At 56.7% G+C, this 226985-nt stretch carries 226 protein-coding genes, 1 tRNA gene, 1 pseudogene and 2 riboswitches (2 of these 230 only partly in view); of the genes and pseudogenes, 109 read left to right on the top strand and 119 right to left on the bottom strand.

The window, feature by feature from the left end; translation table 11 throughout:
• From A7976_RS11780 to A7976_RS11760, 5 genes are all read right to left on the bottom strand, one after another.
• On the bottom strand, window positions 1–1123 hold the 5' portion of the coding sequence (locus tag A7976_RS11780; protein ID WP_067111957.1) for an NAD(P)/FAD-dependent oxidoreductase. It extends 218 nt beyond the left edge of the window; only the first 1123 of its 1341 coding nucleotides appear in the window; the start codon lies at window positions 1121–1123; the stop codon falls past the left edge of the window.
• A gap of 22 nt (window positions 1124–1145) precedes the next feature.
• Complete coding sequence (locus A7976_RS11775; protein ID WP_067111954.1) at window positions 1146–1691, bottom strand: c-type cytochrome; 546 nt, start codon at window positions 1689–1691, stop codon at window positions 1146–1148.
• 106 nt (window positions 1692–1797) lie between these two features.
• Entirely contained in the window at window positions 1798–2322 is a 525-nt protein-coding gene (locus tag A7976_RS11770) for a c-type cytochrome (RefSeq protein ID WP_067111950.1), read from the bottom strand.
• 129 nt (window positions 2323–2451) lie between these two features.
• On the bottom strand, window positions 2452–3360 hold the full coding sequence (locus A7976_RS11765; protein WP_067111947.1) for a substrate-binding domain-containing protein: 909 nt from the start codon (window positions 3358–3360) through the stop codon (window positions 2452–2454).
• 127 nt (window positions 3361–3487) lie between these two features.
• Window positions 3488–5359 (bottom strand): methanol/ethanol family PQQ-dependent dehydrogenase, encoded by a 1872-nt coding sequence (locus A7976_RS11760; RefSeq protein ID WP_371440617.1) that lies wholly within the window; start codon window positions 5357–5359, stop codon window positions 3488–3490.
• Window positions 5360–5625: 266 nt separating this feature from the next.
• Here A7976_RS11760 and pip point away from each other — a divergent pair, with 266 nt between their 5' ends.
• The gene (gene pip, locus A7976_RS11755) at window positions 5626–6582 is read left to right on the top strand and encodes a prolyl aminopeptidase (RefSeq protein ID WP_067111941.1); all 957 of its coding nucleotides are present in this window, start codon (window positions 5626–5628) and stop codon (window positions 6580–6582) included.
• 53 nt (window positions 6583–6635) lie between these two features.
• Window positions 6636–7901 carry a YhjD/YihY/BrkB family envelope integrity protein gene (locus A7976_RS11750; RefSeq protein WP_067111937.1) on the top strand — a complete coding sequence of 422 codons (1266 nt, stop codon included), beginning with the start codon at window positions 6636–6638 and terminating at the stop codon, window positions 7899–7901.
• A gap of 36 nt (window positions 7902–7937) precedes the next feature.
• Here the strand turns inward: A7976_RS11750 and A7976_RS11745 are convergent.
• From A7976_RS11745 to rpsU, 5 genes are all read right to left on the bottom strand, one after another.
• Window positions 7938–8016: transfer RNA gene (locus tag A7976_RS11745), tRNA-Ile, on the bottom strand.
• A gap of 13 nt (window positions 8017–8029) precedes the next feature.
• Window positions 8030–9943, bottom strand: a complete 1914-nt coding sequence (gene rpoD / locus A7976_RS11740) for an RNA polymerase sigma factor RpoD (RefSeq protein WP_067111935.1) — start codon at window positions 9941–9943, stop codon at window positions 8030–8032.
• A gap of 39 nt (window positions 9944–9982) precedes the next feature.
• Window positions 9983–11752, bottom strand: coding sequence for a DNA primase (gene dnaG / locus A7976_RS11735; RefSeq protein ID WP_067111932.1), 1770 nt, complete (start codon window positions 11750–11752; stop codon window positions 9983–9985).
• A gap of 73 nt (window positions 11753–11825) precedes the next feature.
• The gene (locus A7976_RS11730) at window positions 11826–12272 is read right to left on the bottom strand and encodes a GatB/YqeY domain-containing protein (protein ID WP_067112081.1); all 447 of its coding nucleotides are present in this window, start codon (window positions 12270–12272) and stop codon (window positions 11826–11828) included.
• A gap of 12 nt (window positions 12273–12284) precedes the next feature.
• Window positions 12285–12497 carry a 30S ribosomal protein S21 gene (gene rpsU, locus A7976_RS11725; protein ID WP_067111929.1) on the bottom strand — a complete coding sequence of 71 codons (213 nt, stop codon included), beginning with the start codon at window positions 12495–12497 and terminating at the stop codon, window positions 12285–12287.
• A 97-nt stretch (window positions 12498–12594) separates the two neighbouring features.
• Here rpsU and tsaD point away from each other — a divergent pair, with 97 nt between their 5' ends.
• Window positions 12595–13608, top strand: coding sequence for a tRNA (adenosine(37)-N6)-threonylcarbamoyltransferase complex transferase subunit TsaD (tsaD, locus tag A7976_RS11720; RefSeq protein ID WP_067111915.1), 1014 nt, complete (start codon window positions 12595–12597; stop codon window positions 13606–13608).
• Between the two features lie 28 nt (window positions 13609–13636).
• Here tsaD and plsY read toward each other — a convergent pair whose 3' ends face one another.
• Entirely contained in the window at window positions 13637–14248 is a 612-nt protein-coding gene (gene plsY, locus A7976_RS11715) for a glycerol-3-phosphate 1-O-acyltransferase PlsY (RefSeq protein WP_067111912.1), read from the bottom strand.
• A gap of 42 nt (window positions 14249–14290) precedes the next feature.
• Between plsY and folB the strand changes: the two genes are divergently transcribed.
• Window positions 14291–14650 carry a dihydroneopterin aldolase gene (gene folB, locus A7976_RS11710; protein WP_067111909.1) on the top strand — a complete coding sequence of 120 codons (360 nt, stop codon included), beginning with the start codon at window positions 14291–14293 and terminating at the stop codon, window positions 14648–14650.
• 145 nt (window positions 14651–14795) lie between these two features.
• On the opposite strand, the gene A7976_RS11705 is transcribed toward folB, so the two are convergent.
• The 3 genes from A7976_RS11705 to A7976_RS11695 are packed head-to-tail and all read right to left on the bottom strand — an operon-like array spanning window position 14796 to window position 20607.
• Window positions 14796–16223 carry an efflux transporter outer membrane subunit gene (locus tag A7976_RS11705; protein WP_067111906.1) on the bottom strand — a complete coding sequence of 476 codons (1428 nt, stop codon included), beginning with the start codon at window positions 16221–16223 and terminating at the stop codon, window positions 14796–14798.
• Complete coding sequence (locus A7976_RS11700) at window positions 16216–19362, bottom strand: efflux RND transporter permease subunit (RefSeq protein WP_067111903.1); 3147 nt, start codon at window positions 19360–19362, stop codon at window positions 16216–16218. Before A7976_RS11700 ends, A7976_RS11705 begins: the two co-directional genes overlap by 8 nt.
• Before the next feature lie 12 nt (window positions 19363–19374).
• Window positions 19375–20607, bottom strand: coding sequence for an efflux RND transporter periplasmic adaptor subunit (locus A7976_RS11695; protein ID WP_067111900.1), 1233 nt, complete (start codon window positions 20605–20607; stop codon window positions 19375–19377).
• Window positions 20608–20729: 122 nt separating this feature from the next.
• Between A7976_RS11695 and A7976_RS11690 the strand changes: the two genes are divergently transcribed.
• The gene (locus tag A7976_RS11690) at window positions 20730–21350 is read left to right on the top strand and encodes a TetR family transcriptional regulator (protein ID WP_067111898.1); all 621 of its coding nucleotides are present in this window, start codon (window positions 20730–20732) and stop codon (window positions 21348–21350) included.
• Here A7976_RS11690 and xerD read toward each other — a convergent pair.
• The 4 genes from xerD to selD all read right to left on the bottom strand — a co-directional run bounded on the left by xerD (window position 21347) and on the right by selD (window position 24826).
• Window positions 21347–22243, bottom strand: coding sequence for a site-specific tyrosine recombinase XerD (gene xerD, locus A7976_RS11685; protein WP_067111896.1), 897 nt, complete (start codon window positions 22241–22243; stop codon window positions 21347–21349). The genes A7976_RS11690 and xerD overlap by 4 nt on opposite strands.
• A complete protein-coding gene (locus A7976_RS11680) occupies window positions 22212–22628 on the bottom strand; it encodes a methylated-DNA--[protein]-cysteine S-methyltransferase (protein ID WP_240483864.1) in 417 nt (138 codons plus the stop codon). Before A7976_RS11680 ends, xerD begins: the two co-directional genes overlap by 32 nt.
• A gap of 73 nt (window positions 22629–22701) precedes the next feature.
• Window positions 22702–23754, bottom strand: coding sequence for a transglutaminase family protein (locus A7976_RS11675; RefSeq protein WP_067111891.1), 1053 nt, complete (start codon window positions 23752–23754; stop codon window positions 22702–22704).
• 28 nt (window positions 23755–23782) lie between these two features.
• On the bottom strand, window positions 23783–24826 hold the full coding sequence (gene selD, locus A7976_RS11670) for a selenide, water dikinase SelD (protein WP_067111888.1): 1044 nt from the start codon (window positions 24824–24826) through the stop codon (window positions 23783–23785).
• Between the two features lie 102 nt (window positions 24827–24928).
• On the opposite strand from selD, the gene mnmH reads away from it, so the two are divergent.
• Entirely contained in the window at window positions 24929–25993 is a 1065-nt protein-coding gene (mnmH, locus tag A7976_RS11665) for a tRNA 2-selenouridine(34) synthase MnmH (RefSeq protein WP_067111885.1), read from the top strand.
• Window positions 25994–26104: 111 nt separating this feature from the next.
• Here the strand turns inward: mnmH and rplS are convergent, their stop codons facing one another.
• The 19 genes from rplS to A7976_RS11570 all read right to left on the bottom strand — a co-directional run bounded on the left by rplS (window position 26105) and on the right by A7976_RS11570 (window position 39606).
• Complete coding sequence (gene rplS / locus A7976_RS11660; RefSeq protein ID WP_067111882.1) at window positions 26105–26488, bottom strand: 50S ribosomal protein L19; 384 nt, start codon at window positions 26486–26488, stop codon at window positions 26105–26107.
• Between the two features lie 13 nt (window positions 26489–26501).
• On the bottom strand, window positions 26502–27260 hold the full coding sequence (gene trmD, locus A7976_RS11655) for a tRNA (guanosine(37)-N1)-methyltransferase TrmD (protein WP_067111879.1): 759 nt from the start codon (window positions 27258–27260) through the stop codon (window positions 26502–26504).
• Between the two features lie 8 nt (window positions 27261–27268).
• On the bottom strand, window positions 27269–27748 hold the full coding sequence (rimM, locus tag A7976_RS11650; protein ID WP_067112078.1) for a ribosome maturation factor RimM: 480 nt from the start codon (window positions 27746–27748) through the stop codon (window positions 27269–27271).
• Between the two features lie 38 nt (window positions 27749–27786).
• Window positions 27787–28035 carry a 30S ribosomal protein S16 gene (gene rpsP / locus A7976_RS11645; RefSeq protein WP_067111876.1) on the bottom strand — a complete coding sequence of 83 codons (249 nt, stop codon included), beginning with the start codon at window positions 28033–28035 and terminating at the stop codon, window positions 27787–27789.
• Window positions 28036–28117: 82 nt separating this feature from the next.
• Entirely contained in the window at window positions 28118–28828 is a 711-nt protein-coding gene (queC, locus tag A7976_RS11640; protein ID WP_067111872.1) for a 7-cyano-7-deazaguanine synthase QueC, read from the bottom strand.
• Window positions 28829–28955: 127 nt separating this feature from the next.
• Window positions 28956–29591, bottom strand: coding sequence for a 7-carboxy-7-deazaguanine synthase QueE (gene queE / locus A7976_RS11635; RefSeq protein ID WP_067111869.1), 636 nt, complete (start codon window positions 29589–29591; stop codon window positions 28956–28958).
• 18 nt (window positions 29592–29609) lie between these two features.
• Window positions 29610–30449: a tol-pal system protein YbgF gene (gene ybgF / locus A7976_RS11630; RefSeq protein ID WP_067111866.1), complete on the bottom strand. Its 840-nt coding sequence runs from the start codon at window positions 30447–30449 to the stop codon at window positions 29610–29612.
• Window positions 30450–30452: 3 nt separating this feature from the next.
• On the bottom strand, window positions 30453–31010 hold the full coding sequence (gene pal / locus A7976_RS11625) for a peptidoglycan-associated lipoprotein Pal (protein WP_067111863.1): 558 nt from the start codon (window positions 31008–31010) through the stop codon (window positions 30453–30455).
• A 26-nt stretch (window positions 31011–31036) separates the two neighbouring features.
• Window positions 31037–32314, bottom strand: coding sequence for a Tol-Pal system beta propeller repeat protein TolB (tolB, locus tag A7976_RS11620; protein WP_067111860.1), 1278 nt, complete (start codon window positions 32312–32314; stop codon window positions 31037–31039).
• Between the two features lie 39 nt (window positions 32315–32353).
• Entirely contained in the window at window positions 32354–33151 is a 798-nt protein-coding gene (locus A7976_RS11615; RefSeq protein WP_067111857.1) for a TonB C-terminal domain-containing protein, read from the bottom strand.
• Window positions 33152–33160: 9 nt separating this feature from the next.
• On the bottom strand, window positions 33161–33562 hold the full coding sequence (locus A7976_RS11610; RefSeq protein ID WP_067111854.1) for a biopolymer transporter ExbD: 402 nt from the start codon (window positions 33560–33562) through the stop codon (window positions 33161–33163).
• A complete protein-coding gene (gene tolQ, locus A7976_RS11605; RefSeq protein ID WP_067111851.1) occupies window positions 33562–34236 on the bottom strand; it encodes a protein TolQ in 675 nt (224 codons plus the stop codon). Before tolQ ends, A7976_RS11610 begins: the two co-directional genes overlap by 1 nt.
• Window positions 34237–34258: 22 nt before the next feature.
• The gene (gene ybgC / locus A7976_RS11600) at window positions 34259–34654 is read right to left on the bottom strand and encodes a tol-pal system-associated acyl-CoA thioesterase (protein WP_067111848.1); all 396 of its coding nucleotides are present in this window, start codon (window positions 34652–34654) and stop codon (window positions 34259–34261) included.
• The gene (gene ruvB, locus A7976_RS11595; protein ID WP_067111845.1) at window positions 34647–35681 is read right to left on the bottom strand and encodes a Holliday junction branch migration DNA helicase RuvB; all 1035 of its coding nucleotides are present in this window, start codon (window positions 35679–35681) and stop codon (window positions 34647–34649) included. Before ruvB ends, ybgC begins: the two co-directional genes overlap by 8 nt.
• A complete protein-coding gene (locus tag A7976_RS11590; protein WP_067111842.1) occupies window positions 35678–36733 on the bottom strand; it encodes an AI-2E family transporter in 1056 nt (351 codons plus the stop codon). The genes ruvB and A7976_RS11590 overlap by 4 nt, the downstream gene beginning before the upstream one ends.
• Before the next feature lie 8 nt (window positions 36734–36741).
• Window positions 36742–37326: a Holliday junction branch migration protein RuvA gene (gene ruvA, locus A7976_RS11585; RefSeq protein ID WP_067111839.1), complete on the bottom strand. Its 585-nt coding sequence runs from the start codon at window positions 37324–37326 to the stop codon at window positions 36742–36744.
• The gene (ruvC, locus tag A7976_RS11580; RefSeq protein ID WP_067111836.1) at window positions 37323–37844 is read right to left on the bottom strand and encodes a crossover junction endodeoxyribonuclease RuvC; all 522 of its coding nucleotides are present in this window, start codon (window positions 37842–37844) and stop codon (window positions 37323–37325) included. The genes ruvA and ruvC overlap by 4 nt, the downstream gene beginning before the upstream one ends.
• Before the next feature lie 67 nt (window positions 37845–37911).
• The gene (locus A7976_RS11575) at window positions 37912–38637 is read right to left on the bottom strand and encodes a YebC/PmpR family DNA-binding transcriptional regulator (protein WP_067111833.1); all 726 of its coding nucleotides are present in this window, start codon (window positions 38635–38637) and stop codon (window positions 37912–37914) included.
• Window positions 38638–38688: 51 nt separating this feature from the next.
• Window positions 38689–39606 carry a DMT family transporter gene (locus tag A7976_RS11570; protein WP_067111830.1) on the bottom strand — a complete coding sequence of 306 codons (918 nt, stop codon included), beginning with the start codon at window positions 39604–39606 and terminating at the stop codon, window positions 38689–38691.
• A gap of 155 nt (window positions 39607–39761) precedes the next feature.
• Between A7976_RS11570 and A7976_RS11565 the strand changes: the two genes are divergently transcribed.
• The gene (locus A7976_RS11565; protein ID WP_067111827.1) at window positions 39762–40196 is read left to right on the top strand and encodes a CBS domain-containing protein; all 435 of its coding nucleotides are present in this window, start codon (window positions 39762–39764) and stop codon (window positions 40194–40196) included.
• Between the two features lie 85 nt (window positions 40197–40281).
• Here A7976_RS11565 and yegQ read toward each other — a convergent pair whose 3' ends face one another.
• Window positions 40282–41628, bottom strand: coding sequence for a tRNA 5-hydroxyuridine modification protein YegQ (gene yegQ, locus A7976_RS11560; protein ID WP_067111824.1), 1347 nt, complete (start codon window positions 41626–41628; stop codon window positions 40282–40284).
• A gap of 52 nt (window positions 41629–41680) precedes the next feature.
• Complete coding sequence (locus tag A7976_RS11555) at window positions 41681–42100, bottom strand: secondary thiamine-phosphate synthase enzyme YjbQ (protein WP_067111821.1); 420 nt, start codon at window positions 42098–42100, stop codon at window positions 41681–41683.
• Between the two features lie 304 nt (window positions 42101–42404).
• Here A7976_RS11555 and A7976_RS11550 point away from each other — a divergent pair, with 304 nt between their 5' ends.
• On the top strand, window positions 42405–43556 hold the full coding sequence (locus A7976_RS11550; protein WP_067111818.1) for a porin: 1152 nt from the start codon (window positions 42405–42407) through the stop codon (window positions 43554–43556).
• A 69-nt stretch (window positions 43557–43625) separates the two neighbouring features.
• On the opposite strand, the gene A7976_RS11545 is transcribed toward A7976_RS11550, so the two are convergent.
• Window positions 43626–45647, bottom strand: coding sequence for a tetratricopeptide repeat protein (locus A7976_RS11545; protein WP_082878109.1), 2022 nt, complete (start codon window positions 45645–45647; stop codon window positions 43626–43628).
• Between the two features lie 126 nt (window positions 45648–45773).
• On the opposite strand from A7976_RS11545, the gene A7976_RS11540 reads away from it, so the two are divergent.
• Together A7976_RS11540 and A7976_RS11535 are read left to right on the top strand one after the other, a co-directional pair.
• On the top strand, window positions 45774–47006 hold the full coding sequence (locus A7976_RS11540; protein ID WP_082878108.1) for a tetratricopeptide repeat protein: 1233 nt from the start codon (window positions 45774–45776) through the stop codon (window positions 47004–47006).
• Entirely contained in the window at window positions 47006–47506 is a 501-nt protein-coding gene (locus A7976_RS11535; protein ID WP_082878107.1) for a GNAT family N-acetyltransferase, read from the top strand. Before A7976_RS11540 ends, A7976_RS11535 begins: the two co-directional genes overlap by 1 nt.
• Here A7976_RS11535 and thiO read toward each other — a convergent pair.
• Both thiO and A7976_RS11525 read right to left on the bottom strand, forming a co-directional pair.
• Window positions 47477–48484, bottom strand: coding sequence for a glycine oxidase ThiO (thiO, locus tag A7976_RS11530; RefSeq protein WP_067111812.1), 1008 nt, complete (start codon window positions 48482–48484; stop codon window positions 47477–47479). The two genes, A7976_RS11535 and thiO, sit on opposite strands and share 30 nt — an antisense overlap.
• The gene (locus tag A7976_RS11525; protein WP_067111809.1) at window positions 48481–50454 is read right to left on the bottom strand and encodes a monovalent cation:proton antiporter family protein; all 1974 of its coding nucleotides are present in this window, start codon (window positions 50452–50454) and stop codon (window positions 48481–48483) included. The genes thiO and A7976_RS11525 overlap by 4 nt, the downstream gene beginning before the upstream one ends.
• Window positions 50455–50549: 95 nt before the next feature.
• Between A7976_RS11525 and A7976_RS11520 the strand changes: the two genes are divergently transcribed.
• From A7976_RS11520 to xth, 15 genes are read left to right on the top strand one after another with little or no spacing between them, the layout of a single operon-like run.
• Complete coding sequence (locus A7976_RS11520; protein ID WP_067112068.1) at window positions 50550–51551, top strand: SIS domain-containing protein; 1002 nt, start codon at window positions 50550–50552, stop codon at window positions 51549–51551.
• Window positions 51548–52075 carry an HAD family hydrolase gene (locus tag A7976_RS11515; protein WP_067111806.1) on the top strand — a complete coding sequence of 176 codons (528 nt, stop codon included), beginning with the start codon at window positions 51548–51550 and terminating at the stop codon, window positions 52073–52075. The genes A7976_RS11520 and A7976_RS11515 overlap by 4 nt, the downstream gene beginning before the upstream one ends.
• Before the next feature lie 34 nt (window positions 52076–52109).
• A complete protein-coding gene (lptC, locus tag A7976_RS11510; RefSeq protein ID WP_240483863.1) occupies window positions 52110–52781 on the top strand; it encodes an LPS export ABC transporter periplasmic protein LptC in 672 nt (223 codons plus the stop codon).
• Window positions 52778–53332 carry a lipopolysaccharide transport periplasmic protein LptA gene (gene lptA / locus A7976_RS11505; protein WP_067111800.1) on the top strand — a complete coding sequence of 185 codons (555 nt, stop codon included), beginning with the start codon at window positions 52778–52780 and terminating at the stop codon, window positions 53330–53332. Before lptC ends, lptA begins: the two co-directional genes overlap by 4 nt.
• Window positions 53333–53343: 11 nt before the next feature.
• Window positions 53344–54066 carry an LPS export ABC transporter ATP-binding protein gene (gene lptB / locus A7976_RS11500; RefSeq protein WP_067111797.1) on the top strand — a complete coding sequence of 241 codons (723 nt, stop codon included), beginning with the start codon at window positions 53344–53346 and terminating at the stop codon, window positions 54064–54066.
• A gap of 17 nt (window positions 54067–54083) precedes the next feature.
• A complete protein-coding gene (locus A7976_RS11495; RefSeq protein WP_067111793.1) occupies window positions 54084–55526 on the top strand; it encodes an RNA polymerase factor sigma-54 in 1443 nt (480 codons plus the stop codon).
• 25 nt (window positions 55527–55551) lie between these two features.
• Entirely contained in the window at window positions 55552–55878 is a 327-nt protein-coding gene (gene hpf / locus A7976_RS11490) for a ribosome hibernation-promoting factor, HPF/YfiA family (protein ID WP_067111789.1), read from the top strand.
• 11 nt (window positions 55879–55889) lie between these two features.
• A complete protein-coding gene (hprK, locus tag A7976_RS11485) occupies window positions 55890–56855 on the top strand; it encodes an HPr(Ser) kinase/phosphatase (RefSeq protein ID WP_067111785.1) in 966 nt (321 codons plus the stop codon).
• Window positions 56855–57691, top strand: a complete 837-nt coding sequence (rapZ, locus tag A7976_RS11480; protein WP_067111781.1) for an RNase adapter RapZ — start codon at window positions 56855–56857, stop codon at window positions 57689–57691. Before hprK ends, rapZ begins: the two co-directional genes overlap by 1 nt.
• A gap of 26 nt (window positions 57692–57717) precedes the next feature.
• The gene (locus A7976_RS11475) at window positions 57718–58125 is read left to right on the top strand and encodes a PTS sugar transporter subunit IIA (RefSeq protein ID WP_067111778.1); all 408 of its coding nucleotides are present in this window, start codon (window positions 57718–57720) and stop codon (window positions 58123–58125) included.
• Window positions 58118–58387: an HPr family phosphocarrier protein gene (locus tag A7976_RS11470; protein ID WP_067111775.1), complete on the top strand. Its 270-nt coding sequence runs from the start codon at window positions 58118–58120 to the stop codon at window positions 58385–58387. The genes A7976_RS11475 and A7976_RS11470 overlap by 8 nt, the downstream gene beginning before the upstream one ends.
• A 58-nt stretch (window positions 58388–58445) precedes the next feature.
• On the top strand, window positions 58446–60170 hold the full coding sequence (gene ptsP, locus A7976_RS11465) for a phosphoenolpyruvate--protein phosphotransferase (RefSeq protein ID WP_067111772.1): 1725 nt from the start codon (window positions 58446–58448) through the stop codon (window positions 60168–60170).
• A 10-nt stretch (window positions 60171–60180) separates the two neighbouring features.
• Window positions 60181–60522, top strand: coding sequence for a DUF4870 domain-containing protein (locus A7976_RS11460; RefSeq protein ID WP_067111769.1), 342 nt, complete (start codon window positions 60181–60183; stop codon window positions 60520–60522).
• A 14-nt stretch (window positions 60523–60536) separates the two neighbouring features.
• Complete coding sequence (locus A7976_RS11455) at window positions 60537–62573, top strand: M3 family metallopeptidase (protein ID WP_067111767.1); 2037 nt, start codon at window positions 60537–60539, stop codon at window positions 62571–62573.
• Window positions 62573–63352 carry an exodeoxyribonuclease III gene (gene xth / locus A7976_RS11450; protein ID WP_067111765.1) on the top strand — a complete coding sequence of 260 codons (780 nt, stop codon included), beginning with the start codon at window positions 62573–62575 and terminating at the stop codon, window positions 63350–63352. Before A7976_RS11455 ends, xth begins: the two co-directional genes overlap by 1 nt.
• A 161-nt stretch (window positions 63353–63513) precedes the next feature.
• Here the strand turns inward: xth and A7976_RS11445 are convergent, their stop codons facing one another.
• The 7 genes from A7976_RS11445 to def all read right to left on the bottom strand — a co-directional run bounded on the left by A7976_RS11445 (window position 63514) and on the right by def (window position 71188).
• On the bottom strand, window positions 63514–64779 hold the full coding sequence (locus tag A7976_RS11445; protein ID WP_067111762.1) for a sigma-54 dependent transcriptional regulator: 1266 nt from the start codon (window positions 64777–64779) through the stop codon (window positions 63514–63516).
• Entirely contained in the window at window positions 64776–66893 is a 2118-nt protein-coding gene (locus A7976_RS11440; protein ID WP_067111760.1) for an ATP-binding protein, read from the bottom strand. The genes A7976_RS11445 and A7976_RS11440 overlap by 4 nt, the downstream gene beginning before the upstream one ends.
• A gap of 25 nt (window positions 66894–66918) precedes the next feature.
• Window positions 66919–67497, bottom strand: coding sequence for a DUF4390 domain-containing protein (locus A7976_RS11435; RefSeq protein WP_067111757.1), 579 nt, complete (start codon window positions 67495–67497; stop codon window positions 66919–66921).
• Window positions 67460–68725 carry a 16S rRNA (cytosine(967)-C(5))-methyltransferase RsmB gene (gene rsmB / locus A7976_RS11430; RefSeq protein ID WP_067111753.1) on the bottom strand — a complete coding sequence of 422 codons (1266 nt, stop codon included), beginning with the start codon at window positions 68723–68725 and terminating at the stop codon, window positions 67460–67462. Before rsmB ends, A7976_RS11435 begins: the two co-directional genes overlap by 38 nt.
• A 15-nt stretch (window positions 68726–68740) precedes the next feature.
• Window positions 68741–69589, bottom strand: a complete 849-nt coding sequence (gene htpX, locus A7976_RS11425; RefSeq protein WP_067111750.1) for a zinc metalloprotease HtpX — start codon at window positions 69587–69589, stop codon at window positions 68741–68743.
• A gap of 57 nt (window positions 69590–69646) precedes the next feature.
• Window positions 69647–70567: a methionyl-tRNA formyltransferase gene (gene fmt, locus A7976_RS11420; protein ID WP_067112065.1), complete on the bottom strand. Its 921-nt coding sequence runs from the start codon at window positions 70565–70567 to the stop codon at window positions 69647–69649.
• Window positions 70568–70684: 117 nt separating this feature from the next.
• On the bottom strand, window positions 70685–71188 hold the full coding sequence (gene def, locus A7976_RS11415) for a peptide deformylase (RefSeq protein WP_067111748.1): 504 nt from the start codon (window positions 71186–71188) through the stop codon (window positions 70685–70687).
• Window positions 71189–71273: 85 nt separating this feature from the next.
• On the opposite strand from def, the gene A7976_RS11410 reads away from it, so the two are divergent.
• Genes A7976_RS11410 through A7976_RS11400 form a run of 3 tightly spaced genes read left to right on the top strand, consistent with a single transcriptional unit; the run spans window position 71274 to window position 73997 of the window.
• On the top strand, window positions 71274–72419 hold the full coding sequence (locus tag A7976_RS11410) for a LysM peptidoglycan-binding domain-containing protein (RefSeq protein ID WP_205633506.1): 1146 nt from the start codon (window positions 71274–71276) through the stop codon (window positions 72417–72419).
• 3 nt (window positions 72420–72422) lie between these two features.
• Window positions 72423–73517, top strand: a complete 1095-nt coding sequence (gene dprA / locus A7976_RS11405; protein ID WP_067111743.1) for a DNA-processing protein DprA — start codon at window positions 72423–72425, stop codon at window positions 73515–73517.
• 24 nt (window positions 73518–73541) lie between these two features.
• On the top strand, window positions 73542–73997 hold the full coding sequence (locus A7976_RS11400; protein ID WP_067111740.1) for a DUF494 domain-containing protein: 456 nt from the start codon (window positions 73542–73544) through the stop codon (window positions 73995–73997).
• 129 nt (window positions 73998–74126) lie between these two features.
• Here A7976_RS11400 and metF read toward each other — a convergent pair whose 3' ends face one another.
• The 4 genes from metF to metK all read right to left on the bottom strand — a co-directional run bounded on the left by metF (window position 74127) and on the right by metK (window position 78197).
• Window positions 74127–74960, bottom strand: a complete 834-nt coding sequence (gene metF / locus A7976_RS11395; protein WP_067111737.1) for a methylenetetrahydrofolate reductase [NAD(P)H] — start codon at window positions 74958–74960, stop codon at window positions 74127–74129.
• A 9-nt stretch (window positions 74961–74969) separates the two neighbouring features.
• A complete protein-coding gene (locus A7976_RS11390) occupies window positions 74970–75317 on the bottom strand; it encodes a phage holin family protein (protein WP_067111733.1) in 348 nt (115 codons plus the stop codon).
• A 62-nt stretch (window positions 75318–75379) separates the two neighbouring features.
• Window positions 75380–76789: an adenosylhomocysteinase gene (gene ahcY / locus A7976_RS11385; protein WP_067111730.1), complete on the bottom strand. Its 1410-nt coding sequence runs from the start codon at window positions 76787–76789 to the stop codon at window positions 75380–75382.
• A 71-nt stretch (window positions 76790–76860) separates the two neighbouring features.
• Window positions 76861–76927, bottom strand: a riboswitch (S-adenosyl-L-homocysteine riboswitch).
• 106 nt (window positions 76928–77033) lie between these two features.
• The gene (gene metK / locus A7976_RS11380; protein WP_067111726.1) at window positions 77034–78197 is read right to left on the bottom strand and encodes a methionine adenosyltransferase; all 1164 of its coding nucleotides are present in this window, start codon (window positions 78195–78197) and stop codon (window positions 77034–77036) included.
• A gap of 66 nt (window positions 78198–78263) precedes the next feature.
• On the opposite strand from metK, the gene A7976_RS11375 reads away from it, so the two are divergent.
• The 6 genes from A7976_RS11375 to A7976_RS11350 all read left to right on the top strand — a co-directional run bounded on the left by A7976_RS11375 (window position 78264) and on the right by A7976_RS11350 (window position 82751).
• Complete coding sequence (locus tag A7976_RS11375) at window positions 78264–79136, top strand: lysophospholipid acyltransferase family protein (protein ID WP_067111723.1); 873 nt, start codon at window positions 78264–78266, stop codon at window positions 79134–79136.
• Between the two features lie 5 nt (window positions 79137–79141).
• Window positions 79142–79972, top strand: coding sequence for a diaminopimelate epimerase (gene dapF / locus A7976_RS11370; protein ID WP_088178427.1), 831 nt, complete (start codon window positions 79142–79144; stop codon window positions 79970–79972).
• 22 nt (window positions 79973–79994) lie between these two features.
• Window positions 79995–80654, top strand: a complete 660-nt coding sequence (locus A7976_RS11365) for a DUF484 family protein (protein WP_067111717.1) — start codon at window positions 79995–79997, stop codon at window positions 80652–80654.
• A gap of 17 nt (window positions 80655–80671) precedes the next feature.
• Entirely contained in the window at window positions 80672–81553 is an 882-nt protein-coding gene (gene xerC, locus A7976_RS11360; RefSeq protein ID WP_067111714.1) for a tyrosine recombinase XerC, read from the top strand.
• A gap of 109 nt (window positions 81554–81662) precedes the next feature.
• Complete coding sequence (locus A7976_RS11355; protein WP_067111711.1) at window positions 81663–82244, top strand: superoxide dismutase; 582 nt, start codon at window positions 81663–81665, stop codon at window positions 82242–82244.
• An 81-nt stretch (window positions 82245–82325) separates the two neighbouring features.
• On the top strand, window positions 82326–82751 hold the full coding sequence (locus A7976_RS11350) for an HIT family protein (protein ID WP_067111708.1): 426 nt from the start codon (window positions 82326–82328) through the stop codon (window positions 82749–82751).
• A 17-nt stretch (window positions 82752–82768) separates the two neighbouring features.
• On the opposite strand, the gene A7976_RS11345 is transcribed toward A7976_RS11350, so the two are convergent.
• The 8 genes from A7976_RS11345 to A7976_RS11310 all read right to left on the bottom strand — a co-directional run bounded on the left by A7976_RS11345 (window position 82769) and on the right by A7976_RS11310 (window position 92941).
• On the bottom strand, window positions 82769–83089 hold the full coding sequence (locus A7976_RS11345) for a ferredoxin (protein ID WP_067112062.1): 321 nt from the start codon (window positions 83087–83089) through the stop codon (window positions 82769–82771).
• A gap of 8 nt (window positions 83090–83097) precedes the next feature.
• Window positions 83098–84057, bottom strand: coding sequence for an energy transducer TonB (locus A7976_RS11340; protein WP_067111704.1), 960 nt, complete (start codon window positions 84055–84057; stop codon window positions 83098–83100).
• The gene (mpl, locus tag A7976_RS11335) at window positions 84054–85427 is read right to left on the bottom strand and encodes a UDP-N-acetylmuramate:L-alanyl-gamma-D-glutamyl-meso-diaminopimelate ligase (RefSeq protein ID WP_067111701.1); all 1374 of its coding nucleotides are present in this window, start codon (window positions 85425–85427) and stop codon (window positions 84054–84056) included. The genes A7976_RS11340 and mpl overlap by 4 nt, the downstream gene beginning before the upstream one ends.
• Window positions 85427–86191, bottom strand: a complete 765-nt coding sequence (locus A7976_RS11330; protein WP_067111698.1) for a carbonic anhydrase — start codon at window positions 86189–86191, stop codon at window positions 85427–85429. Before A7976_RS11330 ends, mpl begins: the two co-directional genes overlap by 1 nt.
• Before the next feature lie 46 nt (window positions 86192–86237).
• Complete coding sequence (gene metH, locus A7976_RS11325; protein WP_067111695.1) at window positions 86238–90032, bottom strand: methionine synthase; 3795 nt, start codon at window positions 90030–90032, stop codon at window positions 86238–86240.
• Window positions 90033–90156: 124 nt separating this feature from the next.
• Complete coding sequence (locus A7976_RS11320) at window positions 90157–91191, bottom strand: VIT1/CCC1 transporter family protein (RefSeq protein WP_240483862.1); 1035 nt, start codon at window positions 91189–91191, stop codon at window positions 90157–90159.
• A gap of 4 nt (window positions 91192–91195) precedes the next feature.
• Entirely contained in the window at window positions 91196–92689 is a 1494-nt protein-coding gene (locus tag A7976_RS11315) for a YifB family Mg chelatase-like AAA ATPase (protein ID WP_067111687.1), read from the bottom strand.
• A 12-nt stretch (window positions 92690–92701) separates the two neighbouring features.
• Entirely contained in the window at window positions 92702–92941 is a 240-nt protein-coding gene (locus A7976_RS11310) for an accessory factor UbiK family protein (protein ID WP_067111685.1), read from the bottom strand.
• Window positions 92942–93181: 240 nt separating this feature from the next.
• On the opposite strand from A7976_RS11310, the gene A7976_RS11305 reads away from it, so the two are divergent.
• The 3 genes from A7976_RS11305 (at window position 93182) to A7976_RS11295 (ending at window position 95919) form a co-directional block, all read left to right on the top strand.
• On the top strand, window positions 93182–93976 hold the full coding sequence (locus A7976_RS11305) for a TorF family putative porin (RefSeq protein ID WP_067111681.1): 795 nt from the start codon (window positions 93182–93184) through the stop codon (window positions 93974–93976).
• A 77-nt stretch (window positions 93977–94053) separates the two neighbouring features.
• Window positions 94054–94392 (top strand): P-II family nitrogen regulator, encoded by a 339-nt coding sequence (glnK, locus tag A7976_RS11300; protein ID WP_067111678.1) that lies wholly within the window; start codon window positions 94054–94056, stop codon window positions 94390–94392.
• A 12-nt stretch (window positions 94393–94404) separates the two neighbouring features.
• Entirely contained in the window at window positions 94405–95919 is a 1515-nt protein-coding gene (locus tag A7976_RS11295) for an ammonium transporter (protein ID WP_067111675.1), read from the top strand.
• Between the two features lie 115 nt (window positions 95920–96034).
• On the opposite strand, the gene A7976_RS11290 is transcribed toward A7976_RS11295, so the two are convergent.
• The gene (locus tag A7976_RS11290) at window positions 96035–96526 is read right to left on the bottom strand and encodes a GNAT family N-acetyltransferase (RefSeq protein WP_205633505.1); all 492 of its coding nucleotides are present in this window, start codon (window positions 96524–96526) and stop codon (window positions 96035–96037) included.
• A 280-nt stretch (window positions 96527–96806) separates the two neighbouring features.
• Here A7976_RS11290 and gshA (A7976_RS11285) point away from each other — a divergent pair, with 280 nt between their 5' ends.
• The 10 genes from gshA (A7976_RS11285) (at window position 96807) to A7976_RS15195 (ending at window position 104069) form a co-directional block, all read left to right on the top strand.
• The gene (gshA, locus tag A7976_RS11285) at window positions 96807–98093 is read left to right on the top strand and encodes a glutamate--cysteine ligase (RefSeq protein WP_067112056.1); all 1287 of its coding nucleotides are present in this window, start codon (window positions 96807–96809) and stop codon (window positions 98091–98093) included.
• Window positions 98094–98100: 7 nt separating this feature from the next.
• Entirely contained in the window at window positions 98101–99036 is a 936-nt protein-coding gene (gene gshB, locus A7976_RS11280; protein ID WP_067111672.1) for a glutathione synthase, read from the top strand.
• Window positions 99037–99078: 42 nt separating this feature from the next.
• Window positions 99079–100146 (top strand): FAD:protein FMN transferase, encoded by a 1068-nt coding sequence (locus A7976_RS11275; protein ID WP_205633504.1) that lies wholly within the window; start codon window positions 99079–99081, stop codon window positions 100144–100146.
• Window positions 100121–100504: a NusG domain II-containing protein gene (locus A7976_RS11270; RefSeq protein ID WP_067111669.1), complete on the top strand. Its 384-nt coding sequence runs from the start codon at window positions 100121–100123 to the stop codon at window positions 100502–100504. Before A7976_RS11275 ends, A7976_RS11270 begins: the two co-directional genes overlap by 26 nt.
• Window positions 100485–101027 carry a Gx transporter family protein gene (locus A7976_RS11265; RefSeq protein WP_067111666.1) on the top strand — a complete coding sequence of 181 codons (543 nt, stop codon included), beginning with the start codon at window positions 100485–100487 and terminating at the stop codon, window positions 101025–101027. Before A7976_RS11270 ends, A7976_RS11265 begins: the two co-directional genes overlap by 20 nt.
• Window positions 101024–101770: a surface-adhesin E family protein gene (locus A7976_RS11260; RefSeq protein ID WP_067111663.1), complete on the top strand. Its 747-nt coding sequence runs from the start codon at window positions 101024–101026 to the stop codon at window positions 101768–101770. Before A7976_RS11265 ends, A7976_RS11260 begins: the two co-directional genes overlap by 4 nt.
• A gap of 53 nt (window positions 101771–101823) precedes the next feature.
• Window positions 101824–102402, top strand: coding sequence for a hypothetical protein (locus A7976_RS11255; RefSeq protein WP_067111660.1), 579 nt, complete (start codon window positions 101824–101826; stop codon window positions 102400–102402).
• Window positions 102403–102435: 33 nt separating this feature from the next.
• Window positions 102436–102543 carry a lipoprotein gene (locus tag A7976_RS14875; RefSeq protein WP_082878105.1) on the top strand — a complete coding sequence of 36 codons (108 nt, stop codon included), beginning with the start codon at window positions 102436–102438 and terminating at the stop codon, window positions 102541–102543.
• Window positions 102540–103787, top strand: a complete 1248-nt coding sequence (lysA, locus tag A7976_RS11250) for a diaminopimelate decarboxylase (RefSeq protein WP_067111657.1) — start codon at window positions 102540–102542, stop codon at window positions 103785–103787. The genes A7976_RS14875 and lysA overlap by 4 nt, the downstream gene beginning before the upstream one ends.
• A gap of 126 nt (window positions 103788–103913) precedes the next feature.
• Complete coding sequence (locus A7976_RS15195; protein ID WP_165601737.1) at window positions 103914–104069, top strand: hypothetical protein; 156 nt, start codon at window positions 103914–103916, stop codon at window positions 104067–104069.
• An 84-nt stretch (window positions 104070–104153) separates the two neighbouring features.
• On the opposite strand, the gene purU is transcribed toward A7976_RS15195, so the two are convergent.
• Entirely contained in the window at window positions 104154–105008 is an 855-nt protein-coding gene (purU, locus tag A7976_RS11245; RefSeq protein ID WP_067112050.1) for a formyltetrahydrofolate deformylase, read from the bottom strand.
• Window positions 105009–105187: 179 nt separating this feature from the next.
• On the opposite strand from purU, the gene A7976_RS11240 reads away from it, so the two are divergent.
• Genes A7976_RS11240 through A7976_RS11225 form a run of 4 tightly spaced genes read left to right on the top strand, consistent with a single transcriptional unit; the run spans window position 105188 to window position 108105 of the window.
• Complete coding sequence (locus A7976_RS11240) at window positions 105188–105634, top strand: GyrI-like domain-containing protein (RefSeq protein ID WP_082878104.1); 447 nt, start codon at window positions 105188–105190, stop codon at window positions 105632–105634.
• Entirely contained in the window at window positions 105631–106542 is a 912-nt protein-coding gene (locus A7976_RS11235; RefSeq protein ID WP_067111650.1) for a CobD/CbiB family protein, read from the top strand. The genes A7976_RS11240 and A7976_RS11235 overlap by 4 nt, the downstream gene beginning before the upstream one ends.
• A gap of 16 nt (window positions 106543–106558) precedes the next feature.
• On the top strand, window positions 106559–107488 hold the full coding sequence (gene ispH, locus A7976_RS11230; RefSeq protein ID WP_067111646.1) for a 4-hydroxy-3-methylbut-2-enyl diphosphate reductase: 930 nt from the start codon (window positions 106559–106561) through the stop codon (window positions 107486–107488).
• Window positions 107485–108105, top strand: coding sequence for a flavin prenyltransferase UbiX (locus tag A7976_RS11225; RefSeq protein WP_067111645.1), 621 nt, complete (start codon window positions 107485–107487; stop codon window positions 108103–108105). The genes ispH and A7976_RS11225 overlap by 4 nt, the downstream gene beginning before the upstream one ends.
• Window positions 108106–108190: 85 nt before the next feature.
• Here A7976_RS11225 and A7976_RS11220 read toward each other — a convergent pair whose 3' ends face one another.
• Window positions 108191–108565 carry a DoxX family protein gene (locus A7976_RS11220; RefSeq protein WP_067111642.1) on the bottom strand — a complete coding sequence of 125 codons (375 nt, stop codon included), beginning with the start codon at window positions 108563–108565 and terminating at the stop codon, window positions 108191–108193.
• Window positions 108566–108646: 81 nt separating this feature from the next.
• Between A7976_RS11220 and A7976_RS11215 the strand changes: the two genes are divergently transcribed.
• The 3 genes from A7976_RS11215 (at window position 108647) to fae (ending at window position 109903) form a co-directional block, all read left to right on the top strand.
• Complete coding sequence (locus A7976_RS11215; protein ID WP_067111639.1) at window positions 108647–108859, top strand: hypothetical protein; 213 nt, start codon at window positions 108647–108649, stop codon at window positions 108857–108859.
• Entirely contained in the window at window positions 108856–109284 is a 429-nt protein-coding gene (locus A7976_RS11210) for a GNAT family N-acetyltransferase (RefSeq protein WP_067111635.1), read from the top strand. Before A7976_RS11215 ends, A7976_RS11210 begins: the two co-directional genes overlap by 4 nt.
• Before the next feature lie 64 nt (window positions 109285–109348).
• Complete coding sequence (fae, locus tag A7976_RS11205; RefSeq protein ID WP_067111632.1) at window positions 109349–109903, top strand: formaldehyde-activating enzyme; 555 nt, start codon at window positions 109349–109351, stop codon at window positions 109901–109903.
• Between the two features lie 61 nt (window positions 109904–109964).
• Here fae and A7976_RS11200 read toward each other — a convergent pair whose 3' ends face one another.
• The 15 genes from A7976_RS11200 to A7976_RS11130 all read right to left on the bottom strand — a co-directional run bounded on the left by A7976_RS11200 (window position 109965) and on the right by A7976_RS11130 (window position 126475).
• Window positions 109965–110183, bottom strand: coding sequence for a hypothetical protein (locus tag A7976_RS11200; RefSeq protein ID WP_067111629.1), 219 nt, complete (start codon window positions 110181–110183; stop codon window positions 109965–109967).
• Between the two features lie 78 nt (window positions 110184–110261).
• Window positions 110262–111296: an A/G-specific adenine glycosylase gene (gene mutY / locus A7976_RS11195; RefSeq protein ID WP_067112047.1), complete on the bottom strand. Its 1035-nt coding sequence runs from the start codon at window positions 111294–111296 to the stop codon at window positions 110262–110264.
• A gap of 171 nt (window positions 111297–111467) precedes the next feature.
• Window positions 111468–114467 carry an AsmA family protein gene (locus A7976_RS11190; protein ID WP_067111626.1) on the bottom strand — a complete coding sequence of 1000 codons (3000 nt, stop codon included), beginning with the start codon at window positions 114465–114467 and terminating at the stop codon, window positions 111468–111470.
• A gap of 46 nt (window positions 114468–114513) precedes the next feature.
• On the bottom strand, window positions 114514–115140 hold the full coding sequence (locus tag A7976_RS11185) for an exopolysaccharide biosynthesis protein (protein WP_067111624.1): 627 nt from the start codon (window positions 115138–115140) through the stop codon (window positions 114514–114516).
• Between the two features lie 15 nt (window positions 115141–115155).
• A complete protein-coding gene (locus A7976_RS11180; protein ID WP_067111621.1) occupies window positions 115156–115956 on the bottom strand; it encodes an undecaprenyl-diphosphate phosphatase in 801 nt (266 codons plus the stop codon).
• Between the two features lie 45 nt (window positions 115957–116001).
• Entirely contained in the window at window positions 116002–116277 is a 276-nt protein-coding gene (locus A7976_RS11175) for a YkgJ family cysteine cluster protein (protein WP_205633503.1), read from the bottom strand.
• 89 nt (window positions 116278–116366) lie between these two features.
• Window positions 116367–118238 carry a phosphomethylpyrimidine synthase ThiC gene (thiC, locus tag A7976_RS11170; RefSeq protein ID WP_067111615.1) on the bottom strand — a complete coding sequence of 624 codons (1872 nt, stop codon included), beginning with the start codon at window positions 118236–118238 and terminating at the stop codon, window positions 116367–116369.
• Between the two features lie 68 nt (window positions 118239–118306).
• Window positions 118307–118399, bottom strand: a riboswitch (TPP riboswitch).
• Between the two features lie 125 nt (window positions 118400–118524).
• A complete protein-coding gene (locus tag A7976_RS11165) occupies window positions 118525–120453 on the bottom strand; it encodes a sulfatase-like hydrolase/transferase (RefSeq protein WP_088178425.1) in 1929 nt (642 codons plus the stop codon).
• Window positions 120450–121091 carry a tetratricopeptide repeat protein gene (locus tag A7976_RS11160; RefSeq protein ID WP_067111612.1) on the bottom strand — a complete coding sequence of 214 codons (642 nt, stop codon included), beginning with the start codon at window positions 121089–121091 and terminating at the stop codon, window positions 120450–120452. The genes A7976_RS11165 and A7976_RS11160 overlap by 4 nt, the downstream gene beginning before the upstream one ends.
• 12 nt (window positions 121092–121103) lie before the next feature.
• On the bottom strand, window positions 121104–121922 hold the full coding sequence (locus tag A7976_RS11155; protein WP_067111609.1) for an SDR family oxidoreductase: 819 nt from the start codon (window positions 121920–121922) through the stop codon (window positions 121104–121106).
• The gene (locus tag A7976_RS11150; RefSeq protein WP_067111605.1) at window positions 121919–122599 is read right to left on the bottom strand and encodes a TenA family transcriptional regulator; all 681 of its coding nucleotides are present in this window, start codon (window positions 122597–122599) and stop codon (window positions 121919–121921) included. The genes A7976_RS11155 and A7976_RS11150 overlap by 4 nt, the downstream gene beginning before the upstream one ends.
• Window positions 122589–124100 carry an AMP-binding protein gene (locus A7976_RS11145; protein ID WP_067111602.1) on the bottom strand — a complete coding sequence of 504 codons (1512 nt, stop codon included), beginning with the start codon at window positions 124098–124100 and terminating at the stop codon, window positions 122589–122591. The genes A7976_RS11150 and A7976_RS11145 overlap by 11 nt, the downstream gene beginning before the upstream one ends.
• Window positions 124101–124102: 2 nt before the next feature.
• Window positions 124103–124768 carry a thermostable hemolysin gene (locus tag A7976_RS11140; RefSeq protein WP_067111599.1) on the bottom strand — a complete coding sequence of 222 codons (666 nt, stop codon included), beginning with the start codon at window positions 124766–124768 and terminating at the stop codon, window positions 124103–124105.
• A gap of 229 nt (window positions 124769–124997) precedes the next feature.
• Window positions 124998–125477, bottom strand: coding sequence for a hypothetical protein (locus A7976_RS11135; RefSeq protein WP_067111596.1), 480 nt, complete (start codon window positions 125475–125477; stop codon window positions 124998–125000).
• Entirely contained in the window at window positions 125477–126475 is a 999-nt protein-coding gene (locus A7976_RS11130) for a hypothetical protein (RefSeq protein ID WP_067111593.1), read from the bottom strand. The genes A7976_RS11135 and A7976_RS11130 overlap by 1 nt, the downstream gene beginning before the upstream one ends.
• A 68-nt stretch (window positions 126476–126543) precedes the next feature.
• Between A7976_RS11130 and A7976_RS11125 the strand changes: the two genes are divergently transcribed.
• The 6 genes from A7976_RS11125 (at window position 126544) to A7976_RS11100 (ending at window position 133052) form a co-directional block, all read left to right on the top strand.
• Window positions 126544–128226, top strand: a complete 1683-nt coding sequence (locus A7976_RS11125; RefSeq protein ID WP_067111590.1) for a PAS domain-containing sensor histidine kinase — start codon at window positions 126544–126546, stop codon at window positions 128224–128226.
• Window positions 128223–129575 (top strand): sigma-54 dependent transcriptional regulator, encoded by a 1353-nt coding sequence (locus A7976_RS11120; protein WP_067111587.1) that lies wholly within the window; start codon window positions 128223–128225, stop codon window positions 129573–129575. The genes A7976_RS11125 and A7976_RS11120 overlap by 4 nt, the downstream gene beginning before the upstream one ends.
• 122 nt (window positions 129576–129697) lie before the next feature.
• Entirely contained in the window at window positions 129698–130360 is a 663-nt protein-coding gene (locus A7976_RS11115; RefSeq protein ID WP_067111584.1) for a protein-L-isoaspartate O-methyltransferase, read from the top strand.
• Between the two features lie 174 nt (window positions 130361–130534).
• Window positions 130535–131890 carry a TolC family outer membrane protein gene (locus tag A7976_RS11110; protein WP_067111581.1) on the top strand — a complete coding sequence of 452 codons (1356 nt, stop codon included), beginning with the start codon at window positions 130535–130537 and terminating at the stop codon, window positions 131888–131890.
• A complete protein-coding gene (locus A7976_RS11105) occupies window positions 131887–132444 on the top strand; it encodes a hydrolase (protein ID WP_067111578.1) in 558 nt (185 codons plus the stop codon). Before A7976_RS11110 ends, A7976_RS11105 begins: the two co-directional genes overlap by 4 nt.
• 5 nt (window positions 132445–132449) lie before the next feature.
• Complete coding sequence (locus A7976_RS11100) at window positions 132450–133052, top strand: hypothetical protein (protein ID WP_067111575.1); 603 nt, start codon at window positions 132450–132452, stop codon at window positions 133050–133052.
• 36 nt (window positions 133053–133088) lie between these two features.
• Here the strand turns inward: A7976_RS11100 and waaA are convergent, their stop codons facing one another.
• On the bottom strand, window positions 133089–134390 hold the full coding sequence (gene waaA, locus A7976_RS11095) for a lipid IV(A) 3-deoxy-D-manno-octulosonic acid transferase (protein WP_067111572.1): 1302 nt from the start codon (window positions 134388–134390) through the stop codon (window positions 133089–133091).
• A 403-nt stretch (window positions 134391–134793) separates the two neighbouring features.
• On the opposite strand from waaA, the gene A7976_RS11090 reads away from it, so the two are divergent.
• A complete protein-coding gene (locus A7976_RS11090; protein ID WP_067111569.1) occupies window positions 134794–136938 on the top strand; it encodes an adenosylcobalamin-dependent ribonucleoside-diphosphate reductase in 2145 nt (714 codons plus the stop codon).
• 108 nt (window positions 136939–137046) lie between these two features.
• Here the strand turns inward: A7976_RS11090 and A7976_RS11085 are convergent, their stop codons facing one another.
• The 15 genes from A7976_RS11085 to A7976_RS11015 all read right to left on the bottom strand — a co-directional run bounded on the left by A7976_RS11085 (window position 137047) and on the right by A7976_RS11015 (window position 152870).
• Entirely contained in the window at window positions 137047–138684 is a 1638-nt protein-coding gene (locus tag A7976_RS11085; protein ID WP_067111566.1) for a TadG family pilus assembly protein, read from the bottom strand.
• Window positions 138659–138928, bottom strand: a complete 270-nt coding sequence (locus tag A7976_RS11080; protein WP_067111563.1) for a DUF3613 domain-containing protein — start codon at window positions 138926–138928, stop codon at window positions 138659–138661. The genes A7976_RS11085 and A7976_RS11080 overlap by 26 nt, the downstream gene beginning before the upstream one ends.
• Window positions 138864–139709, bottom strand: a complete 846-nt coding sequence (locus A7976_RS11075; RefSeq protein WP_067111560.1) for a tetratricopeptide repeat protein — start codon at window positions 139707–139709, stop codon at window positions 138864–138866. Before A7976_RS11075 ends, A7976_RS11080 begins: the two co-directional genes overlap by 65 nt.
• 2 nt (window positions 139710–139711) lie before the next feature.
• Window positions 139712–140626: a type II secretion system F family protein gene (locus tag A7976_RS11070; RefSeq protein ID WP_067111557.1), complete on the bottom strand. Its 915-nt coding sequence runs from the start codon at window positions 140624–140626 to the stop codon at window positions 139712–139714.
• Window positions 140623–141549, bottom strand: a complete 927-nt coding sequence (locus tag A7976_RS11065; RefSeq protein ID WP_240483861.1) for a type II secretion system F family protein — start codon at window positions 141547–141549, stop codon at window positions 140623–140625. Before A7976_RS11065 ends, A7976_RS11070 begins: the two co-directional genes overlap by 4 nt.
• Window positions 141540–142808 (bottom strand): CpaF family protein, encoded by a 1269-nt coding sequence (locus A7976_RS11060; protein ID WP_067111554.1) that lies wholly within the window; start codon window positions 142806–142808, stop codon window positions 141540–141542. Before A7976_RS11060 ends, A7976_RS11065 begins: the two co-directional genes overlap by 10 nt.
• A gap of 10 nt (window positions 142809–142818) precedes the next feature.
• Window positions 142819–144042 (bottom strand): hypothetical protein, encoded by a 1224-nt coding sequence (locus A7976_RS11055; protein ID WP_067111551.1) that lies wholly within the window; start codon window positions 144040–144042, stop codon window positions 142819–142821.
• Window positions 144043–144051: 9 nt separating this feature from the next.
• Window positions 144052–145362, bottom strand: coding sequence for a type II and III secretion system protein family protein (locus tag A7976_RS11050; protein ID WP_088178424.1), 1311 nt, complete (start codon window positions 145360–145362; stop codon window positions 144052–144054).
• A gap of 112 nt (window positions 145363–145474) precedes the next feature.
• Window positions 145475–146425, bottom strand: coding sequence for a Flp pilus assembly protein CpaB (gene cpaB / locus A7976_RS11045; RefSeq protein WP_067111545.1), 951 nt, complete (start codon window positions 146423–146425; stop codon window positions 145475–145477).
• Window positions 146426–146475: 50 nt separating this feature from the next.
• A complete protein-coding gene (locus A7976_RS11040; protein ID WP_067111542.1) occupies window positions 146476–146949 on the bottom strand; it encodes a TadE/TadG family type IV pilus assembly protein in 474 nt (157 codons plus the stop codon).
• Between the two features lie 3 nt (window positions 146950–146952).
• Window positions 146953–147402, bottom strand: a complete 450-nt coding sequence (locus tag A7976_RS11035) for a prepilin peptidase (RefSeq protein ID WP_067111539.1) — start codon at window positions 147400–147402, stop codon at window positions 146953–146955.
• A gap of 21 nt (window positions 147403–147423) precedes the next feature.
• Window positions 147424–147600 carry a Flp family type IVb pilin gene (locus tag A7976_RS11030; RefSeq protein WP_067111536.1) on the bottom strand — a complete coding sequence of 59 codons (177 nt, stop codon included), beginning with the start codon at window positions 147598–147600 and terminating at the stop codon, window positions 147424–147426.
• A gap of 199 nt (window positions 147601–147799) precedes the next feature.
• Window positions 147800–148930, bottom strand: a complete 1131-nt coding sequence (locus A7976_RS11025) for a GGDEF domain-containing protein (RefSeq protein WP_067111533.1) — start codon at window positions 148928–148930, stop codon at window positions 147800–147802.
• Window positions 148931–149111: 181 nt separating this feature from the next.
• Window positions 149112–151661: a DNA ligase D gene (gene ligD / locus A7976_RS11020; protein ID WP_067111530.1), complete on the bottom strand. Its 2550-nt coding sequence runs from the start codon at window positions 151659–151661 to the stop codon at window positions 149112–149114.
• Between the two features lie 234 nt (window positions 151662–151895).
• Complete coding sequence (locus tag A7976_RS11015; protein ID WP_067111527.1) at window positions 151896–152870, bottom strand: Ku protein; 975 nt, start codon at window positions 152868–152870, stop codon at window positions 151896–151898.
• A gap of 191 nt (window positions 152871–153061) precedes the next feature.
• On the opposite strand from A7976_RS11015, the gene A7976_RS11010 reads away from it, so the two are divergent.
• The 5 genes from A7976_RS11010 (at window position 153062) to gshA (A7976_RS10990) (ending at window position 157753) form a co-directional block, all read left to right on the top strand.
• Window positions 153062–153772 (top strand): NrdJb, encoded by a 711-nt coding sequence (locus A7976_RS11010; RefSeq protein WP_067111523.1) that lies wholly within the window; start codon window positions 153062–153064, stop codon window positions 153770–153772.
• Between the two features lie 87 nt (window positions 153773–153859).
• Complete coding sequence (locus A7976_RS11005) at window positions 153860–154477, top strand: glutathione S-transferase family protein (RefSeq protein ID WP_067111521.1); 618 nt, start codon at window positions 153860–153862, stop codon at window positions 154475–154477.
• A gap of 21 nt (window positions 154478–154498) precedes the next feature.
• A complete protein-coding gene (locus tag A7976_RS11000; protein WP_067111518.1) occupies window positions 154499–155452 on the top strand; it encodes an ABC transporter ATP-binding protein in 954 nt (317 codons plus the stop codon).
• Window positions 155449–156210, top strand: a complete 762-nt coding sequence (locus A7976_RS10995) for an ABC transporter permease (RefSeq protein ID WP_067111515.1) — start codon at window positions 155449–155451, stop codon at window positions 156208–156210. The genes A7976_RS11000 and A7976_RS10995 overlap by 4 nt, the downstream gene beginning before the upstream one ends.
• Before the next feature lie 25 nt (window positions 156211–156235).
• On the top strand, window positions 156236–157753 hold the full coding sequence (gshA, locus tag A7976_RS10990; RefSeq protein ID WP_067111512.1) for a glutamate--cysteine ligase: 1518 nt from the start codon (window positions 156236–156238) through the stop codon (window positions 157751–157753).
• Between the two features lie 259 nt (window positions 157754–158012).
• Here gshA (A7976_RS10990) and A7976_RS10985 read toward each other — a convergent pair whose 3' ends face one another.
• On the bottom strand, window positions 158013–159431 hold the full coding sequence (locus tag A7976_RS10985; protein ID WP_067111509.1) for a PLP-dependent aminotransferase family protein: 1419 nt from the start codon (window positions 159429–159431) through the stop codon (window positions 158013–158015).
• A 103-nt stretch (window positions 159432–159534) separates the two neighbouring features.
• Between A7976_RS10985 and A7976_RS10980 the strand changes: the two genes are divergently transcribed.
• From A7976_RS10980 to nth, 9 genes and pseudogenes are all read left to right on the top strand, one after another.
• A complete protein-coding gene (locus tag A7976_RS10980) occupies window positions 159535–159951 on the top strand; it encodes a cupin domain-containing protein (protein WP_067111506.1) in 417 nt (138 codons plus the stop codon).
• 30 nt (window positions 159952–159981) lie between these two features.
• The gene (locus A7976_RS10975; RefSeq protein WP_067111504.1) at window positions 159982–160437 is read left to right on the top strand and encodes a carboxymuconolactone decarboxylase family protein; all 456 of its coding nucleotides are present in this window, start codon (window positions 159982–159984) and stop codon (window positions 160435–160437) included.
• A gap of 97 nt (window positions 160438–160534) precedes the next feature.
• Window positions 160535–160624: pseudogene (locus A7976_RS15360) on the top strand (NrdJb); the annotation flags it as partial.
• A 317-nt stretch (window positions 160625–160941) separates the two neighbouring features.
• A complete protein-coding gene (locus A7976_RS10970) occupies window positions 160942–162369 on the top strand; it encodes a DNA cytosine methyltransferase (protein ID WP_067111501.1) in 1428 nt (475 codons plus the stop codon).
• Between the two features lie 85 nt (window positions 162370–162454).
• Window positions 162455–163207: a hypothetical protein gene (locus A7976_RS10965; protein ID WP_131801021.1), complete on the top strand. Its 753-nt coding sequence runs from the start codon at window positions 162455–162457 to the stop codon at window positions 163205–163207.
• Window positions 163208–163225: 18 nt separating this feature from the next.
• Window positions 163226–164347 carry a ParB/RepB/Spo0J family partition protein gene (locus tag A7976_RS10960; RefSeq protein WP_067111495.1) on the top strand — a complete coding sequence of 374 codons (1122 nt, stop codon included), beginning with the start codon at window positions 163226–163228 and terminating at the stop codon, window positions 164345–164347.
• Window positions 164348–164352: 5 nt separating this feature from the next.
• Window positions 164353–166026 (top strand): DEAD/DEAH box helicase, encoded by a 1674-nt coding sequence (locus A7976_RS10955; RefSeq protein ID WP_240483865.1) that lies wholly within the window; start codon window positions 164353–164355, stop codon window positions 166024–166026.
• Window positions 166019–167221: a hypothetical protein gene (locus A7976_RS10950; RefSeq protein ID WP_067111489.1), complete on the top strand. Its 1203-nt coding sequence runs from the start codon at window positions 166019–166021 to the stop codon at window positions 167219–167221. The genes A7976_RS10955 and A7976_RS10950 overlap by 8 nt, the downstream gene beginning before the upstream one ends.
• Before the next feature lie 34 nt (window positions 167222–167255).
• Complete coding sequence (gene nth, locus A7976_RS15480) at window positions 167256–167975, top strand: hypothetical protein (RefSeq protein ID WP_067111486.1); 720 nt, start codon at window positions 167256–167258, stop codon at window positions 167973–167975.
• A 521-nt stretch (window positions 167976–168496) separates the two neighbouring features.
• On the opposite strand, the gene A7976_RS10940 is transcribed toward nth, so the two are convergent.
• Window positions 168497–169456 carry a GlxA family transcriptional regulator gene (locus A7976_RS10940; RefSeq protein ID WP_067111483.1) on the bottom strand — a complete coding sequence of 320 codons (960 nt, stop codon included), beginning with the start codon at window positions 169454–169456 and terminating at the stop codon, window positions 168497–168499.
• A 158-nt stretch (window positions 169457–169614) separates the two neighbouring features.
• Between A7976_RS10940 and A7976_RS10935 the strand changes: the two genes are divergently transcribed.
• Complete coding sequence (locus tag A7976_RS10935) at window positions 169615–170292, top strand: HD domain-containing protein (RefSeq protein ID WP_067111481.1); 678 nt, start codon at window positions 169615–169617, stop codon at window positions 170290–170292.
• A 121-nt stretch (window positions 170293–170413) separates the two neighbouring features.
• Here the strand turns inward: A7976_RS10935 and A7976_RS10930 are convergent, their stop codons facing one another.
• Window positions 170414–171520 (bottom strand): NADH:flavin oxidoreductase/NADH oxidase, encoded by a 1107-nt coding sequence (locus A7976_RS10930; protein WP_067111478.1) that lies wholly within the window; start codon window positions 171518–171520, stop codon window positions 170414–170416.
• A gap of 118 nt (window positions 171521–171638) precedes the next feature.
• On the opposite strand from A7976_RS10930, the gene A7976_RS10925 reads away from it, so the two are divergent.
• The 3 genes from A7976_RS10925 to A7976_RS10915 all read left to right on the top strand — a co-directional run bounded on the left by A7976_RS10925 (window position 171639) and on the right by A7976_RS10915 (window position 172951).
• Window positions 171639–171980: a helix-turn-helix transcriptional regulator gene (locus A7976_RS10925; protein WP_067111475.1), complete on the top strand. Its 342-nt coding sequence runs from the start codon at window positions 171639–171641 to the stop codon at window positions 171978–171980.
• Between the two features lie 316 nt (window positions 171981–172296).
• Entirely contained in the window at window positions 172297–172482 is a 186-nt protein-coding gene (locus tag A7976_RS10920) for a hypothetical protein (protein ID WP_067111472.1), read from the top strand.
• Between the two features lie 106 nt (window positions 172483–172588).
• Entirely contained in the window at window positions 172589–172951 is a 363-nt protein-coding gene (locus tag A7976_RS10915; RefSeq protein WP_067111469.1) for an Ig-like domain-containing protein, read from the top strand.
• Between the two features lie 46 nt (window positions 172952–172997).
• Here the strand turns inward: A7976_RS10915 and A7976_RS10910 are convergent, their stop codons facing one another.
• From A7976_RS10910 to A7976_RS10900, 3 genes are all read right to left on the bottom strand, one after another.
• The gene (locus A7976_RS10910; RefSeq protein WP_067111457.1) at window positions 172998–173363 is read right to left on the bottom strand and encodes a hypothetical protein; all 366 of its coding nucleotides are present in this window, start codon (window positions 173361–173363) and stop codon (window positions 172998–173000) included.
• A 133-nt stretch (window positions 173364–173496) separates the two neighbouring features.
• On the bottom strand, window positions 173497–173757 hold the full coding sequence (locus A7976_RS10905) for a KTSC domain-containing protein (protein WP_067111453.1): 261 nt from the start codon (window positions 173755–173757) through the stop codon (window positions 173497–173499).
• An 81-nt stretch (window positions 173758–173838) separates the two neighbouring features.
• Window positions 173839–174729 carry an AEC family transporter gene (locus tag A7976_RS10900; RefSeq protein ID WP_205633501.1) on the bottom strand — a complete coding sequence of 297 codons (891 nt, stop codon included), beginning with the start codon at window positions 174727–174729 and terminating at the stop codon, window positions 173839–173841.
• 215 nt (window positions 174730–174944) lie between these two features.
• Between A7976_RS10900 and A7976_RS10895 the strand changes: the two genes are divergently transcribed.
• The 6 genes from A7976_RS10895 to A7976_RS10870 all read left to right on the top strand — a co-directional run bounded on the left by A7976_RS10895 (window position 174945) and on the right by A7976_RS10870 (window position 183888).
• The gene (locus tag A7976_RS10895) at window positions 174945–175457 is read left to right on the top strand and encodes a sigma-70 family RNA polymerase sigma factor (protein WP_067111450.1); all 513 of its coding nucleotides are present in this window, start codon (window positions 174945–174947) and stop codon (window positions 175455–175457) included.
• A gap of 8 nt (window positions 175458–175465) precedes the next feature.
• The gene (locus A7976_RS10890; RefSeq protein ID WP_205633500.1) at window positions 175466–176422 is read left to right on the top strand and encodes a FecR domain-containing protein; all 957 of its coding nucleotides are present in this window, start codon (window positions 175466–175468) and stop codon (window positions 176420–176422) included.
• Between the two features lie 64 nt (window positions 176423–176486).
• Window positions 176487–178922, top strand: a complete 2436-nt coding sequence (locus A7976_RS10885; protein WP_067111444.1) for a TonB-dependent receptor — start codon at window positions 176487–176489, stop codon at window positions 178920–178922.
• A 29-nt stretch (window positions 178923–178951) separates the two neighbouring features.
• A complete protein-coding gene (locus A7976_RS10880) occupies window positions 178952–180154 on the top strand; it encodes a PepSY domain-containing protein (protein WP_067112035.1) in 1203 nt (400 codons plus the stop codon).
• A gap of 176 nt (window positions 180155–180330) precedes the next feature.
• Window positions 180331–181614: a phosphatidylserine/phosphatidylglycerophosphate/cardiolipin synthase family protein gene (locus tag A7976_RS10875; RefSeq protein WP_067111441.1), complete on the top strand. Its 1284-nt coding sequence runs from the start codon at window positions 180331–180333 to the stop codon at window positions 181612–181614.
• A gap of 516 nt (window positions 181615–182130) precedes the next feature.
• On the top strand, window positions 182131–183888 hold the full coding sequence (locus tag A7976_RS10870; protein ID WP_205633499.1) for an ABC transporter ATP-binding protein: 1758 nt from the start codon (window positions 182131–182133) through the stop codon (window positions 183886–183888).
• A 28-nt stretch (window positions 183889–183916) separates the two neighbouring features.
• Here A7976_RS10870 and A7976_RS15440 read toward each other — a convergent pair whose 3' ends face one another.
• Window positions 183917–184432 (bottom strand): DapH/DapD/GlmU-related protein, encoded by a 516-nt coding sequence (locus tag A7976_RS15440; protein ID WP_305791277.1) that lies wholly within the window; start codon window positions 184430–184432, stop codon window positions 183917–183919.
• A gap of 179 nt (window positions 184433–184611) precedes the next feature.
• Between A7976_RS15440 and A7976_RS10860 the strand changes: the two genes are divergently transcribed.
• The 3 genes from A7976_RS10860 to A7976_RS10850 all read left to right on the top strand — a co-directional run bounded on the left by A7976_RS10860 (window position 184612) and on the right by A7976_RS10850 (window position 189467).
• Window positions 184612–185487, top strand: a complete 876-nt coding sequence (locus tag A7976_RS10860; protein WP_067111436.1) for a glycosyltransferase family A protein — start codon at window positions 184612–184614, stop codon at window positions 185485–185487.
• A 23-nt stretch (window positions 185488–185510) separates the two neighbouring features.
• Window positions 185511–186890 carry a nucleotide 5'-monophosphate nucleosidase PpnN gene (ppnN, locus tag A7976_RS10855; protein ID WP_067111432.1) on the top strand — a complete coding sequence of 460 codons (1380 nt, stop codon included), beginning with the start codon at window positions 185511–185513 and terminating at the stop codon, window positions 186888–186890.
• A gap of 231 nt (window positions 186891–187121) precedes the next feature.
• The gene (locus A7976_RS10850) at window positions 187122–189467 is read left to right on the top strand and encodes a bifunctional diguanylate cyclase/phosphodiesterase (protein WP_240483859.1); all 2346 of its coding nucleotides are present in this window, start codon (window positions 187122–187124) and stop codon (window positions 189465–189467) included.
• Window positions 189468–189545: 78 nt separating this feature from the next.
• Here the strand turns inward: A7976_RS10850 and ycaC are convergent, their stop codons facing one another.
• Together ycaC and A7976_RS10840 are read right to left on the bottom strand one after the other, a co-directional pair.
• On the bottom strand, window positions 189546–190172 hold the full coding sequence (gene ycaC / locus A7976_RS10845) for an isochorismate family cysteine hydrolase YcaC (protein WP_067111429.1): 627 nt from the start codon (window positions 190170–190172) through the stop codon (window positions 189546–189548).
• A 53-nt stretch (window positions 190173–190225) separates the two neighbouring features.
• The gene (locus A7976_RS10840) at window positions 190226–191092 is read right to left on the bottom strand and encodes a pirin family protein (protein ID WP_067111426.1); all 867 of its coding nucleotides are present in this window, start codon (window positions 191090–191092) and stop codon (window positions 190226–190228) included.
• A gap of 117 nt (window positions 191093–191209) precedes the next feature.
• On the opposite strand from A7976_RS10840, the gene A7976_RS10835 reads away from it, so the two are divergent.
• From A7976_RS10835 to A7976_RS10815, 5 genes are all read left to right on the top strand, one after another.
• The gene (locus A7976_RS10835) at window positions 191210–192130 is read left to right on the top strand and encodes a LysR family transcriptional regulator (protein ID WP_067111422.1); all 921 of its coding nucleotides are present in this window, start codon (window positions 191210–191212) and stop codon (window positions 192128–192130) included.
• A gap of 30 nt (window positions 192131–192160) precedes the next feature.
• Entirely contained in the window at window positions 192161–193333 is a 1173-nt protein-coding gene (locus A7976_RS10830) for a M20 aminoacylase family protein (protein WP_067111419.1), read from the top strand.
• 28 nt (window positions 193334–193361) lie between these two features.
• Window positions 193362–193928, top strand: coding sequence for an antibiotic biosynthesis monooxygenase (locus tag A7976_RS10825; RefSeq protein WP_067111416.1), 567 nt, complete (start codon window positions 193362–193364; stop codon window positions 193926–193928).
• Window positions 193929–193958: 30 nt separating this feature from the next.
• A complete protein-coding gene (locus A7976_RS10820; protein ID WP_067111413.1) occupies window positions 193959–194198 on the top strand; it encodes a Pathogenicity locus in 240 nt (79 codons plus the stop codon).
• A gap of 124 nt (window positions 194199–194322) precedes the next feature.
• On the top strand, window positions 194323–194736 hold the full coding sequence (locus tag A7976_RS10815) for a hypothetical protein (RefSeq protein WP_131801020.1): 414 nt from the start codon (window positions 194323–194325) through the stop codon (window positions 194734–194736).
• Window positions 194737–194843: 107 nt separating this feature from the next.
• Here A7976_RS10815 and A7976_RS10810 read toward each other — a convergent pair whose 3' ends face one another.
• The 4 genes from A7976_RS10810 to A7976_RS10795 form a co-directional block, all read right to left on the bottom strand.
• Window positions 194844–195557 (bottom strand): RES family NAD+ phosphorylase, encoded by a 714-nt coding sequence (locus A7976_RS10810; RefSeq protein ID WP_067111407.1) that lies wholly within the window; start codon window positions 195555–195557, stop codon window positions 194844–194846.
• A complete protein-coding gene (locus tag A7976_RS10805) occupies window positions 195557–195952 on the bottom strand; it encodes an antitoxin Xre/MbcA/ParS toxin-binding domain-containing protein (protein ID WP_067111404.1) in 396 nt (131 codons plus the stop codon). The genes A7976_RS10810 and A7976_RS10805 overlap by 1 nt, the downstream gene beginning before the upstream one ends.
• Window positions 195953–196161: 209 nt before the next feature.
• A complete protein-coding gene (locus A7976_RS10800; RefSeq protein WP_067112029.1) occupies window positions 196162–196929 on the bottom strand; it encodes an FTR1 family protein in 768 nt (255 codons plus the stop codon).
• 228 nt (window positions 196930–197157) lie between these two features.
• On the bottom strand, window positions 197158–197559 hold the full coding sequence (locus tag A7976_RS10795; protein ID WP_067111401.1) for a SirB2 family protein: 402 nt from the start codon (window positions 197557–197559) through the stop codon (window positions 197158–197160).
• A 273-nt stretch (window positions 197560–197832) separates the two neighbouring features.
• On the opposite strand from A7976_RS10795, the gene A7976_RS10790 reads away from it, so the two are divergent.
• The 3 genes from A7976_RS10790 to A7976_RS10780 all read left to right on the top strand — a co-directional run bounded on the left by A7976_RS10790 (window position 197833) and on the right by A7976_RS10780 (window position 201701).
• The gene (locus A7976_RS10790; RefSeq protein WP_067111398.1) at window positions 197833–199071 is read left to right on the top strand and encodes a diguanylate cyclase domain-containing protein; all 1239 of its coding nucleotides are present in this window, start codon (window positions 197833–197835) and stop codon (window positions 199069–199071) included.
• Between the two features lie 163 nt (window positions 199072–199234).
• Window positions 199235–201199: a TonB-dependent siderophore receptor gene (locus tag A7976_RS10785; RefSeq protein ID WP_205633498.1), complete on the top strand. Its 1965-nt coding sequence runs from the start codon at window positions 199235–199237 to the stop codon at window positions 201197–201199.
• A gap of 37 nt (window positions 201200–201236) precedes the next feature.
• The gene (locus tag A7976_RS10780) at window positions 201237–201701 is read left to right on the top strand and encodes a metallophosphoesterase family protein (RefSeq protein ID WP_205633497.1); all 465 of its coding nucleotides are present in this window, start codon (window positions 201237–201239) and stop codon (window positions 201699–201701) included.
• Between the two features lie 25 nt (window positions 201702–201726).
• Here A7976_RS10780 and A7976_RS10775 read toward each other — a convergent pair whose 3' ends face one another.
• A complete protein-coding gene (locus A7976_RS10775; RefSeq protein WP_082878111.1) occupies window positions 201727–202299 on the bottom strand; it encodes a septal ring lytic transglycosylase RlpA family protein in 573 nt (190 codons plus the stop codon).
• A 236-nt stretch (window positions 202300–202535) separates the two neighbouring features.
• Here A7976_RS10775 and A7976_RS10770 point away from each other — a divergent pair, with 236 nt between their 5' ends.
• Window positions 202536–203009, top strand: a complete 474-nt coding sequence (locus A7976_RS10770; protein WP_088178423.1) for an SRPBCC family protein — start codon at window positions 202536–202538, stop codon at window positions 203007–203009.
• A 10-nt stretch (window positions 203010–203019) separates the two neighbouring features.
• Window positions 203020–203382, top strand: coding sequence for a helix-turn-helix transcriptional regulator (locus tag A7976_RS10765; RefSeq protein ID WP_067111394.1), 363 nt, complete (start codon window positions 203020–203022; stop codon window positions 203380–203382).
• Window positions 203383–203430: 48 nt separating this feature from the next.
• Here the strand turns inward: A7976_RS10765 and A7976_RS10760 are convergent, their stop codons facing one another.
• On the bottom strand, window positions 203431–204324 hold the full coding sequence (locus A7976_RS10760; protein WP_067111392.1) for a LysR family transcriptional regulator: 894 nt from the start codon (window positions 204322–204324) through the stop codon (window positions 203431–203433).
• A 142-nt stretch (window positions 204325–204466) separates the two neighbouring features.
• Here A7976_RS10760 and A7976_RS10755 point away from each other — a divergent pair, with 142 nt between their 5' ends.
• From A7976_RS10755 to A7976_RS10740, 4 genes are all read left to right on the top strand, one after another.
• Window positions 204467–205462, top strand: a complete 996-nt coding sequence (locus tag A7976_RS10755) for an aldo/keto reductase (RefSeq protein WP_067111390.1) — start codon at window positions 204467–204469, stop codon at window positions 205460–205462.
• An 88-nt stretch (window positions 205463–205550) separates the two neighbouring features.
• Window positions 205551–206390 (top strand): carboxymuconolactone decarboxylase family protein, encoded by an 840-nt coding sequence (locus tag A7976_RS10750; RefSeq protein ID WP_067111388.1) that lies wholly within the window; start codon window positions 205551–205553, stop codon window positions 206388–206390.
• A 27-nt stretch (window positions 206391–206417) separates the two neighbouring features.
• Window positions 206418–207500, top strand: coding sequence for an alpha/beta fold hydrolase (locus tag A7976_RS10745; protein ID WP_067111385.1), 1083 nt, complete (start codon window positions 206418–206420; stop codon window positions 207498–207500).
• Between the two features lie 94 nt (window positions 207501–207594).
• Entirely contained in the window at window positions 207595–208584 is a 990-nt protein-coding gene (locus tag A7976_RS10740) for an alpha/beta hydrolase (protein ID WP_205633496.1), read from the top strand.
• Between the two features lie 97 nt (window positions 208585–208681).
• On the opposite strand, the gene A7976_RS10735 is transcribed toward A7976_RS10740, so the two are convergent.
• Window positions 208682–208948, bottom strand: a complete 267-nt coding sequence (locus A7976_RS10735) for a hypothetical protein (RefSeq protein ID WP_067111379.1) — start codon at window positions 208946–208948, stop codon at window positions 208682–208684.
• Between the two features lie 135 nt (window positions 208949–209083).
• Here A7976_RS10735 and A7976_RS10730 point away from each other — a divergent pair, with 135 nt between their 5' ends.
• Entirely contained in the window at window positions 209084–210568 is a 1485-nt protein-coding gene (locus A7976_RS10730) for a YdiU family protein (RefSeq protein WP_067111377.1), read from the top strand.
• 38 nt (window positions 210569–210606) lie between these two features.
• Here A7976_RS10730 and A7976_RS10725 read toward each other — a convergent pair whose 3' ends face one another.
• Window positions 210607–214512, bottom strand: a complete 3906-nt coding sequence (locus tag A7976_RS10725; RefSeq protein WP_082878098.1) for a translocation/assembly module TamB domain-containing protein — start codon at window positions 214510–214512, stop codon at window positions 210607–210609.
• 1 nt (window position 214513) lies between these two features.
• Window positions 214514–216304: an autotransporter assembly complex family protein gene (locus A7976_RS10720; protein WP_067112014.1), complete on the bottom strand. Its 1791-nt coding sequence runs from the start codon at window positions 216302–216304 to the stop codon at window positions 214514–214516.
• Here A7976_RS10720 and A7976_RS10715 point away from each other — a divergent pair.
• Window positions 216287–218764 carry an ATP-dependent DNA helicase gene (locus A7976_RS10715; RefSeq protein ID WP_240483857.1) on the top strand — a complete coding sequence of 826 codons (2478 nt, stop codon included), beginning with the start codon at window positions 216287–216289 and terminating at the stop codon, window positions 218762–218764. The genes A7976_RS10720 and A7976_RS10715 overlap by 18 nt on opposite strands.
• A gap of 63 nt (window positions 218765–218827) precedes the next feature.
• On the top strand, window positions 218828–219076 hold the full coding sequence (locus tag A7976_RS10710) for a hypothetical protein (RefSeq protein WP_067111375.1): 249 nt from the start codon (window positions 218828–218830) through the stop codon (window positions 219074–219076).
• A 39-nt stretch (window positions 219077–219115) separates the two neighbouring features.
• Here the strand turns inward: A7976_RS10710 and A7976_RS10705 are convergent, their stop codons facing one another.
• The 3 genes from A7976_RS10705 to A7976_RS10695 all read right to left on the bottom strand — a co-directional run bounded on the left by A7976_RS10705 (window position 219116) and on the right by A7976_RS10695 (window position 221664).
• Window positions 219116–220132 carry a catalase family peroxidase gene (locus A7976_RS10705; RefSeq protein WP_067111371.1) on the bottom strand — a complete coding sequence of 339 codons (1017 nt, stop codon included), beginning with the start codon at window positions 220130–220132 and terminating at the stop codon, window positions 219116–219118.
• A 116-nt stretch (window positions 220133–220248) separates the two neighbouring features.
• On the bottom strand, window positions 220249–220698 hold the full coding sequence (locus A7976_RS10700; RefSeq protein ID WP_067111368.1) for a MarR family winged helix-turn-helix transcriptional regulator: 450 nt from the start codon (window positions 220696–220698) through the stop codon (window positions 220249–220251).
• Between the two features lie 48 nt (window positions 220699–220746).
• Complete coding sequence (locus A7976_RS10695; RefSeq protein ID WP_067111367.1) at window positions 220747–221664, bottom strand: LysR family transcriptional regulator; 918 nt, start codon at window positions 221662–221664, stop codon at window positions 220747–220749.
• Between the two features lie 92 nt (window positions 221665–221756).
• Between A7976_RS10695 and A7976_RS10690 the strand changes: the two genes are divergently transcribed.
• Window positions 221757–222770, top strand: a complete 1014-nt coding sequence (locus tag A7976_RS10690) for a zinc-binding alcohol dehydrogenase family protein (protein ID WP_067111365.1) — start codon at window positions 221757–221759, stop codon at window positions 222768–222770.
• 109 nt (window positions 222771–222879) lie between these two features.
• Here A7976_RS10690 and A7976_RS10685 read toward each other — a convergent pair whose 3' ends face one another.
• The 3 genes from A7976_RS10685 to A7976_RS10675 all read right to left on the bottom strand — a co-directional run bounded on the left by A7976_RS10685 (window position 222880) and on the right by A7976_RS10675 (window position 225271).
• Window positions 222880–223587 (bottom strand): cytochrome b/b6 domain-containing protein, encoded by a 708-nt coding sequence (locus A7976_RS10685; RefSeq protein ID WP_067111362.1) that lies wholly within the window; start codon window positions 223585–223587, stop codon window positions 222880–222882.
• Window positions 223588–223775: 188 nt separating this feature from the next.
• A complete protein-coding gene (locus A7976_RS10680) occupies window positions 223776–224258 on the bottom strand; it encodes a DUF4124 domain-containing protein (protein WP_082878097.1) in 483 nt (160 codons plus the stop codon).
• A gap of 50 nt (window positions 224259–224308) precedes the next feature.
• The gene (locus A7976_RS10675) at window positions 224309–225271 is read right to left on the bottom strand and encodes a LysR family transcriptional regulator (protein ID WP_067111356.1); all 963 of its coding nucleotides are present in this window, start codon (window positions 225269–225271) and stop codon (window positions 224309–224311) included.
• 120 nt (window positions 225272–225391) lie between these two features.
• Here A7976_RS10675 and A7976_RS10670 point away from each other — a divergent pair, with 120 nt between their 5' ends.
• The 3 genes in view from A7976_RS10670 to A7976_RS10660 are tightly spaced (at most 44 nt apart) and all read left to right on the top strand, a layout consistent with a single transcriptional unit that may run on beyond the window.
• Complete coding sequence (locus A7976_RS10670; protein WP_067111352.1) at window positions 225392–225994, top strand: FMN-dependent NADH-azoreductase; 603 nt, start codon at window positions 225392–225394, stop codon at window positions 225992–225994.
• A 14-nt stretch (window positions 225995–226008) separates the two neighbouring features.
• Window positions 226009–226896, top strand: a complete 888-nt coding sequence (locus A7976_RS10665) for a pirin family protein (RefSeq protein ID WP_067111348.1) — start codon at window positions 226009–226011, stop codon at window positions 226894–226896.
• Between the two features lie 44 nt (window positions 226897–226940).
• Window positions 226941–226985, top strand: the start of a protein-coding gene (locus tag A7976_RS10660) for a DoxX family protein (RefSeq protein WP_067111345.1). The gene runs 354 nt beyond the window's last position; 45 of the gene's 399 nt are visible here — the first part of the coding sequence; its start codon is at window positions 226941–226943; its stop codon lies off the right edge, out of view.

Below are 226985 nucleotides of genomic sequence, written 5' to 3'. Positions count from 1 at the left end.
CGAAATCCCTGTATTTATATTCCGGTAGCGACTTGCCACTAATACGATTGACGACACTCTTGACGAGCATTGATGCCTGCTGGTGTGCTGCTTGGGCGCGAGGAGGAACCAATTGCCCTTCACCTTGTGCCGGCCATGGACAGGCTGCACAATCGCCGAACGCAAAGATGCTTTCATCGCGCGTGGTCTGCAACGTCTGCTTGACCAGCAACTGATTGCACCAATTAGTCTCCAGACCATCAATATTCTTCAGGAAGTCCGGCGCCTTGATCCCGGCTGCCCAAACAACCAGTTTTGCCGGAATAAAATGATCATCGCCGGTATAAACGCCGTTGTTATCGACTTTCGTCACGCGTTTTCCCAAGTGAAGATCAACTTTGAGATCCACCAATTGCCGCTGTACCGCAAGCGACAGATGCTCTGGAAGCGCTGGCAGCACTCTAGGCGCGGCTTCAATGATACTGAGGCGTATATCGCGGTCCGGATCGATACGATCCAGTCCGTATGCTGTCAGCTCACGCGTCGTATTGTGCAACTCGGCCGAAAGCTCAACGCCTGTCGCACCGCCTCCAATGATGGCTACATCAAGCTGCCCCTGACCCAACCTCCACTCCTGCGTTTGCGCCCGGATGCACGCATTGATCAGCTTTTGGTGAAAGACAACCGCATCCGCTTGTGTATCCAATGCGATGCAATGCTCCTTGACGCCCGGAACACCGAAATCGTTGGATACGCTGCCTACTGCGATGATAAGCGTATCGTATTTAAGCGATCGTCGCGGAATAAGCTCTTTGCCATCGAGATCGAAAACCGGCGACAGCGTTATCTCCTTCATGGTACGACTCAAGCCTTCCATCGCCCCAAGCCGAAATTTGAAGTGGTGCCAGCGAGCCTGCGCCAGATACTCCAATTCGTGCTGATCGATATCCATGCTGCCTGCCGCCACTTCATGCAGCAATGGCTTCCATAAATGCGTGGAAGTCTTGTCCACCAGAGTAATCGCGGCTTTCCCGCTTTTTCCTAATTTATCGCCCAAGCGGGTAGCCAATTCCAGGCCACCCGCCCCGCCGCCCACGATGACGACATGGTGCGGCGTCACTGGCGATTGGGATTTCAATGCCATAAATAACCTTCCATTGATATTTTTATTCGTTACCGGTGGTCGTTCCGTGAGTACGAATCCAGGCAATAATCTTCAGCGCTTCGTCCACGGACAACCCATTGTTGGGGTCGGTGGGGTCCATCAAACCCTTGCCTTTTGCTCCCATCCCCCCATTGGTCCCGTGCCAGATCGTCTCGAACATGCCCTTATTCGTGGCATCCTTCGCGTACTTGTAATCAGGCCCATGAAGACTGGGACCTGTTTGGCCTTGTGCATCCCCTCCATGGCATTGCGTGCAAGAATACAACTGGAAAAGCTTCTTCCCTTTCTGGCTGGCTTCTTCATTACCGACATAGGGATTCTTGCCAGTTGTCATGAATTCTTTTGCAGCCGGAGTATCAAATTGTGCTGCATTTATTTCCAGTGGTTTGCCATCCTGCGTTGTTACAAATTCCACCATTTTTGCATCGGACCCCGATTGAGCTTTAGCACTGTCACCTGCTGTGCTATCCGTGCCGTTATTTTTTCCGCAAGCCGTAAGTCCCAATGCAAGCAAAGCGGCAATGAAAGTAAGTTGTATTTTTTGCATATGTATCTCCTTCCGAACAAAGTCGTTTCATTCTAACCTGAAGCTCATCAGCCAGACATATAAACAAAACGGCCACTAATGTGGCCGTATTTGGGAAATTCAGTGATTACTTCAGCCAGGGCTTGGATGGGTCGCTACCCTTGAAGCTCGCGCGTAACCAGCCGATAATTTTCAGGACTTCATCGGTGCTGAGAAGCTCCGCATTGCCTGCTGGCTGTTGGTGCCATGCTGGCATGCCTGCATCACTGCCATTGGCAATGGTTTCGAACATACCCTTATCCGTTTGGTGCTTGGCATATTGCCAGGTGTCATCAATGATGCTGGGGCCCGTTTGGCCTCCTGCGTTGCCGCCATGGCACTGAGTACAGGAATAGTAACCGAACAGCTTCTTGCCGGCCTTTGCTTTTTCAGGGTCGGCAACATACATTTTGGTATAAGGATTGATGCAAGTTTCCAGGAATGTTTTGGCTTCGGGAGAATCTTTTTCCGTAGGCTTGACCGTGAAAGGTGCATTGCCCGCCTTGGTGGATTCAAACTTGCATTCCGCACTCGCTTGAAGTGGCATCATGCCTGCTATGGCGAGCATAGAAACAAACAAAGTCATCTTACCTACTACCATCTTGCCTTTCATAACATCTCCTCGTTTTATTAATCAAAACCCTGTTGAATCTATGCTGTTTGCAACAAACTCAAGCTGTAAGTAAATAACGAAATAACGCCGACATGGTTGACAACACATGCCGGCGGCTTTTCTACCTAATTAATGGAACTTCGGAATCGCATCACCGCGTTCTTCGGTTTCTCCGCGCTTTTCTTGAATCACGGGTACATGCGGAATCCCGTACTCATCCAGTATCCGGATGATATCTGCCTGGCGACGATCTAGCGCGCCCTGAATCATTGCCAGACGCTCCTTATCCCGTTTACGTACACCCACGGAGATGTTCCAGTAAGACTTACCATGAACATTGGTTTCGGCATACTCAGGTGTCGGAACTACTACCAACTCTACAGGTGACTTTTTAGCATAGTAACCCGCGATTGGGCCCCACACGATTGCAACGTCAATTTCACCCTTGACCACGTCATCGATCAGAAGACTTGGCGGCTGATTAAGATCTCGCCATAACCGGTACGGTTTGGCGTTTCCTAACAAGCCCTTGTCTTCAAGCGGCCGTGTTGGAGGTGTCATACCCACAAGTCCGATCACGGATGTTTTCAGGTCAGGTGAGTCGTAATCGGTAATTTTTTTGCCGCTGTCTTTACGATACACAAAAGCGTATCCGGATCGATAGTAAGGTTTCGATGTAAGCATCATATCGTTACCTGCTACCGTGCCAATCATGACATCACAACGGTGAGCGTTTAGCGTATTACGCACAAAACCAAACCTATCTACCCAGAACTGATACTCCAGTCTCTTGCCGAGATCCTTCGCAATCAATTCCGCTATTTTATTCTCAAAACCTTCCTGCTTGTCATTCGACCATGGAAGGTTATCTCTGTCCGCACATACACGGAAAGCTGACGGATCCTCAACACGTGTGGGTTCTCCACCACGGCCAGTTTCCGGATCTACATCAAGTTCTTGACCAGCCCCAGCATAAACATTCGCAGCAAACATACAAATCGCTGCTGTTGCTGCAATCTTATTTATTTGTTTCAACATTACACTTCACCTCGTCGTCAGTTAGTTATGTTGCTGTTGCAGACAAAAAGCACCCCGCCGAAGCGGGGTGCTTGTGTGACACACTAACTAACTGTTAGTTCTATAACTATCGGTCTTTCGACTTCAATTACAGAGCGAACACGTTCAGTGCACCGCCGCCAGGAGCAGCGTTGTACTTGGTCAGTTCCTTGTAACCGCCAGCGGCACCGAGTGCGTCGGTGTCAGTGGTCAGGCCCAGGTTCATCGCCACGCCAGCCCAGCCGCCGATACCGGACAGCACGCCAACGTATTGCTTACCCTTGTGGCCGTAGGTGAAGGCATTGCCGATCACACCGGAACCCACCTGGAACTTCCACAGCTCTTTACCGTTCTTCGCGTCAACAGCCTTGAACCAACGGTCCAGGGTGCCGTAGAACACGATGTCGGATGCAGTAGCCAGAGAACCACCCCAAGCGGAGAACTTCTCCTTGTTGTACCAAACGGACTTGCCCTTGATCGGATCCCAAGCTTGGAAGCCGCCCATCACGCCATCCGGACCAGCAAACATGGTCAGGGTAGCGCCAACCCACGGTTGGCCGGCAACGTACTTGGACTCAACCGGTTCGTAGGTCATACAAACGTGGTTCAGCGGGATGTACATCAGGCCAGTTTTCGGGGAGTAGGAAGCCGGTTGTTGGTCCTTCACACCCAGAGCTGCCGGGCAGATACCCTTGGCATTGTAATCCTGGTGGGTGGAGTACTTGCCGTCCTTGTGCGGTACGCCGGACTTCAGATCAACGTGAGTAGCCCAGTTGATGAAGGGGTGAGCCTTTTCAGCAACCACCAGGGAGCCGTTGGCAGCATCAAACGTGTAGTTGAAGCCGTTACGATCGGTGTGGAATGCATACTTCTTGCCACCCTTGTCGAACAGGATCACTTCATTGATGCCGTCATAGTCCCACTCGTCGTGCGGAGTCATTTGATAACCCCACTTGGCGATACCGGTGTCTACGTCGCGAGCGAAAATGGTCATGGACCACTTGTTGTCGCCAGGACGCACGTCCGGGTTCCATACGGACGGGTTGCCGGTACCGTAGTAGACAAGGTTGGACTTAGGATCATACGGCCACCAGCCCCAGGTCGAACCACCACCATGTTGCCAGCCATCCTTGACTGCTTGCGGCTTGAGCCAGGTCTTCACGCCCAGGTCGGTTTCCGGGAACTTCATCTGATCCTTGGACAGAGCCTTGAAGGAGCCGCCTTCCTTGTTGCCACCGTTGACGTCCTGGTAGACGGACAGTGCGCTGTAGTGAGGATTATCCTTGTTGAAATCCTTGCCGATCAGAACTTCGCTATCCGGGCCGGTGCTGTATGCCTTCCATGCCAGGGAGCCGTCCTTGATGTTATAAGCAGCGAGGAAGCAACGGACGCCGAATTCAGCGCCGGAACAACCGGTCAGTACCTTGTCCTTGATCACGTGCGGAGCGTTGGTGTTGGTAGCGCCGACCTTAGGATCGGTGTTCTTGACATCCCACACCTTGGCACCGGTCTTCGCATCCAGAGCGACCAGCATGCCGTCGTTCTGTTGCAGGAAGATCTTGCCGTCGCCGAAGCCCAGACCACGGCTCACGTTGTCGCAGCACAGAACTGCTTGAACGGACGGATCCTGTTTCGGGAAGTAGGACCAGACGATCTTTTGATTGTCGTTCAGATCCAGTGCATACACGTTGTTCGGGAACGCGGTGTGAACGTACATCATGTTGCCGACGACAACCGGAGAACCTTCGTGACCACGGTTAACACCGGTGGCGAATGTCCAGGCAGCCTTCAGGTTCTTGATGTTGCCCTTGTTGATTTGGGACAATTTGCTGTAGCCGGAATTGTCGAACTGGCCACGCGGATGTGCCCAGTTGTTGGCATCGGCCATTGCTGCTTCTTGATCTGCTGCTGCCATTGCTGCCATCGGCATTGCAATGGTCATGCCAGCGGCAAGACCCAGAGCGATCTTGAGTTTGCTCATCTCCATGTTCAATCTCCATAGTAGTTACAACTAAGGGTTAATAAAGCAAAGCTCTCCAGTGCGCGCTCCCTTGTGCCGAGTTATACGCGCCCCTTTAAACCTTGCTTTTCGCAACACCTAAATGTGTGCTGACTGCATGGTAGATCAGGTCAATTCTATTTGCAATACCACGGCAGCAAATTTATTGAACCCTTAAAATACGTACCATACAGCGGTGCTATCATAGGTACAAACCGACCTCAAGACAACAGTTGCGCACCCCATTCATGCACAATCCAGATACCCCGCTTCACCCAGCCCTGGAACCTTTTCAGCAGGCCATACTTAAGGTTTCTCCGATTCATGGCATTTATTATGAACAATGCGGCAATCCCAGCGGCGTCCCCGTTGTGGTGTTACACGGAGGGCCAGGCAGCGGATGCACGCCGATGCAGCGCAGGTTTTTTGATCCCGCCATTTATCGGATTGTTCTTTTTGACCAACGCGGCTGCAAACGCAGTGTGCCTCTAGGCTGCACAAACGAAAATACCACCCAGCATCTCATTCGTGACATCGAAGCCCTTCGCATTCATTTAGGCATTTCACGCTGGATGGTTTTCGGTGGGTCCTGGGGAAGCACGCTTGCACTGGCTTACGCCCAGACTCACCCTGAAGCGGTAAGTGAATTAGTATTGCGAGGCATTTTCCTTTGCCGACCTCATGAGCTTGATTGGTTCTTTTATGAAGTTCGGCATTTCTTCCCTGATGCATGGAACAAATTTGCCGAGTTTCTGCCTGGGGATGAGCGCAACGATATTTTCCCCGCTTATTGGAAACGTATTTTTTCCAATGACGCCTCACTCGCCTTGGCTGCTGCGACGCGCTGGAGTAATTTTGAAGCCGACATCATGAGCCTCCTCCCGGCCACGCCTAACGCCTCCTCCCCCGAATTGGAAGCAGCAGCCGTCATCGGCCGCGCACGCGTGCAATTGCATTACCTGTCCAATAATGGCTTTATAAATGGTGATGACATCCTGGCTCGTATTGACGCGATCCGGCACATTCCAACCAAAATCATACAAGGGCGTTATGATATGGTTTGCCCGCCATGTACCGCTTATGAGTTGCATCAAGCATGGCCTGAAGCCGAGTTCACAATGGTACCGGATGCCGGACATTCAGCCATGGAGCCGGGCATCATCAAGGCATTGATGAATGCGGTGCAATCTTTTCACCCACGATAGCGCGAGCATTTTCGATGCCACCAGCACTGATTTCGCTTACCGCACACTAGGCAATGTCGCAGCCAATCAAAAAGGTAGTTAATCGCACGCGCGAAACCCTGCTGCGGCAGCGCTACAAAACGTCGCCGTTCATCATCAGCGAAACGCTTACCGCATTTCAGCGCCATCATGGCTTCAGCATTTCCGCTTCGTTGGCATTCTATGCGCTGTTTGCCCTCATCCCGATGGCGTTGCTGATGTTCTTTCTGCTCAGCCACCTGGTCATCTCCTCGAATTACGCCATTGTTCAGCTCGCGATCCTGACCGGCAATCTGGTACCGGAATTCAGTCAGCGCATCATGGTTGAGGTCTACAACATATCGCGCCATAAAGCTGTGTGGGGTGCGTTTGGCCTGTTCGCCCTATTCTGGGCGGTTACCCCACTGGCAGGAGCGCTGCGGGCTTCCTTTCAGACCATTTCATCGATCGCCGAGGCTCCTTCCTTTATCCGGCGCGCGGCCACCGACTCCGTATCCGTCATCGGTATTCTCATTCTTTTATTCTTATTTACCTTCAGCGGCATCATGCTGGAAAAACTTGTGACGTTCCTGCGCCCGGAATTCGTTTCTGCGCGCCTCACAAATACTCTTTCTTCCATCGTGCTCAGCACGCTAATGCTGGCGACGTTCTATCGTATTTTTTTTCCGATCAAAGTGCAGCTACGGCATATCCTGATCGGCTCGCTGCTGACTGCCGCGTTATGGGTCGCAATGAGACCGGCCTTTGAATTATTCCTGTTCTTCAAACAATCCTACGGCACCATTTTTGGCGGCATGAAAAACATGTTCATTGCCATCGGCTGGCTTTATTACAGCTTTGCTGCATTCCTCCTCGGAACGGAGCTGATCGCCACCTTACGCAAAAAAGACGTCCTGTTGCTCAAGGATTTATTCAGCGCATCTAGCCACAAGACAGCCTACATGGATAAGCTCATGCAGCATTTTGGCAAGGATTACAGGCAAGGGCAGTATGTGTTCCACGAAGGAGACAAGGGGCACGAAATGTATTACCTGAGGTCAGGCATGGTGGACATCCTGCTGAACGGAGAAATGGTGCGTCGCCTGAGCCCGGGTGAATATTTCGGCGAAATGGCGCTGCTTACCAACGCAACCCGCTCAATGGATGCAATCGTCAGCACCGACCACGCCGAAGTCCTGCGCATTTCATCGGAAAACATAGAAACCCTTTTGATCGAGGAACCGCGGATTGCGATGAGTTTCCTGCGTGAAATGGCACTTCGCCTTCGGCAGGCCAATACCTCCATCACCCCCAGCCAATAAAAAACGGCTCGTCGCTTTCGCGACAAGCCGTGATAGTGGTGGGCCTCCTCGGAGTCGAACCGAGCACCAACGGATTATGAGTCCGCTGCTCTAACCAGGCATGAGCTAGAGGCCCAGAAACTGCCTCATTAGTCGTTACCGGTTTCGAGGAAGCTGCGCAGGCGCTCGGAACGCGTCGGATGACGCAGCTTGCGCAAGGCCTTGGCTTCTATCTGACGGATACGCTCGCGCGTGACGTCGAATTGCTTGCCGACCTCTTCCAACGTGTGGTCGGTGTTCATTTCGATACCGAAGCGCATGCGCAACACCTTGGCCTCGCGCGGGGTAAGCGATTCCAGAACCTCTTTGGTGGCGTCGCGCAGGCTGGCATACACCGCCGCATCGACTGGCGCCATCGTGGACTGGTCTTCAATGAAGTCGCCAAGGTGAGAATCGTCGTCGTCGCCGATAGGTGTTTCCATGGAAATCGGTTCCTTGGAAATCTTCAGGATCTTGCGAATCTTTTCTTCCGGCATCTCCATCTTTTCGGCCAGCGTTGCCGGATCCGGCTCAAGACCGGTTTCCTGCAGGATCTGACGCGAAATGCGGTTCATCTTGTTGATGGTTTCGATCATGTGCACCGGAATACGGATAGTACGCGCCTGGTCGGCGATCGAACGCGTGATCGCCTGACGAATCCACCACGTGGCGTAGGTCGAAAACTTGTATCCGCGACGGTATTCGAACTTGTCCACCGCCTTCATCAGACCGATGTTGCCTTCCTGGATCAGGTCGAGGAATTGCAGACCGCGGTTAGTGTATTTCTTGGCGATGGAAATCACCAGGCGCAAATTGGCCTCGATCATCTCGCGCTTGGCACGACGTGCGCGCGCTTCGCCGGTGGACATCTGCTTGTTGATTTCCTTCAGTTCCTTGATCGGCAGTCCGACGCGGTCCTGCAAATCGAGCAGGCGTTGCTGACGATCCAGCACGTTATGGCGATGACGTTCAAGCTTGGGGCCATAGGCCTTACCTGAATTGACTTCGCTCTCGAACCATTCGAGGTTGCCTTCGTTGCCGGGGAATACCTTGATGAAATGCTGGCGTGGCATGCCGGATTTCTCTACGCAGAAATCCATGATCTTGCGCTCATGCGAACGCACTTCTTCCACCATCGCACGCACTTGATCGCACAATGCTTCCACCTGCTTGGCGGAGAAACGAAACGCCATCAGTTCATTAAGAATTTCTTCTTGATGAGCCTTGTAGCTCTTGTGCTGGGAACCATGCTTTTGCAACACTTGCTGCTGCTTTTCGAAAGCAATGCGGATAATGGCAAAGCGCTTGAGCACTTCTTCCTTGAGTTGGGCGAGCGCAGCAGCAGAAACGGCCGCCGCCTTGGCGCCATCATCATCGCCCTCTTCCTCTTCTTCCTCTTCGGGCTCTTCCTCTTCTTCGCCTTCTTCACTCGCGGCCATCGCCTCGTCCAGACCGACGTCCGCATCGATGAGGCCATCTACCACATCGTCAACGCGCAACTCATCGGTTTCGACCTTGTCGATCATCGAAAGCAGTTCGGCGATGGTGGTCGGGCAAGCGGCGATGGCTTGCACCATGTGCTTCAGACCGTCTTCAATACGCTTGGCGATTTCGATTTCACCTTCGCGCGTCAGCAGGTCTACCGTACCCATTTCGCGCATGTACATGCGCACCGGGTCGGTAGTGCGACCGAATTCAGAGTCCACCGTGGACAGCGCCTGCTCGGCCTCTTCCACGGCATCTTCATCCGCCACAGCCGGGGTAACGTCGGACATCAGCAATGCTTCGGCATCGGGCGCCTCTTCATAGACCTGGATGCCCATGTCGTTGATCATGCCGATGATGCCATCGATCTGTTCACTGTCCTGAACGTCGTCGGGCAGGTGATCGTTGATTTCGGCGTATGTTAGGTAGCCGCGCTCCTTGCCGAGGACGATCAGCGATTTCAGCCGCGTACGGCGATCTTCGCCGTTGTTGCCTCCGGCTTGCACTTCGGACTTCTCGTTTTGATGCTCGCTAGCCATATTTTCGACCCCAAATCCGGTTAACGGGAAAACCGTACATTATACCTTATTTTGTTCACTTCCTTGGACAGCACCTCTACGGAACTGTTGCAAAAGCATTTTCTGCTCCTGAGTCAGCGCTTGCAAACCCTGTTCCTGCGCAATTCGTAGCACTACCGCCAACTCTCGCTGCTTTAGGCTATCGCGCAATTGCTTCATTGCCCCTTCAAATTCATCCTCGATTTCGAAGGCATCATCCACTTCCATCACTTCCGCACTGATTTCTGCCATCAGGCTTTCCGGCACATTGCCTCGCAATGACTGCAGCAATGCGGATGTAGCCAAACTCGGGCTTTCCGAAGCCAGTCGTATCAAATGCCCGAACACCTCATCCTCGGCGCCATTGCCCGGAACCATGCTTGCATCGAGCTGCAGAGCCAGATGCGGTCGCAGCAATATCATTTGGATGAGCCTGCGTACCAGTGTCGGCGGTTTGCGAGAACTTCGTGCCGGCGCCGATTTGCGCCTGACAGCCGGCTGCGCGAGATTCATCAGCGACTCCAGTTCGGCCTGCGACACACCCGCCAATTCGGCGCACCGCTTGCGCAATAGCAAACTCAACGCCGGCGCCTGAATCTGCTTGAGTATCGGTTCAACATCATTTAGAAACCGGACTCGACCTTCATGCGATTGCATGTCGTTGGCGCTACTGAGTGTCTGTACCACATATTGCGACAACGGCTGCGTTTCCTTTAATGCAGCCTCGAAACCGTCTTTACCGAACTCGCGAATATAGCTGTCCGGATCATGTTCCGGCGGCAAAAACAGAAAACTTAGGCGCAACCCGTCGGTAAGTGCTGGCAAGCTATTGATTGCCGCGCGCCAGGCCGCCTTGCGTCCTGCGGCATCGCCATCGAAGCAAAAGACGATGTTGTCCGTCTGCCGCATCAGCTTGGTGATATGGTAAGGCGTCGTCGCGGTGCCCAAGGTCGCCACGGCATAACCAACCCCGTGCTGCGCCAAAGCCACCACATCCATGTAGCCTTCCACCACCAATACCTTGCCTGCCTCGCGTATTGCACGGCGAGCGAGGAACAATCCATATAATTCGTGGCCCTTTTGAAACAGCGGAGTTTCAGGAGAGTTCAAATACTTCGGCCCGGAATCATCGCCTTCGCCGCCAAGCACCCGCCCGCCAAAACCGATCACCTGCCCCTTCTGGTCGTGGATCGGAAACATAATCCGGTCACGGAAGCGATCATACCGGCGCCCCTGCTCATTCGTGATCACCAACCCGGCAACGCCTAAAGATTCGGACTGATAATCCTTGATGACACTTGCCAGGTTTTGCCAACCCGACGGCGCATATCCGATCTGGAATCGCGCAGCGATTTCGCCACTAAGGCCGCGACCTTTTAGATAGTTGATTGCACGTTCGGATTTTTTCAATTCCGCGCGGTAATATCCAAGCGCCATATGCAGCGCCTCCTGCATGCCCAGTGCGGCTTGTTCCGCGACCTTGTCAATGACCCGCGTCTCCTGCGGCACTGTCATGCCGACTCGCTTGGCCAACTCATGGACCGCATCCACGAAACCCAGCCCTTGATACTCCATCAGGAAGCCGAGCGCCGTCCCGTGGGCACCGCAACCGAAGCAATGATAGAACTGCTTGGTTGGACTCACCGTAAATGAGGGTGTTTTTTCGTTATGAAAGGGGCAACAGGCGGAATAATTTGCACCGGCCTTCTTGAGCGGCACGCTGGCGTCGATCACGTCGACCACGTCGACGCGATTCAGCAACTCTTGGATGAAGGAGTCTGGAATAGCCATCTATGCGCGCCCGAAAAATAAAAAAGGAGCTTCACGCTCCTTTTCGTCGAGGCCGGCAAGCTTTTGCGAACGGCTAGCCACCTAGCCTCGCCTTGATCAAGCCGGACACTTTACCCATGTCGGCGCGCCCTACCACCTGCGGTTTGACGGCGGCCACCACCTTGCCCATGTCCTTGACGCCGCTGGCGCCGGTATCGGCAATTGCCTTATCCAGCAACTCAACGATTTCGGCCTCGGTCAGGGGCTGCGGCAGATAGGATTGCAACACCGCGACTTCAAACTTTTCCACATCGGCCAGATCGTGACGGTTTGCCGCTTCGTACTGGCTGATCGAATCGCGACGCTGCTTGAGCATCTTTTCGATCGCCTCGATCACCTGCGTATCGTCGAGCTCGATGCGCTCGTCGACTTCGCGCTGCTTGATCGCAGCCTGCAGCAGCCGGATCGCACCCAGACGCGGAGCGTCCTTGGCGCGCATCGCGGCCTTCATGTCTTCAGTAATGCGGGATTTCAACGACACTGCGGACAACGCTTAGTACAGCTTGGGCGGCAGAGTCTGATTGCGGATGCGACGATAGTGACGCTTGACGGCAGCAGCAGCCTTGCGCTTGCGCTCCCAAGTCGGCTTCTCGTAGAACTCGCGCGCGCGCAGTTCAGTCAGCAGGCCGGTCTTTTCCATGATGCGCTTGAAACGACGCAGCGCAACGTCAAACGGTTCATTTTCTTTAACACGTACGGTAGTCATTGAATTCTTCTCTCCTTGAGAGACAACGAAAAAGTTTGCTATTCTAGCCAGCGAATTACATTTTATCAATCATTTCAATCATTCTATACGCAAATCAATGATCGTTCTCGGCATCGAAACCTCCTGCGACGAAACCGGCATCGCGCTTTATCACACCGAAAAAGGCTTGCTGGCGCACGCGCTGCACTCGCAAATCAAGATGCACGCCGAATACGGCGGCGTAGTGCCGGAACTCGCCTCGCGCGACCATATCCGCCGCGTTTTGCCGCTGACCGAAAGCGTGCTGCACGAAGCCGGATTGACGCTGCACGACATCGACGCTATCGCCTACACCCAGGGCCCCGGCCTTGCCGGCGCCCTTCTGGTTGGTACTAGCGTTGCCGAATCGTTGGCGTTCACCTTGAACATTCCTGCCATCGGCGTGCACCATCTGGAAGGTCATCTGCTCGCGCCATTGCTGGAGGAAAGTCCGCCGCCATTTCCATTCGTCGCGCTGCTCGTTTCCGGTGGGCATACGCAGTTGATGCGTGTATCGGGCATCGGCGAATACGAACTACTTGGCGATACGCTGGACGACGCTGCCGGCGAAGCGTTCGACAAAACGGCCAAACTGCTTGGGCTGCCTTACCCCGGCGGCCCGGCGGTTTCGAAACTTGCAGAGATGGGACGCCCAAAATCATTGAAATTGCCGCGCCCGATGCTGAACAGTGGCGATCTCAATTTCAGTTTCAGCGGCCTCAAAACTGCCGTGCTGACGGCGGCCAACAACTCCGCACGTGATGATGTATCCAAAGCCGATATTGCTCATGCGTTCCAGGAAGCGGTAGTGGAAGTGCTAACGGCAAAATGCGTCAGTGCTTTGGAACAATACGGGCTGGATCGCTTGATTGTTTCCGGCGGGGTCGGCGCCAATAAGCGCCTGCGTGAAGCGCTGGATTTGGCTGCAAAAAAGCGCGGCTTCGCGGTTTTTTATCCGCGCCTCGAATTCTGCACCGACAACGGAGCGATGATTGCCTTTGCCGGCGCCATGCGGCTCAAAAACGCCGCTCCCGGCAATCACGGCTTTACCGTTAGGCCCCGCTGGGACCTGGCCGAACTGGCCGCGCCTTAAACTTGATGGCAGGTGCTGCGCCGCAAGATCACTGCGGAGGCAGATCTCCTGCCTTTGGCTTGCCGAATCCGGCCTCGGTACCGTCCAGCAATTTGCGAATATTGGTTTTGTGGCGCCAGACCAGCATGGCGGACAGCACGAACACTGTCGCCGTCGCGATATTGAAACCGAAGAATGCCGCCGCGTAAATCGGCGCAAAACCCGCCGCAATCAACGCCGACAACGAGGATACGCGCCACATGGCAAATGCCAGGGCCCAAGTCGCCATCACGCTTACTCCCAGCCACGGCCAGATAGCGAGCAAAATACCGGCTGCCGTCGCCACGCCCTTGCCGCCCTTGAAGCCGTAAAACACCGGATACAAGTGACCGAAGAATACCGAAATCGCGACCGCACACACCCATGGCTGTGTCAAACCATAGTGCTGAGCCAGCCACACCATCAACCACCCCTTGCCGGCATCCCCTAACAAGGTCAATACTGCTGCGGCCTTCTTGCCACTGCGCATCACATTCGTCGCGCCTGGATTGCCGGACCCCACAGTGCGCGGATCGGGCAAGCCAAACATTTTGCTGACTATAATTCCGAACGCCACCGACCCCAGCAGGTATGCCGCTACTACAAAAATCCACTCGTTCATTACAGATGCTCTAAAATTCCTGAAAAGTGGATTCTAAGCGATATGGATATTATTTTCCTGCAAGAAGTCAAAGTCGAAACCCGTCTCGGCGTTCCCGAATGGGAGCGCATGCGCCCGCAAACCATCGTTCTCGACATCGAACTCGCAATGCCGCACAGTCGCTCCTGTCAGACCGATGCCATCGAAGACACCATCGACTATGGTTGCATCGTCGCGCGCATTCGCGAAACGCTGGCCGAAGAAAGTTTCAAGCTGGTCGAGGCGCTGGCAGAACATGTATGCCAGTTGATCCTGACGGAATTCGGCACGCCGTGGGTGAAGGTCAAGGTGGGGAAACCGGGAATATTGCCGGGTTTGAAGCAGTTGGGCGTGATTATTGAGCGCGGCAAGAAAGCTGTTTGATCTATTTTCGTTTCAGACCAGACGGGCAACAATATCTCTCACAAACAGAAAAGCCGGCAAACGCCGGCTTTTTCTTTGGATTTTTACTCTCACCCCAGCCCTCGATGGGCCGGGTTCCGGCCATCGAGGAGTGAGGTGGAAAGAGTTACGGTGTGGCAGTTTTCGGTTCTACCGCCCATCCTCCACCCAGTGCCTTGAACAAACCCACCACCGCCGCCCGCTGCGCATTTTCGGCATCCACGCGCGCCAGTTGCGCTTGCAATAGCTGCCGATCGGCATCCAACAACTCCAGCCGGCTCGATACGCCACCCTCGTAACGCATATTGGCCAAGCGCTGCGCGTCCACGAGCGCGACGATCCGCTCGGATTCCGCCTGCAAGACAGAACGTGCCGCAACCTGGTTATTCAGTGCCGTACGTATATCGCCGAATGCACTCGCTACTGCTTTTTTGTAAGCAGCAACAGCTTGCTCGCGCCGCGCCTCGGCAGCCTTGACCGAGAACTTGAGTCGCCCGGCATTGAAAATCGGCTGGGCTAATCCCAATGCGAATTGGAAAATGCCCGCCGGGCCTGAAAACAGGTTCGCCAGCGTAGAGCTTTCCGAACCAAGGTAAGCCGACAACGAAATGGAAGGGAAATACTCGGCGCGAGCAGCGTCGATCCGCGCATCCTGCGCCAGCAGGTTTTGCTCGGCTTCACGAATATCCGGGCGGCGCAGCAGCAGGTCGGATGGCAAGCCGTCCGGTACCCATACGGCCTGGTTCGTCGCGACATTGCCGCGTTCGACCTGCCCTTCCATGACTTCGCGTGGCGAGCGTCCGAGCAGGATCGCGAGCACCGATTGCAAGTTTTCCTGTGCTTTCAGGGCAGTCGCCAACTGGGAACGCGCAGCGGCCTCTTCCGCTTCCGCCTGACGAATTTCATATTCGGAAACCAGACCGGATGCTCCGCGCAACTTCAACAAGCCAAGGCTATCGGCCCGCGTCTTCAATACATTGCGTATCACTTCAACCTGCGCATCTGCTGCCAGCAAGTTGAAATACTGCTGTGCGACGTCGGCTGTCAGCGTCAGGCGAACCGTGTCGCGCGCGGATTCTGCAGCCAGCAATTGGGCGCGAGCCGCATCACTGGCGCGACGGTATTTGCCCCATACATCGAGCTCGTAGCTGGCGTTGAGCGTCACGCGCACATTGTTCTGTACGCGGGGGATTCCAGGCTGCTGGACGGCGGTGGCTTCCGAAGAGCCGGTACGACTGCCGTTTCCACCGGCGGTCACGATCGGATAACGATCGGCTTCCGTCACCCCCAATGCGGCCTCTGCTTCCAGAATGCGCGCAGCAGCGGCCTCAATATCATGATTGTGCTGCAGCGCCTCATCGACCAGCTTGTCCAGTACCGGATCATCAAACAGCGTCCACCACCGATCGCCAGCGGTGCTTGCCTGCTTGCCTTCGCTCGTGGTTTTCCATTGTTCCGGCAACTCGGGCGCCGGCTTTTCATGATTTGTCTGCAAAAAGCTGCAAGCGGGCAGCAACGTGGCAAACAGCAGTATCGCAGCGATTTTTTTACGCATCGTGAACCTCTTTCTTTTTATCGTTGCGCGCAATCAGGCGGTAGAACAGCGGCACAAAGAAAATCGCCAGGAAAGTCGCGGCCATCATTCCGCCCATGACGCCGGTACCGACCGACTGGCGAGCGCCCGCGCCCGCGCCGCTGGATATCGCCAACGGCAACACGCCCAGGATGAATGCCAGCGACGTCATCAGAATCGGGCGGAAGCGCAGGCGTGCCGCTTCCAGCACCGCATCCCAGGCCGACATGCCGTCTTCGTGTTGCTTCATGATCGCGAATTCGACAATCAGGATCGCATTTTTCGCAGCAAGGCCGAGCAGTGTCACGAGCCCGATCTGGAAGTAAACGTCGTTCGCCAACGGCGGAATCGGCAGGCCGAGCGCACCGAAAACCAGATTGCGCAACCACACGGCTGCCAGCGCACCGAACAAGCCGAACGGCAATGCCAGCAGCACGGCGAACGGCAGCGTCCAGCGCTCATACAGCGCCGACAGGATCAGGAACACCATGATTGCAGCCATGCCCAGCGCCATGCTCGAGGCGCCGCTGGAACGCTTTTCCTGGAAGGATGCGCCAGTCCACTCATAGCTGAAATCCGGCGGCAGCACTTCCTTCATGATGCGGTCGACATTGGCCAGCGCTTCGCCGGAGCTGACGCCCGGGGCTCCGGACCCCATCAGTTTCACGGCTGGCAGGTTGTTGAATCGATCAAGCGTATCCGGGCCCGTGCTGTACTTCACCGTGGTGAATGCCGACAGCGGCACCATCTGATTATTGGCCCCGCGCACATGCAGTGCCGAAATATCTTCCGGCTTGTGGCGATAATCCGAATCCGCCGACATCAACACCTGCCAGGTACGGCCGAACTTGTTGAAATCATTGATGTACAGCGTTCCCAGCGTAGCCGAAAGCGTCGTAAAGGCTTCGTTCAGGTTTACGCCCAGCGCTGCCGCCCGCGCCCGGTCTACGTCGATAAATATCTGCGGTGTTTGCGGACGCCATAACGTTTGCACGAAGGCAAAACTCTTGTCCTGTGATGCCTTGGCGATGAACGATTGCACCACTTCATTCATCTTGTCAGGACCCCCTTCACCGCGATTCTGGATGTAGACTTCAAAGCCGCCTGCGTTGCCCAGGCCGAAGATCGCGGGCGGGTTAAATGCCAGCACCAGCGCTTCCTTGATCCCCGCCGTTTTGCCGAAGAATTCGCCCACCAAAGCCTGCGAGGGCATCGCACGGTCATCCCACGGCTTCATTGACGCAAAAATCGTCGCAGCGCTGTTCTTGAAGGAGCCGCCGAGGAAGTCCATACCGGTAAAGGCTACGGAATATTCGTTCGCCGGATTGGACTTGATGGCCTGTGTTACCTCCTGCACTACCTTGTCGGTACGGCCGAGACTGGCACCGTCCGGCAGGAATACTGCTGCGATGTAATAGCCCTGATCCTCATCCGGCACCAGCGCAGTGGGTGTAGTGCGCCAAAGTTGAGCCGTCACCGCAACCATGCCGAGAAACAGCAGTATGCCAACGATGGAGCGCTTCAGCATCCATGCCACACCACCTGTATATCGACGCGTCATCCACTCGAAGAACTGATTGAACTTGCGGAAAAAGGCATTCACCTGCTTGTGCTCTGGACGCAGTATGGTTGCGCACAGTGCAGGAGTCAGCGTTAGCGCGACCAGGCCGGAAATGGAAACCGCAATGGCGATGGTAATGGCGAATTGGCGATACAACTCACCGGCCAAACCGCCGATAAAGGCGATTGGCACAAATACCGAGATCAGCACCAGCACGATGGCAATGACCGGCCCGGTCACCTCACGCATCGCTTCGGCGGTTGCTTCCGCAGGCGTCATATCGCGCTCATGAATCAGGCGTTCGGCGTTTTCCAGCACCACAATCGCATCGTCAACTACGATACCGATAGAAAGTACCATCCCGAATAGCGTCAGTGTATTGATCGAATACCCGAGTATATAAAGCCCGGCAAAAGTACCTATCAGCGACACGGGCACCGCCAATGTCGGGATGAGCGTGGCGCGCAGATTTTGCAGGAAAAGCAGCACAACCAGGAACACCAGCACCATGGCTTCAATCAGGGTTTTCACTACTTCGCGGATCGAAACCTCGACAAAACGCGTCGTATCGTAAACAACCGATTGCTCTAGCCCCTTGGGGAAACTTGCTGCCATTTCCGCGACGGTTTTGTTGACTTCTTCCGCAACCCCAAGAGCATTGGCGCCTGGCTGCAGGAAAACACCCACCAAGGTGGCCGGCTTACCGTTAACCCGCCCGATGAAGTCGTAGTCCTTGGACCCCAATTCAATTCGAGCAATGTCTTTCAAACGTACTTCTGCCCCATCGGCACGCGAGCGCACGATGATGCCCTCGAATGCTTTCGGGTCCGCCAATCGGCCTTGCGTGGTGATGGTATAGACCAATTCCTGGTCATTGCCGTTAGGGTTCTGACCGATCTTGCCCGGAGCGAATTGCGCGTTCTGACTATTGATCGCACCCACGACTTCGTTTACCGAAACACCCAACTGGGTCATGCGATCCGGCTTTAGCCAGATGCGCATTGCGTAATCTTTTGCGCCAAAGATCTGGACGTTGGTCGTGCCGGGGATCCGCTTGATCCGATCCAGAACGTTCAGCGTGACGTAATTACTGGTATAGATATCGTCGAACGTTCCATCGGGCGAATAGAAGGCGATCACCTGCAGGAAGGACGAAGAACCCTTCTCTACCGTGACGCCTTGGCGCCGCACTTCTTCCGGCAAACGCGCTTCGACCTGCTTGATGCGGTTGTTGACGTTCAGTGCGGCCTTGTCGGCATCGGCACCGATGTTGAACGTCACCTGCACTTCAAGCACGCCGCTGGAAGACGAGGTCGAGCTCATGTACATCATGTCCTCGACGCCATTGATCTGCGCCTCGATAGGCGCAGCCACGGTCTGCTCCAGCACCTGGGCCGACGCACCGGGATACACGGCGCGCACGGTCACGACCGGCGGAGCGATTTCTGGATATTGCGCGATGGGCAGGCTGCCCATGGCTGCCAAGCCTGCCAATACGATGAAAATGGACAGGACCGCCGCAAAAATCGGGCGGTGAATAAAGAATCGTGAGAAATTCATTTGCGGCCCCGATTAATGTGCGGCCGGAGCGGCGGCAGTTGCGGCATTGGCTTGCGCGGGTTTGCCCAAGCTGATCGGCGCACCGGGGCGCAGCTTCATCAGCCCATCGGCAATAACCTGATCGCCCGCCTGCAATCCACTGCGTACAACCCAGGCTTTTTCCGCGCCAGAGCCCGCTACCCACTCGCCAACGACAATCGGCCGGGGTTCAGCGACCAGTACGCCTTCCTTGTTCTTGACAGCCACCATCACGATCTTGCTGTTCGGGCCTTCCAGAACCGCCCGCTGCGGCACCGCCAATGCATTGGGGCGCGTTGCGCCTTCAAGCAGCACACGAACAAACAACCCGCTTTTGAGCTTGTGCCCGGGATTTGCCAATTGCCCGCGCATTTCCAGCGTGCCGGTCTGATTGCTAACGGTAGACGATATGAAGTTAATCTTCCCCACTTGTCCTATCTGGCTTCCGTCGCGCTGCAGCAGACGGACGTTGAAGCCGCCCTTGGGCAGCACCAGCGTACCCTCGGCAACTTCCTTGTCGATGTTCTGACGCTCGACATCGGCGACATTGAAGCTTACATACAATGGATCCAGCTGTACCAATGTCGTCAGCAGGCTGTCCCCACTCGGGCTGACCAACGAGCCTTCCTGGCGAAGTGCCCGGCCAGCCATCCCCGTAATCGGCGCAGTAATGGTGGCGTATTCCATATCCAGTTGGGCTTCGCGCAACTGCGCCTCGGCCTGCTCCAGCCTGGCTTGTGCAGCCTTCACTTCGGCTTGGGATACCTGTTCGAGCGAAATCGCATCGTCCGATTCCTTGCGGCTGATGGCATGTGCTTCGGCAAGTGGCGCCAAACGATCCCGCTCGCGGCGGGCCTGCGCCACCGTGGCTTCAGCACGTGCGATATCGGCTTCCGCAGTCGCTACTGCCGCCTTCGCCGCGGCAACCGCCATGGCGAGCGGCCGTGCATCCAACTGGAACAGCGGTTGCCCCGCCTTCACCAGCGCACCTTCTTCGTAGAGGCGCTTTTCCACGTGGCCGGTTACCCGTGCCCGCACTTCCACCTCACGCGAACCTATCGTCTGGCCGATATATTCGAAATTCACCGGGACGGATTTTGGCTGGAGATCAACAACAGTGACCTCGGGCGGCGGCATGTTCGCCATCGGATTGCCTTCTTGCGATTTCGAGCAGGCAGCCAGAAGAATAAATGGTAAAAGCGTGATGGCCAGACGGCGGTTATACATGTGATATCCCTAATTTTTGGTGTTTACATTCACAAATGCACATTTACTTTACCTACATGCTTGTATGTATGTCAATACATCCTTTAGAATTAGCTTTCCTTATGCGGAATGATTTATAACCCATGGCACGTAAAACCAAAGAAGAAGCTCAGCTCACCCGGTCATTATTGCTGGATGCTGCAGAACGCCTGTTCAGTGAACGCGGCGTTGCACGAACGACCTTGAATGATATTGCTTCAGCGGCCGGCGTGACGCGTGGTGCCGTTTACTGGCATTTTCAGAACAAAACCGACTTGATTCATGCCTTATGGGATCAAGCGGTATTACCTCTCGAAGCTTCTTTCGAGGAGTTGTTGCAAACAATGCCCAATGACCCGCTGGGCCGACTCCGGGCCAAAGCCATTACCGTATTGAACGAAGTCGTCCACAACGATCGAACCCGTAATTTTATGAGCATTGTTTTGCTTAAATGTGAATACGTCGAAGAAGCCGGCGGCTGGCGGGAAGGCTATTTGACCAAGCGTGCCGAATGCCTCACCGAAATCACCGGCGACTTCAAACAGGCCATTGAACTGGGACAGCTGACAGATAGTGTTGATCCCCAGTTTGCCGCCGTGGGGCTTTTCTCGATCATCGATGGCTTGTGTTTCCATTGGCTCATGAATCCCAGCCTGTTCTCAATGGAAAAGCAGGCTCAAAAATATATCGACACCTATTTTGCCGGCCTGGCTTCCGCCGGTTAGCCTCGCGGGTGATGAGCAGCGTGCAGCTGCTGGAGACGCTCCCGCGCCACATGGGTATAAATCTGCGTCGTCGATATATCGGCATGTCCCAGCAACATCTGAACAACCCGCAAATCCGCTCCATGATTTAGCAAATGCGTCGCAAACGCATGCCTCAGCACATGTGGCGACATATGCTTGGTGATTCCCGCCAATCGCGCATAACGTTTGATCAGATACCAGAATGCCTGCCGCGTCATCGCATCCCCGCGTTGTGTTGCGAACATGGCATCGGAAAGCTGCCCATTAAGGATCGAAGGCCGCGCCTCGCGCAGATAGCGTGTAATCCAATCCAGCGCTTCCTCGCCCAGCGGCACCAAACGCGTTTTATCGCCCTTGCCGGTAACCCGCACAACGCCCATATCGAGGCTTACTTCGCTAACCTTCAATGCGACAAGCTCGGATACTCGCAAGCCGGTGGCGTAAAGCGTTTCCAGCATGGCCCGGTCGCGCAAACCGAGCAATTGCTCGGTGTCAGGCGCATGCAGCAGTTTTTCGACCTCATCTTCGCTCAAGCTTTTGGGCAGGCTACGCGGTATTTTGGGTGAGCCGAGTTGCTGCGTCGGATCGATATTTATGCGGCCTTCTCGCAATGCAAACCGATACAAGCGACGCAGGCTCGCAACCAACCGGCTTACGCTGCGCGCCTTGCAGACCGGAGCGCGTACGCCCAGATAGCGCTCAATATCCGTACTCTCCGCATTCAACAGCAACTTTGCAACGTTTTTTTCCAGCCACACGGCAAACTGAGCAAGATCGCGCCGATAACTTTCCAGCGTGTTTCTGGACAAACCCTCCTCCAGCCAAAGCCGGTCGGTAAACTCATCCAGCAGTGCGAGGTTCGCTTCGTTCATGCGCGAGCAACCATTGCTTGATGGATAAGGAGTCGGCTTCGCGTCCTTGCATAAAGCCGCCCAATCCACTTTTTGCCACGACCCGATGGCAGGGAACGATGATGGGAACAGGATTGGCGCCACAGGCATTGGCCACTGCGCGCGGCCCTGAGGAGACTTGCCGTGCCAATGCTGCATAGGTCAGTGTTTCGCCCACGGGAATCGCTTGCAACGCGTGCCATACGCGCAACTGAAACGGTGTTCCGTTCAGGAGCATGGGGCAATCCAGCGGATGATGCGGATTTTTCAGATATTCGGTTAATTGCGCGCAGATTGTTTGCGTTTCCATATCATTCGCCACGCGTGTCTCAGAAACAACGGGCAGAAAGTCGATTCCGGTCAGCACGCCACTCCTCATGCGCACGCCCAGCGCTCCGAAAGGTGCCGCCACGATTGCCTGATAGTCCGTATGCATGCGGCTATGTTACCTCGCTGGCCTCTACCCTGTATGCAAAACTCTCGGGGACCAGACTGTCGCTTGCCTGATTTGCGACTTCCGCGCAGGGGTACATGAAGAAACTCGCTTTGTGATGCGGGCTCAGTTGAATATCGCGCTCGTGATTGAAGGCGATCCAGTTCATTTCCCAGCTCCCGAACAGGCGTTCGCGCAGCGCGATGATTCGGGGATCGTCTAGCGACAGCTTTTCTTCCAGCACGGCTTTGCGCACGTCCGCCGCATCGACCGGAATCCAGCCGGCCCCGGCCAGATAAAATTCCGCGCGGCAATGCTGCGCCTTGCTGATGTCGCCGGTGCGGCCCAGGGATTTGAATTGACGCGATTCCGCCACGCGGATGCCATACGCCTCGCGCGCCGGGATGCCGGCTGCACGGCACAGGCCGACAAACAGTGAATTGATGTCGGCGCACTTTCCGCCCAGGTTGCCGGTTTCGAGCATGCTTTTTATATCGCCGCGTCCGCAACCTTTTATCGTGGGCTCGCGGAATGTGTTGTCCACCACCCAGTCGTAAATTGCGCGCGCCTTCTGCAATGGCGATCCGGCATCCCGGGTCGCGGCCAGCGCAGTATTGCGCACGATCCCATCCAGCGACATGGTAGCGGTCGGCTGCAAATAATTGCGCTGGGCATCATCGGCCTCTTCCATGGACGAGTGATTACCCTGCAAATCCGGCTTGCGTTCACGCGTCTCCACATCAAAACTCACGGTAACCGCACGCGTAGCGGCATTCTTCCAGTATGCAGCAAACGCTGGAACATTCGATATCCGGGTGAATCCCGCCTCATCCGCAATGCTAGTCCAGCGCGGTGCAGACACCTGTTGGTAATCCCCGACATTTTCCGGCACAGGCAGCCACAGGCGGGCATCGTCGCCTTGCTGCAACAGCTTGACGCTATAGGTCAGCCTGAATTTTCGCCAGCGTTCGGCCTGCGGCGTTTCCCTTGCCAGCGCTAGCGGCGCCTGCGATAGCAGGCAGGCACTTCCGGCCAGCTTGATGAATTCGCGACGTTTCAATTTCTACTCCATTCGATATTTCTGTCGGCTAAATGACACGCACACTCGGACTATCTGCCTGCATGGTGCCGATGATCGCCGCTTGCTGGAACCCCGCATTCCGGAACAATTGCAGCACTTCATGCGCACTCTGCGGCGCGCAAGCTGCCAGCAATCCACCGCTCGTCTGCGGATCGCACAATAGTTTTTGTTGCCATTCCGGCATCCCTGCGGGCAACGTCACTTCATTCCCATAGCTCGCCCAGTTGCGGGCCGCCGCGCCCGTGGCAAAGCCCGCCTGCGCCAACGTTGCTGCCGCCGGCAGCACGGGAACATCGGCAAAGCGCAGTTCTGCCGCAAGCCCGGAACCGCGGCAGATTTCCAGCAAATGCCCCAGCAGGGCAAAGCCGGTGACGTCAGTCAGGGCATGCACATCGTCGCGCTTGCCCAATACTTCGCCGACGGCATTCAGTTGCGTGGCGGTTTCCACCATCTGGCGATAGCCTTCACTATCGAGCGCCCCCTTCTTCATCGCGGCGCTGAGCACCCCGATCCCCAGCGGCTTGCCCAGGATCAGCACGTCGCCTTCGCGGGCGCCAACGTTACGCTTGATATGATCCGGATGCGCCACGCCGACCACGACCAATCCATAGATCGGCTCCGGTGCGTCAATCGAATGTCCGCCTGCAATCGGAATGCCCGCTGTCGCGCAAACGGACGCGCCACCTTCAAGTATGCCTTGTACAACCTTCAGCGGCAGCTTGTCCATCGGCATGCCGACCATGGCCAGCGCCAGAATCGGGGATGCGCCCATCGCATAAATATCGGACAGCGCATTGGTCGCGGCGATACGGCCGAAATCGATCGGATCGTCCACAATCGGCATGAAGAAATCGGTCGTAACGACGATTGCCTGGCTATCGTTAAGCCGATATACCGCCGCATCGTCGCTGGACTCCGTGCCGACCATCAGGTTGGGATACAAGGGCTGCACGGGAAGACTCGCCAGCATATCCTGCAGCAGGTTCGGGGCGATCTTGCAACCGCAACCGCCGCCGTGGGAAAACTGCGTCAATTTGATGGGTGTGTTCATACAATACTTTCCTTTTATGCGGACGACCCGCCCTGCCTGCATTGCGGGGGCGATGTTAACATAAGCGCTTCCATCCCATCTTCAGCGAACAGCTCAACCTCCATGGCAAGAATCCAGCTCGTCAACGCCGCGCAATGCTTTGAATTCGATGAATTGCTGGATGTCCGTTCCCCTGCCGAGTTTGCCGAAGACCATATTCCCGGCGCCATCAATGTGCCGGTGCTGGACAACGCCCAGCGCGCGCAGGTGGGCACTCTATACACACAGGTTTCGCCGTTCGAAGCCAGAAAAGTCGGGGCTGCACTGATCGCACACAACATCGCGACCCATATCGAACAGCACTTTATGGATAAACCCAGGAGCTGGCGACCGCTGGTCTATTGCTGGCGCGGCGGGCAACGCAGCGGTGCCATGGCGCATATCCTGAGCCAGGTCGGCTGGTCGGTCGGCCAACTGGAAGGCGGTTACAAAGCTTACCGGCAGCGCGTCAGAGCCGAATTGCAGATCCTACCGACCCGCTTCCGCTTCCGCGTCGTCTGCGGCCCCACGGGCTCCGGAAAAAGTCGCTTGCTGCAAGCGCTGGCGGGATATGGTGCGCAAGTGCTCGATCTCGAAAACCTCGCAAATCATCGCGGTTCGCTATTAGGTGGACTGCCCGACTCCCCTCAGCCTTCGCAAAAGGGATTTGAAACCCGATTATGGAATACGTTGCGTAATTTCGACCCGGCACATCCGGTTTTCACTGAAGCGGAAAGCCGCAAGATTGGCGTACTTTCGCTCCCCGATAGCTTGCTGCACAGCATCCGACATGCGGATTGCATACAACTGGATGCCGGGCTGAGCGCACGCGCAACATTACTTCTGGAAGATTACGACCACTTCCTGCAACATCCGGGAGTATTACTCGAAAAACTGGATCAGCTTGCCTCGCTGCATAGCAGGCAAACATTGGAACATTGGCGGCAACTGACGGAACAGAAAGAATGGCGCCAGCTGGTCACCGAGTTACTGGAATTGCACTATGACCCGGCTTACAAGCGATCAACCCACTCTCATTTCGTCCATTTTGGACTGGCCGTAACAGTGCAATTGTCGCAACTGGATAGCGTCACCCTGAGCCGGACGGCAAATCATTTGATCCAGGCAATTACAGAGTCAGAAAATTAGTCGCAGCATCGTCGATGCAGGACGCCATGATATAAGCGTAAAAGCTGGCACCAACCAATAAAAAAAACCCCACGTCCGTAGAGCGTGGGGTTTTCGCGAGGAGGATCGAGATTACTCTGCGATGATTTCCTTTTCGCGTGTTTTCAGCTTTTCCTTGATGCGTGCGGACTTGCCGGAACGCTCGCGGAGGTAGTACAGCTTGGCGCGACGCACATCGCCGCGGCGCTTCACTTCGATGCTGGCGATCAGCGGCGAGTAGGTCTGGAAAGTACGTTCCACACCTTCGCCGGAGGAGATCTTGCGCACGATGAAAGAAGAATTGAGGCCGCGGTTACGCTTGGCGATCACAACGCCTTCATATGCCTGAACGCGCTTGCGGGTGCCTTCCACGACATTCACGCCGACGATGACAGTATCGCCCGGTGCGAAGTCGGGAATGTTCTTGCCGAGGCGGGCGATTTCTTCCTGCTCCAGCATTTGAATGATATTAGCCATTTCACAGTTCCTTTTAATTGTGAAGATCTTGTTCCTGCTCGTACTCTGCGAGCAGCCGAGATTCCTCTTTCGTCAACGGCCTTGCGGCCAGTAAATCCGGGCGCTTGTCCCGGGTTCGCCCCAGCGATTGTTTCAATCGCCAGCGCTTGATATGCGCGTGGTTGCCGGACATCAACACGTCCGGCACCCGCTCGCCATCATATACTTCAGGTCGCGTGTAATGCGGGCAATCCAGCAGGCCATCCACAAAGGAATCCTCGGCCGCCGAATCGGCATCGCCCAGCGTACCGGGTAGTTGCCGCACTATCGCATCGATCAGCACCATCGCCGGTAGTTCGCCGCCGGACAGTACATAATCGCCTATTGAAATCTCTTCATCCACCGCTCGGCGCAACAATCGTTCATCCACGCCTTCGTAGCGGCTTGCCAGCAGTATCAGTCCTGGCTCGGCCGCCAGACTGATCACCTTTTCGTGAGTCAGCGGCTGGCCTTGCGGCGACAAGTGAATCACGCGCGGGTTATCAACTCCTGTCTCGCGCTGCCGCTGCTTCGCGGCATTGATCGCTTTTTCTAGCGGTTCCACCAGCATGACCATGCCGGGACCTCCGCCGTAGGGACGATCATCCACCGTTTTGTAATTGTCGGTCGTGAAATCGCGGGGATTCCACAACGCCAATTGATAAATCTTTTTCTCCAGCGCGCGGGAAGTGACTCCCTGTGCTGAAATCGCCTCGAACATCGGCGGGAACAACGTGATAACGTCAAACTGCAAAGGCTGACTCAAAAATCCGCATCCCAGTCCACGACCATGCGCTTCGCGGCAAGATCAACCTGCTGCACAACCTGCGCGGTATAGGGGATCAGGCGTTCACGCTCGCCATTGACCACTATCACATCGTTTGCACCTGTTGCGAACACATCGGTAATCCGGCCCAGGTTAAGCTGTTGCAGATTCTCTACTTCCAGCCCGATCAGGTCGGACCAGTAATATTCATCTTCGTCGGGCTCCGGCAATTGCTCGCGCGGAACCGCAATCGGCTTGCCCTTGAGCCGAAACGCCTGATCGCGATCAAGAACGCCTTCGAGCTTGGCAACCAGATGATCGCCGTGCACTTTGACTTCCTCGACAGAAAACTCGCGCCAGACGCCATCGGCCTGTATCCACCACACCGGGTAGTCGAACAGACCGTCCAGCATTTCGGTATCGGGTTGAACGTTGACCCAGCCACGGACACCGTACGGAACGGTCACCCGTCCCATCACCACCAGGTCTTCAGGCGGCGATTGCGACAACTTGCTTAAGCAGCCTTGGCGGCTTGCTTGACGAGCAGCGCGACGCGGTCGGACAACTGGGCGCCATTGCTGCGCCAGTAAGCAATACGCTCGCTATTCAAGCGCAATGCTTCGCGGCCTTCGCCGGCGATGGGATTGTAAAAACCTACGCGCTCGATAAAACGGCCATCGCGACGGTTGCGAGAATCGGCCACGACTACGCTGTAGAAGGGGGATTTCTTCGCGCCACCACGGGCGAGACGAATGATCACCATAATTTGGTCTCTTGATAAATTAACAGAAAGGGCGCGATTTTACGTTATTTTTTATAGTGTTGGCAAGGACAATGTCCGGCCATCACTTTGCGGACTGATAATGCGTAGGATCAGGCAAGCCCGCAGCACGAAATCCGGCTTGCCGGAACCTGCAGGAATCGCAAACACCGCATGCATTTCCCTGACTATCCGCCTGATAGCAGGAGACCGTAATTCCATAGTCCACACCCAGCGCATGTCCGCGTTGAATGATCTCGGCCTTGTTCAAGTCGATGAGCGGCGCATGTACTTTTAAACGATGTCCTTCGACCGCCGCCTTGGTCGCAAGGTTGGCCATGCGCTCGAAAGCGTCGACATACTCCTTGCGGCAATCCGGGTAGCCGGAGTAATCCAGCGCATTGACGCCAATGAAGATATCCTGCGCGCCCAATACTTCCGCCCATGCCAGCGAAAGCGAAAGCATGATGGTATTGCGTGCGGGGACGTAAGTGACCGGAATACCCTCGCTCGGCGACTCGGGCACGGCAATCTTGTCATCGGTCAGCGCGGAGCCGCCGAAATTCGACAGATCGAACTGCACGACGCGATGCTCCGCCGCTCCAAGCGCCTGCGCAACACGTTTTGCTGCACCCAGCTCCGCGATATGACGCTGATGATAATCAAGGCTTAGGCAATAGCAGACGTAGCCTTCACTGCGCGCAATGGCGAGCACCGTGGCGGAATCCAGCCCACCGGAAAGCAGGACGACGGCTTTAGAGCCCGTACTTGGGGAAAACGAATGTGCGACGGTCATGCTTTACACACAGGGCTCGGCGCGAACCGCGCAGTTTGGTGATTCCAAATAAGCAGCGAGCAACAACGCCATGTGTGTAAAGCATGACCGCAACGCATCTTTCGTTTTCCCCAAGTACGGGCTCTAATCATTTGCCCGGAGTCTCGCCCCACAGGATTTTGTGCAATTGCACCTGCATACGCACCGGCAGGCGATCCTGCAGCACCCACTCGGCAAGCTCGGTGGGATTCAGTTGACTGTATACCGGGGAAAACAGCACCGTGCATTTAGCGGCAATGCCTTGGTCGGCAAGCACCCGCTTGGCCCATTCATAATCCTCGCGACCACACAGCACAAACTTCACTTCGTCCGTGGGTTTCAGGTGCTGCAGGTTAGTCCAGAGATTTTTCTGCACCTCGCCGGAGCCTGGAGTTTTGATGTCCAGAATAACCGACACGCGCGGATCGACATGGCTGGTATCGAGACTGCCGCCCGTCTCCAGGGAAACATCGTAGCCGGCATCACACAGCATCTTCAATAATGAAATGCATTGCTTTTGCGCCAGCGGTTCTCCACCGGTCACCGTAACATAACGGGCACCATAGGAAGCCACGCGCTCCAGTATCTGCTGCAGAGTCATGTTTTCGCCGCCCTGGAATGCATAGGCAGTATCGCAATAACCGCAACGCAATGGGCAGCCCGTCAGGCGAACGAAAACCGTGGGCAAGCCGACACGCGTCGACTCCCCTTGAAGGGAGTGGAAAATTTCGTGGATCTTGAGCACGGCTAGAGCGTGTTCACGCTAATTCTTGGATTTGACCGATTCGAGAACGGTCAAACGTTTTTTTGCAAGCGGAGCCGCGTCGCTATTGGGGTATTTGTCCAGCAATGCGCGCAGCGTCTGCTTTGCGGCATCGAGGTCGGCCAGTTGAATCTGGCTATTGGCGATGTTGAACATCGCATCCGGCACTTTCTGATTGTCGGGGTAGCGCTGGATCAACACCTGTTGGCTGGCAATGGCAGCCTTGTAATTCTTTTGCGAAAAATTGGCATAGCCTATCCAGTATTGCGCACTGGGCGCGTATTTGCTGTTTGGGTAGGCTTGAACGAATTTATCGAATGCCTCGGCGGATTCCTTGTATTTTCCCGCCTTGAAAAGCTCATGCGCCGCTTCATAATTCTTGAGTTCGGCCACGGAGTCGACCGCAGCTGCAGAAGGCATCGCATTGGGCGTCGGCCCGACATTCCCGGTAACGCCGCTCTCCAATTTGCGCAAGCGGGCATCCAGGTCGGTATAAAACTGTTGCTGACGTTGTTGCGATTGCTCGAGTTCATGCGTATTGACTTCAAGCTGTCCGCGCAACCGGCTGATTTCGAGGTTAAGGCGGTCGATCTGCCCCATCCAGTCCATCATTTGCGATTTCTGTCCGGACTCCATATCCGCCAGACGCTTTTCCAGCGCCTGGCGTGATTTTTCGGAGGCATCCAGCTTGGCCTGCAATTCCGTAATGCGCTTGTCCTGTTCTTCCTTGACGTATTTGCGCAACTTGACGATTTCGTCGCGCGCATCGTTGTCGGCAAACAGTGCCGCGTGTGACGCGACACTAAAAAAAAGCAGCAAAAACGGAATCAGCAGACGCATGGATTACTCGCCGGAATAGACGATGTCGGCGCGACGATTTTCAGCGTAGCAAGCCTCGGTGGCTTCAGCGCAACGCTGCTTTTCTTCGCCATAGCTGACCGTTTCGATCTGGTTGTCGGAAGCACCATAGACGTTCATCGCGTTCTTGACCGCAGCGGCACGGCGTTGACCCAGCGACAGATTGTATTCACGGCTGCCGCGCTCATCGGCGTTGCCTTGAATCATCAAACGGGCATTGGAATTCTGCTGCAGATACTTGGCGTGTGCCTCGACCAGCGGGCGGAACTCGGCCTTGACTTCATCCTTGTCGTAGTCGAAGTAAATGCTGCGCTTGGACAGGATGTTGTTGGGGTCGGTCAGCGGATTGCCGGAAGCATCGGATGCGCCCGCCGAAGCAGTGCTGGCAGATTCATCCATGCCAGTGGCCGGCGCGGGAGCTTGCACTTGTGCTGCAGGGCTCTTCTCTTCCACGGCAGCAGCCGGTTCTTCCTTCACCTTCTTGCCCGCACAGGCAGTCAAAAATACCGCCAGCGCAATGACGCCAATCAGACTCTTATTCATGGTTTTTCTCCTTTAGTTTAAAAAAATTAGTTTACCCACGGCCCCCAGGAAGGTTCACGTACATCGCCACCCGCCTCGCTCAGACGCTGCTTGGTACGGCCATCCGAAGAAACAACCGAAAGCACTCCCTTGCCACCCATATTGGTAGCGTAAAGAATCTGGCGCCCATTCGGAGCATAACTTGGTGATTCGTCTTGTGCGGTATCGCTCAGAATCTGCACCTGTCCATTGGTGAGATCCTGCTGCGTTATGCGAAACTTTCCACTCTCGCGCCGCACATACGTGAGCAGCTTCCCATCCGGGGAAAGGTAAGGGCTGACATTATAACTGCCTTCGAAAGTAACGCGCTGCGCTTCACCGCCTAAAGTCGACATTTTGTAGACTTGCGGGCTGCCACCGCGATCAGAGGTGAAATAAATCCACTTGCCGTCCGGCGACCAGACCGGCTCGGTATCGATGCCTCGACTGCGCGACAACTGCTTCAGGCCGGTGCCATCCGCATTGATCAGATAAATCTGCGAATTCGCGCCATAAGTCAGCACGATTGCCAGCCGGTTACCATCCGGCGACCATGCCGGTGCACTGTTGTTACCCTTGTAGTTGGCTAACACCGAGCGCTGGCCGGAGGTCAGCGACTGCACATAAATAATGGGTTTCTTCTTCTCGAAGGAGACATAGGCCAGCTTGGTGCCGTCCGGCGACCAGGTGGGCGAAATGATGGGCTCTTTCGAAGAAAGCACGGTCTGCGGATTGACGCCGTCCGAATCGGCCACTTGCAACACAAAGCGGTTGCCTTTGCTCTTGGTTACATAAGAGATGCGCGTCGCAAACACGCCGCGTTCGCCGGTCAGTTTTTCATAGATAACATCGGCAATCTTGTGCGCCGTGCCGCGCATTTGCGCGGGCGTAATCTCGTACTCCAGCCCGGCGAGCGGCGTTTGTTTGAGCACATCCAGCAAGCGGAATGAAACCTTGAGCTTGCCGCCGGCGAGCGGCTCGATCTTGCCGATCACCAATGCCTGCGCCTGAAGTGCGGTCCAATCCGGGTATTTCACCTCGGCCAAATCATGCGGCTGACTTGCCACACCGCGCGTTTCGAGCGTTCGAAACAGCCCGCTTCGCTGCAGGTCGGCAGCGATGACGGGCGTGAGCGCATCGGTTTGACCTGGCCGTGAAAACGGCACAATCGCAATCGGGATTTGTTGAGATGCTCCGCCGACGATTTCAATGGTAAGTTCAGCTTGCGCGGCAGGAGGAACCATCGCAAGCAACCAGAAGAAAATAATGAACAGATAGCGTGACATAGGCAAATTATAAAGTAAAAGTTGTTATTGGCGCCCTGATCATTGCTCGGGCTTGAAAGGTATTGTTAAGTCACGAAATTTCGCGAAAAGTTCGGGATCAGGTGGCAAAGGCAGTGGTTGCGCCTGCATGATCGCGCGCAAGGCCGCATCGTCGCACGCTGGAATTCCGCTGCTTTTCTCAAGCTTGGGCGTGCCTGCCACCTGCCCGGTCGGCAAGATGGAAATCTTGTATTCCGACACCGCATCGCCGCAGGCCTGACGGTTCATCAAACCATGAATCTTATTACGAATTCGCGCTTGGTATTCGGCCACTACCCCACTAGACGCCGCAGCGGCTTTTTGTGCATGCTCTGCATTGCGCGCGGCCTCCAAGCTTTTCATATCTTCGCTCAAGGCATTTTCCGCACGCTCGTCATCCATTTGCTGCAATTTACGCAGAATCTCCTTCTGACGTTTCTCTTCAGCCTTCTTTTTAAGCGCTTCCTCTTTTTTCTTGAGCTCCGCCGGATCGGGCTTGGGCGGTTCTTCCTTTTTCTTCTCGGGTTCGGGCTTCGGTTTTTCCTTCACCACGATTTCGGCCTTGGGCTCAGGCGGAGGCGGTGGAGGCTCAGGCGTCGGCTCGACTTCGGGCTCAGGCTTTGGCGGCTCGGGAGTAGGCGGTGGCGGCGTGACCTTGGGTGCAGGCAGGCTGTCCCATAGCTCTACCTCCGTCACCTGCAATGGCGTTTCGCTTTTCCAGTCGAAGCTCATCACCAGAATCAGGAAAAACATCAGGTGAACCACCAAAGCCAGAACTCCGGCCTTTAAAGCCAGCGAATTTTCGTGCTTGCGTATCATTGCAGTCGATCAGCCCGGGGCCGGCTTCAGCAGCAACCCGACCTTTTCCACCTTGTTTTGCTTCAACAGATCCATGACGCTGACCACATCCTCATACCGCACGCTTTTGTCGGCCGCGATCACCACGGACTGTTCCGGCTTGCCTTCGGTTTTCTGACGAATGGCCAGCAGCATTTCGCCCCGCTCCATCGGCTTGCCATCGAGCTCCAGCGACTTGTTGGCCTTGAGTGTCACCACCAGCGGCGAGGCGGTCTGCTTCAATGCCTGCCCGACCTGGGGCAACTCCACCACGCCGGGGTTCGTCATCGGCGCGGTGATCATGAAAATGATCAGCAGCACCAGCGTCACGTCGATATAGGGCACGACGTTGATCTGGTTCATCAGGCGGCGGGAGCGTCTTCCGCGTGCCATCAGGCTTTCCTCTGCAGGATGTTGGAAAATTCCTCGATAAAGCTTTCGTAGCGCACCGCCAGCCGGTCGACATTGGCGGCAAACCGGTTATAGGCGATCACCGCGGGAATGGCTGCGAAGAGACCCATCGCGGTCGCGATCAGCGCCTCGGAAATGCCGGGCGCAACGTGCGCCAGCGTGGCCTGCGCCACATTGGCGAGGCCGCGGAAGGAATTCATGATGCCCCACACCGTACCGAGCAGGCCGACGTAAGGCGTGACCGAACCGACAGAGGCCAGAAAGGGCAAATGCGCATCCATGTCATCCATCTCGCGATTGAACGCAGCGCGCATCGCGCGACGCGAGCCTTCCATGATGTCGCTGACCTCCATGCCGCCCTGACGCTTGTGGCGCGCGTATTCCTTAAAGCCTGCCTCGAAAATGCTGGCCATGCCGCGCGCACGACGGCGGCCGGTGGAAACGCCTTCGTAAAGCTTGTTGAGATCACCACCGCTCCAGAAAGCGCGCTCGAACGTATCGGCCTCGTCTGCGGCGCGCTTGATCGTGAACATTTTCAGAAAGATGTACCACCATGAGACCAGCGAAGCCAGCAGCAGCAAGGCCATCACGATCTGCACCGGAACCGTGGCTCCGGTAACCAGACTGATCAGCGACATATCATGGGATAGATTCATTGGAACTCCATATTGGGTTTGTTCATACTAGTTTTTCTCGAATAACAGGAGGAATCGCCACCGGCTTGAAACGCTCCGCATCCACACAAACGACCTCTACCTTGGCTTCGGTCAGGATTTCCTCGCCGCGCAGTATCGTCTGCCCGAACTCCAGCAGGCTGCGCCCGGAACTCGACAGTTCGGTCACGACACTCAACGCATCGTCGAAACATGCGGGCTTCCTGTATTTTAAACGGACTTCGCGTACGACAAATAGGACACCCGGATCATTACGCAGCGCGATCTGCTCGAAACCCAGGCTGCGCAGCCATTCGGTGCGGGCGCGTTCCATGAATTTGAGGTAGTTGGCGTGATAAACCACGCCGCCGCCATCGGTGTCCTCATAATAGACACGCACCGGCCAGACAAATTTATTCATCGAACAGCTGACCGCCCAGATGAGATGGGGTCGCCAGCCCGAAATGCTGATAGGCGAGTTGCGTCGCAATCCGGCCGCGCGGCGTGCGCATCAGGTAGCCTTGCTGGATCATGTAGGGCTCCAGCACGTCTTCGATGGTGTCGCGTTCCTCGCCGATGGCGGCGGCAAGATTATCCAGGCCGACTGGGCCGCCGCCGAATTTCTCCAGCACCGCCAGCAGCAACTTCCGATCCATGACGTCAAAACCCAGCTTGTCCACATCGAGCATCTTGAGCGCCGCATCGGCAATATCCGCGGAAACCACGCCATTACCCTTCACCTGCGCATAATCGCGCACGCGGCGCAGCAGGCGGTTGGCGATACGCGGCGTGCCGCGTGACCGTCGCGCGATTTCCAGCGCGCCCGTTTCTTCCATCACCACGTCGAGCAAATTCGCCGAACGGTGAACGATACGTCCCAATTCTTCCGGCGTATAAAACTCCAGCCGCGCCACAATGCCGAAGCGGTCGCGCAGTGGATTGGTCAGCATGCCAGCGCGCGTCGTGGCCCCGACCAGCGTGAACGGCGGCAGGTCGAGCCGCACCGAGCGGGCGGACGGCCCTTCGCCTATCATGATATCGAGACGGTAATCCTCCATCGCCGGATACAGGATTTCCTCAACGACTGGCGATAGGCGGTGAATTTCGTCGATAAATAGAACATCGTTCGGCTCCAGGTTGGTCAGCAACGCGGCAAGGTCGCCTGCGCGCTCGAGAACCGGGCCGGAAGTCTGGCGCATATTGACGCCCATCTCGCGGGCAACAATGTGTGCGAGCGTGGTCTTGCCCAGTCCCGGCGGGCCGAACAGCAGCACATGATCAAGCGCTTCGGAGCGTCCGCGTGCGGCATTGATGAAAATTTCCAGTTGGCCGCGCGCCTTCTCCTGACCGATATATTCATCCAGCACCTTGGGGCGCAGCGCACGCTCCAGGGCCTCTTCTTCCCGCCCCATGGGTTCGGCGGCGATTAGACGGTCAGTTTCTATCATGGCGCTTCCACTATTTTTTGCTGCTGCGCTGCTATCCAATGCTGGATCAGCTTCAAACCCAATGCGAGCAGTGTCGGCCCAAGAAAGATACCGATCAGGCCGAATGCAATGGCCCCACCCAGAATCCCCAGAATGATGAGCAGCAATGGCAGCTTTGCCGAATGGCTGATCAGGATAGGTTTGACAATGTTATCCACGCTGCTGATGGCAAATACGCCATACACAATCAGGAAAATTGCCCAGCCTATCTCACCTTGATTAAACAGCCACAACGCCGCACCGCCCCATATCAGCGGAGGCCCGACCGGTATCATGGACAGGAAAAAAGTAGCCGTCGCCAGCAGCAATGGCGCCGGCGCGCCGGCGATCATGAAGCCCAGCCAGGCAACAACGGACTGCGCTACGGCAGTGCCGAAGATGCCCAGCATTACCGCCTTGACCGTGCCGCCTGACAAATCCAGCATTTTTATGCCCAGATCATCGCCCAACTTGCGCGCAACAATCACCAGGTTTTCCGACAGCTTCGCGCCGTCGCGATAGAAAAAGAATGCAACCACAACCACCAATATCAACTGCATCAGGCCCGCACCGACCCCTTGCGCACCACGCAGGGCAAGCTCGCGCGCGGGATCCTTGTACTGGCTCAGCCAGCGTACAAATTCGCCCTGACTGGTTGCCATCCTCTGCCAGAAACTGCCGAGCGATTCGCCGATCAACGGCAGATTCCGCAGCCATTCCGGCGCAAACGGGTTGGGGTGCTCGAACTTCGGCCGCAAATGCTCAAACAAGGCCGTCGCCGAATCGGCCAGATTCGCCGCCAGATAAGCCATCGGTACTATCAATGCAACCAGCAGCAGCAAGGTCATCACGGCAGCCGCGAGCATATCCCTGCGGCCCAATCGCACCCACAGGCCCTGGTAGAACGACCAGGTGGAAACGCAGATAACCGCTGCAAACAGAATGGCGGTCATGAAAGGTTCCAGCACAAGGAACCCGCCAACAATCAGGAAAGTGACCAGGGTGATGCGGGCAAGTTGGCCGGTATTGATCATATACTCAGTCAGGCCCGGGACAGGGTTTTCAATGCCTGACGAATGCCATCCGACACGGAAATATCGGCGGGAAGCTGCTTTACCGCGGCCAGCGCTTCGCGTTCGTTGTAGCCGAGGGCAAGCAAGGCATTCAAGGTGTCATGGCCGCCATTTGAAGCCGAAGCGCCGCCAGCGGACGGCAGGGACGCCTCAAAACCAAGCTTGTCTTTCAGCTCAAGCAACAGACGCTCGGCAGTTTTCTTGCCGATGCCGGGAATGCGTGTCAGCAGGCTGGGTTCCTGCAAGGTGATAGCCTGGGCCAGATCCTCTACCGACAGGCCGGAGAGTATGCCCAGCGCGGATTTGGCGCCGATGCCGTTCACCTTGAGCAACTGGCGAAAGGTCGCGCGCTCGCGATCGGTGGCAAAACCGTACAGCAGCTGCGCGTCTTCGCGCACGATAAACTGCGTGTGCAAGGTAACGCGCTCGCCGGTCTGCGGCAGGTTGTAAAAGGTACTCATCGGCACTTCGACCTCATAGCCGACGCCACTCACATCCACCAGCACCTGGGGAGGATTTTTTTCCAGCAATACGCCCGTCAGACGTCCAATCACACCAGCCTCCCGCCTTTTACTCTGAATCCCGCTGTCGCCAGCTTGCCCAGCCCCTGCCCACCATGCGCATGACAAATCGCACAGGCCAGCGCATCGGCCGAATCCGGCTTGGGAATCGCCGGCAGCTTCAGCAGCCGCTTGACCATTTCCTGCACCTGCTCCTTGGCTGCATGTCCATTGCCGACGACGGATTGCTTCACCTGCAACGCCGTATATTCCGCGACCGGGAGATCGCGCAGCACCGCAGCGGAAATCGCCGCGCCGCGCGCCTGTCCCAGCAGCAAGGTCGATTGCGGATTCACATTGACGAACACTTTTTCGATAGCGACCTGCTCGGGTTGATAGGTAGCAATGACTTCAGCAAGGCCGTCCAGTATGACCTTGAGCCGACCAGGCAATTCACCACCCGAACCGGTCTTGACGGTGCCGCTGGCAATGTAGGCCAGTTTTTCGCCCGTTTTTTCGATCACGCCGAAGCCCGTGATCTGGAGGCCCGGGTCTATCCCTAGAATGCGCATCCCTGCCTTTCCGTCCCAAGCGGGCCTGCTTTCTGCACCGCAGCGCCAATATCTCGGCGCCTGGCATTTATTCTTCGATTACCGCAGAGGTATAAACTTCCTGCACATCGTCCAAATCGTCCAGCGCGTCCAGCAGCTTTTGCATTCGCACCGCTTCGTCGCCGGTCAGCACGGTTTCCGTGCCCGCCTTCATGGTCACTTCCGCCATTTCCGCCTTGAGGCCAGCGGCTTCCAGCGCCGTTTTCACCGCGTCAAAATCGTTTGGTGCGGTAATCACCTCGATACTGCCATCATCATTGGTAATCACATCGTCCGCACCGGCTTCCAGCGCGGCTTCCATGATTTTGTCCTCGTCCGCGCCGGGCGCAAACAGCAGGGTGCCGCAGTGCCTGAACATGAAAGCAACCGAACCGTCGGTGCCGAGGTTGCCACCGAATTTGCTGAACGCGTGGCGCACATCGGCCACCGTACGGGTCTTGTTGTCGGTCATGCAATCGACCATGACTGCGGCGCCGTTGATGCCGTAGCCTTCATAACGGAGCTCTTCGTAGTTGACGCCTTCGAGCTGGCCCGAGCCGCGCTTGACCGCGTTCTCGATATTATCCTTGGGCATGGATTCAGCCTTGGCCTTGTCGATAGCCATGCGCAAACGCGGATTGATCGCCGGATCGCCGCCGCCGAGTTTGGCCGCCACGGTGATTTCCTTGATCAAGCGTGTGAATATCTTCCCACGCTTGGCGTCCTGACGGCCTTTACGATGCTGAATATTGGCCCATTTGCTATGCCCTGCCATTTTTCGAAATCCTCAATAATTACCTGAAAATCAGCCGAATTCTACCACACGCTAATCCTGGCCCATTGCCGCATCCACTTGCAGATGGCGCCGGATACTGATCCAGGAGATCACCAGCAGCGCGCCGATGATCATCGCCATGCCAAGCGCCTCCACCGGCGATGGGCGTTCGCCCAATTGCAGCCAGGCTGACAACACTGCAATCACCGGTATCAGCATCGAAGTCATGCTCGCCACCCCAGCCGGCAAACGCTGCAACGCATAGAGCCAGGCCATCCAGCCAAGCGCATTTGCCAGCAGCACGCTGAAAACGATCGCTCCGATATAAGTGGGATTCCAGTCAATGGGCTTGCCGATATCGCCCAATGCGAAAAGTACAATAGGAATGGAGCCAAACAGCATTTGCCAAGCGGTAAACGAAAGCAGATCGAGATCGGGAACGCGCTGGGTCAGCTTTTTGTGGAAAATCACGGAAAGCGCCCAGCTGATCCCCGCCATCACTGCCAATCCCATGCTTACAAGGCTGCCGTGCAAATGCCAGGGTTGCAGTATGAAAACCAGGCCGGCCAGGGCCAACAACACAGCGAGCCATTGCATGCCCCGGATGCGCTCGCCCAACACCGGCCAGGCGAGCAGCAACACCCAGAAAGGCATCGTGAATGACAGCACCGATGTTTTCCCCGCTGCGCCCTGCACCAGCGCCCAGATGATAAAACCCGTAAATCCGGTCGTCTGCAACAAACCCAGCACGATGGTGCTAGGCACTTCTCGCGGCTTTAGCGGCCTGCGCATCGCAGCCATAAGCATCAGCAAAAACAATCCGCCGCCGAATGTTCGCATCGCCGCAAATTGCGATGCCGTCGAATATTCCAACGCGACTTTCATGACTACCCAGTTATAACCCCAGACCAGGGCGAGCACCATGAGCGCAGCGAAAGCGCGAACTTGCTGGGAAGCGAACATTTTCATTGGATTGGCTGAAAATTAAAGTGATGGCGATGCCGGAAGCGACATTATATTCATGCCGCCGGCATATTTCGGAAAAGTCATCTCGTGCCTGTTTGCATTTCTCTTAAAAGGAGTAATACTTTCTCAACAACGTATAACAGCACTGAGGAGAAATCATGAAAACCGTGCGGCAACTGCTGGACGCCAAAGGCGGCCCCACTCTGTCGGTTTCATCCGATGCAACGGTGTACGAAGCTTTGGTCATCATGGCCGAGAAACATATCGGCGCACTTCTCGTCATGGACGAAGATCGCCTGGTCGGCATTTTTTCCGAACGCGACTATGCGCGCAATGTCGTGCTCAAGGGCAAGTCATCGAAGGACACACCGATCAAGGAAATCATGACGCCGGGCACCTTGCTGATTACCGTGAATCCGGGCCAGACGGTCGAGGAATGCCTGAACCTGGTCACTGACAAGCGCATTCGCCATTTGCCGGTACTGGAGGAAGGCAAAGTCATTGGCGTGCTCTCCATCGGTGACCTGGTCAAGGCCACCATTGAGTATCAGCAGTTCCTGATCAAGCAGCTGGAAAGCTACATTCACAGCTAACTCTCGGTAGCGCAGGCGTCTCGCCTGCACCGGCCCGGCTTACTTGAGCGAATGCAGACGGGACGCCTGCGCTACCGATATCTCCCTAGATAAACCGGGCAAGCAAAGCCTTGCTTGCATCGCTGCCGGGCATCTGCATCCTGACGACATGTCCACTGCCCGGCGCCGCATCCACCGATTCACCCATTTCGTTATATAAGGTATCGACCACCATCTGACGATTTCCCGAGGGGTGAATGATCTCAAGACGATCACCTACCGCAAAGCGGTTCTTCACCGCAATTTCCGCCACTCCGCTCTCTGCATCGAATCCCACCACATCTCCGACGTACTGGCTGCGTCCGGATTCCGAATAGCCCTTGAGATAATTCTGATGCTCGGCCGTGTGATGGCGCTCGTAGAAACCATCGGTATAACCACGGTTGGCCAGTCCTTCCAGCTCCGCCAGCAAGGTGTAGTCGAATGGCTTGCCGACCACCGCATCGTCAATGGCACGACGATATACCTGACAGGTACGCGCCACGTAATAAAGCGATTTGGTGCGGCCTTCGATCTTGAGCGAATCAATGCCGATCTGTGCTAATCGCTCGACATGCTCGACCGCCCGCAAATCCTTGGAATTCATGATGTAGGTGCCGTGCTCGTCTTCCAGGATGGGCATCAGCTCGCCGGGGCGGTTTTTTTCCTCGATCAGGTAAACCTTGTCCGCTTCGGGGTGACGCGGCAGGCTGCCGCAGCTCGAAAGTGCGGATTTCTCCATCTCGGCACGGAAATCGAAATCCTTGGAGCGAATCACGCCCACCGGATCTTCCTCGGCGTCATGCACCTTGTAATCCCAACGACAGGAGTTGGTGCACGTCCCTTGATTCGGGTCCCGATGATTGAAATAGCCGGACAACAGGCAACGGCCGGAATAAGCAATGCACAGCGCACCGTGAATAAACACCTCCAGCTCCATGTCCGGGCACTGCTGCCGGATCTCCGCCACTTCGTCCAGCGACAACTCGCGCGACAGGATCACGCGGGAAAGACCTATCGCCTTCCAGAACTTCACCGCCGCGTAATTAACGGTATTCGCCTGCACGGAAAGATGTATCGGCATCTCCGGCCACTTTTCGCGCACCATCATGATCAACCCAGGATCGGCCATGATCAGCGCGTCCGGCTTCATCGCGATCACTGGCGCCATATCGTCCAGATAACTCTTCACCTTGGCGTTGTGCGGCATCAGGTTGGAGGCGACGAAGAACTTCTTGCCGCGCTGGCGCGCCTCGGCAATACCGGTCGCCAATTGCTCGAGCTTGAACTCATTATTGCGCGCGCGCAGGCTGTAGCGCGGCTGGCCGGCATAGACGGCATCCGCACCGAAATCGTACGCCGCGCGCATTTTTTCCAGCGTACCGGCTGGAGCGAGTAATTCAGGTGCTTTCATTAAAACATTTACTCCGTTCACCCCGTGGTTATCGAAAGGCGATAGCCCAACTTTATTCCCCGATAATCTTCACCAGTACCCGCTTGTTACGCCGTCCATCGAATTCACCGTAGAAAATCTGCTCCCACGGGCCGAAGTCGAGCCGTCCTTCCGTCACGGCCACAACCACCTCGCGCCCCATCACCTGACGCTTCATGTGCGCATCGGCATTGTCTTCGCCCGTATCGTTGTGTCGATACCCGCTCACAGGTTCATGCGGAGCCAGCTTCTCCAGCCATACGCCATAGTCGTGATGCAGCCCGCGTTCATCATCGTTGATGAATACGCTCGCGGTAATGTGCATCGCATTGACCAGCACCAACCCTTCCTTGATGCCGCTCTCGCGCAGGCACTCCTGAATCTCGGAAGTAATATTGATAAAGGCCATCCGCGTGGGCGCCTTAAACCAGAGTTCCTTTCGATAGCTTTTCATACCAGCTCCCATGCAAGTTCAAATAGTCCTCCGGATTATACCAAGCGATTCATGGGCATCGGCGATGCGGCAACACTCACTCCCTTTCCGACTCGCCAGACTCTCTTCAAAACTCGGGACGTAACAAGTGTTGCAAAAATGCAACAGAGTGTAACAAGGTGTCGCATGAATCGCACAAAACTGTTGCGGATGCCAATTTCGGTTTGGCATACTGAGTTCACTTCTCGCAAGGGGAGTTCGCGAACTCTCTCGCAAAGGTTTCTAGAATACCTACCGAGATATTTCAAACTTAAAGGAGAAATATATGAACAAGAAACTGAGCATGGCAGTTGCCGGCGCCGTTATGGCGATGGGCGCTTCCGCTGCAAACGCCGGCATCACCATCCCGGCAGGCGACTGGACCATCGACATCGGTGGTAACGTCAACGCTTTCTACACACACACCAAGTTTGATGATGCTCTGGACACCGCTGGTGAAGACACCGCAAATGTGATCCAAACCGGTCTGCTGCCTTCCGCACTGGGCATCGGCGGTAAGACTCGTCAGAATGACCTGGACATTGCTTTCCAGTTCACATTCTTCACTGGCGTTGACTCTGGGTCCGGCTCCGCTGGCGGTTCCAACAGCCTGAATATTCGTCAAGCTTACTTGACCTTCGGCGACAAGAGCTGGGGTACTATCAAGGCTGGTCGCGACCTTGGCATCTTCGAATCCGATGCCATTCTGTCTGACATGACCCTGCTGGGCGTTGGTATCGGCGCCGGCGCTGGTGGCACTTCCACTCTGGGCCGTATCGGCACCGGTTATGTTTATGCTGACTGGGTTGGTCAAATCTCCTACGCTTCCCCGAACTGGAACGGTTTCAGCTTCGCTGTTGGCGTGCGTGAGCCTTGGTCCAACGGTTCCTCCAATACCGACATCCGTAGCGATATGGGTTATGAAGGTAAGGTAACGTACGAATGGGCTGGCGATGTTGCTGGCAAGGTCTGGTTGGGTGCTATCAGCCAAAAGCATGACACCGACACCGGTTCCGTCGACAGCTACACTTCCCGTGGCTACGACATCGGCGGTAAGATTAGCTTCGGCGGCTTCGGCTTGGTTGCCAACTACTACAATGGTGACGGCCTGTCCGGCGCTTACGGCGCTGCAAGCGGCCTGGCATTCCTGGCTAACAACGACTCCGAAGACGACGGCTACTACGTGCAAGGTACTTATGTCCTCCCGGGCATCGGCACCAAGCTCGGCCTGTCTTATGGTAAGAGCACGTCCGAACAAGACGGCACCGCTGTTGAGTTCGAAAACGAAGCTTGGATCATCGGCGCGTACCACCCCCTTACCAAGAGCCTGAACTTGGTTGCTGAGTACACTGACAACCAATACGAAGATTTCGGTGGCGTTGTCGGTAACGATGCAGAAGCCAAGACCGTGTCTCTCGGCGCAATCCTGTTTTTCTAAGATTCTTAGAAAACAAGAAAGCTAAAAAACGGCACCTTCGGGTGCCGTTTTTTTTGCATGATTAATACATTAGCTCAACCGCTCAACAGAAAAACTTGCTGGTGATTGCCCATTACGTGCCCGCTGCGCCATAACGCCCAAGGCCTCTTCGAAATATAATCTGTACTGATATATATTAAATAATGGCACAGTAACCATTTTCTCCCTCAGCTTTGTTTTAATGCTCTCCAAGCCAGACTTGTTGGTAGCCAACCTCACTGCTAGCTCTTCGTAATCTGCCAGTGACTCCGTAATTAATTCAGGCAGACCCACTGCGTGCAAAAGGCTGCCAGCAACACGAGACGCATTGCTCTTTCCGGCATAAGTTAAAACAGGCAAGCCCGCCCATAGCGCATCACTAGCTGTGGTATGGGCGTTATAAGGCCATGTATCCAAAAAGAGGTCTGCCAGCCTGTGCCGCGCCAAGTGATCTTTCAATGACGGAGTTCGCTCAGCAAATACAATTCGTCCCGGCTGCACCCCTTGATTGGTGGCCTGCTGCCTCAGGCTGTCTTTTACTGTGTCATTGCAACGCGCAAGCCACAGCACACTATCGTCGACCCGTCTCAACAATCTCATCCAAAGATCGAATACAGGTGGCACAATTTTGTAGTGTGTATTGAACGCGCAGAAAACGACCCCGTGCTCAGGAAGACCGCACTCTTCTCTTGTAGGAATATCCGAGGCAATCTCCCTATTTGTGTCGTTTGGCTGGAAACAGTCAGGTAAATACACCAATTGTTCAGAATAAAAGCCGCGCGCACTTTCGGGCACAATAAATTTATCCCCAATCAAGTAATCTATGTAATTGGTGCCTGTAGTGCCGGCATATCCTAAAAAACTAGCCTGTACTGGCGCTGCACGCTCTGCCAGAATCCCGAGCCTGGAGTCCGTAGTAAACCCCATTAAATCGATAGCAATATCAACCTGCATCTCTCGCAGAAGTTCAGCTACCTGGCGATCACTCAAACTCCGTACGTCTATAAATTGATCAAATGCTTGAACCATCCTTCTTCTTAATGGGCTCTGATCATCGTCGCCATACGAAACACCGATCACCTCGAAGCGTGATCGGTCGTGCTGCTCGATCAGTTGGACGATCAGTTGTGAAACAGCATGCTGACGGAAATCTGCAGACAAATAAGCGACGCGGATTTTGTCATGCATGTAATGAGGCTTCGTGACTATCGGCACCATTGCAGGAAACTTATGCTGAGCAAAAGTTCTGGCGCACAAAAGCTGATGAGCCGGCGAATCGGCAATTGCGAGAAGGTCAAAAGGCTTGCATACGCGTTTACCTGACTCGATTTCGCGTAAAACCTCAGAAACATCTTCATCCCATGATGCCCAGTTACAACAATAAAGCTTTGAAAAGACCATGCTGCCTAACGCATATTCATAATCAGGGTAAATGTTAAGCAGCTTCCGAAACACTTCAACCGCATCTTGATGGCGACCTAGTTCTTGCAGAGCATTTCCAAGATTACTTAGCGCACCCGGATGGTTAGGAGCAATTTGAAGTGACCGCTGATAGAGCGTGACTGCATTCTGAAGCTGACCAATATCCTGTAAGGCATTTCCATAATTAATCAGAGCGTCTAAATAGCTAGGATTGATCGCTAACGCTTTTTTGAAGTGCTCGATAGCCTCATGACTACGTTCAATATCTCTAAGGACAACTCCAAGATTATTATGAGCATCTGCATAGTTCGGCTGGGCTTTGACCGCTCGTTTTAGCAGTTCTATCGCCAGTGAATCGTTTCCTGCCTGGTAAGCCAGAATGCCAAGCAAGTTCAATGCAACAGCATTATTTGGGGCATGCTGCAGCACTTTCCTGCATAAGGCTGCAGCTTCTTTCAAATTTCCTATTTCTGCTTGTTTCCCGGCAGCAGCCAAGGCGCTGGAAATCTGCGCTTGTGATGGCCTCTCCACGCTCTTGCTTGCCCCTGAAGCCGAGTCAGTTTGACTCATGCAACATTGCTTATATTTTTTGCCGCTGCCACATGGGCACGGCTCATTGCGTCCAACTTTATTCATGGCGTTGATTTTCATTTCCGTATAAAGAATGAATCGCGGTTACGCTTTCGCTTACTGTTTAGTCAAAAACTTGAGAGAATATCTACTCTAAGCGTTTAAATTCTGATTCTCTTCACTAATCATTTTCTTAGCTAATTAAATATGACCCAAAAACCCGGGCGTAATGATACTTGCCCTTGCGGCAGTGGCAAAAAATATAAGCAATGTTGCTTGAATAACATATCAGGCCGGATTAACCATTCCTTGGTCCGCGAAACAGAAAATCGCCGAGCACTTCAGGCAGCCTGGTTGCATAGACAACAGGGCAACCTGACTCAGGCTGAAGGCATTTGTCAAAAGATCTTACAGTTATCACCAAACCAGCAAGATGCGCTTCACTTATTGGGTTCAATTGCTCTTCAGCAAGGCAATCTAGAAGTTGCAACAACCCTTCTTCAACGTGCAATCAAGGCAAACCCTTCCAATCCGGAATTTCATAACAACCTCGGTTTGGCCTTCCATGAAAATGGAGACCTCGAATCAGCCGCTAATCATTATCGCCGCGCACTGGAATTAGCTCCAGATTATGCTAATGCCTCATTCAATCTACATGCATTGTTAATCAATCCAACGGATATGAAACCTGCAATTAGACAATTGCAAAAGACCCTGAATATATGTCCTTCAGACAATGAGACGCGTTATGTTTTAGGCGTGCTATGCGATTACGAAGACGATATAAAGAGAGCGGATGAGCACTTTGCGGTGCTCGAAAAAGGAAGTCGACTTGATAAAGCTCGTCTTGATGCATGGCATTACCTTAAGTCCTCTTGCAAAAATCTGCCACCGATTACCGGAAGTGGTTTGCAAACTTTCAAACTTGCCTTGGATGTCGCTCCCGACTCAGGTCTAGTTCTGGAATTTGGTGTACGGTTCGGCACCTCCATCCGAAAAATTTCGGCCTTGGTCAATGAGCCGGTTCATGGCTTTGACAGCTTTGAAGGCTTGCCTGAAGTATGGCATCACGAACCAAAGGGAAGTTATACAACCAAGGGAGAATTACCTTGTGTTCCAAAAAATGTTGAGTTGCATGTAGGTTGGTTTGAAAACACTCTGCCCAAATTTCTTGATGAGCATAAGGATTTTGTTCGTTTCATAAATATTGACTGCGATATTTATAGCTCGACTAAAACAGTCCTGAATCTCTTGGCTCCCAGAATAGTGCCGGGAAGTGTCATTGTGTTTGATGAGTATATTGGCAACGAACACTGGCGAGAGGATGAATTCAAGGCATTTCAAGAGGCTGTAGAAAAATATGGTTGGTCTTATGAATATATTTGTTTCAGTATTTTCACAAAACAAGTAGCGGTTAAAATTAAAACAATTGGTTGCTAATGAACATGCCAGGCCCCGAAAATATTGTCGTAGTTATAAATGAATATAAATATATCAATGATTTCATTCGATTGAACGAGGCTTGGATAGCTCATTATTTTCAAATCGAAGAGGCGGACAGAAGTCTATTTGGAAAACCATCCAAAATTATTGATGATGGCGGATTTATTTTCACTCTACTGAAAAATTCAGAAGCTATAGGAGTCTGCGCTTTATTCAAAGAGCATGAGCACGAGTATCAACTGGCGAGAATGGCTGTTGACAAACAACATCAAGGAAGTGGTTTTGGAAATTTATTGATCGAAGCAGCAATTAGTAAACTGCAAGAAATAAAGGCAACTCGCGTTTACCTTCTTTCAAACACCACATTAGCACCAGCAATAGGACTATATAAAAAATATGGTTTTGTTACAGTTTTTAAAGGACAGCATCCTGTATACGCCAGATGCAATATCATCATGGAAAAGCATTTAGACGAAACTACCACAGACCACCTTTGACAAAACTTCAGCAGAAGCCGGTGCCATGGTTACGCCGTAACGGAAATGTCCGGTATTCAGATAAAGATTGTCGAAATCCGGATGACGGCCGATCGTCGGGATATTGTCCGGAGATCCCGGACGCAGGCCACTCCAGTGCCGGATCACGGGCGCATCGGCAAGCTGCGGCAATAGATCGCGGGCTTTTCGGGATAGATCCCGGGCGGCACTTTCGGTCGTGGATTTATCGAAACCGACATCTTCCACCGTACTGCCGGCGAGAATGTGGCCGTCGCGCCGGGGGATCAGGTAAAAGTCATTGCGATAGAGTATGGTCGACAACGCGCCCATTTCAAGTTGATAAAGCAGCATTTGTCCACGCATGGGCTTTACCGGCACCGGCTGCGCATGTTCGCCCAGGAGGTTATGGCTCCAAGCGCCCGCAGTCACTACGTAAACATCCGATTCGAAACGGATACCCTTGCTGCTCTGCCAGGACTGCACCTTTGCCGTCGCAGATTGCAATTGCAGCAATTCGGTATGCTCATGTATGGTCACGCCCAGGGCTTTCAATCGTGCACCCAGGGCTATCATTAATCGCGGATTGCGTACCTGAGCTACCTCTGGCAGCCATAATGACTCCCCTTGAATTTCGGCAGTGAGGCCATGCGTCTTGCACCATGTCAGGGCGGCCTCGCCGTCAAATTCCGGCAACACCCGCATCCCGCATGCCTGGTATTGCGGATCGATGCCCGTGGCTTCGAACAACTCCTCGCATAGCTCGCGATAGCGGGCAGCGCCAGCCAACGCGAGTTGATTCACTGGCTCCTTGTAATTCCACGGCAGCAAAGGAAACAGAATGCCGCCGCCTGCCCATGAGGCCTCGCCGCCAAGCACGCCCTGATCTACCAGCGTCACCTGCCAGTCTTTTTTTGCGAATGCCAGTGCAGTCAGGCAGCCGACAGCGCCGGCGCCTACGATAGTAATGGATGGTTTCATTTTCCGGTCAGAAGAAATGTGGCAGCACTGCTCAGATTATCGGGCGTGCCTTGCAAAACGACCATGTCGCCCTCCACTAGAATGACTTCGGGGGCAGGGCTCAGTCCTTTGGTATTCGGGCGCCGGATGGATTTGACCTGCACTTTATGCTGGGTCATGTCCAAATCCTTCAGGCGCATACGGCATGCATAAGCGCCAGCAGGCAACGCGACGGATTGCAGGCGCAACTGGTCTTCGTCGCGCGCATCCAGGTCGTAATCGGAAAGACCATGAAAAAATCCGCGGAACATCTGGTAGCGCTCTTCCCGGAAATGACGGATGCGCTTGACCACGCGCGAGAGCGGCACACCCATCATTACCAGTGCATGCGAAGCCAGCATCAGGCTACCTTCGAGCACTTCCGGGACCACCTCGGCCGCACCCGCATCGATGAATTTTTCCATATTGCTGTCATCCACGGTACGTACGATCACCGGCAATTGGGGGTAATTTTCCTGCACCACATGCAATACCTTCATTGAGGCGTGCTGGTCGGCATAGCTGATGACCACGGCCTTGGCGCGTTCGGCGCCGGCCGCTTTCAATACCACACGTCGACCGGCATCGCCATAGACGACGGTTTCTCCGGCATTGGCCGCCTCGCGTACTCGGGATGGGTCGATGTCCAGCGCGATGAACGGTATCCCCTCTTCATTCAGAAAGCGCGAAAGATATTGCCCGCTGCGTCCGAAACCGCAAATGATGACGTGATCGCTGAGTTGCTGGCCTATGCTCTCGATTTCGTTGATCTTGCGATCACGATTACTTTCGTAACTGCGCGACAAGCGGGAAGCGAACCAGCCGTTGTACTGGATGATGAAAGGCGCGACGACCATCGACAGCAGCGAAGCCGCCAGGACTATCTGGAATAAAGGACCGCCGAGTACGCCATGCCCCACACCGTGGGCCATGATAACGAAACTGAATTCACCGGCCTGGGCAAGCATAATGCCGGTCCGGATAGCCACTCCCGTCTCATGGCGAAAAAGCCGTGCCAGCTGGGTAATGATTAGCGCTTTCAAAAACACGATCAGAGCCAGCAGCAACAGAACCCATTCGACATTGGCGACGAGCGCACGGATGTCCAGCATCATGCCGACGGTAATGAAGAACAACCCCAGCAGAATATCGCGGAAAGGTGCGATATCGGCTTCCACCTGATATCGATAGCGGGTTTCCGAGATCAACATCCCCGCAATAAAGGCACCCAGCGCATAAGACAGCCCGGCCAGATTGGTGATGAAGGCCAACAACAAGGTGACCATCAGAACGTTCATCACGAACAGTTCGCGCGACTGCTGGCGGGCCACCAATTCAAACCAGGGGTTAATCAACCGCTTGCCGAATACCAGCAGGATGGACAGCGTAATCGCAGCCTTAAGCAACGACAAAACCAGCGTCATCGCCATTACTTCTGCAGGCGCGGCAAATGCGGGAATCATGATCAGGAGCGGTACGACGGCAAGATCCTGGAATAGCAGCACACCGACCGCCAGGCGACCATGTCGCGAACTGAGTTCGACTTTTTCCACCAGCATTTTTGAAACAATGGCAGTGGAGGACATCGCCATCGCACCGGCAAGCACCAGCGCCGCGCTCCAGTCGATACCGAGCGCCATCGCGCTTGGCATGACGATCAGCGTGGTCATCGCCACCTGCGCACCGCCCAACCCGAATACGGTCGTTCGCATTGCATACAATTGCGAAAGGCTGAATTCCAGACCGATACTGAACATCAGGAAAACAACACCGAATTCGGCCAGTTCGCGATTCGCTTCGCTGTCAGGCAAAAGACCAAAGGTATGCGGGCCGAGCAATATGCCAATCAGAAAATAAGCGAGCATCGTCGGCAGGCGCAACACGCGAAATAATGCGACCGCCAGGACGGCACCGGTAAGGAGAATCAGGATTGTTTCAAGGGTGCCGGGCATGGGTGGAAATCTTTACGCAAATTTTGTGCCGGATCGGGCGCTATTTGCGTTTATATCCTTTATTCAGAGGGCGAACCCTTTTATACTTGATGATTATGGTGGTATCAAAATTAAATCAGCAGCAAAGCAATCCTGCAAACCCGATCGACCTTGCCCGAGAAGTATTGCTGACCGAAGCGCGCGCGGTTGAAGCGCTGGCGCAACGTCTCGACAACAGCTTCCCCCAGGCTGTGGAACTCATTTTACAGTGCCGAGGTCGCGTTGTGGTGAGCGGCATGGGCAAATCAGGCCATATCGGCCGCAAGATTGCATCCACGCTTGCCAGCACCGGCACGCCGGCTTTTTTCATGCACCCGGCCGAGGCCAGCCATGGCGATCTGGGCATGATTACCGGACACGATGTCGTCCTTGTCCTGTCGAATTCCGGCGAAAGCGATGAACTGCTTACCATTGTGCCCATGCTCAAGCGCATGGGTGCCAAACTGATCAGCATGACCGGCAACCCGAAATCCACACTGGCTAAAGAAGCCGACGTGCATCTGGATGCGTCCGTATCGCGCGAAGCCTGCCCGCTGGGACTGGCGCCGACCGCCAGCACCACGGCCGCACTGGCGTTGGGTGACGCTCTGGCGCTGGTACTGCTGGACGCCCGCGGATTCTCGCAGGAAGACTTTGCGCGCGCGCACCCTGGAGGCGCGCTCGGCAGACAGCTGCTACTGCATGTGAGCGATGTGATGCGAACCGGAGACGGCATACCCAAAGTTCCGCAAAATGCTTTCCTGTCGGCCGCCTTGCTCGAAATGTCCCGCAAGGGCTTGGGCATGACGGCCATCGTCGATACGCAAGGCAAACCCGTCGGCATCTTTACCGACGGCGACCTGCGGCGTGCCTTCGAAAACGGCGTGGATGTCGCTGCTACCGACATTATGCAAGTCATGCACGCAAATCCACGCACTATCGCTCCCAACCGCCTGGCTGCGGAAGCAGTGGAGCTGATGGAAACTCATAAAATCAATGGCCTGCTGGTCACCGACGAGACTGGATCGTTGGTCGGCGCGCTCAACATGCACGACCTGCTGAAAGCGAAAGTAGTATGAATCAAGAAGTTCTGGAGCGCGCAAAACGCGTCAAGCTGATCGTGTTTGACGTAGACGGCGTCATGACCGACGGCAGCCTCTATCTATGCGACGACGGACAGGAGTACAAGGCGTTCAATTCGCAGGATGGCCTGGGCATGAAGCTGCTGAAAGCCAGCGGCGTGGACATGGCGATCATTACCGGCCGTACCTCGAAAGTCGTCGTCAAGCGCGCGGAGAATACCGGCGTCGCCCATTTCTTCCAGGGCGTCGAGGATAAGCTGGAGGCATTCATGCAGCTTTCACGGGAATTGGGGCTGGATCACTCCGAATGCGCTTTCATGGGTGACGATGTGGTGGACTTGCCACCGATGCTGCGCAGCGGCCTGGCCATTACGGTCCCTGCCGCGCCGGCACTCGTGAAGAAACATGCACACGTTGTTACCGAACGCGAGGGCGGACGCGGCGCAGTGCGCGAGATCTGCGAATTCATCATGCAGGCGCAAGGAACACTTGATGCCCAGATGGCGCAGTATCTGAAATAAGATGCATGGCCGTCCCGCTACATGGTTTTTACTATTGCTGCTGGCACTGCTCGCTGCGCTTACCATGTGGGCGGATGTCGCCGTGCAGCCAGCAGGGCCCAAGAATGATGGCAGTGACCGCCATGACCCGGATTACAAATTGAACAATTTCAACACGCTGAAAACCGATCTAAACGGTAATCCGCGCTATGTGCTGGCCGCCACGGAAATGGTGCATTATCCTGACGATGACTCCACGCATCTGATGCGGCCGCATTTTACGCAGTATGCTGAAAACAAGCCCTACACCCAGATCGAAGGTCAGCGCGGGCTGGTCACGAGCGATGGCGAACAGGTGTATGTGATGGACAAGGTAAAGGTCGTGCGCGCCGCAACCGCGCAAAAAGGGGAGATGACGGTATTGACCGATTTTCTGCATATCATTCCCGATGACGAGATCGCACGCACAGACCGGCCCGTGACCATCCTGCAGGCACCCAAAACCGTGGTGCATGCAATCGGCATGGAATACGACAAGAAAAACGGCTTGCTGAAGCTTTCGAAACGCGTTCGGGCGCATTATGAAAAGCCCGCCGCAAAATCGGTTCCGCGTAGTGCCGCGCCTAAAAAGGCGCAAGCGCCCAGGAAAGCGGCCGCACCTAAAACAGCTTCCACCAAAAAAGCCAATAACGGCAACTCGAAAACCCGCACCCGGAGACCACAATGACAACCCTGCATCGCGGCCATAAACTCTTGCTCGCTGCCACGACGCTGTTATTTTCCTGCGCCGCATTTGCCGAAAGTGCCGACCGGGACAAGCCTATCGACCTCGAAGCCGACAATGTCGTCGTCAATGACGCCAAGAAAACCAGCACCTACACCGGCAATGTGATTCTGACCCAGGGAACGCTGATCATCCACGCAGACAAACTGGTCGTTCGGGAAGATGCCGAAGGCTTTCAGCACAGTACTTCCTATGGCAATCCGACCACCTTCCGGCAAAAAATGGAAGGCAAGGACGAATACATGCAAGGCAGCGCGCAGCGCATCGAATACGACGGACGCATGGACAAGGTTCAGCTTTACACCAAAGCCTGGGTCAAGCGCGGCGAGGATATCGTGAATGGCGAATACATCATGTACGACGCCGGTGCCGAGTATGCCGAAGTGATCGGCGGCTCGACCGCGTCTTCGGCACCCAAGGGCCGTGTACGTGCAGTGATCCAGCCCAAGAAAAAGACACCGCCGGCAAGCGGCTCGACTGCCACCGGCAACTAACGGCGACAAACGTGAGTGAATTAAAAGTCGAAAATCTGCGCAAGCGCTACAAGGCGCGCACGGTAGTGCAGGATATCTCGCTGTCCATCAAGAGCGGCGAAGTCGTCGGCCTGCTGGGGCCGAACGGCGCGGGCAAGACTACCAGCTTTTACATGATGGTCGGACTGGTCCCGCTGGATGGCGGACGGATACTGCTGGACGGCAAGGATCTGGGCCGCCTGCCGATACACCGCCGCGCGCGCATGGGGTTGGCCTACCTTCCGCAGGAGCCTTCAATCTTCCGCAAGATGAATGTCGAGGACAATATCCTGGCGATACTCGAATTGCAAAAACTGACGCCGGAACAGCAAAAGGAAAAACTCGAAGAATTGCTGCATGAACTGCATATCACCCATTTGCGGAACAGCGCGGCAGTCAGCCTTTCCGGCGGCGAACGCCGGCGCGTGGAAATCGCCCGCTGCCTGGCGACCAACCCGCGCTTCATCCTGCTGGATGAGCCGTTCGCCGGCATCGATCCGATTGCCGTGCTGGATATCCAGAAAATCATCCGCTTCCTGACGGAGCGCGACATCGGCGTGCTGATCACCGATCACAACGTACGCGAGACGCTGGGCATCTGCGATCATGCTTATATCGTGAACGAGGGCAAGGTATTTGCCTCTGGTCATCCGGATGAAATCATTCATAATGACAGTGTCAGGGAAGTTTATCTCGGCAGGGATTTCCGCCTCTAAAGCGGTCCGAGAACACCATGAAACAAAGCCTTCAACTTCGACTTTCTCAGCATCTCGCGCTTACGCCGCAGTTGCAGCAATCCATTCGTCTGCTCCAGCTTTCCACCGTGGAACTCAATCAGGAGCTGGAAACGATATTGCAGGCCAATCCTTTACTGGAGCGCGTCGAACACAGTGACGGCGGCCACGAGGAGCATGTCCCGAGTACCGCGCAGGAAACGACTGTGCCGGTCGAGGAGGGGCCTCGCCAGGACGACTTCGGCGGCGATTCCTTCGGTGAGAGTTATGGCGACTTCGCCGGCAGCAATCGCTGGGAAGAAGGCGGCTCCGGCAGCGACGACGACGATAACGACTACGTTTTCCAGGAGGCCGACTCTCCTACCCTGCGCCAGCACCTGCTTGAGCAACTGCACTTGATGCCGCTCTCGGAGCGCGACCAGACCCTGGCTTCGGTCTTGGTGGATGCCATCACCGAAGACGGCTACCTGGATCAGTCACTCGAAGAACTGGCTGAAATGCTGCCGGAAGAGCAGGAAGTCGATCCGATGGAGTTGCAAACCGCGCTCAAGCTGATCCAGCATCTGGATCCGCCCGGCATAGGCGCACGCAATCTTGCCGAATGCCTGAGTCTGCAATTGCGCGCGATGCCGGAAACCATGCCGCATCGTGAAATCGCGATCAGTCTCGTCGAAAACCATCTCCCCGAACTCGCGACCCGCGACTACGCACGGCTGCGCAAGGCGCTGCATTGCGGCGAGGATACCCTGCGCGAAGTACAGCACCTGATCACGCAGCTCAACCCGCGTCCGGGGGCCAGTTTCTCCCACATCGGCTCGGATCAGTACATCCAGCATGAGATCGTGGTGAAAAAGGTCAAGGGTGTGTGGCTCGCTACATTGAATCAGGAAGTCATGCCCAAGCTGCGCATCAACCAGCTTTACGCCGACATCCTCAAGCGCAACCGCGACAACTCAAGCCAATACCTGATGAGCCAGATGCAGGAAGCGAAGTGGATGATCAAGAATATCCAGCAGCGCTTTTCTACCATATTGCGCGTATCGCAGGCCGTGGTCGACCGCCAGCGCAACTTCTTCGAGCATGGCGAGATTGCGATGCGCCCCCTGGTGTTGCGCGAAATCGCCGATGAGGTGGGGCTGCACGAATCGACCATTTCCCGCGTTACCACGCGCAAATACATGCTGACGCCGCGTGGCGTATATGAGCTTAAGTATTTCTTCGGCAGCCATGTTGCCACCGATACCGGCGGCGCCTGTTCGGCCACCGCGATCCGCGCGCTGATCAAGCAGCTCGTGAGCGAGGAAAACACGAAAAAACCGCTTTCGGACAGCCAGATCACCGAAATTCTCGGCAAGCAAGGCATAGTCGTCGCACGCCGTACCATCGCGAAATACCGCGAATCGCTGCAGATCCCGCCGGCGAGCCAACGCAAGGCGTTGTAAACGTTTTTACCACAAGGAGCAAATCATGAACCTGAACCTGACCGGCCACCATATGGAAGTTACCCCAGCTTTGCGCGATTACGTTACGTCCAAGCTGGAGCGCGTCACCGGGCATTTCGACCAGGTCATCGACGTCAAGGTGACGTTGTCGGTCGAAAAGCTCAAGCAAAATGTAGAGGTCACCCTGCATGTGCCCGGCAACGATCTGCATGCGGAAAGCTCCGATGAAAACATGTACAGCGCCATCGACCTGGTAGCGGACAAGCTGGATCGCCAGGTATTGAAGCACAAGGAAAAACAGGGCGACCACCACCGCTCCAACGGCGCCGTGAAGCATCAGGTTACCGAGTAAGCCCAAGCATCATGTCCGAGATCAGCGTCGCCCAGCTTTACAAGGACACCCGCCGCAAGCTGAAACTTGCCTGGGTAGCAGGACATGACGGCGGCGATCATCCGCTGACCAGCGACACCGTCACCAAGCCTTCGCTGGCGCTGATCGGACACCTCAATTTCGTGCACCCGAACCGGGTGCAAGTGCTCGGCTGCGCGGAAATGGATTATCTGCGCAACCTGAGCAAATCCGCTGCCCAGCACGCCATCGACAACCTGTTTTCCACCGACCTTGCGGCGGTGGTTGTCGCCAACGGCGAATCGGTGCCCGAAGCATTGTTGCAGGCTGCCGACACGGGCAACACCCCGCTCTTCACCTCGCCGGAAAAAAGCCCGCGCCTGATGGAGGTACTTAGCCATTACCTGGCGCAGGCCGTCGCTGAATCAGTCAGCTTTCATGGCGTTTTCATGGAGGTACAAGGCTTCGGCGTGCTGCTCAAGGGCGAGGCGGCCATCGGTAAAAGCGAACTGGCGCTGGAATTGATCACCCGTGGACACCGGCTGGTCGCCGATGACATGGCGGACTTTTACCTGGTTGCGCCGGATCGTCTGGAAGGCCGTTGCCCGCCGCTGCTGCAGGACTTTCTGGAAGTGCGCGGCCTCGGCATCCTCAATGTGCGCGCCCTGTTCGGCGACAACGCGGTGAAGCCGACCAAGCCGCTGGATTTCATCGTCCAGCTGGCAAAAGCCGAAACACTGATCCCGCAAATGCTGGACAGGCTCAAGATCAAGGCTCAGAGCGAGAAGATACTTGGCGTCAAGATTCCCAAGGTCGTCATCCCGGTGGCAGCCGGGCGCAATATCGCGGTACTGGTTGAAGTGGCGGTACGCAACCAGATCCTGCAAATGCGCGGCATCGACAGCACGCGCCAATTCATGCAGCGACAAACCCGCGAGCTCAAACGCAATGCGGAAAAGGCCGAAAAAGGGCGCGCGTGATGCAACTCATCATCGTGACCGGCCTTTCGGGCTCCGGCAAGAGTATCGCTCTCAAGGCGCTGGAAGATAGCGGTTATTACTGCGTGGACAATCTTCCGGCCACACTGCTGCCGGATACCGCGGAACATCTCGGCAACGCCGGCGAGACGCGCATCGCTGTCAGCATAGACACGCGCAGCAGCACGCTCGAAGCCCTGCCGGGCATTATCCGCAACCTGCGCGAAAACAACGGGGATGTGCGGGTGCTATTTCTCGAATCCAGCACCGAAACCCTGGTCAAACGTTTCAGCGAGACGCGCCGTCGCCATCCGCTAAGCGGCGGCGGCATCACCCTCGCAGAGAGCATACGGTTGGAAAGGGAAATGCTTGCACAGCTGGGCGATCTCGGGCATCGCATGGATACCAGTGACCTCAGCCCCAACGCATTGCGGTCCTGGGTCAAGGATTTCATTGCGCTGGACCCGGAGGGCCTGACGGTGCTGTTCACCTCGTTTGGCTTCAAGCATGGCATTCCGCTGGATGCGGATTACGTCTTTGACGTGCGCTGCCTGCCCAACCCGAATTACGAACCGATGCTTAAGCCTTTGACCGGACGCGACCAGCCGGTGGTCGAGTTCCTGGAGAACCAGCCGCTGGCACAGGCCATGTACGAGGATATCCGCCAGTTCGTCGAGAAATGGCTGCCCTGTTTCATGCAGGACAACCGCAGTTACCTGACCATCGCTATCGGTTGTACAGGCGGGCAGCATCGCTCGGTTTATTTCACCGAACGCCTGACCAGCCATTTTCGTAATTTGCAGCACAAGGTTCTGGTTCGCCATCGCGAACTGGAATGACATACTTGCTGGAATAAGGAAGAATCGTGATAGGTATATTGATCATCGCTCACGGTACATTGGGCGAGAGCCTGATCCACTGCGCCAGCCATGTGATGGGCGAGAGGCCGCCGCAATTGCGGCAGATCGGCGTCAGCGTGCATGACGATCCCGCTCATTTGTTACCTCAGGCGCAGGAGCTGGTTCGCGAGCTGGATCGAGGCGACGGCGTCCTGGTGTTATCCGATATTTATGGCGCCACGCCCTGCAATCTGGTCGGCAAGCTGTTGAAGCCGGGGCGCGTCGAAGGCATCGCCGGCGTCAACCTGCCAATGCTGGTGCGCGCGCTGGCCTACCGCAACGAGCCGCTGGAAGTCCTGGTCGAAAAAGCCGTGGCGGGCGGTTGCGGCGGCGTCATTCATTTCACACACGAAGCATGCATACACCATGATTAAACAAGAAATCGAAATCATCAACAAACTGGGACTGCATGCGCGCGCATCGACCAAGCTGACGCAAACCGCCAGCCAATACAAGTCCGAAGTATGGCTCGAGCGCAACAATCGCCGCGTCAATGCCAAAAGCATTATGGGTGTGATGATGCTGGCGGCGAGCAAAGGCAGCAAAATAATCGTTGAGGCTAGCGGCGCGGATGAAGCGGAAGCCCTGGAATCGCTGCTTGTATTGATTAATAACCGCTTCGGCGAGGCTGAATAATCGCCGTTCAAGGGGGAAGGTTTTTCATGAATGTTGCATTTCATGTGAGTGAGCCCAGATGAGCTTCACCATGCACGGGGTTGGTGTTTCCAATGGCATTGCCATCGGCCATGCCCATCTGGTTTCCCACGCGCTGCTCGAGGTTGCGCACTACGTGGTTCCGGCGCATCTCGTCGAAGACGAGGTTCACCGCTTCACGCAAGCCATAGAGACCGTGCGCGCCGACCTCGAAGCTGTCCGCCGGCAGCTGCCCGCAAACGCGCCCGCCGAACTTGAATCCTTCGTCGGCACGCACCTGATGATATTGGCCGACAAGTCGCTGTCGGAAGCACCTATTCAAATTATCCGCGATGAACAATGCAACGCGGAATGGGCGCTCAAGCAGGAGATGGATGACCTGGTCGCGCAGTTCGAGGAAATCGAGGACGAATACCTGCGCGAACGCAAGTTCGATGTGGTTCAGGTCGTGGAGCGCGTCATCAAGGTGCTGCTCGGCCATCCCAGCCAGGTCGTGCTGGAAAAGCAGGAAAGCGGCATGATCCTGGTCGCGCACGACCTCTCCCCGGCCGACGCAATCCAGTTCAAGCAGCACCAGTTCGCTGCATTCATTACCGATGTCGGCGGCGCGACTTCGCATACCGCCATCCTCGCACGTAGCCTGAACATCCCATCCATCGTCGCGCTGCATCGTGCGCGCGACCTGATCCGCGATGGCGAGATGATCATCGTCGACGGCAATCTGGGCGTGGTCATCGTCAGCCCGGACAAGAACACGCTGACCGAATACCGCCTGCGCCAGGAACAATGGGACATTGAGCAGCAAAAGCTCAAGCGCCTCAAGCTGACGAAAGCCGTGACGCTGGACGGCACAACGATCGAACTGCACGCCAATATCGAAATTCCCGAAGACGTTGCCCAGTCCAAGGCCGCCGGCGCGACCGGCATTGGCCTATACCGCACCGAGTTCCTGTTCATGAACCGTCGTGAATGGCCGACGGAAGACGAACAGTTCGAGGCCTATCGCAGGGTCACGGAAGCCATGAAGGGCATGCCGGTGACCATACGCACACTCGACCTGGGTGCGGACAAACCCGCCAACCCGGATGAGGCACGCACCTGCACCAACCCGGCACTGGGTCTGCGCGCTATCCGGCTTTGCCTGTCCGAACCGCATATCTTCCACTCGCAAATCCGGGCGATTTTGCGTGCCTCGCATTACGGCAATGTCAAACTGCTGATTCCGATGATTTCTACCCTGTCGGAATTGCGCCAGGCCCTGCATCTGATCGACCGCGCCAAGCGCAGCCTGCGCGACCAGAACATTCCGTTCGACGAAATGATGCCGATCGGCGGCATGATCGAGGTTCCGGCAGCCGCGCTCAAGGCGGATGCTTTTGCGCGCGAGCTGGATTTTCTTTCCATCGGCACCAACGACCTGATCCAGTACACGCTGGCCATCGACCGCACCGACGACTCGGTAGCGCACCTCTACAATCCGTTGCATCCTGCCGTGCTGCAACTGATCGAGATGTCTATCCGCGCCGCCGACAAGGCAGGCAAACCGATATCGGTGTGCGGCGAAATGGCAGGCGATCCCAAATTGACCCGATTGCTGCTGGGATTCGGCCTGCGCCAGTTCTCGATGCATCCGGCGCACGTGCTGGCGGTGAAGCGCCAAGTGCTGCAATCCAGCCTGCCAAGGCTGACGAGCAGCGTGCGCAAGATTCTCGCCAGCGCCGAAATCGACCGTATTGAACCTTTGCTGGACAAGCTCAATCAATAAGGGGAATGCCATGAACGACGAGAACACCGCAATATCCGCCAACGACAGGAACATTGCCGTATTGACCCATATCGGCGGGATATTTTTCAGTTTTGTGCCGGGATTGATCGTCTGGCTACTGAAAAAAGATGAAAACGCCTACCTCGGCGAACAGGCGCGCGAAGCACTGAATTTCCAGATCAGCTTACTCATCGCCTACATGGTCTGCTACGTGCTGGTGTTTATACTGATCGGTTTCGTGCTGATGGCGGCAGTCTGGTTGGGCAACATCATTCTCTGCATCATCGCCGCCAGCAAAGCCAGCAAGGGTGAAGAATACCGCTACCCGTTTACCCTGCGGTTAATCAACTAAGGATCCTGTTCCCGATGCAAAACCCGTTACTCCAGTTTTCCGGCCTGCCGCAATTCGACCAGGTACGCCCCGAGCACGTTACCCCCGCCATCACGCAATTGCTGGACGAAGCCCGCACGTTGATCGACGCCCTGGGCCAAAGTACGGAAAAACCGGGATGGGACAATTTCGCCCGCCCGCTGGAGGATATGGAAGAACGCATCTCGCGCGCCTGGTCGCAGGTGTCGCATATGAATTCCGTGGTCAACACTCCCGAGTTGCGCGAAGCCTACAATGAAAACCTGCCGGTATTAACCGCTTTTTACGCAGATATTTCGCAAAACGAAGCGCTATACGCAAAGTTTCGCGCACTTCGCGCAAATCCTTCTTTCGACACCCTGAGCGCCGCGCAACGCAAGATTATCGACAACGAATTGCGCGACTTCCGGCTTGGCGGTGCGGAACTGCCTGAAGACAAGAAGGCGCGTTTCAAGGAAATCCAGGAAGCGCTGTCCTCGTTATCGGCCCGCTTCGAGGAAAACCTGCTCGACACAACCAACGATTTTGCGCATTTCGTCGAACACGAAAGCGATCTCGCCGGCATCCCGGAGGATGCGCTGCAAGCTGCACGCGAGGCCGCCGAAGCCGACGGCAAGTCAGGCTGGAAATTCACGCTGCATTTCCCCTCTTACATGCCGGTTCTGCAGTACGCAGACAAGCGCGCATTACGCGAAAAGCTGTATTTCGCCTATGCCACGCGCGCTTCCGAATTCGGCAAGGCGGAATGGGACAACACGGCCTTGATCAAGGAAATCCTCGAGTTGCGTGCCGAGTCCGCGCACTTGCTGGGCTACGCCAATTACGCCGAAGTGTCCCTGACGACAAAAATGGCGCAAACCGCGCCGCAGGTGCTGGATTTCCTGCGTACCCTGGCCGTACGCGCACGGCCTTTTGCGGAAAAAGACATGCAGGAATTGCAAGCTTATGCCGCCGAAAAAGTCGGCCTGCCGCAGCTGGAAGCCTGGGATGTGGCCTATGTCTCGGAAAAATTGCGTGAAGAAAAATACGCGTTCTCGGATCAGGAAGTGAAACAATACTTCCCGGAACCGCAGGTGCTGCATGGGTTGTTCAAGGTCGTCGAGACCATCTACGGCGTACATGTGCGCCAATCGGAAGCACCGGTTTGGCACAAGGACGTCAGCTTCTATGACATTAACGACCACGACGGCCATCTGATCGGGCAGTTCTATCTCGACCTCTACGCGCGCAACGGCAAGCGCGGCGGCGCCTGGATGGATGAAGCGATCACGCGCCGCCGCAAGGCCCAAGGCATCGAAACGCCAGTGGCCTTCCTCACCTGCAATTTCTCCGCGCCTGTCGGCAATAAACCGGCATTGTTCACGCACGACGAAGTTATCACGATGTTCCACGAGTTCGGCCATGGCCTGCATCATCTGCTGACCAAGGTCGAGGAATACGGCGTCTCCGGCATCAAGGGCGTGGAGTGGGACGCGGTGGAGTTGCCCAGCCAGTTCATGGAAAACTTCTGCTGGGAGTGGGACGTACTGCGCCACATGACCAGGCATGTCGATACCGGCGCGCACTTGCCGAAAGCGCTGTTCGACAAGATGGTCGCGGCAAAGAATTTCCAGGCTGGCATGCAGACGGTGCGCCAGATCGAGTTTTCATTGTTCGACATGCTGCTGCACAGCGACTTCGACCCCAAGGGCGACAAAACGCCGCTGCAATTGCTGGAAGAAGTCCGTGACGAAGTCGCCGTGGTGCGCCCGCCGCAATGGAACCGCTTCCCCAACAACTTCTCGCATATCTTCGCCGGCGGTTACGCAGCGGGTTATTACAGCTACAAATGGGCGGAAGTGCTTTCCGCTGACGCCTACAGTCTGTTCGAGGAAAACGGGGTATTGAGCGAAGAAACCGGTCACCGATTCTGGAGCGAAATCCTTGCCCAAGGCGGTGTGCGTCCGGCGCTGGAGTCCTTTATCGCTTTCCGCGGCAGAGAACCGACCATCGATGCATTGCTGCGCCACAATGGCATGACTGAAACGGCGTAATGAAGATAGCTACCTGGAACGTCAACTCACTTAACGTGCGTCTGCAGCATGTGCTGGACTGGCTTGCCGCCAATCAGCCGGATGTGCTGTGCCTGCAGGAAACCAAGCTTGAAGATGCCAAGTTTCCGTTCGATGCATTTACCGCGGTGGGTTATCACGCCGCCCACGCGGGGCAGAAGACCTATAACGGGGTCGCCATCCTCAGCAAACACCCCTTAAGCGATGTCACCATCAATATCCCCGCTTTCGCCGACGAGCAAAAGCGGTTGATTGCCGCGACCGTTAACGATATCCGCATCGTGTGCGCCTATATGCCCAACGGACAAAGCCTGGAATCGGACAAATACCAGTACAAACTGGGTTGGCTGGTGGCTTTGACTAGCTGGTTGCGTGAGGAAATGCAGCGTCATCCGAAACTGGCCTTGCTCGGCGACTACAACATCGCGCCGGAAGATCGCGACGTGCACGACCCAGCTGCATGGGTAGGGCAAGTACTGGTCAGCCCGGCCGAGAGAGCCGCCTTCAAGGAGTTGATCAGCCTGGGACTGACCGATGCATTCTGCCTCTTTGAAGAGCAGGAATGCATCTACTCGTGGTGGGATTACCGCATGGCAGCATTCCGCCGCAATCTCGGATTACGCATCGATCATATTCTGCTATCGCCGGCGCTGGTCGGCAACTGCACTGCTTGCTGGATCGACAAAGGGCCGCGCAAACTGGAGCGGCCTTCCGATCACGCGCCCGTCATTACCGAGCTTGCCGTCCCGGCAGCCGCCTGATCCGCAGACGAAAAAGAGGCGAGTTTCCTCGCCTCCAACCGGCTTGATACAAACGCCGGGCTCGTTACAGCTTTATTTCTTGGCCGGAGCGGCGGGGGATGGCAATGAACCCTTCGTAACGGCTTTCAAATCATGACAAGCCGGATAATCTGCAAAATCGATTATTGCTTCGTGCGGATATTCAACTGTTTCAGCTTGCGGTAGAGGTGGGTCCGCTCCAGCTCAACCGCTTCCGCCACGCGACTCATGTTGCCACCGGCCTTGGCGATGTGATGCTCGAAATAAATGCGCTCGAATGCATCGCGCGCGTCGCGCAGGGACATGTTCAAGTCCAGCGGTAACTGGGTAGCGGCGGAGACGGCGGGTTCGGGCACGGCAAACTGCTCCAGCACGCGGACAGCGTCTTCGAGCGTGATTTTCTCCCCGATGCTGGTCAGCATCAGGTTTTTCACAGCGACTTTCAATTGAGCGAGGTTTCCCGGCCATTCGGCGTTGCGCATGGCATTCAGTGCAGCCACATCGAACTCGCGATACTGGACTTCGCCATTTTCAGCCAGAAAAGTCGTCATCGCCTTGACGAGATCCGGAATGTCCTCGCGATGTTCGGCCAGCGTCGGGATATTCAGGCTGGCGGAAGAAAGTGCGTGCAGCAGAGACTCATCGAACTGCCCGGCCTGCACCAGCTGCGGTAGCACCCGGGTGGTGGCGCACACGACACGCACACCGTACTTGTCCGCGCGGCCGAGCAGCAACAGCAATCCCTTTTGCTCGGTCTTGCCGAGATCGGCCACTTCCGGGATGTAAATCAAGCCTTCGCGTGTCTGCTCCAGCAGTTCAAGCGGCGCACTGGCCAGCTTTTCCGCTTGCGTCAGTTCCAGCCATGGCGTTTCGGACCGATGCAGGAATCTTGCGCACAATTCGGCGCCGCAACCGCGCGCGCCGATCAGCAGCAGCGGTACCTTAAGTCCATCCAGTTGTTCCAGGCGCGTCCGCAGATCGACGATTGCCGGACTCTTGCCCAGGCTCAGCAGGTTCATGCCGCTGCGCGGCTGATGCTCCGCATGTTTCAGGGCCGCGTTCACCGTCTTGAGCAACTTTTGCAAAGCGATGGGTTTTTCAAGGAAATCGAAAGCGCCGATGCGCGTTGCCTCGACGGCAGTATCGATCGTACCGTGACCGGACATCATCACCACCGGCATCGTCAGCAATCCGCCGTTTCCCCACTCCTTGAGCAGGCTGATGCCGTCACAATCCGGCATCCAGATATCGAGCAATACCAGATCGGGCCGCTCCTGCTGGCGGGAGTCGCGTGCCTGCGCGGCGTTTTCCGCAAGTTTGACGTGATAGCCTTCGTCGCTGAGGATTTCGCTCAACAGCTCGCGGATGCCGACTTCGTCGTCCACAACCAGAACCTGGCGCGCAGTCATGCTGCCTCCTTCATCGGCAGGAGCAACGAAACGCTGGCTCCGCCCTGCGGTTGATTTTCGATCTTGATGACTCCCTTATGCTCTTCCACGATTTTTTTCACAATGGCCAAGCCCAGGCCGGTGCCTTGGCGCTTGGTGGTAACGTAGGGTTCGAAAGCGCGTGCGATCCAATCCGGCGGAAAGCCGGGGCCGTTATCGGAAATTTCAAGCCTTACCATACCATTTTCAGGCTTTATTTTCACATGGATCAGAGGCTTCGGCCTCCCTTCCAGCACATCCTGCGCATTTTTCAGCAAGTTGTGCAGTACCTGCCGCAGCATGGTCGCATCGCCATAGATGGGCGATATTTTCTCGTCGAGCTCGAGATGAATCTGGATGCCATGCGATTCATACAATGCCAGAACGTCGCGCACAAGCGCGTTGAAGTCCAGCAATGACAGATTGAGTGCCGGTGAACGCGCATATTCGCTGAACTCATCCACCATGCTTTTCATTGCGGATACCTGGCCGACAATGGTTTGCGTCGCGCGCCGCAGCATTTCGGCATCGGCGCCTTCCAGCTTGTCGCTGAGCTTGTGCTCCAGCCGTTCCGCCGACAGCATGATCGGCGTCAGAGGGTTCTTGATTTCATGCGCCAGGCGGCGCGCTACTTCCCCCCACGCCGCATCGCGCTGCGCCTGCAATAAGGTCGTGACATCGTCGAACACGACGACGTAACCGCTTTCGGAGCCTTTGGGAAGCCGCGTCCCGCGCACCAGCAGCACCTGTTTGCCTTTTGCGCCTTCAAACTCGATCTGTTGCTGCCACTCGCCGGTTTTTTCGTCGGTGAAATGCGTCAAAATCGTCCGGACCAACGTAGCCATGGTGGACGACTGTGCCAGCAGCTCAAGCGACTGACCCGCGATCGGCCCGAGATCGACGCCGAGGATGTGATTTGCCGAGGGGTTGAAAGTCCGCATACGAAACCGGTCGTCGAATGCAATGACGCCGGAGGAAAGATGCGACAGGATGGTTTCCAGATGGCCGCGCGCCGCCTCGACGCGTGCCCGGTTGCGCTCCGCCGCCTGCGTGGCTTCGGAGAGTTGCCGCGTCATACTGTTGAAGGATTGAACCAGAACCCCCAGTTCGTCTTTGCCATGCGCCGGCAGCATTTTCCCGTAATCGCCGCTGGCAATCGCGCGGGTTCCTTCTGCCAGCACGCCTAACGGAGCCGACAGGCGACGGCTCAGCACGAATGCAAACGCCAGCGCAGATAACATCGCCAGCATGAGGACCAGCGTGAGAGTGAGCGCAAACACCTCCTTGAGGGCCGTGCGCGTATAGGATAGCTCCTGGTAGTCCTGATAGACCGCCTGCACCGACTCGGCCGTCTGTGACAGCGACTTCGGAACCGGCTGGAGCAATTGCAGTATCCGGGTTTCACCGTGGATATCTGCCGTATTGACCGGAGCCAGCACGCGCAGATACAACCCCTTGTCCGGAATCGGCTCGATCCTGCCATAGATACGCTGGCGAGCTTGTCGCAGCTGGGGGATGGTGGGCAGATCGGGCAGGAAACTTGAGGCGTCGGCGCTGGAGAAAGCAAGAATGCGGCCTTGCAACGTCAACAGTACCGCATCCTGCACGCCGCTGCGCTCGCGCAGATCGTTCAGCATCGAAAGATGCGAAGTATTGGGCTGGAAGGCCAGCGATATCGCCATGTTCTCGCCCTTCTCCTCCAGATCTGCCAGCAGGATGTCGAGCGCGCTCTGCCCCAGGCGCAAACCGCCATCCAGGGCCGCCTCGACCTTGACGTTGAACCACGACTCGATGGAACGGGTCAGGAAATTGACCGAAACGGCATAAACGATCATCCCGGGAATCAAGGCCATCAAGGCAAACATGCCCAGCAATCGCAGCGTAAGCCGGCTGCCGATCACCTGGCTGCGCATCTGCCGATACAGCTTCCACAACTGCAAGCCGATCAGGATGATGAAAAACACCGCGAGAGCGATGTTAAGCACCAGCAGCAGCGTGTAGTTCTGCCCGGACAAGGCCGTGTTCGCGCTGGCGTGGGAGAGCAGATAAAGCAGCACTGCGCCCAGCACCGCGGAAATGAAGACGATGTACTTCATGGCAACCCGACTAAACCGCTATCGATCATGGATGTTGAAAATTTGGGATCCAGCGATAGCGCTCCGACACCAATGTCCATTTCTCCGAACTGAGCGCCTCGACTTGCAAGGCTTTCGGCAGGCGGGAATGATCCAGCCGGAAGCGCAGCACGGCCTGGTAGCTCTCGCCCTTGACGATTTCCGACTTGTCCAGCACCGTCCAGTCGCGCAACCGCGAAAGCTCGTCCCGGACTTCCTGCAAGGTGGTAAAGGATTTCTGGTGCTGGTCTATATTGATCAAGTACTGACGGGAGAGTGCGTGATAGCTGAGCAGGATAACTTGGCTTTTGGTAGTGATTTCGTCGTCGAACCAGTATTGCCGTGGCGAAACCAGTTGGAATTCGATCAGGAAAGTCAGCGGGACGCCTTTGTTAAGCGCGGCCTCCACCTCCGGGGAAAAGTCGATATCGAAATCGGCATCGAGTTGATAGGCAGTATCAACCGGCACCAGCTCCGCGTTTTTGACCTGTATGCCTTCGGCCGCCGCATTGAAAACGAGGCAGCAAATCAACCCGAGCCCGAACCGGCTAAATTTTTTGAAGAAGCGCGTAAAAGAATCCGTCATGGTCAGCACTAGGCAGCAATTGGCCGTCCCTCAACCCGGCAAGCGGGAGTTGTCGAGCGTCCGCCTGCTCGGCCAGGAACGCATCGATTTGTCGTTGATTTTCTTCGATAAATATTGAGCAGGTCACGTACAGCAATTTACCACCGTTTGCCAGGGTATGCCACAAACCGCGCAATATCTGCGCCTGCTGGGCCGTAAAGCTGTTCAGATCTGCTTCGCGGCGCAGCCATTTGATATCCACATGCCGCCGGACAATGCCGGACGCACTGCAAGGTACATCGGCCAGGATACGGTCGAATGGCTGGCCGTCCCACCAAGTGCCGGGGTTGCCGGAATCGCCTTTTACCAGTTTTGCAGATAATCCGAGCCGGTCGAGATTGCTGCGGGTGCGGGCCAGTCGAATTTCGTCGCTGTCCACCGCGGTCATCGCGACAGCGGCCGTTTCCAGTACGTGGCCGGTCTTGCCGCCCGGCGCGCAACAGGCATCCAGCACGCGCATGCCGTCATGCACATCCAGCAATGAGGCCGCAAACTGGGCACCGTAATCCTGGACCGACACGTCGCCCTCCAGGAAGCCGGGCAATTTTTCCACCGGCACCGGCTGGTCGAGCATGATGGCGCTCGCCCCCAAAGGGTGCGCACCTATCGCCAGGTCTTCCAGCTTATGCAGATATTCCGCGCCGGAAACGCGGCGACGATTGACGCGCAAGGTAAGCGGAGGATGACGATTGCCCGCTTCAAGAATGGCCGTCCATTCGGCGGGATAGTCCTGCTTCAGTTTCTCTATCCACCATTGCGGGTAGGAATAGCGGGCAACCTCATTGTCGGTAATGGCCACAAGCAGCGCTTCGCGGCGGCGCAGGAAATTGCGCAGTACGGCATTCACCAGCCCTTTTGCCCAGGCTTTTTTCATTTTCACCGCAGCCTTGACCGCGTGATCGACCACCGCATACTCGGAAGCCTTGCCGTGCTCCAACTGATACAAGGCCGCCAGCAGAAGGCAGCGCACTGACTCGTCTTCCAGGCGGCGTTCCAGCAATTGTTCGAGCACCGCCTGAAGCTGGCCGTAATGCCGCAAAACGCCATAGCTCAAGTCTTGCGTGATGGCACGCTGCTGAGGCGTCAGTTGCGGATGGAGGCGCCAGAGATTTTCCAGCGCCTGCGTGAGGTTGCGCCCGCCCAGAACCTGGCCGATGGCCTGAGCTGCGAGTTGCTGACTTGTATCCAAAAGCGGCTGCCGGCGTCAGACGGCCATGGCCATCAGTCGCGCAACCCGTTCCTCGGTTTGCGGATGGGTGCTGAAGAGGCCTTTGATGCCTTCGGCGGATAATGGATTGATGATCATCATCTGTGCCGTCTCCGGGTGTTGTTCGGCAGTTTCCAGCGGGACGCGATGCGCGTAGTTATGGATTTTTTGCAAGGCGGAAGCCAACGCGCCGGGATCGCCGCTGATTTCCGCACCGCCGCGATCGGCCTCGAATTCACGCGAGCGCGAAATCGCCATCTGGATCAACATCGCAGCAATCGGCGCCAGGATCATGACGAGAATCGCCACGGCAGGATGCACGCCGCCTTCGCGATCGTTATGCCCGCCTGAAAAAAGCATGCCGAATTGGGCAATCGAGGAAATCGCGCCGGCGATGGTCGCAGATATCGTCGAAATCAAGGTGTCGCGATGCTTCACATGCGCCAGTTCATGCGCCATCACGCCGCGCAGTTCGCGCTCGGAAAGAATCTGCATGATGCCGGTAGTCGCCGCAACCGCGGCATTCTCGGGATTGCGGCCGGTGGCGAACGCATTCGGCTGCGCTTCGTCGATGATGTAAACGCGCGGCATCGGCAAGCCGGCATTGGCTGCCAGCTCCTTGATCATGCCGTAGTATTTGGGCGCGCTTTGCGCATCGACTTCGCGCGCGTTGTACATGCGCAGCACCGCCTTGTCGGAAAACCAGTAGGCGTACACATTCATCGCCCCGGCGATCGCCAGTGCGATCAGCATGCCGCCCGCACCGCCCAGCGCGGCGCCGACCATGCCGAACAGCACCACAATACCCGCCATCAGGATCGAGGTTTTCAACCAGTTGCCCAACATAATGTTTCTTACCTCTTCAATATCGACGCCGATTAGATGGCGGCCATCGCCAAAAATTCAAGCGGCGAACCGGTCGCCGGGCTTGAGTTGACTGCCCGCAAGAAAATCCCGTGCCGACAGACGTTTTCCGCCAGGCTTCTGCACCTCGGTGATGCGCAACGCCCCTTTGGCGCAGGCAACCAGCAGGCCGTTTGAGGTGTCGAGAACTTTTCCGGGAGTTCCTGACACATCAGGCACGGCATAAGCCATCCAGATGCGCCAGGCTTCTCCCTGGAACGTCGCCTGCGCTACCGGAAAGGGGTTGAACGCACGCACCTGCCGCGCCAGATCGTCCGCATTGCCGTGCCAATCCAGCGGCGCCTCATCCTTGCGCAGTTTTTCGGCGTACGTCACCAGCGCTTCATCCTGCGGTTGGGCCTGTATCGTATCCAGCTCCGCCAGGGTTTCGACCATCAACCGCCCGCCCATGTCCGCGAGCGCATCGTGCAAGCTTTGTGCAGTGTCATGCTCGGTGATCGGCACCACACCTTTTTTCAGCATCGCACCGGCATCCAGCGCCAGCACGACCTCCATGATGGTCACGCCGGTTTCCGCATCGCCGGCAAGAATCGCGCGCTGGATAGGTGCCGCACCGCGCCAGCGAGGCAACAGCGACGCATGGATATTGAGGCAGCCTTGACGCGGCATGTCGAGCACCGCTTGCGGCAGGATCAGCCCGTATGCGGCAACGATCATCACATCCGCTTCGGCGGCGGCGACGGGCGCCTGGCTTTCAGGGGTTTTGAGCGTTTCGGGCTGATAGACCGCAAGGCCGTGCTGTTGAGCAAGTGCCTTGACGGGGCTGGCTTTCAATTTCATTCCCCGGCCGGCCGGCCGGTCCGGCTGTGTCAGCACCAGTACGATTTCGTGTCCGGCCGCGATCAACGCCGCCAATGCGGGCACCGCAAACTCAGGCGTTCCGGCAAAGATGATTTTCATTTTTTCTCCGAAGCGATTGCGGTCTTGCATTCGCCCGAAGAGAAGGCGGAGGAACACAGACAGTAATTCAATACGATCAGCATGGCAACGCCGTATTCGGCGAATGCAAAACTGCGGCTACATGGTTTCGCGCAAGCGCTTTTTAAGTTTGTTCTTGATGCGGCCCTGCTTGAGCTGCGACAGGTATTCAACGAATACCTTGCCTTTGAGGTGATCTATTTCATGCTGAATACACACGGCCAGCAAGCCGTCCGCCTCCAGCGTGAATTTCTGGCCATTACGATCCAGCGCTTCGACTGTCACCTTTTCGGCACGGCGCACAGTCTCGTAGATGCCGGGCACGGACAAGCAGCCCTCTTCGTAATCCTGGGTTCCGCAACTGGTCACAATGCGAGGATTGATAAAGGCCCGCAATTCTTTTCTATCCTCGGAAATATCGATCACGATCACCTGCTCATGCACGTCGACCTGAGTCGCGGCCAAGCCGATACCCGGCGCGGCATACATGGTGTCGGCCATATCGTCGATCAGCCGACGTATCCTGTTGTCGACTTCCACAACCGGCCGGGCTACCGTATGCAGGCGTTCATCGGGATAATGCAAGATGTTCAAAATTGCCATAAAAGCTTGATTGTCTAATGAATTACATGCAGAATTTAAACCAACTTCAAGAATTGCATTTCGCTCTTCATTGGCCGGGGTCAACATGAAAAAATACATTATAACGCCGCTCTTGCTTTGGTGCCTTGCTTCAACGGCATGGGCGGACGTCATACAACTCAGGGAGAATCATCCGGATCGCTATGTCGTGGTCAAGGGCGATACCTTGTGGGATATCTCAGCGCGTTTCCTGAAGGACCCCTGGCTGTGGCCGCAAGTGTGGAAAATGAATCGCGAGCAGATCCGCAACCCCCACCTGATTTACCCCGGCGACGTCGTGGTGCTCGACCTCAGCGGAGCCACTCCGCAACTGCGGCTGATGCGCGGAACAGTCAAGCTGGAACCAGGCGTCCGCATCGAACAGCTTGAAAAACTCGCTGTGCCAACTATCGCCCCCAGCGTCATCGCCCCTTTCCTGAGCCAGCCGCTGGTCATCAGCAAGGATGAACTCGAAGATGCCCCCAAGATTGTCGGCGCCGAGGATGGCAGATTGTTGCTCGCCAACAACATGCATGTTTATGTCACCAAAATCAATGATGGCGATGGCCTCGACTGGCAGATCTTCCGCCCCGGTGTAGACCTGGTCGACCCCGACACCAAGGAAGTCCTGGGAACGGAAACGGTTTATCTTGGCGAAGCACGCGCAAAAAAATACGGCGAACCGGCTACCGTTCAGATCGGCCGCATCAAACAGGATGTCACCACGGATGACAGACTGATCAGGCCTGCCGAACGCGTCGTCAACTCTTTTGTGCCACATGCGCCCGACACGCAAATCCAGGGTCGTGTCATATCTACCTATCAAGGCCCCAAGGACGTTGGCAAACACTCCATCATTGCCATCAATCGCGGCAGTGCCGACGGCCTTGAGGAAGGTCACGTACTTGCCATTTACTATGAAGGCAAAAAACTCCCTCCGGAAAAAGGCAAGGCTGGTGAGCGCGAAGGTTATTTCAACCTGGAGCGCAACGAAGATGGCACGCTGGAGCGTGATGAAGAAGGCCGCGTGCAGACGCGTTTCGGCACGAGAAGAACCGACGGCGCGTTCGAACCCGAACCGAGCGAGATCAAGCTGCCGGACGAGCGCGTCGGCCTGGTGATGATCTTCCGCACATTCGATCGCGTTTCTTACGGTCTGGTCATGCAATCCGAACGTTCGATACGCACCTCCGATATCGTCGTAACACCCTGATCTTTGGAAAACACTGGCAGCTCAACGCCCGAAGAGGCGACGCTGTGGATAGGCCTGAGCCTGATTGACGGCTTGGGGGCTCAGTCCTATCGTGGCTTGCTCAGCCATTTCGGCACGCCGGAAAACATCTATGCCGCGCCGCGCAGCGAGTTGCGCCAAGTAGTCTCGGAAGTTGTCGCACAACGCATATCCGAGGGGCCGAACGCCGAATTCATCGCGCCGGCCCTGGCATGGCTGAATCATCCTGGGAATCGTCTGGTGACGCTCGCCGATGCGCATTATCCGCGAGCGTTGCTCGAAATCTCCGATCCTCCTCCCCTGCTTTATTGCAAAGGCAGGATCGAGCTTCTCAACGCATCTTCCATCGCCGTCGTCGGCAGCCGCAATTCGACGCCTCAGGGCGAAAAGACCGCCGAAGCATTTTCGCAGGCGCTCAGCGAAAACGGTTACTGCATCGTCAGCGGCATGGCACTCGGCATCGATGGCGCAGCCCATCGCGGCGCACTGCAAGGGCGCGGCAGCACGATTGCTGCTGTCGGCACCGGGCTCGATATCGTTTATCCGGCAAAGCACCGCCAGTTGGCGCACGAAATTGCAGAAAAAGGGCTTATCGTCTCCGAATTTCCGCTCGGCACTCCATCAATGGCGCAAAACTTTCCGCGCCGCAATCGCATCATCAGCGGCCTTGCGCGCGGCTGCCTGGTGGTGGAAGCCAACCTGCAGAGCGGATCGCTGATCACTGCCAGGCTGGCTGCCGAACAAGGCCGCGAAGTCTTCGCCATTCCGGGCTCCATACACTCGCCCGTAGCCAAGGGCTGCCATCAGTTGATCAAGCAGGGAGCCAAGCTGGTCGACAGCATCCATGACATTCTGGAGGAACTGGGCGGCGGCCCACCTCTCCCGGAAACAGCCAAGGACACAGCAGCGCACACTGATAATCCTCTGCTGGAAAAGATGGGTTACGATCCAATTACCATCGACGGATTAATCGAGCGCAGCGGCTTGACGAGCGAATCCCTTTCCAGCATGCTACTAATGCTGGAACTGGAAGGCAAAGTTGCAACCCTTCCGGGAGGACGTTACCAGCGCCTCGCTTAATGCTTACCTGAATGAGGAGCCTGAATGTTTGAAGTCCTCGTCTACCTGTTCGAAAATTATTTCGAAGCCAATATCCATCCCGATCAACATACACTCGCAAAAGAATTATCCGCTGCCGGATTTGAAGATGCCGACATCAATGGCGCTTTTGATTGGTTCGATGCACTTGAAGCCATGTCGCAGCAGGAAACGCAGGCGACTATCGCCAGTCCGGGAATCCTGCGTATTTACAGCGAGATTGAAACCAAGAAAATCAGCAGCGAAAGCTTGGGTTTCCTGCTGTTCCTGGAACAAGCCGGCGTGCTGAACCCTGCGCAGCGCGAATTGGTCATCGACCGCGCCATGGCGCTGCCGGAGGCGATTTCGCTTGAAGAAACAAAGTGGATTGTGCTGATGGCGCTCTGGAATCAGGGCAAGGCCGGAGATTATCTTTTTGTCGAGGACGCGCTCTTTAGCGACACTCGCCCCACGTTGCATTAAGACAACGCATCCAAGTCAAATTACAGCGCCTTGGCATGCAAGAGGCCAAGCGCCCAAGACTACAGAAGCTCCTGCATGAGTCTGCGGCCGCAGCCTCTTCCGCGGTAGCACATGCCGCCGGCGTCGAGCTTACAGCCCAAGACGCTGGCAAATCGTTGAAATTGTACCGGCCTGGTTGAGCGTATAGAAATGCAAGCCTGGCGCTCCGCCTTGCAGTAGCCGGTCGCATAATTCCGTTACTACATCCAGTCCGAAAGAACGCAACGAAGGCAGGTCTTCGCCGTAATCCTGCAGACGCAGGCGCAGCCAACGCGGAATTTCAGCTCCGCACACGGCAGAGAAGCGTGAAAGTTGCGCAAAGTTGTAAATCGGCATCACGCCGGGTACGACAGGAATCGAAATCCCCATTGCTGTGCACTCGTCCATGAAGCGAAAATAAGCGTCGGCGTTATAGAAATATTGCGTAATTGCAGCATTGGCGCCGGCATTCGCCTTGCGCTTGAATGCTTCCAGATCGGCCCGCGCCGAAGGGGATTCCGGATGAAACTCCGGATAAGCCGCCACTTCGATCTCGAACCAGTCGCCGGTTTCTTTCCGGATGAATTCCACCAGCTCGTTTGCATAGTGAAAATCGCTGGCGGCCACTTCGCCGGAAGGATGATCCCCGCGCAATGCCACCAGATGCCGGATACCCTGCTCGCGATATTGCGTCAGAATGGCCAGTATCTCGTCGCGGGTAGAGGAAATACAAGACAGGTGGGGTGCCGCCTCGGTCCCGCGCGCCTTGATTTCAAGCACCGTTTCCAACGTACGGTCGCGGGTGGAACCACCAGCACCGAAGGTCACGGAGAAAAACTTGGGGCGCAATTGCGCAAGCTGCTCGCGCGCGGCATGCAGCTTGGTCATACCCTCCGCCGTCTTGGGCGGAAAAAACTCGAAACTGATCACAGGCGTATTATTCATTTTGAATTATTAATCTTTGCCACCCAGCACGAGCGTCGACAGCACCCACGAAATCAGGCTGTAGAGCAGTGCGCCCAGTATCCCCGACCAAATACTGGCCACCTGGAAACCTTGAAGAATGCTGCCGACAAAAAAGAACAGCAGTCCGTTGATGACGAGGATAAACAGCCCCAGCGTCAGCAAGGTAACCGGCAAGGTCAGCAGTACCAGTATGGGGCGGATCAGCATATTGACCAGCCCGATGACTGCTGCCGCAATCAAGGCGCCGGCAAAGCCCGATACATGGATGGACGGCATCAGATAGGCAACAGCCAGCAGCGCCAGCGCATTGAGTAGCCAGACAACGATCAGTTTCATTGCTTCTCCTCCAGTAGCTTACTTACCCGGCCTGCCGGGCTGTTGATGCGATTAAAGTCCGATTAATAGCGGTAGTGCTCAGGCTTGTAGGGGCCGGCCTTGGACACACCGATGTAGGCAGCCTGCTCGTCGGACAGGGTCGTCAGCTGCGCATTGAGCTTCCTTAGCTGCAGGCGCGCCACCTTCTCGTCCAGGTGCTTGGGCAACGTGTACACGCCCACCGGGTAATGCGCGGTGTTGGTGTACAACTCGATCTGCGCGATGGTCTGGTTGGCGAAGGACGAACTCATCACATAGCTCGGATGGCCTGTGCCGCAGCCCAGATTCACCAGGCGCCCCTTGGCCAGCAGGATGATGCGCTTGCCGTCCGGGAAGATCACGTGATCGACCTGCGGCTTGATCTCGTCCCAGCCATAGTCAGCCAGCGAAGCGACGTCGATTTCGTTGTCGAAATGGCCGATGTTGCAAACGATGGCCTGGTCCTTCATCTTCTTCATGTGCTCGTGCGTGATCACATGGTAGTTGCCAGTTGCGGTGACGAAAATGTCGCCGTGCTCGCAGGCATAATCCATGGTCACCACGCGGTAGCCTTCCATCGCCGCCTGCAGCGCGCAGATCGGGTCGATCTCGGTCACCCACACCTGCGCCGACAATGCGCGCAATGCCTGCGCCGAGCCCTTGCCCACGTCGCCATAGCCGGCGACGACAGCAATCTTGCCAGCGACCATCACGTCAGTCGCGCGCTTGATGCCATCCACCAGCGATTCGCGGCAGCCGTAGAGGTTGTCGAACTTGGACTTGGTGACGGAGTCGTTGACATTGATGCCGGGGAACTTGAGCTCGCCGCGCTCATGCATCTGGTACAGGCGATGCACGCCAGTGGTGGTTTCTTCGGTCACGCCCTTGATCTGGGCCAAACGGGTGGAATACCAGGTTTTATCGGTCGACAGCTTGGCCTTGATCGCGTTGAACAGGCAGATTTCTTCTTCGCTGCCCGGATTGTTCAGGATGGAAATATCCTGTTCGGCGCGCGCGCCCAGATGAAGCAGCAGCGTCGCATCGCCACCGTCGTCCAGAATCATGTTGGAATAACCGCCGTCCGCCCATTCGAAAATGCGATGGGTGTAGTCCCAATATTCGTCCAGCGTTTCGCCCTTGACCGCGAACACCGGCGTGCCGCCCGCGGCGATCGCGGCGGCGGCGTGGTCTTGCGTTGAATAGATATTGCAAGAGGCCCAGCGCACTTCGGCACCCAGGTCCTTCAGCGTTTCGATCAGCACCGCGGTCTGGATCGTCATATGCAGCGAACCGGTGATGCGCGCACCTTTGAGCGGCTGGGCTTGCGCGTATTCCTCGCGGATCGCCATCAAACCGGGCATTTCGGTCTCGGCAATGGCGATTTCCTTGCGGCCCCAGGCGGCAAGGCTCATATCGGCAACAACGTAGTCTTTGAAGTCAGCCACAGTATTCATGTCATTCATCCTGAAAATGTGGCCGGAGGGAAGGGGGAGACTGCTCACCCGTTTCCCGTGCCCGGCACGGTTAGAGGCAAGCGCAGTTCATCGAAACCGAGCCTGGCGGAGAACTCCGTCGCAGCGCTTCTCGGTAAGTCGGCAATTATAAAGCCGATTCGGCTTTTTGCAATGTGCGTCCAAAATGAAAAACGGCGATGCACCGAAATGCATCGCCGTCCTGGCAGCCATAATGGATGGCGGTTTACAGACCGGCGTCAGCCCGCAAGGCTTGTGCCTTGTCGATGGCTTCCCATGTAAACTCCGGCTCGTCGCGGCCGAAATGTCCGTAAGCAGCCGTCTTGGCATAAATCGGCCGCAACAAATCCAGCATCTTGACGATACCCTTGGGGCGCAGGTCGAAATGACGCAGCACCAGCTCCGTCAATTTTTCGTTGCTGACCTTGCCTGTACCGTAGGTTTCCACCATGACGCTGGTCGGACGCGCAACGCCGATGGCATACGATATCTGCACCGAGCAGCGGGAAGCCAGCCCGGCAGCGACGATGTTCTTGGCGACATAGCGACCGGCATAAGCTGCGGAACGGTCCACCTTGGAAGGATCCTTGCCGGAAAAGGCGCCGCCGCCGTGCGGACTGGAGCCGCCATAGGTGTCGACAATGATCTTGCGCCCGGTAAGGCCGCAATCGCCTTGCGGGCCGCCGATCACGAAGCGGCCGGTCGGGTTGACCAGATACTTGATTTCACCCTTGATCAGCTCCTTGGGCAGCACCGGCTTGATGATGTCTTCGATCACCGCTTCGCGGATCGCGTCGAGGTGCATTTCCGGCGCGTGCTGCGTGGATAGCACCACGGTATCGATAGAATCCGGCTTGCCGTCCACGTAACGCACGGTCACTTGCGATTTGGCGTCCGGGCGCAGCCAGGGCAGGCGGCCATCCTTGCGCAAATGCGACTGGCGCTCTACCAGGCGGTGCGCCAGCCAGATCGGCAGCGGCATCAGTTGCGGGGTTTCGTCACAGGCATAGCCGAACATCAGGCCCTGGTCGCCGGCACCCTGGTCGAGCGGATCGTCATGCGCGCCGTCCACGCCCTGGGCGATATCCGGCGATTGCTTGTCATAGGCCACCAGCACTGCACAGCCCTTGTAGTCGATGCCGTACTCGGTATTGTCGTAACCGATGCGCTTGATGGTGTCGCGCGCCACCTTGATGTAATCGACATTGGCGGTAGTCGTAATTTCACCTGCCAGCACGACCAGGCCGGTATTGGTCAGTGTCTCTGCAGCCACGCGCGCAGTCGGATCCTGCGCCAGGATCGCATCGAGGATGGAGTCGGAAATCTGATCCGCAACCTTGTCGGGATGCCCTTCGGACACGGATTCGGAGGTAAAGAGGTAATCGCTCATACAATATTATTGTGCGGTAAAAGGTTGCTAGAATAACAAATTACACTCTGACTGAAAAAAGAATTCATGCTCACCCGGTTGCTGCGTATCGTCGCACGCCTGCCCTTGCCTCTGATACACGCCATCGGCACTATCGTCGGTTGGTTGTACTTCGGCACAGGAAGAATGGCCCGGCGCACGCGTATCAATGTTGCCGCCAGCGGCGTCGCACGCGACGAAGCCGAACTAAAAACCATCATCCGCCGCAGCATGGCCGAATCCGGCAAAGGGGCGCTGGAAATCATCGCCATCTGGCTACTCCCGCAGAAAAAAATCCTCAAGTGGATGCGCGCCTGCGACGGCTGGGAGCATGTAGAAGAAGCGTGGCGTGACAATCGCGGCATTATTTTCCTCACGCCGCATCTTGGTTGCTTTGAAATCACCGCTCAGTATTACGCCGCCCATCGACCGATCAGCGTACTTTATCGTCCGCCCCGTCAGGCATGGCTCGAACCATTGATTCAGTCCGGCCGGGCACGCGGCGGCATCAGGCTTGCGCCAACTACGCTCATGGGCGTGCGCGAACTGGTAAAAACCTTGAAAAAAGGTGGCGCCATCGGCATCCTTCCGGACCAGAATCCCGGTAGAAACGAAGGCGAATGGGCGGATTTTTTCGGACGCCCGGCCTATACCATGACGCTGGCACACCGCCTGGCGCAATCGACCGGAGCCAGGGTACTGATGGCCTTCGGCGAAAGGTTGTCGTGGGGGCGCGGCTATGCAATGCATATTGAACCTTTGGACGCAGACCCGACGCCAGCAGCCATCAACAAGGCCATCGAACAATTGGTCCGGCGAAAACCGGAGCAATACCTGTGGAGTTATCCGCGGCATCGCCGACCCAAAGGCGTCGAGTTGCCACCCGTTGCTGTTCCCGCCGGAACGCATGACTTAGAATAAGCACAATGAAACTCAAATTTACAAAAATGCAGGGTGTGGGCAACGATTTCGTCGTCATCGACGCCATCCGCCAGAATGTCTCGCTCACACCGGAGCAAATCCGTTTCCTGGCGGACCGCCATTTCGGAGTCGGCTGCGATCAGTTGCTGTTGGTGGAAAAGCCGTCCGTTGCCGATGCGGATTTCCGTTATCGCATTTTCAATGCCGATGGCGGCGAGGTCGAGCAGTGCGGCAATGGCGCGCGTTGCTTCGTGCGATTCGTGCACGACCAGCAGCTCACGACCAAGCACGAAATCCGCGTCGAAACTGCACGCGGCATCATCCTGCCGCGCTTGGAAGATAACGGACAGGTCACGGTGGACATGGGTGCGCCGCGCTTCATTCCTTCCGACATTCCTTTTGCTGCAGCGGAGCAAGCGCTCACCTATGCATTGAATGTCGATGGCACGTCAGTCGACATTGGCGCAGTCTCGATGGGCAACCCCCATGCCGTACAGCTTGTCGACAATGTGGATACCGCACCCGTCACCGAACAAGGCCCGCTGATCGAGCATCACGCGCGCTTCCCGCAGCGCGTCAACGCAGGATTCATGCAGCTCGTCGACGATCACCATATCCGGCTGCGCGTTTTCGAACGGGGCTCGGGCGAAACGCTGGCCTGCGGCACAGGCGCCTGCGCGGCGGTCGTGACCGGCATCCGGCTGAACAAGCTCGTATCGCCCGTCACCGTTGTGATGCGCGGCGGCGAACTGACCATACGCTGGGACGGCGGCAGCAATCCGGTGTTGATGACCGGCCCTGCCGTGACAGTATTCGAAGGCGAAATTACACTCTAGAAAAATTAGCAGAAGGCACACCATGCAAACGACCGACGACCAACTGACAGAATATCTGCGCGCGAACCCCGGATTCTTTGAACGTAACGCGCATCTTTTAACGGAAATCTACCTGCCCAGCCCGCATGGCAGCGGCACGATTTCGCTGGCCGAGCGTCAGCAACTGGCACAACGCGACAAGATCCGCATCCTGGAAGCCAAGCTATCCGAGCTGATTCAGTTTGGCGAAGAAAACGACGTCATCAGCGACAAGGTGCACCGCCTGACACTTGGCATTCTCGCCGCGCGCAGCTTCGATGCGCTGGTGCAAATGGTGATGCACAACCTGCGTGAAGACTTCCAGGTGCCGCACGTCGCGATACGTCTGTGGGCCCAGCCGCAAAGCGAAGCAGATACCGGCGACGAATTCAATCCGGTCGACGAGACCCTGCGCAACTGGGCGCAAGGCTTGAATGCCCCTTACTGCGGCCATAACCCTTCGCTCAATCTGGATGGCTGGTTCGGTGAAACGAACGCCCCGCTCAAATCCTTTGCCCTGATCCCGCTGCGCGGCGAAAATGTATTCGGACTGCTGGCCATGGCCAGCGAAGACCCGAAGCGCTTCTATCCGGAAATGGGCACGCTGTACCTGAAGCGCATCGGCGAGTTGCTGAGCGTCGCGCTGCTGCGCTATATCCTCTAGCGCGATTCAACGGCAACTTGGACTTTCTGGCGGCCTACCTCGACCATCTGGCTCACGAGCGGGGCCTGAGCCCACTCACTTGCGAGAACTACGCCCGCGACATCCGCACTCTGAAGGAACTTGCGGGCGACACCTCCTTCCAGGAATTGAAAGCGGCGCATATCCGCCGTTTCGTCGCGGCCCTGCATGGGCGCGGCATCGGGGGCAAAAGCATCGCTCGCATGCTGTCCGCCTGGCGCGGGTTCTTCGCTTACCTGGCGCGCCGCCACGGCATCGATAACAACCCCTGCATCGGCATGCGTCCGCCGAAGTCGGCGAAAACCCTTCCCCAGGCCCTTTCACCGGAGCAGGCCACAAAGCTGGTGGACGTGAAAGACGATGACACCCTTGCCGCCCGCGATCACGCGATACTGGAGTTGTTCTACTCCTCCGGTCTGCGCCTCGCGGAACTGGTCGGCCTCGACCTCGGCGGGCTGGATCTGGCCGAGGGCACCGTCACCGTCACCGGCAAGGGCAACAAGACGCGCATCGTTCCCGTCGGGCAATATGCCATTGCCGCCATCAAGACTTGGCTGCCGCAGCGCGCCTTGCTGAAAGCGGAGGATGAAAATGCGCTATTTGTCAGCCGCAACGGCAAGCGACTGACCCCGCGCGCCGTGCAATATCGTCTGAAAACCTGGGCGATCAAACAAGGCATCGCCGGGAATGTGCACCCGCACATGCTGCGCCACAGTTTTGCAACGCATGTTCTGCAATCCAGCGGCGACTTGCGCGCCGTGCAGGAAATGCTGGGGCACGCCAATATCAGCACGACGCAGGTCTATACGCATCTGGATTTTCAGCACCTGGCAAAAGTGTACGATCAGGCACATCCTCGAGCCAAAAAGAACAAACCCTGAAATCGACTGTCATGAATAGTCTTGTCACGAATACCTGACAAGCCAGCTCGGCTTTTTGTGGCAAAATACACCACTCGAATTTTTTAATCCCCGCAAGAAAGGACTCCAAATGGAACATCAACTCCCCGCGCTGCCTTACGCCAAGGATGCTCTGGCACCGCATATCTCCGCCGAAACCATGGAATACCATTACGGCAAGCATCATCAGACCTACGTGACCAATCTGAACAACCTGATCAAGGGCACGGAATTCGAGAATGCCGCTCTGGAAGACATCATCAAGAAGTCTTCCGGCGGCCTCTACAACAATTCCGCGCAAGTGTGGAACCACACCTTTTTCTGGAACAGCATGAAGCCGAACGGCGGCAGCGCTCCCAAGGGCGCACTGGCCGAAGCCATTGACAAGAAATGGGGCAGCTTCGATGAATTCAAGAAGGCATTCCAGGCTTCTGCCGTGGGTAACTTCGGTTCCGGCTGGACCTGGCTGGTGAAGAAGGCTGACGGTTCGGTGGATATCGTCAACATGGGCGCGGCCGGCACTCCGCTGACCACCGGCGACAAGGCGCTGCTGACCATCGACGTATGGGAGCACGCTTACTATATCGACTATCGCAACCTGCGCGCGAAGTTCGTGGAAAACTTCCTGAACAGCCTCGCCAACTGGGATTTCGCCGAAACCAATTTCGCCTAAGCAGTTCTTTGCTGGCAAAATGAATACGCCGTTGAGCCCAGTCTCAACGGCGTTTTTTATCGCTCAAAAACGAGAGAACGAATGTCCTGTGAATTATGCGACCAGCCTGGCGGCGAGATCCTGTGGCAAAACGACCTTTGCCGCGCGATATGGGTCAACGATGCGCACTATCCCGGCTTCTGCCGCGTCATCCTCAACCGTCACGTCAAGGAAATGACCGACCTGGGCGAATCGGAGCGGGCGCAATTGATGCACGCCGTCTTTGCCGTGGAATTCGCGGTACGCGAGGTGATAAAGCCCGACAAGATCAATCTCGCAAGCTTGGGCAATGTGGTACCGCACCTGCATTGGCATATCATCCCGCGCTTTGCCGACGACCGGCACTTTCCGAACCCGATCTGGGGAGAGGCAAAACGAGAAATCCCATTGCTGCCGCCCATGCCCGAGCTTGCCGGCAAGCTGCGCCTGGCACTGCATAAGGTACTGGTCGATAAAACCCTGGCGTAGCGTAATCCTGTAGAACGCTAGACCTGCAACCGCTCCACCACCTTGCCCTGCTTGAGGTGGCTTTCGATGATTTCGTCGATGTCTTCCTTATCGACAAACGTATACCAGATCGCTTCCGGGTACACCACCAGCAAGGGCCCTTCGTCGCAACGATCGAAGCAGCCGGCGCGGTTGACACGCACCTTGCCCTTGCCGTTCATGCCGAGCTTCTTGACCTGTTTCTTGGCGTACTCGAACATGCCTTCCGCATCATGATCGCAGCAGCAGGCGGCGCCGTCATCGCGGCGGTTAAGGCAGAAAAAAACGTGGCGCTCGTAATAGGATGGCCTTGCAGGCATGCTCACAACTAATCTCCAGAATAAAGCGTGTCTTCGCGGGTAAAGGTCCAGGTGCGGGTAATTTCGATGATATCCGTATCCTGGCGCACCTCTTCGGGAAATGCCGCATAAGGGGCGGCGAGCTCGACGATGCGTTGCGCCGCTTCATCCAATATGGGATGCCCCGAACTCCGATTGAGTTCGATTTTTTCGATGCTGCCGTCGGCGCGTATGGATACCGTCAGTTGTAACCGGCCATAGAGCTTATGCTCCTTGGCTGCGGCCGGATAGTTGAGATTACCCACTTTTTCAACCTTCTGCCGCCATGCCTCGACATAGCTGGCAAAGCGATATTCACGGACGCGCGCGCCGATGAATTTGCGTTTCGGGCGCTTCTGATAGGCATCCATGTTCTTGGAAAGTTGCGCCTCAAGGCGAGCGGCGTCGAGACTGCGCGCCACGAGATCGGCGGTATTGATGACCGTAGGCTTTTCCTCGTGCTTGCCCTGGTCCGGCTCCACGGCTTCGGCCTGTTGCGTCGGCGCGCTCTCTATCTTTTGCGGCGACTGCGGCTTGGTCATTACCTCCTGCGCCGGCTTTTCCTGCTCGGCGATATGCTGCTGCTTGCGCGGAGCTTCAGATTGCTTCGCAGCTGCCTTGACCTTGGCCTGCTTCGTTTCAGCAGCAAGCTTGGTAGCGGACTCGTCGGGCGGAGTCTTGGGTACCGGCAGGGGCGATTTCATCTGCCGGTCGGCATCGGTATTGCCGCCGCGGTCGAGATTGGATTGCGCCAACGCCTCGGCCTTCTTCGGGGCCTCCTTGGTCTTGGCGTTGACCAGCACCACTTCAAGCGCTTTCGCCTTGTCTTGCAGTTTCTTTTCTTCCGGCTTGACGAAGCCGAGACCCACTATCAGCACGGCATGCGCGACGACTGAAAACACGAGGGCGACACCCAGCGTGCTTTTGATCCAGTCAACGATACCGTTCAAATTTCCAACCTCTCCAACAATTTCTGGTGAATACCGCCGAAACCGCCGTTGCTCATCACCAGGATATGATCGCCGGGGCGGGCTTCACTCGCAATGGCCTCGATCAACTGCCCGAGATCGTCGCTCGCCGAGGCTGTCGTGCCCAGCGGCTCCAGAGCAGCAGCGGCATCCCACCCAAGATTGGCGGCGTAGCAAAATACGCGATCGGCATCTTTCAGGCTGCCTGGCAGTGCTGCCTTCATCACGCCCAGCTTCATGGTATTCGAGCGCGGCTCGAGCACCGCTAGGATACGCGCATTGCCGACCTTGGCGCGAAGGCCGGCCACCGTCGTTTCGATGGCGGTGGGATGATGCGCGAAATCGTCATAGACCGTAATGTCGTTGACCGTACCGCGCACTTCCATGCGGCGCTTCACGTTGCGAAACGCGCTTAAACCGTCAATGCCTACGCCCACCGGCACACCCACGTGGCGCGCCGCGGCCAGCACGGCCAGCGCATTCATCCGGTTATGCTCGCCCAGCAACTCCCATTGCACGCGGCCTTGCGCTTTGCCGTTGAGCAGCACTTCGAAACTGCCATCGCTCTCAGCTTCGCCCGCAGCCCATCCGTCTTCAATCCCGAAGCGTTCCACCGGCGTCCAGCAGCCGCGTTGCAGCACGCGATCGAGGCTTTCCTCCCGGCCGTTGGCGACCACCAGCCCCTGGCCGGGCACGGTGCGCACCAGATGATGAAACTGGGTCTCAATGGCGGCGAGATCGGCAAAGATGTCCGCATGGTCGAATTCGAGGTTGTTGAGCACTGCGGTGCGCGGGCGGTAGTGCACGAACTTGGAACGCTTGTCGAAAAATGCGGTGTCGTATTCGTCCGCTTCGATCACGAAAAACGGCGAACGGCCGTTCGGTTCCTGGCGCGGCGCACCGGGCAGTCGCGCGGAAACGCCGAAATTCTCGGGTACTCCGCCGATCAAAAAACCAGGCGCCAGCCCGGCATATTCCAGCACCCAGGCCAGCATGGAACTGGTTGTCGTCTTGCCGTGCGTACCCGCGACAGCGAGTACCCACTTGTCCTGCAACACATTCTCCGCCAGCCATTGCGGGCCGGAAATATACGGCAGGCCGCGATTGAGGATTTCCTCCATCAGCGGATTGCCGCGCGACACGACGTTGCCGATGACGAAAATATCCGGCTTCAATGCCAGCTGTTCGCTGCCGAAACCTTCGATGAGCTCGATGCCCTGTGCCTCGAGCTGCGTGCTCATCGGCGGATAGACATTGGCGTCGCAACCCGTGACGCGATGGCCGGCAGCTTTCGCCAGGACGGCGATGCCGCCCATGAAGGTGCCGCAAATTCCGAGAATATGAATATGCATCAATGTTTCGCTGTTTGTTTGTCGGAGGATTTCCGGTCCATCTTCATCCCGTTGCCGTTGATCTTCATCAGGCTCGCGAGAATGTTACCGGAGTCGGTGCTACCGTTGACGTTGGTAATGACCAGCCTGCCCTGCCCTTGTTGCATGTCGTTGCGGAAATCGTAGATTGCTCCGATCACGGTGAGCTTGCCCTCTGCCACCTCATGCGAGAACTTCTTCAACGCATAGGCGACCTGATTGTTTACGTTGCCATCGATGCCGCGCAGGATTTCCGCTGCGTCATCGTTTTTGGGGTTCCTGGCCGGCAACTTGATGGTGACGAGTTCGCGCTTGATGGCGGGCGATTCTTTTGAAAAATCGCCCCGCGCAGCCTTGATCGCGCCGCAGGCGGAATGGCCGACGATGATCAGCAAAGGCGTATGCAGATGATGCACGCCGTATTCCACCGAACCTTCGGCCGTGGAAATCTGGTTGCCGATGTTGCGCACCATGAACAGATCGCCGTCGGGCGTTTGATCAAACGCGTGGGTATGTACGCGCGAGTCGGAACAGGTCACCACCGTCGCGCGCGGGTGCTGCCCGTCGGTAAACGGCTTGTAATAATCGGCTTTGTGCGTTTTCGCGAACGCCGAGTTGTCGTCCATCAGGTTGCGAATAATCCCCCGCAATTGCCCGGCCTCATCGCCTTGCCCTTCTTCGCTGGCAGACACCGAAAAGGCCGCCGCAAGTAGCGACACCACAAACCCCACGCGCAAAAAATTCACTGTTTATCCTTATTGTGATTACCAGCGGCCAGCCATCAAAACCGCATCAAGACAGGTTGGGCGCCAGCCAGCGTTCCAGATATTCCCTGGGCAAGCCGCGCCGCGCGGCCATATCGTTCAACTGGTCTTCGCCGATCTTGTCGACGCTGAAGTATCTGGATTCAGGATGCGCCAGATAAAAACCCGACACCGCTGCGGCCGGCGTCATCGCAAACGATTCGGTAAGGCTCATGCCGATCTCCTCGGGACGCAAAAGCTTGAATATATCCGGCTTGACCGTATGGTCCGGGCAAGCCGGGTAACCTGGCGCGGGGCGAATGCCGTGATATTGTTCCTTGATGAGCTCGACGTTGCTGAGTTTTTCGTCATGCGCATAGCCCCACAGGTCGACGCGCACCCGTTCGTGCAGATACTCGGCAAACGCCTCGGCGAGACGATCGGCCAGCGATTTCAGCAGGATGCTGTTGTAATCGTCGTGCGCGTCAAGGAAACGCTTTTCGTATTTCTCCACGCCCAGCCCGGCGGTCACCGCGAACAGGCCGATATAATCCCCGACGCCCGACGCTTTGGGCGCGATGAAATCGGCCAGGCACTGGTTCGGGCGCGGCACGCCGTCGATCACCGGTTTCACCGTCTGCTGGCGCATGCCGTACCAGGTAAAGGCCACTTCGCTGCGCGTTTCGTCGGTATAAATCTCGATATCGTCATCGTTGACGCTGTTCGCCGGCAGGAGCGCGATCACCCCGCTGGCAGTCAGCCAACGGCCGTCGATGATCTTCTTCAGCATTGCGCGGCCTTCCTGCAATAGCTTGGTCGCTGCTTCGCCGACGATCTTGTCTTCGAGGATGGCCGGATAGGCGCCCGCCAGATCCCAGGTCTGGAAGAACGGGCCCCAGTCAATGTACTCGGCCAACATCGCCAGATCGAAATTATCTATTACCCGGCGACCAATGAATTTTGGCTTTACCGGCGCGCTCGGGCCGGTAAATTCCACTTTCATCTTGTTGGCACGCGCATCGGCCAATGTCAGCAGCGGGATGCCTTTCTTGCCGGCATGCTGCGTGCGCACGCGGTCGTAATCGTTTGCCACTTCGGCAATGTAGGCGTCGCGCTGCTCAGGAGTGAGCAGGGACTGCATTACCGATACCGAGCGCGAAGCGTCCGGCACGTAAATTACCGGACCTTCGTAATGCGGCGCGATCTTGACGGCAGTATGCGCGCGCGACGTTGTCGCGCCGCCAATCAGCAAGGGCATTTTCACGCCGCTGAAATACGGGTCGCGTTGCATTTCGCGGGCAACGTGCGCCATTTCTTCCAGCGACGGCGTGATCAGGCCGGAAAGACCGATGATGTCGGCGTTCTCCGCTTTGGCCATCGCCAGGATTTCCGACGCCGGCACCATCACGCCCATGTTCACCACCTCGAAGTTGTTGCACTGCAGCACCACCGAGACGATGTTCTTGCCGATGTCATGCACGTCGCCCTTGACCGTCGCAATGACGACCTTGCCCTTGGGCTTGGCGACGATGCCGGTACGCTCCTGCTCCAGGCGTTTTTCTTCCTCGATGAACGGGATCAGGTGCGCCACGGCCTGCTTCATCACGCGCGCCGACTTGACTACCTGCGGCAGGAACATCTTGCCCTGACCGAACAAATCGCCGACGACATTCATGCCGTCCATCAGCGGGCCTTCGATCACGTTGATCGGCCGGCCGCCGCCTTGCATGATCTGCTGACGCGCCTCTTCGGTGTCCTCGACGATAAAGTCGGTGATGCCGTGCACCATCGCGTGCTCGAGACGCTTGTTGACCGGCACCGGGTTTTCCGGTGTACCGCGCCATTCCCGGATGGAAGCTTCTTTCTTGCCGCCTGCCTTGAGCGTCCCGGCAATTTCGATCATGCGTTCGGTCGCCTCAGGGCGGCGGTTCAGCACCACATCCTCGACGCGCTCGCGCAACTCGGAGTCGAGGTCATCATAAACGCCCATCATGCCGGCGTTGACGATGCCCATGGTCATGCCGGCCTGGATCGCGTGATAGAGGAATACGGTGTGGATGGCTTCGCGCGCAGGATCATTGCCGCGGAAGCTGAAACTCACATTGGACACGCCGCCGGAAATCTTCGCATACGGCAGGTTCTGCTTGATCCAGCGCGTCGCATTGATGAAATCGACCGCGTAGTTGTTGTGTTCTTCGATGCCCGTCGCAATCGCAAAAATATTGGGGTCGAAGATGATGTCCTCGGGAGGGAAATCGACTTTCTCCACCAGCAGGTCATAGGCGCGCTTGCAGATTTCGGTCTTGCGTTCGAAGGTATCGGCCTGGCCCTTTTCATCGAAAGCCATCACGATCACCGCGGCGCCGTAGCGGCGGCAAAGTTTGGCCTGACGCAGGAACTCCTCCTCGCCTTCCTTCATCGAGATCGAGTTGACGATGGATTTGCCTTGCACGCACTTGAGGCCGGCCTCGATCACCGTCCACTTGGAAGAGTCGATCATCACCGGCACGCGGGCGATGTCCGGCTCGGAGGCGATGAGATTGAGGAAATGCGTCATCGCGGCGACCGCGTCCAGCATGCCCTCGTCCATGTTGATATCGATCACCTGCGCGCCGTTCTCAACCTGCTGCCGCGCGACGCTGAGCGCTTCCTCGTACTGCCCGTTGAGTATCATGCGCGCGAAAGCCTTGGAGCCGGTGACGTTGGTGCGTTCGCCGACGTTCACGAACAGCGAGCTGTCGTCGATGACGAAAGGCTCCAGTCCGGAAAGCCGCGTGGCAACCGGCACATCCGGAATCCTGCGCGGCGCAATGCCCTGCACTTCCTCGGCAATCGCCTGGATATGCGGCGGCGTGGTGCCGCAACAGCCGCCGGCGATATTCACGAAACCGCTCTCGGCAAACTCCCTCAGCAGCGAGGACGTATCCTGGGGCTTTTCGTCGAAACCGGTGTCGGACATCGGGTTAGGCAGACCGGCATTCGGGTAGATGCAGACATAGGTATCGGCGATCCTGGCCAGCTCTTCCGCGTACGGACGCATCAGCGTCGCGCCCAGCGCGCAGTTGAGGCCGATGGTCAGAGGCCGCGCGTGACGCACGGAATTCCAGAACGCAGACACCGTCTGCCCCGAGAGGATACGGCCCGACGCATCGGTCACCGTACCGGAAATCATGATGGGCAGGCGCGTGCCGGTTTCCTCGAAGAAACTGTCGATAGCGAACAAGGCCGCCTTGCAGTTGAGCGTATCGAAAATGGTCTCGACCATCAGGATATCGGCGCCGCCTTCCACCAGCCCGCGCGTTTGCTCCAGATAGGCCGCAACCAGCTGATCGAACGTCACATTACGCGCCGCCGGATCGTTGACGTCAGGCGAAATCGACGCGGTCTTGGGCGTCGGCCCCAATGCGCCGGCGACGAAGCGCGGCTTGTCCGGCGTCGAATATTTGTCGCACGCCGAACGCGCCAGCCTGGCGGCCTCGACGTTCATCTCGTAGACGAGATGCGCCATGTGGTAATCGTCCTGCGCCACCTTGGTCGCACCGAAAGTATTGGTCTCGACGATATCCGCACCAGCGACCAGGTATTGTTCGTGGATTTCCTGGATAACATGCGGTTGCGTCAGCGTCAGCAGCTCGTTGTTGCCCTTGACGAACAGTTCGCGCTCGCCGGCGGGTGCCGCGAAGTCCTTGAAACGTTCGCCGCGATAATCCTGTTCTGTCAATTTGTATTGCTGGATCATCGTCCCCATCGCGCCATCCAGGATCATGATGCGGCGAGACAATATCTCGCGCAAACGGGCTTCGGTCGGGGAAATGGCGTGGGGCAAAATGGCGTCCTGTTTCATTGGATTCTTGAAAAGAAAACAACCGGCTTCGTTGGCAAAGCGAGCCGGCTCGGGCTTAACTGTTTAATTATAGAATACTTGCGGTATTGAGGCACTCTTGCCGTCCACAAGAACACGGTTCGGGTTATGTCAGGACGGCACCCATCCAGTCGCCGATCAGGTAGGTGACGAGGCCGGCGGAACCGCCGATGGCCAGCATGCGCAGTCCGCCCCAAAGCGCACCGCGACCGGTAAACAGCGACAGCACGGCGCCTACAATGAATAGCGCTCCGCCAGTCAGCACCACCGCCACCAGCAGAGGGTGGCGCTGAATATCCAGCAGATAGGGCAGCAGCGGAATCGTGCCGCCTGCGACAAACGAGAAAAACGATGAAAATGCCGCCACCCAGGGCGAACCCAGTTCGTCGGGATTCAGGCCCAGTTCTTCGCGCGCCAAGGTATCCAGCCCCATTTCCGGATCGGCAATCATGCGTTCCGCCAGCACCTTCGCTTCGTCTGCATGCATGCCGCGCGCCCGATAAATCAGCGCCAGCTCGGCTGCTTCCTGGCTGGGATATTGCGCCAGCTCGTCACGCTCCAGCCCGATCTGGTATTCGAACATTTCACGCTGGGAGCGCATGGATACATATTCTCCCGCCGCCATCGAGAATGCTCCCGCCAGCAGGCCGGCGACGCCGGTCAGAAGAATCACGCCGTGCTCGCTGGATGCGCCCGCCACCCCCATCACCAGACAGGCAATCGACACCAGCCCGTCGTTGACGCCGAACACCGCCGCGCGCAGCCCGCCGGAAGTACCGCCGCCCTGATGGCTGGCGCCTACCTCCTCGATGGTTTGGGGCACAGGATGGCCGAGACGGCGCGAGGAGTAAACGGACAACCCACGTATCTTGATCGCCGCCAGAATCGGGCGGATCTTGCGCGGCCCCAGCCTGCGCGTCAGCCAGGCAACGACGCGCACGCGCAAATCGGGGGCGTACTTTTCCGGAACCGGGTGCCCTGCCTTGCGCAACTCCACGGCCCACAGCCCGGATTGGCTATCCGCCTCTTTCGCGAGCTCAAGAAACAGCAACTGGCGCGGCGTACCACTCTCCTGGTCCGAAATAATGCGATACAGATAAGCCGAGCGCTTTTCTTCTTTCCAGCTTTTCAGTTCATGCACCACCTTAGCCGGCCTCGTTCCGCCGGTATTGGATCGCCTCGGCGATATGGCTGGTCTTGATGGCCTCGCCGCCCGCCAGGTCGGCAATCGTGCGCGCAACCTTGAGGATGCGATGGTAAGCCCGCGCCGAGAGATTGAGGCGGCTGATCGCATGCTTCAACAAGGCCGCACCGGCATCGTCAGGTGTACAAAAGGTATCCACCTCCCGGCTGCCCAACTGTGCATTCGATTTTCCCTGACGCTGCATCTGGATGTCGCGCGCCTTCTGGACCCGGCCCCGCACCATCGCGCTGGTTTCTCCGGATGCTGCAGAAATCAGTTCGTCCTCGCGCAAGGCCGGTACTTCGATGTGCAAATCGATGCGGTCCAGCAACGGGCCGGAAATCCGGGCGCGATAGCGTGCAATCTGGTCCGGCGTGCAACGGCACTTGTTGTTGTGATGGCCGAGATAACCGCACGGACAGGGATTCATCGCCGCAATCAACTGGAACTTGGCCGGAAAATCAGCCTGCCGCGCGGCGCGCGAGATCGTGATATGCCCGGATTCCAGCGGCTCGCGCAGCACTTCGAGCACCGCGCGTGAAAATTCGGGCAACTCGTCAAGAAACAGCACGCCATGATGCGCCAGCGAAATCTCGCCCGGACGCGGGTGCCCGCCGCCGCCCACCAGAGCCACGCCCGATGCCGTGTGATGCGGCGAGCGGAAAGGCCTGCGCTTCCAGTTTTCCGTCCTGAATCCTCCGCCTAGCGACTGGATCGCCGCGGATTCCAGCGCCTCGTCTTCCGTCATTTCCGGCAGGATGCCGGGGAAACGCGCGGCCAGCATCGACTTGCCGGTTCCGGGCGGCCCTGCCATCAACAACGAATGGTTTCCAGCTGCAGCGATTTCGAGCACGCGCTTGGGCTGCGATTGCCCTTTGACTTCCGCCAGATCGGGATATGACGCTTGCTCAGTCGCCTGAAGCTCGGCAAATGGGATCAACTCGCCTTGCCCGGCCAAGTGCGCGCAGACTTCCAGCAAGCTTTTCGCGGGATACACTGTCGCCGTCTTCACCAAAAACGCTTCCTGCGCACTATTTTGGGGCAGGACAAATGCGCGGCCGTCCCGGCTGGCTTTGTATGTCATCGCCAATGCGCCACGAACCGGTCGCAGCTCGCCGGTCAATGCGAGCTCTCCCGCAAACTCGTACTCGGCCAGGCGCTGGGCGGGGATCTGCCCCGAGGCTGCCAGGATTCCCAGAGCAATGGGCAAGTCGAAACGCCCGCTTTCCTTGGGCAGGTCGGCCGGGGCAAGATTGACCGTAATGCGCCGCGCGGGAAATTCGAACCGGGAGGTTTGCAATGCCGCCCGTACGCGATCCTTGCTCTCCTTCACTTCCGCCTCAGGCAGGCCTACGATCTGAAAGCTGGGTAATCCATTGGCCAGATGCACTTCCACCGTCACCAGTGGCGCATCCATGCCGGACAAGGCACGGCTGTATAAAACGGCAAGTCCCATAACTATTCCCGATTATTGTTTTTGTTGTGCCTCGATCTCGGCCAATCTTTTCTCCAGGGCATCGAGCTGCTCGCGAGTGCGCTGGAGTACCTGGGTCTGAATATCGAATTCCTCGCGGGTCACAAGCTCCAATTTGGTGAATATGCCCCGTAATAGTGCATTCAGGTTCTTCTCTATGTCCGCTGCTGGCGAGCTGGCCAGCATCTGACTGATTTTACTGGCGATTTCATCGATTATTTTGTTGTTTAGCATGCTGTTTTCTCCTGTTTTCATGGTTAGTCTACCAGAACCTCGGGTAGGCCATGGCCGCGAACGCACCACTCCAGTGCGCCATACTGGACTGAAATATAAAGGTTTTTCAGTTTTCATTAAAATCACTGTTACCGCAAGGCGACAGTTCTGCCTGAGTTGTCGGGTGTATTTTCTGGCACGAGTGTTGCTTCGATTCGCATGCTTGTTTTCTTTTTATTCGTTCCATTGAAAGGGTGCACCATGCGTAAATCAATTCTACTAGTCGCCTTGCTGGGAGCAGGTTTCGTTACTCCGGGCATGGCGCTTGCCGAAGAAGCAGCCGCAGCTCCTGCCGCAGCCGAGCCGGCATCTCCTCATACCGTGACCTATAACGTCGGCCTGTTCAGCCAGTATATCTGGCGCGGCATGACCCAAACCGATGAAGAGCTGGCCCTGCAGGGCGGCATCGATTACGCACATGCCAGCGGTTTCTATGCTGGCGCATGGGCATCCAATGTCAACTGGACAGAAGATGGCGGTTATCAAGAATCCAACAGCCTGGAACTGGACCTGTACGGCGGCTATGCCAACACCATCGGTGAAACCGGCATCGGCTATAACGTCGGTGTTCTGCAATACCTGTATCCGGGTAGCGATGTAGATGGCGCCATCGAGACCAACGCCACCGAAGTTTATGGCGGCCTGAGCTACAAGTGGTTCAACACCAAGCTGTCTTACGTTGTTTCCGATGAAGCCTGGGGCGTCGATGACGCCGAAGGCACCTATTACGTCGAAGCCAACGCCGACATCCCGGTCGGCGAAACCGGTCTCACTGTCAATCTTCATTACGGCGTATTCAAGTTTGACGGCGACGTCGGTGGCGTTGACAACGACCAGTACGATTACGACGACTGGAAGGTCGGCCTGACCAAGGCCTGGGCTAACGGTGTCAAGGTCGGCGGCTACTACACCGATAACGACGCCGACTTTGGCCCCTGGACCCTCAAGGAACAAACCGAAGAGCAGTTCACCGTCTTCGTCCAGAAGCTGTTCTAATTTAGCAGGACCCCGGCAGCGGGCTGGAAGCGCAACCCGGTCCGCGCCTTATTACTACTCTATAACAGGAGACTTAAATGAAATTTGTCACCGCTATCATCAAGCCTTTCAAGCTTGACGAAGTGCGTGAAGCCCTCTCCGCCATTGGCGTTCAGGGCATCACCGTCACCGAGGTCAAGGGCTTTGGTCGGCAAAAGGGGCACACCGAGCTGTATCGCGGTGCCGAATATGTCGTGGATTTCCTCCCCAAGGTCAAGCTTGAAGCCGCCATCAAGGACGATATGCTCGACCAGGTGATTGAAGCGATCGAAAAATCCGCCAGCACCGGCAAAATCGGCGACGGCAAGATTTTCATCTTCGATCTCGAACAAGTTTATCGTATCCGCACCGGCGAAACCGGTCCGGATGCGCTGTAAGGGGAGAACACCATGAAGCGTATTTTTTCGATGTTCGCCTTGGTTGGCGCACTGAGCTTCGGCGCCCTCGGCTTTGCCGGCCTGGGTCATGCCGAAGAAGCCATGCCGGAAGCAGCTCCCGCTGCGACCGCTGAAGCCGCACCCGCTGCTGAAGTTGCTGCTCCTGCCGAGGCTGCTGCTCCTGCTGAAGCGGCACCGGCCGAAGCCGCAGCCACACCGACGCCCGATAAGGGCGACACCGCCTGGATGCTGATTGCCACCGCACTGGTCACGCTGATGACCATCCCCGGCCTGGCACTGTTCTACGGCGGCATGGTGCGTTCCAAGAACATGCTTTCCGTACTGATGCAGGTCTTCGTGATCTTCTCGCTGCTGGGCGTGCTCTGGGCGCTGTATGGCTACAGTGTCGCCTTCACCGAGGGCAACGCCTTCTTCGGCGGTCTCTCCAAGGCCTTCCTGTCCGGCATCACACCCGAATCCGTGGCAGCCACCTGGAGCAAGGGCGTCGTGATTCCGGAATACGTGTACGTCGTGTTCCAGCTGACCTTCGCTGCCATCACCCCGGCGCTGATCATCGGCGCATTCGCCGAGCGCATCAAGTTCTCCGCCGTGCTGCTGTTCATGATCCTGTGGTTCACGTTCTCCTATCTGCCGCTGGCACACATGGTCTGGTACTGGGCAGGTCCTGACGCCTACACCTCTGCCGATGCCGGTGCTGCTGCCGGTGCTACCGCCGGCTGGCTGTTCCAGAAGGGTGCGCTCGACTTTGCAGGCGGTACCGTGGTGCACATCAATGCCGGTATCGCCGGCCTGGTGGGCGCGCTGATGCTGGGCAAACGCCTCGGCTACGGCAAGGAAGCGCTGCATCCGCACAGCATGACCCTGACCATGGTCGGCGCTGCCATGCTGTGGGTGGGCTGGTTCGGCTTCAATGCCGGTTCCAACCTGGAAGCCAACGGCCTGACCGCAATGGTGTTCCTGAACACCATGCTGGCTACCGGTGCTGCAACGATGTCCTGGGTTCTGGTCGAATGGTTCGGCAAGAGCAAGCCTTCCATGCTGGGTGCCGCTTCCGGTGCCGTTGCCGGCCTGGTGGCAATCACCCCGGCCTGCGGTTTCGTCGGCCCGATGGGCGCGATCGTGATCGGTCTGCTGGTGTCCCCGCTGTGCTACTACTTCGTAGCCAAGGTGAAATACATGCTGGGCTATGACGATGCACTCGACGTGTTCGGCGTGCATGCGATCGGCGGTATCTTCGGCGCGATGGCAACCGGCGTGTTTGCCAGCCCCGCGCTGGGCGGTACCAGCTGGTACGACTACGTTGCCAACGCCCCTGCCGAGTTCGACATGGGCGCGCAACTGATCGCCCAAGGCTGGGCTGTCGGCACCTCCATCGTCTGGTCCGCTGTCGTGGCTTTCATCGCCTTCAAGATCGTCGACATCGTGATCGGCCTGCGCGTCACCGAAGAAGCGGAACGCGAAGGTCTGGACACGACCGACCACGGCGAACGTGCTTACAACTACTAAGCATTGACGCAGTAAAAGCAACAAAAAAAGCGGGCACGAAAGTGCCCGCTTTTTTATTGGCTTGCGGAATGCGAAAAGGAGGCTGATGCGTATCGAGTGATCAGCCTCGACTCCGTTAAGCGTCGCCTTTCAAGAGTAGCCGACGCGCGCCCAAACGAGTCGCCTGCCATCCTAGATGATCGTAATATCCAAGCGCCGGCGCATTATCCAGATCGACCAGCAACTGCGCACGTGTCGCTCCGCGCGACCTGGCCCAGGCCAGCGCCGATTCCAGCAGCTTTCTGCCAACGCCCCTGGCGCGCCACGCTTCGTCTATCACCATATCTTCGACCCATGCGGAATACGCGCCCTCGGCGGTCGAAACAACCAGCTGCGCACTGACCATGCCGATGATTTTTCCCGAGCCGTCGCGCGCCGTCATGACAACACCGCGTTCGGACTCCGAAATCAAGTGTTGCAATCCCTGCGACTGCTTTTCCGGATCGGCATGAAAATCCTGCTCGATACCGAATAACACTTCAAGCAACTCGACAAGTTGCGGCACGTCTTCCGTGACCGCCGCCCGCAATGTGATGTCTGTTTGTTTTTCGATGTATTTTTCGCTCATGGCCGCATTGTTTCATAGAAGAAAACAGTTAAAAACATGCTCAGGTACCGCAATCCTCATACTTTTTTGGTGCGCAACGCATCAAACTCGTGCAAAACATTTCCCCGCACAAGACTGCCTCCTCATAACACACTGATAAATATCAAAATTCATATCTGGCATGCTACATGCTAAATAAAAACTGAAAACTGCTGCATCTTCCATGTTCGGTTTTTATTTCTCCTTCTCCTCCCTCTGCGGGCCTCGGCCCGCATTTTTTTTGCGCTACAATCGCAAGACTATGGTCCCTCATCTCACTACCGCTCTCAACGGCCCCCTTCTTGAACTTGAACAACGCATCCTGGACGCGATGCCGCGCATCGAATACTGGCTGCGCACGCAGTGGCTGGAACATGGCACGCCGTTTTATGCGTCGGTCGATTTGCGCAACGCCGGCTTCAAGCTGGCGCCGGTCGATACCAACCTGTTCCCCGGCGGCTTCAACAATCTGAGTCCAGATTTCCTGCCGCTCAGCGTGCAAGCGGCGATGTCGGCGGTGGAAAAGGTGTGCCCGGAAGCCCAGCGCTTCATGCTGGTACCGGAGAACCACACGCGCAACACCTTCTATCTGCAAAACGTCGCGGCACTCACCAATATCCTGCGTCAGGCAGGGCTGACGGTACGTATCGGCAGCATTTCGCCGGAAATCACCGAGGTCACTCGCCTGCCACTGCCACATGGCGGCGAACTGGTGCTGGAGCCTGTCAAACGCGTCGGCAACCGCCTGGTGCTGGATGGCTTCGATCCGTGCGCAATCCTGCTGAATAACGACCTTTCCGCCGGCATCCCGGACATTCTGCAGGGGCTCGAACAGTCACTGATCCCGCCGCTGCATGCAGGCTGGGCAGTACGCCGCAAATCGCGCCATTTCGCGGCGTATGCACGCGTCGCACGCGATTTTGCCGAACTGATCGGCATCGACCCCTGGCTGGTTGACCCGATGTTCGCCAGCTGCGGCATGATCAATTTTCATGAGCGCATTGGCGAGGATTGCCTGGCATCGCAGGTTTCCGATCTGCTGTCGCGCATGGGCGCAAAATATCGCGAATACGGCGTCGAGCAGGATCCTTTCGTCATCGTGAAGGCCGACGCCGGTACTTATGGCATGGGCATCATGACCGTGAAAAGCCCGGATGACGTGCGCGGCCTCAACCGCAAGCAGCGCAACAAGATGTCGGTAGTAAAAGAAGGCCTGCAGGTGCAGGAGGTCATCATCCAGGAAGGCGTGTATACCTTCGAGAGCATCAACGAAGCCGTCGCCGAGCCAGTGGTCTACATGATGGATCACTATGTGCTGGGCGGTTTCTATCGCGTACATACCGGCCGCGGCATCGACGAAAACCTCAATGCGCCTGGCATGCATTTCGTGCCGCTGGCGTTCGACACCGCCTGCTCGCTGCCCGATTGCGCCGGCAAGCCGGATGCGGCGCCCAACCGTTTCTATGCCTATGGCGTGATTGCGCGACTGGCCTTGCTGGCCGCCGCCATCGAACTGGAAGAAACGGCTCCGCTCGAACTCGCTGCCTGATTCACCGATGAAATTCGCATTCATACTCGACCCGCTCGATAGCCTGAAGACTGCCAAGGACACCAGCCTGGCGATCATGCGCGAGGCGGCTGCGCGTGGACATGCGTTGTTCGTCGCGGAGCAGGATGACCTGGTTTTGCGGAACGGAACCGCGCTGATTCAGGCCGCCGAATTCCGTTTCAGCGACGGACAGGAATGGTTCTCGCTGGGCGAAAAAACGCTCCATTCGCCGACGGATTTCGACGCACTGCTGATGCGCAAGGATCCTCCTTTCGATACCGAATACATCTACAGCACCTACCTGCTGGAGCTGGCAGAAAACCAGGGCGCACGCGTGCTCAATCGTCCGCGCTCCATCCGCGACTGGAACGAAAAGCTCTCGGTGGCGCGCTTCCCGCAATTTGCTCCGCCCTTCCTCGTCACCCGGCACATTGCCGCAATCCGCCAGTTTCTGGAAGACGAAGGCGACATCGTAGTCAAGCCGCTGGACGGCATGGGCGGCAGCGGCGTGTTCCGCCTGCATCGCCAGGACCACAATATCGGCGTCATCCTCGAAACCATCACGCATTACGAACGGCGCACCGTGATGGCGCAACGCTACCTGCCGGAAATCAAGGCCGGCGACAAGCGCATCCTCATCATCGATGGCGAACCGCTGCCCTACGCACTGGCACGCATCCCCAAAGCCGGCGAAACACGGGGCAACCTGGCAGCCGGCGGTAAGGGCGTGGCGCAACCGCTTTCCGCACACGACCGCGAAATCGCGATCGCCGTGGGCGTCGAACTGAAGAAGGAAGGCCTGTTCCTGGTTGGTCTGGATGTCATCGGCGACCATCTCACCGAGATCAACGTCACCAGCCCCACCGGCATGGTCGAAATCGCCGCGCAGACCGATTGCAATCCGGCGGTGGTCTTCGTGGACGCGCTTGAAAAAAGCGTTTAACCACGGAGCACACCGAGGCCACGGAGAGAATCAAGGCACGACATGCGTGATATGAAATCCCTGTGTTCTCCGTGCGCTCCGTGGTTCAAGATTTTCATGCTGATCTGGGCGCTCATGCTCGCAGGCTGCGGCCGCGAGGCCATGCATCAATCCCAGTCCTATGTCTTTGGTACGCTGGTGGACATCACCATTTACGGTGAGTCCGATGACCGTGCGCGCGTACTTTCTAATCACGTTCTGCAGGAATTCCAGCGCCTCCACGACCAGTTGCACGCCTGGAAATCGGGCAGCGAACTCGATCGGCTGAATACCGCATTCGCAGCGGGCCAATCAGTTTCGATTTCCCCTGAGCTTGCCGGCATCCTGAGCGATGCAACGCGGCTGGCGCAGCAGTCCGGCGGGCTGTTCAACCCCGCCATCGGGCATCTCATCCAGACCTGGGGATTTCAGGGCGAAGAGTTCAAGCCCGTGTACCCCGATCCGGCAGAAATCCGCAATTGGGTCGCAGCCAACCCCCAAATGACCGATATCGCCCTTGAAAAAGGCATGGCCAGCAGTCGCAACCCGGCGGTACGACTCGACCTCGGCGGCTATGCAAAAGGCTGGTCACTCGACCTGGCGGCAGATTATCTGCGCAAACAAGGTGTGAAAGGCGCGCTCGTCAATATCGGCGGCAATATTATAGCCATCGGCAGCCACGGCAACCGCCCCTGGCGCGTTGGTATCCAGCATCCACGCCAACCCGGCCCCATCGCGACACTTGAATTGCCGGACGGTTGGGCCATCGGCACTTCCGGCGATTACCAGCGCTACTTCGAGCTGGACGGCCAACGTTATTGCCATATCCTCGATCCGCGCACCGGTCATCCGGCGCAAGGTGTGCGGGAAGTCAGCATACTCGTGCCGCCGGGCACACGTGCCGGGACGCTCTCCGACGTGGCATCCAAGCCCATTTTCCTGTCCGGCGACGGTTGGCGCGCAGCCGCGCAACGCATGGGCGTCGAGCACGCCATGCTGATCGACGCGCAAGGCAAGATTCATCTCACCGCCGCGATGCGGCAGCGCCTGAAATTCACCGATAAAAATGTCGCGCTGGAAGTCCTTCCCTAGCCCGCTGCCGGGCGACTGGCTGATACTCGCCATCGGGTGCGCCGCGGTAGCCATGCTGTTTGTCACGTTATGGCAGAGTGAGCCGGCCGGCAAACTGCGCATTCGTGCCGGAGATCAGGTCTTCGCCACGCTCAGCCTGACACAGAAACGCACGCTGGAAGTGCCCGGCCCGCTGGGCATCAGCCGCATCGAAATCGACAATGGCCGCGCGCGCGTCGCAGCCGACCCCGGCCGCCACCAATATTGCGTGAAACAGGGCTGGCTGACGCGCGCCGGGCAAGTCGCGATGTGCCTGCCCAACCAGGTCAGCCTGGAACTGCTGGGCGGTGAGAAAGCCTATGACTCGCTCAACTATTGAAATTACCACCACCCCCGACGATCATCGCATCGCGCGCCTGGCGGCACTGGCGATCACGCTGCACCTGATCGAGGCGGTGATTCCTTCGCCTTTGCCCGGCGTCAAACCCGGCATCGCCAATATCGTCACGCTCTACGTGCTCTACCGCTTCGATTTCGCCACCGCCGCCTGGGTTTCGCTGCTGCGCGTCGTCGCCGGCAGCCTGCTGCTCGGCAACTTTCTTTCCCCGGCTTTTGCGCTCAGCCTCTCGGGCGCGCTATGCAGCCTGCTGATCCTACGCGTTGGCATGCTCCTGCCGCGACAGTGGTTCGGACCTGTCGGCCTCAGCATACTGGCCGCGTTCGCGCACATTGCCGGGCAGCTGCTGGTAGTGCGGCTGTGGCTGATTCCGCATGCCGGCGTCGCTTACCTGATCCCGATCTTCGCCGCCGCTGCCTTGATTTTCGGCGCCATCAACGGACTTATCGCCGCGCGTTTACTGCGCGATAATGCCAAGATTCCCTCATCGGAAAAACAGACATGAAGCTAGCGATCACTTTTCTTCTAGGCCTTGCAGTACTGCCGGTCAGCACTCAGGCATTAGCAGCAGACTGGGCGCCTCTCGGCAAGGTCGGCGCGGTCGATCAATACTTTTATGACCGCAGCAAACTGACGATCAAGGAAGACCAGATCACCTACTGGAAAAAGGTCGTGTTCGCCGCCCCGCAAGTGATCAACGGCAAGGAAGTCGCTTCCGGCCTACTGCGCGAACGCATCGACTGCGCCGAGCACACTGCCAAGCTGATCAGCTATCTGTATTACGCCACGTCTGGAGATACCGTCGAATATATCGCCAAGGACGAATCCGAAGCCGCACCCATCATCCCCGACACGGTGGGGGATGCCTTTGAGCAGAAGCTGTGCCCGATGGTCTGGCGCAAGCAGGAAGAAGCGCGTATCAAGACGGAACAAAGAGCCGCGGAAGCAGAGCTTTCGGCAGCGAGGAGAACACCAACCGTTCAGGAAAAACCGGCCGTTTCCGGCACAGGCGCAAGCCCTGCAGCCGTGCCACCGACTTCGCCTTCCGGCAGCGCGACAATTCCGGCCAGCCCGGCACAGAGCACCGTGCCTGTACCGGGCAAGACGCCTCCCGATCCGAATACCGCACCGATCACGACCTCTCCGAATACCGCGGCCCAGCCGGGAAAAACGCCGCCGGATCCCAACGCGGCGCCAGTGCCAAGGCAACCTTTGCCGATGCCGCAAATCATAGAGCAATTGTATTAATGATGACCGCTCGCCTTTAGAGCTCTCCTTCTCGCATTCATACGAGGTAACCCATGGAATTGTCCGAGATCGATCAAACGCAAATAACCTCGCGAGCCATCGAACTGATGGGAGGCGCCGAAGCTTTTTACACTGCCGCAGACAAGGAACTCGACGAAATCCAGAGAAAATGGAACCAGAACATCGACCTGATCGGTCGCATTCTGCGTGCACACTTGTTCGTAGAACACTACATGACGGAGTACATCACCAACACCAATTCAAGACTGGGTGATTTGAATCAGGCACGACTTTCATTCGTGCAGAAAACCGCCCTGCTCGACGCTACCAACCCCGACATGACTGACATCCTCCCAGGGATAAGGCAGTTAAACAGAATACGCAACCGACTCGCTCACAACCTGGATGTTCAGGTCACCGGCGAAGACGCCAAGACTTTTCTTGAATCCGAGCGCTTTGCCGCTCTCAGAGCCGCACGTGAGAGAGAAAAACCCGTCAGCTCGGAACCGATAGACGTACTCGAAGACTTTGCACAACATACAAGCATCGTTTTCAGCTATGAATTCACGCCGCTGAGCCATGCCATGACACAAGCAATCACCGAAGCTCATGCAGGCAAGCCAGACAAATAGCCGTGTTAAAATAATCGCTTTGGACTGAATGCCATGCGCGCAATCCTGCTGTGTATCGTGCTGAGCCTGACGCTGACCGCCTGCGGTTCCAAAGGCCCGCTTTACATCCCCGAACAACAGTATCCCCAAGGTAACCCGTGACCCCTTTTGAAACTAAAAACGGCGAGCTCTGCGCCGAAGATGTGCCTTTGTCGGAAATCGCAGCGGAATTCGGCACGCCCTGCTATGTCTATTCGCGCGCGGCGCTGACCGAGGCCTTCCGCAATTTTGCCGCCGGCTTTGCCGGACACGACCACTTGGTGTGCTATGCGGTCAAGGCCAACCCTAACCTGGCGATCCTGAATCTTTTCGCGAAGCTGGGCGCCGGTTTCGACATCGTGTCCGGCGGCGAGCTGGCGCGCGTGCTGGCGGCAGGCGGCGATCCAGGCAAAGTGGTGTTCTCGGGCGTGGGCAAGACGGCGGCGGAAATGCGCCAGGCACTGGAGGCCGGCATTTTCTGCTTCAATGTGGAATCCGAAGCCGAATTGGAACGCCTCAACATCGTTGCGGGCGAGATGGGCAAAAAGGCGCCGGTGTCGTTGCGCGTGAATCCCAACGTGGATGCCAAGACCCATCCTTACATTTCCACCGGCCTCAAGAACAACAAGTTCGGCGTGGCCTATGAAGAGGCGCTGACGCTGTACAAGCGCGCCGCCACCATGCCGAATATTTCCGTGCATGGCATCGACTGCCATATCGGCTCGCAACTAACCGAATTGTCGCCCTTCCTCGACGCGCTGGATCGCGTGTTGGCGCTGATGGACCAGATCGAATCAGCCGGGATCAAAATTCACCATCTCGATATCGGCGGCGGCATCGGCATCCGCTACACGGACGAAACACCTCCCGAGTTTTCCGCTTACGCGCAAGCCATTCGCGCCAAGCTCACCGGCCGCAAGTTCAAGCTGGTGATGGAACCCGGCCGCGCGCTGGTCGGCAATGCCGGCCTGCTGCTGACCACGGTGGAATACCTCAAGCACGGCGAAACCAGGAACTTCGCCATCGTCGATGCGGCGATGAACGACCTGATGCGCCCCGCGCTTTATGACGCCTGGCACGACATTCTGCCGGTGAAAACACGAGAAGAATCCGCGCAGGTGTATGAAGTTGTCGGCCCGGTGTGCGAAAGCGGAGATTTTCTCGGTCACGACCGTTCGCTCGCCCTCCGGCAGGGCGACCTCCTCGCGATCCTGTCGGCAGGCGCGTACGGCATGAGCATGAGCTCCAACTACAACACGCGTCCGCGTGTGGCCGAAGTAATGGTGGACGGCGGCAAGGTGCATCTCGTGCGCGAGCGCGAAATCGTGCAGCAATTGTTTGCGACGGAAAAGGTGCTGCCGAGTTGATTTTCGGCTTCGCTTCTTCTTTACCCGCATAAAATTGAGGGGGATTGTAGAGCTTGCTGGTTAGGGGTAGATTAGCGGTTCGCGGAAAGCCCGCGGATAATCAAAACCATCATACGGGAGGAAGAAATGAAGAAAGTATTGCTTGCCTGGCTCGCTTTATTTGCATTGACCGCCGCATCCCTGGTTTACGCTGAAGATCTGCCTGAGATTCCGGCAGACGACAGTTCGGTAGAGCTTCCCCCGATGACTGACCCGGCTTCCGACGCTGGCGAAGCAAGCTGATCGACAGCTCGGTAATTGCATAAAAAAAGCGGAAGCTGCTGCTTCCGCTTTTTTTATGCTCGCGAATGGCGAAGCCAGGCATCATCAATCGAAAATAACCGTCTTGTTCGCATACAGCAGAATCCGGTTTTCGATGTGCCAGCGCACGGCACGCGACAGCACCACCTTTTCCAGGTCCCGCCCCTTCTGGATCAGATCTTCCAGTTGGTCACGATGCGACACGCGAGCAATGTCCTGCTCGATGATCGGACCTTCGTCCAATACTTCCGTCACGTAATGGCTGGTCGCGCCGATCAGCTTCACGCCGCGCTCATACGCACGGTGATACGGCTTGGCGCCCACGAATGCCGGCAGGAACGAGTGATGGATATTGATAACGCGCTTTGGGTAACGTGCAACGAAATCGGGTGACAGCACCTGCATGTAGCGCGCCAACACGATGAGATCGATATTGTGCTTGTCCAGCAGCTCGAACTGCTGTGCTTCGGCCTGCCCCTTGGTGTCCTTGGTCACCGGAATGACATGGAACGGAATCTGGTAGAACTCGGCCAGACGCGCGGTATCCGGGTGGTTGCTGATGATCAGCGGGATGTCGCAGGCCAACTCGCCGCTTTGATGGCGATAGAGCAGATCGGCGAGGCAATGGTCATACTGCGACACGAAAATCGCCATCTTTGGCTTCTGCGTTGCCAGCTTGAGCTGCCATTGCATCTGGAAACGCTCGGCGATCGGCGCGAAATGTTTTTCGAAGTCCTCAACCGGCAGGCCGAAACCGTTGAGATCCCACTCTACGCGCATTAGGAACAGGTTGAGTTCGCTATCCTGGTGCTGGTCGGCGTGAAGGATATTGGCGTCGTGCCGATACAGGAAGTCGGCAATTGCGGCGACCAGACCTTTGCGATCCGGACAATTGATCAGTAGCGTGGCGGTATGTTTCATCATTCTCTGGCACTGCTGCGAAAGCGGGCAATTATACCGATTTCGTGTCCTGTGCTGGGCGGATTGTGGTATCTTTTCCGGCCTGATTCCCGAATTTGTACAGACACTTGAAGAAATCCTGGTTAAGCTTTTTGATAGCCTTCGCACTCCCTTTACTGGGGGTTCTGGCGTGGTGGGGCATGTTTTCATCGGCAAAGATCGACGTTATCGAACGCGGGCCTTATCGCTATGCCTATCTGGAGGCAGAAGGGCCATATTCCAAGCTGGCCTCGAAACGCGGCGAGGTCGACAAGCAGCTGCGCGAGCAAGGCGTGGAACCCGGCAGCGCAATTGCGATCATATTCGATGACCCGAGAGCAACGGAGCGCGACAAACTCCGCGCACGTACCGGCTTCATCATCGGCGAAGACGTCACGCCAAAGGAACCGCTGAAAACCGCCATCCTGCCCAAGCGCAAGGTTGTATCCGCCCGCATTACGGCGCATCCGGTGTTTGCCTACGGCAAGGCTTACAGCGCGTTGCTGGATTACACCGGGCAGCACAACATGACCTTGCACTTGCCTACGGTTGAGCTTTACGATGCCAGTGTACTTATCGTGGAAATGCCCCTGGAGACCAATCCATGAGTTTCCTCTCGCTGCTCGCCGCACTCGTACTGGGTTATTACAGGCCGGAGTCTCAACCGGACTGGTTGCGCAATATTTACCGGCCGTATGCGGCATGGCTCGAGCAGAACTTCAACGACGGCCGCAAGCAGCACGGCATGCTGGCGTGGATTGTCGCAGTACTATTGCCGGTAATTATCGTCGGCGTCGCTTACATCGCGCTTTATCGAGCCAATACCGTACTTGGCGCGCTACTTTCGGTGGCGATTCTTTATTTCGTGTTGCGTGTCGGACGGTTTGGCCACATGCCGGAACGGATATCCAGCAAGCTGCGCGAAAACAAGCTGGATGAAGCACGCACGCTGCTGGAGGAGTGGCAAGGCGGCGATGCACATACCTACGATGCGGCGCATATAGCCAAGGTCGGCATCGAGTCCACGCTCAGGCATGCGCACTACGACCTGTTCGCGCCGATCTTCTGGTTTTTCCTGCTCGGTCCGGCCGGTGCGCTACTTTACCGTTTGGCCTATCTGGTGAAAGTGGAATGGGCTGACAAACATGACGGCTTCGGCGATTTTCCATTGCAGGCCTTCGACTGGCTGGACTGGCTGCCGGCGCGCTTCACCGCCGCGAGCTTTGCCGTCGTCGGCGATTTCGAGGATGCCGTATATTGCTGGCGCACGCAGGCGGCTGCCTGGCCCAACGAGGCGCAAGGCATTATCCTTGCCAGCGGCGCGGGAGCGCTCGGCGTACGGCTGGGCGAAACACTGCCGGCCCAGGGCGTGCTCGAATACCGCCCCGAACTGGGCATGGGCGACGATGCCGATGCCGACTACCTGCAAAGCGCGACCGGCCTCGTCTGGCGCGTACTCGTCGTCATGATGGGACTTTTGCTTTTACTTACCTTTGCCCACTGGTTGGGGAATTGATACAGAACTTATATTTATGAAAGTCGTACTCGCAAATCCGCGCGGTTTCTGTGCCGGCGTAGACCGCGCCATCATCATCGTCGAACAGGCGCTGGAGCGCTTCGGCGCACCCATCTATGTACGTCACGAAGTCGTGCACAACAAGTTTGTAGTCGACGAACTCAAGCGCAAGGGGGCGGTATTCGTTGAAGAGCTGGACGAAATTCCTGCCGGCAACACTGTGATCTTCAGCGCGCACGGCGTTTCCAAGGATGTGCGTGCCGAGGCCGAGGCACGCGGGCTGCGCGTGTTCGATGCAACCTGCCCGCTGGTCACCAAGGTGCACGTCGAGGTCAGCAAGCTGCGCGAAAAGGATCGCGAAATCGTGATGATCGGCCATCGCGGCCACCCCGAAGTGGAAGGCACCATGGGGCAGTCCAAGGAAGGCATGTATCTCGTCGAAACGCCGGAAGACGTGGAAAGCCTGGTGGTCAAGGATCCGCACAAGCTGGCCTTTGTCACGCAGACGACGCTATCGCTGGACGATGCTGCCCGCGTCATTGCCGCACTCAAGCAGCGCTTTCCCGATATCGTCGCGCCCAAGAGCGACGATATCTGCTACGCCACGCAAAACCGGCAGGATGCGGTGAAGATGATGGCCAAGGAATGCGATCTGGTCATCGTCGTCGGCTCGCCCAACAGTTCGAATTCCAATCGCCTGCGCGAAGTGGCACAAAACAACGGCGTCGAGGCCTACATGGTGGATAACGCCAGTCATCTGCAGCAGGAGTGGCTCGTCGGCAAGAGACGCGTCGGCGTCACCGCGGGCGCATCCGCGCCGGAAGTGCTGGTGAAGGAAGTCATTGCCAAGCTGAAGTCTCTGGGCGCTGAAGAAGTGAACGAACTCAACGGCATTGTCGAAAGCGTCGTCTTCCCGCTGCCCAAAAACCTGACCTCCCACGGATGAGCAAAACCATCACCCTCGCGCTGACCGGCGCTTCCGGCATGCCGTATGCGATGCGGCTGCTCGAGTCGCTGCTCAGCGCGGGACATACCGTTTATCTCGTTTACTCCCAGGCAGCGCAGTTCGTCGCCGCGCAGGAAATGGGACTGAACCTTCCGGCCAAAACTTCGGAAGCGCACCGCATGCTGGTCGAGCGTTACCGCTGCCGCCCGGAACAACTGCTGGTCTTCGCACGCGAAGACTGGAACGCGCCGATCGCGTCCGGCACCGGCGCGGCGGATGCGATGGTGGTGTGTCCATGCACCATGGGCGCATTGGCGGCGATTGCCACCGGACTCAGCGATAACCTGATCGAACGTGCGGCGGATGTGATGTTGAAGGAAGGCCGCAAGCTGATCCTGGTGCCGCGCGAAACGCCATTCTCCGCGATTCACCTGGAAAACATGCTCAAGTTGTCGCGCATGGGTGCGGTCATGCTGGTGCCCAACCCCGGTTTTTATCACATGCCCAAGAGCGTGGAAGACATCGTGGATTTCATCGTGGCCAAAATCCTCGACCAGTTGGGCGTAGAGCACCAACTGGTCGAGAAATGGGGCAGCATTGCGCTGCCCAATCTCTGATTCCCTACTCGTAGCGCAAGCGTCCTCGCCTGCATCTCCTCAGTCTGATCGGTTTATTGCAGGCGAGGATGCCTGCGCTACAAGATTATTTCTTCTTTAGCAGGTTATCCAGGCTGCATGCGGTTGGAGACAACGCAGCCAGTGCCAGCAGACCGCCAGCCACGGCCAGCCATTGCATGACGCTCATGCCAAGCGCGAACGCCATGAAAACCGAATAAGCCGCCATCACGAAAGCAAAAAGGCGCGTCTTGAAACCCAGCAGCAACGCCACGCCGCCGACCAGTTGAACCAGTATCATCAACGGGGCAAAAATGCCCGGTAACCCCAGCATGCCCAGTTGCACGCGGAATTGTTCGTAGCCGCCCGGATTATTCATAAACACCATCAACTGGATGACGGTCGCCACGACAAACAGCTGCGCCAGCAGCAGGCGCGCCGCAACGGGAATATACTTGTCCATGCATCGTTCCTCGTAAAACAAAAAGACGGGACATAATGCACGCTTAACCCGGCCCCTGCAATAGCCGAAAAGGAGACTGAAATGCGACTTACACTACTTCTGGCGGCGCTCTGCGGTTTGCTGCTGTCCGCCTGCGACAGGGAAGAACAACCGCCTCCGCCCAAGCTGTTCGAAAGCCAGCGCAATGCGATGGACAAGGCCAAGGGTGTCGAAAACACCTTGCAACGGCAGGCCGACCAGCAGTTGCAGGACATCGATCGGCAAACCCAAGACAGCAGCAAGCAAAGCGAGTGAGTTTTTCCGTTATTGCCGTCGATTGGCTCAGTGCCGGCGCGGCGCTGGCGGAAATACGCCGCCGCGTGTTCATCGAGGAACAGTCCGTGCCCGAAGCATTGGAATGGGACGGGCTGGATGAAAATGCCGTTCATGTATTAGCCAGCGATGACGCAAACCGGCCGATAGGCTGCGCGCGTTTGCTGCCGCAAGGCAAGATCGGCCGCATGGCGGTGTTGCCGGAATGGCGCGGCAGCGGCGTAGGCCGGACCATGCTGGAAACGCTGGTTGCCTTGGCCCGCGCACAAGGGCTACCCGAAGTCAGCCTTTCCGCCCAGACCCATGCGATCCCCTTCTACGAACAAGCCGGTTTTCGGGTCTGCAGCGAGATATATGACGATGCCGGCATTCCGCACCGCGATATGGTGTTGGCGCTAAGCGCTTGATTTGCCGGGCAAGGTGCGTTTCTATAAAATACGCCATTTTCGAAACCCTTCCCAAGGAACAATCATGTCCAACAAGATCATCTTCAAGGCTGGCGAAGCCACCATTTTCAGCGAAGGCAAGGACGTCACCGCCGCCATGCCGGAAATCCTCATCGGCGCCGTCGACGGCCCGGTCGGTACCGCATTCGCCAACATGATGGCGCAGAGCAAGGGCCACACCGCGATGTTCGCCGTGCGCGACATCAACCAGCTGGTGCGCCCCGCGACCATGATGGTGCCGAAAGTCACGCTGAAGGACTCCATCAATATCGAACTGTTCGGCGGCGTGGTTCAGGCAGCAACCGCGGATGCCATTCTGGATTGCGTGATCGAAGGCATCATCCCGCGCGACCAGGTCAACGACCTGTGCATTGTCAGCCTGGTCTGGATCGATCCGGGCTGCGCTGCGCTGGCGAAGGAAGGCAAGCTGGACAAGGCCGACATGTACAAGAACAACTACGAAGCCACCAAGCTGGCGATCAAGCGCGCGCTGAACGATGAACCCTCCATTGAAGAGCTGATCAAGAACCGTCACACCATCAAGCACTGCATGTGGGAAGACAGCTGGGACCAGAAGTAATCGGTCTCCGGAAATGCAAAAGGGCAGCCAGGGCTGCCCTTTTTATTGTACGAAAATCAAACTAGTAATCTGCGCTGCGACCCGTTGAATAACCGGCCGGCACGTCGCCCTGATACTGGCCGCAGTCCTTGCAGAAATGATCGTTCAGCGTCGGGCACAGGATCAAGCGGTCGCTGCCGCAATTATGACAGGCCATAGCAGGAGCCGTCGAAGTGCCATGCTTGGCATCGTGATGCACATGCGCGACCTTGGCACTGCCTAAACCGTATTTGTTGTCCATGGCAAAACTCCATCGTTAAATACGTTCGACGATGAGACAACTCTACACCGATTTCTCGACAAAATTAAGTGGTTTTTATCATGCGAGTTTTTCCAGCAATTTGCGTACCGGTGCAGGCAGCGCAGCACCCAGCGCCTCCTCCCTGTCCAGCCAGAGCCGGCCGTTTTCTTCGGCGTGCAAGGACTTGCTCACATGCACCGGCTGCGGAATGATTTCCAGCCGGAAATGGCTGAAGGTATGCAAAAACGGCGTCATGGGAGCAAGCAGGGCTGGAGCTTCCAAACCGAAACGTTCACGCACGGCTTTCAGCGCATCGGCTTCCGCGTCGATTTCTGGCAGGCTCCAAAGCCCGCCCCAGATACCGGTGGGCGGCCGCTTTTCCAGCAGAATTTCGTTTCCCGAAAGCAGCAGCAACATGACCGTCTTTTTTTCCGGAATCGTTTTGCGGGGCTTTGGAGTCGGCAGTTCTGCCACGCGGCCTTCGGCATGCGCAACACAGGCATCGACATAAGGGCACGCCGGACAGGCTGGTTTGCTGCGTGAGCACAGCGTCGCGCCCAGATCCATGATGCCTTGCGTATAGGCCTCCATGCCTTCTTCCGGCAGCAGGGTCTCGGCCAACGTCCACATGCGCTTTTCCACACTCGGCTGGCCGGGCCAGCCATCGATGCCGAAACAGCGCGCGAGCACGCGCTTCACGTTGCCGTCGAGGATGGCGTGGCGCTGGCCGAAAGCAAACGAGGCAATCGCGGCGGCAGTGGAACGTCCGATGCCGGGCAATGCTTCGATAAGTTCGACCTGCTGCGGAAAGCGGCCCTCATGCTGGCTCATGATCTGCTTCGCCGCAGCGTGCAGATTACGGGCGCGGGAGTAATAACCGAGGCCGCTCCAGTGTTCCAGCACATGATCTTCGCTTGCCCCGGCAAGCGCGGCGATATCCGGAAAACGCGCCATGAAACGCTGGTAATAGGGGATGACGGCGGAGACCTGGGTCTGCTGCAACATGATTTCAGACACCCAGATCGCATACGGGTCGCGCGTGTTCTGCCAAGGCAAATCGTGACGGCCGTGCGTCTTTTGCCAGGCGATCAGGTGCTGGGCGAAATCATTCATGGGATGATGGAAATCGGTCATGCGCAGGAGTAAATTGGTTTTCCGGTCATCATACTGGAGCTCGTCATGAAAATACTGCCTATCCTATTGCTGACGCTCGCGTGTGTTCTCTCGGGCTGCGCCTCGGAGCCCGGCCCAGGCCCGGTGCCAGGCCATGAAAGCCAATATTAGCTAGAGTCCCAACAGTTCGTTCAGCTTTTTCTTCGCCTTTTCTTCGGGCGTGAGCTTGGGCTTTTCTGCTGGGGCTGGCGCCGGAGCGGCCTGCTGTTCGGCAGGAGGTGTAGTCGAGCCCTCCTGCTGGGCAGGAGCAGGTGCCGGTTGCTCGGCAGGTTTCTTCTTGCGATCCAGCAAGCCCTTCAGCGCCTCCTCCTTGTTGCCTTCCAGCAATTGCTGCAATGGCTCGGCCTTGGTGCCTTTGAGCAGATTCTTCTTGGCGATTTCGGTACCTATCGCGGCAAAATCGAAACCGTATTTGGGCGCGGAGAAAGGCCCTGTGACTTTCACCGGGAAAGTCAGCCCGTTAAGTGCATCCATCTCGGCACCGCCCTGGCCTTTTGTGGTATTCACCACTGTGGGGCGCGCGGTGTAATTCAGCATCGAATTGCCGATGTCGATATCGCCGCTGCCGGTCACGCGCAGCAACGGAGATTTCATGCTGAGATCCTCGTTGTGCGCCACGCCCTTGGCGATCTTGAAACTGGCGGTCATTTCGCTGAAATCGGTTTTCTTTCTCTGGTCGGCACCCAGTGTGTTGCCGCTGAAATTGAGTTTATTCTTGATGTCGCGAATCGTCCCGGCGATGTCCACCCCCTTGACCGCGCCGTCCGCGAGCCGAATCGCTGCCGTACCCCCGAGCGCCTTCTTCAATGCCAATACGGTGTTGCCGCTGGTTTTCACGTCCACCGCCAGCGTACCCTTGCCTTCCAGCATGTCGTTCTGGATGGCGTCGACCAGCAGCGGGCCGATGCTGATACCTTTCATGTCCTGCTTGAAAGCGATGGCCGGCGTTGACCGGGCATCCACGCTCAGCGTGCCATCCATGCTGCCGTCGTAGAGATTGGCGGAAAACGGTGCCAGATTCACCAGGCCGTCATTGGCCTTGAGGCCGATATTCACATTGCTGGTTTTCACATTGGCCAGCTTGAGCCAGCCCAGCTTGGCACTGCCGCTCGCATTCAGGTTTTTGAGCGCAGTCAGATCGAGCGGCTTGTCTTCCGTGCTGCCGCTCGATTTGGCTTCGCTCTTGGTGATGTAGCGGTCGGCATCCAGCTTGTCGATGTTCACGTTAAAACTGAAAACAGGCTTCTCAAAGCGTGTAATGCCGAAATTGGCGTTGACTTGGCTATCGTCCACTTTCGCGGAAAAGGGCGCTATGTCCAGCTTGCGCCCATCGGATTTGAGGTCGATGCGGATGTTGGACGAATTGATCTTGCCGTACTTGAGGCTGCCGATACGCAAGCTGCCATCGGCATTCAAAGCCTTCAGCGCGGTCAGATCGAGCGGTTTGTCGTCCTTGGGCTTGTCCGCCGTTTTGGCGCCAGGATCCTGGGCGGCATAGCGGTCGGCGTCGATACGGTCGATATCGAGATCGAAGGTATACAGTGCGCGCTCGAACTGGCTGACGCCGACGCGGCCCTTGATGGTGCTGTCATCGAGCTTCAACGAGAGCGGGCTTACCACCAGCGTCTTGCCATCAGCCTTGATCTTCGCGGTCAGATTGCTGACGCGGTATTTGTCGTACAGCAGCGCGCCGATGTTGATCGAGCCGTCGGCGAACACCGTCTTGAGGAAGGACAGGTCGGCAGGCTTGTTGTTGTCGGCGGCAGCCTTGGGCTTTTCCTCTTTCTTCTGATTGGCACCCAGCAGCTTGTTGAGGTCGAGCTGGTCGGCCGTCAGGTTGAATTTCACGTTGGATTGCTTGAAGCCGGCCACGCCGATATCGCCTTTGAGGTTGCTGCCGTCGATGTTCATGGCGAGGCCGACCGCGGCTTTTTCCTGCTTCACATCCAGGTGGGTGTTGAGGTTGAAGCCGATCTTGGCGGCGCCATTAGGCAGCGACGGATCCTTGACGTCCACGTTGCCAGCGAGCTTGGGCAGATCGAACACCAGTGTTTCTAGATTGCCCTTGAACGGCGAGCTGAACTTGCCTGACAGGCTGCGCTTGCCCTGCCTGCCGGAAATGTCGCCGGAAATGCCGGAGCTCTCGAATGCTTTGGGCGAACCCTTCATGTCGGCGATCACCAGCTTGGCGCTCATCGTGTCGTCGCCCTGGCTGCGCGTGACGTCGAGCTTCACGTCATCACCGCTCACTTCATCTTTCTGCGCCAGCAGTTTGGGCGCGTCCAGCTTCACATCAAGCTTTTGCGCATCCTGTGTCGCCTTTACGGCCAGCTTGAGGCCGTCCACGACATATTCATTCGTTTCCGGCTTGGCGTCCACGTCGCCCGCCAAGGTCAGATCGACATCGCGCAGCGAAGTCACCGTGCCCTGCAACGCCAGCGCCATGCCCTTCACACCGTACTGCTTCTTCTCGGTATCGGCCAGCAGAGTGCCCTTGAATTGCATTTTCGCATCAAGCACCGGGTTATCGCCGGCAATATGGAACTTGGTATCGACATCGACAGGCTCGTTCTTGGCCACGTGCCCGGTTTCCAGCTGCATGTCGCTCAGCTTGAAATTGCGATTGCCCATCTCGTCGGTCAAGCTCACCGACGCATCGGAGACCTTGATGCCATCGATGTCGAACTTGAGCTCTTGCGGCTCTTCTTCTTCCTTGGAAATCAGGTCGTCGAAGTTCGTCGTGCCGTCCTTGTAGCGCACAATGTTGGCACGTACGCCATCGACGTGGATAGTGTCGATCACCAGCTCTTTCTTGAGCAGCGGCAGCACCGCGACGAACACCTTGGCGCTGTTGATGGAGGCGAATTCCTTGTCGCCGTTGTGTTCGGACAGGGATACCTTGCCGAGATCGGCGCCCAGCTTGGGCCAGAAGGCGAGCTTGATGTCGCCTTCGATATTGAGCGTGCGCTGTTTCTTTTCCTTGACGAGGTTGACGATCAAGGGCTTGTAATCGTTAGGATCGAAAGTCGCCGCCAGTATGCCGGCACCCACCAGCGCCAGTCCGACGATGCCACCGACACCATAAAGCGAATATTTGAGGGCTTTATTCATTCTGATCTTCCTCAATCGAGCGTAATTTATTCAGTTTAGCACCGGCTTACCACTTGAAATAGGCGAGCGCTTCCTGACCAAAAAACCACAGCGCAACGAAAAACGCGCCGAAATACAGTACCGTGAACGCCAGCCAGAAAAAGGCGATGAATACCATCAGGCCGTCCTCTTCCAGCTCACCGATGCCATAGAACAGAATCGCCAATGCCGGCAGCACGTTGTTGAACGGCAGCACGCCGAACGGAATTGCCATCAGCACACCGCCCGACAGCAGGATGAATCCGCCGATTTTTTGCCCCTTGCGCCCGGTCACCAGCCCGGTATGCCGCGGCCGCGTGAATTTGCGGCAGAACCCAAGTATCTTGAGGCAGACATTGACCAGGATGCGCCAGCTTTTCTCGCTAAACTCGATCGACTGCATCTTCTGCGGCAGCATCGGCGATTCGTGACCGCGCATCAGCTGCCACCCCAGCGTGGCGAATGCCAACCCACCAAGAACCGTAATCGGCCCCAGCGGTACTGGCTGCACGAAAGGCAGCACCAGGATAATTGCGATGAAAGCATAAGCTGCTTCATCCAGTGAGTCCAAAGCCTCGCCCAACGTCAGCGGACGCTCTTTGGATTGATCCGCAAAGCGGTGCAGCGTTTTAACAAGGGTGTCGTAGTCGCACAAGGAATGGTTACTCGGTTATTTACTCGAAAAATACGCCAGCACGATCAGGCCGAACACGATGCGATACCAGGCAAAAATGCGGAAGTCATGGTTGGATACATATTTGAGCAGGCCGCGCACCATGAGCAATGCGCTGAAGAATGCGGTTATGAATCCGACAGCAAAAACCGGAATGTCGTTCGCATGCAACAACTCCCAATTCTTGAAAAGATCGTAACCGGTGGCGGCGAACATGATGGGAATCGCCAGAAAAAATGAAAACTCCGCCGCTGCCTTGCGCGACAACCCGAACACCACGCCGCCGAGGATGGTGGCGCCGGCACGCGACACACCGGGGAAGAGCGCCATGGATTGCGCGAGGCCGATCTTGAGCGCGTGCTTCCAGTCCATGTCATCCACCGTCGCGGTATCGAATTCGGGCTTGTATTTCTCGATGAGCAGAATGGCGAAACCGCCCAGTATCAGCGCCATCGACACAGTCAGCGGCGTGAAGAGATAGGTCTTGATGATGTCGTGAAACAGCACGCCCAGAATTGCCGCCGGCAGGAAGGCCAGCGCAATATTGACGAACAGCCGCTTCGATGCAGGCTCCCCCACATTTGCAACCACATGCCCCAGCCGCGCCCGGTATTCCCAGCAGATCGCCAGAATCGCGCCAAGCTGGATGACGATCTTGAAGACCTTGTCGCGCTCGGAATTGAATTGCAGGAGATCGCCGACGATGATGAGGTGACCGGTGCTGGAAATGGGGAGAAATTCGGTAGCGCCTTCGACGACGCCGAGGATGAAAGCCTTGATGAGAATGAGAATATCCATACAGAGGTTCTATTATCCGGGGTAAAGGTTACAAGGCCGCGTCAATCATGCGGGCGAATTGGGAGTGGTGGCGCGTTCCAGACGCTCCAGCCACTGCAGGGCGTGCGTGCGGGTTTCGCCGCACATTTCCTCCGACGGTCGCAAACCGCCGCAAAAAGCCGGCCGCTCGGGCTGGCCGAACACGGCGCAGCGATTATCTTCGGTAAGCTGTACGCATCGCACGCCTGCCGGTTTGCCGTGCGGCATGCCCGGCAGGGGCGAATGGATGGAAGGCGCGATGCAACAGGCACCGCAGCCCTCCCGGCAAACAACGGCTTTCATTTCAGCGAGCATTCGAGCGAAGACAGGGCGAAGGCGCGCCCAGAGCGGCAAGCGGCGGCCTCGCGGTGTACGCTCGAACGAAACTGAAATCAGACCTTTTGATAGACCTCGGAGCCCTTCTTAACAAACTCGATCGCCTTTTCCTGCATGCCCTTGGCGAGCGCTTCTTCTTCGCTCACACCCTGCGTGGCAGCATAGTCGCGCACGTCCTGCGTGATCTTCATCGAGCAGAAATGCGGGCCGCACATGGAACAGAAGTGTGCCTGCTTGGCGCCTTCCTGCGGCAGGGTTTCGTCGTGGAATTCCTTGGCTTTTTCCGGGTCGAGGCCGAGATTGAATTGGTCTTCCCATCTAAATTCGAAGCGTGCCTTGGACAGCGCGTTGTCGCGGATTTGCGCGCCGGGGTGGCCCTTGGCGAGGTCGGCAGCGTGCGCGGCGATCTTGTAGGTAATGATGCCGACGCGCACGTCTTCCTTGTCCGGCAGGCCCAAATGCTCCTTCGGTGTCACGTAGCACAGCATCGCGCAGCCGTACCAGCCGATCATCGCGGCGCCGATGCCGGAAGTGATGTGGTCGTAGCCGGGAGCGATGTCGGTGGTCAGCGGGCCCAGGGTGTAGAACGGAGCTTCGCCGCAGTGTTCCAACTGCAGGTCCATGTTCTCCTTGATCAGGTGCATCGGCACATGACCGGGGCCTTCGATCATGCACTGTACGTCGTGCTTCCACGCGATCTGCGTCAGTTCACCCAGTGTCTTCAGTTCGGCGAATTGCGCCTCGTCGTTGGCGTCATAAATAGAACCCGGACGCAGACCATCGCCCAGCGAGAAGCTGACGTCGTAGGCCTTCATGATTTCGCAGATATCTTCGAAATGCTCGTAGAGGAAGGATTCCTTGTGATGCGCCAGGCACCACTTGGCCATGATGGAGCCGCCGCGCGAGACGATGCCGGTCATGCGCTTGGCAGTCATCGGGATGTAGGCGAGACGCACGCCGGCGTGGATAGTAAAGTAATCCACGCCCTGCTCGGCTTGCTCGATCAGCGTGTCGCGGAAGATTTCCCAGGTCAGGTCTTCGGCCTTGCCGTCGACTTTTTCCAGCGCCTGGTAGATAGGCACTGTGCCGATAGGCACCGGGCTGTTGCGGATGATCCACTCGCGCGTTTCGTGGATGTTCTTGCCGGTGGACAGATCCATCACCGTGTCGCCGCCCCAGCGCGTGCCCCACACCATCTTTTCGACTTCTTCGGAGATGGAGGAACCCAGCGCGGAGTTGCCGATGTTGGCGTTGATCTTCACCAGGAAGTTGCGGCCGATGATCATCGGCTCGATTTCCGGGTGGTTGATGTTGAGGGGAATGATCGCGCGGCCGCGGGCGACTTCGTCGCGCACGAACTCTGGCGTGATCAGCTTGGGCGTTGCGGCGCCGTAGTTGTTGCCGGGGTGCTGCTTCAGGATCAGCTCGCTCATGTTCTCGCGGCGCTGGTTTTCGCGGATCGCGATGTATTCCATTTCCGGGGTGATGATGCCTTGGCGCGCATAGTGCATCTGCGACACGTTACGGCCGGCCTTGGCACGGCGCGGCGGGCGGGTCAGGTTGAAACGCATTTCGGCGAGAGCCGGATCGGTCTTGCGTTCATGGCCGTACTTGGAAGTCGGGCCAGCCAGCACTTCAGTATCGCCGCGCTCTTCGATCCACTTGGCGCGCAAGGCCGGCAGGCCGTTGCGGATGTCGATGTTGACGTCAGGATCAGTGTAAGGGCCGGAGGTGTCGTACACCACCACCGGCGGGTTCTGTTCCGCGCCGAAAGCCGAGGGCGTGTCGGACAGGCTGATCTCGCGGAAAGGCACGCGAATGTCCGGACGGCTGCCGGTGACATAGACCTTACGCGATTTAGGAAACGATTTGGTCGCATCCGCGTCGAGCTCGGCGGAAACGTTGAGGAATTTGGGATTGGCGTTCATTCGGTACTCCTAGCTTTAAGAAACGAAGGAGCACCTGGCTATGCTTCCTTCGTTGTATTAAGGTAGGGAAGCATCGAATCATGCTTCCCTACGGCGGCATGACCCGCATCAGGTTCGAAGGGTGTTTCTCACTGCCTCGCGGCAGACCCCTAGCAATGCCGAGAAAGTACTCGAAAACGCCAATAATAGCAAGGAAACAACGATATAACCGCTAGCCCGGAAGGGCTAACGACAACCCATCAGCACGCTGGAAGCCGCGTGAACTCGAGCGCTAGAGCAACCCATTTCAGTTTCTTGCCGGACGGGTAAACCGACCGATTTCCTGCATCAGCTTCACCAAGTGCGACTGCTCTTCCTTGAACAACGTTTTTGCCTGCCGCGCGGTCAGCACTTCGTCATGCGGGCCCACGACTTTCTTGCCCACCACGCCCTGCGCATTCATCGGCAACGTAATCTTCACCACATTATCCTTGTAGCCGATATGCGACCAGTCGCTGAGCGTGATGTACTCGTGCTGCTCGGTCGACATTAGATCGATGCCGGTTGAATAATCCGACGCGGGGTTCTTCACGCCCAGCAACGGCATGATGGTCGGTGGCAAATCGAGATGGCTGGTGAGCTTGTCGTGCACCGCAGGCTTCATTCCCGGTATCCATACGATCAACGGCGTGCGGGTCTGTGGATCCGAGAACGTCGAGTTATGTCCCCAGTATCCTTGCTCCAGAAATTCCTCGCCGTGATCGCCGAGCGCCACCACGATGGTGTTTTCCAGCAGATTATGTGCTTCCAGGTAATCGAACACCCGCGCGAACTGACTATCCAGATGATGCACCGCGTTCAGGTAACGGTTCTTGATCAGGCCCATATCCTTGCGCAACTCGCTGCGATCCAGCGTCGCGTAATTGATATCGTCGCGGTACGGACGGCGGATCACGCTTTCCGGCGGGAAGTAATAGCGGGCATGCGGCGACTCGAAGAACATGAAGGTAAAGAATGGCTTGGCCGGATCGCGCTTGTCGATGAAATCCAGCATATCGCCGACGTTCTTGCGATCCCTCTGCCACCCTTCGCCGGTTTCGACCCAGTGCAAATCCTCTTTGGGCACGCTGCTGAATATGGTCTGATCGAATTCGGGATAGGAAAACTTGGCGCTGGTGTACAGCGACATCTGGTAACCCTGCTGGCGCAGCGCATCGATCAGCGGCGCGCTGCGATGACTTTCGTAAAACGCCGGCCAGTAGCTGCCCGGCACGCCGGTCATCATCGTGAATACGCCGACGCGCGTGCCGTTGCCACCGCTGTAATGCAGCCTGAAGGTTTGCGCCTGGCCGGCGAAGGCCGCCGTGTTCGGCATGATGTCGGGATTCAGCGTATCCGCGCGCCAGGATTCGGATACCAGCCAGACGATGTTATACGGCTTGGCAGGCTTGTCGAACGTAATGGGCTGGGCCGGATAGCGCAATTGACCGTGGATGCTGGCGACCTTTTCCTCCGGCGCCACCTTGAACCCGAGCCGCGTAAAAAAATGACGCGCGGTGAGGCTCACGTAATACGGCACGCCTTGTGTCAGCACCAGCATGTCGGTGTCCTGGCTCAATGCGTTGGTATAGGCGTAGGCCGCACGATCGCCCAGAGTCGACAGGAAGAACACGCCCGCCAACGGCCACGCCAGCCTGCGGATATTGAGCCGCATCGCCGCAGGATGTCTCGATATCCAGTTGAGCATGAATAAAAGCGCCGCATGGCCGACGAGAAATGCAGCGCCGACCACCACGAAGCCGAGGCTGGATGCCGCGCTGCCGCCGAGGGATTCAAGTCCGCCCGGCGTCACGACCAGATTGACGACGAAACCGTTGACGAACATGCCATACAGCGCGTGCAGCTGATTGTTGGCGTAAAAGAACAGCGTGGTGAGCGCACCGCTGGCGACGGCGGCGGTTTGCGCGGCAGCGCCGATAAATGTGGGAGCCCGCAAGGCTTTCCATATTCCGGGACGCCCAGCGAGCCAGGTCAGCAGCAGGGCCGGGAACAAATACATCGCGTTATAACTGGCGTAGGCATTCAGCAGGAAAAACACGGCTCCCGCTCCGATGGCTCGCGCCGAGGCGATATCGAGATTGGCGTAGTTGATCCAGCACAGGGCCAGATACGTAAACGCAAAATACCAGACGAGTGTCGTGCGTGCCGATGAAGCCTGTTGCGGGGAAGTCATCATGAGCGTTGCTTTGCCTTCTGCAGGCCTTCCTCGATATCAGCCCTGCGACCCGCATCGGCATCCTCGCGGCCGGGACGCGCCGGGGCGTTCAGCGCCTTGTTGAAATACTCGATGGCCTTGGCTGTCTCGCCCTGCTCCAGCAGAAAATCGGCATAGAAATAGTTGGGATCGATACCGTCCGGGTTTACTTGCAACGCCTTTTCCAGATACTCGCGCGCTTTTTTCTTGTCGCCGAAACCGAGCGGCCAGCGCGGCACCTTGTAGTACAGCGAACCCAGCGAGGTGTAGGCCGAGCCTTGCAATGCCTGCGGATTGAGCTTGAGCGAGGCGCGCAGCAGATCGCGCGCCTGTTCGGCATGCTTCAGCGCACCGATGCCGCCCTTGGCTTTGGCGTAGCCGCTTTGCACGATGGCCTCCCAGATCATCGCTTCCGCCTTGTCCGGTCTGGTGGCCGAAATCTGATGTGCGCGGTCGGCCAGCGTCTTGAATGCCGCCTCCTGCTCGTCCTTGGCGGTGTGGTAATTGGCCTTCGCCCAGTCGTGCTGCAATCGCACGATGGCGCCATCCAGCTCATTGCCGGCATGGGCGGCGGTGACGGCAAGCAGCGCCAGGGCCATGATTGCTATCAATTTCTTCATGGAATTACTCCTTCATTCAGGGTTTATTGAAACGCCGCGATCGGCAAACGCATGCGCGACGCGGGTTTTTTTCTTGAGGCCTGCATCCACCAGGCGCGGCAGGACGCCGTTGAGGCGGGCAAAGATCGATTCCGGCCCGCCGATGTAACATTCCTTGCGGCCTTGTTCGATGGCGCGGACGATGATTTGCGCAACGACTTCCGGATCATCCATGGCGATACGATTGGTCTCCATCATGCGCACGGCCGCCGCATCGTTGAGCGCGGTACGCGTCGCGCGCGGCGCGATGTAGGTGACTTCCACGCCGCTGTCTTCCAGCTCGCGGCGCAGTGCTTCCGAGAAACCGCGCACCGCGAACTTGCTGGCGCTGTAGACGGCGTGATGCGGAAAACCTATCGAACCGAAAGTCGAGCCGATATTCACGATGCGCCCGCTGCCTTGCGCGAGAAATTGCGGCAGCACCGCGTGTGCGAGCTGCATCGGCACGACGGCGTTGATGCTCATGACCTGCGCGATACGCGCCGGATCCTGTTGCTGGAACAGCGTGAAATCGATCATGCCGGCGTTGTTGATCAGCATGTCCAACCCGCCCAGCGACTGCATGGCGATTCTCACGGCACTGGCTGGCGCCTGGTTTTGCAGCAAGTCGATGACGATACTCACCGCATCGCCTCCGCTGCGCACGATTTCCTCGCGGATTTCCTCCTGCCGTTCGCCGTTGCGATCCACCAGCGCGAGACGCGCGCCCTTGGCGGCCAGCGCCAGCGCCAGCGGATAACCGATGCCGCCGGTTGCCCCGGTTAGCAGGATGCGTTTTCCCTTGAGGCTCATGCGGCGGCCTTTTCGGCGATGGCCGGGAAGAAGCGCGCTGCAAGTTCGCGGAAGATGTCGCCGTAAAGTTTGTAGAAGACGCGGGCCGCGTGTATCAGCACCTCGCGGTCGGCAGGATCGTCGATGCGATTGATCAGCCTGGCGTAGAAATCCGTGTGGCCGACATCCAGCGAGCCATGCGATGTGAGATAGGTGAAGGCTTCGCTGCCAAGCCCGAGGCTGTTCCTGATGGCCTCGCCGGCGCGCGTGGCCACCTCGACGCTGGTGCCTTCCAGCACCAGCACCATGCCGAAAAATGCGATGGGGTTCACCCGCGCAATCGCGTCGTAGGCGTAGGCCACCATGATCTCTGTCGCCATTCCGGGGCTGCCGTTGCGCACGGCTTCGGCATCCGCGCCACAGGCCTTGATGTCGTTGAGTATCCATTCCTGATGGCCGATTTCCTCTACGACGTATTCCGCCACCGCTTCGCGCAGCCATTCGTAACGCTCGGGCAGGCGCGCGCCGCAACTCATCAGCATCGGTACGGTGTGCTTGACGTGGTGATAGGCTTCGGCCAGGAATGCGATGTACATATCGCGGTTCACCTGCCCCGCCGCGCCGGCGCGGATCAACGGCAGATTCAGCAGCTCGTTGCGCTCGCGTTCGGTCGCGGCGAGCAGTTCGTCATAAAACATTGAGATTTTCCTCATACAAAAGATCGATCTGTTCCTGATACACCGAGTGGATGGCGTCGCGCCGAAGGCGCCCGTTGGGCGTCATCTGTCCGCTGGCGGGGGTAAATGGCGCCTGCGCCGGCAGCCAGTTGCGAATGCAGGCGTAATCCGGCAAGTGCGCGTTCGCATCCGCGATTGCTTGCTCGATACGTGCAGCGGCTTCCGGCATCGTGCCGCGCGGCACAATCACCGCGACATTCCACGGCCGGCCCTCTCCGAATACGGCGGCCTGTGCGATGTCCGGGGACAAGGTGAGTTCGCGCTCCACCCATTCCGGCGCGACGTTGCGGCCGAACGAGGTGATGAAAATATTTTTCTTGCGGCCGGTAATATGCAAAAAACCTTGCGCATCGAGAAACCCGAGGTCGCCGGTCGGCCAGTAGCCCTCCTGCATGTTGCACTCGGCATTGCCGGTATAGCCCAGCATGATGGCGCCGGCGACGAGGATTTCACCCTCCTGCGAAAACGCAAGACGCACGTGCGGCAAGGGCCGCCCGGCCGTGCCCAAGGCATTCGCGGAGGCGGTATTCAGCGATACGACGGATGCGCACTCCGAGAGGCCATAACCTTCGAACACGGGCATGCCCAATGCGTAGGCATGCTGGAGCAAGCGCTCCGCCACCGGCGCGCCGCCCACGGCGACGAAACGCAGACTTTGCGGCAACGGGTGCCCGGCGGCCGCGATCGCTACCAGTCCGCGCAGCATTTCGGGGGTCAGGATGGTGGTAGTCGCATCGCATGCAAGCAGCGACGCCGCCATTTTCTGCACGTCCAGCCCGCTGGCGCCGCGCAGGCCGATCTCGGCAAAGGGCAGCAGCACCGCGGTTGCACTGGCGAGCAGCGGAACATACAGTCCGGCGATGTTTTCCAGCAAAGTCGACAGCGGCATCAGACTGGCATGACGATCGGATGAACGCGCATCGGTCGCCTCCAGCAGCGAATGCGCGACCAGATCCATCGCTCGCATTCCCAGGCATACGCCCTTGGGACTGCCGGTGGTGCCCGAGGTATAGGTGATCTTGGCCGTGCCGGGCGGCAATGCGACTGCGGGCACGCCTTCCAGCCGGAACTCGGTGACGGCCTGGCCATGGATGCGGCATTCGTTGCGCTCGCGGACTGCAATATTTATCTGCGCGAAGAGTTTCTCGAACTGTTCCGGCTGATCGGTATGAATGCAGTCGATACCGGCATCCTTGATGGCATGGGCAAGCTGCCCGGCGGAGAAGAAGAAAGGCAGCGGTACGAGCGGAACCTTGGCTTGCATGGCCGCGAGGTCAATAGCCGCCCAGGCCGGGCCGTTGTCCAGCGCGAGGCCAACCACGCGCGGTGAGGAATCGCGCAAATGTCCTGCTGCATGCGCGACCGACGCCTGCAGATCGCCATAGGTGACTACACCTGTGACCCCGCGCAGCGCAATGGCTTGAGAATTTGCGGTTGCGACCGCATCGAGCACGGAACGCATCTTCAGGCCGCCGTGAAATCCGGACGGGAAGCGCGACACACGGCCATCACCTGCGGATTCTTGTCGTAATACGTGCCCCACTCCGGCCGCTCTTCCGGCACGATGCGTTGCAGGCTGGCATCGGCCAGCACTTCGAGCTGCATGTTCAAACGTGCGAGCGAATTGCGCAGCACCGGGATCGCGGTGAACACGGCCCATTGCGTGCCCGTACCGTGCAGATAATGGCTGACGCTTGCCAGCAGGTGCGGCGCAATACCCGGCGCGGCCACGGCCAGATTGCCGATTTCGACAATGTCGCTACGCTCCACGCCGCGTTGCGTGCGGTTGGCGATGACGTGCTCCACCGGCGCATCGAGATAGGTTTCCAGGAACAACGTCCCGTGATCGGCATTGCGCAGGCCACACACGGCCAGCAAGCTGCCCCCGGCGTCGCGCAGGCTCATCAGCTGCGGCATGAAATGCCTGATGCTGGCGCCGTAAGCGCGCTGGAAAACGAGGCGGATGAATTGCTCCAGCTCCGCCCGCTCCGGCGCGTCGGGCCCGCACAACCGGGTGGTGTAGTGCGGCGAGCCGTGGACGTGAATGTCCGCTTCCTGCCGGATAATGTCCGGCGCCGGTGCGGCATGAATGTCGGAAAGCGGTTTAACAATCAGGTTGGCGCAAAGCATGAGAGCTCCTGCAAATTAATCTGCAGTTAGTTCAGCAACCGCTGTGCCAATCAGGGAAAATTCTGCTTAAACGCCCTTGAGATGGCGTTATATCTATTACATTTCAATAAGATGGATTAATAACCAAGGCCAAGGCCAAGGGGGAGATAAATAGAATGTTCTATTACGATCACGCAAAAAATGCAGGCTAGGCGCAAAACGGTTCTGCATTATTTGCAGGGCTTGTGTATCAATCCTGCGGGCATTCCAGGGGCGGCGAGCTTTCCGAAATGGCGCCCGAGGCATCGATCCACAAAATCGCCTTTACCCGCGCATCGAGCTTGCAGCCGGGCACGTAACCGATAGCGCCCGAGGTCTCGGCTATGTAGCGCAGCATGGCCTCCGGCGAGGCGACCACATGCGGCGGAAAGACGCCCTGGAAGTACATCGCGTTCCAGTATTGCGTCTGCGCTTCCGGCGCGCTCTTGAGGATGCGTTGCGAGAACAGGCGCCGCGCGGGATGATCCGATGGCAGGTTGACAGCCTGAATGCGCATGCCGTCGTCCCAGGCCAGTTTTTTGCGTTTGAAGATCAGCGCGAGTTCCTGCACGTTGGGCTCGCGCCCGCTGAAATGGCGCGGCACGATGACGGCAAGCGGCTCATCGGCCGCCACTGCCGGAACCGGCAGCAGGCCGGCTGCTGCAAGAAGGATGAGTATCGCGAATCGCATCAAAAAAGAATCGCGTAAGAGGCGGCAAAACCGCGCGGCATGTCGGGATGCTCGTCGCGGCCGCCGACATACTCCAGCTTGAATATCTGATTGTTTTTCCAGCGCCAGGCCGTACCCACCAGCCAGCGGCCGGTCGTGCCCTCGTCCGGCAGGCGGAGGTTTTCCAGTCGGCCGATCGCAAACCACCGGTTCCCCAGCGGCGCCACCACCTGCGCATATCCGCCGCCGCTGCGGTCGTCGTCATTGCCGCGCGCAAAGCGGCGGTAGAGTTCTCCGCTGAATTCCCAGCCATTTAGCGCCTTGAAGAAGTCCAGCCCCAGCATGCGATAACGCGGCTGGCCGATGGCGTCCTCCTCGAATTCGGAAAGCGTCATGCCGACCTCTGCGATTCCGATATAAGCGAGCCGCACGCCGCGCGTTTTCTCGAAGAAGGGCTCATCCTTGTCCTTCGTCTGGTCGCGCAGCGCCTCACCGAACAGCGCATAGTCCAAGGCGCCTTCATTCAGCGGTAGCGTGCCGTAGAGCATCACGCCATTGATCGCCTCGGGAAACAGCTTCTCGGTCGCGGCCGGACGGTTCGTTGTCCACACCAGCGGTGCGGCATGCGTGACGTTCCAACGACCGATAGGCGTCAGCAAGCGCCCGCCGCGCACGGTGAGGGCGCCTGTCAGGCTGTAGTCGGCATACAGGCGCTCGATGTCGAAGTCCGCGTCATTGCTGCTGATCGATCCACCCTCTTCCCAAGTCAGCGGAGTTTCCACCTCCAATTCGGAAAAGAGGTGCAGCTTGCCGCCGCCATCCCAGTTCAGGATCAGGCTAAGCTCGTGGAGATCGGCCGCCGCCTTCCCGCCCGGATGTATTCGAAATCCACCGCTGGCGTAACCGCCGACGTGCAGATACTCTGCCGAAAGCGGCGCGCTGTCGTCTGCCGCCGCCGGGTTGCAGGCCAGAAAAGCGGCGACTACACTTGTGGCGACCAAAAATGAGGAGTTGCGCATGAATGCTCCGTTGAAAGCCTATTCATAGTAGGCTTAATAAATCCCCGGCCATTCTCCCACCGAAACCCATGTTGCGAAAAGCCTATTCCATCAGTCATATCCTGCTGGCTGCATTTCTGCTCGCCGGGTTGCTGCCTGCGGCAGCTATCACGTGGATGGCATTTTCAACCGCGCGCGACACGCTGGAAACCGAAATCGCACGGGATATGCAGGTGCGCGCATCAGCTACTGCCGCCGAGATCGACCGCATGATGTTCGAACGCTTGCAGAACGTGGCCTCCTGGAGTCGGCTGGAAATCATGCAGGAGCTCCGCGTGGGCGACGTAGACAAGCGTCTGTCGCGCTTTCTCAGCGAGTCGAAAGCCAGCTACGGCGGCGTTTACGTCGAATTGAACGCGGCAGACACGCACGATATTGTCGTCGCTTCCAGCGAACCTGGCCGCATCGGGCAGCATTTCGTTCCAGCCAATGGTGGACAGGGGATACTGCTGGCACAGGGGGATGTTCATGCCGCGCGGCTCGTCGCCGGCCGGTTGCCGCTTTCTTCCAGGATTCCCGACGCCATCGAAGGCGGCGATGCAGGCACGCTCTATGCCGTATTCGACTGGGAGCAAGTCAGGCAGATATTGGCTGCCACTTCCGCCAACGGCAGTGCAGCCGCCCTGCTGGACCGCCAGGGCAAATTGCTCGCTGCCACCGAAGGCTGGCATTCACGCGATCTCACGCAGGAAATCTCAGCCACCGCCGTCGCCAAAGGGTTCGAGGATTTTCCGGGTTTCGGCTGGAAAGTCATCGTTGCCCAATCCAAAGCCGTCGCCCTCGCGCCGGTACGCCAAATGGCGCATACCTTCAGCCTGCTGCTGCTCTTCATCGTCGCCATCGCCGCACTGGCCGCCATACCGGTTGCCGCCAGCATGGCCCGCCCCCTGGGGAAACTTACCTATTTCACGCGCAACTTCATCCGCGAGCAGCGCATGGCTCCGCCCCCGACCGGCGGGCCCGCCGAAGTACGCGAACTGGCTACCGCGTTCGGTCAGATGATCCGCGATCTCGACCGCCTGAAAGAAAACCTCACTCGCGCCGCCAAGCTTGCCGTGGTCGGCGAAATGGCCGCCGCAATGTCGCACGAGGTGCGTACGCCGCTCGGCATTCTGCGCTCGTCGGCGCAACTGCTGCTGCGCGAACCAGGACTGAGCGATGAAGGCCGCGAGGTATGCGGTTTCATCCTCAGCGAAACCGAGCGCATGAACAAACTCATCTCCACCTTGCTCGACTGCGCCCGGGCACGTCCGCCTGAGTTGCAGCCGGTCAATCTGGCCGAACTCACCCGGCAAGCCATAGCAATGCTCAAGCCGCAGGCCGCCAAGAAGAATATCGCGCTGGATTTCATGGATACCGGCACCGACGCAACCGCGCTGTGCGATCCGGAGCAGATGACACAGGTACTGCTCAATCTGCTGCTGAATGCCTTGCAGATTCTTCCCGAGGGCGGGCATATCGAGGCAACGGTCAAGCACCGGACCGATGCCGTCCTGCTCGAAATCGCCGACGACGGCCCCGGCATTGCACCGGAGTTGTATGATCGCGTCTTCGACCCGTTTTACACGCAACGCAGCGGCGGCATCGGTCTCGGTCTCACGGTGGTTCGCCAAATCGTTGCCGCACATCGCGGCGAAATCGTTGCCGGGAAAAGCCATCTCGGCGGTGCCTTGTTCCGCCTGCGCCTGCCGACTGAAAGCCAAATGAAATGAACGAGAAAAAACGCATCCTCGCCGTCGATGACGAGCCCAACATGCGGCGCCTGCTGCAAATCATGCTGAACCAGGCCGGCTACCAGCCCTTGCTGGCGGCGGACGGCCGGGAAGCAATGGAGTTGCTGGGCCGCGAAGGCGCTGATCTCGTCGTCAGCGATTTGCACATGCCCGGCATGGACGGCCTCGGCCTGCTGACTGCGATGCGTGAAGCGGGCATGAGCATTCCCGCCATCATCGTCACGGCGCAGGCCGAAGTGGAAACCGCCGTTGCGGCGATGAAGCTGGGCGCGGCGGATTACATCGTGCGGCCGTTCGACTTGGAAACGCTGGAAATCGCCATCGTCCGCGCGCTTTCCGTGACCCGCCTCAAGATTGAAAACCGCTTCCTGCGCGACGAAGCCGAGCGCGGCGTGAACAACATGGTCGGCAACACACCGGCCATGCACAAAGTCTACGACGCCATCCGCCAGGTTGCACCGGAAAAGGCGACAGTGCTCATCGTCGGCGAAACCGGCACCGGCAAGGAACTGGCGGCGCACGCCATCCATCGCTTGTCTCCGCGCAGCGAATCCCTGTTCGTCGCGGTCAACTGCGCCGCGATTCCCGCCGAAATGATGGAGTCCGAACTCTTCGGCCACGAGCGCGGCGCCTTCACCGGCGCAGTCAAGGAACGCATCGGCAAGTTCGAGCTGGCGGACGGTGGCACGCTGTTTCTGGATGAAATCACGGAAATGCCGCTTGCCTTGCAAGCCAAACTGCTGCGAGCCCTGCAGGAAGGCGTGATCGAGCGCCTGGGCGGGCATCGCCCGATCAGCGTCGATATCCGCATTGTCGCCGCCACCAACCGCGACCCACAGCAGGCAGTGCGCGACGGCCTGCTGCGCGAAGACCTGTATTACCGGCTCAATGTATTCCGCCTCGACCTGCCGCCGCTGCGCGCACGCATCGACGATATTCCTCTCCTGGTACAACACTTCACCCTGCGTCGCGGCATGGAAATCACGTCCGCGGCACTGGCGCGGCTGGCGGCCTACCACTGGCCGGGCAACGTGCGCGAGCTGGAAAACGTGCTGGAGCGCGCGGCCATCGTCTGCGGCGGCGACACCATCGATGCCGCGCACCTGCCGGCCGATATTGCGCCTGCGACGGCGCCGTCGGCGACCGCCGCCTCGCTCGCCCCGGAAACGCTCTCGATTCCGCTCGCCTCCGAAGCGCTCGAAAAACAACTGATCGCCGAAGCGCTGCGCCAGACCGGCGGCAACAAGAGCAAAGCAGCTCGCCTGCTGGATATCAGCGAGCGCTCACTCTGGTACAAGTTGACCCGCTACAATCTCGGAAACCCTTGATCGGCGTCCGCGCGTGCGCATCGTTGATAACGCGGTACTCGCCACTCAAACAGTTACAGATTTGATGTCGCCGCTTACCGCATTGCTTGGGCTATAATCCGCTAACTTGACTTGAGCGAACCATGATGAATACCGATCTCGAACAGTCCCGCTTCAACATGATCGAACAACAGATCCGTACCTGGGAGGTATTGGACCCGGTTGTGCTGGCATTGCTGAAAGACGTGCCGCGCGAGGATTTCGTGCCGCCGCAATATCTGGGGCTGGCCTTCGCCGATCTGGAGATTCCCATCGGCTATGGGCAGAGCATGCTGTCGCCCAAGATGGAAGCGCGCATCGTGCAGTCGCTCGGCCTCAAGAAAACCGACAAGGTGCTGGAAATCGGCACCGGCAGCGGCTACATGACGGCGCTGCTGGCGAAGCTTGCGCAGCAGGTCGTCAGCGTCGAATGCGTTCCCGAACTCACCGCCACCGCACGCAAGAATCTGGAACGCCACGACATTGCCAACGTCACGCTGGCAACCGGCAACGGCGCTCTTGGCTGGAGCGCAAACGCCCCGTACGACGTCATCGTGCTCACCGGCTCGGTTCCCGTGTTGCCGTCAGGCTTGCAGCAGCAATTGACGATCGGCGGCCGGCTGTTCGCGGTCATCGGCGAAGCGCCCGTCATGGAAGCCACGCTGATTCGCCGCGTTGCGGAACAGGTATTCCGCTCCGATGTACTCTTTGAAACCTGTGTGCCGGAATTGACCGGTGCGCCGCAGCCGGAACGCTTCAGCTTCTGATATTCGAGCGGAGCACACCGCTTGCGCGCATGCATCGACAAGCTCATCGCGAGCGGACGTCGTGTTGTACCGCCAAGCATGTCGGGCCGGTCGATTGACCAGGCTGTCGGCCCGCAGTAAGGTAGGGGCGGCTAACTTCGTTGGCCTTTCTGTCCAGGCGTATTAGATACTCTAATGAACAAGACATTACTTGCTTTGATTATCGCGACCTTGCCCCTGGCCTCCCACGCGGAAATGCCGGTGCAGGATTTGCTCTCGACCTATCAGCAAGCCCAGGCTAACGATCCGACATGGGCGGCAGCACAGAACGCGAATATCGCAGCGCAGGAAAAACTGGTGCAAGGCAAGGCGCTGCTGCTGCCCACAGCCAAGCTGGGCGCCAGCGCCGGGCATACCCAGTCCAATCTCGACCGCACCGGCGGCATCACCAATATCGGGCGTAGCGGCCACGACGATTTCGAAACCTACGGCTACAACCTCAACATCAACCAGCCGCTATACCGCAGACAAAACAGCATCCAGTACGCACAATCCAAGACCCAGGTCGCGCAGGCTGACGAGCAGCTCAACACCTCGCACCAGGACCTGATGCTGCGCGTGTCGCAAGCCTATTTCGACGTCCTGCTGGCGCAAGACAAGATCGATCTCATCCAGGCGCAGAAGGCCGCGATCAGCCGTCAGCTCGAACAGGCCAAGGCCAATTTCGAGGTCGGCAGCGCGACCATCACCGATGTGCATGAAGCGCAGGCGCGTTACGACCTGACGGTCGCGCAGGAAATCGCCGCGGTAAATGAGCTGGAAGCGAAAAAACATGCCATCCAGGCCGTCACCGGCCAGATGCCGCAACGCCTCGCCACAGCGAAGAGCGACTTGCAGGCGGCAATCCCCGAGCCTTATGAAATGGAAAAATGGGTCGAGGTCGCATCGGAGAACAATCTGGCGCTCAAGATCCAGCTCCAGTCGCTGCAACTCGCCAATCAGGAAGTGGAGCGCACGCGGGCGGGCCATCTACCGACGCTGGACGTCGTCGGCACCTACTCCGATAACCGCGCCAACGGCGGCGTGAGCAGCGATCTCGTCGGCTACAACAAGGCCGTCAAAACCGCCGTCGTGGGCTTGCAGTTTGAAATCCCCCTGTATCAGGGCGGCGCTATCAGTTCCAAGGTGCGCGAGGCCATCGCCAACCAGCAGAAATCGCAGGACGACGTTGAAGCCGCGCGCCGCCAGGCCGAACTGCAAACGCGTCAGGCCTATCTGAATGTGACCAGTTCGGTCGCGCAGGTCACCGCCTACGAACAGGCGCTGGTGTCCAGCCAGAGCCAGCTGGATTCGACTTCCCTCGGCTATGAAGTCGGCGTGCGTACCAGCGTGGACGTGCTCAACGCGCAGCAGCAGCTCTACAGTGCCAAGCGCGATCTGTTGCAGGCACGCTACTCCTGGCTGCTCTCCGTGCTGCAGCTCAAGGCCGCCGCCGGCGTGCTGACCGAGGATGACCTCGCCGCCACCAACAAACTGCTCGAAGGTTCATGAACGCCTCTTCGCTTTGTATTCGCGGCTCAAGCCAGCTCGCGGTCGTCGACGTGCAAGAAAAACTGTGCGGAGTAATGGATCCGCAGGCCTTGCAAGATCTGGTGAAGAACTGCAGCATCCTGCTGCAAGCCGCGCAATTGCTGGAAATTCCCGTCGTACATACCGAGCAATATCCCAAAGGCCTGGGCCCAACGCTCTCTGCGCTCGGCACATGGCTGAAACCCGAGGCGGCCGTCGTAAAAACCTGTTTCTCCTGCTGCGATGAAAGCGCTTTCCGCGCGCAGCTGCACCGCGACCGCCCGCAGATCATCCTCGCCGGCATGGAAGCGCATATCTGCATCCTGCAAACCGCGCTGCAACTGCAGGAATCCGGACATCAGGTATTCGTCGTCGAAGATGCCGTGCTGTCGCGTCGCGACGCCAACAAGCAGAATGCGCTGACGCGCCTGCGCCAGGCCGGAGTCATCGTCACCAACACCGAATCCGTGGTGTTCGAGTGGCTCAAGGTCGCCGAGGGCGACGCTTTCAAACAGATCAGCAAGCTCGTCCGCTAAAACGCATGCGCTGGCAGACGTTGGCTTTCATCGCGCTGGTCGGATTCGGCGCGTACCAGTTCAGCCACACCAGTCCGGTTGAAATCTCCCGCACCGGCATACTCATCGCGGATGAACCGCACCAGATACCGATCCATTCGCCGCCTCGCCTGACACTGGAAAACTACCGCGTCGAACCGCTGGCGAAATACATCATCGAGGCGCGCGTACTCGGCACCGAACGCTATCGCCTCGGCCGTGAAGCCGATATTTCGCCGGTGGATTTCGCGCTGGGCTGGGGCGCGATGTCGGATACGGCCGTGCTGAAAAAAATCGACATCCGCCAGAGCGGACGTTTTTATTTCTGGCGCGTCGATGAGTTTCCGATTCCACGCGAGGAAATCGAAAGTCACAGCGCCAATACGCACATGATTCCCGCCGATTCTGCCGTAGCGCGGCGACTGAACGAAGTTCGACCGGGGCAGATCGTCCGCTTGCGCGGCTATCTGGTTGCGATCAGCGCGGACGACGGCTGGCAATGGCGCAGCTCATTGAGTCGCACAGATACAGGAAACGGCGCGTGTGAATTGTTATGGGTGGAATCGGTGGAGATCGGGACGGTCAGTTAACACCCGCCCGAAGACAGGCTTTCGCCGGAATGACGGTCAGATTACGACCTGCGCTATCATGGCCATGACCCGTTGCGACGCGCCGCTATGGCTGCCGCTGAACGCAAGCGCCTGCCGGGACATGCGTTCGCGCAATTCACCGTCAGCGAACAACTCGCGCAATTTCGCTCCCAGCGCCGCCGGATCATCAACCCGCAACGCCGCCCCTGCTTCCAGCGCGCTCGCCGCCACCGCTTCGAAATTCCAGGTGTGCGGCCCGATCAGCACCGGCTTGCCCATGGCGCAGGCCTCGATCAGGTTCTGCCCGCCCAGCGGCAACAGGCTGCCGCCAATAAATGCCACGTCGCACGCGGCGTAATAGGCGAACATCTCGCCCATGCTGTCGCCCAGCACTATCTGAATATCCAGCCCGACAGCCTGCTCTCCCTCCGCGAGAGCAGGCTGGGGTGAAGAGAAGGTCTCTACCAGTGAGGAACGTCGCACATAAGCAATCCCGCGCTTATCCAGCAAGCTCGCTACCTCATTGAATCGCTGCGGATGCCGCGGCACGATCACCGTGAGCAGGCCGGGCACATTCGCCGCAGCCACCGCATCCAGCACCAGCGGCTCTTCACCGTCGCGCGTGCTCGCCGCGAGAAATACCGGCCGTTTCTCCCCGAACAGTAGCCGCAATGCCGCACCCTTCCCCCGAGCCTCCAGCGGCGGTGTCACGTCGAACTTGAGATTGCCGGTCACGACGACATTCTGTGCGCCCAACTCGCGCAGGCGCTGCACATCGGCTTCGGTCTGTGCCGCAATTCGGGTCAATTTACGCAGGCCGTCCGTGACCAGCTCGCCCAGCCGCGCATAACCGCGCGCCGACCTTGCCGAAAGCCGCGCATTCACCAGCATCAAGGGCATGCCGCGCTGCTCGCAGGCCGCAATCAGGTTGAACCACAACTCGGTTTCCATCAGCAGCCCGGCCTTGGGCTGAAAATGATCCAGAAAACGCGCCATCGCGCCGGGCAGGTCGTAAGGCAGATAGCAGCGCAGCACATTGTCGCCAAAAAGCTGCTCCCCCGCCGCGCGCCCGGTCGGCGTGGTGTGCGTCATAAGAATTCGGTGCTGTGGATAACACTCCCGCAGCAAGGCCACCAGCGGCGCCGTCGCGCGCGTCTCGCCGACCGAGACGGCATGCAGCCAGATGACGGGCTGCGTGGGCCGCGGGACGCGATAAAAACCGAAACGCTCGGGCACATGGCGCAAGTATTCCGGCTGGCGAAAAGCGCGCCACACCAGCTTCAGCAGGGCGAGCGGGAGCAGCAGACAAAGTAGCAGGGTATAAGTCCAACGCGGCATGACGGCGATTTTCGCACGGAAAGGCTGAGTTTTAACTTAACCGCGCCAAAAGCCTCTGCGCAGAGCCGGAAAATTTCCCGATTCGACAGCATTCACGGGCACTGTTTTGGTGCTTTTTCGGCTGGATTCAGGTTTGGCAAGGCCTTACGCCCGCCTCTTCCCAGTGCCAATCGAGGAGACTGAAAGTCAACCAAAAAATTTTGTTGAGGCTTCTTGACGGACACTAGCAAAGGGGGGAAACTTCAATCCGAAACACAATATGTAGTGTTAGAAGTTGCTTATGGAAAAATCCTGGGAACCCGGGGCCGGCGCATAACAACGCCTTCGGCGGTTCCTTCGGTCATTTTCCTCTGCAACTTTTCAAAGGTTATAGGCACAAAAATAATCAGGAGGTATTCCAACCATGCTCAAGGTAGTGAAAACGGCTCAGGAAGCCGAACGCGAGGTTCCCATGCAACCGGTATCGCTGGACATCTGGGACAAGAAATATCGTCTCAAGACCAAACAGGGCGAAATCCTGGATGAAACCATGGACGACACCTACCGCCGTGTGGCGCGCGCGCTGTCCGATGCCGAGTCTACCGAAGAGAAGAAAGCGTTGTGGTTCGACAAGTTCCTGTGGGCGCTGCGCCGCGGCGCAATTCCCGCCGGCCGCATCACCTCCAATGCCGGTGCGCAGGAGCACAAGCCTGCCACCAGCACCATCAACTGCACCGTGTCCGGCATCATCGAGGACTCGATGGACGGCATCCTGGAAAAAGTCCATGAAGCCGGCCTGACGCTGAAGGCCGGTTGCGGCATCGGTTACGAATTCTCCACGCTGCGTCCCAAGGGCGCATTCGTCGCAGGCGCGGGCGCCTATACCTCCGGCCCGCTGTCCTTCATGGATATCTACGACAAGATGTGCTTCACCGTCTCCTCCGCTGGCGGGCGCCGCGGTGCGCAGATGGCAACGTTCGACATCTCGCACCCCGACGTGGCCGACTTCATCAAGGCCAAGCGCGAAGCGGGCCGTTTGCGCCAGTTCAATCTTTCCACACTGATCACTGCCGAATTCATGGAAGCGGTGAAGGCCGACGCCGAATGGAAGCTGGCTTTCCCCGTCACCGAGAAGGAAGCCAAGGCCGACGGCCTCAAACTGGACGATGTCACGCAAGTGGTTTGGCGCGAATGGCCGGTGAAGAACAAGTACCTGACCCGCAAAAGCGATGGCAAGGTCGCCTGCCGCGTGTACAAGACGATCAAGGCGCAGCGCCTGTGGGACGTGATCATGTCTTCTACCTATGACTTCGCCGAGCCGGGCTTCATCCTGATCGACAAGGTCAACGAGATGAACAACAACTGGTTCTGCGAAAACATCCGCGCCACCAACCCCTGTGGCGAACAGCCGCTGCCGCCATACGGCGCCTGCCTGCTGGGCTCGGTCAACCTGACCAAGTTTGTGCGCGATCCTTTTACCGACAACGCGCACTTCGACTGGGACGAGTACCGCGAAGTGGTCGCCACCTTCACCCGCATGCTGGACAACGTGGTCGAAGTGAACGGCCTGCCGCTGCCGCAGCAGCAAGCCGAAATCATCCGCAAGCGCCGCCACGGCATGGGCTATCTCGGCCTCGGCTCCACGCTGACCATGCTGAAGATGCCTTACGGCTCCGAGGATTCGCTGAAATTCACCGAAGAAGTCACCCGCACCATGGCGGAAGTGGGCTGGGAAGTAGGCGTCACGCTGGCCGAAGAAAAAGGCCCGGCACCCATCATGGATGAAGACTTCGAAGTCACCGCCGATATGCTGGCAAAGCGCCCGGAAATGGCCAAGGACGGCATCAAGCTCGGCCAGAAGATCAAGGGCCGCGTGCTGCTGGGCAAGTACAGCCGCTACATGCAGCAGTTCCCGGAATCGCTGCGTAATCAGATCGTCGACAAGGGTGTGCGCTTCACGCATCACAGCTCCATCGCTCCGACCGGCACGATTTCCCTGTCGCTGGGCAACAATGCATCCAACGGCATCGAGCCTTCCTTCGCCCACCACTACAGCCGCAACGTGATCCGCGAAGGCAAGAAGTCCAAGGAAAAGGTCGACGTCTGGTCGTATGAACTGCTGGCCTACCGCGAACTGGTAAACCCGCATGCGATGCCGTTCTCCGACAAGGCTGACGAAAAGCTGCCGGAATATTTCGTCGATTCCTCGTCCATCCCCGCCAAGGCGCACGTCGATATCCAGGCCGCCGCGCAGAAGTGGATCGACAGTTCGATCTCCAAGACCATCAACGTACCGACCGACTATCCGTACGAGGACTTCAAGGACATCTACTTCTATGCCTACGAGAAAGGCCTCAAGGGCTGCACCACCTTCCGCTTCAATCCGGAAGCGTTCCAGGGCGTACTGGTGACCGAGAAGGATCTCGAAAATACCACCTACAAGTTCACGCTGGAAGACGGCACAGTGGTTGAAGCCAAGGGCAACGAGGAAATCGAGTACGACGGCGAAATCCACACCGCCGCCAACCTGTACGATGCATTGAAAGAAGGCTACTACGGCAAGTTCTGATCAGCCGATAGGCGCAAAAAAGCCGGGAAGTGATTCCCGGCTTTTTTATTGCTCCAGCTTCATTATCGCGCTGCATGAGGCTGTCATAGCCTGAGCGGATGCTGGATACTAGATGATCAGCGGCTCAGTTTGCCGTATCTGTATGCCTTCCAGTGTCACATCCATGCCGCCCACCTGGATACCGAGCATTTCCAGCAGCGGATCGAGAAATACTTCGCCTATCTGTACTAATACTGGCGCAACCACGGTCGAAACCACGGTATTGATCAGCACGGCATTCAGGATACCGCCCAGCCCCAGAGGATCAACCTCAATTACTCCGGATTGACCCAGCGCATTTGCAAGGCTGTCGCCCACCGGGCTGGATACCGTCCTGGTTTGCGGCAGATTATCTGCAATGGGATGATCCACATTGAACACCAACGCCTGAGCAGCCGCTGGCTGCATGGGTAAATCCAGCGTCAAATCCGCCACATGCAATCCGCCCAGCGTGGTAATCGCGGCCGGTCCGGTGCCTGCGGTATTTTGCAGGCTCAGGCTCGCGATACCTGGGGTGGCATTGATCGTGACGTCCGTCTGTCCGCCGGAGTTCACCACAGAACCCAGCCCGGCGGTGCCCTGCGCTACTTCGGCGTTCAGCGACAAGTCGATTTCCGCCAGGCCGAGGATCGAAACATTGACATCCACCGCAGCCTCCACCTGTGCCGTGCGTAGCGTCGTACATATCGCCCCGCCGCTTCCGGCCGGGCCTATGGCCAATTGCGGCGGCTCGATAACGTTGATCTGCCCGGTAATGCTGGTAATGCCCGGCACGCTGATGCTGAGCGGCACCGACAGCGCGTGACTGCCGTTGGCGATCAACGCGGAGGTGGTAATCAGCGAAAGCGCATTGACGCCCACCTTGCCTGCCGCCTCTTCGTCGGGAGTCGTCACATTGAGCACGTCGCCCAGGGTAATGCTGGTATTGTCGACCGTTGCGGTAGCAAGTTGCTGCATACCCAATTTGGCATCCGCGCTTGCAGTGCCGGAATTGTTCACGGCATCGGCCATCAGGCTGGCGAGCTCGCTCAGCGTCATTGAAGTCGACAGCAGGCTCTCCAGCCCGCCCACCTGCCCGCTGGCCTCCAGCAGTTCGTTCAGGGTAATGTTGGTCGCGGCGATGCCTTGATATGACACCAGATCGAGATCGACCGAGCTGCCGAGGATATCGCTGAAAATGCCGTCCAGCAGCACCGAGTCCTTGGTGTCGATACTGGCCGCGAAACTGCCCGCGCTGAATGCGGCGATGACCGGGTCGGCGCGGGAAACGGCCTGGGCATGCAACACCACCGTGCCGTCGAAGAGACCGCCGGCGACGAGGCTGGACGGCACTTCGCGGGTGGCGTAGACGCGCACGGCTTCGCTGCCGCCGGTGCTGAACTGCCGGATACCGCCGACCGTGGTGACGTTCACGATATCGACAATATTCGGGCTGTTCGCCAGATTGCCGGTGTAGCCGTTGGCGACGGCGGCACTCTGCGCCGCCTGCACGACATTGGCGAGCACGACCCCGCAGCCGAGTTGCCGCGCCGCCTGGATCGAGGCGATATCCGCAACGGTTTGCAAATGCCGCTTCTGCATCCATAGCCGCCCGCTGTCCACCACCAGCGCGGCAAACAGCACTGCCAGCATCAAGGTGACGACGCCCAGCAGGCCGATGGCGCCGCGCTGGCGCTGACGGCTATTTGCTGGAGATGCTTTCGTCATGCTTGTAATACAAGGGCTGCGGATGTTCGAAACCTTTCAGGTAGCGTTTGTGCACCCGCTCCATCGCCGGGCCGGACAAGGGCTGCGGCTGCATGGATGCGGCATCGCCCGAGCGTTGCAATTCCAGCCAGATACGCGTCGCCGGCTCGGCTTGCGGCGGCTCGTTTTTGGCCGCTTCCTCAGCGTGCGCCGTCGTGGCGATCAGCAGCAACGACACCGCCAGCCAGCCTGTTTTCCATTTCATCGTTCGCTCCCGTTTCATTGCGATTGTTCGTTTCATCCTGCGCTGCATCGCTATCCGGCACAGGGCCTATCATCCCGGTGGCCGGGCTATCCGCTTGCGGCGTCGCCGACAATTGCCTGGCCGCCATCTGCCGGATATCCGCCAGTTCCTCGGCGGAAATACCGACTTTTTCCGCGAAGGCCGCGGCCTTGTCGTCCTCGCCGGTGCGCGACAGCAGCAGCAGGAGGTTGTGCGCCGCCCGGCGCTGGTTGGGCGCCAGCTCGATGGCGGTCAGGAATTCGTGCAACGCGGCTTGATGGTCGCCCGTCAGCATCAGTGCGTAGCCGTAATCGTTACGCACCGAAGCATCCACCGGCAGCGCGGCACCGGCGGCTTTGAGATGGCCGGCCGCATCGCGCCACTTGCCCGCATTGCTGGCGCTGAGGCCCAGGCCCTGATACGCGTAGCCGCTCACGCAACTCTTCAGCAATTTGCGATAAATGCGGTCGGCTTCTTCCTCGCGGCCGGTCTGACGCAAGCCGTCCGCGCGCAGCAATTCGGCCTGCGGCACATCGAGGCGCGCCGCATCGAGATAGGCAATCGCCGCGTGCGGCTTGCCGGCAGTCAACATCTGGCGGATGAGTCCGAGTCGCGTCGAGGATGCGGGCGGCAATTCCTTGCAACTGTTCTTTTCGTTGCCCCACAAGTTCTTGCCATCCGCGGCATCGGCAGCCGGCGTCGCTGCCCAGGATTGGCCGAGACTGCAAGCCAGCGTGATTGCAAGGCATAAATAACGTTTCATCATCACATTCCTTTCAGCGCGCGAGCCAGCCCGACAAAGCCGGGCCCCGCCAAGAATATCATCAGCGCAGGGAACAGAAACAACACCATCACCACCGTCATCTTCGCCGAGAGCTTGCTGACGTATTCGCGCAGTTCGGAAATCTGGCGTTCTTCGACCAGCTTGGTGTATTCGATCAGCGAATCGCGAATGTTGCCGCCATAGCGCGTGACTTGTTTCAGCATGCCGATGGTGTCGTTCAACTCGGGAATTTCCAGCGGCTCAGCCATTTCGGCCAGCGCTTCGCCGCGCTCCTGCCCGGCCTGGATGCGTTTCAGCACCACGCCCAGTTCCTTGGAAAGATGAGGAATCAGGCTGCTGCCCTGCTGTTCGATCACCTGCAAGGTGTGCTCGAACGACAAGCCCGCATCGAACAACATGCGCAGCAGATGCAAAAAGGCGGTGACTTCCTTGCGGATCACCTGCCGCCGTTGCGAGGCACGCCAGCGCAACAAGCGACGCATGAGGATGAAAGCGAAGGCGAACATGAAAATGACATGCAGCAGGATATTACCCAGGGACGCGCCTTCGGCCAGCGAGTAAAGCCCGGTGGCGCCAGCCAGCACGAAAGGCAGCAGCCATCCGGCGGCGAGAAAATAAAATCGCGTTTGTGGATTGCCCCAGCCCGCCTGCACCAGCAAGCGCTGCATTTCCTCGATTTCGCTGCTGGAAAAACGCTCCAGCAAATGCATCAGCCGTGTGTTGGCGTCCGGCTTTTCAAAGCGGAAGAAATGCGAAATATTGGCGCCATCGCCGCGCAGGGCTTCCGCGAAACGGCGGTGCACCCCGGGCGGCGGACGGTCGCGCCGGGTGGTGGCGAACAGCAGCGCGGCGGTGCTTACCATCAACAGTACGGCAACCCAGAGCCAGAGGTTCATACGCTCTTCAACATCCGCCAGAGAATGAGGACGCCCGCGATCTGGAACCCGAGTGCGGTCATCAGCAAGGTTTTGCCGGAAGGGCTTTGCAGCATCAGGTCGAGATAGCTGGGGTTCATGACGACCATGTATCCGGCCAGCGAAATGGGCGTCAGCGACAGCACCCAGGCCGAGATACGCGTCTCGCCGGTCATCGCGGCCAGTTCACGCTGGGCCAGTTCGCGCTGGCGGATCATCTGCACCACGCTTTGCAGCATTTCCTTGGGGCTGCTGCCGTAGCTGTTGCTGATGCGCATGGCCAGCGCGATCAGACTAAGTTCGCGCAGGCCATGCAGCTTTGCGGCATCGCTCAGGGTTTCCGGCATATCGGCGCCAAGGTCGGTGGCGCGTACTACACGATCGAGTATATTGCGCAGAGGCGGTTTGGATTCCCCGGTCGCCAGACGGATGGCGCCTTCCACGCTGCGGCCGCTGCCCAGGCTGCGCAGCACCTGATCGATGAACATCGGCACCTGCGCGGTGATCTGTGCCTGACGGCGGCGCAACCGGAGATACGGCAACAGAAAGCCGATGAGCAGCACCGCGCTGCCAAACAGCAGGATCGCGCCGGCCCAGCGCAGCCACACCCAGCCCACCAGGCCGAACAACAGGAATACCAACGGAATCACGACGAAATGCCAGTCTTCCAGCTCGAAGCCGGCATAAATCGAACCGCGCACGCGCAGCCGATGCCAGGTTGTCTCCTGCTTGCCCGGCGGAATGCCGGAAATGGTACTGCCGCGCGGCAGTACCTGGTTGAAATGAACCGTGACCTGCTCGCGAAACCTGGCATTCTTGCCCGACCCGTAAACCCACGCGGCCAGCCCCAGCATCAATAGCGCGCCGCCAATCAACAGCCAGCCGACCATTCCGCTCAAAGCCATTTTGAATTTGCCATCAGCTCGCGCAATTTGGGGTTGCAGGGCGTCACGTTGACGGAGACGAAACGGCCGGCGTCGAGATCGAATGAGTAGAGTTCATTGAGTACGAACTGATTGTCGCGCACGCCGGTGACTTCGGTCACCGACACCACGCGGCGCTGGCCGTTGGGCATGCGGCTGATCTGGATTACCAGCTCGACCGCCGCCGCGATCATTTGCCTGAGCGTGCCTTCGGAACCCTGGAAGCCCGCCAGCCCGGCCAGCATTTCCAGTCGCAGCATGGCGTCAGAGGGATTGTTGGCATGCACGGTACTCATGCAACCGTCGTGGCCGGTGTTCATCGCCTGCAGTACGTCCATTACTTCCTTGCCACGCACTTCGCCCAGGATGATGCGGTCCGGCCGCATGCGCAGCGAGTTGCGCACGAGGTCGCGCGCCGTCACTTCGCCCGCGCCGTCGATATTGGGCGGACGCGTTTCGAGGCGCACGACGTGCTCGTGGTCGAGCTGCAGTTCGGCGGCGTCTTCAATCGTGACGATGCGCTCGGTCGGCGGGATGGAACGGCTCAGCACATTGAGCAGCGTGGTCTTGCCGGCGCCGGTGCCGCCGCTGACGATGATGTTGCAGCGCTTTTCGACCGCCGCCGTCAGGAATTCCAGCATGCCCCGGTCGAAAGTGCCGAGCTGGATCAAATCCTGCGCCAGCAATGGATCCTTGCGGAATTTGCGGATCGACAGGCACGGCCCATTCAGTGCCAGCGGCGGAATGATCGCATTGACCCGGCTGCCGTCCGGCAAGCGGGCATCGACCATCGGGCTGGATTCGTCGATGCGACGCCCGAGGTGCGCGAGGATGCGGCGGATCACGCGCAGCACGTGTTCGTCGTCGATAAAACGCAGCGATGTGGCTTCAAGACGGCCTTCGCGCTCCACAAAAATCTGTTTCGCGCCGTTGACCAGGATATCGTTGACACGCTCATCCTTGATCAGCGTTTCCAGCGGCCCGTAACCCGCCAGCTCGTCGACCATGTCTTCGCTCAGGTTTTCGAGATCGTAGCCGCTCACCGGCAGGTGCTTCTCGGCGATGTACTGTGTCACCTTGCCGCGCACATAATCCGCGACTTCCTGCCGCGGCACTTCGAACAGCGCGATGCGGTCGCGCTCGATCTCGCCGATCAGGAAACGGTGCAGCAGGAATTTGAGCTCCTGATAGTCTTCGGCCTGCTTCAGGCCGAAATCGTATCCATAGAGGCGCAGGTCCATGGTGTTCTCCCTAGGCCGTAGCCTTGCCTGTTGCCTTGCCCGGCGACACGGCGGACATCAGGCGCCTCATCAGGCCCGGCTGCTGCCCGTGGGCATGGCCCGATGACGCGCCCATGACCTGCTGCGCCAGCTTGCGCACGCTGATCACATACGGGTCGTTGGGCGAGAGCGTGAACATGCTTTCGCCGGAATTCATCGTCGCCAGCCGCGCCATGCCCGAAGGCGCCAGCGTACCCAGCAGTGGCAGGCCGAAGGATTGCGCGATGCTTTCGGCGTCGGGCGGCATGCGCGAGAGGTAGCGATCCACCACCAGCCCGGCGTTTTCCAGATTGATCTTTTCCTCGCGCATGTGTTTCAGCAATTGCAGGTTCTGGCGGCAGCTCGGCACGCTTTGTTCGATCAGCATGATCTGGCGGTCGGCATTGGTCAGCAGCAGCATCAGAAAATCCGAACGCGCGACACCGCCCAGATTGATGACGATATGCGAAAAATAGCGCCGCAGCGTACGCAGCAGCACGTACACGTCGGCGGAGGTGAATTGCGCGCCGGTCCACGGCTCTTCCGGCATCGACAGGACGGTAAGGCCGCTCTTGTGCTGGCCGAAGCCGGTTTGTATCAACGTCGCATCGATACGCCGCAAACTGCGCACCGCATCGATGAAACTATAGGAAGCCGTGAGGCCGAGATACAGCATCGCATCGCCGTGCGGCGCGCCGAGATCGAGCAGCAGCGTCGGCTCCGACTCCTGGATCGCCAGCGCCAGATGCAAGGCAAACATCGGTGCATCGCTACCTGGGCGAGCGCTGACGATGGTCGTGATGCGTCCGCCGGTTTCCGCCTGGGCGGCATACGCGCTGGCATCCTTGGGCGCAAGCCGCTTCACTGTCGCCACTACATCGTTGGCGCGCGTCCCTATCTTGATGAAATCGCGCGCGCCGACCCGCATCGCCGCCAACAGCAAATCCTGATCCACCGTTTCGGAAACCACCAGCACCGGCAGAAAAGGTTTGGCGGCCATCAGGCCTTCGATCAGCAGCGTTTCCTGCCGATAATTGGACGGCGTCAGCTGCACAAAAATCGCCGAGGCGCCGATGGCATCCGAAAGCTGCAGTATCCGTTCGATGGACGGCTGATCCGCCGGAATCAGCTCGCCGGCTTCGGCCAGCGCATGCGTCAGCCATTGCTGGCAATCGGAGGACTGGGTGAGGGCTATGTAACTGTTGCGTTCGCTCATGACGGCCTCTTATCGCGACATGCCCGTCCCGGTACCGGGCGCAGGATTGGTCTGGAAGAACATTTCGCTATAGCTGGGCTTGTAGTCGCGCACGTCGCTGCCCGGCAGTTCCGGCAGCGTTGCGTTGCGCGCAATCGGCCGCACCAGATGGGGCGTGACGACCATCAGCAGCTCCTTGTCCTCGCGGTCGAAACGGGTCGAGCGGAAGAATGCGCCGATGACCGGCAAATCGCCCAGCCAAGGGAATTTATCGACATTGCTGAGCGTGTTGCGGCTGACGAGGCCGCTGATCACGAAGCTCTCGCCGTTGCCCAGCGACACACTGGTATCGGTGCGGCGCACGCGCAGCCCGGGCACCGATACGCCGCCGCTTTGCACTGCGTTGGCAAAGTCGAGTTCGCTGACTTCGGGCGATACCTTGAGGAAGATGCGATTGCCGTCGAGCACAGTGGGCGACAACATCAGCCGCACCCCGTATTCCTTGTAAGTCACGGTGACCGTACTGTCGCCGCCGGAACCACTGCGAACGGGAATGGGGAATTCACCGCCGGCGAGAAAGGTCGCGCTCTGCCCGGAAATCGCGGTCAGGCTAGGTTCGGCCAAGGTGTAGGCAAAACCGTTGGCCTCCAGCACGCTCAAGGAACCCAGCAGGCCCGAGCCAGAGTTACCGAAAATCAGGTTGAATGCATTCAGGAGAGGCAAAAAGCCGGAATTGCTTTCGAGGGTGAATCCGCTGCCGTCGTTGCTGATGCCGCTCAGCGTACCCGGTGCTCCGATGGCAAGCGTAGTGTTGCCTTGGTTCTTGCCGATGAAAAACCCGGCCCGCATCAGGCTCTGCCGGCTAACCTCGACGATCTTGATGTCGATTTGCACTTGGCTGTCGAACGCAGCCACGCTGGCATCGAGCGGCCCTTTGGCCTCGGCATCCAGCGCCTGCTGCGCAAGTGCGTGCTTTTCGAGTGAGCCTGCTGTGCCGGTCAGCACCATATCGGTACCGGCAGCTTCGACTTTCAGTGGCGCAGCACCGGAGACCTCCAGCTTCTGCCGTTCGGCATCCGTTGCGCTATTGACCGTTACTTTGACCACACGGGCCGGGCGCGTATCCTGCTCACCTTCCCACACCGACACCTCGGCAGTCCCTGTCTTCTTGCCGGTGAGCAGCAGATTGCGCGTGGTCAGCACATTGATGCCGACCACCGCGGGGTCACTCACGGCCACACGCTTGATCGGTTGGGGATGGGTATAGACTTCCTGTCCCCCTGTTTCCAACACGAGCGCTTCGGCAGCCCCCGAGGTTGCTGGCATTATGACCAGCAGCATCGCAATGCCAAACGCCCAGGCCGGTGACGTCCACTCCCCGCATTTGACCCTGAATAACCCCTGCTTTACGAACGTCATACTCCCCCCGGCCGTTTGGTCCGATTACGAACCATCAATTTTTGACGGTGACAACGTCTACCTGATCCCCTCGATGCACGATCACGCGCGACGAGTTTTCTTGTGGCTTCTTGGCTTTTGCGGCCGTGGTCCTGGTTTTTCTTGCGGCAGTTTTCGGCTGGGCCGCTACCGCAACCGGACGCGCAGCATTGCCTGTTGCCAGTTCGGCGAGGCGCAGGTAGTGCGAGGCATCTTCTTCCCCGGAAACCATCTGTGGCGGCTCGGCACCGCGCAATGCAAGCCGTACCAGTCCGCTGCTGTCGGCCAGCATCAGACGCGCTGCATCTTTCTCAGGAACAGCAAGTATGGCCGAGCGGCTGGATTTTCCTTTTTCCACTTCCTGCTTTCTGGGTTCCGCCTTGTCGGCCGTTTTGTTTTCGGAGGAAGTGATTTTCTTGAAGGCCGAAGGCTGCGCATCCGTTTCGCCGGTTTCATCGCCGAAGGCCAGTACGCGTACATTGCGCAAGACCACCTGCGACGAGGAGATCTCACCGGTTTCCTTGACGGCACGTTGGTAATACAACACGTCGACATGATCGCCCGGGCTAACGAAGCCACCGACACCGATCACTTCCGTGACCTTGATCGCCACGCCGCGCTCGCCCGGCCGCAGCGCCTGCGCCACTTCGCCTAACCGGGGAAAATGGTTGGCAAGAACAGGCGTACCGGTGGCTATCGGCTCCAGGGTCAATTTACCGACCACCTTGCCGACCGTTTCATAGCCGTTCACGTCGCGTTGGGGGAGGGAATCCAGCCGAACATCCTGGATGGTGATCAGATGACCGACGGGTATGTCGCGGGCGGCAACGACTTGCGGATAACTGGGGGGTGGAGGCTGCACGGCAACGGGAGTCTGTTTCGTGCTGAGTCGATAACCGATAGCGGCGGTGGCGATGGCGCCCAATGCCAGAACGACAGCCAGGAATCGCAACAATGTACTGTTCATGAACGATCCACCTTATGGTTATTAGAGCCTGCTCCGGCAGGCATTTATTGTCACAACTCGATTACCGCGCGCCCGGCGAGATTGGCGGGCAGTTTCGGCACCTGGCCTATCGCTGGCAACGTCAGGATAGGTATCAAGGGATTACTTGTGTATCCGGTATAAATCACCGTTACCGTCAACGTGTTAGTGCCGCTCCATCCCAATTGCACATTTCCATTCGAAGCACCCAGCACTTGGCTTTTCACTCCGGTCGGCAACCAGGTAAGACTATTACCTACCGTGGTGCGCACCCGCGGCTCTACACCGGAGCGATATGCCGAGTTACTGGCAAATGCCAGGTTATCCACCGCAATCGCAGAGCGGGCGCCCTCTTCGGCGGCATGCTGAAAGGATTCCTGCAGCAGCATTGCAATCGCATAACTCACCAGCGCATAGAACACCGCGAAAAACAGAATGAAAAGCAACGCGAACTCAATCGCCGCCGCACCCTTCTGCTTACGCCGTTGCGCAACAGCCCGTGTCATCGTTTACGTCCTGGCCCAGATGGCGAGCAGAAACCCTACGGCAAGGGCGGCGCCGAACGGCACCCATCGACGGGTGCTTATCGTGTTTCCCGCATATCGCGTTACCGCCAGCATCGTGAGTGCAACCATCGCCCCCAGAAATCCGGCAACGGCAAAGCTGATGAGGGTAACCTCCCAGCCGCCCAGCAACGCTATCGCAACGAAGAGTTTGACATCGCCAGCGGCGAGCCAACGAGCAAAGTAGCCCGGCAGCGTCAAGGCAAGTGCGAGCACGACACCCATCAGTACCGATGGCCAACGCGCGCCCAGCACCGACTCGCCGGTGTAGATGAGATAAGCCAAGGCGAGCACGGCTGCCGCCATGCTGTACAGATTGGGTATGCGGCGAACCGCGAGATCCGACGCCAGCACCGCCAGACTCCAAGCCACGACCAGCCATTCCGCCGCCCACATGTGCTACCGCGAGGCGACGGTTTAAGTCAGTGCAGTCTGGATGCTGGTGAATATTACCTTGACGGCAGCATTGATTGGATCCACGAAGGTTACCAGGGCAATAGCGACCATTGCCGCAATCAGCGCATACTCGATGGCGCTTGCCCCTTCTTCATCGCGAATAAATTGAATGAAACGTGTCTTTGAGAAATTTTCCATGCCACCCTCTCTAAAAAGTCTTGAAATCAAGGCTTCAAATTACGCTCACAGGTTCTTGAAGTTGTTATTTCCTGCGGCATTCAGCACTGAATGCGAATTCAATATACCCAATCCAATAACGTTCAACAACATGAATTCTTTAATTTGCACAAGAGCTAACCCATATGGGTTAGTTGTAGTCTATTCGGCGCTTTGGCCTTCAGGTGATCATGTTCCACTCGACACGATTCCGGCCGCTTTCCTTGGCCCGGTAAAGCGCCTCATCCGCCTGCTTGACCAACTCCTGCGGCGTAGAATTCATGGAAGGAATAATCGTCGCGCCGCCTATCGAAATCGTCACTACGCCGAAGGACGACGGCTCGTGCTCCAACCCGATATTCATTACGGCTAGGCGCATACGCTCGCCCATGCTCCTGGCATCCGCCATCGGCATATGCACCATTACCACGCCGAACTCCTCGCCGCCATAGCGCGCCACCGAATCGCCTGCCCGCTTCACGCAGCCAGCCAGCGCGGCGGCCACCTGGCGCAGGCACTCGTCGCCCGCCGGATGGCCGTATTTGTCGTTGAACTTCTTGAACATGTCCACATCGAGGATGATGAGCGATAGCGGCACGCCCTGCCGCGCCGCCTGGCGCCAGCCGCCATCGAGCTTGTCGTCGAAATGGCGGCGGTTACCGAGCCCGGTGAGGCGGTCTTCCCACGACACCTGCTCGAACGTGATCTGCTTGAGCAGTATCTGCACCAGCAGTTCGCGGATTTCGCGCGCTGAAAGTGCCAGCGTGAGCCCGGTGACGAGCAGCACGATACCGCCCAGCACCCGCGTATCGGCTGTCAGGAAAGGCAGCACCGCCACTAGCGGCAACAGTACGCCGGCGGTATAGGCATAAAACACCGGCAGAAAAACGACCAGTCGCGGCAGCGATGTAATCACCGCAATCACCAGCAATACCATTACTGCCGCCTGCGAGGAAGCATTCAGCCATGGCAGCGCAATGGCAGCACTGCCCCAGCCTGCTCCGGCCAGCCCCGCCGCGGCAATATGCAGCCGGATTTCGGAAAGCGGCGTGGCGATGCCGCCTGTGGCCTTGTCTGTTCGGCCGATGGCCCAATGCCAGCCGTACGCCAGCAACATCCAGGGAAACCACGCCAGCGCCGCGAAGGTCTTGAGCCCCCACGCCAGCATGCCGGCCATTACCGCCCCGCTCAGCACGGTCACGAGCAGCGCATTCGTTCGGCCGCGATAGACATACAGCAATTCCTCATTCGCGAGCGCGTGAGGGTCGAACTTGAACGATTTTGCAGCAGGTTGATTCGAAGCGAGCGGCATTTTTTAACCTTCTTCTGGCCCCAAAAAAAGCAGCCACGAGCAAGACCTAGCCTCTGTTGGCTGCAAAATTGAATCGAATAAGCGACAGATAGTCATTCCGCATAAAACAGGCTTTCGGAACGCCAAATGGCGCTTTTTTCACTATTCCTGAATAAAGATACTCCTTTGCTTCCGGATTGCATCACCTTTTATCGAACAATTTCAGCATTTCGTCGGTGATTTCCTGCTTCAGATTCCAATAGTCTTTCCATGGATCATTTTTCAATCCGTTCAGGCGCTCCCGCACATTGCGTACATTGAAGGCATCGGCACGCACGCCCTTGTCCAACTCCTCCCAGAAAATCGGCATGGATACCGTCGCTTCCGGCTTGGCGCGCGTGGAAAAAGCCGCCACGGCAGTAGCTCCCCGGCCGTTGCGCAGATAATCGATAAATATCTTTCCGCCGCGCCTGTTCATGGCCATGTTGGAGGTAAAACGGTCGGGCAGCGCGTACGCCAGATGTCCGGCGATGGTTTTGGAAAACGCTTTCACCTCGTCCCACGGTCGTTCCGGCTTTAGCGGCACGACGATATGCAAGCCTTTGCCGCCCGTGGTCTTGAGAAAGCTGCGCAGGCCGATTTCATCCAGCAGACCGTGCATGAGTTGCGCTCCTTCGACCACGGTTTCCCAACCCAGTCCTTCCGCCGGGTCGAGGTCGAAAATCATGCGGTCCGGGAATTCCAGCTTGTCGGCGCGCGAACCCCAGGTGTGCAGCTCCAGCACGCCCATCTGCACCAGCCCGATTACAGCTTCCAGGCTGTTGGCCATCATGTAGACACTGCGGCCTTTTTCTTCCGGCACATCAACGCGATCGATGGCCTCCGCTATCGTTTCATTGACGTGCTTCTGGAAAAAACAATCGTGCGCATCTCCCTGCGGACAGCGCACCAGCGTCAGTGGCCTATCCTGCAAATGTGGCAGTATCCAATCGCCGATCGCTTCGTAATATTCCGCCAGCGCGAGCTTGGTCAGACCAATGCGCGGAAACAGTATCTTGTCGGGATGCGAGATTTCGATGCCGGCGATATTGGCGCTCCCTTCTTTGGCTCGTGCCTTGGGCTTGGCTTCGCGTTCAGTTTTCTCCAGCTCCTTGTCACTGAGCGCGCGTTCGCGCACGATCTCTTTCGCGGGCTTGTCGGCACGCAGGCCGACAAAAGAAGCGTGGCGGATATTTCCGCCATTGGTCCATTGCGCGAAATCCACTTCGGCCACCAGCTCCGGCTTCAGCCAGTGCACGCCGCGCACTTCGCTGCCGGTCGGAGGATTGTCGAACGCGGGCTTTTCCAGCTCCAACGCCTTGAATTTTTTTGCAACATCGCGCAGCAATCCGCCACCGAAGCCAGTGCCTACCTTGCCGCAATAGCGCAGCTTGCCGTCCTCGTAAACACCCAGCAGCAACGCACCGAATTCTTCGCGCGACCCGGCCGGATCGGTATACCCGGCGACCACGAATTCTTGCCGCTGCATACATTTCACCTTCAGCCACGAGCGGCCGCGCGTTTGCAGGTATGCGCCGTCGGCACGCTTGACAACGATGCCTTCCATCCCGTGCATGCAGGCGTGTTCGAACACCTCCGGTGCGCCGCCGACGATGTGGTCGCTATAAATCAGCGGCCCGCCTTCCGGCACGTTTGCCAAGAGCGCCTGCAACAGGCGCTTGCGTTCGATCAGCGGAACAGCAGTCAGGTCATGGCCGTTGAGATACATCAAATCGAAAATGTAATACGCCAGTTGCGCTGCCTTGCCCTCGCGCATCATGTTCTGCAAGGCCTGAAAACTGACCTTGCCGTCGTGCTCGACCGCGACCACTTCGCCGTCCACCCAGGCGTTTTCTACCGGCAGTTCGCCCAGCGCCCCGGCAATGGTTTTCCATTTGCTCGTCCAGTCGTTGCCCGCGCGGGTATAGATTTTTGCTGCGCCATCCTCAATGCGGCACACAGCGCGATAGCCGTCGAATTTCACCTCCGACAACCACTCGTCGCCCTTGGGCGCATGCTCAACCAAGGTGGCGAGTTGCGGATTGAACATTTCCGGCATGTCCGAAACAACCGCACCGCCGATTTCTTTCGCAGAGACGCTGCGCGTCGCCCGCTTGGTGGGTTTTTTTGATGTGCCGGATCGTGTTTCGGCTGTTTTCTTTTGCCTGCCCTGCGGCTTATCGGCCACGCTTTCCGGCCGCAGCTCCGTGATTTGCGCCTCGTCGCCTTGGCGGGCTTCGTCGTCGTTTTCCTTGATCAGCAGCCAGTTATCCTGCTTGCCTTCCTGCCGCCCCATGCGCACCAGGGTCCAGCCGCCGTGCAGTTTGCGCCCGTCGAGATGAAATTTGAGCCGGCCCGCGCGATAGGCCTTGGCCGCGTCGCCTTCCGGCTCCCACACGCCACGATCCCACAGTTTCACATGGCCCGCGCCGTATTGATTTTCGGGAATGTCGCCTTCGAAAGTGCCATAACTCAGCGGGTGATCCTCGACATGCACTGCCAGCCGCTTATCGGCCGGGTCGAGGCTAGGCCCCTTGGGCACCGCCCAACTCTTGAGCGTGCCCTCCAGTTCCAGCCGAAAGTCGTAATGCAGCCGGCTGGCGTGGTGTTCCTGTATGTAATAGTTGAGCTGCCTGCCCGGCCGCACCACCTTGCCGCGCGGCTCGGGGGTTTTGGTGAAGTCGCGTTTTTGCCAGTATTTCTCCAGGCTCATGGCAAGTCTCCTCGATTTGTCGCACTCCGTTTTTCGGTAATTTCACCCTCACCCTAACCCTCTCCCGCAAGGGGAGAGGGAATACGATCTTAGGGTTCTACCCTTCTCTCAACAGAGCAATCGCTCCCTCTCCCCTTGCGGGAGAGGGCTGGGGTGAGGGCTGCCTATGTAGCGCAGGCGTCTCGCCTGCAACCCAATTTTCCGAGAACGTCTGCGCTACCGGCTGCTTCTCCGTTAAGCCGCCTTGCGCGCCGTAGAGCGGCTGCCCGGGCTGCTTGTTTTTGATTTGGCGGTGGCGCTTGCCCGGCCCGGCGCAGCGGCAATTCCCGTCTTGCGCCGATGCGATGCTGCCTTGGGCGTTTCTTCCACGCCCTCGTTTTCCACCGCTGGCTGGGTCGCACCCTTTTGGCCCTTGCTGCCGATACTCTTCTTCAACAGCTCCATCAGATCGATCACCTTCGCCGATGAAGGCGCGTGTTCCTCGCCCGCTTCCGGCTCGGTTAGCGCATGCGTCTGCTTGCCCTCGATCTTTTTGTCGACCAGCGCCATCACATCGTCGCGGTAGGTATCGTGGTATTGCTCGGGATGCCAGGCTTCGGTCATGTCTTCCAGCAGCGAGAGCGCCATCTGCACTTCCTTGTCCGTCACGGCCGCTTTCTTGTCCTTGGTGTCCGGCAATTCGAGATCGTCCGTAGAACGCAATTCATCGTGATAGCGCAGCAGATTGAGCACAATGGCCTTGTCCATCGGCAGCAGCGCCGCCACGTGCTGCTTGGTGCGGATCACCACCTGCGCAATACCCACCTTGCCGGCGCGCTTCAATGTTTCGCGCAACAGCACGTACACCTTGGCACCGCCTCGCGCCGGCTTGAGGTAATACGGCTGCTCGAAATAAATCTCCGGGATCTCCTCGGAATCGACAAAAGACAGGATATCGATGGTCTGCGTCGCCTCGACGTTGGCGCGCTTCAGGTCTTCGTCCGTCAGCACCACGTATTTGCCTTTCTCGTACTCGTAGCCTTTGACGATGTCGTTCCAGTCGATGTCCTTGCCCGTTGACTTGTTGTAGCGCTTATAACCCACCGGCGCGAAATCGCGCTTGTCCAGCATGTCCAGGTCCAGCCCTTTTCGGCTCTCCGCCGGATACAGCTCCACCGGGATGTGCACCAGGCCGAAACTGATCGCGCCTTTCCATATCGCTCGTGGCATGTTTCTTACCCCCGATTCGATAGAATTTACGTGTAAAAACAACTAGACCCATTGATTAGCATTAGGTTTCTGGCGCGCCCGGCGGCGTCCGCTCGCCGATTGCAAAAGACACAACATAATGTGTATTGCAAGACTGGAAATTCAATATTATGTGGGTTATGATGACGTCTAATTCCACGGAGGGAACCACCATGGCCATCAAGATCGAAAAGAAAATCACCGGTTACAACGTGCAGTCGGAAGAAGATAAAAAGGCCGAGCAAGCCGCTGCCGCCGTGTCTGCCGAATCTGCAAAAGTCGCCGACATCGTGCAGATGGGCGAACCGCTGAGCCGCCCCGAAAAACTGGTCGGCAACACCTACAAGGTCAAGACCCCGGTCACCGAACACGCCCTCTACATCACCATCAATGACATCGTCGTCGGTGAGGGCACTCCGCAAGAACACCGCCGCCCCTTCGAAATCTTCATCAACTCGAAGAACATGGAACACTTCCAGTGGATCGTCGCCCTCACCCGCGTCATGTCCGCCGTTTTCCGCAAGGGCGGCGACGTCACCTTCCTGGTCGAAGAACTCCACAGCGTGTTCGACCCCAATGGCGGCTACTTCAAAAAGGGCGGTAAATACATCCCCAGCCTGGTCGCCGAAATCGGCGAAGTGGTAGAACAGCACCTGCAGGAAATCGGCATGCTGAAAAAGCCGGAACCCGACCAGCACCAGAAAAAACTGATCGCCGAAAAACGCGCCGAATACATGGAAAAACACACCCAAGCCGGCGGCGAAACCAACGCCGAAGGCTTCCCGCCCGGCGCCCAGCTATGCGGCAAGTGCAGCACCAAGGCCGCGATTATCATGGATGGGTGTTTGACTTGTTTGAACTGCGGGGAAAGTAAGTGCGGTTAACAAAAAAGGGGCCTCGGCCCTTTTTTTGTTTGTAGGTTCCCTCCCATTTTTACTCGGTGGTTACCATTCAACGAAGGATTTATCTATATGTCAAAGCCCCGCCTGATTTATTTTGACTTCGCTGGCAGTCGTGGTGAAGAATGCCGCATCGCTCTGCATCTCGCAGGCGTCGATTTCGACGACATGCGAGTGCCGACTTCTGAGTGGCCACTGCTAAAGCCCCAGACTCCATTTGGGTCCTTGCCTGTCCTGGAACTACCTGGCAAAAGCCCCCTTGCGCAGTCGAACGCAATTCTCGTCTATATAGGACGACAGCACGGGTTGCACCCCAAGAATGATTTCGAAGCTGCTCAGCACGAAGCACTAATGGATTACGTTGAAGATCTGCGCCACACCGTGAGCCCGACACTGCGCATTTCCGACGAAACGCAAAAACGCGCCGCGCGTGAGGAACTTGCGCACGCGTATTTGCCGATATGGGGAACGAATGTCGAAAACCAACTTACCAACCACCCCTTCGTCGGGGGCGACAAATTGCATGTTGTCGATCTCAAGTTGTACATGGTCGTGCGCTGGTTCGCATCGGGAACGGTAGACCATGTACCAAAGACCGTGTTTGATCACTGCCCGAAGTTAATGCGCGTGCACCAAGAGGTCAGCGAACACTCTGGCGTGAAAGCCTGGCTAGAACGGACGGCGAGCTAAAGTCACGTAGTGTCCCTATCCATGACTCTTGCTACGCCCAATCCGATCGTCTGCCTGCGTGGCATTGACAAGACTTATGCAAGCGGTTTTCTGGCGCTCAAGAACGTCAACCTTGACATCAATCGTGGTGAAATCTTCGCTTTACTGGGGCCTAATGGCGCGGGCAAGACGACTTTAATCAATATCATCTGCGGCATCACCAATGCATCGTCGGGGACAGTTAGTGCTGATGGACACGATACCGTGCGTGACTATCGTGCAGCGCGGGCGACAATAGGACTGGTACCGCAGGAACTGCACACCGATGCTTTTGAATCGGTCTGGACTACGATTAAATTTAGCCGAGGCTTGTTCGGCAAGGCGCCTGATGCGGCATATCTGGAAAAAGTACTGCGCGATCTGTCGCTCTGGGACAAGCGCAACGCAAAAATCATGACACTGTCAGGCGGCATGAAGCGTCGGGTACTAATCGCCAAGGCATTGGCCCATGAGCCAAAGATATTGTTTCTGGACGAACCCAGCGCGGGTGTGGATGTGGAGTTGCGTCATGACATGTGGCGGATGGTGCGCGAACTTCGCGTACAGGGCACGACCATCATTCTGACCACGCACTACATCGAGGAAGCGGAAGACATGGCAGATCGCATCGGGGTAATCAGCAAGGGTGAGTTAATTGTCGTGGAAGACAAAGATGCACTGATGCGTAAACTCGGCAAGAAGCAACTTTCCCTGACATTGAGGCACCCCATGACCAACATTCCGGCCGAGTTGAGTGAGAAGTCATTGGAGCTTTCGGAGGATGGACAGACCCTCGTCTATACATTTGACTCACAGAAAGAGGAAACAGGGATCGCCGACCTGCTTCGCCTGATGAGTAAGCACGGCATTGAATTCAAGGATTTGCGCTCCAGCGAAAGCTCGCTAGAGGACATCTTTGTGAGTTTGATCCATCAGTCAAACACTGTGAACTCATGAATATTCATGGCATTCTCGCCATCTACCGTTTCGAGATGGCGCGGACTTTCCGCACCGTTGCGCAGAGCGTTGCCGCGCCTGTGCTGACAACTTCCCTATACTTTATCGTGTTTGGCAAGGCCATCGGCTCACGCATGGGCGATATCAATGGTGTCAGTTACGGCGCCTTCATCATTCCGGGATTGGTCATGTTGTCCCTGCTCAATGAAAGTATCTCGAACGCCTCATTTGGTATTTTCATGCCCAAGTGGGCTGGCACCATTTACGAACTTCTATCGGCGCCTATTTCATGGGGCGAAGCAGTGATCGGCTATGTAGGTGCGGCGGCGACAAAATCAGTCATGCTGGGCCTGTTGATTCTGGCTACTGCGCGCATGTTCGTGCCATACGAAGTCGCCCATCCTTTTTGGATGTTTGCCTTCCTTTTGCTCACGGCTGTGACCTTCAGTCTATTTGGTTTCATCATTGGATTGTGGGCAGACAACTTTCAGAAACTACAGGTGATCCCAATGTTGATTGTCACTCCGCTAACTTTCCTTGGTGGCGCATTCTATTCAATCAATATGCTTCCACCGCTGTGGCAGAAAGTCACTTTGTTCAACCCGGTGGTGTACTTGATTAGCGGCTTTCGTTGGAGCTTTTATGGCATTGCCGACGTAAATATTGCGGTGAGCATCGGCATGACCTTAGGTTTTCTAGTCGCCTGTCTGACTTTTGTTTGGTGGGCTTTCAAGACAGGGTATAAGCTCAGAACATGACTTGTTCATACAAGAAGCTATCCGTATGGCTAGTGTCATAAAGCGATTAAGTGAGGTATCGGCCGAGCAGCTAACCGGCATGCGTCGTGGCATCGAAAAGGAAAGTTTGCGAGCGCAATTTGACGGAAATTTGGCACTAACCCCTCATCCAAGCGCACTCGGATCAGCGCTGACACATCCGCGTGTCACTACGGACTTCAGCGAAGCACAATTGGAACTGGTTACTGGGGTTCATGGCGACATTGACGCCTGCCTAAAAGAACTGACCGAGATTCATCAGTTCGTCTATCGAGCCATAGGCGAAGAAATACTTTGGACCGGCAGCATGCCCTGCTGCCTGCCGACCGACGAAACCATCCCGATCGGTATGTATGGCTCATCCAACGTCGGCCGTGCCAAGAGCGTCTATCGCATGGGCCTGGGCCATCGCTACGGCCGACGCATGCAAATGATTTCTGGTATCCACTACAACTGGTCGATGCCAGGCCTGAGAACCGACGACTATTTCTCACTGATACGCAATTTTCGCCGTCACTCATTTCTGTTGCTCTATTTGTTCGGCGCTTCGCCGGCCGTTTGCAGCAGCTTTGTCGAGGGACGCCAGCATGAATTGCGCTCACTCGGAGGTAAAAGCCTGTACATGCCCTACGGCACCTCGTTGCGCATGGGTCGCTTGGGCTACCAGAGCGATGCCCAGTCCTCGATTGCGGTCAGCTACAACAGCCTGGAAATCTATGCGGCATCGCTCCAAGCGGCAATGACCGAACCTTACGCGCCCTACGTTGCGGTCGGCATACGCAATCCCGGTGGTGACTACAACCAGCTCGCCACCAGCCTGCTCCAGATCGAGAATGAGTTCTACGGCACTATTCGCCCTAAGCGGGTGATCCGTCCCGGAGAACGGCCGTTACACGCGCTGCGCGAGCGAGGCGTTGAATACGTTGAAGTGCGCTGCATGGACCTGAACCCCTTCTTGCCCGTCGGTATTGATGGCGCCACCATGCGTTTTATCGACATGCTGTTGCTGCATTGCCTGCTGCACGAAAGCCCACCCGACACGCTCGAGGAAATTGCCGCATTGGGGCGTAACCAACACCATGTAGCCAGTCACGGCCGTGATCCGGGACTGAAACTGGAGCGTGGTGGCATGGAGATTTCAGTGCCCAACTGGGGTGATGCTGTGCTCGCCGAAATGGAACCGATTGCCCAGGCTCTGGATCGTACCCACGGTGATGGCGACTATGTCCGCACCCTGAACATGGCGCGCGCAACTCTACACACACCGGCCTGTGCGCCTTCAGCTCGGGTGCTCGATGCAATGACCGAAAGTCATGAAAGCTCGCACGTGCGCTTCATCATGGCTCAGTCGCTGGCGGCCAAAAGTTCTCTGCTCAGTCGGCCCTTGAGTTCGGAGCAGAACACTCATTTTCTCGCCATGACCCTCCAGTCGATCGCCGAGCAAAAAGCTATCGAAGCGGCCGACCAGGTTCCCTTCGAGACGTATCGCCAGAACTATCTGGCCACACGTTCACTCAGCGTTTGACTTCACCCGACATGGTGCAAGTAGGCGTTGGCAGTAAGCCGAACCTTCGCTTTGTAAGCTACATACCCCTTTTCTTACGCGCTTAACCTAGTACAGTGTTCGTCGTTATCGGCCAGACCAATAAACAAGCTAGGCCTCTGCATTACATCGCATCTTTTGCTTCATCCCACATTTTCGAGGCAGATAGATTGCTGCCATGCAATGCAGTCGTTCGAGATAGAACTAATTGACACTCCAAGGCAATAAACTCAGCTGGCAGCTAGTGCTTTTTATAGCGCTCTAAAATCTCCAATAGGCGGTCACAGGCTCTTCCAATGTGCTGTTGGGGTGCGGTAGAGATACCAAGCAGCAATCCTGACCGTGCTGACGCCGGGGAGGCATACCATGCCGACAGCGGTGCAGGAGCCAGGCCATATGCCAATGTTTCCCGTACCAGAGAAATATCGTCGGTTCCGTCTGGCAAATACAATAGTGCGGCTAGCCCTGCGGTTGCAACATCGATACCGTTGACCCGCGGTTCCAGATAATTCTGCAAGGCATCTTGTTGTGCTGAATAAAGCCGTTTAGTACGTCGAAGATGTCGAATGTAATGACCATCTCGCATGAATTCTGCAGTTGCCAACTGCACGGCCGGGATAGGTGCAGGCGCAAGACATGCTGCAACTTCTGCGAATCGTGATGCAATGGATGGAGGCGACACGATGAATCCCAAACGCAATGTGGGCGTGATGGTTTTACTGAACGAGCCAATATGGATGACGCGTCCTGCGCGATCGAGTGAAGCAAGCGCAGGTGCGGCCCGGGCGCTCAGTTGCAATTCACTCAAATAATCGTCTTCAATCACCCACTGCTCTTTTTGCGCGGCCCAATCCAATAATTGCAATCGTCTTGCCAGTGACATGGTCATACCCAGCGGTGCCTGTTGGCCAGGAGTAACGACACAAAGGGCCGCATCCGCTGCGGTACGCATCCCATAGTCGATATCGATGCCCTCCTCGTCTACCGGTATGGGCGCCAGCGACAAACCAGCCAAACCTAGTCCATGCTTTGTAATAGGAAAACTGGGATCTTCTACCCAAGCCTTCTGTCCTTGCAGCCCGAGCACACGCATCGTCAATCCAAGCCCGCTACTAAATCCTCCTGTAATGAAGATTTGTGAAGGGGAACATTCCAGACCGCGGGCAATAGTCAGATATGCAGCAATTTCGCGGCGCAGTTCAGGCTCACCGCGAGGATCGGGGTAAAGAGCAGCCTTACTGAGTTCTGCGCGAATGGCGTAGGAATGGATTCGTGTGAAGAGTTTCGCAGGCAGGGTCTCCTGTGCAGGGACGCCCATTTGGAATATCGCCGGTCCCGCCATGAGTTCCTGATACATATCCATAAAGGGTCCGTGATCAGGCGGTTCATCTCGCCCGCCAAGAATACGTGGCCGGTCAGCGACGCGGGTACCTGTTGCACGCGATGCTGTAATGAGTTGTGCATCCATCAGCCTTTCATAAGCCAATCTCACCGTTCCTCGAGCGACACCTAGTTGCGCCGCCAAATCCAACCAGGATGGTAGTCGAGCGCCAGGCAAGAGCACTCCGCCCTCAATTGCGGAAGTGATTCCCTTTCGAATTTGCTCTGCTAGCGACGTCTTGGCAGATCGGTCCAGTTCTATATTTAGCGGTTTGGTCATAGATGGTAGTGGTACATAAAAATAGTCAATTCTTGGTTCTTTAATTTGTACCATTTTGGGCTAAAAATGCATATCCCAATCCCTATATTTAAGGAGAGCTATCATGCAATTACGTTCACTATTCACTGCAATCCTGGCTGCAATCACGATCAATACCGTACTGCCAGCGGCCGCACATGAAGCTGGCGAAAAGGCCACGCCAAAATTCAATCAAGCAATCCCTAATATCCCCGGCAAATCGCTGATTGCGGTTGAGGTTAATTACGCGCCAGGCGCAGCCTCCCCATCCCACACGCATGCCAAATCTGCATTCATCTATGCCTATGTGGTGTCCGGTGCGATTGAATCGCAGGTCAACGACGGCCCCAAACGGATATATCACGCAGGCGAAAGTTTTCACGAGACGCCCGGTTCAACCCATGCCGTGAGTCGAAATGCAAGCAAAACCAAGCCGGCAAAACTTCTCGCCGTGTTTGTCGTGGATACGGACGACAAGCAACTTGTGACCCCCGTTAAATAAACCATTTGCCATTCAAGTCAAGGAAATCGAATGAGTAAACGTCTCGACTACAACCGGATTGCGCCAGCAGGAGTGCAGGCTCTTGGCGCAGTCTATGGCTACGTGATGCAAAGCGGCCTTCCTGCCGCTCTTATCGATCTGGTCTTTTTGCGCGTTTCGCAGATCAATAACTGCGCCTTTTGCCTGGACATGCATACGCGTGACCTATTGAAAAAGGGCCAGCCCATCGAGAAGCTCGCGCTGCTTCAAGCTTGGCCTGAAGCGGGAAATTTGTTCGATGCCCGCGAAAGAGCTGCCCTAGCATGGGCCGAAACGGTGACACGCGTCGCCGAAACGGGCGTACCTGACGATGCCTATCAGGCCGTGCGTACGGTTTTTGAGGAGCGCGAAATCGTCGATATGACGATCGCCATCGGCCTCATGAACGCATATAACCGCATGGCCATCAGCTTCCGGAATACACCCCAGGCCGCATTGGCGAATTGACAGGAGAAATTCATGAAAGTATTTGTCGCAGGCGCAACTGGCGCCATAGGGTTAAGTCGCATCGAATGCTGAGTATCGCGCTTCCCGCCCGGCGCCCCAGCTATGCGCCAAATGCAGAACCAAGGCTGCGATCATCATGGTTGGGTGTTTGACTTGCTTGAACTGCGGGGAAAGTAAGTGCGGTTGAGGTAGGTTAATTGCATAATAATTTAGCCATTATCATCATGATGGCTTTTTTATTTATGATTTTCAGCGCCAAGAGATCAGGGCGATATTTTTCTTCTTGAAAATTCTAACCGACCTTCTACTGCAACAGCTACATAGCTTCATTCTCAGATCCTTCTCCACGAAGCAATATGCTATGACGCTTTCAATTAATATCTGCAGTAAATTCATACGCTTTAATTGATCGGAGAAAATACCTGGTCTTTTTTGATAGTTTTTCTGTTTACATGTAAACAGAAAAACGTTAATTTACGCCTCAAACTAGGCGTGAGAATCTCGATGAAAGTAGCATCAGAAAAAAAAACGGTTGGTGCGCCGAGCCGTACCGAAAAAATAAGAGCCTCTCAAGCTGCCAGAAGAAAGCGCTTAGAAATCAAAACAATCACCGTCGAGGTTAATAAAGAAACGCACGGCAAAATCAAACAGCTCGCCGGTGAAAAACAAACGACAATACAAGATTTGCTTTCTTCAGCCCTGAACGCGATCGTTCAATCACCGGCCTCTGAAGTGGCCGCAGTGCGCCCGTGGGAAATTTTCACTCGGCCATCATCGGTTAACGCCGGTGGTAAGTTAACTCACGTCAGCCTTTTTTCGGGTTGCGGTGGGTTTGATTTAGGCTTTCACCAAGCAGGCTTCAAAACAGTATTTGCAAACGACATCAACGCAGATGCGTGCATGACGTATCGTCGAAACATCGGTGAGATTTACGATCAAGACATTAGAGAAATCCCCCCGCCTAAGTTAGGCGATCGTCCAGACGTTCTAACCGCGGGGTTTCCTTGCCAACCTTTCTCGAACGCCGGCTCTAGGCGTGGGCTTGAGGATGGCAGAGGAACCCTATATCAAACTGCCTTAGCTTTCGTTCGCGATCTGAAGCCAAAGTGTGTGGTTTTCGAAAACGTCCGTGGGTTACTCTCGTTCAAGAACGGCGAGAAGCTATTGATCCAGGAGATATGCGAAGAGCTTAACGCTTTAGGTTACAACGTTGTCTTCAGCCTAATTGATGCATCTCGTCACCATGTACCTCAAAAAAGGTTGCGAGTTCTAATCGTTGGCGTCGATAGGTCTCAAACTTCTGGGACTTTTTCGTTCCCGCATCCGATAGATAGACAGGATCTTAGTCTCAAGCATACTGTTTTGGACCTGAGCACTAGCGTTCCAAACCAAAATGAGCTCATGCAGTTGAACCCCCAGGCCCTACATATTGGTAGCATGGTCCCTGAAGGCGGCTCGTGGAAGGATATTCCGTATGAGAAACTTCCTGAGCGCCTCAAGAGAGTGTGGGACAACATAGAGCGCTATCGATGGCCAAATTTTTATCGAAGATTCCACCGCGACGAAATCGCGGGCACGATCACCGCAGCTTTTAAACCAGAGAACGCAGGTGTCTGGCACCCTACAGAGAAGCGTATATTCTCGGTGAGAGAAGTTGCTCGTATCCAAACGTTTCCTGACTGGTTCGTTTTTGAAGGAAAAACTGTAAAAACGAAATACCAACAAATCGGCAACGCGGTACCGCCGCGCCTAGCTTATGAAATCGCCACACAGATCAAGGCCGTACTAACGGGTCACAACTTGAGGGGTGAATCCGAATACATGTCTTTCGAGCAGTTCGTAAGCTCTGGAAAGCCACTACGCGCTCGTGACAGAGACATTATCTTTTCTGATGAGAAATCGATTTCAAGAACTAAGAAAAAGCGAGAGTAAAACAATGTCGAATTACCTTCGTCCCGAGTTTGTCTGTGACTGCTTCGAAAGGCTTTCTTCCCGGAACCAGACGGGGAAAACTCACTTGGAACGGACATCGGTATTAATGTATTTCTTATCATTCGATGCCGCGTGCAAGCACTTCACCGTTAGTAGCTTGGATCTCAACCCAGATACTTTCAATGGTAAAAATTTTCGAAAGCAAATCGAGCTTGAATTCACCCGGCTAGTTTTAGTTGCGAATACCCCAGAAGGCCTCAAACAGGTTATCGAGCTAGGTAAAATCACTGGCGGAGAAAAGAATCCAGAGAAAAGAATTTCCTCCAATTTCCTAACGGTGCCATTAAAAAAAGCATCAGGCCAGATCGAGAGCTACTTTTATCCCCGTAGACCCGCTGCACCCGTGCTTAAAATGGGACCAACAGCAACCGGAATGAAATGGGGTATTAGCTACCACGAGGACTGGATGTCGAATTTCCTTGTACTCCTCGCGGAGACGAAGAGCTCGACTGCCGCTTTGGACTTAGCCGTTTTTATATGCCGAGACTGTTCTTTTGAAGAGACCGCTGGAGGGCTAATTCCGGCCCTAAGCAAGCAATTGTACAAACGCTTCACCGCGGACATGGCGAACTTCTGGGTGTCGAGAATAGAGAAAGAAAAACTTTTGGCCCGACATATAAATACACCGTTCGTCGACAATCATTCTCCTTTCGCAAGTTGTTACAAGGAAAAACCGGCGCCCGCTAAATGCTACGATCAAATGAAGAAAGCAGACCTCATCAAGCGTATTCTCTATCTAGAATGTAAGTTGAATGCACTAGAGGCGACCGTTAAATAAGATTGGAACTAATTAACAATGACAACCCAGCCACCGTTTCTGTTAAACACCCCCAAACCTCAAGTCAAACAAAGGCTTTACAACGGGAGAAAGATCATTGTTTGGGAAGGGAAAATTAAAGTTTCATCGATTCAAGGCTGGGTAGATAACCCCAGAATCGAACTTGAGAAAAAGAAATTTCTATCCAAAGTCGGCGACAGAGAGCTCACTCAAGACGAAATATTCGATTTAATGAAAAACGACCCGGAGGTCAAATTAAAAGAACTTCGCGATGACATTTTAAAAAACGGCTTGCGTGAACCACTGACTTTGTCGTTCAAAGGTAAGCTCTTAGACGGGAACCGTAGATTCTTCGCCGTAAAGTACGCGCTGGAGAACATGCCATCGACTGACCCTAACCGTCAGGACCTCGAATCCATCGATGTTCACGTATTGTCAGAAGTAGCTACCGCTGAAGATGAACAGAACGTTCTCGTAGAAGAAAACTTCTCCGCTTCGCTTAAGATCGAGTGGCCCGATTACGTGAAAGCCGTGAAAGTGGTTGAAGCTCATGAAGACGGCTTCAAGCCCGAAGAGATTTCCAAAAAGTTCAGTTGGGCCAGATCGAAAATTAAGGAAACCTTAAGGATCCACGAAATAATCACCGAGTTCATAATGTTCGCGTCAACCCCGCGTGACATGAGTGATGAATTTGGCGGTGGTCTAGGTTTATCGGAACAAGAAGCAGAAACGATAGCGGCGAAAAATTATCAGTACTTCAACGAAGCCCAAAAATCGTTCTTCGAGCCGCTCAAGACAGATATCGACTTCAAAATTCAATTCTTTAGATGGATATACGAATCAAAGTTTTCGAGCTTTCCGGAAGTCAGAGTCGCATACAAGGCGTGGCAACATCCCGAAGCCAAAGCCGCGCTGTTACAAATCGACCCTGCGGCCGCGAAGTCTGCCAAAGCCATTCTCGACTATAACGCTAGAGTTGTGAAAAGTGCGGACGAAGCGGTGGGTAGAATCGACACGTTCGTGAAATTTCTACACGGAATGACTGCCGCAGATATCAAACAGATTCCCGTCAACTCTCGTAATAACCTTGAGTCAGCGCTGGAACTTGTCATTAGATTGAGCAAAGCTGCGTCAGAGTGACGATTATGAAAGTTAGGGTCGCAGATGAGAGCGTCTATGTCGAGTGTTCGGGGATCCAGCTTCTAAAGCTTAAGGCCCAGCTCTCTCAACGTATCGGTTCTCGTGTTAAATCAGGAAAAGATTTCGTCTCTTTCCCTTTACCTTCTCTTTCCGCTGTTTCAGACCTTCTTGGGCAAGGCGAGCTCGATGAACTAACTGCGGACACTCTGGCTAAATTCAACGGACATGAGGCAGCTAGAGCAAAAGCGCTAAACATCATCGAGAGCAACGAGCACTCCTCTTTATCTGGCGACTGGAATAACATTCTAGAGCCTGCGCAGGCCTCTGCTGTCGCAGCGATGAAGCTTCCCGGGCTCTTGGGACTTTGCTTGTTCGACGAGCAGGGTAGTGGCAAAACCGTGATGACCATCGCCGCGTTCGACGAGCTCAGAAAGCTCTCCGAAATCGATGCGATGATCGTTGTGTGTCCTAAAAGTATGGTTAGCGAATGGCCGAAAGACATCGCTCGGTTCCTCGGGTCTGAGTGCAGAGTCGCAACGGCAGAAGGCAACCGTCGGCAGAAGTACGAAGCTGCGCTACGTGACTTCGATGTTCTCGTGTCGAACTACGAAAGCGTTGAGACGATGTTAAGCTCTCTGGTAGGGAGTGCATCTTCTAGCCGCTACCTACTTGTCGTCGACGAATCGTACTACTTAAAGAATGGCGAATCATTTCGCTCTGAAACTGTTGGAAAATTAAGAGCGAAATGCCAACGGTGCTTCGTCCTATGTGGTACTCCTGCGCCGAACTCCGCGCACGACCTTGTCAACCAGTTCGATTTGGCGGACCTCGGGTTCACCTTTGGTGGATTTAAAAAATCTAAGGACCCGGCGGACGATTGGGACAAAATTGCGTCTTTAGTGGACACGAAAGGCGTTTTCATTCGCCGGCTTAAACCAGAAATTCTGCAGCATGTACCCGAGAAAAACTTCCACGTTCTCAGGATCGAGCTGAGTGGTAAACAAGCCTTGATGTACGACAAGGCGCGCACCGAATTGGAATTAGAACTTAAACATCTGAACAACGAGACTTTTAAGAAAAGTCTGGCGACGTATTTTCAGCGGAGAGCTGCGCTGATGCAGATATGTGCTTGTCCTAGCGCTATTGACCCGACTTTCTCAGACACTCCAGCGAAATATGCTGTACTCGACAAACTCCTTGGGGACTTGATTTCTCAAGGAAGGAAAGTCATCGTCTGGTCTTTTTATAAAAAAAGTTTGGACGAAATCGCGAATCGATACACGCGCTTTAACCCGGTCAGAGTTGATGGGTCCGTCCTCTCGTCGGACAGACGAGAAGCAGTTCTATCTTTCCAAGAAAACCCTGGAACAATGCTGTTTATCGGCAATCCTGCAGCCGCCGGCGCCGGTATAACATTGCACGCCTCTTACGATGCCGTGTATTTGTCCTATTCTAACCAAGCAGCGCACTACCTACAGTCGTTAGATAGGATTCATAGACGAGGGCAGGTTGCGGCAGAGGTCAACTATTACCTTTTAATCTGCAAAGACACAGTGGAAGAAACTGAGGTGGTTAGGTTAAGAGGGAAAGAAGTTCGCCAACACGATTTGCTGGGCGACCATATCCCTTGGCCAACGTCTCTCGATGACGCGTTAGCAGAACTAGCCCCTCATGCTTGACCTAGCCTGGGTTATCAATAGCGATAAAGGCGCTTTCTTCGGGAACGCAGGAGTTTCTGCCAGCTACATTCTCCCCAATAATGAAATTACCTTAGAGCCGAAGAGCCTAGCTGGTAGGCGGCTTTGGGTCGTGCTGCGAGGTCCCGAAAACAGGCTCTTTCTAGTCGTAAGAATAAAGAAGATCGAGCAGATAATCGAAGGCTATCACTCCGGCGACTATTTGCTTACGCCAGAGATCACAGCATCGCTAAGACTCGCGACAGACTATTCAGGCGCAGCGAAATACAGAGCGCCCCAGACACGCCAGCTGTCGTTAGGCGTATCTGAGCTAGACGTTGCCGCATTTGATTCACTCAGGGCACTCGTCAGAAACTCCGTGCAAACTAAATTACTCCCGCCAGACAATAGATCGCTTTCACAAATCAATCTCCAGCTGCTACCTCACAACAGACTTCGTATGGCTCAGAGCGCTCTGCGAGCCGTCATATCTGGCCTAACTTTAAATCAGGTTTGGGCGAAAGGTAACGGCGAGAAATTGGGCGCTTATTCGAATTACGCTTACGCTCTACTCCTCGAGCGAATCGGATCACCTCTCAGCCCCGACACCATCGAGGCCTTAAAAGCTTCAGATCCCCTTTCTTTGATGCTCGCTGAAATGGCGTTAGACCACGAAACAGATGCGCACGCAGCACCCTCGAGAGCGCCGTCTGTAGACGTTGAGTTCACTGAAATCGACCCAGATAAAATTTATGCGAGGAAATTTATCTCCGTAGACAGCAAATTCCGTGACCTGGAAGAAACGCTCAACAAAACGGAACATGCGGAGAAGGTTCACCAGGCGATGTTGAAGGACATCTCTAGCTATCTTCTAACCAAGGGTGTCGTTCCTTATGAAAGCGGCTCTATCGATCTGATGTTCAGGTCCGGCAGCAAACTGAACGTGTTCGAAATCAAAAGCTCCAACGCTGGCAACTTACTGGCTCAGGCTGCGAAGGGGGCTTTTCAATTAGCCTGTTATCTAAACGAACTCATCAAAGACTATGGGAACTTAGAAGCTCGTTTAGTTCTTCACGAAACAGGGTGCCGCGAGATTCAAAGTTACGCCATCGAGGTGCTCACGAAACTAGGTATACAAGCCCTTATATATGACCCAGCACAGCCGTGGCCTAAAAGGCTCCATGGGCTGCAGCTGTAATTAACGCTGGCGTAAACATCACGTTTGCCTGCCCATGACTTCAGTAAAGAAATCTTCACCGCCAAAAACGAAAGCTCCGCGCAGCGTGTTCGAGGTCGCCGCCGCGCTCAAGTCTCGCTATCACGATTTCGATCACTACAACCTCGACGACCCTCTCGACGAACTCATGTTCATCGTTTGTAGCACGAAAACCACAGAACCGAGCTATCTAGCTTCTTACCAAGCATTGAAATCCGTGTTCCCCAGTGGGCAATGTCTACTCGATGCGACTGAGCCAGAAATTGCGGCGACCATCGCTAGCGGAGGGCTATCCAATACGAAAGCCAAGGCGATAAAAGCGATATTGAGCATTGTTGCTACCCGGTTCGGGGCCCCGACTTTAGAAGTTTTACATCAAATGTCAGACGCTGAAATCGAGAGATTCCTCACCACGTTGCCCACCGTTGGCAGAAAAGTCGCCCGCTGCGTAATGATGTACAGTCTGGGCCGTAATGTCTTTCCAGTAGACACCCACTGTTGGCGTATCGCACGGAGGCTCGGGTGGATTCGACCAACGCAGAAAGGCGGTCATTGCTCACCTCGAGATATGGACCGCCTCCAATCCAAGATCCCTGCCGAACTCCGCTTCTCGTTACATGTAAATTTTGTCTCCCTAGGTAGAGAGATTTGCAATGCGAGAAAGCCTAAATGCGACATTTGCCCGATCGCAGCATGGTGCAAGAAAATAGGTGTGCTTAGAACAAAACAAAAGTAATTTATTAAGTACCCACTATGCGGGCACCGGCTGCATGGAGAATAGTTACCTACATGTGTGTGAAGGCCGGCTATAGCGTTGTCTCGATCGCCCCCGATAGTCAGTCTGGGGGCGTAGCCCCTCCGCCCGCAACATAGTACCAGCATGATTCCATGCGAACTGCCACCCACTATTACGACTTGAAAGATCGTCGAGGGGGTTTTTACCGCCCCGGAGCGTTGGCTGAACGCGCCTCGCTGTGAATTTTTCTTCGATATTGGTGGCAATGTGCTCACCAGCACGATGGCGGCCACTTCAAATGGGGTCATATCCCATTTATTCGATGTTCAGTAGAGATTTCACGAACCGCGTACAAAGATGCTAGTACGCGGAAGTGCTACAAAGAGCCCCTCAACCAAAAGGGTTATCGTCGATTAGCCTGCTGTAGGACTTTTATATCTGGATAACCAATGAGCATATGGTGGTGGCAGTACCCAGGCCGGACTCTTTTCAAATAAATGGGGTCAGACCCCATTTATTCGTCAATTTCGCCGAAAGCCGTCTCTATAGTCCCGTGGGGACACACCAATTCGTTTTATAAAAGTTATACGCATTCGTTCCGCACTGGTGAAGCCACTTTCAAAGGCTACCGTTTTAAACGGCAAAGAAGAGCTTTCCAATAATCGCCTGGCGGTATCGATTCTCGCCCTTTCGATAAATTCGTGCGGTGTCAGTTGCGTGGCCTGAACAAACATACGGGCAAAGTTGCGAGGGCTCATGCCGGCGACTTTTGCCAGTCGGTCAACCGTAAACTGTTCCTGGATGTTGTTTAGTACAAAATTCTGGACTTCGGAAAGGGGTGAGTTCTCATCACCTGTCAACGTCAGATAAGGGCTGAACTGCGATTGCCCGCCTCGTCGTTGCACAAAGACAACCAGTCTCTTGGCGACCGCCAGTGCCACTTGTGATCCGTGGTCCTCTGCGACGAGCGCCAGCGCCGCATCAATGCCCGCTGTAACGCCAGCGGAAGTCAGCAAATGTCCATCGCGAATGTAAATGCTGTCGAGTTCCACCTTGCTGTCGATGAATCGTTGAGCCAGCAGTGAGGCATTCTGCCAATGGGTGGTGACCCGTTTACCTCTGATCAATCCCGCATGGCCCAGTACAAAGGCACCCGTGCAGATTGAACCATATCGCTTGCAAAGCGGCGCTGTTGAAGTGATCCAGCCGACAAGGCTGTGAAGCGGATCTGTAAAAGGCAGTTGTGGCCCGCCGGGGACCAGTGCGGTATCGAATGCCTTGACTGAATCTTTAAAACATTGATCCGCGATCAACTGCATTCCGTTTGAAGCTCTTACCGGTTCCAGGCCTTCAGCAACCAGCAGTAACTGATAGCGATCTTCAGCCGCAAGAAACTGATTCGCTTCAGCAAAAACATCTTGTGGGCCAGCAACATCCAGGGCTTGAACGTCAGGAAAAATGGCAATCGCGATTGTTCTCATATCGTCTCAAGAGAGGCTTGGCAGCATTGATGGTATGGATGGCAGAGAAGGTGGGATGAATCGAGTTGTTCCGAATAGTAAGCGCTCCTAAAGTGATTTCCGTCACCTCAAGGTTCTGAAGCCTTGCAGGATTCGTTCATCAAGCATTCGGAGATTATATGAGCATTACTATTGCCGGCATCCAGATTCCAGATAGTCCCATGGCGAAAGCCGCCACTGAATTGGTAAGGGACACGGAGACAGAACTGTTGTTTAACCATTCATCACGTGTATTTTTGTTTGGCGCCTTGACGGGTAAACGCAAGAAATTGGATTTCGATCCTGAGTTGCTTTATATCGGCGCGATGTTCCATGACATGGGTTTGGTCGCTTCCTATAGCAGCAAGGAGGATCGGTTTGAGGTGGATGGTGCCAATGCGGCGAAGGCTTTCTTGAAAAGCTACAGCATCCCAGAGCAGGATATCGAGCAGGTATGGGATTCCATCGCATTGCATACCACGCCGGGTATCCCCCAGCATAAAAAACCTGTCGTTTCCCTGGTCACTGCCGGGGTAGAAATGGATGTACTTGGAATGGCTTATGAGTTGTTCAACGCTGAGGATCGAGAGGCTGTAGTACAGGCCCATCCTAGAGAAGCCAATTTCAAGGAAGGCATCATCGATGCCTTCGCGAAAGGGACCATGCATAAACCTGAAACCACATTCGGCAATGTAAAAGCGGATGTATTGGCTTTGAAGGCGCCCAATTACAAAAGAATAAACTTTTGCAGCTTGATTCTGGGTTCTGCATGGAATGACGGATGCCAGTCAGCCAATTGTCCAGTGCATGGAAAATAACAATAAATGGGGTCAGCCCCCATTTATTCGATATTTAGTTGTGGTTTCAAAGGCCCGCGTACCCAAGATGCCAGGTACGCGGCTGCAAATAGGCGCCCTCAACCAAAAGAGTTATCGTCAATTAGCCTGCTGTAGGACTTTTATATCTGGATAACCAATGAGCATACGGTGGGGGCAGTACCCAGGCCGGGCTCTTTTTACCTAGTTCCTTTGCAGCTTGATATGGCCAATTGGGATTCTCCAGATGGGCTCGTCCGATCATCGCCAAATCCAGCTGTTCGTTGCGTATGGCTTGATCGGCAAGCTTTGGCGCGCCAAAGCCCCATGCAGAAGACACTGGCATCTGAACCTCATTCCGGACTCGCTGGGCGATAGGTGCCATGAATGCTGGCCCCCATGGGATATTGGTGTCTGGGATGGTGAATCCAACGCTGACACTTAGCATGTCTAGCCCGAGCTTGCGCCACTCTTTAACCAATTGAATGGATTCGCTCAGTGTATCCTCGTCTTTGCCATCGAATTCCACAACGCCGAATCGAGCGGTTAACGGCAGACTCTCCGGCCAAACATCCCTGACTGCCGAAAGCGTCTCATGTGTGAATCGGGCTCTGTTCTCATAGCTGCCGCCGTATTCATCCGTGCGAAGGTTAGCGTGAGGCGAAGTAAAGCTCTGAGCCAAATATCCATGTGCAAAGTGCAGTTCCAGCCATTCAAACCCGGCCTCGCGGGCACGGCGTGTCGCTGCAACAAACTCACTTTTCACTCGTTTGATGTCATCAATCGTCATCTCAGTCGGTACACGAGGAAGGCCGCCACCAAATGCGATGGCTGACGGTCCAATTGGTTGCCATGCACGTGCATCATCCGCAGAGATATGGTCGTCGCCTTCCCATGGCACATTGGCACTCGCCTTACGTCCAGCGTGCGCGATCTGGATGCCTGGTACGGCACCGGCAGCCTTGATTGCGGCTGCTATTTCACGCAGCCGTTCAGCCTGAGCATCATTCCATATGCCCAGACAGTGCGGCGTGATGCGTCCGTCCGGTGCCACTGCTGTCGCCTCCACGATTACCAGGCCACTTCCACCACGCGCCAGATTCGCATAATGCGCTCTGTGCCAGTCATTCACGAGGCCATCGTCGGCCATGTACTGGCACATCGGAGGGATCGCAATTCGGTTTTTTAATGTGACATCCTTTAATTGAAAGGAAGAAAATAGATCTGCCATGGTGAACCTCTTGATCAATGTTCAGGGATAGCTTGCCAATAAAGTAAGCCGCTTAATTCTGTTGTTCGAATATAATCGAACTATAGGATGATATCAAGCCTTGTGATAAATTTTGCACATGCGACAAATCAAACACCCGACCATCGAGCAGGTAGAACTGACGGACATCATGTATGCCCTTGCGGACCCTACGCGTCTGGAAATTGTTGCGCGCCTTGCCAAGGCAGGAAGAAAAATGACATGTGGGGAATTCGATCTGAATCGTCCGAAATCAAGCATGTCACATCACTTCAAGATACTGCGAAGCGCGGGGCTTGTTGAGACTGTGATTGACGGTACTGAGCACATGAATTCCTTGAGGATCGAGGAAATCGAGCGGAAGTATCCCGGTGTTCTACAGTCTGTACTCAAGGCAACTACAGCCATTGATTTCGATATCTTCAGACAGCCACCCAGATAACACGGATAAATGGGGTCAGGCCCTATTTATCCGTGTTATCTCAATAAACTGTTCCTGCCACGAAGAGCATTGGCAAGATTTCCAATTCTGCTTGTGCGGAAACCGGCGCAAACGGTGAAACTTACCTATTAATCTGATTTCAAAGTAAATTATTGAGATAGAAAGTCGGGGGAAGCTGTGCTCGACACCGCCCGAATAACCCGGACATGCTTACCAAGTTGCCCGCGATTCAAGACTCCATGACAGAGATATGCATGGCACGGCCCTTCACCACACAACAAAGATTTCGGGCAAGGGCAGCGTACAGGAGGCCCACATGAAACCGTTCAGTTCCTTCGCAGCCGTGGTGTTCGGGCTGATCGCGCTGATGCAGTTGCTACGCCTGGCCTTGGGGTGGTCAGTCGTTATCAACGGCGTCAATATTCCTCTGTGGGCAAGCGCGGTCGCATGCCTGGTAGCGGCAGGGCTTGCGGTTATGGTTTGGCGGGAAACGCACCCATGAGATTGCGGCCTATCCTTTCCATCAAGCGCGCCATTAGTCACACCATAGCTACACCGTCTTCGCCGACTCAGGCAGTATTTTTGATACAGGCCCCAAGGAGACCATCATGAAACTGTTAAAACATCTGCTTATCTGTTTTTCGCTCGCGATACCTACAAGTTCTGCTCTAGCCGCCGATGCTGCGGCTGACGGGTCGATCACGATCACCTCCCCTGCCGATGGCGTTGTGCTGAAAAGCGCTATGGGAAACAAAGTGGATTTTGATGTGCATTTGAGCGCAAAAGATAATCACGTCCATATCTATGTGGACAACCAGAAACCCATCGTTTACCAGGATGTTGGCCGCTGTCCTTGCAGTGTGGATTTACCTGATTTGACCCCAGGCAAGCATACCATCGCTGTTAAAGAGGCGACTTCGAGCCATGCCTTGACTGGGATTCAAAGTATTGTGACGGTTACGGTCAAATAAGCCGGGTAATTGCAGAACCTTCAGAACTCGCTACTTTAAGAGTGCCTCAAGTCTCATCCTTCTTGACGACCTTGAGCGGCGTTTTTTTCTGGTGCCCGGCCGGCTCCTGCTTTTGTTGGGCGAGATCCAGGGTCAGCACATCCAGGCGGTTCAAATTGATCGAATCGCGGATCACGGCGGCGAACATTTCGCCAACTGACACATCGCAGCCGGTATCGAGGAAATGCTTGAAGTAGATCAGCGTGATCCTGGCCCAGGCTTGTGGGCTGAGCTGACAGATGAATTCGTTACGAAATGATTTTCTGGCGCTGGCGAAACACTCATCGACCAGCCGCGGAGCGCCTTCCTGCAATTCGGGCCAGCGTAGCGCCAGATAGGCAACAGTCTGATCGCGCAAGCTATCGATGTCCATGGGCCACCCCCACTGTCTCAGAGCCACGATGTCTGTCCCATCCACTTTAACACCCGGCAGCACCCCAAGACAAAGTGGCAAAAAGGGCAACTTCGCAATATCCAACCGGAAACAGCTCCGGCTTGACGGCCTGTTAGGGCTTGAACAGATCGTCGAGCGGGTTCTTGCCGCCTGGGGCGCTGGCTGAAACGCGCCTGGCGGTGAATTCTTCTTCGATATTGTCGCGGTAAAAGCTCCACTGCGAGCCGGAGTTTTGAAACCGGTGCCACAGGGCTTCGGCGATACCGCTGTATTCCAGGGCGCTGCCGTCATCCATCTGCACACGCAGGGTGCGGGTTTTTGCATCGTATCCGATGCCGCGGAGTTTTCCGGCGCTGACCTTGATCATTTCCATAACGATTGCCATCCTTGAGTTACCACATTCATGGGGTCAAACCGCATGGGTGGGCCGACCCGATCAGCCCACCCATCATCTTTACAGCACTACCGCCAGCACCAGGGGCACCACCAGAATCGCGGCGATGTTGCCCACCAGCACGATGGCCGCCACTTCATGCGGAGCCTGCTGATAGCGCTCAGCGAATATGTAGTTGATCACTGCCGGCGGCAGGGCGCCGAAGATGATCAGCATGGCTTTCTCCTGCCCTTGCAGTCCGAGCAGCAGCGCAAGCAGCCAACTGAGCAGAATGCCCGCCGCCGGTCGGGCAAGCGCGCCGATGATGCCAACCCGCAGGTCGTGGTTAACGTGCGATTGGGCGATACGAACACCCAGCGCGAACAGCGCCAGCGGAATCGAGACATCACCCAGCATCTTGATCGCCAGTTGCAGCGGCGGCCACAGCGAAAAACCGAAAATGCTCACGGCCAGCCCGGCCACAGCGGCGAGAATGACCGGCGAGCGCCAGAAACTCCACCACCGGGCATGGTGATCGAGCAGCCAGATGCCGAACGAGAATTGCAGAAAGTTGATAACGAGAAACATCACCACCGCCCCCGGCAGGCCCTCCGGCCCAAACGCCAGCAGCGCGAGCGGCAGGCCCAGATTGCCGCAGTTGTTGAACATCATGGTGATCACCAGCACCTTGGGCGCAATGCCCAGACGCGGGGCAAGCATATGGCCGATAATCCCCGAGCCAACGGCCATCAGGAAAGCGCCCAGCGCCAGGTTCCAGTGGCCCGCGAGCGTGAAGGATTTATCCGCCAGCGCGGAGAATACCAGCGCCGGGATGAAGATCGCCATGTTGAGCTGGTTGGCCCCGCCCATCTCCACACCGCGCCGTTTGCCATAGGCCCAGCCGACGAGCGCGATGGCCAGTATCGGAAATACGATGGAGAAAATTCGCAGCAGAGTGACGGGTTCGTTCAATGGGTTATCCGGCGCGCCAAATTAAAGCATGGTAACCAATCGTGCCAGCGAGCAGAAGTGAAAAGTCAGTAACGGCGTGGATTGGGTAGTCTTGTGGCTCCCATTTTGTAGGGTATCGCCAATCTTGCCCAACTGACCCAGGTCGCTGTAGAATGAGAATCATTCTTGATTAAATCACCTGGGCGCCAACATGCCTGCTGGGGAGACGACGATACATGGCGGTGGGTGAAACCACATTGCATCAGGCAGTGCATACCCTATACAGCGCTCATCACGGGTGGTTGCTGAATTTGCTCAGCCGGAAGACAGGGTGCGTCGCACATGCAGCCGATCTCACCCAGGATACGTTTGTGCGCATAATGCTCAAGCCCGAGCTGGAAGCATTGCGTGAACCTCGCGCCTTTCTTGCTACCGTTGCCAATGGCATTCTGGTCAACTGGTATCGCCGGCAAACGCTCGAGCGCGCCTACCTTGAAGCGCTTGCGCAGCTTCCGGAGCCGGAAACCCCCGCCCCGGAGCAGCGTCTGGCGCTCCTCGAAACCCTGTACGAAATCGATGCCGCACTGGATAGCTTGCCCGCCAAGGCCAAGCATGCCTTTCTGTTGTCGCAAATCGAAGGACGCCGATACTCCGAGATCGCACGACTACTGGAAGTCTCCGAGATCACGGTCAAACGCTATATGAAACAGGCTTTCCGTCTTTGCCTGGAAATAAACGGCTGGCAATGAGAGGCGCCATGGATACGCACATCAGCCCGGATATCCTGGATGAAGCCGCAGACTGGCTCATGCGACTCAATGCCGGCTTGAGTGAGGGAGAACGCGATGAGCTGAATCGCTGGCGAAACCGCAGCGCCGCGCATGCTCAAGCATGGCAGAGAGCCGAGCGGTTATTGCATAAACTCGATGGCCTCCCACCGCAGATTTCCATGCCGGTGCTGAACCGGCCATCGGATCCCAAGCGACGTGCCGCACTTAAACATCTTCTGGTTGTACTGGGCAGCGTGCCATTGGGATGGGCAGCTTTCGAGATTTCCGAAAAACAGGGCTGGGTCGCGGATTTCCGCACGGCCAAGGGCGAATGGCGAGAGTTTCGTCTGACCGACGGCAGTCACATCACACTCAATACGGATACCGCAGTCGATACCTATTTCGATGAGCAGCGGCGGCTTATTGTGCTCCGTCGCGGGGAAATCCTGATTGAGACAGCCAAGGACGCCTATACACCCGCCAGGGCTTTCATGATCGAAACGGATGAAGGACGCTTGCAGGCCCTGGGCACACGTTTCGATGTCAGACGGGATAATGAAGGCAGGACGCTGATCGCGGTATTCGAAGGCGCGGTTCGTGTGACTCCGAATTCAGGCGAAGCTGTCACATTGGACGCCGGCGAGCAATGCATCATGACGCCAACGGGCGTCATCGACCGCAAAACTGCCGACCTGGCGGCGGCCGCCTGGACACAAGGCATGCTTGTGGCAGATGGAATGCGCCTTCGCGATTTTGCGCAAGAGATGACGCGTTATCGTAAAGGGCTGCTACGCGTGGACCCTGCAGTGGCTGACCTTAAAATTTCCGGGGCGTATCCGCTGGATAAACCGGAGCACGTGATGACAATGCTCTCTTCAACCTATCCCGTGGAGGCAAAGGCCGCCATGTTGGGCTACGTGATTACTCTCGTTCCTCGCCAGTGATACTTTTTTTATTTTCGATTGGCATATGAGTTAGGAGCCTCATATACAACCGAAAGGATTTTGGATGCAACGCCACGCCACTCCGCGCAAGCTTTCTCGCGCTATTCAAGCGGCCCTGCTCAGTCTGACTTTAACGGCCACTTTCATTACTGATGCTTCTGCGGCTGAAAGTGCCTTAAACAGTCCCGCCACCCGCTCTTATCAGATTCCAGCCGGCCCGCTTGGCCGGAGCCTTGTCAATGTAGCGGCCGGCGCAGGGATCGCGCTTTCCTTCGATCCAGCCTTGACCGAAGGACGCTCAAATCCAGCCCTGACGGGTAACTATACGGTTCGCGAGGCCCTGCACAGGCTGCTGACCGAGAGTGAACTCGAACTGGTGGCCAAGACCGACGGTAGCTATACCTTGAGAAAAGCGGCACCTGCACCCGTGACCAGCCAACAAACGGAAGCAGCCACCACATTGGCAGAAGTCGAAGTGGCGGCCAGCGCGGAACTACCGGGCGATCGCCCTAAAGCCTACGCCGGCGGCCAAGTGGCGCGCGGAGGGCGCGTGGGCGTGCTCGGCGACAAGGACGCGATGGACACGCCGTTCAGTATCACGGCTTACACGCAGCAGCTCATACAGGATCAGCAGGCGAGCACCCTGGCGGACGTGATCGCCAACGAACCTTCCATGCGCTCCACCAATCCCAGAGGCGGCCGCTTCGACCAGTTCAGCATTCGCGGTTTCCGGCTGGTCAATAGCGAAGTGGCGATGAATGGCCTCTTCGGCCTGGTGCCCACCTACAGTACGCCGGTTGAAGGTGCCGAGCGCGTCGAGATTCTCAAGGGGCCGAATGCCTTGCTCAATGGCATGGCTCCGAGCGGCGCGGTGGGAGGTACGGTCAACATGGTTACCAAACGCGCGACGGACGAGCCGGTGACTCAACTGACCGCATCCTACGGCAATGAAGCGCAAGGAGGCGTGCATCTGGACGTGGGGCGCCGATTCGGTGCCGACCATCAGTTCGGGGCACGCGTGAATCTGGTACACCAGGATGGCGATACCTCGTTTTCGGACCAAACGCTGGAACGCAGCCTGGCGACCCTGGGACTGGACTTCCGCGGCGAGCGCCTGCGCCTCAGCGGCGACCTCCAGCATCAGGAGCGCAGAGGAACGGCACCGATGGAGCGCGTGCGAATACTGCCGGGGGCAGCGATACCTGATGCCGACAAAATCGACAGCAATTTCGCGCAAGACTGGACCTATGCCAATTCCCGGGACACCATGGCCAGCGCGCGGGGCGAATTCGACCTGACCGAAAACATCACCACTTATGCCGCCTTTGGCGCGCGGCGCGGGCAATACGATTTCATGCGGATCAATCCTGTGGAAGTGAACTCCGCCGGCAATTTCTCCGCCAGGGCAGACAAGTTCCTCCGGGAGGAAAATGCCGTGTCTGGCGAAGCCGGCATTCGTGCTGCCAATTTCACGACCGGCCCGATTCGGCATCAGCTGAATCTGGGAGTTAATATGCTCAAGTTCGAGTTCGGTAATGCCAGATTGCGGGGCGCGACTATCTCTTCCAATATCTACAATCCTGTTGATCGCCCGGAACCCGTCATTACGCTGTCGGACTCGGTGCCGCGAACCGGCGAAACCGAACTCACCAGCGTGGCACTGACCGACACCCTCTCCTGGCTGGACGATCGTTTTCAGCTGACGCTGGGTGCTCGACAGCAGCGCGCTGTGGTGAAGTCCTATGCCGAGAACGGCACGAAAACTTCGGAATACGACAAGAACGCCTTGACGCCGGCCGTTGCGTTGCTGGTCAAGGCAAACGACCGCGTATCGCTGTACGGCAACTATATTGAAGCACTTTCCCAAGGCCCCACTGCGCCGCTTGGCGCGGAAAACGAAGGTCAGGTGTTTGCACCCAGCAAGACACGGCAAGTGGAAGCCGGAATCAAGTTCGATGGGGGCAGGATCGCCTCCACACTGAGCATTTTCAGGATCGAGGAGCCGAGTGGTTTCACGAATGCAGCCACTAACGTATTTGGCGTCGACGGCGAACAACGAAATACCGGCATGGAGTGGAATGTGTTTGGAGCGCCCACGGCGAATACGCGCGTGCTGGGCGGCCTCATGTGGCTGGATGGCGAATTGACCAAAACCAGGGATGGCGCCTTTGATGGCAATACGGCCATAGGCGTGGCGCGCCTGAACGCGAATCTCGGCGGCGAGTGGGATACGCCATTCCTGCCCGGATTGACCCTGACCGCCCGGGTGATCTATACCAGCGACCAGTATCTGGACCAGGCCAACACTCAGGAGATACCCGACTGGACGCGTGTGGATATCGGGGCGCGCTACGTGTTCACACAAGGAGACAAGACCGTCACCCTGCGCGCCAATGTCGACAATCTGTTTGACAAGCGATACTGGGAGAGCGCCACGGAATTCGGCATGTCCTTCGGCGCGCCTCGCACCGCTATCGTTTCCGCCACGATAGACTTCTGATGCCGCATGCCACAGGGCGCAGCTTGCGCATGCGCCCCCTTCTTCTCATTGCACACCGCTACCTCGGCCTGACGATCGCCTTGTTCCTGCTCGTTGCCGGTGCAACCGGCGCGCTGCTCGCGTTCTACTATGAGATCGATCAAGCGCTGAATCCTCGCTTGTTCAAGATACTGCCGAGTACCGCACCGTCGCTGCAACTGCAGGAAGTTGTCTCTATCGTCACACGGTCTTATCCGGAATCGCGCATTCGCGTCGTCAGCCTGAAACGTGACTTCGATCAGAGCTTGCGCGTGTCGTTGACGCCAAGAATCGACCCTGCAACCGGCAAGCCATATCCGCAGAAAGTAAGTGATATATATCTCAACCCCCATACCGGCGAGATTCTCGGCGAGCGTAATCGGGATGCCTTCAAATTCGACCGCCTGCATATCATGCCCTTCATCTACAAACTGCATTATTCCCTGCATCTTCCGGGACGCTGGGGAGAATGGCTGTTCGGGATTGCCGCAATGCTCTGGATGACGGGAACGCTGATTGGCTTCTACCTTACGCTACCTGCCGGGCGTCACGGCAAGCAAAGTGGCGCAACATCCTTGCAAAAACCCCGCCGCTCCTGGTTGGGGCGATGGCGGCCGGCCTGGAAGATCAAGTCGGGCGCAAGCGCTACGCGTCTTAACTTTGATCTGCATCGTGCCGGAGGGTTGTGGCTGTCGGGGGTGATGCTGATCGTGGCGATGAGCGGTGTTGCACTCACATTGGGCAATGAGGTTTTCCGGCCGGTTGTAGGGTGGTTCGGCAATATCACCCAGGATCGACTAGAGGTGCGCACCGATCCGGAAGCGCTGCCGCAAATTACCTATGACCGTGCAATATCGCTGGCGACAGCCGTATTGCCCGCCCAGATGCGCGGGATGCGTCCGGTGTCAGTGCGTCATTTACCAGCCCAACGTACATACGCGGTGTTTTTTGCTTATCCGGGCTTTCGTGAAGAAGCTTTCAATGTCGGCCTGGAAAGACTCTATATCGACAGCAGCACTGGCCATTTGATTTCGCATGTGAGTTATTTGAACGGTACGGCCGCGGACCAATTCCTCGGCATGCAATTTTCCCTGCATACCGGGCAAATGCTCGGGTTGCCCGGACGTGTGCTGATCGGGCTTTCGGGTATCGTTATTGTCGCTCTGGTGCTGACAGGTATCGCCATCTGGTTGCGAAAAATGAAACCGCGCTAAATCTACTGGATTATGTGCTTTTAATCGCTTTATCGAATTATTTGAAATCCGCTGTCTCTAATCAAACAAGCCACATTCAAGACTTTCAAGAAACAACCATGCCGTAAACGGATTGTGCGAGCCAACCAGTCGCGTGCAGATATTTGCTGCATTCGACTTCATAGAACACGGATACGATGAATCAATCAAATTGGTACGAAGTGTTCATTATGACGGCAGCGGTGTTATTTTGCGTGATACTGCTGCTATCGATCGTCATTTGGTCAATCCGGCGTCATCGCGATCCCAAACTGCACATTGAAAGCGATTCGTCGATCGATGTGCTGGTTCCTTCCATCGCCGGTCTCACACTCAGCACTGCCGTTGCCGGCAATTCAGTGGAAGTCCTGGAGAACGGCGCTTTCTTCGAAGTTCTGCTGCAGCGCATTCGATCTGCTGAAAAGTCTGTCCATTTCGAAACGTTTTTGTGGAAGGAAGGAATTCTCGGTCAGCGCATGGCAGATGCGCTGACCGAGCGGGCGCGGGCGGGCAAACAGGTGCGTGTGCTGCTTGATGCAACGGGTTCGAGAAGAATAGGCAAGGAAGCTACGCGCCAGATGGAGGAAGCCGGATGCCGCGTCGTGTTTTTCCATGAAACGCGGCTCCGTAACCTCGGCGTGCTGAACGACCGCGATCATCGCAAACTGGTCGTCATCGACGGCCGCGAAGCTTTCGTGGGCGGCCATTGCATCGTGGATAGTTGGCTGGGGGACGCGCAGGACAATGAGCACTTCGCCGATATCAGCCTCAGGCTGCAAGGCCCCATCGTCCACAGTGTGCAATCCGCGTTCAGTGAAAACTGGGCGGGTGAAACAGGGGAACTGTTCGTCGGCGACGATGTATTTCCGGCCCTGGCGCCAGCCGGCGATGTGGTGATCCACGCGGCCTATGCGAAGCCCGAAGGCTCGGCGCCTGCCGTGAAAATACTTCACCATACGGCCATCTGCCTCGCCCGCAAGCGCATCTGGATTCAGAACCCCTATTTCATACCCGAGCCGGATGCGATCGACGCCTTCGGAGAAGCCGTTGCACGCGGTGTCGATGTACGCGTGATGATGCCTTCGACTTCGGGTTCCGATAATCCCATGGTGCAACACGCCGGGCATCGCAACTTTGAAAAGCTTTTGCGTTGCGGCGTGCGGCTGTTCGAGTATCCCCACACGCTACTGCACCAGAAAGTAATGACCGTCGATGGCGTGTGGACCGCAATCGGTTCAAGCAACTTCGATGACCGTTCTTTCGAGACCAATGACGAGATCACGCTCGGGATTCTGGACTCGGCAACGGCACAGCGGCTCGACGCCGTCTTTGAGAAGTACGCACCGCTTTGCAGGGAAATTGAGCTTGAGAAATGGCGCAAGCGCGGGGCGTGGCACAAGCTGAAAGACAATGCTTTCTATTTGCTGAATGAAATCCTTTGACGGGATTCTCTTTGCGCATATCTCATAGCAGCCAGCGCCCAGTGCACGGTGACCTGGCTGTCGGCCAGCGGAGGTAACGCAAGCCCTAGCAACAAGGCTGTGCCAGCAGAAAGTGATCGCATGTCCATGATCGGCCTCCTGTCATGCTTCAAATCCCGGAAAAATAGACTCTCAGAACGCTCCCGAAGTGCTCCTGCATCATCGGGAAATCAGCATGCTCAAGGACAATCGGGCCGAACGGATACTGGAAGCAAAAAGCCGGCTTTTGCTGGCTTTGCTCCGATCAACCATGGCTGATCAAAGGCCCTTTTATTTGACGACAAGCAAGACCAAACACTCCTGTTTTATTGATCCATTCATACCATAGGAAGCCGCCGATAACGAGTCTACTATCTTGTTTAAATAGAGAAGTCCTGTCAGTGACTTCTTCCATCAGCCACGACAGGAAACTCGATGTTTTTATTGGTTCAGGATCTATTCAGCATCTTTACGCGGAGCCAGCGCAGGCGTCTTTTGATGCTGCAAGCGCTGATGGTGCTGATGGCCTTTGCGGAGATCGGCGGGGTGTCTGCCATCGGTGTTTTCATGGCGGTGGTCGCCGATCCGAACATTCTGGATCGCACCAATCTTATCGGGAAACTCTATCAGTTCAGCGGCGTGGGCGATCCCGGCGAGTTTATTTATCTGGTGGGCGTTGTGGCGGTGGTCGTGCTGGTGGTGACTGCGATGATTTCGATGTTGACTGTCTGGCGTGCGGCTTTATTTTCCGCGCGGGTCGGGCAGGAAATGGCCGATAGGCTTTATCGCTATTACATGCACCAGCCCTGGTTGTTTCACTCTTGGGGCAGCAGTGCGGAATTGACCAAGCGGATTGCTTCCGACGCCTATGTAGTGTCTTCCCAGGTCGTTTATCCGCTGATGCAGATCAATACCAAGGTCATCCTGACTTTTTTCATGATTCTGGGGCTGATCATCCTCAATCCATGGGTGATTCTGATCGCGCTTGTCATTTTTGGCTGCGGCTATGCCGTTTTGTACAGGATGGTTCGACAGCGATTGATGCTGAACGGCAAAAAGATTTCTGAAATCGCTACCCGGCGATACAAACTCATGTCTGAAGGTTTCGGCGGCATCAAGGATGTGCTGTTATTAGGCCGGCAGGCCGTTTTCGTAAATCGGTTTCAAACCAGCGGCGATACGCTTTCCATGAGTTTGAGCACGAATGACGCGCTGGCGATGGCGCCCAAGTATTTCATGGATATGGTGGCTTTCAGCTCGGTGATATTGCTGTTTCTGTATCTGACAAAAAGCTACGAAGGGGATCTGGCCTCCATTTTGCCGATGCTGGCCTTGTACGCGCTGGCGGGGTTCAAGGTGCTGCCTGCGTTGCAGCAGATCTATCACGCGGTGGCGACGATCAAAGGCTCTTCGCCTGCATTCGATGCAATCAAGGAAGACCTGAAAAACAGCCTTGCCTTTGAGAGCGAGATGGATGAATCAGGAAAAAGCGCGAATACGGCAGAGACTATCCATGCGTTGACGCAAAGCATCGAGTTGCGCGACGTTACCTTTACCTATCCCGGCAAGGTTCAGCCGGCGCTGCAATCCCTGAGCCTGGAGATTCCGGCGAATAAATCCGTGGGTTTCGTGGGGGCGACCGGTTCCGGCAAATCCACGCTGGTTGACCTGGTGATTGGTCTGCTCTCGCCCGATGCGGGAGAAATACTGATCGATGGCGTGCCGTTGACGCCCCGCAATGTGCGCGCCTGGCAAAACAGGATAGGCCTGGTCTCGCAGAGCATTTTTCTTTCTGATGCGAGCATCAGGGAAAATGTTGCCTTCGGCATTCCCTTGGAAAATATCGATACCCGCCGCGTGCTCGAAGTACTTGCGCTGGCGCATCTGGATGAATTGATTGCCGAACTGCCGGATGGAATTGAAACGCGGGTGGGCGAGCGCGGGGTGCAGCTTTCGGGCGGGCAGCGCCAGCGGGTGGGAATCGCGAGGTCGCTTTACCATAATCCGGAAATCCTGGTGTTTGATGAGGCAACCAGTGCCCTGGATGGCATTACGGAGAAATCCATCATGGAAGCCATTAGCGATTTCTCGGGCAAGAAGACCATTCTCCTGATCGCGCATCGCTTCACCACTATTCAGCAGTGCGACATGATTTATTTCATCGACAAAGGGAGAGTTATCGATCAGGGGACTTATGAGGCCTTGATGGCAAGAAATGCACAATTCAAGGCCATGTCATCCAGCCATGCGAGTTAAGGACGATTTTTACGAGGAAAGCCGGATGTCATTCCCATACGATATCGTGTTTGATGACCTTGGCAGGCACGCCACCCACCAGCGAATTTTTGGAAACGTCGGCGGTGACGACCGCGCCGGCGGCGATGACCGCGCCGCTGCCAATGCGTACGCCTTTGAGAATGGTGGCGTTCAAGCCGATCCATACATGATCTTCGATCACGATAGGCGCCGAAATCATGGTATTGCCATTGATCGCGTGATTATCGCTATCGCGGATGGTGACCCCGCTGGAGATGGCGACGCCATGCCCGATAGTGATGGAGGAAAAGCAGTCGATGGTGGCATTGTTGTTGATGTAGCCGCTGCCCAGGGTGAGCGTTGCACCCTCATTAACTGCCAGATGGCAGCCCGTCATCAAGTAAAAATGACCTTCCACCGCAATTTTCGCATTCTCGGCCAGCTTGAACTCTGAAGGAAAATATCTCAACCCTTCCCACTTGCACCCCAACTCAAGCTTGCCGTCACCCGAAAGCGTTGAAGACGGGGCGGCGAAAACGCTCACATTTGGGAAAATGGAAATGCAGCGCGTCTTTTTTCTAAAAGCGAGCAAAGCCGATCTTGCCCGAGACCATATGCCCCGCTGAGGGCTGATATTCAAGAAATTTTCCATATCACCTAAAAAACAATACAAATATATTATCGATAACAGTATGCAATTCGCATAAAAGTGGTTTCAAATATATGAAATATACTGCGTTAATTCGAACTTACAACAGTTTCCCGCTGGTGGCGGAGGTTATTTCCGCCTTGCGTGCGCAAGCGGTGCCGCCGGAAAAAATCATCGCGGTGGACTCCAACTCCTGCGTGGAGCAAAGATTAGCGCTCAATGCGATTTGCGACCAGGTCATCGATTACCCCAGCGAGCCATTCAATTACTCGAAGGCCATCAATATCGGGATAGAGGCCTGCGAAACCGAGTATGTGCTGATCATCAGCTCACACGTTTTGCTGACCGATCCGCACCTCATTTCATACGGCATCAACCATATTTCGGAGGGCGGGGATCGTTGTTTGGGGTGCTGCTTCAATCAAGGGGGCGATTATGAAAAAACCTATGGGGTTACCCGGGTGGACAAGGGAAATTTTTCGCTACTGCTGGGCTTGTCCAATTCCTGCGCCTTCCTGAAAAAGCAGTACATCGTCGACCGGCCTTTCAGGGAAGATGTATTCTCGGCAGAGGATCAGGAGTGGGCGGCCTACTATTTGCGCAATCATGACGCCTGTTTTTTCAGTTTTCACTCGGTGTATGTAAAGTATCTGAACCCCCATGTGAATGAGTTGAAAACGATGAATGAATTCATCTCCATGGCCTACTTCACGCATCCCGAATTGCGGAGACCGAAATATATCGTTCCACGACTGGCAAGAGCAATGCTGGCATTTTTGCGCCTCAGGCCGGAAAGAGCGAAATTTCATTTCACCATGGCAAAAGAACTGTTCATGACCAACTTCAGGAAACCGGTCAGGCAAACTTCTTCTTACTACGAAAGCGCCAAAACAGAGCCGGTTGCGTTGTCTGAAACGCGACCCAATCGGCTCGCTACCTTTGAACAATAACTAAAACAAGGGACCAAAACACGATGGAATATAAAGTCACCGATACCCAGATCGCCCCGATGGGCAGGCTGGAAGTCCTCTCCAAAAACGAAGCAACCAAACTCCTCAATCGCGGGCACGGCAGCCTGCATCAGCTCTATCGCGACTGTTCCCTGGCTGTCCTCAATACCGGGAACGAAATCGACAACGCCAAGGAGCTGCTGGAGCGCTACAGTACTTTCGATATCCATATCATCCAGCGCCCGCGCGGCATCAAGCTCGACATCATCAATGCGCCGGGCACCGCGTTTGTGGACGGCAAGATGATCGTCGGCATCCAGGAGCACCTGTTCTCCGTGTTGCGCGATGTGATCTTTGCGCACGAAGAAATTTCCGCGAATCAGCGTTTCGACCTGCAAAGCTCGGAAGGCATTACCGAGGCCATTTTTCATATCCTGCGCAACGCGTCGGTCCTCAAGCCGCGCACCGATCCGAATGTGGTGGTGTGCTGGGGCGGGCATTCCATCAGCCGCGAGGAATACGAATACACCAAGCTGGTCGGTTACCAGTTGGGCCTGCGCGGTTTCGACATCTGCACCGGTTGCGGCCCCGGCGCGATGAAAGGGCCGATGAAAGGCGCCGCCATCGGGCACGCCAAGCAGCGTGTCGGCAAGGGGCGCTATATCGGCTTCACCGAGCCCGGGATTATTGCGGGCGAGCCGCCCAACCCCATCGTGCACGAACTGGTGATCTTGCCGGACGTGGAAAAGCGGCTGGAGGCCTTTCTCCGTTTCGGCCACGGTTTTGTCGTTTTCCCCGGCGGCGCCGGCACAGCGGAGGAAATCCTCTACGTCCTCGGCGTGCTGTTGCACCCGGATAATGCGGAGCTGCCTTTTCCGCTCATTTTTACCGGGCCGAAAAGCGCAGAGGATTATTTCCGCCAGATCGATTCGTTCATCGGCGACGTGCTGGGTGAGGAAGCACAGCGCCGCTACAAAATCATCATTGACGACCCGGTGCAGGTGGCCCTTGAGATTCAGGCCGGCATCAAGACGGTGCGCACTTTCCGCAGGCAACACCGCGACGCCTATTATTTCGACTCGCAGCTCAAGATCGAGCACGAGCTGCAGCGGCCGTTTCACCCCACGCACGAGAACATGCGCAAGCTGAAGCTGAACGGGCAACAGCCCAAGCACACGCTGGTCGCCAACCTGCGGCGCGCCTTTTCGGGCATCGTGGCCGGCAATATCAAGGATGCGGGGATACGCGCGATCGAGAAGCACGGGAAATTCGAGATTCACGGCGAGGCGGCCATCATGAAACGGATGGACGCCCTGCTGACCGCTTTCGTCGAGCAGAACCGGATGAAACTGATGGGGAAATACGAGCCTTGCTACCGCATCGTCGTCGAGAATTCCGCCTGAGGCTGTCAGAAATTCCGACTCAGTGAACCCCCTTATTCCTACGCAAGCTGGAGGTGGTACGATATCGACGAGGTAACTTCCTGATGTAATTCAAAAAATATCACAACATCAAAAAGAATTTGAGTCGCGGGAGACCAAAGCTTGCCGATAAGCTGGAACGGTAGCCTTATAGTTTTATCTGTGTTGATAGCCATGTTGGGCTCCTTCACAGCGTTGTCGCACGCAGAGCGCATGCGTGAAAGCACAGGCCGCCAGGCAAAAGCGTGGATGCTGGCTGGAGGCGTGACCTTGGGCATGGCCGTCTGGTCGATGCATTTTATCGGCATGCTGGCCTTTCATTTACCCATCCCGATCGCTTATGACACCCTCCTGACCTTTATCTCTGCCTTACCCGCCATCGCCGCGGCGTTACTTGGCTTTCATTTGCTCCGCAGTCCTAAATTGCAGTTGGGCAAAGTTCTAATTGGTGGTTTCTTTATGGGGTTAGGGATCACGGCCATGCATTACACAGGGATGGCCGCGCTCAAAATGCAGCCCGCCATCAGTTATCACCCCACTATATTGGCTCTTTCCGTTGTCATTGCCATCACAGCCGCTATAGGCGCGCTGTTAATTGTTTATGCCGGCGAGAAAACCGGGTTGCACCCATTAATCCAGCATTTGTTAGGCGCAGTGATTATGGGTTTTGCGATCGCGGGCATGCATTACACAGCGATGGCGGCGGCCAATTTCGCACCCAACAGTGTCTGCCTGGTCGGCGGGTTGGAAATGGATCCCAATTTGCTGGCTTTGATGGTCACGCTGGGTTGCCTGGGTCTTTTCAGCATAGGCGGGTTCGCCAATTCCCTGGACCGCCATATGGCACTGGACAAGTTGCGACTGGCCCATGACCAGTTGGAATCAAGCCAGAAGGAATTACAGATCTCAGCTAGCGCCTTTGAAGTCCAGGAAGGCGTGATGATTACTGATGCCAACAACACCATTTTGCGTGTCAACCAATCCTTCAGTAAGTTAATCGGCTATAGCGCGGAAGAGGTCGTCGGCAAGACCGCTGAATTTCTTATCTCCGAGCGTCATGATGAACAATTTTATGAGGGTATGCTGCAAGCACTGCAGAATGAGAAATACTGGCTGGGTGAGGTCTGGATCAGGCACAAGGATGAAGTAATCAACCCCTATCGCCTCACAATAACGATAGTTTCCAATCCTGATGGCAGGACCACGAATTATGTCGCAGCATTTTCCGATATCCGAGAGTTCAAAGAAGCTCAGGAAAACATTCTTCTACTTGCCTTCCACGATCCGCTCACCCAGTTGCCCAATCGGCGCTTGTTCCATGATCGTCTGGAGCAGGAACTAACCCGGGCGGGACGGTCAAGCCTGAACCTTGCTCTTCTCTTCATCGACCTGGACCATTTCAAGGAAATTAACGATACGCTTGGGCATGATATGGGCGATATTTTGCTAAAGGAGGCTGCGTTCCGTTTAGGTGGATGCTTGCGGGCGAGCGATACTGTTGCCAGGCAAGGTGGCGATGAATTTACAGTAATTCTTCCCGATTTACACGACACCGAGAGTGTGGAGCATGTAGTACAGGCATTGCTGTACAAGATGTCTCAGCCATTCCAGTTAAAGGATCAGACAGCTTATATAACAGCGAGCATTGGCATCGCCTTTTTCCCCGAAGATGCCGCGGATGCCACTCAGTTGATGAAAAGTGCGGACCAGGCCATGTATACCGCTAAAAATCAAGGCGGCAATCGCTCACGGTACTTTACGCAGTCCATGCAAACACTCGCCGATGCACGCATGTCGATTGCGAACGATTTACATACGGCCTTGGCCGAAAATCAATTTAGCGTTCATTACCAGCCAATTATTGAATTGAAGACCGGTGCCATACATAAGGCAGAGGCTTTGATTCGATGGCAGCATCCTTCCCGTGGAAATATCAGCCCAGCGGAATTTATTCCTATCGCTGAAGATACCGGGCTCATTGTTGAAATTGGCGATTGGGTATTCCGCGAAGCAGCCAGGCAAACAGCAAAATTGAGAGCAACGCATGATCCGAGATTTCAAACCAGCGTGAACGTCTCGCCCGTGCATTTCTACAATGCGAACGACTACCATGAAGATTGGTTTGAATACCTGAATGAACTTGGCCTGCCCGGAGAAAGCTTAGTCATAGAAATTACAGAGGGTTTGCTAATGGATTCGAGCGCATCCATATACAAACAACTGCTCGATTTCCGCACCGCCGGATTGGAGCTGTCCCTTGATGATTTCGGTACCGGCTACTCATCCCTGTCTTACCTTAAAAAATTCGATGTCGACTATCTCAAGATTGACAGATCATTTGTATCCAACTTAACCGAAGGTTCTGACGATTTAGCCATATGCGAAGCCATGATAGTCATGGCGCACAGGTTAGGCATGAAGGTCATTGCGGAAGGTATAGAAACGGCAGAACAACGAGATATCCTGCTTAATGCCGGTTGTGATTACGGGCAAGGATTTCTATTCTCAAAACCAGTACCCATTGATGAGTTTCCTCGTCACTCTCATTCACTCGCCTGAAAAGAAAATATACATGTCATGAGACACAGGCTGCCGCCGGAAATGATTCCTTAAACGGCGGCAGCCGGTTTGCATGAGTTACTTATTCGCAGTCAGCGCCGTGTACGAAGTGATGAGGTTGCGGTAGTCCGGAATGTGGTTGGAGCACAGCGCGGCCAGGCCCTCGATGTCATTGCGCCAGTCGCGGTGCAGTTCGCACGCCACGCCGAACCAGGTCATGAGCTGCGCGCCGGCGGCTTCCATGCGGCGCCAGGCAGCGTCACGCGTCATCTCGTTGAAGGTGCCGGAGGCGTCGGCCACGACGAACACTTCAAACCCGGCTTCGATGGCCGACAGCGCCACGAATCCCACGCACACTTCCGTCACCACGCCGGCGATGATCAGTTGCTTCTTGCCGGTGGCCTTGATCGCCTTGACGAAATCTTCATTGTCCCAGGCGTTGATCTGGCCGGGACGGGCGATGTACGGTGCGTCCGGGAACATCTCCTTCAACTCCGGCATCAGCGGGCCGTTGGGGCCGTTTTCAAAACTGGTGGTAAGGATGGTCGGCAGGTTGAAGAACTTGGCGGCGTCGGCGAGGGCCAGCACGTTGTTCTTGAACTTGTCGGGGTCGATATCGCGCACCAGGGAAAGAAGGCCAGCCTGGTGATCCACCAGCAGCACGGCGGCGTTATCGCGATCGAGACGTACGTAGGGCTTGTTCATGATTTTTTCCTTTTCAGATAAATGAAGTCCAAATAATTGAAGATGGCTTGGCGTTATGCCGCTGCCTGTACAAAACGGCCTTGGTTGTAGTCATCAATCGCCTGGTGGATTTCTTCCTCGCTATTCATGACAAAGGGGCCATGGCCGACCACTGGTTCATTCAGCGGCTCCCCGTTCAACAACAACAAAACAGTGTCTTGCTGCGCCTCCAGCACCAATTCGCTACCCGCGCGCTGCATCACCCCCAGTTCGGCTGGGCGGATGGTGTGCGCACCGCCCAGGCCGACCGCGCCATGCAGCACGAATACGGCAGTGGTATGCCCTTCCGGCAAGGTGAAGGTCGTCGTGCTGCCGGCATTCAGCCGCACATCCCAGACGTTCATCGGGGTGAAGGTATGCGCCGGGCCTTGCCGGCCTGCGTATTCGCCGGCAATCACGCGCACCTTGCCTGCATCATCGGCGAGTTGTATTTCAGGAATCTGCGCGCGGGTGATGCCTTGGTAGCCGGGCTTCGTCATCTTGTCCCTGGCGGGCAGGTTGACCCACAGTTGTATCATCTCGAACGGCCCGCCGGTATGGGCGTATTCGTCACCATGATATTCCTCGTGGATGATGCCGGAGCCGGCCGTCATCCATTGCACGTCGCCGGGGCCGATGGTGCCGCCCGCATTGGTGGAATCGCGATGTGACACTTGGCCGTCATAGACAATGGTGACGGTCTCGAAACCGCGGTGCGGGTGCTGGCCGACGCCGCGTCGCTGTTCGGTCGGCTCGAAACGGGTCGGGCCGGCGTAGTCCATCAGCAGGAAAGGCGAGATTTCTTCCGCAATGTCACGATAGGAAAAAATGCTCTGCACGGGAAAACCATCACCCACCCAGTGATTGCCGTTGCTGAGTTTGATGAATGCCAGTTTTTTCATGATGCGTTCCTTTCTGATTTCTCGGTAGTGCGTTGCAATGGTTCCCACTATAGGCACATGACATTGAGGGTACTAGATGGTTAAATGCGAAATTACTTTTCATTTAATTGAACAATCATGGATTTCAACGAAGCGGCGGTATTCGTCAAGGTAGTGCAGGCAGGCAGTTTCAGCGCCGCAGCGCGGCAACTGGGTTTGCCGACTTCGACCGTCAGCACCCGGATCTCCCGGCTGGAGCGGCGCCTGGGCATCACCTTGCTGCAACGCACCACCCGGAAACTCCATCTCACCGAAGCCGGCACGGCTTATTATCACCATGCGTCGCTGGGCCTGGGCTACATGCTGGAAGCGGAAGCCGCCGTGGATGAAGCGCGCCATCAACCGCAAGGCAGATTGAAGGTGACAGCCCCCGCCGACCTCGGCGACAGCCTGCTCGCAGGTTTGATCGAGCGCACGCAGCGCGAATTCCCCGCGCTGGAAGTAGAACTGCTATTGACCGACCGCTATCTCGATCTGGTAGCCGAAGGCGTCGATGTCGCGATCCGCACCGGCGAGCTGCGCGACTCCAGCCTGGTGGCAAAGTCACTCGGCACGGTGCGCTGGGCGATATTCGCGAGCCGCGATTATTTGCAGCAGGCCGCCCCACTGGAAGAGCCGCAGCATCTGCATGCCCATCATTGTCTGCAATTCACTCCGATGGGACGCGATGGCTGGGATTTGAGCAATGGTCGCAACAGCATCACCATCCCCCTTTCCGGCCGCGCCATGGCCAACAGCATAGGCGTGGTGCGATCCATGGTGGCGAACGGGCAAGGGGTAGCACTGCTGCCGACCTTCATCTGCAAGCCGGGGCTGGCGACGGGCGATCTGGTACGCGTACTGCCGGAATGGCAAGGCCGGGCCGATCCGGTGCACCTGATCTACCCGCGGCAGCGCTTCATGCCACCCAAGCTGCGCGCCTTTATCGATCTCGCGCAGGCGGAATTGCAACTATGGTTCGGCGATGACACCCAAGAGCCTATTTCAGCACTAAGATAGATGATCACCACATTCCGATGATTGCGATTTATGGATAACTCCTCCGGCAAACCTGCACCGTCCAGCGTGAATTCGAAATACGTCGCCCTCCGGCGCGAGCTGCATGCGCATCCGGAACTGGCTTTTAACGAGCATCGAACCAGCGGTCTCGTGGCTTCCACGCTGGAATCTCTCGGCATCGAGGTGCATCGCGGCTTGGCCGGCACAGGAGTGATTGGCAAGCTTCGCTGCGGCGATTCCTCGCGTGCCATCGGTTTGCGAGCCGATATGGATGCGCTGCCGATACAGGAGAAGAACGACTTTACGCACCGGTCCCGGCACGATGGCCGCATGCACGCCTGCGGCCACGACGGGCATACGGCGATGTTGCTGGCGGCAGCAGATGCGCTGTCGAAAATTCGCAATTTCAATGGCACGGTGTATTTCATCTTTCAGCCGGCAGAAGAAACAGAGGGCGGCGGCCGCGTGATGGTGGAGCAAGGGCTGTTCGATCAATTCGCCATGGATGCGGTGTTCGGCCTGCACAACTGGCCAGGACTGCCGGCCGGGCAATTCGCGGTGCATGCGGGGCCGGTGATGGCATCGGCCGACCGATTCGACATTACCCTCACGGGGCGGGGCGCCCATGCTGCCATGCCGCATCAGGGCAATGACGTGATCCTGGCTGGCAGTGTGCTCATTCAAGCCCTGCAAAGCGTGGTGAGCCGCAAGCTGGACCCGCTGGACCAGGCGGTGCTGAGCATCACGCGTTTTCACGCAGGCGACGCGTACAACATTCTGCCTGAGAAAGCGCACCTTGCCGGAACGATACGCGCCTTCAACGACCGTGTACGGGATCAGGTCGAAGGTGAAATTCGCCGCATTTGCAAAGGCGTGGGCGATAGTTTCGGCGTTCTCGTGGCGTTCGACATGCATTACGGTTATCCGGCCACGGTCAACACGGCTGCGGAAGCCGAACTCTGCCGCAGCGTGGCCGCAGAACTGGTCGGCGACGACAACGTCAGGACCGATCTGCAGCCTTCGATGGGCGCCGAGGATTTCTCCTTCATGCTCAAGAAGAAACCCGGATGCTATATCTGGCTCGGCAACGGGCTGGGTGAAGGCGGCTGCATGTTGCATAACCCGCATTACGACTTCAATGACGAGGTGCTGCCCTTGGGTACGGAGTACTGGTGCAAACTTGTGGCGCGGCTTCTGCCGTAATCACTTCATGCTGAAAAGGAATCCTGTCATGATCGACTCGCTGGAGTCCGATCAAAGCGCAACCGTCGTCATTACCCATCATGTGCTGGACATTCACCATGACGATTACGAAAACTGGCTGAAGGAAATCGGTTCCATCGCCAGGTCGTATCCAGGCCATTTGGGGGTGATGATCATTCGCCCGATCCCCGGTGCCACATCCGCTTACACCATCGTCATCCGCTTCGATACGCGCGACCACCTGCTAGCCTGGATGGGCTCAGCCGATCGCAACCGGCTGATCGAGAAGGTACAGCCTTTGCTCATGGAGGAGGATCGCTACCTGGTGCAGAGCGGGCTCGATTTCTGGTTTACGCCGGAAGGCATCAAGCCGAAATTTCCTAAGCGCTGGAAACAGAGCGTGCTGACATGGTCGGCAATTTATCCCCTGGTGTTGGGCATATCGCTCCTTGTGGAATTCTTGCGGCGCCACCTGGGCATTGCCGATCACCATTACCTGCAGTTGCTGCTCATCACCGGTGTTGTGGTGTGGCTGATGGTGTATGTCGTGATGCCGCGCTATACCAGGCTGGTGCATCGCTGGCTGCACAGTTGAGACGGCAGTTAATATCAATAGAGGATTCCCATGCCATTTCCACCAGAAGAACGCGAGGCATTGCTGAACGTGAAAGGCGTGGGCCCCGCCGTGGTGGCCCGTCTTGAACAAATGGGGTTTGAATCGCTGGCACACCTGAGCAAAGCCAATACGCTGGACATCGTCTCTCAAGCCTCGGCTATCGTCGGCTCCACTTGCTGGAAAAACAGCCCACAAGCTCGCGCGGCTATCCAGGCTGCGATTGCATTGGCACAGTCGCACCACTTATAACAAGGCCGTCAATCGGACCGTCATTAAGTCGGGAAATTTTCCCGCTTCATTTCAGAAATTTTCCGTCTGTTTTCAGGATGACTGCTGTTACCTTGAGATTTTGATCGAATAGGGAACACAGGGCATGCTAATCACGACTGTCTCACCCATGCGACTGGTTGCCATGGTGCTGTTGTCTTTCCTCGCCTGTCTTCCCGCATCCGCCACGGAATTCATGCGCCCCAGGCCGCTCACTGAATATGGCGACATCCTGCTTGCACAGGAACTGGATACCGCCATCCATGCATTTAACGACCGCATGACGCGATGCATCGACTCCGGCGCCGGGAGCCCTCCCGAATGTTTCTGCCGCCACGCGGGAGAGGCAGGCATCGCGAAAACAGCATATGAAAAAGTTCTCCAGGCACGGCCCAAATGGAAGGGCAAGATCCTCTACTGGAAGAACATGGAAAACCAGGCGAGCCACAATCTGATCATGCCGGCCATCGATCACCAGCTGCGATCCTCCACCGCGGAGTGCGGCCCCAGACCGCAGTAATTACACGGCCTTCTGGGTTGCAGCCCCTCGTCTGCTTCTGATTGCGGATTCCGAAAACTCAACAAGCGTCTCTGTATCGGCTGTATCTGATTCAGGTGCTGGCAGGACTAAAATTCTTCGATGGCTATTTGCAGCCAGGTTTTACCCGGTGACTTTTCTATCACAATCTTCGACCCGTCCAGCCGATACGTTAGCTGACATTTCATGCGAGGATTCGATAAAACCGCAGGATTGAACACGACATAATTTTCGCCTGGGTTATGGCGCACGGAAGGTACGACCAGGCCCGGGTGCCCTTCTCTATGGATTCTCGCGCCTATCGATTGGGCAAAGGTGTAATCCGTTTTATGCAGGAGCTCGGGATAGTGTTGAACAGCCCCCTTCATATTCAGCATCGCGGCATGACAGCCGACAGAATAGACTTTGCGCTCACCCACCACGCGCTCTGTTTCAAAACCGGCATCTCGTAGTAACCCGTGATACCAATGGTATGCAGACTCGTAGACCGTGGTAATAACACTGTCTGATCCATACCAAACGCCAAACGACCCATCCGAAAAGCGACTTTTCTGCCAGTTGTTGAATGGCCAGGCGATAACGGAGAACCACTCCGCATCTTCAAATGGACGATGAATAACTGGCGTTACTGACCTGTATGGAGGCGGCTTGACCTCGTCTTCGACTTGCTGCGCCAGTCCCCACTCTTCGGGGTTATCGGTCAGATCATCGAACAGATCTTGCGATTCCCTGAGCGAGACGATGTTACGAATGACATCCTGATGGACATCGGCAAGGGTCAGTTGCGAGAAAAACTGAAGCATCAAACGCCGCGAGCACGATCCAGATAAGCACGTACCATCAGCAGGCCGGCGAACCCCCACTCTTTAATGACTTCAACTGGACTCAAATTATCAAAGGCCTTGTTGCGCGTCGACATCCAGCGGTAGGCCAGCTCTCGATTCTGGGGAAACAACAAGCGCAGATTTTTGTGGATGCCGAGGAGATGCCCAACACGTTCGTATTGGTCACGACTGGTACCGATCGGTTCCCCTTTGCGATACCGGGTCAGCGCTGCTCTATTGCTTGGTGCTATTCCAAGCAGGGCCGCCTGATCCTCAGTCGTCAGGCTCCAGTGGTCGAGTAATGTCATCACCATCCTGGCCAGGGCACCACGGTCCTGAGATGGGGTGGAATGACGATCCATTGCGACAGTCATGACGATGCTCCTGAATTCATCTCATTACTCATGACATGAAGTTTAGATCTTTGTTCCTATTAACACAAATTTTGTTTTAATAGGAACAACAACACCTAATCGCAGCCGTTGACTTCGATACCCTTGTGCGTAAAACCATGTGACGCAAATAGTAAAGTCCGCATGCGGGCTTTACTATTGAGTTGCGTGAACCCTAAGCGAGCACACGCTCAAGCCCTGCGCGGGCTTGCCCACTTGTCGCGCAGACACATAGCCATCAGCCACCCTGCCGGCAGCAGCACCATGGCATAGGTCAACCATTGTCCATAACTGCCTTCGGGACCGTATGGTTCGGTGGCGATGTGCCAGAACTCGTTGTCGAGCGGCAGCACGCCAGCCTCGGTGAGTTCATGGAAGGCGTAGACGAAGAGTTGCACCACGAACAAGGCCAGGAAAATCGCGGTGACCTGCAGCAGCAGCGCCAGGTTGACGCGCCTGCCATAGCGCGCCCAGCCCCACGCGAGCACCGCCGCGGCCGCCACGCCTAGCATTGCGCCCAGCGCCATGTCACGCATATCGGCATTGAAAAGGACATTGTTGAGCAGCAGCGCCGTTTCCATCCCTTCGCGGGTAATCATCAGCAGCGTAAAGGCAAACACTCCCCACGCGGCGGCAGGGCCCTGCTTGCGCGCCTCGTTTTCCAGCCGGTTGCCAATCTCCGCGCGAAGCTGCGGAGCCTTGCGCCACATGAAGATAATCAGGGAGAGCACCAGCAGCGCAGCCACAAAAGCGAGCAGCCCTTCCCACAATGGCTTGTTCTGCGCTTCAGCAAACAGCAGGCCTGCTCCCGCGCTAGCGACCAACGCCACGCCTATCCCCCAATAGACGGCATGCGCCAGATGGGCGCGCCCCGTCTTGTTCAGATAGGCAAGCATGATGGCGACAATCAGGAAGGCCTCTATGCCTTCGCGCAGTGTAATGATGAAAGTCTGGAGCATTTCGAATCCTTCCTGATTCATGAATGCTGGATGGCCGATGCCGGCGAATACTCTCGCGTTTGGTCTTGGGCGAGATAGCCTTGCCATCCACCCTTACAAATGAGAATCATTACCATGATGGCAAGCAGAGATGCCGTCTGTCAACCTTTATGCCTTCAAAATGAACAGACAGCTCCACAGGGCGTGGCAAGCATTGGAAAACCAGGAATTCCGACCCAGCGCCTTGCGTCAGGACATAAACGCGCGAAACAATCCAAGAGGATGATGCGCGCGGGCAATCGTCACCATCCATCCGAATACCAGCAGGGCCAGCACGTAGCAAATGGCCCTCAACCGGGGATTCCGGGCCAGCCGCAGCGTGTAAACCCCCAGCGTCACATAGACGACCAGCAGAATCAGTTTCATTACCAGCCAGCCATTGCCGAACATGGTCCACGGCAATAGGGTCAGCAGGATTAGCGCGGCTGTCAGCAATGCGATGTCGATGGCATAGCTGAGCAGTTTTACCGGCCGGCGCTGCTGCCATTCGCCATTCATCAGCGCAGCGATGCCTCTGACGGAAAAAACTGTCCCGCTAAGCAGCGCCAGCATCACATGCGCCTGTTTGATCTGAGGATAGAATTCAAGCATGGTCAGAATCCTGTTTTTCATCATGATGCGGCCGCAACGCAGGCTGACCGCACATCAGCTTTCCAGGGGCACATGCAAGCGATTTTGAACTAATTATGTACTTGCAAGTGTCTATCGCATATCAAAATTATCCGTTCCGTGACCATTAGAAGAATGCCTTGAACGGAGACAAAGGCTGCGGCCTCGGCCAACAATGCACCACTTTCTGGGGTTTATCCGGTTATGTAGTAATGAAAAAAGAGAGTGGATATATGAATCGCTATCCTATTTTCAATGGCTACTTCTGAACCTGAAAACAATTACCGTACCCAGATACTGCGGCCCTTGCTTCTCGCTGCGAGCATATTGCTTGTATCGGTAATATGGTTGTTCGCGATTTCCTATCACCTGATCCAGATTAACCAGGACCGAATACAGGTCGACGAAGCTCGCCTGGTGATAGAAAAGTTTACGCGTGCCGTCGTTGATGCGGAAACCGGGCAACGTGGCTATTTACTTACGGGTCATCCATCTTTTCTGGATCCATATAATGGAGCTTATGAACAAGCGATAGCCGATCTCCGCGCCATGCGCGCCCTTTCGAGCTTTTATCCGGAGTTCACATCTCTTGAGCCCCAATTGCAATCACTGGTTGATCGCAAGTTTCAGTCCATTGAATCCTCGTTCAAGATCCAGCTCAATGCCGGCTCGTACGCGCCACATCTCCATCTTTCCAAAGACCCCGGGGAAGGCATCATGCTCGAAATCCGAAAGCTTGCCTCGAATGCGGATCGTCAGTTGCTGGAGCAAAAGCGATCCATCGAACGCAGCATTCATCAGGATCTGATGCAGGTCATTGTGGGGGCAAGTTTTACAGTTGCAGCCATTTCGTTGATTCTGTTCTTTGGATATCGCCATATCGTTTATTTATTTGAGCGTGCCGCTCAAATGCAAACGCGCGCAAATAATTTGCAACAGCAGGTTACGATAGATTCTCTGACCAAAATTCCAAACCGGCGAGGATTTGAAGAGTGCGTTCAAAATCACTTTGCTTTGGCGCAGCGGACCGGCATGCCTTTTTCCATCTTTTATCTCGATCTGGATGGATTCAAGGCCATCAATGACCAGCATGGGCATGATGCGGGCGATCAGACACTGATAACAGCCATTGATCGGTTCAAGTCCACAATAAGGGATTCCGACATGATTGCACGGCTTGGGGGCGATGAATTTGCGCTTGTAGCTCACAATGCCGCAGACCGGGAGCAATTATCCATGCTCGCTCATCGCCTCATCGAATCCCTGGAGCAGCCCATCAAGCTGCCTGGAGGAGAGGTGAAACTGGGTGTCAGTATTGGCATCGCCTCTTACCCCCAGAACGGGCAATCCATCGACGATTTATTAACCGCTGCGGATGTAGCGATGTATCAGGCAAAGCATCAGGGGAAGAATCGGGCTTGTTTTTCTGCGGGAGGTCATCGAATGACCGATCAGGGAATCCCGGACTACTCCCAGGATGATGCCGTGAAATAGCCGACTTTCCATAGGCGTCTCCCAAGCCATGTGTTGTGGAGTAAATGCGACACATGCGGCAAGTTAATGGTTGACATGGCAATATCCCTCTGCAAGCATGACAGCTCTGAATTCGGCAGGCCAAGAAGGCAATCCACCGCCCACCTAGTTGAACGGAATCCACATGCCCTTGCAATTACCGAGAATGCAAAAAGGCCATATCAGGTTTCTGATAAGCTTGTGCATTCCGTTTGCCTCCTTTTCGGCCTCTGCAGATCCCCTGGCTATCGATTCATTTGCGGACATGTCCATTGAGGAGCTCGGCAATATAGAGATCACCTCGGTTTCCAAAAAACCGCAAAGCCTGTCGGATGCCGCCGCTTCGGTATTCATTATCACCAATGAGGATATCCGCCGTTCAGGCGCCGCAACCTTGCCGGACGCCTTGCGGCTGGCACCGAATCTTCAGGTTGCGCAAGTTAGTGCCAGCGGCCATGCCATCAGCGCGCGCGGCCTTAACGGCACCGGTAGTGCCCCGAATAAACTACTGGTCCTCATCGACGGCCGCTCCGTCTATTCGCCGCTTTTTTCAGGCATATTCTGGGATGCGCAGGATGTCATGCTTGAGGATGTTGAGCGTATCGAGGTCATCAGCGGCCCCGGCAGCACGCTTTGGGGCACCAACGCCGTCAATGGCGTGGTCAATATCATCACCCGTTCCGCAAAAGATACCCAGGGCGCCCTGGCATCGGCAAGAAGCGGCAATATCGGCAGCGATACTGCATTCCGTTATGGCGTAACCGTAGGAGGCGACGGCCATTTTCGGGTGTATGCAAAATCATCCCACCGCGAGGATAGTTCGCTGGAGGATGGCACGGACATTTCCGACGGATGGAATAAAAACCAGGCCGGCTTTCGCATGGATTGGGACCATGCAGAAAATCAACTTAGCGTAACCGGTAACGTCTACGAAGGCGATATCGGCCAACCCCGGCCCGGGTCTCTTTCAGTTACCGGCACGACTCTAGCGCTTGATACCGTATCGATATCGGGGGTCAATTTAACCGCCAACTGGCAGCATCTGCTGGATAACGGCTCAAAGATTCGCTTTCAGGCTTATTACGACCGGACTTTACGTAAAGTCCCGCCTACTTTCAGGGACGCAAACAATATTTTCGATGTGGAATTCCAGCACTCGCTGAAGCCCATCGGAAGGCATGCCCTGACCTGGGGCGCCAATTACCGCTATAGCCAGGATGAATTCAAAAGCGACCACCCGAGCATCGGCATCCTGCCTGAAGATGTGAATCAAAGCTGGCTAAGTCTATATGGCCAGGACGAAATATCCCTGACAACAAATCTGAATCTCACGCTGGGTGCGAGGCTGGAGCGGAACGACTATACAGGCTATGAATTTTTACCCGATGCGAGACTGGCCTGGAAGGTCACTCCGCACCATCTTTTGTGGACGGCAGTGTCGCGCGCCGTACGAGCGCCCTCTCGACTCGATGCCGACGCATTCATACCGAGAGATCCGCCATTTCTGCTCAACGGCGGCCCTGATATTCGGTCCGAGATTGCGACCGTATATCAGCTTGGCTATCGCGGGCAAATCAGTTCCAAGCTCAATTTCGAGATCACCGCTTTTCGCAATGAATATGATCATTTAAGAACGACGGAGATCGATTTCAGCGGTCCGTTTCTTGTATTTGCCAATGAAATGGAAGGGTCTTCCCATGGGATTGAAATGTGGGGCACTTATCAAGTGTTACCGCAATGGCGCATAAGCGCCGGAGCAACCTTCCTGAATGAAAAACTGGAGCTCAAGCCCGGTAGTTTCGATCTTGCAGCCCCCGACGCGGCAGGCAGGGATCCTTCCCATACCTGGCAAATACGCTCCGCATTCAATATATCGCATGACAAGGAATTTGATTTATCCGTGCGCCATGCAGGTGAGTTATCGAGCCCGGAAAAAGTACCCGAATATACGGCCGTTGATGCGCGTTTTGGCTGGCGTGTGCGCAAGGATATTGAGCTTTCTATTATTGGCCAGAATTTGCTGGGCACCGAGCATGCGGAATATGGCGCACGTCAGTTCCGTAGTGAAATCCCCCAAGCGATATTTTTCAAGGTGGTCTGGCAGCCTTAAGCCGCGCCAAGTCTCCCATCCGCGTTGAGGAAGACCCTTGATTCTAAGAGTAGGACTGATCTCCGATACACACGGGCTACTGCGACCGGAAGCCATGGAGTTCCTGCGCGGAAGCCATTTCATCGTACATGCCGGCGACATCTGCGAACCGAGAATCCTCTCCGGGCTTGACGCGCTTGCACCGGTCACTGCCGTCAGGGGGAACAACGATCGCGGTCCATGGGCAGAAGAACTACGTTGCGCGGAGTCCCTTCGGGTCGGTGAAGTCACAATCCATGTTGTCCATGACCTTGCCGACCTCGACATCGATCTATCGTCGGCCGGAATCCGGGTCGTTGTTTCAGGACACTCGCACAAGCCGCACATTGAAGAACGAAACGGTATCCTTTTCGTGAACCCCGGGAGCGCCGGCCCAAGAAGGTTTCGCCTTCCCGTTGCCGCAGCAGAATTGCTTGTCGAAGGGCAGTCCGTGACCGCACGCATCACCGAACTGCTCAACTGACAAGCCTGGCCGGCAGAACACAACCTTAATCCCGGATCGGGCCAGCGCCGGCTAATTCTGCCTGCTCCGCCCCATCCCCCCGTTTCACGCTCCCGTCCGGCATCGGCACTTCGATAGGCGCCACTTCCACCTTCGCCACGCCTTCCTTGAGGGTAATGCCAATCTCCTCCGCCTTGGCGCGCGGGAGGTCCACAATGCGGCCCGGCACATAGGGTCCACGGTCCTGAATGGTGACTTCCGTGCTCTGGCCGGTTTCCAGGTTGGTCACCTTCGCCCGTGTGCCGAGCGGCAGCGTTTTGCTGGCGGCATTGTCGTCGAGTGGATCCATTTTGTTGCCGTCCGCCATTTTCTGATTGGTGAACTTATGCGAATAGATGGAGGCTTTCCCGACTCGCGTGTCGCCGGAGCGGTCGAGCCTGGGCTTGGCTTTGGCAGGTTGAGACGCGGGCGCTTCTTGTGCCGCAGCGTCATTGGCAGCCGCAAATGGCAGGGCGAGCAAGGCAACGCCGGCGGCAATGGCCAAAACCAATTTGGCCAACCTGTGCGGCACGTGAATACCCGAGTTCGAGTCTTCATTTGTTGCTGGGTAGTGAACCATGAAAATCTCCATGATGCGTATTCTATAAATTGCGACCGCATTCTCAGCCAATAAGTTGATGCGATTAGGATGATCGGACTCGGTCTCACAGCGATCTGTTGCCGCAAGGCGACAGCTGGGCATAAAAAGCCGCAATTAAATGCAACCAAAAAGTTGCATTAATCGGCTATTTGCTCCATACTCCCTTCACGCAACCATTCGGTTGCAAAATGAGTTCCCATAGCAAGGAGCAAATCATGACCATTACTTCTGAAACCGACCAGATCGAACGCAGCATCGTCATCAACGCACCCCGCGATCGCGTGTGGCAAGCCATCTCGGATGCCGAAGAGTTCGGCACCTGGTTCGGCGCAAACCTGAAAGGCCTGACTTTCGCGCCCGGGCAACGCACACGTGGAATAATCGACACTGCAATGTGTGGGCATGATGACTGCTATTTTGACGTGGTTATCGAGCGCATCGAGCCGCAGAATCTGCTCTCGTTTCGCTGGCATCCTTACGCCATCGACCCCGCAGCGAACTATACGCAGGAGCAGCCGACGCTGGTAACCTTTACCCTGAAAGACGCCCCGGGCAACGGCACGCTGCTGACAGTGGTGGAATCCGGCTTCGACAACATTCCCCCGGCCCGCCGCCTGGAAGCATTCCGCATGAACGATCGCGGCTGGGCATATCAACTCGACAACATCGCAAACCATGTCAGGGCATAACGACAGCACAATGCATGCAAATCAGAATGAAAACGACCTGCACGCGATCGTTCAAACGAGTGAAACTCTTGCGAACGTCTTTGCCGCGCTGGGCGACCCTACCCGTCTGAAGCTGATCGCCGTACTCTGCGCCGGCGGCGCTTTCTCGATTGCGCAGTTGACGGCGAATACCGAAATCAGCCGGCAGGGCGTAACCAAGCACCTGCAGGTACTGGCGGACGCAGGCGTGGTGCGCGACGTGAAGCTGGGCCGGGAACGGCTCTGGCAGCTAGAACCCGGCCAGATCGAGGAAGCGAAACGGACGCTGGAGATGATCGGCAGACAATGGGACGTGGCGTTGACGAAGCTCAAGGCATTTGCAGAGTCAGCCTGATCGAGCGGAAATTTCGGCGGTCTGAATGCAGTCAGCAGCCAATTCGACTCAGGGCCGATATCGCAGACAATCCACCAAGAGACTAAATGCCGGAGAAGACTGCCGGCTGCTCGGGTAGTAAAGGTGATATCCGGGATAGGGCTGGCACCAATCCTCCAGTACCGAAATTAGTTTCCCGCTGGCGATTTCTTCTTTTGCCATGTCGGCCGGCAGATAAGCCAAACCACAACCAGCCACCGCTGCCCGAAGAATGTGAGACCCCAAATTGAATGTCCATTGCCCCTCGACATGAGCTTTCAACGGGTTTCCCCCTTTCTCGAATTCCCAAACCATGTAGCTATCGTGAGTGGGCAGTCGGAGATTGATGCACTTGTGTCTGGAAAGATCCTGAGGGGATTGTGGCTGTGGATGATGAGAGAAATAGTCCGGCGAGCCAACAACGGCTACCCTTAGATCGGGCCCGATCCGTACCGCTACCATATCCTTCTCGACTTGATCGCCAAGGCGCACACCGGCATGAAAGCGCTGCGCAACGATATCGGTCATCCCGTAATTGACGTTTATCTCGACCCTGATTTCGGGGTAATCCTGTAAAAGTCCCTGTAGGCGAGGCCAAAGCACGGTATTGGCTGCATGTTCTGCGGTCGTGATGCGTATCAGGCCACTTGGCTTGTTTTTTTGCTCGCTTAACGTCGCCAGTTCGTTATCGATTTCCTCCAGGCGCGGGGCCACGGTTTCCAGCAACTTGGCCCCTGCCTCGGTTGGCGACACACTCCGCGTAGTGCGCGCCAGCAAGCGAACCCCGAGCCGGGTTTCCAGGCTACGAATCGTGTGACTCAGCGCCGATTGCGACATCCCTAATTGAGCGGCAGCGCGGGTGAAACTTCTTTCACGCGCTACTGCAATAAACGCAACAAGATCGCTAAAGTCGCCGGCAGCCATTTATTAATCCCACGCATAAACCCATGCTGATTTTAGCGTATTAACAAATTAATCGACAGCAACTACATTAAGAAACATCAGCCACGGAACTCGCTTGCTTCAACCCACAGGCGTGCTTCTCAATATTCAACGGAGATTCGTCATGAAAAATCGCACGCTTGGAAACAGCGGCCTGGAGGTATCCGCACTCGGCCTCGGCTGCATGTCCATGAGTTCGGCCTACGGCCCGGCAGGCGACAAAACGGAAATGATCGCGCTGATCCGCAGGGCGGTCGATTTGGGCGTTACTTTATTCGACACTGCCGAAGTTTACGGTCCATTCGTCAACGAGGAATTGCTGGGTGAGGCACTGGTACCCTTCAAAGGGCAAGTGGTCATCGCCACAAAGTTCGGCTTCGATCTCGACCCGGCCACAGCACAGCGTACCGGTGGCGTTAACAGCCGCCCAGAACATATCAAGGCAGTAGCCGAAGCATCGCTGAAGCGCCTCAAGGTTGATGCCATCGACCTGTTGTACCAGCATCGCGTCGATCCCGGCGTTCCCATCGAGGACGTGGCAGGTGCGGTGAAGGAATTGATCGCCGAAGGGAAAGTGAAGCATTTTGGCTTGTCCGAGCCGGGCATTGAAACGGTTCGCCGTGCCCATGCAGTTCAGCCGGTGACCGCCGTGCAAAGCGAATATTCCCTGTGGTGGCGAGGCCCGGAAACCGAACTGCTGCCGACGCTGGAAGAATTGGGTATCGGCTTTGTCCCGTTCAGCCCGCTCGGTGCCGGTTTCCTGACCGGCAAGATGGATGAGAACACCCGTTTCGATAGCTCCGACTTCCGTTCACAGGTTCCGCGCTTCTCTCCGGATGCCCTGAAAGCCAACGTTGCGCTGGTTGCCCTGATTCGGGAAGTCGCCGAGACCAAGGGCGCAACACCTGCCCAGATTGCGCTCTCCTGGCTGCTGGCGCAGAAGCCTTGGATCGTTCCGATTCCCGGCACCACGAAACTGCATCGTCTTGAAGAGAATCTGGGGGCCGTAGCCATCGAATTGACTGCCGACGATTTGCAGCGAATCGCATCAGCGGCCTCGAAGCTGCATCTGGAAGGTGCGCGTTTGCCTGAGTACGCGCTGAAAATGACCGGGCTGTGATCACTGCCATTGCACACCTCCCCTCGCCGGGGATCAAGTAACGTCCCATCACGACACCGAGCAAACGAACCGGAATAAAGTATCCATCATGAAAAATACACTCTTACTGCTGCTATTGATGCCGGTTTTCTCGTCCTCATATGCCGAAACAACGGATATTAAGGCGAATATTTCCGGCAGCAATTCGGCACATATTTCGCGTAGCGCTTCGCGAACCCCATATGAAGCACCCTCCGAGCATTTCACCGGCAAGGCTCGCGTGGCACCGCTCTTTTCCCCGAATGCGCCGGCCAGGACATCGGCAGCCTACGTCACCTTCGCGCCCGGCGCGCGCACCGATTGGCATACCCATCCGTTGGGGCAGACGCTGGTCGTGACCGAAGGTAATGGACTGATCCAGTTCTGGGGTGGCCCCATCCAACGCATTGAGCGTGGAGATGTGATATCGATCCCTCCCGGCCAAAAGCATTGGCATGGTGCGTCGGCCACAGAGACCATGACGCACCTTGCCATCCAGGAGCAACTCGATGGCAAATCGGTGGACTGGCTGGAGAAGGTCTCGGATGCCCAATACCCCAATGAGCCTTCTGCCAAGGAAAGCGCCACACCCTCCATGCAGCCATCTCGTGCCCAGCAGTTGATGGGCGATGTTGCCCCGAAACTGGCCGACCTGACCGACAACGTGCTGTATGGCGACATCTGGGAGCGTCCTGGACTATCGAAGCGGGACAGAAGCCTGGCAACGGTCAGCGCGCTGATTGCGCTGAATCGCCCCGACCAACTTCGTTCGCACCTGGCCCTGGCTGTCCAGAACGGCATGACGCGAGAGGAACTTGCCGAGGTGATAACCCATTTGGCCTTCTATGCCGGCTGGCCAAGTGCTGTCTCGGCCATTTCTGTCGCCAAGGAAGTGCTACCGGCCAAGTAGCCCATTCAGCCAAAGGAATTTTCGATCATGACTTCTAACTTGCGAAAGTGCGTGCTCACCTGGGTGGCTTGCACGCTGTTTACGGCAGGACTTTCTGCGGCCGCACCGCAGAATCCTGAAGCACCGTTGGTGATTCAGGAACAAGGCAGCTTTGCCGTTGGCGGAACGGTTGTTCAAAGTCCGGGAAACTACGACCCACTCAACCCAACCTCCGGCGGTCAGACGCTCCATGGCGACCATGCCCGTGTGTTTTACCAAATTCCGGCCCAGGCCCGCAAATTGCCACTCGTGATGTGGCATGGATTCGGACAGTTCTCGAAAACATGGGAATCCACACCGGATGGCCGCGAAGGCTACCAGAACATCTTTCTGCGTCGGGGTTTTGCGACCTATGTGCTCGATCAGCCACGTCGCGGTTCGGCCGGCCGAGGCAGCGTGGCCGGGACGATCAGCGCTACGCCGGATGAGCAGCGATGGTTCGATACCTTCCGTGTCGGCATCTGGCCGAACTACTTCCCCGGCGTGCAGTTCTCCCGCTCGCCGGAGACGCTGGATCAGTACTTCCGGGCAATGACGCCAGACACCGGCCCCATCGATACGAACGTGACCAGCGATGCCGTCTCTGCCTTGTTCGACAAGATTGGCGCCGGCATCCTCGTGACTCATTCGCACAGTGGCGGCATGGGTTGGCTGGCCGCCATGAAAAATCCGCGCATCCGGGCCATCGTCTCCTACGAGCCGGGAAGCGGCTTCGTCTTTCCGGAGGGCGAGGTGCCACCAGCGATGTCCAGTGCCGCCGGCAAATTGGAAGGCATCGGGATGCCCCTGGCCGAGTTCATGAAGCTCACCCGCATCCCCATCGTCATCTACTACGGCGATTTCATTCCCAGGGATCCCGTAACCAATCCTGGCCAGGATGGCTGGCGAGTACGCCTGGCCATGGCCAAGCAGTGGGCTGAGGCAATCAATCGCCATGGCGGCGATGCAAAGGTTGTCCACCTGCCGGAGATCGGCATTCACGGCAACACGCACTTCCCGTTTTCCGACCTCAACAATGTCCAGATCGCTGATCTGATGTCGCGATTCCTTGCCGAAAAGCATCTGGACTGATTTGAAACCAAAATTTCAATTAGGAGTTATCAACGTGAAATTTTTTAATAGAGCTGTAGTCGCCATAACTATTAGCGTCTTATCCGGAGTTTCTGTGGCAGCAGACTACAAACAAAATCCGTTCACGCTGACCTATGACGGCGCGATTACCGAAAACGTGAAAGGAAAGGTCAACATTCACCCGGTTACCTACAAACTCAATGGCATTGAGATCTCTGCCAATGTTTATACCCCCGCGAACTATGACCAAAGACAAAAATACCCGGCAGTTGTGGTGGCCCACCCCAATGGCGGTGTAAAAGAGCAAGTCGCGGGCTTGTATGCTCAGCGTCTGGCTGAACAGGGATACATCACCATTGCTGCCGATGCGGCATATCAGGGTGCAAGCGGTGGCATGCCTCGCAATGTGGACAAGCCTGCTTACCGTATTGAAGACATTCATGGCATGGCGGACTACATCACCCAATATGCTGGCGTTGATGCTGATCGTCTAGGACTGCTGGGCATCTGTGGCGGCGGTGGCTATTCATTAAAAGCGGCACAAACCGATAAGCGCTTCAAATCCATTGCCACGTTGAGCATGTTTAATTCAGGTTTGGTCAGACGCAATGGCTATCTGGATTCTCAGCTATCCACCATACAGGAGCGCTTGAAGCAAGCGTCAAACGCCCGCGCGCAAGAAGCTGCCGGAGGCAAGATTATCTACGTGGGCGATACTGTGATGACGGACGAGCAAATCGCCAGATTGCCTTTTGATTTGTATCGCGAGGGCTTTGATTACTATGGCAAGACTCACGCCCACCCCAATTCCACCTTCAAATACACAATGAGCAGCCTGCTTGATTTAATGAATTTCGATGCAGCCAGCAATATGGATTTGATCAATCAACCATTGCTGATGATGGCCGGAAGCAAGGCCGACTCCTTGTATATGACCCAAAGCGCTTTCAAGAAAGCAGTCAACGCAAAAAATAAGGAATTATTCTTGATTGACGGTGCGACCCACATTGAAACCTATTGGAAGCCGCAGTATGTGAATCAAGCCATGGAAAAACTGACTCAGTTCTACAGCAAATCACTGTAAAGACAAAGCTCGCCAGTCAGTGCCCAAGCTGACGTCCTTCGTTGACTTTTTGGTGGAAAAGTTGCGACGATAGCGCATCGCTCTCCATCAGGCATCGTCACTGATGCCGCGGCAGATTATGTTTTTCCTGTTGGCCTGATGCGTGAGCGGCAATAAACGCATCCATCGCGGCTCTTGCCTCGAACATCTGGAGCCGTAAATCGCTTACCTTATCCATCACCTGGCGGCTGGGTGGCGTCCCTTTCGCACCCAGATACGACGACATCGTATCGTCCAACGCCTTTTGTGCCGAGAAGTAGTCGGATTGTTTCTGTTGCCAGCCTTTGGAAAGCTGGAGCCACTCTATCTCTCCATTCATCACCATGATGTTTCCTCCTGTTGATGTGACGGAGCCGCACGGACAAGGTTCCACCTGGCCGAACGCATTTGAAACAGGCCAGTCTTTAATCTAAAGGCAATTATGCAAGCGCATGCGCTAAAGTAAGCGTCGGGAAATTTTATGAATTCGGATTTGAAAGACATGGATAGCATCGGCGTATCTACAACCGGCTGGCACTTCGACAACACCTACGCCCAGCTACCTTCTGCGTTTTACAGAAGTCAAAATGCTGCGTTAGTGCGCGAGCCGCGCATGGCCGTGTTCAACCATGCGCTGGCGGAATCTCTCGGCTTGGACGCCAAGCGCCTGGCCGAAGATAACGGAAAATTCATTTTTTCCGGCAACGACGCGCCCATAGGCTCGGAACCTCTGGCGCAGGCTTATGCGGGCCATCAGTTCGGCAATTTCACGATGCTGGGCGACGGGCGCGCCTTGCTGTTAGGCGAACATATTGCGCCGGATGGCGCGCGTTTCGATATCCAGCTCAAAGGCTCGGGCCAGACGCCTTACTCGCGGCGCGGCGACGGGCGCGCCGCGCTGGGCCCGATGTTGCGGGAATATCTCATCAGCGAGGCGATGCACGCGCTGGGCATCCCCACCACGCGCAGTCTCGCAGTGGTAACGACGGGCGAGCCGGTGATGCGGGATGCGGTGTTGCCCGGGGCGGTATTGACGCGCGTGGCGTCCAGCCACATCCGGGTGGGGACTTTCCAGTTCGCTTATGCCATTGACGACGCCGCGGCCCTGAAAGCCCTGGCGGATTACACGATCCACCGGCATTACCCGGCTCTGGCGGTCGCAGAAAACCCTTATCTCGCCTTCCTGAACGCGGTGATCGACAGGCAGGCAGCGCTGGTAGCCAAGTGGATGCAGATCGGCTTTATCCATGGGGTGATGAATACCGACAACATGGCGATCAGCGGCGAGACCATCGATTACGGCCCGTGCGCGTTCATGGACGCTTACGATCCGGCGACGGTGTTCAGCTCCATCGACCAGCAAGGCCGTTATGCCTTCGGCAACCAGCCGCCGATTGCGCAGTGGAATCTGGCGCGCCTTGCGGAAACGCTGCTGCCCTTGCTGCATGCGGACATCGATCAGTCCCTTGCGCTGGCGGAAGATGCCATCCAGTCATACCCACAGAAATATGAGCATTACTGGCTGACCGGCATGCGCGCCAAGCTGGGGCTGCTGGATGAAGCGGCAGAGGATGTTGGGCTGGTCAACGAGCTCCTGGCTTGCATGCTGAAACACGGGATGGATTACACCAACACCTTCCGCGAACTGGCTACGGAGCATCCGATCCACTCCGACGAATCGGATATGCAGGCATGGCTGGCACGTTGGCAGAGTCGATTGAATAGCCAATCCGCCTCACGCGAGGCGGCGATTGCGGCGATGCGGTCCGCCAACCCGGCGGTGATCCCGCGCAATCATCTGGTGGAAGCGGCACTCACGGCGGCAGTGGAAGACAATGATCTCGCGCCGTTTGAAAAGTTGCTGGCGGTGTTGGCTTCGCCCTTCGAGGAGACCCCGGAGAATGTGGACTACCGCGCCCCGGCGCCGCCTTCGCGATGGCCTTACCAGACCTTCTGCGGGACATAGGCCATTGAAGCGCATGCCGGAAAACCAGCGGCATGCGCCTAATCGAACCGATTTGAGTAGCGTATGCTGATGCCCAGTATCTGGCCGCCGCGTGTGACAACCGACCAGTGCTGCGAAAGCAGATATGTGAGCTCGAACGCGCTTTCGGCACTGCTCAGCCCCTGCTTGTAGCCCAAGGTGAGTTTATCGGTGATGGATTTGCCCAGCGTCACCAGCTGTTCGCCAGATGCTCCCGTTGTGAGCGAGATTTCATCCAGTCCAAGATTTTTTGCCAACTTTTTACCACCCACGATACTGTTAACAAGTCCCAGAGCAGCATTTTGTGCCGCCGACCGAGCACCGTTTTCACCACCGCCCCCACCGGCATGGCCGTATACCAGCCAGGACAGCTTCTGCTCTTCCGGCACGTCCGGCTCGGAAACCAACGTAACCCTAGGCGTTTTTGCCGTGCCGGTGACATTTACGCCGGCCGCCACTTCCTGATTGCGGCGCATGGCCTTGATGTTGATATTGGGGTTATCCATCACCCCCTGAAAGTTGAGGATGCCGCGCTCGATGGCAAGCTTGGTGCCGAATGCCTCGAATGTCCCTTCCGCCACGTTGATTGTGCCTTGAGCATCAGGTTCTTGCCGCGGCTGTTGGATAATCGTGACGAGGCCGGTCATCCGCAGGTCGGCACCTTGTCCGCGGAAACGGAAATCGTTGCCCAGATCGATGGCAAGCTTGATTAGCGGCGAGAAAGGGCTCGCTGGCGCTTGCCGGTCATTGGCCCGACTGGATCCAGCCTCGTTACTACGCACGACCACCACATCGTCGCCCAGCTCGGGGGCAGGCGTTTCAGGCAGGTTGAACAAGGCATTATCCACCACGAACTTGCCATCCACAGCGAGCTGGCCGGCGCTATTGGTGATCCTGGCATTGCCGGAAAGCGTGAGCTGCGATCCCGGTTTGGCCAATAGCTGCAATTTATCGGCCACCATGGTGGCAGTCAGATCGGGATGCTGCTGGTCCAGAGGAATGCTGCCGGTGATGCGGAGCTGGCCTTTGCCGCCATGAAATACTGCCTGCCTGATTTCCAGCACCTGATCGTGCAGCACGAGGCGGGCCGTGCCATCGTGCAGTTTCACGCCCTGGTCATACAGGGTCAGCGCCATGTCATCGCCGTTGATCAGCCCGGACAACGCGATTCCGCCCACCGTGCCCTGCATTTTGAGATCAGCGCTCACCCTGCCATTGAGGGAGACACGCGGTCCGGCAAGGATGCCGGCTTTTTGCAACGCCATGTCCATTGTTACCTGCCCGTTCACCGGAGATTGCGAGGTAATGGTCAGCACGTCGCCGGACGGCATCAAACCTACATGGCCGTTGCCTTGCAGCTGACCGACGCGACTGGCATCGGCCTCTATATTGAAGGCGACCTGTTTACCGCTGAGATCGGCCCTGAATTTAAGTTTGCCTAAGCCGAGCAAAATATCGCCCGCTTTTCCCTTGCCGCTTATATCGCCGCTGCGGCGCTCGATTTGCACAAATCCTTCTGCTTGCCGGGCGAGCTTGAAATCCCAGCGCGCATCCAGCACCAGATCGGTTTGCATCGGCAGCGATTCGCCCCCCGTGAGCTCCTTCCTTAATGCCAGCAGGTTCGCGACCTGCACAGCATCGGCCTGGCCGGCAGAGCTTATCGCGCCATTCTCGTAGGCAAAGCGCTCCAGTGCGAGATTGGTTTTTTCTATCGTGATGGCAGTCTTGCCCAGCCTGAGCTGTTGCGATGCCGCATCGAGGGTGACAGGTTTTGCCAGATGCACGCGGGGAAAGACACGGTTATCGAACCTGCTTACGATGCCCGACCACGCCATGCCGTTCCGGGCTTGCTTCAAGCGCCCGTCGGCAGCCAGCAGGAGATCAACCTTCTGGCCCTGCAACTGCCCCGTGGTGGCCAGGTGGATTTGATGATAGCCATAGCTCCCGGAAACATTCGCGTTGAAGCGCTCCAAATGGACTTCTCCGAGGTAGTAACCATTTGCATTGATATCGAGCTTAAGCGTGGCGTCCGAACCATCTGCCGGCAGCCCAAGCGCCTGAATATTGCCAGCTGCACTCGCCAGACTATGCTTCCCAAACCGCAGCCCTTTCGCGGTGAAGTTGGCCATCACCTTGGGCTTTTTGAGCGTGCCGGCAAAACTGCCCTGCAATTTGAGCAAACCCGATAGGCCGAAGCCCAGCTTATCCAGCGCTGGCGCATCGACAGCTACCAATAGCGTATCGTTCGGTCTACCGAATGCACCTTTGACGTTGAGGTTGTTGCCTGCGATGTCGAGCGTTGCATCACTCTCCCGCACCGTTTCATTTGCGACTTGCACAGTGCCGCCGCCGCGCATGGGCAGGTTGTTGTAGGTACTGTCATGGATGTTGAAGCGGGCCTGGGCGACCAAAGACGGATTAAGTCTGCCGTTCACCTCGAACGTACTGTTGATGTTTGCCTGATAGACCTTGAAAGGGAATTGCCTGCTCGGCTCCGGCGCCCGGATGTGCATAGTGTTGAAGAATAGGCCGGGGTTGAACTGGCTCAGCGTTCCCTTCACCGTATAGGCCGCCTGCGTGTCTCTGGTCAAACTGCCCTGCAAGACAAGCTGGGCGGGGCCGGATTTTAATCCGGCATGATCGAGCACGAATTTGAAAGGATCGATCGTGCCATCCGCCGCGATGGAATAGGCCTTGTCCGCCAGATCGATATGGATGCGCTGCCTGGATTCCTCGAGCACCAGCGTCAGCGGGCCCGCCAGCGACGTGGGCCGCAGCGCGCCATGCAGCGCAGCCAGGTTCAAGCCCTGCGCCTGCAAATCCAGTCCGCCTTTGATCGGGCTGCGGCGATGGGCACTGCCGATCAACTGCGCACCGCCGGAAAGCTTGACGGTCAGGGCAGATATCGCTTGCGCATCTTTATCGAGCCGGGCGTTGCCGGTCAAGGAGACCACCGGCAGCAACCCTTGATCGATCTTGCCCGGAACGGCATTGGTAATCGAGATCGGCCCAACCACTTGCAGCGCCGAGATATCCACCAGCGGCTGCGTTTCAGCTGGCTTGAGGTCGGCATGAATATCTATCCGTGTCTTCGGCAGGCCGGAACGGAATGTTGCCAAATTTACCTGGCGGATATCGACAAGGGCACGGGTAAAGGGAATGTCCGCAAATGGCGTGAGGGCGATATCCAGCCGCCCCTGTGCCCGGCTGCCGGTGATGTCGGCAATGACATCTATATTGGCTAGCGCACCGAAAATCTGCGCCTGGACCGTGTATGTTTCCTGAAGCTTGGCGTCCTGCGCGGTGCGGCCGCCAAGGCTGGCCTGACCATTCAGGGCAAAGGGCTTGTCGCCATTCAGGCTCAACTGCAAGTTCGCCTTGCCCACGGGCGTATCCGCCTGCTCCAACACCAGTGCATGGTGAACCTTATCGGTGCTGGCATGAAGCTTAATCCCGGAAAACGCAAAGCTTGCATCCGTGGTTTTCAGCGTCAGTTTCTGCACTGTGGCCCGCCTGAGATCAAGCGCGAGCGGGAAGCGCAGGCTATCCGGTAATGTGCGTGGTTCAGGTGGCGAAGGCAGCAGCGTGACTTCGACCTCATCAAGCGCGAGTTCGGTTACCGTCAGCTTTAATGGCGACCATTGGAATTGCCAATCAGAGCGTAAGCGGTCTATCGCGACTTTTCGTTCCGCATCCTGGTACTGCACCTCCCGCAGTTGCAGACCATGGCTGAGCGTACCGCTCTCATACTCACCCGTCAGCTCGGGCACCATCGTGGTGGCGATGCGCCAGACCATGCGTGCCCCGAACTCGGTATTGATGGCCGTGACCCAAGCAGCCGCCAGCATTCCCGACACGCATAGCAGCAGCACGATTCCCAGCCATTTTCTGGAATGCAGCTGATCCTTGGGATACGTTTGAGCCATCTCAAAAAGCAACGCTCAGGGAAAAATGCGGATGTATTTCGCCGCGCTCTATCCCATATGCCAGATCGGCGTTTACCGGCCCCACCGGGCTGCGCCAGCGAGCGCCCACTCCTACGCCCTGAAAAATTTCCTTGTCGGGCCAGTTGTCGGTCGCCGTACCGATGTCATAAAACACAGCCGCGCCCCATTTCGGCAGAAACCAATGCTGGTATTCAATGCTGCCGGCAGCCATGTAGCGCGTGGGATACACCGTTCCGCCGACCGAATTCCCGATGGAGAGATAATCGTAGCCGCGTATGGTTTCAGTGCCGCCGGCGCGGAACAGTAACGACGCCGGGATGGAGATGTCGTCGCCGTGCCTGGCAATGACGGCGCCCAGGTTAGCACTCAACATGACCAAGTCACGCTGCCCCACGGGAAAGAAATGCCGCAGCCGGGTTTGCGCACGGAGAAAGTTCTCGTCGCTGAGCGCGCTCTTCAACGCAACGCCCAGCATGTTGGAAACAATATAGCCGCGACGCGGAAACACCAGGTCATCCACTTTGCGGACTGTCCATTCCACGCTCGCCATCAAGGCTTGATGATCTCCCGGCCGCACGATGATGTCCGATGGAATATCAGCGCCATTGAGTTGTTTCAGGCTGTCCTGGTAATACTGAAGCTTGAAGGCCAGATCCAGCTTATCGGTGGCCCGGGACCGCCACAGACCGTAGCGTATGCTACGCAGGTCGATCCCTTCCAGGGTCATGCGCGTGTAGGAAAGGTCTGCACTGTTGACGAAATTGCTCCTGTCGGGCGGCAAAGCCAGATTCAGGCTGGCCGTCTGCTGCTCCTGCTCGAACTTGGCCTGGGTATCGAGCACCCAGGCCTTGCCGAAAACGTTGTTATGCCCATAGTGGCCTTCGATGCTGGCGCCGGTATCGGTCGAATAGCCCACCCCGCCGCTTATGCGTTGTGTGGGGAATTCCGTTACCGCAACGGTCACCGGTGTGCGATCGGCATGTGCCGGGTCGCGATCGATATCGATCACGGCATTGCTGTAGTACGGCGTGCGCATGATTTGGCGCTGCAAGGCAAGCAAGCGTTCGGCGTCATAAGGCTCGCCCTCGTTCAGCGGGCTGACGTTCTGCACGATCCATTCCGGATAACGTTGAGCGCCTTTTACCTGCAAAGGACCGAGCGTAAACGGCGGGCCGCTTTCGTAAGTCACGGAAAGCTCAGCCTGCTGCTGGTCGGCCATTATGCGGGCTTCGGAAGAGGTTATCTGCGCGGCTGCATACAAATAATTGCGCAACTGTTGCAGGCTTTGGCGCTTGGCGTTATCCCAATCCTCCTGGCGGAAGGGTGCCCCTTTAATCAGTGGCCATTGTTTGATCAATCGATCAATCTGGCTGGGAGAGTCCTGCCCCGCCGGGCCTTGCACTGTCAGATCAACCAGCGATATATAGCTGCGCGGCCCAGGGTTGACGTCTACATGGATGCTCTGCTTGCCATTAACCTGCGCCACCTTGACGACCGTCTTGGGTGAAAAATAGCCTTCGGTGGCTACCAGCTTGGCCACTTGCTCTTCCACCGTGGCTAACATGAAGTTGAATTGATCCTCGCTCAGATCCTTCCGGTTTTTGTAGCGAGAAAGGTCGAGAAACTGCACCAGAAAGTCGCGCAGCGGTTTGGGCGCATCGATTTTTACCTCATATTCCGCTTGTGCGCTGATGGACAGACTGAGAAGCAACGCAAATAAGATTGTCTTGCTGGTGTTGCCAGATAAGGAAGTATGAGAAGTGTTGTTCATCTTAAAGCTGGACTCTCTTACAACAATAAAAGTTTCGGTGGAAATCATCAGTTCGGCCGCACACACATCTTACGAACGCGGCTGTCTCGAGAGAGGTCGAATTGCTATACTTTCACCAGCTCCTGCCTAGAAGGTCTTTTCATTATCAAGCTCGCTCAAAGCCTGACCGTTTCGGAAAATCCGTCCGATCCGTTCAGGTATGTCATCTCCGTCCGGGCATTATGCGACCTGGTCGCACGCATCGGCGACCTCGACCAGCGCTTCACGCCCTCGCCCACCGCGCTGGAGGGCATGATGGGCCACAACACGGTGACCTCGCGTCGCCCGCCCGGCTACCAGACCGAAATAACCCTCACCGGCGAGTACAAGAATATCTTCGTGCGCGGGCGTGCCGATGGCTACGACCCGGACATCAACCAGCTGGAAGAAATCAAAACCTACAAAGGCTTGCTGGAACGCATGCCGGAAAATCACCGGCACCTTCATTGGGCGCAAGCCAGGATTTATGCGTGGCTGCTGGCCGACGAGCGCAGCCTCGCGGAAATCAACGCGGCGCTGGTGTATTACAACGTCTCCAGCAAGGATGAAATCCCCATCAGCGAGCTGTATAGCGCTGCCGATCTGGAGGCGTATTTCGCCGGGCAATGCGAAAAGCTGCAGGCGTGGGCGGATCGCGAAGTGGCGCATCGCATGGCGCGCGATCGGCAACTGACGGAGCTGAACTTTCCCCACCCCAGTTTCCGCACTGGTCAACGGCATTTATCCGAATCGGTTTATAAAACGGCCAGCCTCGGCAAGTGCCTGATGGCACAGGCCACGACCGGTATCGGCAAAACGCTGGGGACCTTGTTTCCGTTGCTCAAGGCCATGCCGGAAAAGAAGCTCGACAAGATTTTCTTCCTCACCGCCAAGACTTCCGGGCGCAAGCTGGCGCTGGATGCGTTGAATGTTATCCACGAATCCAACCCGGAGCTGAAGCTGCGCACGCTGGAGCTGGTCGCCCGCGAGAAATCGTGCGAACACCCGGACAAATCCTGCCACGGCGAATCCTGCCCGCTCGCCAAGGGCTTTTATGACCGCCTGCCCGAGGCGCGCATCGAGGCGCTGGAACGCGGCATGATGGACCGCGACACCCTGCGCGACGTGGCGCGCAAGCATCAGGTCTGCCCGTATTACCTGGGGCAGGATCTGGTGAGCTGGAGCGATGTGGTGGTGGGCGATTACAACTACTACTTCGATCTCTATGCCGTGCTATACGCCGGGACGGTGATGAACGAGTGGCGCGTCAGCGTGCTGGTGGACGAAGCGCACAACATGATTGAGCGCGGACGCAAGATGTACAGCGTGGAACTGAGCCAGTTTGCGTTCGAGCACATGCGTCAAGGCGCGCCCAAGGCGTTGAAATCCGCGCTGGATAAGCTGAGCCTGGCCTGGATCAGGCTGGTGCAGGCGCAGGAAGCGACCTACGAAGTCTACCCGGTCATCGATGAAGAGTTGCACTTTGCGCTGCAGCGCGTGGTGACGCGCATCACCGATTACCTGGCGGAGCACCCGACGACCAACGACGCCGGGCTGTTGAATTTCTACTTCGACGCGCTGCAATTCGTCACGCTGGCTGATTCGTTCGGGCCGCATTCGATGTTCGACATCACGCGCACCGAGCAGCGCACCAGCCTGCTGCACGACAACACCACGCTGTGCATCCGCAACGTCGTGCCTGCGCCTTTCCTGAAAGGCCGCTTCGAGGCCGCGCAATCGGCGACGCTGTTTTCCGCGACGCTCAGCCCTTCGCACTTTTACAGCGACATGCTGGGATTGCCTGAGAAAACACCGTTCATCGACGTGCAATCGCCTTTTACACCGGAACAACTGAAGGTGAACGTCGTAGACCATATCTCGACCCGCTACCTCCGCCGCCGCTATTCCATCATGCCCATAGCTCAACTGATGGCGAAGCAATACCGCGCACAGCCCGGGAACTATCTACTGTTTGTCAGCAGTTTCGATTATCTGGAGCAGGTATACGAAGCGTTCAGCGAGCGCTTTCCGGAGATTCCCATCCGCCAGCAATCGCGGATGATGAATGAAGCGGAGCGCGAGGAATTCATCAACCGTTTCACCCCAACCTCGGAAGGCATCGCCTTTGCGGTGCTGGGCGGCTCTTTTGGCGAAGGTATCGATTTGCCTGGCGACCGCCTGGTTGGCGCTTTCATCGCCACGATAGGATTACCGCAGATCAACGAAATCAACGAGCAGATGCGCGTGCGCATGGAGAATATCTTCGGCCTCGGCTACGAATACACCTACCTCTACCCCGGCATGCAGAAGGTGGTGCAGGCAGCGGGACGCGTCATTCGCACCAGGGACGACCGCGGCGTGATTCATCTGATCGACGAGCGCTATTCGCAACCGGAAATCAGGGAGTTGCTGCCACGCTGGTGGGTGATCGGCGGAAAGTGAACCACCCTCTTTTCCCGTTGACCAATTTGGGTAGCACCAGGCTCCTAACGAGGAGGTCAGGCGATGAACGATCTCGAACACATCAATGCGTTGTATCGCGCGTGGCAGGACGCGGCCGAGGCTGCCATTCAAGCCCAGCATGACAGCGTCCTCTTCATGCAGCAGTATCTGCATGGCAAACAGGAGGCGCCGCCGCTCGGCATGCAAACTGCCGCGGACGAACTTTGGCGGCTCGCGACAGTGCGGCAAGCCGAGTTGGCGGAGTTCCTCGTCATGCGATTGCATGACGCCAGCGAATCCCCGGAATTATGAACAACCCGGCCCGTGCGGTACGGGCCGGGTTGCAATGGATCAATTGGCGAGACGCCTGCCGTAACTCACTGCATATGCGCCCGGCCGCGCCAGCAGCACCGGGTCGTTGGACGGCGCGATCCCGTCCGGCAGCACCAGCGGGTTGAACATCAGGCTTCGTTCCGCTTCCTGGCTATTCGCCACGGCCGACTTGATCGTCAGCACTCCCAGTTCGACCTGCTTGCGGTCATCCGGCCATATTGCAGTTGGGTCGTCCACGGAATCGCCCGCTTCGGCGAGTTGCAGCACGATGCGGTATTGAGCTTCCTGTTTCCCAAGCCGGACCGGCAGTTCATCCATCAGGTAGTTGGGGGCCTGCTTGGCAGCTTCTGCGTCAGTCAGGAATTGCGCGCCTGCAATCGGAACGATGCGATAGCGCCCATACTGTGTTTCGCCTTTTGCATTGGTAAACTGAAACGCATTGACGCCGAAAAAGGGCTGGGTAGCAAAGCTCACCGGCGCCGGTTTAGGCGTGCTGACGAACTTCATCGCCGCCGGATGCGATGCCAGGAACTGCTCGACCGGCTTGGGCGATGCGACGTCCGGGCCACTCGCCGCGACTGCGTTCAGCAGCCCCAGAAAATCCTCAGGCGTGGCGGCCGGGAATCCATTCACGGAAATCGCCACGATGTCGGTGCTGCTGCCATCGGGCAAGGTGAAGCGGATGGCCATGCCCTTGGGCATCGCATTGCCATTGGCATCGGCGATGGTCGGCACGCCCGTGGCATTGGAGAACCGCACCAGCACGGGAGTTGCCACCCCTTGCAAATGCGGCGCCTTGCTTATCCCCGCCGCTTCGGCAGACGGCGTAAACGTTCCTTCGGCCATGATGCCTTTGGCATGGTTGGCGCGGAACCCCTTGTACGGTCCATTCGCAAGTTTGGTCATGGTATCGACCAACTGCTCCGTCACGGGCTTCGCTGTGGTTGCCTCGTCTGCCGCGGTGACTCCGACGCTGCCTAACAGTAATGCCGTAGCTATCAGTCTGGTGATGTTTTTGATCTGCTGTTGTTTCATTTGCCTCTCCTATCGATTAAGAATGCACCGTTTAAGAATTGCCGCCCACTTAAATTTATTACGATTAAATCGTGTACGATGTTTATGCTGTTTTTAGCAGTGATTGTATTACTCGATCATTGAATGCTTTTTTCAAGATTGTTACGCAGCGCGACCAATTGGTCTTTCAATGCCAGCGCTTCCTCCTCCGAACACTGTGCCGCGCAGAGGACGGAAGACATGATCCTGCCCGCCTCTTTCTGCATTTCCCGGCCAGCCGGCGTCAGGCTGACGATCACCTGGCGCTCGTCACGCGCAGAGCGCGCCCGTTCAACCAGTCCGGCCGTTTCCATGCGCTTCAGCAGCGGCGTCAGGGTTGCCGAATCCAGAAATACCTGGCTACCGATCTCCGACACCGTCACCTGATCCCGATTCCATAGCGCCATCAGCACCAGATATTGCGGATAGGTGACTCCCAGCCCGGTCAGCAAGGGCCGATAGACCTTGGACATTGCGAGCGAAGTCGAATAGATCGCAAAGCAAAGTTGTTCATCGAGCAAAGGAGTGGAGTCCGCTTTCGTATTCATGGCAGCATATTAAATCGTACAAAATTAGTTTGCAAGCGATTTAATTTATCATGTGCGGCCGGCAGTGCCAACCAGACCGTTAAAGCGAATTTCGAGAAACTCCCTGAGCAGGCGTACCGTGGGCGACAACTGCCTGCGATCGGCACATACCAGATGCAATGGCACAGATTCTCCCAGCCAGTCCGGGCATAAGAGTTGCAAACGTCCCGCTACGAGATCGCCGACGACATCGATGCGCGAGCGGTAAACAACGCCATAGCCTGCAACCGCCCAGCGGCGCACGGCATCCGAATCATCGGACAATCGATTGCCGCGCACATTTACGAGCGACTCTTTATCGCCTTTCCAGAAGCGCCAGCTGTCGTACACGGTGTCGTTGAGCATGAAGCACAAGCAGTTATGGGCGGTAAGCTCATGTGGAGACGCTGGCGTGCCATATTGCCTGAGGTAAGCTGGTGCCGCGCATAAAACACGGCGGTTCTCCTGCACCAAAGGCAGCGCAACCAGGCCCGAACTCGGAGGTGTGCCATAGCGGATGGCAATATCGACCGGCTGGCGATAGATATCCGCCAGGCGATCCGAGACCTGTATGCGCAAATGCACCCTTGGATATCGGGTTTGAAATTCATCCAACCAAGGGAGAATGAGATTACGGCCCAGATCGGAAGGCATGGAAATTTGCAGGCTTCCAATCAACGCATGTCCGGCGCCAAGTTCCTCTTCTGCCTCGCGGAATCCCTCCAGAAGAGGCCTGCAGCGCGCAAGCAAAGTTTCGCCTTCGGGCGTCAGCCGCATGCTGCGGGTAGTGCGGACGAACAATATGAGGTCGAGGTCGCTTTCCAATCGCTTGAGGGCAACACTCGCAACTGCGGGCGAGATACCAAGTAGGCGTGCCGCCGCGGACAGGCTACCGCAATCGGCGGTACGCACGAATACTTCCAGATCCTGAAGACTCTTTATTTTCAAAATATTATTGAAGGTAATTATTTAATTACGTAGTTTATCAATGCAATGGATTAAATAACAATGAGGTCCATAAACAGACCAAAGGAGTCATCATGAAAGCCGTTGCCTACCAGAAGCCCCATCCAACTCACCATCCGGAATCGCTAATCGATATCCTGCTGCCCGATCCCGTGGCAGAAGGGCGCGATCTTCTCGTGGAAGTCAAAGCCGTTTCTGTCAATCCAGCGGACGTCAAAGTGCGCGCAGGATCATCCCCGGCAAAGGGCGAGTGGAAAGTCCTGGGCTGGGATGCCAGCGGAATCGTCAGGGCGGTCGGCCCAGAGGTGACGCTGTTCAGGCCGGGTGATCACGTCTGGTATGCCGGCTCGATTGCTCGTGCCGGCAGCAATAGCGAATTGCAACTCGTGGACGAGCGCATCGTCGGGAAAATACCGATCTCGCTGGATTTTGCCGCGGCCGCCGCGTTGCCGCTGACCAGTCTTACGGCTTGGGAGATGCTGTTCGACCGCCTGGAAATCCAGCCCGGCATGAAAGCCGTTGGCGAATCGCTGCTGATCATCGGCGCTGCCGGAGGCGTTGGATCGATCATGGTGCAGCTTGCCCGCCGCTTGACCAGCCTGACGGTCATCGGCACGGCTTCCCGTCCAGAAACGCAGGCGTGGGTGCAACAGCTCGGCGCCCACCATGTGATCGATCACAGCAAGGATATCGTCGACGAACTCAAGCGCATCGGTGTCACGCAGCCGAAATACATCGTCAGCCTGACTCATACTGACCAGCATTTCCCTCAAATCGTCGAGGCCATCGCCCCACAGGGCAAGTTCGGCCTGATCGACGATCCAGAGCAAATCGACGTGCGGCTGCTGAAACGCAAAAGTGTGTCGCTACACTGGGAGCTGATGTTCACCCGCTCTCTGTTTAGTACCGAAGACATGCAGGCGCAGCATCACATCCTGACCGAAATGGCCGCTCTGGTAGATGCAGGTTTGATCCGTAGCACTGTCGACGAACATTTCGGCACCATCAATGCAGAGAACCTGAAGCGCGCTCACGCCTTGCTGGAATCAGGCAGATCGCGCGGCAAGATCGTACTAGAAGGTTTTTGACGGGGCACTACCCTTGGCCGTATCAGGCCAAGGTGGTAGCTAAACACCTGTTCTGTCAGGAAATGTCGCGGTTTTCGACGAAGGCCGCATTTTTTCATGGCAGAACCAGCTACGCATGCGGCCGCCAGTGCCAGTGCGATTGCCGTGGACCGAAAATGACACCCTTGCCGCCCAGAATGCGTATAAAGAAATCGATAACCCGCAGGATCACGAAGAAAGTACTCATCGCGACCTTCACCAGGATATCCCCGACATCCCAATCGCTATGACTTTGCGTACGCACCGGCTTGAGCCCGGTGAGCATCGACCGGATCAGGTTTTCCCGATGAACCAGGCTGCCGACGATGACCCCGGTCAGATGCATACCGACCAGCATGACCAGCAGCGTGGACAACACGCCATGCCACTGGCCGGCCGTTTCGTCGCCACCGATGCCAAAAGGCAGCAGGATGGAATTGAGGCTCATGTATCCGGTAAGGACAGTCGCCAGGCTGACAGCCAGCAGCGCATAAATCGCCATCGCTCCCGCCGGATTATGGCCGACATAGCGCCGGGCTTTTCCGTAAACGAGGCTTTTCACATAGCCGAATGCCGCCACAAGATTGGGCGGGAAGTTCCAAAATGAGGCGTGATCGCGCGCAAAAAAGCCGAAAAGCAGTCGAGCGAGAACGATGCTGCCAACGACATAACCGGCATAAATATGGATGTCGCGGTCCAGTTCCGAATCGCGGGTGTAATAGGCGATGCTGAACGAAACGGCCAGCCCCCAGTGCATCAGCCTTACCCAGGGCGACCAGACTTTGATCTGTTTTTTCATGGTTACCTCCTGATTCACACGATGATCAACGACGCCAGCCTACGCGCTGTGTGTTAAGGAAATTGTGCTCAATGAAAAATTGAGCAATCTTCATGCCGCCATGCGTCGCCGGCCGGAAAGCCCATTCAGTTTCAAAAACAAAAAGCCCGCAAATGCGGGCATTTTTACTTCAATGTTTCAATATCCGATTAGCGGCAGCTTGTGTCTCCGACGAAACCGATTACGCAAGGCCTTCTTGGTATCGGCTTGATCGGATCGAGGTTGCCATGGGGATGGCGATGTCTTCGGGCAAACGGTTCATGCCCGAAACCGGGAGCATAGAGCGGATAGTAGCGTGTATTTTCATCCTGATACGCCTCAGCGGCCATCAGCTCCCGCTCACGCAGCTCCTGGGCTTCGAGGAGGCGTTGCTCTTCCTGCTTCTTCGCCAGCTCCTGCCGCCGCAACTGCTCGTAGTAGCGATTTTCCTGCAGCGTGCGCTCAAGATTGCGCCGCGCTTCCGTGACATCCTTGTCCGATGGAGCGGGCACAGGTTTTAACGTGCCTATCGTCCGGGTGGCACAGGGCGTGTCCTGATAGACCATCATCTGCCGGGAATCTTTGCATTTATAGATATCGGCCAGTCCTGGCAGCGGGATCAGCAACATCAAAATGACAAATAGCGTTCTCATGACAAGTCATTGTCGTCGTCTATATAACAATAGACAACTTGAATGCTGATTCATTCGTTCCCGACTCTACTGCTGAGCGCCTGCCTGGTTTGTTCGATTTGCGCCCTGGCCGCCGGGCAGCGTTTCTCAAAATCTTCCTGCAGCGCATCCAGGAACACCCGCGTGCGGGCCGGCATCAGGCGGCGGCCTGGAAAAACTGCCCAGCATGTCACGCTGGGCAGTTTCCAGTCTTCAAGCACCGGAACCAGCTTGCTGGCTCTCATGTGCGGTTCCGCGTAGTGATCCGAAAGAATGGCGATGCCGGTACCGGAAAGCGCCAGCCGCAACAGCAGGCCCGGCGAGTTGGCGGCGGCGCGGCCGGGGGGATTGCCATCCCACTGCATCTTGTCCCGGCTGAGCCGCCACGGGATAGGTTCGCCGTTACGCGCCATCAGGTGCAAGGCATCGTGCTCCATCAACGCCTCGGGCTCGGAGGGCATGCCGCGACGCTTGATGTAATCCGGCGAGGCATACAAACCGATGGTGAAAGTGGCGATGCGGCGTGCAGCGAGCGAGGCATCATCCGGCAAGTCGCCCATGCGGATCGCCAGGTCGAAGTTTTCACCGATCAGATCCACGCGCCGCGGCGAAATATCGACATCGAGCGCAATGGCCGGGTATCTGGCCACAAACTCGGCCAGCATTGTCCCGATCACATCATCGGCAAGATCACCGGGCATCGAAATCCGCAAGCGTCCGCTGGGCTGCGCCTGGCGATGCTGGGTGAGCGCCATGGCGGACTCCACCTCCGCCGTGACTTGATGGGCATGTGTCAGCACAGCCTGGCCGAAATCCGTGACGGTGAGCTTGCGCGTCGTACGCAGCAGCAAGCGCTCGCCCAACTGCGCTTCCAGCATCGACAGCCTGCGCGACAGCGTCGATTTCGGCACGTCCAGCCGCTCGGCGGCGCGACTGAAGCTGCCCTCATCCACGACGCGTGCAAAAAGAAGAAGATCGTTGGGATCGATGTGCATAATGATATTTCCATTTATGGAACAGTATTGTTCACTATACCGGCTTAATAAACGATTGTGGAATAGTTAAAGTGTCTCCCATCGCATCACCGTCATTCATCCATCAAAAGGAGAGCCATCATGAACATTCTGCAAATCAATTCCAGCGCCCGCGCCGGTAATTCCTATTCCACACGCCTTGCTGATGCTACCGTCGAACAACTGCGCGCCCATCAACCGGCTGCCGCTGTCACCGTGCGCGACCTCGGCCGCACGCCGCACCCCATGCTGGACGAAACGGCATTGAATGCGCTATTCACCCCCGCCGAAGCGCGCACGCCGGAGCAGCAGGCGCGCGTTGCGCTGGACGATGCGCTGATCGCGGAAATCCAGGCGGCGGACGTGCTGGTGCTCGGCGTGCCGATGTACAACTTCAGCGTGCCCGCCCAGCTCAAGAACTGGATCGACGCCATCTCGCGCGCCGGCGTGACCTTCCGCTACACCGAGCAAGGCCCCGAGGGATTGCTCAAGGGCAAGAAGGCTGTCGTCGTCCAGACGCGCGGCGGGATACATCGCAATTCGCCCACCGATTCACTGACGCCGTATCTGCAGACTTTCCTTGGGTTTGTCGGCATAACCGACGTGCAGTTCGTATACGCGGAAGGCTTGTCGATGGGCCCCGATGCAGAGAGGGATAGCCTGGAGCAGGCTTATGCCCAGATCGAGCAAGCCGTATTGGCTTAAAAAGGGAGAACATCATGTCCACCCATGACATTACCACCGACATCAGGACGGACATCGTCGCACGGTCCCGCACCATCGAGCAGCTTGTCATCGGCCGGCCCACCTCGGACGGGGCCGGGGTCAAGCTGACGCGCGTACTGACGCAGCCGCTGCAACGCCGTCTCGACCCTTTCCTGATGCTCGACGCCTTTGGAGCCGACAATCCGGACGACTACATCGGCGGCTTTCCCGACCATCCGCACCGCGGCTTCGAAACCGTCACTTACATGCTCGATGGCCGCATGCGCCACCGCGACAGCGCCGGAAACGAAGGGCTGCTCGAAAATGGCGGCGTGCAATGGATGACGGCGGGCCGTGGAGTCATCCACTCCGAGTTGCCGGAGCAACAGGAAGGGCGCATGGAAGGCTTTCAGTTGTGGCTGAACCTGTCGGCCAGGGACAAGATGACCGCGCCGTGGTACCGCGACATCCAGCGTTCGGAAATCCCGCAGTTCCTCACGCCCGAGGGCGTGACGGTGCGCGTGATTGCCGGTGCCAGCTGCGACGTGGACGGCGCCGTGCAGCGCGAAACCACGGAACCGCTCTACCTCGACCTGCATCTGCCAGCCGGCACCCGCTTCGCGCAATCGCTGGCCCCCGAGTTCAATGCCTTCGTGTATGTGTATCGCGGCGAAATCCGTATTGGCGACAGGCAGGCGCCGCAGCAGCAGATGGCTATCCTGGCCAACGATGCCGAAAGCGACGGCGTGATTATCCATGCCGACGCGCCGTCACGCGTGTTGCTGATTGCCGGACGCCCGCTGCGCGAACCTATCGTGCAATACGGCCCGTTCGTAATGAACACGCAGGACGAGATTTTTCAGGCCATCAACGATTTTCGCGAAGGCCGCCTGGCCGCTTGATGCGCAACAACACACTTTTTTAACGTCAACAAAGGGGAAACCACATGAATGTACTGAACCGCTACGGCTCGCTTACTGGCCGGATTCTG

This window comes from Methylobacillus sp. MM3, assembly GCF_001645185.1.
In the GTDB taxonomy this organism is placed as follows: domain Bacteria; phylum Pseudomonadota; class Gammaproteobacteria; order Burkholderiales; family Methylophilaceae; genus MM2.
This window is presented reverse-complemented; position numbering and strand designations above follow the sequence as displayed.

Bases quoted from the DNA above. Each gene is read 5' to 3' on its own strand.
- A7976_RS11140 (WP_067111599.1), bottom strand. From the start codon at position 124,768: ATGCTTTGCGCCAACCTGATTGTTAAACCGCTTTCCGACATTCATGCC.
- mnmH (WP_067111885.1), top strand. From the start codon at position 24,929: ATGGCAAGAATCCAGCTCGTCAACGCCGCGCAATGCTTTGAATTCGAT.
- A7976_RS11305 (WP_067111681.1), top strand. From the start codon at position 93,182: ATGCGTAAATCAATTCTACTAGTCGCCTTGCTGGGAGCAGGTTTCGTT.
- A7976_RS10940 (WP_067111483.1), bottom strand. From the start codon at position 169,456: ATGAGAACAATCGCGATTGCCATTTTTCCTGACGTTCAAGCCCTGGAT.
- A7976_RS11435 (WP_067111757.1), bottom strand. From the start codon at position 67,497: ATGACGGATTCTTTTACGCGCTTCTTCAAAAAATTTAGCCGGTTCGGG.
- A7976_RS11525 (WP_067111809.1), bottom strand. From the start codon at position 50,454: ATGCCCGGCACCCTTGAAACAATCCTGATTCTCCTTACCGGTGCCGTC.
- A7976_RS10730 (WP_067111377.1), top strand. From the start codon at position 209,084: ATGAATTCGGATTTGAAAGACATGGATAGCATCGGCGTATCTACAACC.
- A7976_RS10835 (WP_067111422.1), top strand. From the start codon at position 191,210: ATGGATTTCAACGAAGCGGCGGTATTCGTCAAGGTAGTGCAGGCAGGC.
- A7976_RS11460 (WP_067111769.1), top strand. From the start codon at position 60,181: ATGAACGACGAGAACACCGCAATATCCGCCAACGACAGGAACATTGCC.
- A7976_RS11750 (WP_067111937.1), top strand. From the start codon at position 6,636: ATGTCGCAGCCAATCAAAAAGGTAGTTAATCGCACGCGCGAAACCCTG.
- A7976_RS10720 (WP_067112014.1), bottom strand. From the start codon at position 216,304: ATGAACAACACTTCTCATACTTCCTTATCTGGCAACACCAGCAAGACA.
- A7976_RS10870 (WP_205633499.1), top strand. From the start codon at position 182,131: ATGCTGCAAGCGCTGATGGTGCTGATGGCCTTTGCGGAGATCGGCGGG.
- A7976_RS11125 (WP_067111590.1), top strand. From the start codon at position 126,544: ATGTTGCGAAAAGCCTATTCCATCAGTCATATCCTGCTGGCTGCATTT.
- A7976_RS11295 (WP_067111675.1), top strand. From the start codon at position 94,405: ATGAAGCGTATTTTTTCGATGTTCGCCTTGGTTGGCGCACTGAGCTTC.
- A7976_RS10975 (WP_067111504.1), top strand. From the start codon at position 159,982: ATGAGTAAACGTCTCGACTACAACCGGATTGCGCCAGCAGGAGTGCAG.
- ahcY (WP_067111730.1), bottom strand. From the start codon at position 76,789: ATGAATACTGTGGCTGACTTCAAAGACTACGTTGTTGCCGATATGAGC.
- A7976_RS11150 (WP_067111605.1), bottom strand. From the start codon at position 122,599: ATGTTTTATGACGAACTGCTCGCCGCGACCGAACGCGAGCGCAACGAG.
- A7976_RS11700 (WP_067111903.1), bottom strand. From the start codon at position 19,362: ATGAATTTCTCACGATTCTTTATTCACCGCCCGATTTTTGCGGCGGTC.
- A7976_RS10955 (WP_240483865.1), top strand. From the start codon at position 164,353: ATGAAAGTTAGGGTCGCAGATGAGAGCGTCTATGTCGAGTGTTCGGGG.
- A7976_RS11445 (WP_067111762.1), bottom strand. From the start codon at position 64,779: ATGACTGCGCGCCAGGTTCTGGTTGTGGACGACGAAGTCGGCATCCGC.
- A7976_RS11265 (WP_067111666.1), top strand. From the start codon at position 100,485: ATGACTCGCTCAACTATTGAAATTACCACCACCCCCGACGATCATCGC.
- metK (WP_067111726.1), bottom strand. From the start codon at position 78,197: ATGAGCGATTACCTCTTTACCTCCGAATCCGTGTCCGAAGGGCATCCC.
- A7976_RS10665 (WP_067111348.1), top strand. From the start codon at position 226,009: ATGTCCACCCATGACATTACCACCGACATCAGGACGGACATCGTCGCA.
- A7976_RS11255 (WP_067111660.1), top strand. From the start codon at position 101,824: ATGGAATTGTCCGAGATCGATCAAACGCAAATAACCTCGCGAGCCATC.
- A7976_RS10710 (WP_067111375.1), top strand. From the start codon at position 218,828: ATGAACGATCTCGAACACATCAATGCGTTGTATCGCGCGTGGCAGGAC.
- htpX (WP_067111750.1), bottom strand. From the start codon at position 69,589: ATGTTGGGCAACTGGTTGAAAACCTCGATCCTGATGGCGGGTATTGTG.
- xth (WP_067111765.1), top strand. From the start codon at position 62,573: ATGAAGATAGCTACCTGGAACGTCAACTCACTTAACGTGCGTCTGCAG.
- A7976_RS10810 (WP_067111407.1), bottom strand. From the start codon at position 195,557: ATGCTTCAGTTTTTCTCGCAACTGACCCTTGCCGATGTCCATCAGGAT.
- A7976_RS11565 (WP_067111827.1), top strand. From the start codon at position 39,762: ATGAAAACCGTGCGGCAACTGCTGGACGCCAAAGGCGGCCCCACTCTG.
- rplS (WP_067111882.1), bottom strand. From the start codon at position 26,488: ATGGCTAATATCATTCAAATGCTGGAGCAGGAAGAAATCGCCCGCCTC.
- A7976_RS11115 (WP_067111584.1), top strand. From the start codon at position 129,698: ATGATGAATACCGATCTCGAACAGTCCCGCTTCAACATGATCGAACAA.
- A7976_RS11770 (WP_067111950.1), bottom strand. From the start codon at position 2,322: ATGAAAGGCAAGATGGTAGTAGGTAAGATGACTTTGTTTGTTTCTATG.
- fmt (WP_067112065.1), bottom strand. From the start codon at position 70,567: ATGAAAATCATCTTTGCCGGAACGCCTGAGTTTGCGGTGCCCGCATTG.
- A7976_RS10770 (WP_088178423.1), top strand. From the start codon at position 202,536: ATGACCATTACTTCTGAAACCGACCAGATCGAACGCAGCATCGTCATC.
- A7976_RS10820 (WP_067111413.1), top strand. From the start codon at position 193,959: ATGCCATTTCCACCAGAAGAACGCGAGGCATTGCTGAACGTGAAAGGC.
- A7976_RS10930 (WP_067111478.1), bottom strand. From the start codon at position 171,520: ATGGCAGATCTATTTTCTTCCTTTCAATTAAAGGATGTCACATTAAAA.
- A7976_RS11760 (WP_371440617.1), bottom strand. From the start codon at position 5,359: ATGAGCAAACTCAAGATCGCTCTGGGTCTTGCCGCTGGCATGACCATT.
- A7976_RS11040 (WP_067111542.1), bottom strand. From the start codon at position 146,949: ATGACACGGGCTGTTGCGCAACGGCGTAAGCAGAAGGGTGCGGCGGCG.
- A7976_RS10905 (WP_067111453.1), bottom strand. From the start codon at position 173,757: ATGGAAATGATCAAGGTCAGCGCCGGAAAACTCCGCGGCATCGGATAC.
- A7976_RS10675 (WP_067111356.1), bottom strand. From the start codon at position 225,271: ATGCACATCGATCCCAACGATCTTCTTCTTTTTGCACGCGTCGTGGAT.
- rpoD (WP_067111935.1), bottom strand. From the start codon at position 9,943: ATGGCTAGCGAGCATCAAAACGAGAAGTCCGAAGTGCAAGCCGGAGGC.
- purU (WP_067112050.1), bottom strand. From the start codon at position 105,008: ATGAAACATACCGCCACGCTACTGATCAATTGTCCGGATCGCAAAGGT.
- A7976_RS10680 (WP_082878097.1), bottom strand. From the start codon at position 224,258: ATGAGAACGCTATTTGTCATTTTGATGTTGCTGATCCCGCTGCCAGGA.
- ruvB (WP_067111845.1), bottom strand. From the start codon at position 35,681: ATGATAGAAACTGACCGTCTAATCGCCGCCGAACCCATGGGGCGGGAA.
- A7976_RS10895 (WP_067111450.1), top strand. From the start codon at position 174,945: ATGGCGGTGGGTGAAACCACATTGCATCAGGCAGTGCATACCCTATAC.
- A7976_RS10725 (WP_082878098.1), bottom strand. From the start codon at position 214,512: ATGGCTCAAACGTATCCCAAGGATCAGCTGCATTCCAGAAAATGGCTG.
- A7976_RS10980 (WP_067111506.1), top strand. From the start codon at position 159,535: ATGCAATTACGTTCACTATTCACTGCAATCCTGGCTGCAATCACGATC.
- A7976_RS11075 (WP_067111560.1), bottom strand. From the start codon at position 139,709: ATGAAACGTTATTTATGCCTTGCAATCACGCTGGCTTGCAGTCTCGGC.
- A7976_RS10775 (WP_082878111.1), bottom strand. From the start codon at position 202,299: ATGGTTCACTACCCAGCAACAAATGAAGACTCGAACTCGGGTATTCAC.
- mpl (WP_067111701.1), bottom strand. From the start codon at position 85,427: ATGCATATTCATATTCTCGGAATTTGCGGCACCTTCATGGGCGGCATC.
- metF (WP_067111737.1), bottom strand. From the start codon at position 74,960: ATGAATAATACGCCTGTGATCAGTTTCGAGTTTTTTCCGCCCAAGACG.
- A7976_RS11220 (WP_067111642.1), bottom strand. From the start codon at position 108,565: ATGGACAAGTATATTCCCGTTGCGGCGCGCCTGCTGCTGGCGCAGCTG.
- A7976_RS11175 (WP_205633503.1), bottom strand. From the start codon at position 116,277: ATGAAAGCCGTTGTTTGCCGGGAGGGCTGCGGTGCCTGTTGCATCGCG.
- A7976_RS11355 (WP_067111711.1), top strand. From the start codon at position 81,663: ATGGAACATCAACTCCCCGCGCTGCCTTACGCCAAGGATGCTCTGGCA.
- A7976_RS10790 (WP_067111398.1), top strand. From the start codon at position 197,833: ATGGCTACTTCTGAACCTGAAAACAATTACCGTACCCAGATACTGCGG.
- A7976_RS14875 (WP_082878105.1), top strand. From the start codon at position 102,436: ATGCGCGCAATCCTGCTGTGTATCGTGCTGAGCCTGACGCTGACCGCC.
- A7976_RS10805 (WP_067111404.1), bottom strand. From the start codon at position 195,952: ATGACTGTCGCAATGGATCGTCATTCCACCCCATCTCAGGACCGTGGT.
- A7976_RS11695 (WP_067111900.1), bottom strand. From the start codon at position 20,607: ATGTATAACCGCCGTCTGGCCATCACGCTTTTACCATTTATTCTTCTG.
- A7976_RS11615 (WP_067111857.1), bottom strand. From the start codon at position 33,151: ATGATACGCAAGCACGAAAATTCGCTGGCTTTAAAGGCCGGAGTTCTG.
- rpsU (WP_067111929.1), bottom strand. From the start codon at position 12,497: ATGACTACCGTACGTGTTAAAGAAAATGAACCGTTTGACGTTGCGCTG.
- A7976_RS11575 (WP_067111833.1), bottom strand. From the start codon at position 38,637: ATGGCAGGGCATAGCAAATGGGCCAATATTCAGCATCGTAAAGGCCGT.
- A7976_RS11515 (WP_067111806.1), top strand. From the start codon at position 51,548: ATGAATCAAGAAGTTCTGGAGCGCGCAAAACGCGTCAAGCTGATCGTG.
- A7976_RS11345 (WP_067112062.1), bottom strand. From the start codon at position 83,089: ATGCCTGCAAGGCCATCCTATTACGAGCGCCACGTTTTTTTCTGCCTT.
- ruvC (WP_067111836.1), bottom strand. From the start codon at position 37,844: ATGCGCATTCTAGGGATAGACCCGGGCCTCCAGATCACGGGCTTCGGC.
- A7976_RS11215 (WP_067111639.1), top strand. From the start codon at position 108,647: ATGCGACTTACACTACTTCTGGCGGCGCTCTGCGGTTTGCTGCTGTCC.
- A7976_RS11155 (WP_067111609.1), bottom strand. From the start codon at position 121,922: ATGAGCCTCAAGGGAAAACGCATCCTGCTAACCGGGGCAACCGGCGGC.
- A7976_RS11240 (WP_082878104.1), top strand. From the start codon at position 105,188: ATGTTTTCATCGGCAAAGATCGACGTTATCGAACGCGGGCCTTATCGC.
- A7976_RS11235 (WP_067111650.1), top strand. From the start codon at position 105,631: ATGAGTTTCCTCTCGCTGCTCGCCGCACTCGTACTGGGTTATTACAGG.
- A7976_RS11275 (WP_205633504.1), top strand. From the start codon at position 99,079: ATGCGTGATATGAAATCCCTGTGTTCTCCGTGCGCTCCGTGGTTCAAG.
- A7976_RS10745 (WP_067111385.1), top strand. From the start codon at position 206,418: ATGACTTCTAACTTGCGAAAGTGCGTGCTCACCTGGGTGGCTTGCACG.
- cpaB (WP_067111545.1), bottom strand. From the start codon at position 146,425: ATGAACAGTACATTGTTGCGATTCCTGGCTGTCGTTCTGGCATTGGGC.
- tsaD (WP_067111915.1), top strand. From the start codon at position 12,595: ATGATCGTTCTCGGCATCGAAACCTCCTGCGACGAAACCGGCATCGCG.
- A7976_RS11545 (WP_082878109.1), bottom strand. From the start codon at position 45,647: ATGAAAATCAACGCCATGAATAAAGTTGGACGCAATGAGCCGTGCCCA.
- A7976_RS10915 (WP_067111469.1), top strand. From the start codon at position 172,589: ATGAAACTGTTAAAACATCTGCTTATCTGTTTTTCGCTCGCGATACCT.
- A7976_RS10950 (WP_067111489.1), top strand. From the start codon at position 166,019: ATGCTTGACCTAGCCTGGGTTATCAATAGCGATAAAGGCGCTTTCTTC.
- A7976_RS11100 (WP_067111575.1), top strand. From the start codon at position 132,450: ATGCGCTGGCAGACGTTGGCTTTCATCGCGCTGGTCGGATTCGGCGCG.
- A7976_RS11375 (WP_067111723.1), top strand. From the start codon at position 78,264: ATGCTCACCCGGTTGCTGCGTATCGTCGCACGCCTGCCCTTGCCTCTG.
- A7976_RS11365 (WP_067111717.1), top strand. From the start codon at position 79,995: ATGCAAACGACCGACGACCAACTGACAGAATATCTGCGCGCGAACCCC.
- A7976_RS10690 (WP_067111365.1), top strand. From the start codon at position 221,757: ATGAAAGCCGTTGCCTACCAGAAGCCCCATCCAACTCACCATCCGGAA.
- A7976_RS11050 (WP_088178424.1), bottom strand. From the start codon at position 145,362: ATGCTGCTGGTCATAATGCCAGCAACCTCGGGGGCTGCCGAAGCGCTC.
- selD (WP_067111888.1), bottom strand. From the start codon at position 24,826: ATGAACACACCCATCAAATTGACGCAGTTTTCCCACGGCGGCGGTTGC.
- A7976_RS11290 (WP_205633505.1), bottom strand. From the start codon at position 96,526: ATGAGCGAAAAATACATCGAAAAACAAACAGACATCACATTGCGGGCG.
- hprK (WP_067111785.1), top strand. From the start codon at position 55,890: ATGTCCGAGATCAGCGTCGCCCAGCTTTACAAGGACACCCGCCGCAAG.
- A7976_RS10685 (WP_067111362.1), bottom strand. From the start codon at position 223,587: ATGAAAAAACAGATCAAAGTCTGGTCGCCCTGGGTAAGGCTGATGCAC.
- A7976_RS10795 (WP_067111401.1), bottom strand. From the start codon at position 197,559: ATGCTTGAATTCTATCCTCAGATCAAACAGGCGCATGTGATGCTGGCG.
- A7976_RS11775 (WP_067111954.1), bottom strand. From the start codon at position 1,691: ATGCAAAAAATACAACTTACTTTCATTGCCGCTTTGCTTGCATTGGGA.
- A7976_RS11030 (WP_067111536.1), bottom strand. From the start codon at position 147,600: ATGGAAAATTTCTCAAAGACACGTTTCATTCAATTTATTCGCGATGAA.
- ycaC (WP_067111429.1), bottom strand. From the start codon at position 190,172: ATGAACAAGCCCTACGTACGTCTCGATCGCGATAACGCCGCCGTGCTG.
- A7976_RS11160 (WP_067111612.1), bottom strand. From the start codon at position 121,091: ATGAAGAAATTGATAGCAATCATGGCCCTGGCGCTGCTTGCCGTCACC.
- A7976_RS11455 (WP_067111767.1), top strand. From the start codon at position 60,537: ATGCAAAACCCGTTACTCCAGTTTTCCGGCCTGCCGCAATTCGACCAG.
- rapZ (WP_067111781.1), top strand. From the start codon at position 56,855: ATGCAACTCATCATCGTGACCGGCCTTTCGGGCTCCGGCAAGAGTATC.
- A7976_RS11000 (WP_067111518.1), top strand. From the start codon at position 154,499: ATGACTCTTGCTACGCCCAATCCGATCGTCTGCCTGCGTGGCATTGAC.
- A7976_RS10910 (WP_067111457.1), bottom strand. From the start codon at position 173,363: ATGGACATCGATAGCTTGCGCGATCAGACTGTTGCCTATCTGGCGCTA.
- metH (WP_067111695.1), bottom strand. From the start codon at position 90,032: ATGAAACAGGACGCCATTTTGCCCCACGCCATTTCCCCGACCGAAGCC.
- ispH (WP_067111646.1), top strand. From the start codon at position 106,559: ATGAAAGTCGTACTCGCAAATCCGCGCGGTTTCTGTGCCGGCGTAGAC.
- A7976_RS11470 (WP_067111775.1), top strand. From the start codon at position 58,118: ATGATTAAACAAGAAATCGAAATCATCAACAAACTGGGACTGCATGCG.
- folB (WP_067111909.1), top strand. From the start codon at position 14,291: ATGGATATTATTTTCCTGCAAGAAGTCAAAGTCGAAACCCGTCTCGGC.
- A7976_RS11200 (WP_067111629.1), bottom strand. From the start codon at position 110,183: ATGGACAACAAATACGGTTTAGGCAGTGCCAAGGTCGCGCATGTGCAT.
- A7976_RS11065 (WP_240483861.1), bottom strand. From the start codon at position 141,549: ATGGCTTTGAGCGGAATGGTCGGCTGGCTGTTGATTGGCGGCGCGCTA.
- ybgC (WP_067111848.1), bottom strand. From the start codon at position 34,654: ATGAATAAATTTGTCTGGCCGGTGCGTGTCTATTATGAGGACACCGAT.
- A7976_RS11400 (WP_067111740.1), top strand. From the start codon at position 73,542: ATGTTTGAAGTCCTCGTCTACCTGTTCGAAAATTATTTCGAAGCCAAT.
- A7976_RS10755 (WP_067111390.1), top strand. From the start codon at position 204,467: ATGAAAAATCGCACGCTTGGAAACAGCGGCCTGGAGGTATCCGCACTC.
- A7976_RS10750 (WP_067111388.1), top strand. From the start codon at position 205,551: ATGAAAAATACACTCTTACTGCTGCTATTGATGCCGGTTTTCTCGTCC.
- A7976_RS10700 (WP_067111368.1), bottom strand. From the start codon at position 220,698: ATGAATACGAAAGCGGACTCCACTCCTTTGCTCGATGAACAACTTTGC.
- A7976_RS11130 (WP_067111593.1), bottom strand. From the start codon at position 126,475: ATGCGCAACTCCTCATTTTTGGTCGCCACAAGTGTAGTCGCCGCTTTT.
- pal (WP_067111863.1), bottom strand. From the start codon at position 31,010: ATGAATAAGAGTCTGATTGGCGTCATTGCGCTGGCGGTATTTTTGACT.
- A7976_RS10885 (WP_067111444.1), top strand. From the start codon at position 176,487: ATGCAACGCCACGCCACTCCGCGCAAGCTTTCTCGCGCTATTCAAGCG.
- A7976_RS10815 (WP_131801020.1), top strand. From the start codon at position 194,323: ATGCTAATCACGACTGTCTCACCCATGCGACTGGTTGCCATGGTGCTG.
- A7976_RS10760 (WP_067111392.1), bottom strand. From the start codon at position 204,324: ATGGCTGCCGGCGACTTTAGCGATCTTGTTGCGTTTATTGCAGTAGCG.
- A7976_RS11555 (WP_067111821.1), bottom strand. From the start codon at position 42,100: ATGAAAAGCTATCGAAAGGAACTCTGGTTTAAGGCGCCCACGCGGATG.
- A7976_RS11495 (WP_067111793.1), top strand. From the start codon at position 54,084: ATGAAACAAAGCCTTCAACTTCGACTTTCTCAGCATCTCGCGCTTACG.
- fae (WP_067111632.1), top strand. From the start codon at position 109,349: ATGTCCAACAAGATCATCTTCAAGGCTGGCGAAGCCACCATTTTCAGC.
- A7976_RS10860 (WP_067111436.1), top strand. From the start codon at position 184,612: ATGAAATATACTGCGTTAATTCGAACTTACAACAGTTTCCCGCTGGTG.
- A7976_RS10830 (WP_067111419.1), top strand. From the start codon at position 192,161: ATGGATAACTCCTCCGGCAAACCTGCACCGTCCAGCGTGAATTCGAAA.
- A7976_RS11070 (WP_067111557.1), bottom strand. From the start codon at position 140,626: ATGAACCTCTGGCTCTGGGTTGCCGTACTGTTGATGGTAAGCACCGCC.
- glnK (WP_067111678.1), top strand. From the start codon at position 94,054: ATGAAATTTGTCACCGCTATCATCAAGCCTTTCAAGCTTGACGAAGTG.
- gshA (WP_067112056.1), top strand. From the start codon at position 96,807: ATGGTCCCTCATCTCACTACCGCTCTCAACGGCCCCCTTCTTGAACTT.
- A7976_RS10890 (WP_205633500.1), top strand. From the start codon at position 175,466: ATGGATACGCACATCAGCCCGGATATCCTGGATGAAGCCGCAGACTGG.
- A7976_RS11690 (WP_067111898.1), top strand. From the start codon at position 20,730: ATGGCACGTAAAACCAAAGAAGAAGCTCAGCTCACCCGGTCATTATTG.
- A7976_RS10840 (WP_067111426.1), bottom strand. From the start codon at position 191,092: ATGAAAAAACTGGCATTCATCAAACTCAGCAACGGCAATCACTGGGTG.
- A7976_RS10825 (WP_067111416.1), top strand. From the start codon at position 193,362: ATGATCGACTCGCTGGAGTCCGATCAAAGCGCAACCGTCGTCATTACC.
- ppnN (WP_067111432.1), top strand. From the start codon at position 185,511: ATGGAATATAAAGTCACCGATACCCAGATCGCCCCGATGGGCAGGCTG.
- A7976_RS11260 (WP_067111663.1), top strand. From the start codon at position 101,024: ATGAAGCTAGCGATCACTTTTCTTCTAGGCCTTGCAGTACTGCCGGTC.
- A7976_RS11060 (WP_067111554.1), bottom strand. From the start codon at position 142,808: ATGGACCTGCGCCTCTATGGATACGATTTCGGCCTGAAGCAGGCCGAA.
- ligD (WP_067111530.1), bottom strand. From the start codon at position 151,661: ATGAGCCTGGAGAAATACTGGCAAAAACGCGACTTCACCAAAACCCCC.
- thiO (WP_067111812.1), bottom strand. From the start codon at position 48,484: ATGAAACCATCCATTACTATCGTAGGCGCCGGCGCTGTCGGCTGCCTG.
- A7976_RS11570 (WP_067111830.1), bottom strand. From the start codon at position 39,606: ATGAAAATGTTCGCTTCCCAGCAAGTTCGCGCTTTCGCTGCGCTCATG.
- A7976_RS11765 (WP_067111947.1), bottom strand. From the start codon at position 3,360: ATGTTGAAACAAATAAATAAGATTGCAGCAACAGCAGCGATTTGTATG.
- A7976_RS11005 (WP_067111521.1), top strand. From the start codon at position 153,860: ATGTCAAAGCCCCGCCTGATTTATTTTGACTTCGCTGGCAGTCGTGGT.
- dapF (WP_088178427.1), top strand. From the start codon at position 79,142: ATGAAACTCAAATTTACAAAAATGCAGGGTGTGGGCAACGATTTCGTC.
- A7976_RS11085 (WP_067111566.1), bottom strand. From the start codon at position 138,684: ATGACGAAAGCATCTCCAGCAAATAGCCGTCAGCGCCAGCGCGGCGCC.
- A7976_RS11090 (WP_067111569.1), top strand. From the start codon at position 134,794: ATGCTCAAGGTAGTGAAAACGGCTCAGGAAGCCGAACGCGAGGTTCCC.
- tolQ (WP_067111851.1), bottom strand. From the start codon at position 34,236: ATGAATCTATCCCATGATATGTCGCTGATCAGTCTGGTTACCGGAGCC.
- gshB (WP_067111672.1), top strand. From the start codon at position 98,101: ATGAAATTCGCATTCATACTCGACCCGCTCGATAGCCTGAAGACTGCC.
- A7976_RS15195 (WP_165601737.1), top strand. From the start codon at position 103,914: ATGAAGAAAGTATTGCTTGCCTGGCTCGCTTTATTTGCATTGACCGCC.
- A7976_RS11610 (WP_067111854.1), bottom strand. From the start codon at position 33,562: ATGGCACGCGGAAGACGCTCCCGCCGCCTGATGAACCAGATCAACGTC.
- A7976_RS11135 (WP_067111596.1), bottom strand. From the start codon at position 125,477: ATGCGATTCGCGATACTCATCCTTCTTGCAGCAGCCGGCCTGCTGCCG.
- A7976_RS11165 (WP_088178425.1), bottom strand. From the start codon at position 120,453: ATGATGACTTCCCCGCAACAGGCTTCATCGGCACGCACGACACTCGTC.
- pip (WP_067111941.1), top strand. From the start codon at position 5,626: ATGCACAATCCAGATACCCCGCTTCACCCAGCCCTGGAACCTTTTCAG.
- A7976_RS10880 (WP_067112035.1), top strand. From the start codon at position 178,952: ATGCGCCCCCTTCTTCTCATTGCACACCGCTACCTCGGCCTGACGATC.
- gshA (WP_067111512.1), top strand. From the start codon at position 156,236: ATGGCTAGTGTCATAAAGCGATTAAGTGAGGTATCGGCCGAGCAGCTA.
- A7976_RS10935 (WP_067111481.1), top strand. From the start codon at position 169,615: ATGAGCATTACTATTGCCGGCATCCAGATTCCAGATAGTCCCATGGCG.
- def (WP_067111748.1), bottom strand. From the start codon at position 71,188: ATGGCAATTTTGAACATCTTGCATTATCCCGATGAACGCCTGCATACG.
- A7976_RS10800 (WP_067112029.1), bottom strand. From the start codon at position 196,929: ATGCTCCAGACTTTCATCATTACACTGCGCGAAGGCATAGAGGCCTTC.
- A7976_RS11550 (WP_067111818.1), top strand. From the start codon at position 42,405: ATGAACAAGAAACTGAGCATGGCAGTTGCCGGCGCCGTTATGGCGATG.
- A7976_RS10670 (WP_067111352.1), top strand. From the start codon at position 225,392: ATGAACATTCTGCAAATCAATTCCAGCGCCCGCGCCGGTAATTCCTAT.
- tolB (WP_067111860.1), bottom strand. From the start codon at position 32,314: ATGTCACGCTATCTGTTCATTATTTTCTTCTGGTTGCTTGCGATGGTT.
- A7976_RS11225 (WP_067111645.1), top strand. From the start codon at position 107,485: ATGAGCAAAACCATCACCCTCGCGCTGACCGGCGCTTCCGGCATGCCG.
- plsY (WP_067111912.1), bottom strand. From the start codon at position 14,248: ATGAACGAGTGGATTTTTGTAGTAGCGGCATACCTGCTGGGGTCGGTG.
- A7976_RS11145 (WP_067111602.1), bottom strand. From the start codon at position 124,100: ATGCGTTCCGTGCTCGATGCGGTCGCAACCGCAAATTCTCAAGCCATT.
- A7976_RS11590 (WP_067111842.1), bottom strand. From the start codon at position 36,733: ATGATCAATACCGGCCAACTTGCCCGCATCACCCTGGTCACTTTCCTG.
- A7976_RS11190 (WP_067111626.1), bottom strand. From the start codon at position 114,467: ATGAATAAAGCCCTCAAATATTCGCTTTATGGTGTCGGTGGCATCGTC.
- A7976_RS11025 (WP_067111533.1), bottom strand. From the start codon at position 148,930: ATGCCGCTCGCTTCGAATCAACCTGCTGCAAAATCGTTCAAGTTCGAC.
- A7976_RS11310 (WP_067111685.1), bottom strand. From the start codon at position 92,941: ATGCTAAACAACAAAATAATCGATGAAATCGCCAGTAAAATCAGTCAG.
- thiC (WP_067111615.1), bottom strand. From the start codon at position 118,238: ATGAACGCCAATCCCAAATTCCTCAACGTTTCCGCCGAGCTCGACGCG.
- A7976_RS11410 (WP_205633506.1), top strand. From the start codon at position 71,274: ATGAAAAAATACATTATAACGCCGCTCTTGCTTTGGTGCCTTGCTTCA.
- A7976_RS11035 (WP_067111539.1), bottom strand. From the start codon at position 147,402: ATGTGGGCGGCGGAATGGCTGGTCGTGGCTTGGAGTCTGGCGGTGCTG.
- mutY (WP_067112047.1), bottom strand. From the start codon at position 111,296: ATGAATGATTTCGCCCAGCACCTGATCGCCTGGCAAAAGACGCACGGC.
- A7976_RS11270 (WP_067111669.1), top strand. From the start codon at position 100,121: ATGTCGCGCTGGAAGTCCTTCCCTAGCCCGCTGCCGGGCGACTGGCTG.
- dnaG (WP_067111932.1), bottom strand. From the start codon at position 11,752: ATGGCTATTCCAGACTCCTTCATCCAAGAGTTGCTGAATCGCGTCGAC.
- A7976_RS11535 (WP_082878107.1), top strand. From the start codon at position 47,006: ATGAACATGCCAGGCCCCGAAAATATTGTCGTAGTTATAAATGAATAT.
- A7976_RS10960 (WP_067111495.1), top strand. From the start codon at position 163,226: ATGACAACCCAGCCACCGTTTCTGTTAAACACCCCCAAACCTCAAGTC.
- A7976_RS11520 (WP_067112068.1), top strand. From the start codon at position 50,550: ATGGTGGTATCAAAATTAAATCAGCAGCAAAGCAATCCTGCAAACCCG.
- yegQ (WP_067111824.1), bottom strand. From the start codon at position 41,628: ATGAAAGCACCTGAATTACTCGCTCCAGCCGGTACGCTGGAAAAAATG.
- A7976_RS11105 (WP_067111578.1), top strand. From the start codon at position 131,887: ATGAACGCCTCTTCGCTTTGTATTCGCGGCTCAAGCCAGCTCGCGGTC.
- nth (WP_067111486.1), top strand. From the start codon at position 167,256: ATGACTTCAGTAAAGAAATCTTCACCGCCAAAAACGAAAGCTCCGCGC.
- rpsP (WP_067111876.1), bottom strand. From the start codon at position 28,035: ATGGTGATCATTCGTCTCGCCCGTGGTGGCGCGAAGAAATCCCCCTTC.
- lptA (WP_067111800.1), top strand. From the start codon at position 52,778: ATGACAACCCTGCATCGCGGCCATAAACTCTTGCTCGCTGCCACGACG.
- ybgF (WP_067111866.1), bottom strand. From the start codon at position 30,449: ATGCGTCTGCTGATTCCGTTTTTGCTGCTTTTTTTTAGTGTCGCGTCA.
- A7976_RS10785 (WP_205633498.1), top strand. From the start codon at position 199,235: ATGCCCTTGCAATTACCGAGAATGCAAAAAGGCCATATCAGGTTTCTG.
- A7976_RS10920 (WP_067111472.1), top strand. From the start codon at position 172,297: ATGAAACCGTTCAGTTCCTTCGCAGCCGTGGTGTTCGGGCTGATCGCG.
- A7976_RS11705 (WP_067111906.1), bottom strand. From the start codon at position 16,223: ATGCGTAAAAAAATCGCTGCGATACTGCTGTTTGCCACGTTGCTGCCC.
- A7976_RS10875 (WP_067111441.1), top strand. From the start codon at position 180,331: ATGAATCAATCAAATTGGTACGAAGTGTTCATTATGACGGCAGCGGTG.
- A7976_RS10970 (WP_067111501.1), top strand. From the start codon at position 160,942: ATGAAAGTAGCATCAGAAAAAAAAACGGTTGGTGCGCCGAGCCGTACC.
- queC (WP_067111872.1), bottom strand. From the start codon at position 28,828: ATGACCGTCGCACATTCGTTTTCCCCAAGTACGGGCTCTAAAGCCGTC.
- A7976_RS11180 (WP_067111621.1), bottom strand. From the start codon at position 115,956: ATGGATATTCTCATTCTCATCAAGGCTTTCATCCTCGGCGTCGTCGAA.
- A7976_RS11015 (WP_067111527.1), bottom strand. From the start codon at position 152,870: ATGCCACGAGCGATATGGAAAGGCGCGATCAGTTTCGGCCTGGTGCAC.
- ptsP (WP_067111772.1), top strand. From the start codon at position 58,446: ATGAGCTTCACCATGCACGGGGTTGGTGTTTCCAATGGCATTGCCATC.
- A7976_RS11390 (WP_067111733.1), bottom strand. From the start codon at position 75,317: ATGAAACTGATCGTTGTCTGGCTACTCAATGCGCTGGCGCTGCTGGCT.
- A7976_RS10765 (WP_067111394.1), top strand. From the start codon at position 203,020: ATGCATGCAAATCAGAATGAAAACGACCTGCACGCGATCGTTCAAACG.
- A7976_RS11110 (WP_067111581.1), top strand. From the start codon at position 130,535: ATGAACAAGACATTACTTGCTTTGATTATCGCGACCTTGCCCCTGGCC.
- A7976_RS10705 (WP_067111371.1), bottom strand. From the start codon at position 220,132: ATGAAACAACAGCAGATCAAAAACATCACCAGACTGATAGCTACGGCA.
- xerD (WP_067111896.1), bottom strand. From the start codon at position 22,243: ATGAACGAAGCGAACCTCGCACTGCTGGATGAGTTTACCGACCGGCTT.
- A7976_RS10925 (WP_067111475.1), top strand. From the start codon at position 171,639: ATGCGACAAATCAAACACCCGACCATCGAGCAGGTAGAACTGACGGAC.
- waaA (WP_067111572.1), bottom strand. From the start codon at position 134,390: ATGCCGCGTTGGACTTATACCCTGCTACTTTGTCTGCTGCTCCCGCTC.
- A7976_RS11080 (WP_067111563.1), bottom strand. From the start codon at position 138,928: ATGAAATGGAAAACAGGCTGGCTGGCGGTGTCGTTGCTGCTGATCGCC.
- A7976_RS10735 (WP_067111379.1), bottom strand. From the start codon at position 208,948: ATGGTGATGAATGGAGAGATAGAGTGGCTCCAGCTTTCCAAAGGCTGG.
- A7976_RS10995 (WP_067111515.1), top strand. From the start codon at position 155,449: ATGAATATTCATGGCATTCTCGCCATCTACCGTTTCGAGATGGCGCGG.
- rimM (WP_067112078.1), bottom strand. From the start codon at position 27,748: ATGGGACGGGTGACCGTTCCGTACGGTGTCCGTGGCTGGGTCAACGTT.
- A7976_RS10850 (WP_240483859.1), top strand. From the start codon at position 187,122: ATGCGTGAAAGCACAGGCCGCCAGGCAAAAGCGTGGATGCTGGCTGGA.
- A7976_RS11440 (WP_067111760.1), bottom strand. From the start codon at position 66,893: ATGAAGTACATCGTCTTCATTTCCGCGGTGCTGGGCGCAGTGCTGCTT.
- A7976_RS11315 (WP_067111687.1), bottom strand. From the start codon at position 92,689: ATGGGACTTGCCGTTTTATACAGCCGTGCCTTGTCCGGCATGGATGCG.
- A7976_RS11055 (WP_067111551.1), bottom strand. From the start codon at position 144,042: ATGAGCGAACGCAACAGTTACATAGCCCTCACCCAGTCCTCCGATTGC.
- A7976_RS11010 (WP_067111523.1), top strand. From the start codon at position 153,062: ATGGCCATCAAGATCGAAAAGAAAATCACCGGTTACAACGTGCAGTCG.
- A7976_RS10715 (WP_240483857.1), top strand. From the start codon at position 216,287: ATGAGAAGTGTTGTTCATCTTAAAGCTGGACTCTCTTACAACAATAAA.
- A7976_RS11350 (WP_067111708.1), top strand. From the start codon at position 82,326: ATGTCCTGTGAATTATGCGACCAGCCTGGCGGCGAGATCCTGTGGCAA.
- A7976_RS10985 (WP_067111509.1), bottom strand. From the start codon at position 159,431: ATGACCAAACCGCTAAATATAGAACTGGACCGATCTGCCAAGACGTCG.
- A7976_RS11120 (WP_067111587.1), top strand. From the start codon at position 128,223: ATGAACGAGAAAAAACGCATCCTCGCCGTCGATGACGAGCCCAACATG.
- hpf (WP_067111789.1), top strand. From the start codon at position 55,552: ATGAACCTGAACCTGACCGGCCACCATATGGAAGTTACCCCAGCTTTG.
- A7976_RS11540 (WP_082878108.1), top strand. From the start codon at position 45,774: ATGACCCAAAAACCCGGGCGTAATGATACTTGCCCTTGCGGCAGTGGC.